The organism is Frankia sp. R43, assembly GCF_001306465.1.
Lineage (GTDB): Bacteria > Actinomycetota > Actinomycetes > Frankiales > Frankiaceae > Parafrankia > Parafrankia irregularis.
The window spans coordinates 115,344-346,029 of sequence record NZ_LFCW01000004.1; the positions used below are offsets into that span (position 1 = coordinate 115,344).

At 71.3% G+C, this 230,686-nt stretch carries 174 protein-coding genes and 5 pseudogenes (2 of these 179 only partly in view); 74 read left to right on the forward strand and 105 right to left on the reverse strand.

All coding sequences use genetic code 11. From position 1 onward, the window contains the following. The 10 genes from ACG83_RS17985 to ACG83_RS18030 form a co-directional block, all read right to left on the reverse strand. Positions 1-13,631, reverse strand: the 5' portion of a protein-coding gene (locus tag ACG83_RS17985; protein ID WP_152991427.1) for a non-ribosomal peptide synthetase. Its footprint begins 2,797 nt before the window's first position; only the first 13,631 of its 16,428 coding nucleotides appear in the window; the start codon lies at positions 13,629-13,631; its stop codon lies off the left edge, out of view. After that, positions 13,628-18,694, reverse strand: a complete 5,067-nt coding sequence (locus ACG83_RS17990; protein WP_235497992.1) for a non-ribosomal peptide synthetase — start codon at positions 18,692-18,694, stop codon at positions 13,628-13,630. Before ACG83_RS17990 ends, ACG83_RS17985 begins: the two co-directional genes overlap by 4 nt. 109 nt (positions 18,695-18,803) lie before the next feature. Next, positions 18,804-19,040 carry an MbtH family protein gene (locus ACG83_RS17995; RefSeq protein ID WP_054567392.1) on the reverse strand — a complete coding sequence of 79 codons (237 nt, stop codon included), beginning with the start codon at positions 19,038-19,040 and terminating at the stop codon, positions 18,804-18,806. A gap of 465 nt (positions 19,041-19,505) precedes the next feature. Beyond that, complete coding sequence (locus ACG83_RS18000; protein WP_054567393.1) at positions 19,506-20,447, reverse strand: M56 family metallopeptidase; 942 nt, start codon at positions 20,445-20,447, stop codon at positions 19,506-19,508. A 336-nt stretch (positions 20,448-20,783) separates the two neighbouring features. Then, positions 20,784-21,254: a hypothetical protein gene (locus ACG83_RS18005; protein WP_054567394.1), complete on the reverse strand. Its 471-nt coding sequence runs from the start codon at positions 21,252-21,254 to the stop codon at positions 20,784-20,786. Beyond that, positions 21,251-21,997: an ABC transporter ATP-binding protein gene (locus ACG83_RS18010; RefSeq protein ID WP_235497993.1), complete on the reverse strand. Its 747-nt coding sequence runs from the start codon at positions 21,995-21,997 to the stop codon at positions 21,251-21,253. Before ACG83_RS18010 ends, ACG83_RS18005 begins: the two co-directional genes overlap by 4 nt. Continuing rightward, positions 21,994-22,683 (reverse strand): ABC transporter ATP-binding protein, encoded by a 690-nt coding sequence (locus ACG83_RS18015; RefSeq protein ID WP_347280100.1) that lies wholly within the window; start codon positions 22,681-22,683, stop codon positions 21,994-21,996. The genes ACG83_RS18010 and ACG83_RS18015 overlap by 4 nt, the downstream gene beginning before the upstream one ends. Before the next feature lie 4 nt (positions 22,684-22,687). Next, on the reverse strand, positions 22,688-24,811 hold the full coding sequence (locus ACG83_RS18020; RefSeq protein ID WP_054567397.1) for an ABC transporter permease: 2,124 nt from the start codon (positions 24,809-24,811) through the stop codon (positions 22,688-22,690). Positions 24,812-24,814: 3 nt separating this feature from the next. Next, positions 24,815-26,209, reverse strand: coding sequence for an ABC transporter substrate-binding protein (locus tag ACG83_RS18025; protein WP_054567398.1), 1,395 nt, complete (start codon positions 26,207-26,209; stop codon positions 24,815-24,817). A gap of 828 nt (positions 26,210-27,037) precedes the next feature. Then, the gene (locus ACG83_RS18030) at positions 27,038-27,916 is read right to left on the reverse strand and encodes a carbon-nitrogen family hydrolase (protein ID WP_235497994.1); all 879 of its coding nucleotides are present in this window, start codon (positions 27,914-27,916) and stop codon (positions 27,038-27,040) included. A 178-nt stretch (positions 27,917-28,094) separates the two neighbouring features. Between ACG83_RS18030 and ACG83_RS18035 the strand changes: the two genes are divergently transcribed. Continuing rightward, positions 28,095-29,078 (forward strand): phospholipid scramblase-related protein, encoded by a 984-nt coding sequence (locus ACG83_RS18035; protein WP_054567399.1) that lies wholly within the window; start codon positions 28,095-28,097, stop codon positions 29,076-29,078. 116 nt (positions 29,079-29,194) lie between these two features. On the opposite strand, the gene ACG83_RS18040 is transcribed toward ACG83_RS18035, so the two are convergent. After that, a complete protein-coding gene (locus tag ACG83_RS18040) occupies positions 29,195-29,782 on the reverse strand; it encodes a DUF4333 domain-containing protein (protein ID WP_054567400.1) in 588 nt (195 codons plus the stop codon). A gap of 443 nt (positions 29,783-30,225) precedes the next feature. Between ACG83_RS18040 and ACG83_RS18045 the strand changes: the two genes are divergently transcribed. After that, positions 30,226-31,290, forward strand: a complete 1,065-nt coding sequence (locus ACG83_RS18045; protein WP_054567877.1) for an intradiol ring-cleavage dioxygenase — start codon at positions 30,226-30,228, stop codon at positions 31,288-31,290. An 89-nt stretch (positions 31,291-31,379) separates the two neighbouring features. Here the strand turns inward: ACG83_RS18045 and ACG83_RS18050 are convergent, their stop codons facing one another. Continuing rightward, a complete protein-coding gene (locus ACG83_RS18050; protein ID WP_152991429.1) occupies positions 31,380-32,132 on the reverse strand; it encodes a GntR family transcriptional regulator in 753 nt (250 codons plus the stop codon). Positions 32,133-32,548: 416 nt separating this feature from the next. Here ACG83_RS18050 and ACG83_RS18055 point away from each other — a divergent pair, with 416 nt between their 5' ends. The 6 genes from ACG83_RS18055 (at position 32,549) to ACG83_RS18080 (ending at position 37,355) form a co-directional block, all read left to right on the forward strand. Next, positions 32,549-33,469: a fumarylacetoacetate hydrolase family protein gene (locus ACG83_RS18055; protein WP_054567402.1), complete on the forward strand. Its 921-nt coding sequence runs from the start codon at positions 32,549-32,551 to the stop codon at positions 33,467-33,469. After that, positions 33,469-33,990, forward strand: a complete 522-nt coding sequence (locus ACG83_RS18060) for a RidA family protein (protein WP_054567403.1) — start codon at positions 33,469-33,471, stop codon at positions 33,988-33,990. The genes ACG83_RS18055 and ACG83_RS18060 overlap by 1 nt, the downstream gene beginning before the upstream one ends. Continuing rightward, on the forward strand, positions 33,983-34,390 hold the full coding sequence (locus ACG83_RS18065) for a cupin domain-containing protein (protein WP_054567404.1): 408 nt from the start codon (positions 33,983-33,985) through the stop codon (positions 34,388-34,390). The genes ACG83_RS18060 and ACG83_RS18065 overlap by 8 nt, the downstream gene beginning before the upstream one ends. 297 nt (positions 34,391-34,687) lie before the next feature. Then, on the forward strand, positions 34,688-35,548 hold the full coding sequence (locus tag ACG83_RS18070; protein WP_054567405.1) for an ABC transporter permease: 861 nt from the start codon (positions 34,688-34,690) through the stop codon (positions 35,546-35,548). Continuing rightward, positions 35,548-36,432: an ABC transporter ATP-binding protein gene (locus ACG83_RS18075; protein ID WP_083473345.1), complete on the forward strand. Its 885-nt coding sequence runs from the start codon at positions 35,548-35,550 to the stop codon at positions 36,430-36,432. The genes ACG83_RS18070 and ACG83_RS18075 overlap by 1 nt, the downstream gene beginning before the upstream one ends. After that, positions 36,429-37,355 (forward strand): ABC transporter permease, encoded by a 927-nt coding sequence (locus ACG83_RS18080; protein WP_054567406.1) that lies wholly within the window; start codon positions 36,429-36,431, stop codon positions 37,353-37,355. The genes ACG83_RS18075 and ACG83_RS18080 overlap by 4 nt, the downstream gene beginning before the upstream one ends. Before the next feature lie 54 nt (positions 37,356-37,409). On the opposite strand, the gene ACG83_RS18085 is transcribed toward ACG83_RS18080, so the two are convergent. Further along, positions 37,410-37,847, reverse strand: a complete 438-nt coding sequence (locus tag ACG83_RS18085; protein WP_054567407.1) for an NUDIX hydrolase — start codon at positions 37,845-37,847, stop codon at positions 37,410-37,412. Between the two features lie 119 nt (positions 37,848-37,966). On the opposite strand from ACG83_RS18085, the gene ACG83_RS18090 reads away from it, so the two are divergent. After that, positions 37,967-38,656, forward strand: coding sequence for an alpha-ketoglutarate-dependent dioxygenase AlkB (locus ACG83_RS18090; RefSeq protein ID WP_152991431.1), 690 nt, complete (start codon positions 37,967-37,969; stop codon positions 38,654-38,656). A 71-nt stretch (positions 38,657-38,727) separates the two neighbouring features. Here the strand turns inward: ACG83_RS18090 and ACG83_RS18095 are convergent, their stop codons facing one another. The 10 genes from ACG83_RS18095 to ACG83_RS18140 all read right to left on the reverse strand — a co-directional run bounded on the left by ACG83_RS18095 (position 38,728) and on the right by ACG83_RS18140 (position 49,262). Beyond that, positions 38,728-39,129 carry a DUF202 domain-containing protein gene (locus ACG83_RS18095; RefSeq protein ID WP_235497995.1) on the reverse strand — a complete coding sequence of 134 codons (402 nt, stop codon included), beginning with the start codon at positions 39,127-39,129 and terminating at the stop codon, positions 38,728-38,730. Further along, positions 39,126-39,569, reverse strand: coding sequence for a YidH family protein (locus tag ACG83_RS18100; protein ID WP_083473346.1), 444 nt, complete (start codon positions 39,567-39,569; stop codon positions 39,126-39,128). The genes ACG83_RS18095 and ACG83_RS18100 overlap by 4 nt, the downstream gene beginning before the upstream one ends. A gap of 40 nt (positions 39,570-39,609) precedes the next feature. Further along, the gene (locus tag ACG83_RS18105; RefSeq protein WP_083473347.1) at positions 39,610-41,019 is read right to left on the reverse strand and encodes an MFS transporter; all 1,410 of its coding nucleotides are present in this window, start codon (positions 41,017-41,019) and stop codon (positions 39,610-39,612) included. 166 nt (positions 41,020-41,185) lie between these two features. Continuing rightward, positions 41,186-42,274 (reverse strand): ABC transporter substrate-binding protein, encoded by a 1,089-nt coding sequence (locus ACG83_RS18110; protein ID WP_152991432.1) that lies wholly within the window; start codon positions 42,272-42,274, stop codon positions 41,186-41,188. A 136-nt stretch (positions 42,275-42,410) separates the two neighbouring features. Beyond that, a complete protein-coding gene (locus ACG83_RS18115) occupies positions 42,411-43,613 on the reverse strand; it encodes an aromatic ring-hydroxylating dioxygenase subunit alpha (protein WP_054567409.1) in 1,203 nt (400 codons plus the stop codon). A 2-nt stretch (positions 43,614-43,615) separates the two neighbouring features. Continuing rightward, the gene (locus ACG83_RS18120) at positions 43,616-44,752 is read right to left on the reverse strand and encodes a DMT family transporter (protein WP_054567410.1); all 1,137 of its coding nucleotides are present in this window, start codon (positions 44,750-44,752) and stop codon (positions 43,616-43,618) included. 68 nt (positions 44,753-44,820) lie between these two features. Next, entirely contained in the window at positions 44,821-45,810 is a 990-nt protein-coding gene (locus ACG83_RS18125) for a VOC family protein (RefSeq protein WP_054567411.1), read from the reverse strand. After that, a complete protein-coding gene (locus ACG83_RS18130) occupies positions 45,807-47,165 on the reverse strand; it encodes an aromatic ring-hydroxylating dioxygenase subunit alpha (protein WP_054567412.1) in 1,359 nt (452 codons plus the stop codon). Before ACG83_RS18130 ends, ACG83_RS18125 begins: the two co-directional genes overlap by 4 nt. 7 nt (positions 47,166-47,172) lie before the next feature. Next, complete coding sequence (locus ACG83_RS18135) at positions 47,173-48,156, reverse strand: alpha/beta fold hydrolase (RefSeq protein ID WP_054567413.1); 984 nt, start codon at positions 48,154-48,156, stop codon at positions 47,173-47,175. Next, the gene (locus ACG83_RS18140) at positions 48,153-49,262 is read right to left on the reverse strand and encodes a hypothetical protein (RefSeq protein ID WP_152991434.1); all 1,110 of its coding nucleotides are present in this window, start codon (positions 49,260-49,262) and stop codon (positions 48,153-48,155) included. The genes ACG83_RS18135 and ACG83_RS18140 overlap by 4 nt, the downstream gene beginning before the upstream one ends. 286 nt (positions 49,263-49,548) lie before the next feature. Here ACG83_RS18140 and ACG83_RS18145 point away from each other — a divergent pair, with 286 nt between their 5' ends. The 3 genes from ACG83_RS18145 to ACG83_RS18155 all read left to right on the forward strand — a co-directional run bounded on the left by ACG83_RS18145 (position 49,549) and on the right by ACG83_RS18155 (position 51,052). Further along, entirely contained in the window at positions 49,549-50,076 is a 528-nt protein-coding gene (locus ACG83_RS18145) for a nuclear transport factor 2 family protein (protein ID WP_152991435.1), read from the forward strand. A gap of 5 nt (positions 50,077-50,081) precedes the next feature. Further along, positions 50,082-50,588 (forward strand): VOC family protein, encoded by a 507-nt coding sequence (locus ACG83_RS18150; RefSeq protein ID WP_054567416.1) that lies wholly within the window; start codon positions 50,082-50,084, stop codon positions 50,586-50,588. Positions 50,589-50,698: 110 nt separating this feature from the next. After that, a complete protein-coding gene (locus tag ACG83_RS18155; protein ID WP_131831002.1) occupies positions 50,699-51,052 on the forward strand; it encodes a hypothetical protein in 354 nt (117 codons plus the stop codon). 252 nt (positions 51,053-51,304) lie between these two features. Here ACG83_RS18155 and ACG83_RS18160 read toward each other — a convergent pair whose 3' ends face one another. Further along, positions 51,305-52,681, reverse strand: coding sequence for an NADP-dependent succinic semialdehyde dehydrogenase (locus tag ACG83_RS18160; RefSeq protein ID WP_054567418.1), 1,377 nt, complete (start codon positions 52,679-52,681; stop codon positions 51,305-51,307). 653 nt (positions 52,682-53,334) lie between these two features. Continuing rightward, positions 53,335-54,276, reverse strand: coding sequence for an SDR family NAD(P)-dependent oxidoreductase (locus ACG83_RS18165; protein WP_054567882.1), 942 nt, complete (start codon positions 54,274-54,276; stop codon positions 53,335-53,337). 340 nt (positions 54,277-54,616) lie between these two features. On the opposite strand from ACG83_RS18165, the gene ACG83_RS18170 reads away from it, so the two are divergent. After that, entirely contained in the window at positions 54,617-54,970 is a 354-nt protein-coding gene (locus tag ACG83_RS18170; RefSeq protein ID WP_054567419.1) for a group 1 truncated hemoglobin, read from the forward strand. Positions 54,971-55,065: 95 nt separating this feature from the next. On the opposite strand, the gene ACG83_RS18175 is transcribed toward ACG83_RS18170, so the two are convergent. After that, positions 55,066-56,616 carry an AMP-binding protein gene (locus ACG83_RS18175; RefSeq protein WP_054567420.1) on the reverse strand — a complete coding sequence of 517 codons (1,551 nt, stop codon included), beginning with the start codon at positions 56,614-56,616 and terminating at the stop codon, positions 55,066-55,068. 209 nt (positions 56,617-56,825) lie between these two features. Beyond that, positions 56,826-58,001: pseudogene (locus tag ACG83_RS18180) on the reverse strand (CaiB/BaiF CoA transferase family protein); the annotation flags it as partial. Positions 58,002-58,410: 409 nt separating this feature from the next. Between ACG83_RS18180 and ACG83_RS18185 the strand changes: the two are divergent. The 3 genes from ACG83_RS18185 (at position 58,411) to ACG83_RS18195 (ending at position 61,431) form a co-directional block, all read left to right on the forward strand. Further along, positions 58,411-59,985 carry a class I adenylate-forming enzyme family protein gene (locus ACG83_RS18185; RefSeq protein ID WP_054567422.1) on the forward strand — a complete coding sequence of 525 codons (1,575 nt, stop codon included), beginning with the start codon at positions 58,411-58,413 and terminating at the stop codon, positions 59,983-59,985. Positions 59,986-60,046: 61 nt separating this feature from the next. After that, positions 60,047-60,598: a pyridoxamine 5'-phosphate oxidase family protein gene (locus ACG83_RS18190; RefSeq protein ID WP_054567423.1), complete on the forward strand. Its 552-nt coding sequence runs from the start codon at positions 60,047-60,049 to the stop codon at positions 60,596-60,598. Beyond that, positions 60,595-61,431, forward strand: a complete 837-nt coding sequence (locus tag ACG83_RS18195; RefSeq protein WP_235497997.1) for an SDR family NAD(P)-dependent oxidoreductase — start codon at positions 60,595-60,597, stop codon at positions 61,429-61,431. The genes ACG83_RS18190 and ACG83_RS18195 overlap by 4 nt, the downstream gene beginning before the upstream one ends. Before the next feature lie 272 nt (positions 61,432-61,703). Here the strand turns inward: ACG83_RS18195 and ACG83_RS18200 are convergent, their stop codons facing one another. Both ACG83_RS18200 and ACG83_RS18205 read right to left on the reverse strand, forming a co-directional pair. Beyond that, positions 61,704-62,033, reverse strand: a complete 330-nt coding sequence (locus ACG83_RS18200) for a hypothetical protein (RefSeq protein WP_054567424.1) — start codon at positions 62,031-62,033, stop codon at positions 61,704-61,706. 284 nt (positions 62,034-62,317) lie between these two features. Next, positions 62,318-63,064, reverse strand: coding sequence for a cyclopropane-fatty-acyl-phospholipid synthase family protein (locus tag ACG83_RS18205; protein WP_054567425.1), 747 nt, complete (start codon positions 63,062-63,064; stop codon positions 62,318-62,320). A gap of 1,026 nt (positions 63,065-64,090) precedes the next feature. Here ACG83_RS18205 and ACG83_RS18210 point away from each other — a divergent pair. From ACG83_RS18210 to ACG83_RS18225, 4 genes are all read left to right on the forward strand, one after another. After that, positions 64,091-65,344 (forward strand): HNH endonuclease signature motif containing protein, encoded by a 1,254-nt coding sequence (locus tag ACG83_RS18210; protein ID WP_054567426.1) that lies wholly within the window; start codon positions 64,091-64,093, stop codon positions 65,342-65,344. A gap of 97 nt (positions 65,345-65,441) precedes the next feature. Beyond that, the gene (locus tag ACG83_RS18215) at positions 65,442-66,791 is read left to right on the forward strand and encodes a hypothetical protein (protein ID WP_054567427.1); all 1,350 of its coding nucleotides are present in this window, start codon (positions 65,442-65,444) and stop codon (positions 66,789-66,791) included. After that, complete coding sequence (locus ACG83_RS18220; protein ID WP_054567428.1) at positions 66,788-68,212, forward strand: acyl-CoA reductase; 1,425 nt, start codon at positions 66,788-66,790, stop codon at positions 68,210-68,212. The genes ACG83_RS18215 and ACG83_RS18220 overlap by 4 nt, the downstream gene beginning before the upstream one ends. A gap of 158 nt (positions 68,213-68,370) precedes the next feature. Continuing rightward, positions 68,371-69,906: an MFS transporter gene (locus ACG83_RS18225; RefSeq protein WP_054567429.1), complete on the forward strand. Its 1,536-nt coding sequence runs from the start codon at positions 68,371-68,373 to the stop codon at positions 69,904-69,906. 37 nt (positions 69,907-69,943) lie between these two features. On the opposite strand, the gene ACG83_RS18230 is transcribed toward ACG83_RS18225, so the two are convergent. The 13 genes from ACG83_RS18230 to ACG83_RS18290 all read right to left on the reverse strand — a co-directional run bounded on the left by ACG83_RS18230 (position 69,944) and on the right by ACG83_RS18290 (position 87,313). Next, a complete protein-coding gene (locus ACG83_RS18230; RefSeq protein ID WP_054567883.1) occupies positions 69,944-70,696 on the reverse strand; it encodes an SDR family NAD(P)-dependent oxidoreductase in 753 nt (250 codons plus the stop codon). Positions 70,697-70,743: 47 nt separating this feature from the next. After that, a complete protein-coding gene (locus tag ACG83_RS18235) occupies positions 70,744-71,583 on the reverse strand; it encodes a TauD/TfdA family dioxygenase (RefSeq protein WP_054567430.1) in 840 nt (279 codons plus the stop codon). A gap of 52 nt (positions 71,584-71,635) precedes the next feature. Next, positions 71,636-73,384, reverse strand: a complete 1,749-nt coding sequence (locus ACG83_RS18240; protein ID WP_054567431.1) for a class I adenylate-forming enzyme family protein — start codon at positions 73,382-73,384, stop codon at positions 71,636-71,638. Between the two features lie 5 nt (positions 73,385-73,389). Next, on the reverse strand, positions 73,390-74,613 hold the full coding sequence (locus ACG83_RS18245) for a MaoC family dehydratase N-terminal domain-containing protein (RefSeq protein ID WP_054567432.1): 1,224 nt from the start codon (positions 74,611-74,613) through the stop codon (positions 73,390-73,392). A gap of 18 nt (positions 74,614-74,631) precedes the next feature. Continuing rightward, on the reverse strand, positions 74,632-75,615 hold the full coding sequence (locus ACG83_RS18250; protein WP_054567433.1) for an MDR family oxidoreductase: 984 nt from the start codon (positions 75,613-75,615) through the stop codon (positions 74,632-74,634). Between the two features lie 258 nt (positions 75,616-75,873). Then, entirely contained in the window at positions 75,874-77,292 is a 1,419-nt protein-coding gene (locus ACG83_RS18255; protein ID WP_054567434.1) for an aldehyde dehydrogenase family protein, read from the reverse strand. 70 nt (positions 77,293-77,362) lie between these two features. Continuing rightward, on the reverse strand, positions 77,363-79,069 hold the full coding sequence (locus tag ACG83_RS18260; protein ID WP_054567435.1) for a thiamine pyrophosphate-binding protein: 1,707 nt from the start codon (positions 79,067-79,069) through the stop codon (positions 77,363-77,365). 78 nt (positions 79,070-79,147) lie between these two features. After that, a complete protein-coding gene (locus ACG83_RS18265) occupies positions 79,148-80,071 on the reverse strand; it encodes an SDR family NAD(P)-dependent oxidoreductase (protein ID WP_054567436.1) in 924 nt (307 codons plus the stop codon). Positions 80,072-80,111: 40 nt separating this feature from the next. Continuing rightward, a complete protein-coding gene (locus tag ACG83_RS18270; RefSeq protein ID WP_054567437.1) occupies positions 80,112-81,938 on the reverse strand; it encodes an NAD(P)/FAD-dependent oxidoreductase in 1,827 nt (608 codons plus the stop codon). 70 nt (positions 81,939-82,008) lie between these two features. Beyond that, positions 82,009-83,406: an SRPBCC family protein gene (locus tag ACG83_RS18275; protein WP_054567438.1), complete on the reverse strand. Its 1,398-nt coding sequence runs from the start codon at positions 83,404-83,406 to the stop codon at positions 82,009-82,011. A gap of 66 nt (positions 83,407-83,472) precedes the next feature. Further along, positions 83,473-84,324, reverse strand: coding sequence for an SDR family NAD(P)-dependent oxidoreductase (locus ACG83_RS18280; RefSeq protein WP_054567439.1), 852 nt, complete (start codon positions 84,322-84,324; stop codon positions 83,473-83,475). An 8-nt stretch (positions 84,325-84,332) separates the two neighbouring features. Then, the gene (locus ACG83_RS18285) at positions 84,333-85,934 is read right to left on the reverse strand and encodes an SMP-30/gluconolactonase/LRE family protein (protein ID WP_054567440.1); all 1,602 of its coding nucleotides are present in this window, start codon (positions 85,932-85,934) and stop codon (positions 84,333-84,335) included. 95 nt (positions 85,935-86,029) lie between these two features. Next, entirely contained in the window at positions 86,030-87,313 is a 1,284-nt protein-coding gene (locus ACG83_RS18290; protein ID WP_369812898.1) for a cytochrome P450, read from the reverse strand. Between the two features lie 381 nt (positions 87,314-87,694). Here ACG83_RS18290 and ACG83_RS18295 point away from each other — a divergent pair, with 381 nt between their 5' ends. The 4 genes from ACG83_RS18295 to ACG83_RS18310 all read left to right on the forward strand — a co-directional run bounded on the left by ACG83_RS18295 (position 87,695) and on the right by ACG83_RS18310 (position 92,201). Further along, positions 87,695-88,303, forward strand: a complete 609-nt coding sequence (locus tag ACG83_RS18295; RefSeq protein WP_054567441.1) for a TetR/AcrR family transcriptional regulator — start codon at positions 87,695-87,697, stop codon at positions 88,301-88,303. 125 nt (positions 88,304-88,428) lie between these two features. After that, positions 88,429-89,640, forward strand: coding sequence for an acyl-CoA dehydrogenase family protein (locus ACG83_RS18300; RefSeq protein ID WP_054567442.1), 1,212 nt, complete (start codon positions 88,429-88,431; stop codon positions 89,638-89,640). A 67-nt stretch (positions 89,641-89,707) separates the two neighbouring features. Further along, on the forward strand, positions 89,708-90,976 hold the full coding sequence (locus tag ACG83_RS18305) for an acyl-CoA dehydrogenase family protein (protein WP_054567443.1): 1,269 nt from the start codon (positions 89,708-89,710) through the stop codon (positions 90,974-90,976). Positions 90,977-91,016: 40 nt separating this feature from the next. Continuing rightward, the gene (locus ACG83_RS18310; protein ID WP_054567444.1) at positions 91,017-92,201 is read left to right on the forward strand and encodes an amidohydrolase family protein; all 1,185 of its coding nucleotides are present in this window, start codon (positions 91,017-91,019) and stop codon (positions 92,199-92,201) included. A 137-nt stretch (positions 92,202-92,338) separates the two neighbouring features. Here the strand turns inward: ACG83_RS18310 and ACG83_RS18315 are convergent, their stop codons facing one another. The 4 genes from ACG83_RS18315 to ACG83_RS18330 form a co-directional block, all read right to left on the reverse strand. Beyond that, entirely contained in the window at positions 92,339-92,893 is a 555-nt protein-coding gene (locus tag ACG83_RS18315) for a nuclear transport factor 2 family protein (protein WP_054567445.1), read from the reverse strand. A 28-nt stretch (positions 92,894-92,921) separates the two neighbouring features. Then, positions 92,922-93,479 carry a nuclear transport factor 2 family protein gene (locus ACG83_RS18320; RefSeq protein ID WP_054567446.1) on the reverse strand — a complete coding sequence of 186 codons (558 nt, stop codon included), beginning with the start codon at positions 93,477-93,479 and terminating at the stop codon, positions 92,922-92,924. 21 nt (positions 93,480-93,500) lie between these two features. Continuing rightward, positions 93,501-94,364 carry an SDR family NAD(P)-dependent oxidoreductase gene (locus ACG83_RS18325; RefSeq protein ID WP_054567447.1) on the reverse strand — a complete coding sequence of 288 codons (864 nt, stop codon included), beginning with the start codon at positions 94,362-94,364 and terminating at the stop codon, positions 93,501-93,503. A 479-nt stretch (positions 94,365-94,843) separates the two neighbouring features. Next, positions 94,844-96,154, reverse strand: coding sequence for an ABC transporter substrate-binding protein (locus tag ACG83_RS18330; protein WP_369812899.1), 1,311 nt, complete (start codon positions 96,152-96,154; stop codon positions 94,844-94,846). 780 nt (positions 96,155-96,934) lie between these two features. On the opposite strand from ACG83_RS18330, the gene tyrS reads away from it, so the two are divergent. Beyond that, positions 96,935-98,161 carry a tyrosine--tRNA ligase gene (gene tyrS, locus ACG83_RS18335; RefSeq protein ID WP_054567449.1) on the forward strand — a complete coding sequence of 409 codons (1,227 nt, stop codon included), beginning with the start codon at positions 96,935-96,937 and terminating at the stop codon, positions 98,159-98,161. Between the two features lie 130 nt (positions 98,162-98,291). Here the strand turns inward: tyrS and ACG83_RS18340 are convergent, their stop codons facing one another. From ACG83_RS18340 to ACG83_RS47610, 3 genes are all read right to left on the reverse strand, one after another. Then, positions 98,292-99,215, reverse strand: a complete 924-nt coding sequence (locus ACG83_RS18340; RefSeq protein ID WP_235497998.1) for an alpha/beta fold hydrolase — start codon at positions 99,213-99,215, stop codon at positions 98,292-98,294. A 193-nt stretch (positions 99,216-99,408) separates the two neighbouring features. After that, a complete protein-coding gene (locus tag ACG83_RS18345) occupies positions 99,409-100,449 on the reverse strand; it encodes an LLM class F420-dependent oxidoreductase (RefSeq protein ID WP_054567451.1) in 1,041 nt (346 codons plus the stop codon). A 315-nt stretch (positions 100,450-100,764) separates the two neighbouring features. Further along, positions 100,765-100,896 (reverse strand): hypothetical protein, encoded by a 132-nt coding sequence (locus tag ACG83_RS47610; protein ID WP_255354757.1) that lies wholly within the window; start codon positions 100,894-100,896, stop codon positions 100,765-100,767. A gap of 857 nt (positions 100,897-101,753) precedes the next feature. Here ACG83_RS47610 and ACG83_RS18350 point away from each other — a divergent pair. From ACG83_RS18350 to ACG83_RS18360, 3 genes are all read left to right on the forward strand, one after another. Beyond that, entirely contained in the window at positions 101,754-102,863 is a 1,110-nt protein-coding gene (locus ACG83_RS18350; protein ID WP_235497999.1) for an ABC transporter substrate-binding protein, read from the forward strand. Between the two features lie 165 nt (positions 102,864-103,028). Continuing rightward, positions 103,029-103,751, forward strand: coding sequence for a metal-dependent hydrolase (locus tag ACG83_RS18355; RefSeq protein WP_054567453.1), 723 nt, complete (start codon positions 103,029-103,031; stop codon positions 103,749-103,751). Positions 103,752-103,817: 66 nt separating this feature from the next. Further along, positions 103,818-104,483, forward strand: coding sequence for a nitroreductase family protein (locus tag ACG83_RS18360; RefSeq protein WP_152991436.1), 666 nt, complete (start codon positions 103,818-103,820; stop codon positions 104,481-104,483). A gap of 54 nt (positions 104,484-104,537) precedes the next feature. Here ACG83_RS18360 and ACG83_RS18365 read toward each other — a convergent pair whose 3' ends face one another. Beyond that, positions 104,538-105,608 (reverse strand): PHB depolymerase family esterase, encoded by a 1,071-nt coding sequence (locus ACG83_RS18365; RefSeq protein WP_235498000.1) that lies wholly within the window; start codon positions 105,606-105,608, stop codon positions 104,538-104,540. 18 nt (positions 105,609-105,626) lie between these two features. Here ACG83_RS18365 and ACG83_RS18370 point away from each other — a divergent pair, with 18 nt between their 5' ends. Further along, positions 105,627-106,076, forward strand: a complete 450-nt coding sequence (locus ACG83_RS18370; RefSeq protein ID WP_054567887.1) for a MarR family winged helix-turn-helix transcriptional regulator — start codon at positions 105,627-105,629, stop codon at positions 106,074-106,076. Between the two features lie 281 nt (positions 106,077-106,357). Next, a complete protein-coding gene (locus ACG83_RS18375) occupies positions 106,358-107,647 on the forward strand; it encodes a cytochrome P450 (protein WP_054567454.1) in 1,290 nt (429 codons plus the stop codon). 77 nt (positions 107,648-107,724) lie between these two features. Here ACG83_RS18375 and ACG83_RS18380 read toward each other — a convergent pair whose 3' ends face one another. Beyond that, positions 107,725-108,012, reverse strand: coding sequence for a putative quinol monooxygenase (locus tag ACG83_RS18380; protein WP_054567455.1), 288 nt, complete (start codon positions 108,010-108,012; stop codon positions 107,725-107,727). Positions 108,013-108,243: 231 nt separating this feature from the next. On the opposite strand from ACG83_RS18380, the gene ACG83_RS18385 reads away from it, so the two are divergent. The 5 genes from ACG83_RS18385 (at position 108,244) to ACG83_RS18405 (ending at position 114,886) form a co-directional block, all read left to right on the forward strand. Continuing rightward, entirely contained in the window at positions 108,244-109,713 is a 1,470-nt protein-coding gene (locus ACG83_RS18385; RefSeq protein WP_083473353.1) for an aldehyde dehydrogenase, read from the forward strand. Continuing rightward, positions 109,710-110,942, forward strand: coding sequence for an L-2-hydroxyglutarate oxidase (gene lhgO, locus ACG83_RS18390; RefSeq protein ID WP_054567457.1), 1,233 nt, complete (start codon positions 109,710-109,712; stop codon positions 110,940-110,942). The genes ACG83_RS18385 and lhgO overlap by 4 nt, the downstream gene beginning before the upstream one ends. A gap of 114 nt (positions 110,943-111,056) precedes the next feature. Beyond that, positions 111,057-111,965 (forward strand): amidohydrolase, encoded by a 909-nt coding sequence (locus ACG83_RS18395; RefSeq protein WP_054567458.1) that lies wholly within the window; start codon positions 111,057-111,059, stop codon positions 111,963-111,965. Then, complete coding sequence (locus ACG83_RS18400; protein WP_054567888.1) at positions 111,962-113,650, forward strand: thiamine pyrophosphate-dependent enzyme; 1,689 nt, start codon at positions 111,962-111,964, stop codon at positions 113,648-113,650. The genes ACG83_RS18395 and ACG83_RS18400 overlap by 4 nt, the downstream gene beginning before the upstream one ends. A 174-nt stretch (positions 113,651-113,824) precedes the next feature. Beyond that, positions 113,825-114,886, forward strand: a complete 1,062-nt coding sequence (locus tag ACG83_RS18405) for an Ldh family oxidoreductase (protein WP_054567459.1) — start codon at positions 113,825-113,827, stop codon at positions 114,884-114,886. A gap of 125 nt (positions 114,887-115,011) precedes the next feature. Here the strand turns inward: ACG83_RS18405 and ACG83_RS18410 are convergent, their stop codons facing one another. Further along, positions 115,012-115,419 carry a cupin domain-containing protein gene (locus tag ACG83_RS18410; protein WP_054567460.1) on the reverse strand — a complete coding sequence of 136 codons (408 nt, stop codon included), beginning with the start codon at positions 115,417-115,419 and terminating at the stop codon, positions 115,012-115,014. Positions 115,420-115,632: 213 nt separating this feature from the next. Between ACG83_RS18410 and ACG83_RS18415 the strand changes: the two genes are divergently transcribed. From ACG83_RS18415 to ACG83_RS18480, 14 genes and pseudogenes are all read left to right on the forward strand, one after another. Continuing rightward, positions 115,633-116,229 (forward strand): carboxymuconolactone decarboxylase family protein, encoded by a 597-nt coding sequence (locus ACG83_RS18415; protein WP_063793124.1) that lies wholly within the window; start codon positions 115,633-115,635, stop codon positions 116,227-116,229. Further along, positions 116,226-117,386 carry an ABC transporter permease gene (locus ACG83_RS18420; protein WP_054567461.1) on the forward strand — a complete coding sequence of 387 codons (1,161 nt, stop codon included), beginning with the start codon at positions 116,226-116,228 and terminating at the stop codon, positions 117,384-117,386. Before ACG83_RS18415 ends, ACG83_RS18420 begins: the two co-directional genes overlap by 4 nt. A 118-nt stretch (positions 117,387-117,504) precedes the next feature. Next, positions 117,505-118,701: a substrate-binding domain-containing protein gene (locus ACG83_RS18425; protein ID WP_054567462.1), complete on the forward strand. Its 1,197-nt coding sequence runs from the start codon at positions 117,505-117,507 to the stop codon at positions 118,699-118,701. After that, positions 118,698-120,608 carry a sugar ABC transporter ATP-binding protein gene (locus ACG83_RS18430; RefSeq protein WP_054567463.1) on the forward strand — a complete coding sequence of 637 codons (1,911 nt, stop codon included), beginning with the start codon at positions 118,698-118,700 and terminating at the stop codon, positions 120,606-120,608. The genes ACG83_RS18425 and ACG83_RS18430 overlap by 4 nt, the downstream gene beginning before the upstream one ends. A 171-nt stretch (positions 120,609-120,779) precedes the next feature. Further along, on the forward strand, positions 120,780-121,709 hold the full coding sequence (locus ACG83_RS18435) for a LysR family transcriptional regulator (RefSeq protein WP_054567464.1): 930 nt from the start codon (positions 120,780-120,782) through the stop codon (positions 121,707-121,709). Between the two features lie 159 nt (positions 121,710-121,868). Continuing rightward, positions 121,869-122,801 carry a VOC family protein gene (locus tag ACG83_RS18440; RefSeq protein WP_054567465.1) on the forward strand — a complete coding sequence of 311 codons (933 nt, stop codon included), beginning with the start codon at positions 121,869-121,871 and terminating at the stop codon, positions 122,799-122,801. Then, positions 122,798-124,285 (forward strand): NAD-dependent succinate-semialdehyde dehydrogenase, encoded by a 1,488-nt coding sequence (locus ACG83_RS18445; protein ID WP_054567466.1) that lies wholly within the window; start codon positions 122,798-122,800, stop codon positions 124,283-124,285. The genes ACG83_RS18440 and ACG83_RS18445 overlap by 4 nt, the downstream gene beginning before the upstream one ends. Further along, the gene (locus ACG83_RS18450; protein WP_054567467.1) at positions 124,285-125,088 is read left to right on the forward strand and encodes a fumarylacetoacetate hydrolase family protein; all 804 of its coding nucleotides are present in this window, start codon (positions 124,285-124,287) and stop codon (positions 125,086-125,088) included. Before ACG83_RS18445 ends, ACG83_RS18450 begins: the two co-directional genes overlap by 1 nt. Next, positions 125,088-125,453, forward strand: a pseudogene (locus ACG83_RS18455) (VOC family protein); the annotation flags it as partial. The gene ACG83_RS18450 and the pseudogene ACG83_RS18455, both read left to right, overlap by 1 nt. A gap of 114 nt (positions 125,454-125,567) precedes the next feature. Beyond that, a complete protein-coding gene (locus ACG83_RS18460; protein ID WP_054567469.1) occupies positions 125,568-126,371 on the forward strand; it encodes an alpha/beta fold hydrolase in 804 nt (267 codons plus the stop codon). Beyond that, the gene (locus tag ACG83_RS18465) at positions 126,368-126,829 is read left to right on the forward strand and encodes a heme-binding protein (protein ID WP_054567470.1); all 462 of its coding nucleotides are present in this window, start codon (positions 126,368-126,370) and stop codon (positions 126,827-126,829) included. Before ACG83_RS18460 ends, ACG83_RS18465 begins: the two co-directional genes overlap by 4 nt. Beyond that, positions 126,822-127,955 (forward strand): hypothetical protein, encoded by a 1,134-nt coding sequence (locus ACG83_RS18470; protein ID WP_054567471.1) that lies wholly within the window; start codon positions 126,822-126,824, stop codon positions 127,953-127,955. The genes ACG83_RS18465 and ACG83_RS18470 overlap by 8 nt, the downstream gene beginning before the upstream one ends. Positions 127,956-128,072: 117 nt before the next feature. Continuing rightward, positions 128,073-128,396 (forward strand): helicase associated domain-containing protein, encoded by a 324-nt coding sequence (locus ACG83_RS18475; RefSeq protein WP_054567472.1) that lies wholly within the window; start codon positions 128,073-128,075, stop codon positions 128,394-128,396. A gap of 95 nt (positions 128,397-128,491) precedes the next feature. Beyond that, positions 128,492-129,400: an alpha/beta hydrolase family protein gene (locus ACG83_RS18480; RefSeq protein ID WP_054567890.1), complete on the forward strand. Its 909-nt coding sequence runs from the start codon at positions 128,492-128,494 to the stop codon at positions 129,398-129,400. A gap of 168 nt (positions 129,401-129,568) precedes the next feature. Here the strand turns inward: ACG83_RS18480 and ACG83_RS18485 are convergent. The 3 genes and pseudogenes from ACG83_RS18485 to ACG83_RS18495 all read right to left on the reverse strand — a co-directional run. Next, a pseudogene (locus ACG83_RS18485) lies at positions 129,569-130,390 on the reverse strand (glycosyltransferase); the annotation flags it as partial. A 308-nt stretch (positions 130,391-130,698) separates the two neighbouring features. Next, positions 130,699-132,036, reverse strand: coding sequence for an MFS transporter (locus ACG83_RS18490; protein WP_235498002.1), 1,338 nt, complete (start codon positions 132,034-132,036; stop codon positions 130,699-130,701). A gap of 101 nt (positions 132,037-132,137) precedes the next feature. Next, the gene (locus tag ACG83_RS18495; RefSeq protein WP_054567473.1) at positions 132,138-133,364 is read right to left on the reverse strand and encodes an FAD/NAD(P)-binding oxidoreductase; all 1,227 of its coding nucleotides are present in this window, start codon (positions 133,362-133,364) and stop codon (positions 132,138-132,140) included. Between the two features lie 485 nt (positions 133,365-133,849). On the opposite strand from ACG83_RS18495, the gene ACG83_RS18500 reads away from it, so the two are divergent. Continuing rightward, positions 133,850-134,836 carry an LLM class flavin-dependent oxidoreductase gene (locus ACG83_RS18500; RefSeq protein ID WP_054567474.1) on the forward strand — a complete coding sequence of 329 codons (987 nt, stop codon included), beginning with the start codon at positions 133,850-133,852 and terminating at the stop codon, positions 134,834-134,836. Positions 134,837-134,917: 81 nt separating this feature from the next. On the opposite strand, the gene ACG83_RS18505 is transcribed toward ACG83_RS18500, so the two are convergent. Further along, complete coding sequence (locus ACG83_RS18505; RefSeq protein WP_054567475.1) at positions 134,918-136,477, reverse strand: acyl-CoA synthetase; 1,560 nt, start codon at positions 136,475-136,477, stop codon at positions 134,918-134,920. A gap of 275 nt (positions 136,478-136,752) precedes the next feature. Between ACG83_RS18505 and ACG83_RS18510 the strand changes: the two genes are divergently transcribed. From ACG83_RS18510 to ACG83_RS18520, 3 genes are all read left to right on the forward strand, one after another. Further along, entirely contained in the window at positions 136,753-137,448 is a 696-nt protein-coding gene (locus ACG83_RS18510) for an NAD(P)-dependent oxidoreductase (protein WP_054567476.1), read from the forward strand. Between the two features lie 95 nt (positions 137,449-137,543). Next, entirely contained in the window at positions 137,544-138,419 is an 876-nt protein-coding gene (locus ACG83_RS18515; protein WP_054567892.1) for a sigma-70 family RNA polymerase sigma factor, read from the forward strand. A 38-nt stretch (positions 138,420-138,457) separates the two neighbouring features. After that, on the forward strand, positions 138,458-139,831 hold the full coding sequence (locus ACG83_RS18520; RefSeq protein ID WP_235498003.1) for an acyl-CoA synthetase: 1,374 nt from the start codon (positions 138,458-138,460) through the stop codon (positions 139,829-139,831). Positions 139,832-139,873: 42 nt separating this feature from the next. Here ACG83_RS18520 and ACG83_RS18525 read toward each other — a convergent pair whose 3' ends face one another. Next, on the reverse strand, positions 139,874-141,520 hold the full coding sequence (locus ACG83_RS18525) for a dolichyl-phosphate-mannose--protein mannosyltransferase (protein WP_054567893.1): 1,647 nt from the start codon (positions 141,518-141,520) through the stop codon (positions 139,874-139,876). 519 nt (positions 141,521-142,039) lie between these two features. Here ACG83_RS18525 and ACG83_RS18530 point away from each other — a divergent pair. Together ACG83_RS18530 and ACG83_RS18535 are read left to right on the forward strand one after the other, a co-directional pair. After that, on the forward strand, positions 142,040-144,604 hold the full coding sequence (locus ACG83_RS18530) for an MMPL family transporter (RefSeq protein ID WP_083473357.1): 2,565 nt from the start codon (positions 142,040-142,042) through the stop codon (positions 144,602-144,604). 113 nt (positions 144,605-144,717) lie between these two features. After that, positions 144,718-145,398, forward strand: coding sequence for a copper resistance CopC family protein (locus ACG83_RS18535; protein ID WP_161934772.1), 681 nt, complete (start codon positions 144,718-144,720; stop codon positions 145,396-145,398). Positions 145,399-145,462: 64 nt separating this feature from the next. Here the strand turns inward: ACG83_RS18535 and ACG83_RS18540 are convergent, their stop codons facing one another. The 6 genes from ACG83_RS18540 to ACG83_RS18565 all read right to left on the reverse strand — a co-directional run bounded on the left by ACG83_RS18540 (position 145,463) and on the right by ACG83_RS18565 (position 149,714). Next, positions 145,463-145,813: a hypothetical protein gene (locus tag ACG83_RS18540; protein WP_054567480.1), complete on the reverse strand. Its 351-nt coding sequence runs from the start codon at positions 145,811-145,813 to the stop codon at positions 145,463-145,465. A 39-nt stretch (positions 145,814-145,852) separates the two neighbouring features. Further along, positions 145,853-146,422 carry a DUF6232 family protein gene (locus ACG83_RS18545; protein WP_054567481.1) on the reverse strand — a complete coding sequence of 190 codons (570 nt, stop codon included), beginning with the start codon at positions 146,420-146,422 and terminating at the stop codon, positions 145,853-145,855. Positions 146,423-146,632: 210 nt separating this feature from the next. Beyond that, the gene (locus ACG83_RS18550) at positions 146,633-147,430 is read right to left on the reverse strand and encodes a hypothetical protein (protein WP_054567482.1); all 798 of its coding nucleotides are present in this window, start codon (positions 147,428-147,430) and stop codon (positions 146,633-146,635) included. Positions 147,431-147,554: 124 nt separating this feature from the next. After that, positions 147,555-148,241, reverse strand: a complete 687-nt coding sequence (locus tag ACG83_RS18555) for a hypothetical protein (protein WP_235498004.1) — start codon at positions 148,239-148,241, stop codon at positions 147,555-147,557. 283 nt (positions 148,242-148,524) lie between these two features. Next, positions 148,525-149,040 (reverse strand): GNAT family N-acetyltransferase, encoded by a 516-nt coding sequence (locus ACG83_RS18560; RefSeq protein WP_235498005.1) that lies wholly within the window; start codon positions 149,038-149,040, stop codon positions 148,525-148,527. Between the two features lie 125 nt (positions 149,041-149,165). Then, positions 149,166-149,714: a hypothetical protein gene (locus tag ACG83_RS18565; protein ID WP_054567485.1), complete on the reverse strand. Its 549-nt coding sequence runs from the start codon at positions 149,712-149,714 to the stop codon at positions 149,166-149,168. On the opposite strand from ACG83_RS18565, the pseudogene ACG83_RS47975 reads away from it, so the two are divergent. Beyond that, positions 149,652-150,152: pseudogene (locus ACG83_RS47975) on the forward strand (hypothetical protein); the annotation flags it as partial. The gene ACG83_RS18565 and the pseudogene ACG83_RS47975 sit on opposite strands and share 63 nt — an antisense overlap. Before the next feature lie 373 nt (positions 150,153-150,525). On the opposite strand, the gene fxsT reads toward ACG83_RS47975, so the two are convergent. Continuing rightward, a complete protein-coding gene (gene fxsT, locus ACG83_RS42530; RefSeq protein WP_152991438.1) occupies positions 150,526-152,958 on the reverse strand; it encodes an FxSxx-COOH system tetratricopeptide repeat protein in 2,433 nt (810 codons plus the stop codon). 658 nt (positions 152,959-153,616) lie between these two features. On the opposite strand from fxsT, the pseudogene ACG83_RS47980 reads away from it, so the two are divergent. From ACG83_RS47980 to ACG83_RS18590, 3 genes and pseudogenes are all read left to right on the forward strand, one after another. Continuing rightward, a pseudogene (locus ACG83_RS47980) lies at positions 153,617-153,700 on the forward strand (alpha/beta hydrolase); the annotation flags it as partial. 82 nt (positions 153,701-153,782) lie between these two features. Beyond that, positions 153,783-155,108, forward strand: coding sequence for a CdaR family transcriptional regulator (locus ACG83_RS18585; protein ID WP_054567489.1), 1,326 nt, complete (start codon positions 153,783-153,785; stop codon positions 155,106-155,108). Positions 155,109-155,131: 23 nt separating this feature from the next. Continuing rightward, a complete protein-coding gene (locus ACG83_RS18590) occupies positions 155,132-156,154 on the forward strand; it encodes an SMP-30/gluconolactonase/LRE family protein (protein WP_054567490.1) in 1,023 nt (340 codons plus the stop codon). Between the two features lie 128 nt (positions 156,155-156,282). Here ACG83_RS18590 and ACG83_RS18595 read toward each other — a convergent pair whose 3' ends face one another. The 16 genes from ACG83_RS18595 to ACG83_RS18670 all read right to left on the reverse strand — a co-directional run bounded on the left by ACG83_RS18595 (position 156,283) and on the right by ACG83_RS18670 (position 184,320). Then, complete coding sequence (locus ACG83_RS18595; protein ID WP_054567491.1) at positions 156,283-157,482, reverse strand: ABC transporter substrate-binding protein; 1,200 nt, start codon at positions 157,480-157,482, stop codon at positions 156,283-156,285. A gap of 282 nt (positions 157,483-157,764) precedes the next feature. Continuing rightward, the gene (locus ACG83_RS18600) at positions 157,765-159,432 is read right to left on the reverse strand and encodes an MFS transporter (RefSeq protein ID WP_235498006.1); all 1,668 of its coding nucleotides are present in this window, start codon (positions 159,430-159,432) and stop codon (positions 157,765-157,767) included. Between the two features lie 35 nt (positions 159,433-159,467). Then, positions 159,468-160,709: an alpha/beta hydrolase family protein gene (locus ACG83_RS18605; RefSeq protein ID WP_235498007.1), complete on the reverse strand. Its 1,242-nt coding sequence runs from the start codon at positions 160,707-160,709 to the stop codon at positions 159,468-159,470. A 211-nt stretch (positions 160,710-160,920) separates the two neighbouring features. Continuing rightward, positions 160,921-162,519: an acyl-CoA carboxylase subunit beta gene (locus ACG83_RS18610; protein ID WP_054567492.1), complete on the reverse strand. Its 1,599-nt coding sequence runs from the start codon at positions 162,517-162,519 to the stop codon at positions 160,921-160,923. Then, positions 162,516-170,378, reverse strand: coding sequence for a type I polyketide synthase (locus tag ACG83_RS18615; RefSeq protein WP_054567493.1), 7,863 nt, complete (start codon positions 170,376-170,378; stop codon positions 162,516-162,518). The genes ACG83_RS18610 and ACG83_RS18615 overlap by 4 nt, the downstream gene beginning before the upstream one ends. After that, entirely contained in the window at positions 170,375-172,399 is a 2,025-nt protein-coding gene (locus ACG83_RS18620) for a fatty acyl-AMP ligase (RefSeq protein ID WP_054567494.1), read from the reverse strand. The genes ACG83_RS18615 and ACG83_RS18620 overlap by 4 nt, the downstream gene beginning before the upstream one ends. 445 nt (positions 172,400-172,844) lie before the next feature. Beyond that, the gene (locus tag ACG83_RS18625) at positions 172,845-173,756 is read right to left on the reverse strand and encodes an ABC transporter permease (RefSeq protein ID WP_054567495.1); all 912 of its coding nucleotides are present in this window, start codon (positions 173,754-173,756) and stop codon (positions 172,845-172,847) included. Beyond that, positions 173,753-175,018, reverse strand: a complete 1,266-nt coding sequence (locus tag ACG83_RS18630) for an ABC transporter permease (RefSeq protein WP_054567496.1) — start codon at positions 175,016-175,018, stop codon at positions 173,753-173,755. Before ACG83_RS18630 ends, ACG83_RS18625 begins: the two co-directional genes overlap by 4 nt. Then, positions 175,015-176,943, reverse strand: a complete 1,929-nt coding sequence (locus ACG83_RS18635) for an ABC transporter ATP-binding protein (RefSeq protein WP_063793126.1) — start codon at positions 176,941-176,943, stop codon at positions 175,015-175,017. The genes ACG83_RS18630 and ACG83_RS18635 overlap by 4 nt, the downstream gene beginning before the upstream one ends. A gap of 60 nt (positions 176,944-177,003) precedes the next feature. Continuing rightward, complete coding sequence (locus ACG83_RS18640; protein ID WP_054567497.1) at positions 177,004-178,113, reverse strand: BMP family ABC transporter substrate-binding protein; 1,110 nt, start codon at positions 178,111-178,113, stop codon at positions 177,004-177,006. A gap of 470 nt (positions 178,114-178,583) precedes the next feature. After that, positions 178,584-179,666 (reverse strand): TauD/TfdA family dioxygenase, encoded by a 1,083-nt coding sequence (locus ACG83_RS18645; RefSeq protein ID WP_054567498.1) that lies wholly within the window; start codon positions 179,664-179,666, stop codon positions 178,584-178,586. 103 nt (positions 179,667-179,769) lie between these two features. Further along, positions 179,770-181,155 (reverse strand): amidohydrolase family protein, encoded by a 1,386-nt coding sequence (locus ACG83_RS18650; RefSeq protein WP_063793127.1) that lies wholly within the window; start codon positions 181,153-181,155, stop codon positions 179,770-179,772. A gap of 209 nt (positions 181,156-181,364) precedes the next feature. Beyond that, on the reverse strand, positions 181,365-182,312 hold the full coding sequence (locus ACG83_RS18655) for a LysR family transcriptional regulator (protein WP_054567500.1): 948 nt from the start codon (positions 182,310-182,312) through the stop codon (positions 181,365-181,367). Positions 182,313-182,322: 10 nt separating this feature from the next. Continuing rightward, entirely contained in the window at positions 182,323-182,928 is a 606-nt protein-coding gene (locus ACG83_RS18660) for a VOC family protein (RefSeq protein WP_054567501.1), read from the reverse strand. Beyond that, complete coding sequence (locus ACG83_RS18665) at positions 182,925-183,887, reverse strand: acyl-CoA thioesterase II (RefSeq protein WP_054567502.1); 963 nt, start codon at positions 183,885-183,887, stop codon at positions 182,925-182,927. Before ACG83_RS18665 ends, ACG83_RS18660 begins: the two co-directional genes overlap by 4 nt. 58 nt (positions 183,888-183,945) lie before the next feature. Next, entirely contained in the window at positions 183,946-184,320 is a 375-nt protein-coding gene (locus ACG83_RS18670; protein ID WP_054567503.1) for a helix-turn-helix domain-containing protein, read from the reverse strand. Between the two features lie 145 nt (positions 184,321-184,465). On the opposite strand from ACG83_RS18670, the gene ACG83_RS18675 reads away from it, so the two are divergent. The 9 genes from ACG83_RS18675 to ACG83_RS18720 all read left to right on the forward strand — a co-directional run bounded on the left by ACG83_RS18675 (position 184,466) and on the right by ACG83_RS18720 (position 195,011). After that, positions 184,466-185,338, forward strand: a complete 873-nt coding sequence (locus ACG83_RS18675) for an NAD(P)-dependent oxidoreductase (RefSeq protein ID WP_054567504.1) — start codon at positions 184,466-184,468, stop codon at positions 185,336-185,338. Further along, positions 185,335-186,246: an NAD(P)-dependent oxidoreductase gene (locus ACG83_RS18680; RefSeq protein WP_054567505.1), complete on the forward strand. Its 912-nt coding sequence runs from the start codon at positions 185,335-185,337 to the stop codon at positions 186,244-186,246. The genes ACG83_RS18675 and ACG83_RS18680 overlap by 4 nt, the downstream gene beginning before the upstream one ends. 210 nt (positions 186,247-186,456) lie before the next feature. Continuing rightward, positions 186,457-187,188, forward strand: coding sequence for a TetR/AcrR family transcriptional regulator (locus ACG83_RS18685; RefSeq protein ID WP_054567506.1), 732 nt, complete (start codon positions 186,457-186,459; stop codon positions 187,186-187,188). A gap of 716 nt (positions 187,189-187,904) precedes the next feature. Then, positions 187,905-189,260, forward strand: a complete 1,356-nt coding sequence (locus ACG83_RS18695; RefSeq protein WP_054567508.1) for an ABC transporter substrate-binding protein — start codon at positions 187,905-187,907, stop codon at positions 189,258-189,260. 121 nt (positions 189,261-189,381) lie between these two features. Then, positions 189,382-190,587 carry a cytochrome P450 gene (locus tag ACG83_RS18700; protein WP_054567509.1) on the forward strand — a complete coding sequence of 402 codons (1,206 nt, stop codon included), beginning with the start codon at positions 189,382-189,384 and terminating at the stop codon, positions 190,585-190,587. Further along, positions 190,588-191,481, forward strand: coding sequence for an SDR family oxidoreductase (locus tag ACG83_RS18705; RefSeq protein WP_054567510.1), 894 nt, complete (start codon positions 190,588-190,590; stop codon positions 191,479-191,481). It begins immediately after the preceding gene. Between the two features lie 76 nt (positions 191,482-191,557). Then, positions 191,558-192,406 (forward strand): mycofactocin-coupled SDR family oxidoreductase, encoded by an 849-nt coding sequence (locus tag ACG83_RS18710; protein WP_054567511.1) that lies wholly within the window; start codon positions 191,558-191,560, stop codon positions 192,404-192,406. Further along, on the forward strand, positions 192,406-193,398 hold the full coding sequence (locus ACG83_RS18715; RefSeq protein WP_054567512.1) for an LLM class flavin-dependent oxidoreductase: 993 nt from the start codon (positions 192,406-192,408) through the stop codon (positions 193,396-193,398). The genes ACG83_RS18710 and ACG83_RS18715 overlap by 1 nt, the downstream gene beginning before the upstream one ends. 170 nt (positions 193,399-193,568) lie before the next feature. Then, the gene (locus ACG83_RS18720; protein ID WP_054567896.1) at positions 193,569-195,011 is read left to right on the forward strand and encodes an aldehyde dehydrogenase family protein; all 1,443 of its coding nucleotides are present in this window, start codon (positions 193,569-193,571) and stop codon (positions 195,009-195,011) included. Between the two features lie 162 nt (positions 195,012-195,173). On the opposite strand, the gene ACG83_RS18725 is transcribed toward ACG83_RS18720, so the two are convergent. Next, complete coding sequence (locus ACG83_RS18725; protein ID WP_054567513.1) at positions 195,174-195,872, reverse strand: TIGR00266 family protein; 699 nt, start codon at positions 195,870-195,872, stop codon at positions 195,174-195,176. Positions 195,873-196,182: 310 nt separating this feature from the next. Next, the gene (locus ACG83_RS18730; RefSeq protein ID WP_054567514.1) at positions 196,183-197,253 is read right to left on the reverse strand and encodes an alkene reductase; all 1,071 of its coding nucleotides are present in this window, start codon (positions 197,251-197,253) and stop codon (positions 196,183-196,185) included. Positions 197,254-197,436: 183 nt separating this feature from the next. On the opposite strand from ACG83_RS18730, the gene ACG83_RS18735 reads away from it, so the two are divergent. Beyond that, complete coding sequence (locus ACG83_RS18735; protein ID WP_054567515.1) at positions 197,437-197,988, forward strand: MarR family winged helix-turn-helix transcriptional regulator; 552 nt, start codon at positions 197,437-197,439, stop codon at positions 197,986-197,988. A 288-nt stretch (positions 197,989-198,276) separates the two neighbouring features. Further along, a complete protein-coding gene (locus tag ACG83_RS18740; protein WP_063793128.1) occupies positions 198,277-199,917 on the forward strand; it encodes a GGDEF domain-containing protein in 1,641 nt (546 codons plus the stop codon). 133 nt (positions 199,918-200,050) lie between these two features. On the opposite strand, the gene ACG83_RS18745 is transcribed toward ACG83_RS18740, so the two are convergent. The 12 genes from ACG83_RS18745 to ACG83_RS18800 all read right to left on the reverse strand — a co-directional run bounded on the left by ACG83_RS18745 (position 200,051) and on the right by ACG83_RS18800 (position 212,945). Continuing rightward, entirely contained in the window at positions 200,051-201,295 is a 1,245-nt protein-coding gene (locus ACG83_RS18745; protein ID WP_076824545.1) for a hypothetical protein, read from the reverse strand. 50 nt (positions 201,296-201,345) lie between these two features. After that, positions 201,346-202,431, reverse strand: coding sequence for a class I SAM-dependent methyltransferase (locus tag ACG83_RS18750; protein ID WP_054567517.1), 1,086 nt, complete (start codon positions 202,429-202,431; stop codon positions 201,346-201,348). Between the two features lie 196 nt (positions 202,432-202,627). Beyond that, a complete protein-coding gene (locus ACG83_RS18755) occupies positions 202,628-203,758 on the reverse strand; it encodes an acetamidase/formamidase family protein (protein ID WP_054567518.1) in 1,131 nt (376 codons plus the stop codon). After that, positions 203,755-205,056 carry an aromatic ring-hydroxylating dioxygenase subunit alpha gene (locus ACG83_RS18760; RefSeq protein ID WP_235498009.1) on the reverse strand — a complete coding sequence of 434 codons (1,302 nt, stop codon included), beginning with the start codon at positions 205,054-205,056 and terminating at the stop codon, positions 203,755-203,757. The genes ACG83_RS18755 and ACG83_RS18760 overlap by 4 nt, the downstream gene beginning before the upstream one ends. A gap of 49 nt (positions 205,057-205,105) precedes the next feature. Beyond that, positions 205,106-206,569 (reverse strand): amidohydrolase, encoded by a 1,464-nt coding sequence (locus ACG83_RS18765; RefSeq protein ID WP_083473363.1) that lies wholly within the window; start codon positions 206,567-206,569, stop codon positions 205,106-205,108. A 29-nt stretch (positions 206,570-206,598) separates the two neighbouring features. Beyond that, positions 206,599-207,669: a class I SAM-dependent methyltransferase gene (locus ACG83_RS18770; RefSeq protein WP_054567520.1), complete on the reverse strand. Its 1,071-nt coding sequence runs from the start codon at positions 207,667-207,669 to the stop codon at positions 206,599-206,601. Then, positions 207,666-208,709, reverse strand: a complete 1,044-nt coding sequence (locus ACG83_RS18775; protein WP_054567521.1) for an alcohol dehydrogenase catalytic domain-containing protein — start codon at positions 208,707-208,709, stop codon at positions 207,666-207,668. The genes ACG83_RS18770 and ACG83_RS18775 overlap by 4 nt, the downstream gene beginning before the upstream one ends. 365 nt (positions 208,710-209,074) lie before the next feature. Then, positions 209,075-209,359, reverse strand: coding sequence for a hypothetical protein (locus ACG83_RS18780; RefSeq protein WP_054567898.1), 285 nt, complete (start codon positions 209,357-209,359; stop codon positions 209,075-209,077). A gap of 290 nt (positions 209,360-209,649) precedes the next feature. Next, positions 209,650-210,225, reverse strand: coding sequence for a DUF1003 domain-containing protein (locus ACG83_RS18785; protein ID WP_063793129.1), 576 nt, complete (start codon positions 210,223-210,225; stop codon positions 209,650-209,652). Between the two features lie 163 nt (positions 210,226-210,388). Further along, positions 210,389-211,780, reverse strand: coding sequence for a CdaR family transcriptional regulator (locus ACG83_RS18790; protein ID WP_054567522.1), 1,392 nt, complete (start codon positions 211,778-211,780; stop codon positions 210,389-210,391). Positions 211,781-211,929: 149 nt separating this feature from the next. After that, complete coding sequence (locus ACG83_RS41605; RefSeq protein WP_063793130.1) at positions 211,930-212,457, reverse strand: nuclear transport factor 2 family protein; 528 nt, start codon at positions 212,455-212,457, stop codon at positions 211,930-211,932. Then, on the reverse strand, positions 212,454-212,945 hold the full coding sequence (locus ACG83_RS18800; protein WP_054567523.1) for a VOC family protein: 492 nt from the start codon (positions 212,943-212,945) through the stop codon (positions 212,454-212,456). The genes ACG83_RS41605 and ACG83_RS18800 overlap by 4 nt, the downstream gene beginning before the upstream one ends. Before the next feature lie 375 nt (positions 212,946-213,320). Here ACG83_RS18800 and ACG83_RS18805 point away from each other — a divergent pair, with 375 nt between their 5' ends. Continuing rightward, complete coding sequence (locus tag ACG83_RS18805; RefSeq protein WP_235498011.1) at positions 213,321-216,266, forward strand: ATP-binding SpoIIE family protein phosphatase; 2,946 nt, start codon at positions 213,321-213,323, stop codon at positions 216,264-216,266. A gap of 85 nt (positions 216,267-216,351) precedes the next feature. Here ACG83_RS18805 and ACG83_RS18810 read toward each other — a convergent pair whose 3' ends face one another. Beyond that, positions 216,352-217,365 (reverse strand): zinc-binding dehydrogenase, encoded by a 1,014-nt coding sequence (locus ACG83_RS18810; RefSeq protein WP_054567525.1) that lies wholly within the window; start codon positions 217,363-217,365, stop codon positions 216,352-216,354. 664 nt (positions 217,366-218,029) lie between these two features. Here ACG83_RS18810 and ACG83_RS18815 point away from each other — a divergent pair. After that, on the forward strand, positions 218,030-218,815 hold the full coding sequence (locus ACG83_RS18815; RefSeq protein ID WP_054567526.1) for a FadR/GntR family transcriptional regulator: 786 nt from the start codon (positions 218,030-218,032) through the stop codon (positions 218,813-218,815). Positions 218,816-218,900: 85 nt separating this feature from the next. Here the strand turns inward: ACG83_RS18815 and ACG83_RS18820 are convergent, their stop codons facing one another. Further along, on the reverse strand, positions 218,901-219,533 hold the full coding sequence (locus tag ACG83_RS18820; protein WP_054567527.1) for a GntR family transcriptional regulator: 633 nt from the start codon (positions 219,531-219,533) through the stop codon (positions 218,901-218,903). On the opposite strand from ACG83_RS18820, the gene ACG83_RS47985 reads away from it, so the two are divergent. Beyond that, positions 219,520-219,657 carry an MYXO-CTERM sorting domain-containing protein gene (locus ACG83_RS47985; protein WP_369812900.1) on the forward strand — a complete coding sequence of 46 codons (138 nt, stop codon included), beginning with the start codon at positions 219,520-219,522 and terminating at the stop codon, positions 219,655-219,657. The two genes, ACG83_RS18820 and ACG83_RS47985, sit on opposite strands and share 14 nt — an antisense overlap. Positions 219,658-219,857: 200 nt before the next feature. Here ACG83_RS47985 and ACG83_RS18825 read toward each other — a convergent pair whose 3' ends face one another. Then, positions 219,858-221,282, reverse strand: a complete 1,425-nt coding sequence (locus tag ACG83_RS18825) for a hypothetical protein (protein ID WP_054567528.1) — start codon at positions 221,280-221,282, stop codon at positions 219,858-219,860. 125 nt (positions 221,283-221,407) lie between these two features. After that, positions 221,408-222,151, reverse strand: coding sequence for an NIPSNAP family protein (locus ACG83_RS18830; RefSeq protein WP_054567529.1), 744 nt, complete (start codon positions 222,149-222,151; stop codon positions 221,408-221,410). Between the two features lie 155 nt (positions 222,152-222,306). On the opposite strand from ACG83_RS18830, the gene ACG83_RS18835 reads away from it, so the two are divergent. Continuing rightward, positions 222,307-223,446, forward strand: a complete 1,140-nt coding sequence (locus tag ACG83_RS18835; RefSeq protein ID WP_054567530.1) for an acyl-CoA dehydrogenase family protein — start codon at positions 222,307-222,309, stop codon at positions 223,444-223,446. A gap of 244 nt (positions 223,447-223,690) precedes the next feature. On the opposite strand, the gene ACG83_RS18840 is transcribed toward ACG83_RS18835, so the two are convergent. From ACG83_RS18840 to ACG83_RS18870, 7 genes are all read right to left on the reverse strand, one after another. Further along, a complete protein-coding gene (locus ACG83_RS18840) occupies positions 223,691-224,905 on the reverse strand; it encodes an acetyl-CoA C-acetyltransferase (protein ID WP_054567531.1) in 1,215 nt (404 codons plus the stop codon). 93 nt (positions 224,906-224,998) lie between these two features. Further along, complete coding sequence (locus ACG83_RS18845; RefSeq protein WP_054567532.1) at positions 224,999-225,826, reverse strand: enoyl-CoA hydratase/isomerase family protein; 828 nt, start codon at positions 225,824-225,826, stop codon at positions 224,999-225,001. After that, the gene (locus ACG83_RS18850) at positions 225,823-226,641 is read right to left on the reverse strand and encodes an enoyl-CoA hydratase/isomerase family protein (RefSeq protein ID WP_054567533.1); all 819 of its coding nucleotides are present in this window, start codon (positions 226,639-226,641) and stop codon (positions 225,823-225,825) included. The genes ACG83_RS18845 and ACG83_RS18850 overlap by 4 nt, the downstream gene beginning before the upstream one ends. A 3-nt stretch (positions 226,642-226,644) precedes the next feature. Then, complete coding sequence (locus ACG83_RS18855; RefSeq protein ID WP_200931340.1) at positions 226,645-228,030, reverse strand: acyl-CoA dehydrogenase family protein; 1,386 nt, start codon at positions 228,028-228,030, stop codon at positions 226,645-226,647. A gap of 105 nt (positions 228,031-228,135) precedes the next feature. Next, a complete protein-coding gene (locus ACG83_RS18860) occupies positions 228,136-229,005 on the reverse strand; it encodes an enoyl-CoA hydratase/isomerase family protein (RefSeq protein ID WP_054567534.1) in 870 nt (289 codons plus the stop codon). Next, entirely contained in the window at positions 229,002-230,363 is a 1,362-nt protein-coding gene (locus ACG83_RS18865; protein ID WP_200931341.1) for a MaoC family dehydratase N-terminal domain-containing protein, read from the reverse strand. Before ACG83_RS18865 ends, ACG83_RS18860 begins: the two co-directional genes overlap by 4 nt. 254 nt (positions 230,364-230,617) lie before the next feature. Further along, positions 230,618-230,686, reverse strand: partial view of a TetR/AcrR family transcriptional regulator gene (locus ACG83_RS18870; protein ID WP_054567535.1) — the 3' portion only. 621 nt of this gene lie beyond the right edge of the window; 69 of the gene's 690 nt are visible here — the last part of the coding sequence; its start codon lies beyond the right edge, outside the window — the gene reads right to left on this strand; it ends in the stop codon at positions 230,618-230,620.

The window sequence follows — 230,686 nt, forward strand, 5'->3', positions numbered from 1 at the left end:
GAGATGTCGAAGCCGAGCGGTGCCTTGAACAGCGCCGCGTCACCGGGGCCGAAGCCGAGCAGCTCGCGTTGCCACAGCAGCCGGGCGGCGATGGCCCGATGGCAGATCATCGCCCCCTTCGGGGTGCCGGTGGAGCCCGAGGTGTAGATGACGTAGGCGAGTCCGTCCGGGTCCAGCGGCGCGACGGGCACCGGTGCCGGCGCCGGCGGCAGGTCACCGACGAGCAGGACGGGGACGTCCAGTTCGTCGGCGTCGGGCAGCCCCGTTCCGGTGGCGCTGACGACGGCGCGCAGCCGGGCGCTGCGGTGGATGTCGGCGATCCGCCGGGTGGGCCACGCCGGTTCCAGCGGGACGAACGCCGCGCCGATCCTCTGGATGGCGAGCAGGGCCGCGACGAGGTCGACCGACCTGTCGAGGTGGACGCCGACGACGTCCTCGGTGCCGACCCCGCGGGCCGTCAGCGCGGTGGCGACGGCGTCGACGCGCCGGTCCAGCTGCGCGTAGGTGAGCCGGTGGGTGCCGTCGATGACGGCCGGTGCGTCCGGGGTGCGCGCGGCCTGCGCCGCGAACAGGCCGGGCACCGTGTCGTCGCACAGCGGCGCGGCGGTGTCGTTCCACTCGACGAGCAGCCGGTGGCGCTCGGCGCCGTCGAGGATGTCGAGGCCGGACAGCATCGTTCCCGGTGCGGCGCCGAGCGTGCGCAGGATCCGCGTCAGGCGTTCGGCCAGCAGCTCGACGGTGGCGGCGTCGAACAGGTCCGCGTCGTACTCGACCGCCGCGTCGTAGCCGCCGTCGAGCGTCGGGGTGAAGGAGAACGCCAGGTCGAACTTGGCGCCGGCGGCCTGGTCGCCCGCGTGGTCGCCGCTGGGGTCGTCGCCGGGGCCGCTGTCGGTCAGCGGCGTGACGTCGAGCCCGGGCAGCCCGGTGGCCGCGCCGCCGGCGACCCGGAAGTCGACCATGACCTGGAACAGCGGATGCCGCCCGGCGGCCCGCGCCGGGTTGACCGCGTCCACGACCCGGTCGAAGGGCGCGTCGGCGTGCGCGTAGGCCCCCAGGGCCGTCTCCCGCACGCCGAGCAGCAGGTCACGCAGGGTCGGGTCGCCGTCGAGCCGGGTCCGCAGCACGACCGTGTTGACGAAGAAGCCGACCAGGTCCTGCAGCGCCTCGTCGGAGCGGCCGGCGGACAGCGCGCCCAGCGGGATGTCCCGGCCCGCACCGAGCTTGTGCAGCAGCACGGCCACCGCGGTGGTCGCGGTCATGAACTCGGTGGCACCGGTGTCCCGGCCCAGCGCCCGCAGGTCCGCCACGACCCGCTCCGGCACCCCGAACCGCGTCACGCCGCCCCGGTGGGACGTCTCCTGCGCGCGGCGCGGGCGGTCGACCGGTAGCCCGATCTCGTCGGGCAGGTCGGCGAGGGTGTCCGTCCAGTAGGCCAGCTGCCCGGCGAGGATGCTGTCAGGGTCGGCGGCGTCGCCGAGCAGGTCACGCTGCCACAGGGTGTAGTCGGCGTACTGGACGGGCAGCGGCGCCCACTGCGGGGTGTCGCCCGCCGCCCGGGCCGCGTAGGCGGTGCCGAGGTCGCGGAGCAGCGGGTCGGTGGACCATTCGTCGCCGGCGATGTGGTGCAGCACCAGGGCGAGCACATGATGTTCGGGCGCGAGGCGGAACAGGTGCAGCCGCAGCGGGGGCTCGGTCTCCAGGTGGAACGGCCTGCCGACGGCCTCGGCCACCAGCCGGGCCAGCGTCCCGGGCGCCGTGTCGACAACGGTCACCGCGGCCCGGGTGTCGGCCAGGATCCGCTGGTAGGGCGTGCCGGCCTCGTCGGGAAAGACGGTGCGCAGGGTCTCGTGCCTGGACACGACGTCGTCGATCGCGGCGGTGAGGGCCTCGATGTCGAGCGCTCCGCGCAGCCGGGCGACGAACGGGATCGTGTAGGTGGCGGACGGTCCTTCGAGCCGGTCCAGGAACCACAGCCGCTGCTGCGCCGCCGACAGCGGCAGGCGCTCGGGCTCCCCGTCCCCGGCGAGTTGGGCGGGCCGGGCACGGCGCAGCAGAGGTGGCCGGCCTGCCGAGAGCCGGCCGGCATCCAGGGCCGCGGCGAGACCGGCGACGGTCGGGCTGTCGAACACCGTCCGGACCGGTATCTCGGCGCCGGCCGCCGAGCGGAGGCGGGAAATGAGCCGGGCGGCGAGCAGGGAGTGCCCGCCGAGGGCGAAGAACGAGTCGTCCAGCCCCACCTCGGCGACACCGAGCAGCTCACCGAACAGACCGGCGACCAGGCGCTCGGCCGCCGTCCGCGGGATGCGCCCGCCGCCGGCCGCGCCGCCGGCGAAGGTGGGTGCGGGCAGGGCGCGGCGGTCCAGCTTCCCGTTCGGCGTCGACGGGAACGCCTCCAGCACCAGCACCACCGACGGCACCAGATACTCCGGCAACCGCTCCGCGACGGAGGCCCGCAGGGAGACCGGATCCAGATCCCAGCCCGGCAGCCCGGTCACATAACCGACCAGCCGGGTGATCCCACCGTCGGTCCTCGCCACCACGACGGCCTGGCTCACCCCGGGCAGCCCACCCAGCACCGCCTCGACCTCACCCGGCTCCACCCGATAACCACGAATCTTCACCTGGTCATCGGCACGACCCAGATACTCCAGGCCGCCGTCCGACCGCCACCGCACCACATCACCCGTGCGATACAGCCGCCCACCCGAACCAAACGGATCCGCCACGAAACGCGACGAGGTCTCACCCGACCGACCCACATATCCCCGGGCCACCCCCGTACCACCCACATAAAGCTCGCCCACGACCCCTATCGGGACGGGGTGCAGCGCCCGGTCGAGCACGTAGACGTTGTCCCCCGCCACCGGCCGGCCGATATGCGGCGCCACACCCGCCTCAATCTCCGTCCACGTCGCATCCACCGTGCACTCCGTCGGACCATAGAAATTCAGACCCCACACCCCCACCGCGGAACCCAGCACCCCCCACAACCGCGAACCCACCGCCTCCGCACCCGTCGCCACCACCGACGGAACCCAGGCACCCGCAAGAAGCCCATCCCCCACCAGCAACTCCAGCAAAGAAGGCGGCACATCCACAAAATCAACCCGCTCTCCCCGAACCAACCGCACAATCCCCGCCGAATCCCCCATCAACCCATCCGGCAGAACATGCATCGCATGCCCCGACAACATCCACACCAGCGGATCCAACGAACCATCGAAAGCAAACGAAAGAACATTCAGCACCCGCAGCCGCCGGCCCCCCGCCGCGGCCACCGCCCGCTCCACCACCGCCGCACGATGCGCCAACACCAGATTCACCAACCCCGCATGCGTCCCCACCACACCCTTCGGCCGACCCGACGACCCCGACGTGAACACCACATACGCCGCCGCATCCCCACCCACAGAAACCCTCGGAACAGCACCCACACCAGAATCATCAACCGGCCAGGAAGCCTGATCGTCCACCAGCACCACCGGACCCGAAAAACCCAAAAGCCGGCCCACCAGACCCGACACCGAAACCACCACCGAAACACCCGCCTCGCCCAGGATCGCGTTCACCCGATCGGCCGGGGCACCCCCATCCACCGGCACGAAAACACCCCCCGCCTTCCACACCGCCACCATCACCACCACCACATCCACACCCCGCGGCAAAACCACCCCCACCCGCGACTCCACACCCACACCCAAACCCCGCAGCACCCCCGCCAACCGACCCGCCAAACCATCCACCACACCAAACGACAACGACGTCGCCCCACACACCACCGCCGCCTCGCCGGAACCCCCCGCGACCACCGCATCCCACACATCGAGAACCGACCGGTAGCCAGTCATTGGATGCGCGGCGGAAACAGCGAGAGAAGCATTCTTGGCAGGTGAATCCGCGGCTCCGCTCCATTCGTCCAGCAGCATGCGCCGCTCGGCCGTGGAGAGGAGATCGACGTCGGCCAACCGCAGATCATGGTTGTGCGCGAAGGCGGCGAGCACCAGGTTCAGGCGTGTCAGGAGGCGTTCGGCGGACGCGGTGTCGAACAGGTCGGCGTCGTATTCCAACGAGGCGAGCAGGCCCTCGCCGCTCGGGTCCGGGGTGAAGGTGAAGCCGAGGTCGAACTTGGCGTTGGCCGCTCCGGCGGATTCCAGCGACGTCACGGCCAGGCCGTCGAGCCCGGGATTCGCCTCGGTGGGATTCCAGAAGTCGACGAGGGTCTGCACCAGGGGGTGGCGGCCCGCCGCCCGGGGCGGGTTCACCCTCTCGACCACTGTGTCGAAGGGGACGTCGGCGTGCGCGTAGGCGTCCAGCGTGGCGCGCCGGACGCGCAGGAGCAGCTCACGCAGCGTCGGATCCCCGGCGAGGTCGATCCGGACCACGACCGTGTTCACGAAGAAGCCGACGAGCGGCTCCAGCGCCGGATCGACCCGGCCCGCGACGAGGCCACCGAGCGGGATGTCGTCACCGGCGCCGTGCTTGTGCAGGGTGAGGGCGACCGCCAGGTGGGCGAGCGTCAGCTCGCTCGCGCCGGCCTCGGCCAGCAGCGGGCGCAGCGCCGCCATGGTCGCCGCCGGGATCGGCGCACGGACCCGCCCGCCGCCGGCGCCGGGAACGGTGGGCCGCGGCCGGTCGATCGGCAGCTCCACCGCCTCGGGCAGTCCGGCCAGGGCGCTCGTCCAGTGGGCGAGCTGGCGCTCGGCCGCCTCGGACGGTCGATCCGCCCCGCCGAGCAGGTCCTGCTGCCACAGCGTGTAGTCGGCGTACTGGACGGGCAGCGGCGCCCAGCCGGGGGCCGCGCCGCGGCGGCGCGCCGCGTAGGCGCTCGCCAGGTCACGCAGCATCGGCCCGGTGGATCCCTCGTCACCGGCGATGTGGTGCAGCACCAGCGCGAGAACATGCTCGTTGTCGCCCAGGCGCAGCACGGTGACCCGCAGCGGAATCTCCGACTCCAGCCGGAACGGTGCCTCCAGAACGTCGCGGAGCCGCTCGTCGAACGTCCACTCGGACGCCTCGACGAACGTGAACGGCACGTCGACGGCAGCCGCGTCGAGAACCTGCTGGACGGGGCTACCGTCCCGCTCCGGGAAGACGGTGCGCAACGTCTCGTGCCGGGCGACGACGTCCGCGACCGCCGTGCGCAGCGCGGTCAGGTCGAGGGGGCCGGTCAGGCGCGCGGCGAACGGCAGGTTGTACGTGCTGCTCGGCCCTTCCAGCCGGTACAGGAACCACAGCCGGCGCTGCGCCGCGGACAGCGGCAGCACCGCCGGGCGGTGAAACGCCGCGAGCGCGGGACGTCCCGGTGTGGCCTCGAGGGTTTCGAGGTGGGCCGCGAGGGCGGCGACGGTGGGCGCGTCGAACACCGAGCGGATCGACACCGGCAGGCCTGTCGCCGCCCGGACGCGGGAGGTGAGCCGGGTGGCGAGCAGGGAGTGCCCGCCGAGGGCGAAGAACGAGTCGTCCAGCCCCACCTCGTCGACACCGAGCAGCTCACCGAACAGCGCCGCCAGCATTCGCTCCGTGGCGGTGCGCGGGGTACGCCCGCCGCCGGCCGCGCCACCGGCGAAGGTGGGTACGGGCAGGGCACGGCGGTCCAGCTTCCCGTTCGGCGTCGACGGAAACTCCTCCAACACCAGCACCACCGACGGCACCAGATACTCCGGAAGCCGTTCCGCGACGGAGGCCCGCAGCACCGCCGGATCCACCACCGCCCCGGCCCTCGCCGTCACATACCCGACCAGCCTGGTGATCCCACCATCGGTCCGGGCGACGACAACCGCCTGGCTCACTCCGGCCAGCGCCCCGAGCGCAGCCTCGACCTCACCCGGCTCCACCCGATAACCACGGATCTTCACCTGGTCGTCGGCACGGCCCAGATACTCCAACGCACCATCGCCCCGCCACCGCACCACATCACCCGTGCGATACAGCCGCCCACCCGAACCAAACGGATCCGCCACGAAACGCGACGACGTCTCACCCGGTCGACCCACATACCCCCGGGTGACGCCCGCACCACCCACATAAAGCTCACCGGGAACACCCACCGGCACCGGCAGAAGCGCACCATCGAGCGCGTATACGTTGTCACCCGCCACCGGCCGGCCGATATGCGGCGCCACACCCGCCTCAATCTCCGTCCACGTCGCATCCACCGTGCACTCCGTCGGACCATAGAAATTCAGACCCCACGTCCGCTCCGCGGAACCCAGCACCCCCCACAACCGCGAACCCACCGCCTCCGCACCCGTCGCCACCACCGACGGAACCCAGGCACCCGCAAGAAGCCCATCCCCCACCAGCAACTCCAGCAAAGAAGGCGGCACATCCACAAAATCAACCCGCTCTCCCCGAACCAACCGCACAATCCCCGCCGAATCCCCCATCAACCCATCCGGCAGAACATGCATCGCATGCCCCGACAACATCCACACCAGCGGATCCAACGAACCATCGAAAGCAAACGAAAGAACATTCAGCACCCGCAGCCGCCGGCCCCCCGCCGCGGCCACCGCCCGCTCCACCACCGCCGCACGATGCGCCAACACCAGATTCACCAACCCCGCATGCGTCCCCACCACACCCTTCGGCCGACCCGACGACCCCGACGTGAACACCACATACGCCGCCGCATCCCCACCCACCCGAGAACCAGCACCAGGCTCCGAACCGGCCACCGGCCACGAACCCGGCTCATCCACCAGCACCACCGGACCCGCAAAACCCCCCAACCGGCCCACCAGAGCCGATGCCGAAACCACCACCGACGCACCCGCCTCGCCCAGGATCGCGTTCACCCGACCCGCCGGAGCCCCGGCATCCACCGGCACGAACACACCCCCCGCCTTCCACACCGCCACCATCACCACCACCACATCCACACCCCGCGGCAAAACCACCCCCACCCGCGACTCCACACCCACACCAAGAACCCGCAACACCCCCGCCAACCGACCCGCCAAACCATCCACCACACCAAACGACAACGAAACCCCGTCACACACCACCGCCACCTCACCCGAACCATTTGCCACCACCGCATCCCACACATCGAGAACCGACGGAAATCCAGTGGTAGGCGAATCGTTGGCAGCCTTCGGCACGAGCGGGGAATCCTCACCGGAAGCCGGGCGTGGTCCCAGCTCAGGCCGCGCCGCGGCCCCGCCGCTCCATTCGTCCAGCAGCAGCTGACGTTCGGCGGCGGTGAGGACATCCACCGCCGCGAGCCGCGCGTCGAGGTGGCCCGCGAAGAAGGTCAGCGTGTCCAGGATGCGGCGCATCGTCGCGTGCACAGCGTCGGCGGTGAACACGTCGGTGCGGTATTCGAGCTTGATGCGGATGACGTCCGCGTCCGGCATCAGCATCAGGGTGAGGGGGTAGTGCGTGTAGCCGCGTGACCAGCCGACCTCGGCGGTCAGCCCGCCGCTGCGCCCGGCGTCGAGCAGGTCCGCGGTCTGGAGCGGGAAGGTCTCGAAGACCATGAGGGTGTCGAACAGCCGCCCGGCCGGCACCCCGGTGACCTGCTGAACCTCGTTGAGGCCCAGGTACTGGTGCTCGAGGACTGTTGTCTGCGCCTGCTGGAGGCGTTCGAGCAGCGCGCGCACGGTGTCCGCGGGCGACCAGTGCACCCGGGTCGGGATGGTGTTGATGAACAGCCCCACCATCGACTCGACACCGGTGATCTCCGGTGGGCGGCCCGAGACGGTCACGCCGAACACGACGTCGTCGCGGCCGGACATCCGGCCTAGCACCAGGCCCCAGGCGGCGCTGAGCAGCGTGTTGAGCGTGACCCCGCAGGCCCGGGCGGCGTCGCGAAGACGTGCGGCGAGCTCCGCCGGGATGACGTCGATCACCTCGGCGGGGAACACGGTGGGGTCGCGCAGGTCCGGGCCGGCGAGCAGGGTCGGCTCGTCGACCCCGGCCAGCACCTGCTCCCACGCGGCGCGCGAGGCCTCGCGGTCGCGCCGGTGCAGCCAGGCGAGGAAGTCCCGGTAGGGGCGCGGGCGGGCGGGCCCGCTCCCGGGCCCGAGGCCGGCGCCCGAGCCCGAGCCGGAACCCGAGCCGGCGGACTTGTAGATCTGGAAGAGGTCACGCACGACGAGCGGGGTGGACCATCCGTCCAGGACCAGATGATGGTTGGTGACCACCAGCCGGTGCTCGTGCGCGCCGAGCCGGACGAGGGTGAGCCGCAGCAGCGGCGGCTCGGCCAGGTCGAATCCGGCCGTCCGGTCGTGCGCGAGAAACTCCTCCAGCCGGCTGGCCGGGTCGGAGCCAGCGGGAGCGGGGCCAGCCGGGTCGGGGCCAGCCGGGTCGGGGCCGGTGAGGTCGAGCACGGTGAGCCGCGGCTCGACCTCGCCGAGAACGACCTGCACCGGGTCGTCCCCCTCGTCGGGGAAGGCGGTGCGCAGCACGGGGTGCAACGCGAGCAGCTCGCGCGCCGCCGCGCGCAGCCGGGCCAGGTCGAGCGGCCCGCGCAGGTCGACGACGAGCTGGACGGAGTAGAAGTCGACCGCGCCGGCGTCGAAACGCGCGTGGAAAAGCAGGCCCTCCTGCAGCGGCGACAGTCCCAGCACGTCGGCGAGCGCGGGATAGCGGGCCTCCCAGCGCTCGACGTCGGCCTGCGTCGCGCGCACGAGGGGCAGATCGGACGGGGTCCGCCCACCCGCGCCCCGGTTGACCACCTCGTCGGCCAGGGCGGCGAGGGTCTCGATCCACCGCTCCGCGAGTGCTGTCACCTCGTCGTCGGTGAACAGCCCGGCCGGAAACTGCAGGCGCAGCGCGAGCTCGGGACCGTCCGCCCCGTCGCTTGCCGCGACGTTCGTCACGAGCGCCGCCGCCGCGGGGAGCTCGGGGTCGGCCGCGGGTGCCACGCCCCCGAAGGAGATCCCGGCGAATCCGAGCTGTTCCACCGGATCGACCGATGCGGTCGGTCCCACCGGGCCCACCGGTCTCGCGTCGACGCGCCCGACGTAGTTGAACAGGATCTGCGGTTCGGGATGACGGGCCAGCTCGGCGTCCGCGCCGGCGAAACGGAGCAGGCCGTAGCCGATCCCGTTGTCCGGAATCGCGCGCAGGTGTTCCTTGACCCGCTTGACCATGGCGGCGGCCGCCACACCGCCGGCCGGCGCCCCACTGGTCGGCGTCCCACCGGTCGGCGCCGCCGTGAGGTCGAGTCCGGAGGTGTCGAGCCGCACCGGGTACTGAGTGGTGAACCAGCCGACCGTGCGGGAGATGTCCGCCCCGGGCAGGACCTGCTCCTCGCGTCCATGCGCCTCGATCGTGACCACGGTCGCCGCCGCGGGCACGCCACGCGCGGCCCGCCACCGGGCGATCGCGACGCCGAGGGCGGCGAGCAGGACATCAACGGTGCTGGCGTGGAACGCGCCCGGCACCGTGCCGAGCACCGGACCGGCGACCTCCGCCGGGACGCTCAGCGAGACGGTCCGCACGGTTGCCCGGGTGTCCCGGCGGTGGTCGAGCCGCCGAGCGCCGAGCGCCGGCTCCGGATCGGCGAGAACCGCCCGCCACAACGGCAGTTCGGGGATCCGCGCCGCGGCGAGCCGATCCAGCCGTACCGCCCATTCCGCGAACGCCGTCCCCGTCGCGGGCAGTTCCGACCGTTCCGACCGTTCCGCGCCAGGCTCCGCGTCCGCGGTGGCGGCGACCGTGGTCGGGACGAGGGCGGTCTCGAGATCCTCGGCCAGGATCCGGCAGGAGTAGCCGTCGGTCGCGAGGTGATGGCAGGTCAGCAGCACCGCACCGGGACGGGCGGCGCCGGCGTCGAACCAGGTCGCCTGCACAAGCACACCGGCGCTGCGGTCCAGCCTGGCGACGGCGGCGGCGTGCTCGCGGCGCAGCAGGTCCGCCGCGCCCGCGGCCGGCAGGTCCACCCGCCGCAGCACCTGCTCGGCATCGACGGACCCGACCGGACGCATCGAGAGCCGATGGACGGGTTGCTCCACAGGCTCGTCCGCGGAACCGGGAGCAGGCACGTCGGTGGTGATCAAGGTGGCCCGCAGCATGTCGTGCCGGTCGAGCAGCATCTGCACGGCCTGGCGGATGCGCGGGCGGTCCGCTCCGGCCGGGGCCTCCACCAGCACCGCCTGGGAGAACCGTTCGAAGGGACCGCCCCGGGCGAGGAACGCCCGCATGATCGGAGTGAGGGGCAGCTCGCCGGCCCCACTCGACACGGCCTCGAGCGCCGGGTCGGCGGCGGCCGCCGTACCGGATCCGGCCGTGGCCGCGCCAGCCGCACCCACCCCGGCGGGATCAGCCACAGCCATGGCGGCGGCGTCCGCCGCGGCGGCGAGCTCGGCGACGCTGCGCAGCTCGAAAACCTGCCGTGGGCTGATCGCCAGCCCGGCGGCACGGGCCCGCGCGACGAGCTGGATGGACATGATGCTGTCCCCGCCGAGCTCGAAGAACGAGTCGTCTGCTCCGACCGCGTCCCGGCCGAGGACCTGTGCGAACAGGCCGGCGAGTACGCGTTCGGTGCCCTCGGCGGCGAGCCGCCCGGCCGGTTGGGCTGCGGTGAGGTCCGGCGCGGGCAGTCCGCGGCGGTCCAGCTTCCCGTTTGCGGTCAGCGGCAGAGCGTCCATCGCGACCAGCACCGCCGGGATCATGTGCTCGGGCAGCCGCCCGGCCAGATACTTCCGGATCAGCGCGATGTCGACCCGGCCGGCACCGCCACCGACAGCGCCGCCGCCCATACCGACACCGACACCGGCGGAACCGGCACTGACCACGTATCCGGCGAGGTAGGCGCCGCCGGGGCGGTCGGTCCGCACGGTGACCGCGGCGGCGGCGACGCCCGGCGCACCCGCCAGCGCGGACTCGATCTCGGCCAGCTCGATCCGGAAGCCGCGGATCTTCACCTGGTCGTCGGAGCGGCCCAGGTATTCCAGCTCGCCGTCGGTGCTCCAACGGGCCAGGTCACCGCTGCGGTAGAGGCGCTGCCCGGTGGGACCGAACGGATCGGCGACGTAGCGGGTCGAGGTGAGTGCCGCCAGGCCCAGGTAGCCACGGCTGACCTGCGGGCCGCCGAGGTAGAGCTCACCGACGGTGCCGACGGGCACCGGGCGCAGCGCGCCGTCGAGCAGGTGCACGGTGAAGCCCGGCAGCCCGCCCCCGATCACGCTGGACGACGAGCCGAACGCCGCCGCGTTCAGCTCGCGGTGAGTGACGTGCACCGTGGTCTCGGTGATCCCGTACATGTTCACCAGGCGCGGGCCCCGCGGGTGGCGGGCGTGCCACCCGGCGAGCCGGGCCGGGTCGAGGGCCTCCCCGCCGAACACCACGGTCCGCAACGCCAGCCCCGGCGTCGACACCGGCCCGCCGTCCGACACCGGCCCGCCGTCCGACACCGGGGCGCCGTCCGCGCCGGGTACGGTTCCCGCCGGGTGTTCGGCGTCGGCGGCGGCAAGCTGGTAGAAGGCCGACGGTGTCTGGCTGAGCACGGTCACCTGGTGCCGGACGAGCAGCTCCCGGAAGTCGGCGGGGGACCGCGCGACGTCGTGCGGGACGACGACGAGCCGGCCGCCGGACAGCAGCGGCCCCCAGGTCTCCCAGACCGAGAAGTCGAACGCGAACGAGTGGAACAGCGTCCACACGTCGTCCGGGCCGACGTCGAACAGCTCCCGCGCCGCGGTGAACAGCGCGACGACCGACCGGTTCGGGACGACGACGCCCTTGGGCACGCCGGTGGATCCCGACGTGTAGATGACGTACGCGACCTGCCCGGACCGCCCTGGCCCGCCCGGCCGCACAGGCCGCACCGTGGACGTCGTGTCGTCGGGCGCGAGGCACCGCGGCTCCTGGCCGGGCAGCTCGTGGCCGGGCAGCTCGTGGCCGGCTTCGGCGAGCACGGCCACCGGCTGGGCGTCACGCAGGGTGAAGGCGATCCGCTCGGTTGGGTAGGCGGGATCGATGGGCAGATAGCCGGCACCGGTCTTGAGCGCGGCGAGCGCACCGACGACCAGGTCGACCCCGCGGGGCAGCAGCAGCGCGACCAGCTTCTCCGGCCCCGCGCCGAGCGCGACGAGCCGCTGCGCCAGCGCGTTCGCACGCCCGTCGAGCTCGCCGTAGGTGACACGCCGTGCGCCGCTTTCGACGGCCACCGCGCCCGGGTCGCGGTCCACCACCGCCTCGAACAGGTCCGCGATCGTGGTGTCGGCGACGTCAAGCGGGCCGGCTTCGAGAGCCCGGCGCGCCGCACCGGCCAGCTCGTCCGCCGACAGCGCGTCGACGGTCGCCACCGCGGCGTCGGGCGCGGCGACGATCGCGGTGAGCACCCTGGTCAGGCGGGCGAGCAGCTGCCGGGCCTGGTGCTCTCCCCCACCGAGCCCACGCGGGAGGTACTTCAGGGTGATCTCCAGGCCGCCGGCGGTCGGCATCACCATCAGCGTCAGCGGATAGTGGGTGGAGATCGGGCGCTGGACCCGCGTCGCCCGCAGACCGCCGGCGCCCAGCGCGTCGTCGATCGCCGTGCCGTCGAACGGGAAGGACTCGAACACCAGCAGGCTGTCGAAGATCTCACCGGTGCCGAAGCCGAGGGCCTGCTGGATCTGGGCCAGCCCGCTGTGCTGGTGGTCGAGCAGGTCGGCCTGCTCGAGCTGGATCCGGGTGGCGAGCTGCGCGATCGTCTCGGCGGGCCGCAGGCGCACCCGCACCGGCAGCGTGTTGATGAACAGCCCGACCATGGACTCGACACCGGCGAGCTCCGGCGGTCGTCCGGACACGGTGGCGCCGAAGACGACGTCGTCCCGGCCGGTCGACCGCCCCACCAACATCCCCCAGGCCAGCTGGAACAGCGTGTTGAGGGTGACCCCGAGGGCGCGGGCGGTCCGGGTGAGCGCCGCGGCCAGGTCGGTCGGCAGCAGCTCGACGATCTCCTCGGGCAGCACGGCCGGCTCGCCGGCGGCGGCGGGTACCAGGTGGGTCGGCTCGGTGACCCCGTCCAGCGCCGCCCGCCAGGCGTCGAGCGCCGCCGCGGCGTCCTGCTCGGCGAGCCAGGCCAGGTGGTCGCGGTAGGGCCGGGCGGTGGGCAGCGCCGGTGCCGAACCGTCGGCGGCGTACAGCGCGAACAGGTCGCGCATGAGCAGGGGCGTCGACCAGCCGTCCATCACGACGTGGTGGTTGGTGAGGACGAACCTGTGCCGCTCGGGGCCGAAGGTCAGCAGCATCGCCCGCAGCAGCGGGGGCCGGCGCAGGTCGAACCGCCGCCGGCGGTCGGCCGCCACGAGCTCGGCGGCCTGTTGTTCACCGCGGGTGATGTCGACCTGGGACCAGGGGATCTCCGCCGTCCGCAGCACGATCTGGACCGGTTGGCCGACCTCCAGCACGAAGCCGCTGCGCAGCGCCGAGTGCCGGGCGAGCAGCGCGTTCGCGGCGCGGCGCAGTCGGGCCGCGTCCAGCGGGCCCGCCAGGTCGACGACAAGCTGGGCGACATAGACGTCGACACCTCCCTGGGCACCGCCGTCGGCCCGGCCCCCGGCACCGCCGTCCGCCTGGGCGGCGGCATCGCGGCCCTCCGCACGCGTGCCGTCGTCGGTGAGCAGCGAGTGGAACACCAGGCCCTTCTGCAACGGGGACAGCGGCAGGATGTCCTCGATCGCGGAGTTACCAGTGCTCACGTCGTCCTCCACATCGCCTCAAGGGCGTCGAGCTGGTCCTGGTTCAGCGAGACCAGGGAGAGATCGGAAGGTGTGCGCCCGCCGGCGTCCGCGCCGGCCGCGTGCCGGGCGATCGCCTCCAGCGCGTCACGCCACCGGTGCGCGAGGTCCGTGACGCCGGTGGCGTCGAAGATGCCCTCGGCGTACATCCAGTGCGCCCTCAGCCGGGGGCCCGCGGCGGTCTGCTCCGCGACCGCGTTGACGACCAGGCCGGCGGGCAGGGGCATGTCCGCCCCGTAGGCGGCGTCGAGGCCGGCGGCGTCGACCCGCCACCCCTGCGCACTCGGCGCTTCGAAGCGCCCGAGGTAGTTGAACCCGATCTGCGGGACGGGACGGGCGGCGAGGCCCGGCTCGGTGCCCGGGTGCAGGTGACGGAGCAGGCCGTAGCCGATGCCGTGGTCCGGGAGGGACCGCAGGTGCTCCTTCACCCGCCGCAGAACCGCCCCGGCGGACGGACCGGCGGCCAGCGCGCCGGCCAGGTCGATGCCGGTGGTGTCCAGGCGCACCGGATGCTGGCTGGTGAACCAGCCGACGGTGCGGGACAGGTCGCTGCCCGCCACGGCCTCCTCCTGGCGTCCGTGGCCTTCGAGCAGCACCAGCGCGCTGCGCCCCGCCGCGCGGCCGGCCGCGTCGCCGCGGCCGGCCGTCCAGGAGGCCAGCGCCAGTGCCAGCGCGGCGAGCAGCACATCGTCGACGCCCGCGAAGAACGCCGCCGGCACCGAGGTCAGCACTGGCCCGGCTACGTCGGGGTCGACGTGGACGGTGATCGTTCGGACGGTCGACCAGGTGTCGAGGGCCGGGTCCGCGTGACGCCGGCCCAGCAGGGCATCCGGGCCCGCGAGCACCTCGTGCCACCGCGCAGCCTCGTCGGTACGGGCTGCGGCCGCCCTCGTCAGCCCGGCGGCCCAGGTCCGGAAGGAGGTCGCCACCGGAGGGAGGTCGGCGGACGCGCCCGTCACGGCGGCCTGCACGGCGGTGGCGAGGTCGGGGACGATGATCCGCCAGGACACCCCGTCCACCACCAGGTGGTGGGCGACGAGCAGCAGCTTCGCCGCGGCGGCCGGGCCCGCGTCGAGCAGCACCGCCTGCAGGACGCGGCCCTGCGCCGGCGCGAGCCGGGACGCGGCCACGGCCAGCTCGGCGGCTGTCCGGTCCGCGACCGCCCGGTCGCCCGCGGCCGGGTCGACGGTGACCCGGCGCAGCACCTCCGCCGCCCGCACGGATCCGACCGGGCGGACCGTCAGCTCGACGGGGTCGCCGGATCGGTCCAGCTGTGCCCGCAGCATGTCGTGCCGGTCCAGGAGAGCCTGCAGCGCCTGCTCCAGTACGCCGTCCGGCGGTGGCTGCGGGAGATCGACGACGACGGACATCCGGTGGGCGTCGCCGAGCGGGCCGCGTTCGGCGAACGACCGCATGATCGGTGTGAGCGCGACCGGGCCGGTCCCGGTGGTGTCCCCCGCAGGGACGGCGGCACTGCCCACCCCCACGCTGCCCGCCCCCGTGCCACCCGTGCCTGCACTGCCTGCCCCGGTACCGCCTGACCCTGCGCCGTCCGGCACGACGGTGGCCGCGGCGGCCAGGGCCTCGACGGTGCGGTGCGCGAAGACGTCCCGGGGGGTGAACCGCAGGCCGGCCGCACGGGCCCGGCTGACCAGCCGGATCGCCAGGATGCTGTCCCCGCCGAGCTCGAAGAACGACTCGTCGAGCCGCGCCGACGGCACGCCGACGATCTCGGCGAACAGCCCGGCCAGGGTCGCCTCCGCGGCGTTGGCGGGTTCCCGGTCCGGCACCGGGCCGGCCACGCCCGCCGGGTCCGCTGGGTCCGCCGCGCCGGCGCCGAAGCGGGGCGCCGGCAGCGCGCGCCGGTCGACCTTGCCTGACGGCGAGAGCGGGAGTGCGGGCAGGAACGTCAGTGTCGCGGGCACCATGTGGTCGGGCAGCACCGCCGCGGCGTGTGCCCGCAGGCCGGCCGGGTCGGGCTCCGCGCCGTCCGCCGGCACCAGGTACCCGGCCAGGTAACGGCCGCCCGGCCCGTCGGTACGCGCCGCGACGGTGGCCTGGGCGACCCCGGGGTGGCCGAGCAGCACGGACTCGATCTCACCGAGCTCGACCCGGTAGCCGCGGATCTTGATCTGCTCGTCCGCCCGGCCGAGGAACTGAAGCGCACCGGTGGGGAGTCGCCGCATGAGGTCGCCGGTGCGGTAGAGCCGCGCGCCGGGCGGGCCGTACGGGTCGGCGACGAAGCGGGTGGCGCTCAGCCCCGGCCGATTGAGGTAGCCGCGGGCGAGCTGGCTTCCGCCGAGATAGAGCTCGCCGGCCACGCCGACCGGCACCAGCCGCAGCCCTTCGTCCAGCAGATGGCCGACGGTGTTGTCCACCGGTGCGCCGACCGGCACAGCACCCGCCAGCCCGTCCGTGACGGGGTGCAGCAGGGCCCCGACCGTCGTCTCGGTCGGCCCGTACTCGTTGATGACGGCGAACTGCTCGTCCGCCGGCCGGGCCCACTGCCCGAGCGCCTCGCCCCGCAGCTCCTCACCGGCGATCACCAGGGTGCGCGGGCCCTCGGTGGCGAACCGGACCTCGGGCAGCAGCGGGAGATGACTCGGTGTGATCTTCAGGAAGGTGGCGGCGCCCTGGGCGCGGGCGATGGCGTCCGGCGAGTCCTCGCACAGCTCGACCGCGCCGCCGCAGGTCAACGTCGCCAGCAGCGGGGTGACGGAGAAGTCGAACGAGATCGACGAGTGCATGAGCGTGTGCCCGGCGAGCCCGGGGAAGCACCGCACGGCCCAGTCCAGGTGGTTCGCCAGCGCGCGGTGCGCGACGACGACCCCCTTGGGGACGCCGGTCGACCCGGAGGTGTAGATCACGTACGCGGGGTGGTCCGGCAGCAGCGGGGCCGTCCGGTCGGCGTCGGTGACGTCGTGGTCGGGCAGCCCGGCAAGCCGGCTTCGGGTGTCCTCGCCGTCGAGGAGCAGTGCCGTCAGCCCGGGAACCTCGGGGAGGGTGCCGACGTCCGCGGACCTGGTGATCAGCAGCACCGGGCGGGAGTCGGTGAGCATCCGGCGCACCCGGTCGGCGGGGTAGCCCGGGTCGACCGGGACGTAACAGGCGCCGGCTCTGGCGACCGCGAGCAGGGCGATCACCATCTCGGTGGACCGCGTCAGGCCGAGGGCGACCGTCGACTCGGGGCCGGCGCCGTGCCCGGCCAGCAGTCTGGCCAGCTGGTTCGCGCGGCGGTCGAGCTCGCGGTAGCTGAGCCGGTCACCGTCCGCGAGCACGGCCGGGGCGTCCGGTGTCGCCGCCGCCTGGGCCGCGACGCGCGCCGGCAGCAGCACGGCCTCGCCGGGAGCGCCATGGCCGGGGGTGCCGGGGGCGCCGGCGGGAGCGGTGGTCGCGGTGTTGTTCCAGGCGACGAGGAGCTGGTGGCGTTCCTCGTCGCTGAGCAGGTCCACGGTGTGCAGTGCCCGGTCCGGCCAGGTCAGTGCCACGTCCAGGATCCGGTCGAGGTGGCCCAGCATTCGGGCGACGAGCTCGCGCGCGGCGTCGGTCCGCGGATGGTTCGCCTCGACGGACATCGCGTCGCCGTCGGTCTCCACCGCCAGGGTCAGGTCGAAGCGGGCGTCGTCGCCGGGCACCGGGCGCCGGTGCGCCCGCAGGCCGACGGCGCGGAACGGGTCCAGCACCGAGGCCCGCAGCGAGAGCACGACGTTGAACAGCGCGGCGTCGCCGCGGGTCCGCTCGGGGTCCGCCGCGCGGCCGATGTCGTCGAGGTCGACGTCCTGGTGGGCGTAGGAGGCGAGGCAGACCTGCCGGGCCTGCGCGACCAGCTCGGCGAACGTCTCGGTGCCCTCGACACGCATCCGCAGCGGAACGGTGTTGCCCAGGTAGCCGATCACCTGGTCACCTCCGGGCAGATCCCGGTTGACCACGGGCACGCCGATCACCAGATCCCGCGCCCCGCCGTAGCGGCGCAGCAGCACCGCGACCGCGGCGAGCAGCACCATGAAGGACGTCGCCCCGGACTCACGTGCGCTGTCCCGGACCCGGGCGGCCATCCTTGCGCCCAGCGCGAACGTCTGGTCGGTACCGCCGGCGGCCCGGGCGGTGCCGGTGAGCTCCGGCAGGATGAGCCGTTCCGGCGCCGGGTTGAGCGTTTCGCGCCAGAACTCCAGGCCCGCCCGCGGCGACGGCGCTGGCGCCAGCGCGAGGTCGGCGTGCTGCGGTGGCGGCGGCAGCACGGCAGCCGGGTCCTGCAGGAAGGCGACCAGCTCGCCGAAGAAGATCGTCGTGGTGCTGTCGTCCCAGGCGATGTGGTGGGCGACGACGATCAGCGTGAGGGCGTCGGCACCGGTGCGGTAAAGGCCGATCCGCAGCGGTGAGTCGGCCGCCAGGTCGAACGGGGTCGCCGCGAGCGCCGTGCACAGCTCGCCGGCGCGGGTGGCGCGTTCGCCGGCCGGAAGGCCGGTGAGGTCGATCCGCTCGACCAGTGGCGCCAGCAGCGGGTGGACGACCTGGCGCACGGCGCCGTCGTCACCCATCCGGTAGGTGGTGCGCAGGATGTCGTGGCGGGCGACGACGGCCGACGCCGCGGCGGCGATCGCCTCCGCGCGCACCGGTCCGGTCAGGTCCAGGGCGATCCGCACGTTGTAGCCGGTGGTGGTCGGATCCAGGTTCTGCAGCGACCACATCCGGCGCTGGCCGGCCGACAGGGGTCGGGCCACCGGGGCGCCACCACCGCCCGCGAGGCCGCTGCCGGCAACACCGCCGCCGGCACCACCGTTTTCGGCACCACCGCTGTCGGCACCGCCGCCGGAGAGGCCGCCGCCGGCCAGGCCCTGTGCGGCGAGCCTGCGCCGGGCCAGTTCACGACGGCGCGCCGCGGCCGAGTCCGTGGCCCCGCCACCGGGGCCGGCCTGGCCGGCCTGGCGGCGCTGGCCGCTCTGGCTGGCCTGGCCGCCGCCACGGATCTGGCTGACATCGCCGATCCGGGCCAGGTCAACGGTGCTGCTGTCGTCGGTGCTCACGCGGAGACGCTCCTTGCCCTGCGAGGCGGGCCACCAGGTCCGCTCGGTGATCTTTCTGATCGAGGTGGGCGGCATCTCGTCGAGAGGGACGGTGCCGGCCCTGGCGGTCTCAGCCGGGGGCCCCGCCAGGGCGGTCGCGCCGCGTCCGCTCGATGAGGCTGGCGGGGCGCATGTCCGTCCACTGCGCCTCGATGTAGTCGAGGCAGGCCTGCCTCGACTCCGGCCCGTGCACGGCCCGCCAGCCCGCCGGGACCTGCGCGAACAACGGCCAGAGCGAGAACTGTCCCTCGTCGTTGAGCAGGGCGAGGAACTGGCCGTTCTCGTCGTCGAAAGGGCTGCCGGTCATGCCAGAAAGACCTCCGCACTCATGAGACAGCTGAATTCGGGCAGGAAGAAAAGACCTCTTCGGCGCACACCGAGGAAGGAATGGCAAACAAAACACACGAGTGGAGAACAGGCACGACAGACAAAGAGCGAGGGTCGCCACCCGGTGATGTCCGGCCGCCGGGGTTACCGACGATCCGTCACGCGATCCGGCCAGGTCACCAACGGTGGGTCCACCTGGGCCCACACGGCCCGGCGCAGGCCTGGGAAGGTCGCGCTGGGCACCTCCCGTCGCCGGCAGCCGTTCCGATTAGGTAAGCCTTAACTAAGCTCCTACAAGCTTGTAGTCGATCGCTCGGTTTGTCAAGCTACCGACCGTGCCGACCTGACGCACACGGCCGTCCGACGTACGCACAAAAAAGGCCGCCGGCCTCGGGGCCGGCGGCAGCGGTGGTCATGCAGCAGCGGTGAATCGTGCGGCCGGGAGCTACATTCCGGCGTGGACGAGCAGCTCGTGCAGATCGTAGGCACACTCGAAGGTCCACACGACGGTGCCGGTCGCGATGCCGAGCGGCAGGGCGAGCAGCCATCGCCGGCGGGCAGCGGGCGCCGCGAGGGCGGCCATCCGGCGCGGCACCATGCTGGGCGGGTAACCCATCGCCAGCAGGCCCTGGTGGCGCCGCCGCTGACCGGCGCGGTCCTCCTCGGCGTCCAGGACCGCGACCGCGGCCCTGCCCAGCGCCCTCGCGACGTCGTCACGATCGCCCACCTCGTGGGCGGCCGCCTCGTCCGCCGCCCGCTCGACCAGGTACTCGACCTTGGCGACCATCGGCCACAGCAGCGGCTGGCCCAGCGCCGCGAGACGCACCATCCAGGTCAGCCGGTGGTGGCCGCCGGCCAGGTGGGCCCGCTCATGGGCCACCACGGCGCTCAGCTGCCGGTCGTCGACGGCGCGCCGCATGCCCGAGGTGACGACGACCCGCCCGGTACGCCCAGACCGGGCCGGCACCGCGAAGGCCTCCACCCGGTCGTCGGCGATGATCGTAATCTCGGCCTCGCCGGGCAGCCCGTCGACGGCCGCCCAGGCCGCGCGCAACGAGCTCTGGTAGCGACTGCGGCCCACGACCACGGCGGCGAGCCCCACCGCCGTCCACACCGTCGCGAGGCCGGTCACCCAGGGAACGTGGGCCGTGTCCGCCCGCACGATCGCGGCCGACCAGCTTCCGATGCCCGCGACCCAGTGCAGCTCCGCGAGGGCCTTCAGCGTGAAGGCGACCAGGTTGACCGCGCTCGCGACCGACACGACCAGGGCGGACCAGGCGAACACCCGGGCAGCCGGTTCCGGCCTCATCCGCTCGGCGATCACCCATGTTCCAGCGAGGACCAACAGAGGTGCGATCACCACGGAAAAGGCGAAATGGTCGAACACCCGGACTCCTCGGGCTCTGGGACGCCTGCGACCACGTGTGCTGACTGACGACGCACCCGGGAAATCGACACAACCGCCTTGCCCGGCTACCGGTTGGACCATACCCCGTCCATTCACGGCGGCTGCGGAGGATCCCGGCATTGGCGCGCAGTCCGGCCGACCACGGCGCAGAAAAAAAGGCTCCGGGCATCCCCGACGGGTGGTCGGGGATGCCCGGAGCCTGGGCCTGGTGCGTACTCCGGCACCGGTGGCGGACGGTCCGGACGCGGCTGTCAGGACGGACAGCCGTCAGGGCGGCGAGCTCTCAGAACGGACGGCTCTCCGGACGGACAGCCGTCAGGACGCGACGGTCTCCTTCGCAGCTGCCTTGTCTCCAGCGGCGGCCACGGGAGCCGGGGCCGCCGGAGCCGAGGCCGCGGGAGCGGCGGCCTGCGGCGCGGCGGCGGGAGCCACCGCCGGCGTGGCAGCGGCGGGATCGATGATCCGGTCGCCGAGCACGGCCAGGTCGAACGACTGCCGCGCCATCCAGAACCGCAGGAAGCCGGTCAGGGAGTACCGCAGGAACAGAGCCGCGCCGGCGACAGCCGCGGTGACGCCTCCCAGTCCCAGCGTGATCGCGTCCCGCTGGACCAGCGGGTCGCGGGTGCCGTGTGACATCGCGTAGGAGGTGACGGCCAGTGCCGCGCCCGCCACCATCAAGACCACGCCCAGGCGCACCCACAGCTGCGGCCGGCCGGCCGCCGGGTCGGGGATCTTCAACTCCCCGAGCTCGCGGACGAAGCGGTCCGCGCGCGAGTCAGTCGTCATGTGGAACTCCCCAGATAGAGGGCGGATAGTTCGGCGCGCAGCTCGTCGGGGGCGCCCTCCCGTTGAACGCGGCCCCGCACCAGCACCGCCGCGTGGTCGGCGATGCCGAGCACCGCGGCGGCGAACTGCTCCACGACCAGGACGCCGACGCCGTGGCTGGCGATCTCGGCGACCTGCTCGTAGAGGCGGGCCACGACCAGTGGGGCCAGCCCCATCGACAGCTCGTCGAGCAGCAGCACGGCGGGGTCGGTGGCCAGGCCTCGGGCCAGCGCCAGCATCTGCTGCTCGCCGCCCGACATGCTGCCGGCGGGCTGGTTGGCCCGCTGCGCGAGGATCGGGAACCGTTCGAACGCGATGGTCTCGATCTCGTCGCGGGAGTGACCGGTGAAGGTCATCATCAGCAGGTTGTCGCGGACGGACAGGTTGGGGAAGACACCCCTGCCCTCGGGGATCAGGCACACGCCGGACCGCGCCAGATCACGCGGGTTGGCCCCGGTCAGGTCCCGCCCGCCGAGCATCAGCTGGCCGGACAGCGCCGGATGGGTTCCGGCAGCGACGTTCAGCGACGTCGTCTTGCCGGCACCGTTCGGGCCGAGCAGCGCGACCACCTGCCCGGCCGACACGCTCAGGTTCACCCCGTGCAGCACGGTGATCCTGCCGTAGGCGGCGCGGACGTCACGCAGCTCGAGCAGCGGGGGCGGCTGCGGCGCCGTCATCCCACCCGCTCCGCTCACACCGGTCATGCCGCATCCCCCAGGTAGGCCGCGAGCACGAGCTCGTTGCGCCGGATCTCCTCGGGACGCCCGGAGGCGATGACCCTGCCCAGGTCGAGCACGTGCAGGTCGTCGCAGACGCTCATGACCAGGTCCATGTCGTGCTCGACGATCAGCACGGTGGTCCCCTCCGCGGCGAGCGAGCGCAGCAGTTCGGCGAAGCGCTCGGTCTCCTCGGGGTCCTGGCCGGCGGCGGGCTCGTCGAGCAGCAGCAGCTTCGGCCGGGCGGCGAGCGCCCGGGCGACCTCGACGAGGCGGGCGACGCCGGTCGACAGGGTGTCGGCCGAGGCGTCCGCGAGCCGGGTCAGGCCGACCCGGTCGAGGATCTCGTCGACCAGCACCGCGGCCTGGCGCCGGTGCGCGCCGAGCTCGGCGGCGACCAGCAGGTTGTCCCGCACGCTGAGGCGACCGAACAGCTCCAGCCGCTGGAACGTGCGGGCCAGCCCATGCCGGCTACGCCGGGTGGGGCCCAGCCGGGTGACCTCGTGACCGTCGATGAACACCTGCCCGGACGACGGCCGGCGCAGGCCGGAGATCACGTCGAACAGCGTGCTCTTCCCGGCCCCGTTCGGGCCGATCAGGCCGGTGATGCGGCCCCCCTCGACGGAGATGGCGACGTCGCTGAGCGCACGCACCCCGCCGAAGGCGACCGTCACATCCCTAACCTCCAGCAATGCCACGGGCCAGCACCTCCTCGTCCTCCCGGCGCCACCCGCGGCGCACGCCCCACCATTCGACGGGGACGTCCGATGCGGTGGATCTGGCCTGCCGACCTTCCAGGGCCTGCGCGATGACCTGGGCCGCGACCAGCGCGAGCAGCGCCAGCCAGAAGGTCGTCCAGCCGTCCAGCACGTCCTGGAGCTGGAGCACCCACAGCGCCGCCAACGCGATGCCGAGCACCCCCAGAACGGGCTTGTTGCGGCCCACCGCCTCGTAGCCACCGCGCACCTCGGCAACCGCCCCGTCCGGGTTCTTGGAGAGCCCGAGACCGGCAAGGGCCGGCATGAGCGAGGTGAGGTTCTGCGCGAAGGTCCCCGCGGCGGCGATCACCGGGAAGGAGCCGCCCAGTGCCAGACCGGTGAACAGGCCGTTGCCGACCACGGTGAGACCACCGACGACCGCCACCAGGTACAGCGGCAGGCCCGCGACGAAACTGAACTGGTCGCCGCTGACCGAACGCTGCTGCATGCCGTAGAGCGCACCGCCCAGACCGGCGATGCCCGCGGAGAGCGCGAAGACCGCCATCTTGGCCAGCAGCAGGTTGCCGCCGAGGGTGGCGTACGCCGCCTCGGAGTCGCGCAGGGCGATCAGCTGACGTCCGAAGCGACCGCGCCGCAGCGCCATCACCGCGATCGACGCCAGCGCCAGCCAGACGGCGGCGAACACCATCAGCTCGGAGCCGTCGTCGAGGTGCCAGCCGAACAGCGACGGCCCGGCGACGTCGACCGCCCCACCGTCGAACAGCGAGATCTTCAGGCCTCCGATCTCGAACGAGGGCAGCGTGAAGATCCACCGGTCGAGGATGAACGCGAACGCGGTCGTGCCGAGCGCCAGGTACACGCCGGACAGCCGCAGCGCGGGCAGCGCGATCAACGCACCGACCACCCCGGAGACCACCACGGCCAGCGCGAGCGCCCACAGCTCCCCGTGCCCGCCGGCATGGGCCCAGACCGCCGCGCCGACACCGGCCACGCTGAGCTGGCACAGCGAGATCTGGCCCGCATAGCCCGCAAGGGGGATGTAGGACAGCGCGATCACACCGAAGGAGAAGATCTGCCCATAGGTGATCAGCTCACCCTCGCCGAGCAGCGAGGCGAGCACGAGGCCGAACACCACGATCGCACCGGCGAACAGCAGCGTCCCACGGACCGACGGCACCGGCACCGGGCGTGCCTTGGTGTCCCGGCCCCGCAGCCGCCGGTGCGGGAACACCAGCAGCGCCAGGAACAACAGCAGCGCGGGGGCCGCCAGCCGCAGACCGGGCAGGTACTGGTTCTGTGGCAGGTAGCCGGTCAGATAGCTCTCCAGGCAGCCGACCACGATCGCGCCCACGAAGGTCAGCGGCAGGCTGCGCAGCCGGCCGAAGATCGCCGCCGTGTAGGCGCTGACGATCAGCAGCGACAGCTGGGCGGCGTCCAGGGTGACCGCCGGGGCGATGAGGATGCCGCCGATGGCCGCCAGCTGGGTGCCGAGGATCCAGGCGACCTTGTTCGCGCGCACCGGGTTCGCCCCGGTGAGCCCGACCAGGGCCCGGTCGTCGACACTCGCCCGCATCTCGGCACCGACGCGGGTCCCGTAGAGCAGGACCCGCAGGCCGATGGCCACCACCACCGCCACGATCATGGTGATCGCCTGATGCCAGGTGATCGTGGCGGGGCCGAGGTCGATCGAGTCCGCGTTCTCGAAGAACTTCGGCAGCGACCGGGCCTCGTTCGGGTCCCAGACCCACCGTGAGACGGCGATCAGACCGCTGAGCATCGCGACGGTCATCACCAGCCGTTCGGCGTCGCCCAGGCCCTGCACCGGGCGCAGCACCAGGCGTTCGACCAGCAGGCCGAAGCCGGGCGCGAGCACCGCAAGGACAAGGATCAGCGCGAGCGGTACCGGCAGCCCCCAGCCCTCGGTGAGCTGCCAGTACGCGAACGCCGCCATCATGCCGGCCGCACCGTGCGCGAAGTTGAACACGCCGGTGGTGGTGTAGGTGAGCACCAGACCGCTGCCGATGACGGCATAGATCGCGGCGGTGCTCAGACCCACAATCCCGAAGGTGAGGAACTGTTCCATAATTTACTGGAAGTCGCTCAGGCTCTTGCCGACGCTGGCCAGAGTGAGCGGTTTCCCGTAGTCGCCGGTGAACTTGATCTCCGGCGCGTCGCACCGGTAGAGGTCATCGGTGTCGGGCTTGAAGTCGGCGATCTCCCAGCCGTCCGCCTTCAGCTGCACGACGTCGAAGCACTTGATCGGGGCATCCGTCTCGGAGATGTCCACATCGGCCTGCAGGCCGCCGGCCGTCCAGTCGGTCTGCTCGCGGGCGGTGTCGTAGAGGCATTTGCGGGTGAGGTCGTCACCGCACTCCTGGGCCGACTTCGCGAAAAGCAACCACGAGGAGAACGCGCGCAATGCCGGGAAGGTGATGTCGGCCTTCGGCGCGTACTTCTTGTACAGCTCCTCGACCTGCTCGAGGGCGGGGATGTCGTCCTTCGCCTCCAGCGGCGCCACGCCACTGAGGTCGGCGTAGTTGTTCTGGAAGGCGACCGCGTCGCCGCCGAGCTCCTGGAACGACGAGCCGTAGGCGTTGCTGTTCGCGTCGATCCAGTCGAGCTTGTAGTCGATCGACTTCAGCACCTGCTCCAGCTTCGCCAGGCTGCGGAAATCGCCCAGGAAGACCAGGCCCTTGACGCCCTTGCTCTTGATCGCCTGGGCGTAGGGAGTCCAGTCGGAGACGCCGACGGCCGGGTACAGGTCGTCGTAGACGACCGTGCCGCCCACCGCCTTCATCCCCTCGACGTTCTGGGCCCCGATGGTCTTGGTGACCGGCGAGTCACCGGAGATGAACCCGATCGCGCCCGCGGAGTCCGGGTGGGCCTCCGTGATCAGCCACTTGTAATAGCCCACGTAGCGGGCGTACGAGTGGCCGGCACCGATCGCGTCGATCTGCAGGTCCGAACCGATGTTGTCGACCATGCTGGTCTGCGCCGGGATGTCCGGGAGCAGGCACTTCAGCCGCTCCTCCACGCCGCCGGAGTCGAGTGCGGCGCCGCCGCCCACAATGGCGAAGTCGTCGCGACAGGCCTCGATCATCCGCTGGCGGACCTCGAGCATCTTCGTGTCGCGCAGGTTGTAGACGATCTCGCGACCGTTGATGCCACCCGCGTCGTTGCACCACGAGGTGAAGACCTTCGCGGCGTCGTCGAACTCCGAGTTCTTGGTGAAACCGACATCGCTGAAGACACCGACGTTGATCTCGCTCGCCGTGACGCCCTGCGCGGACGCGCTCTTCGCGTCGCCAGGCCCGCAGACGTCCTTCAGGGAGCCGAAGTCGCCCGCCGCGGCGGAGGCGGCCTCGGTGGCCGGCGCGTCCTCGGCGCCTAACTCGCCGCCCCCGCTCCGGCCGCACCCGACAGCGAACACGGACACCGCCGCAACGGCGGCGATGGCCGCGACAGTTCTACGCGGTTTCACGGAGTTCCTCCTCCTTGCTATCCCGATACGGCCGCAGACCGCCGCACCGCGCCAGCCCAGGCCAGGCCGCGTCAGGGCGCGGCGTCGCGGGCGGTGACGGTCGGTCTGGTCGGGTCCGGTCGGGTCCGGTCGAGCTGGGCATGGTGGAGCCGCCGAGCAGCACCGGGGACACACGAGCGCGCCATCTCGCGTCGTCGGTCAGGGCAGGTCCGACGACAGCCCACGCGGTTCGATCATGGCGTGAGCATCGCTCGCGGATTCCGGAAGGGATCTTCTCGGTGTGAGGAAACTATCGGCTCCCATCACGAGAATCAAACCCCAATCGTGTAGTGCCGACAGGCCAGCACCCAGGAGAGAGGCACCCTATGTGGGCACAGAAAGCCGGAGAGTCACCTGCCGGTCGGCCGGCAGGTGCCGACACCACCACACCCGCACACCGGCCGCCACGACCAACCCGAGGGCTAGCCGTTCGGCAAGCCACACCCCGCCAATGCGACATCGATCAACCACGCTGGCGGCCGACCCGCCGAGTGCCGGCGACAATGCGGCAATCTTGACTGCCACCGCTGGGATTCCGGCCACCCACCTGCGAGTCCGCACCCCACCACGGACGGCGCGAGCTCCGGGGGAATCTTCCGCGGGGCTACGCCGACGGCCGCCCTCGGCACCCATCGACCGGACGCCTGCCGCAGGAGATGCACCCGAACCCGGCGGTGTCAACGGCTACTCAAGGCGAAGTCGGCGCAGCTCATCCGGCCGACCGTGACACCAACCAGTGGTGACGAAGCTCACACCAGCCACCCGAATCAATGCTCTCGCGTACGAGAACTACGTTTCCACTATCGGCACGGCCCGCTGGCCCGCGGGCGTGGTTGCGTGTCCCGTGGGCACGGCCGCAAGCCGACGATGAGTGAGGACGGGGAACTCGGCACGGACTGCCTCGAGTCGTGCCGGGTCGAGCTCCGCCCGCAGCATCCCCGCCGCGGTGTCACCGCGGGCGAGGACCACACCCCACGGATCGACGACAAGGCTCGTGCCGGCCAGCTCAACACCGGAATGGCTGCCGGCCGCGTTGCAGGCGACCACGAAGACCTGGTTCTCGACGGCTCTGGCCCGCACCAGCAGCTCCCAGTGCTCCAGGCGGGCCATCGGCCAGGCCGACACGACCACGACCAGTTCGGCGCCGCCGTCGACGAGCAGCCGGAACAGCTCCGGGAACCGAAGATCGTAGCAGGTGGCAACACCCAGGCCGCCCCACGGCGTGCCCGCCACCAGCACCTCGTCGCCGGCGGTGAGCAGTCGCGCCTCCGCCGACTGGTATCCGAACAGGTGGATCTTCCGGTACCGGCCACGGAGGCCGCCGTCCGGCCCGATCACCGCGGTGGTGTTGTGCAGCGCTCCGCTCTCGCCGCGTTCGACCAGGCTGCCGGCGACGAGATGGAAGCCGCGCCGCGCGGCCATCGCACGCAACGCCGAGACTGCCGGGCCGGCCAGCGGCTGGGCGTCCGCCTCGTAGCGGTCGAAGTGGAAGTAACCGGTCGCCCACAGCTCGGGCAACACGACCAGATCCGTCTCGTCCGGATCGAGGCTCTCCAGCGCGGCCAGCACTCGTTCCGTCCTGACTGGCGCGCTCTCCCCGTCCGGTGAGGCGACCTGCAGGAGCACGGCCCGCAGGGGCGGCGGGCTCGCCTGATCCGTGCTGACCACATCGGCTCCGTTCGCTCACGTTCCGCGGCCGACACCCTATGTCGATGCCCCAACCGGCCGACAGCGCGCCGGCGCCGGGCACCGCCGCGGCCCGGATCGGCCCGGCGAGTCCTGCGGTCATCAGTCGGACAGCATCGCCGGTTCCGGTGGAAACACCGGAGATGGCAAAGTGGGTCCTATGTCAACACCACCCGGCTGGTACGACGATCCATCAGGGGAACCCGGCACCCGCTGGTGGGACGGCAACGCGTGGACCAGCCACACGCAGCCCGCGTCGCCGCCGCACCAGCAGGCCACCGCACCGGCACCGCTCGGGCCGGGGACCGCACCGGCGGGCCAGGCGCCGGTCCAGCAGCAGCACCCGCAGCAGTACCAGCAGCAGTACGGGCAACAGCCGTACGGGCAGCCGCCGGCCCAGCAGGTTCCGGCGCAGCAGCCGCCGGGTGGCTGGGGCGGGCCTCAGGGCTACCAGCCTCCGCCCGTCCAGACCAGCGCCACACCGGAACGGATCCAGCGGCAGGTCCATGAGCGTGCCGGTGTGCACGTGCCCGCGCAGGGCGGCGGCACGTTGTTCAGCGAGCCCGTCCTGGTCGTCAACCAGAAGACGAAGCTCATCGAGCTGACCAACGAGTACGCCGTCTTCAACCAGCAGGGAACCCAGATCGGCTCGGTCGTGGAGGTCGGCCAGAGCGCGCTGAAGAAGGCCGTGCGGCTCGTCGGGTCGATCGACCAGTACTTCACCCACCGGCTGGAGGTGCGCGACACCGCCGGAGTTCCGCAGCTGGTGCTCACCCGGCCGAGGAAGCTGCTCAAGTCAAAGGTCATCGTGGAGCTGCCGGACGGCCGCGAGATCGGCCGCATCGCCCAGCAGAACGTCTTCGGCAAGATCCGGTTCAGCCTGGAGGCCGACGGCGTGAGCGTCGGCATGATCAAGGCCGAGAACTGGCGGGCGTGGAACTTCTCCATCGTCGACCAGACCGACACCGAGGTCGCCCGGGTGACCAAGACCTGGGAAGGCCTGGCCCGCACCCTGTTCACCTCGGCGGACAACTACGTCGTCCAGCTGCACCGCCCACTGCCCCAGCCGATGCTCAGTCTGGTCGTCGCCTCCGCGCTGACCATCGACACCGCGCTCAAGCAGGATTCCCGGGGCTTCAACTAAGCAGGTTCACCCCGCGGAGCAGGTTCATCCCGACCTGTTCCGGATGCCCTCGCCGCCCGCGGAGGTTCGGCGCGCCACCACGGCGCACCGAACCTCCGGTCGCCCTCACGCGGTCCTCAGGCGGTCCTCGCGTCGCCGAGCTCGAAACTGAAGCTGGTGCTGTCACCGTCGACACCGTCGACCGTGACGTTCACCGGGTAGCTGGTGGAGTCGGCCGGATCGGTGAGCGTGCACTGCAGGGTCGCTCCCGCCTTTGCCCGCAACGCACTCGGGCAGTCGACAGCGAGGTCGGTGCGGTCGAACTGGCTGCCGAAGTTCGTCGTGATCTGCTGTTCGACCTCCTCCTCGCTGACGGCCGTCAGACCGACCAGGTCGAGCCCGAACTTCGTGTCCGCCCCGTCGACGGTGTTGACGGTGACGTTCACCGGGTAGTTCGTGCCATCCCCTGGATCTGTCAGCTGGCACTGCATCGTCGTGCCCACCTCGGCCCGCAGCGAGTCGGGGCAGTCGACAGCGGGATTCTGGCCCGGGAACAGCGCACCGAACTTCGCGACGATCTCCTGCTCGACGTCCCCCGAGGCCACCTCGCGCCCGCCCAGGGAGACCGAGCCCTCACAGCCCACCAGCAGCAGTGCGGCCAGCAGGCCGCCACCGACCACCGCGAACCGCGCCCCACGCCGAGTGGTCCGGATGTTCCCAGTCATTCCAGTCCCCTTCCCAGTCAGCCGAAACTCCCACCGGGATGGATTTCGGCATACGCCGGTCCGGCACCCACGCAGAATGCGCCGGACCGAACCGTCGAAGAATTCGCCGCCAACGGGGCGGACTTTTGACCGCGACCCCCACGCGGCGCCCCGTCGTCAAGGTAGCAGGAGATAAGAGCGGTTCAGCCGGTAAAACAATGTCACTACTGCGACAACAGCAAAAGGAAACCGGCAGCCGACATCCTCGCTGTCGGCTGCCGGATGGACAGGGCGCGCGGGCATTCCGGCCGCCCGCCACGCGTGCACCGAGGCTCACAGCGACCGCACAGCCTGCGCACAGCGCGACCTCGGGTGCGCCCGGCACCCTTCGAGGTGGCAGACACCGGTGACGGGACACGAACGACCGACCCGGCCCGACGGACGACATGCGAAGTGGAGTAATGATGCAGGAGCGCGACCCCGCCAGAAGGCCGATACTCCCGGGGCTGGCGCAGCGCCCCGCCGCGGCTGCTGTCGACCAGGACACCGCCGCCGGCCTCGGCGTTCTGGTGAACCGGCGCCGGATGCTGACCTTCCTGGGTGTGGGGGCCGCGGCAGCGGGACTCGCCGCCTGCGGAGGATCGACCGACTCGTCCGGCACCGGCGGCGCCACCGCGGCGAGCTCCGACAGCGCGGAGATACCGGAGGAGACCGCCGGCCCCTATCCGGGTGACGGGTCCAACGGGCCCGACGTCCTGGAGCAGGACGGCATCATCCGCAGTGACATCAGAAGCAGCTTCGGTGACGCCAGCGGGACCGCCGAGGGAATCCCGATGACGCTGGAGCTGACGATCACGGACCTCGCCAACAGTGCCGCGCCGTTCGCCGGAGTGGCGGTGTACGTATGGCACTGCGACCGCGACGGAAAGTATTCGCTGTACAGCGAGGGAATCACCGGCGAGAACTATCTGCGCGGCGTCCAGGTGGCAGACGAGAACGGCGTGGTCCGCTTCACGAGCATCTTCCCGGCCTGCTATTCCGGGCGCTGGCCGCACATCCACTTCGAGGTGTATCCCGACCAGTCCTCCATCACGGACTCCACCAAGGCGATCGCCACCTCACAGGTCGCGCTGCCGAAGGAGATCTGCGACGCGGCCTACACCGAGACCGGGTACGAGCAGTCGGTGACCAACCTGGCCCAGGTCACCCTCGACGACGACAACGTCTTCGGTGACGACTCCGCTGCCCGCCAGCTCGGGACCGTGACCGGCAGCGCCACCGCGGGCTACCAGGTCTCGCTCACCGCCGGCGTCGACACGACGACGGCCGCGGGCGGCGGAGGCCAGGCCCCCGCGGGAGGCGGCTCCCAAGGCAGCGCAGAAGGCGGAGCAGGAGGCGGCCAGCCGGGTGGCTACGGCGCACCTGGCGGACAGCCCCCCTCGGGAGCGCCGGGAGGGCAGGCCGGCTACGGTGCGCCCGGCGGACAGCCGCCGTCGGGAGCGCCCGGCGGGCAGGCCCCGAGCGCCTGAGGTCGCAGGGTCCTGGGGCGGTCCTCCGGATCGCCCCAACCGGCAGGTCGGACGTCGGGCGGCTGGTCAGGGGGACGTCGGGCAGCTGGTCAGAGATCGGGGCCTGACGACCGGTCGCCGGCGTCGCCGTCCAGCTCGCCACCCGTCAGCGCGGGCGCGGGCCCGCGCAGCAGCGCGGCGCGCGCGTCATCCAGTGTGTCGGCCACATGCTTGAGCGAGACGGTCACCGCTCGGCCCACATCACGCGCCCGGTAGGCGCTCACCAGTTCGTGGTGGTCGTGGTCCCCGCGTTCCCGCCGCCCGCTGTCGCCGTCGAGCGAGACGCCGACGTAGAGCGTCGACAGATCGGACATCCGGGTCAGGATCTCCAGCAGGTGGGCGCGCCGGCACGGCGCGATCAGCACCGCGTGGAACCTGCGGTTGAGGTCCACCCACTCGGCCGGGTCGCTGGTGGCCTCCATCGCGGCGCCCAGCGCCTCGGCCTCGGCGAGATCGCTGTTCGTGGCGCGGTCGACCGAGCCCTGCACCGCCGGCGGGGTCAGGCGGGTGCGGATCTCGTAGATCTCCTCGAGCTCGGCGAGCGTCGGTGAATGCACGGTGGCGCCCCGGTAGGGGTCGAAGTCGACGAGCCCCTCCCCGACGAGGTCCCGCAGCGCCTCCCGCACCGGCGTCACGCTGACCCGCAGCCGCCTCGCCAGGTCCGCCTGGACGAGCCGGGTGCCGGCCGGCAGCACGCCGATGAGGATCGCACGCCGCAGCCGGTCGATGACATCCCGGTGCGTGGTCCGAGCAGTCCCGACCCCGAGGTCGCCCACTGCCGCCATACCGTCCAAGGCCGCCACGCGACGCCCCCTCTCCCGTGCAAGCGGACGGATGCCATTTCATATCAGATTTCATGCACCAACAAGCCGCCCGGCGGTGTCGGTCAGGTTACGGGCCAGGAAGTGAGCGATCCGCCTGCGCAGCAGAACGGCTACCCACAACCGCCCGTCCACTGACCCGCCGCCATGCCGGGCTCACCGGGCGCCGCGCCGGCCACCCCGTCGAGCGCCCGGCGGGCCCGGGCGCCAGCACCGCGAGTCGAGGCGGCGAAGCCGTTCGGACGAAGCCGTGGATCGATCCGACCAGCACATATTATATGATGCATCGCCATCGGGTACATCGCGCGCGACACCGCCGTTGACGCCGTTCGAGCCCATCGCGCACCACCGCTTCTGCCATCGCCTTCCCCCCACCGTCTTCGCCAGGAGGTCCGTCTGTGAGGCTCGCCAGGATCGGCGCGGAACCGGAACGCTGGGCGCTCGTCGAGGGCGACGGACTCGTCGAGATCGCCGAGACGCTCACCGAGCTCATCTCCGGCGCGGCGCCGACCGCGACCGGTCGCCGGCTCGACCCGGCCCACACCACCCTGCTCGCGCCCGTCTCGGGACAGTGCCGCGGGGTGTTCTGCACCGGCATCAACTACATAGCCCACCAGCAGGAGTCCGCCGAGGCGTTCGCCGCCACGGTGCCGCCGCATCCGATCATCTTCTTCAAGACGGTCTCGGCACTGTGCGGCCCGTACGACGAGCTTCCGCTCGACCCGGCGGTTTCGCCGGAGTTCGACTGGGAGGGCGAGCTCGGTGTCGTGATCGGCACCGGCGGCCGTGACATCCCGGTGGCACGCGCACTCGAGCACGTCTTCGCCTACACGGTCGTCAACGACATCACCGCGCGTGACGTCCAGCGCCGTCACCAGCAGTGGCACCTGGGCAAGAACGTCGACGCGGCCACCCCGGTCGGGCCCTGGCTGGTCACCGCCGACGCGTTCGCCGACGGTGCCCTCCCCGCGGACACCGTCGTCGAGCTGCGGGTGAACGGCGTCACGAAGCAGCGCGCGGTCACCGCCGACATGATCTTCGATGTCGCCACCCAGATCTCGGTGATCTCCGCGACGACCGCGCTGCTGCCCGGGGACGTCATCAGCACGGGCACACCCGCCGGCGTCGGCTTCACCCGCACGCCCCCGGAGTTCCTCGCCGACGGCGACATCGTCGAGACCGAGGTCACCGGGGTCGGTCTCCTGCGCAACGTCGTCCGGGCCGGGGCGCGCACCCCCGTGACCGCCGGCGCCGCCATCTCCCTCCCCTCCGCTCCCACCGCCTCCTCCGCCCCCACCGCACGAAAGGTCAGCGTGTGATGAGCGTCGACAGCGCCACCGCCGAGCAGACTCCGCCCGCCGCGGTGCCGGCCCATCGCCCCGTGGACGCCGTCACCGTCGGGCTGCCCTCGCTCGGGCTGTACAGCCACGCCGTGCGCGCGCCCCGGGACCACCAGCTCGTCTGCGTGAGCGGGCAGCTCAGCGTCACCCCGGACGGCGTCTCGGTCGGCGTGGGCGACTTCGACACCCAGATGCGCACCGTCCTGGGCAACCTGCGGTCCGTGCTGGCCAGTGCCGGCGCGGCCCCGACGGACCTGCTCAAGATGACGACCTACCTGGTGAGTGCCGACCTGATCGACGACTTCTACCGGGTGCGCGAGACCGTCTTCGCGGACTGGTTCCCCGACGGGGTCTTCCCGGGGAACACCCTGCTCGTGGTGTCCCGCCTGGTTCGGCCCGAGTTCCTCATCGAGATCGAGGCGCTCGCCGTCGCTCCGGACTCCCCCGGGCCGGCCACGACCGGGCCGGCCGCCCCGGCCCAGGCGAGCATCGATGCCTGAGCCGGTCGTCACCGAGTTTCCCAGCGGCGCCCGGGTGGTCTCCGGAGGCCTGGAGGCCGACAACTCCGCCGCCGCGGCCGGCGGCTCCGGGGGCCTGGCCAGGGGCAGCGCCCTGTCGGAGGGCGGCATGTGGCTGGGGATCAGTGAGCTGCCCGCCGGCCATGCCTCGACGCTGCACCATCACGACGGCCAGACCACCATCGTCTACCTGGTCCGCGGCGAGATGACCTTCCTGGTCGAGCGCGGGGACGGCGGGACGGACGAGTTCACCGCGCGGGCCGGCGAGATCACCGCGATTCCGGGTGGTCTGCGTCATCGCGAGGAGAACCGCGGAACGGGTCCGTGCCTGTGCGTGGTGGTGCGCAACGCCGACCAGCCGCGGGTGGTGAACCTCGAGTAGCCCTCGTGCGGGCGTCCTGTCACCGCGTCACGACCCGTCCAGCCGGATCGGACTTTCTTCACGACCAGGCAACGATCCGGAAACTCTGCACCCGGATCATATATGAAACATCGTGAAGGAGGTCTCGTGTCGCGGACGCCCGCAGTCACCGCGAGCCCCACGGCGCGGGGGGCATCCCCCTCCGCGCCGGTTCTCCCGCCCGCGGGAACCCCGCCGCCCACCGGGCCGTCATCCACCAAAAGCCCGCCGCCCGCCGGCAGTCCGGGCGCCGAGGCCGGTACGGGAGCTGTAGCCGGTATGGGCGCTGTGGCCGCCACGGCGGGACCCCGCGGCCACCTCCGGGCAACGCTCATCACGGTGGGCTACCGGACAATACTCGCCGTCGCTCCGATCATCGTCCTCGCCGCCCTGTGGGAGCTGCTCAAGGCTCTCACCAGCACCGAGGACGCCCGGCTCCCCCACACCTGGCAGGTCCTGAGCTACTTCGCCTCGGAGGGCAGCACCGGCGAGGGCGAGCTGCGGCTGCTGCTCACCAACCTCGGCACGACCATCCAGGAGGCGTTCGTCGGGCTGGCGATCGGCATCGTCGCCGGCGGCGGGCTCGGCATCCTGACCGCCAGGTACGCGACGTTCGGGCGCAGCATCCGCCCGCTGCTCGTCCTGACGCAGACCCTGCCCGTGGTCGCGATCGCGCCCGCTCTGATCATCTGGCTCGGGCATTCCTGGGTGTCGAAGGCGGTGCTCGCCGCGCTGTGCTCGTTCTTCCCGATCGCCGTGAGCGTCGCGCGCGGCATCGAGGACATCCCCGCGGAGGCCCGCCGGGTCTTCGCCAGCTTCGGTGCCGGCCGCTGGCAGGTCTTCCGCAGCCTGGAGCTGCCCAGCGCGCTCACCCAGGCCAACGCCGCCGTGCACACCGCCGCCGCGCTCGCGGTGGTCGGCGCCGTCGTCGCCGAGCTGCCCGCCGGGTCCACCGAGGGCATGGCCGTCCTGGTGCTCTCCTCGGCGCAGTTCTACAACTTCGAGCCCGCCGCCCTGTGGTGCGCCGCGATCACCACCGCGATCGGCGGCCTCGTCACGGTCTACCTCGCCCAGGCGATCTTCACCCGCCTGGCGAAGCTCGCCCTGCGGACATCCAGCCTGCCGACCGGAGACCACTGATGCCGAGGACCACCACCGCCGCACCGGCCGCACCCGCGCCGGCACCGGCACCCGCCGCCCCGGCCACACCCGCGCCCACATCCGGCGCCCCCACAGGCACAGCCGGTGACGAGCGCGGCGCCATCGAGCTGCGCGGAATCTGGAAGTGGTTCGGCGATCCGTCGGCACCCGTGCTGCGGGACGTCTCGTTCCGGGTCCCGGCCGGCTCGTTCGTCTCGGTGATCGGTGCGTCCGGCTGCGGGAAGTCGACGATGCTGCGGATGATGGGCGACCTCGCCCGGCCCAGCCGCGGTGAGGTCCGCACCGGCGGACATCCGGTCTCGCAGGCCCGGCAGGCCCACGAGATCGGCTTCGTGTTCCAGGCCGCGAACCTGTGTGCCTGGCGGTCGGTGCGGCGCAACGTCGAGCTGCCGCTCGAGGCGATGAAGGTCGGGCGGGCCGAGCGCCGTGAGCGGGCACTGGCCGAGCTCGACCGCGTCGGCCTGGCGGCGGCGGTGAACCAGTACCCGGCCGAGCTCTCCGGCGGCATGGCGCAGCGCGTCGCGATCGCCCGCTCGCTCGTCACCGAGCCACCGATCGTGCTGATGGACGAGCCGTTCGGCGCCCTCGACGAGATCACCCGCGACCGGCTCAACCTCGACCTGCACGAACTGTGGCGGCGCACCGCGAAGACGATCGTGTTCGTCACCCACAGCATCCCCGAGGCCGTCCTGCTCTCCACCCAGGTCGTGGTGATGGGTCGCCGCCCGGGACGGATCGACCGCACGATCGACATCACGCTGCCCGACGAGCGCACCGCCGAGACCTCCCGGACGCCGGAGTTCTTCGAGGCCGTCACCGAGGTCCGCGACGCACTGTTCGACGTGATGGGGCGTGACCTTTGAGCACCACGACCAGCACCCACCCCACCGGTGCCACGCAGACCGGCACCACGCCGACCGACACCGCACCGACCGGCACCGACGGCACGGTCGCCGGAACGGGCGAGACCCCGCTCCCGGCTCGCACCGGTCGCGGGCGGTCAGCGGGCCGGCTGGTCCTGAGCGCGGCGGTCACCGTCGCGGTTCCGGCGGCTGTGATCGCGCTGCTGCTCGTGCTGTGGGAGCTCGCGATCGAGGCGTTCGACGTCAGGCCGTTCGTGCTGGCCAGGCCGTCCGCGATCTGGGACGCCTTCGCCGAGAAGCCGGACGTCTACCTCGAGTACGGCTTCCACACGCTGCGCGAGGCCGTGCAGGGGCTGGCCTTCGGAATTGCCGTCGGTGTCGCCGTCGCGGTGGCGACGTTCCGGTCGAAGCTGCTCTCCGAGCTGGCGCGGGCCTACAGCGCGGCCCTGCTCGCCCTGCCGGTCGTCGCCGTGATCCCACTGTCGAACGTCTTCTTCGGGCTGCAGCCGGCGTCGCGGGTGTTCGTCGTCGCCGTGGGCACCACACCGATCATGCTCACGTACACGCTGACCGGGCTGAAGGCGACCGACGCCGGGCTCGCGGAGATGTTCCGCGCCTGCGCGATGCCGCGCTGGCGGTCGGTGCTCTCGCTGTTCCTGCCCTCCGCGCTGCCGTACTTCATCAGCGGCGTCCGGGTCGCGCTGCCCAGCGCGTTCTCCGTCGCCATCATCGGCGAGTACTTCGGCGGCGAGCGCAACACGCTCGGCACCTACATCAAGACGGCCGCGGTGCAGTCCAAGGTCGCCGACCTGTGGGGCGCGGCGATGACCGCCTTCCTCTTCGCCGTCGCGCTGTTCGCCCTGGTCGCGCTCGCCGACCGGCTGCTGCTGCGCTGGCACCCGTCCCGGGCCCGCCGCGGCTGACCCACCACGCCGGGCAACGCGCCCACGACGCCGGGCAGCGCGGGCCGCGAGCGGTCAGCCCGCGGCCTGTCGGCCGCGGAACCGGTCCACCACCTCGCGGTCCAGGCCGTAGCTGAGCAGCCCGGCCGCCGCCTCGAGCGACAGCCAGCGCAGCTCGTCCACCTCCTCGTTGGGGACGAACGTGCCGCCGGTCGCCCGCAGCGCCCAGTAGCGCACGATCTTGGGACTCCTGGTGCCGTGCCGCTCGACCTCGTACGTCACGTCGCCGAGGGACTCACCGACCTCCACATCGAGCCCGGTCTCCTCCGCGACCTCGCGGACGGCGGCCGCGAGCCAGGTCTCCCCGTCGTCCAGCTTCCCCTTCGGCAGCGACCAGTCCTCGTGCCGCGGCCGGTGGACGACCACGATCTCCACCCCGCCGGGCACGGCGCGCCACACCACTCCCCCGGCGGCGCGCACCAGAGGTCCGTCCGGTTCCGGCTCGTTGCCCATCATCGCTCCTTCGTCCGGCCGGTCCCGGCCCCCGCGGATACTTTCATGTGCGCGCTCGGGAGCATTCCGCGCCGTCCACCGGGACCGCGATCGAACATGTGTTTGGTATCGTCGGGAGGGTGAGGGCAGCCCCGTTCCAGGCGTCGCTGCTCGACGTGCTGCCCGACGGGCAGGCCGATGCCGTCGTGGAGCCGCTGCGCGAGGGCCTGCGCCGCCACGAGCTGGCCGCCGGCGCCTGGGTCGACCTGCGCCGTCGCTGGGTCACCGGCGCCGACTCGCTGTTCGAGCGCCTGTGCGCCCAGGTTCCCTGGCGCGCCGAACGCCGCCCGATGTACGACCGGACGGTCGACATCCCCCGGCTGCTGTCCTTCTACGAGGAGGGTCAGCCTCTGCCCGACCCGGCGCTCATGGCTGCCAGGCGTGCGCTCGACCTGCACTACGCCCCGGAGCTGGGTGAGCCGTTCGCGACACTAGGCCTGGCTCTCTACCGGGATGGCCGCGACAGCGTCGCGTGGCACGGCGACCGGATCGGCCGTGGTTCCAGCCACGACACGATGGTGGCGATCCTCGTTCTCGGCGCTCCCCGCGCCCTGTTGCTACGGCCGCGCCCCGGTGGGCCTGCGGCCACGAGCACAGCCACGGCCACGGCCACGAGCACGAGCACGACGATCCGGCTCACACTCGGGCACGGCGATCTGCTGGTCATGGGCGGCAGCTGCCAGCGCACCTGGGATCACGCCGTGCCGAAGACCACCCGCCCCATCGGCCCCCGGCTGAGCGCCCAGTTCCGTCCCCGCAACGTGCGCTGACAGTGACGGAGCACCGCTGGCCCAGAGGCCCTCGCCGCGCCACATAGTGCGCGCTTGCCAGGCGCACCGGCTCAGCTGGCGACGAGGGCGAGGGCCAGCAGCCCGCACACCACCGCGGCCAGGGTCAGAAGCGGAAGAGCCCGTCCCGGGTGCACCCAGCGGCCAGTGGGGTCGACCATGCCCTGGTGGTAGCGCCGTGAGGCGGTCAGCCACGCCGTCACGCCGCCGGCGGTCGCCGCCGCCGCGGCTGCCCAGCCCAGTGGGCCGCCGCCGTAGTCGTGGGGGTTGTGCATCAACAGTGCGGCCAGTCCGAGGAAGGCCAGCCCGGTCCGCCGCCAGGCCAGGTAGGTCCGTTCCGGCTGGGTCTCCCCCGCGAGCAGATCCGGTGCCGTCGGGATGTCGCCACGTGACGGCTCCGCGGAGCCGCGCTTCGAACTGCCCGCAGGCCCCACGTCACCCGGGTTGGTGCTCACTGGGGGCCTTTGCCGGCCACCAGCACGAAGATCAGCGCGACCAGGCTCAGCGCTGCCACGCCGGCCGCGAGCACGCGCGGCAGCCCCGAGACGGGCAGCGACCTCCGTTCGCGCATCGCCCTCTCGACGAGTGCCCACCGGCGGTAGCTGGTCGCGGCGACGGCGATGCTGAGCAGGATGAGCGGTACGCCCAGCACGTGCCGGGCGCCGGAGAAGCTGAAGTCGGGCACGACCTGCACCACGGCCACGCCGCCGGCGAGCAGGGCGAGCGAGGTCCGCAGCCAGGCTAGGAACGTACGCTCGTTCGCGAGGCTGAAACGCACGTCCGGATCCTGCCCGACCTGGCCGATGTCCGCCGGGCGGCGCCACCAGGCGCGCACCGCCGACATCCAGCGCTTTCCCGGGCGGCGGGCGTCCGCATCGTCGTCGTCGCTGCCCACGGGCCCACCGTACTGTCCGCAAGGTGAGGGACCCGGCCGGTCACCCACCCGTCCGGGCCGGTCCCGCGCCGGTGGCCACCTCCCCGGGGATGTGCGCCGACATGCCGACCGACATCCCGAAGGAGTCGGCGTCCCCAGCGGAGTCGGCGGGCTCGGTCGGCTCGGCGGGCCCGGTCGGCTCGGCGGGCCCGGTCGGCTCGGCGGGCTCGGTGCCGCGGTACCGCAGGAAGGACGGCATCGCCGCGAGCAGCACGGCGAGGCCGACCAGGCAGGCCACGCCACCGGCGACGACGCTGAACTGGGCCGAGGTGAACCCGGCGACCAGGCCGGACTCCAGGTCACCGAGGCTGGGCCCGGCGGTGACCGTCACCATGAACAGGCCCGCCATCCGGCCACGCACGGCGTCCGGGGCGGCGACCCGCAGGATCGTCGTGCGCAACACGGCGGAGACCGTGTCAGCGCCACCCGCGACCGCGAGCAGCAGCAGGGCCAGCGGCAGCGTCCCGACCAGGCCGGACAGGGCGATGGCCGCACCCCAGACGGCGATGGACACGGCCACCACCAGGCCCTGACGGCTCACCCGGGACAGCCAGCCGCCGGTCACCGCGACGATCGTGCCGCCGATGGCCATCGCCGCGTAGAGCAGGCCGGTGGTCCGCGGGCCGCCGTGGAACTGTTCGACGGCGAGCACCGCGAACAGCACCCGGGGCATTCCGAACAGCATGGCGTTGATGTCGACCAGGAAGGTCATCGCGAGCACGGGACGTCCCCGCAGGAAGCGCAGCCCGTCGACGACGCTGCGCAGCCCGGCGTGGGTGCCGCCGCCTTCGGGCCGCATCGGGGGCAGCAGCCAGGTCGCGGCGAAGATCGCGGCATAGGAGACGACGACCACCGCGTAGGACGTCCCGTAGCCCGCGCCGGCGACGAGTACGCCGGCGAGCAGTGGTCCGCCGGTCATCGCCACGGTCGTGGTCACGCCTTCGAGCGCGCCGACGGCGGGGAGCTGGTCGGCGGGCAGCAGCCGGGCCGCGAACGTCTGGCGGGCCGGCGCGTCGATCGCCGACAGCGCCGCCTGCAGGCCCATCAGCCCGAACAGGACCCCGACGGGTGCGTCCACGACGGCCTGCAGCGTGAGCAGCGCCGGGGTGAGCGCCATCCCCGCGGAGGTGAACAGGACGACGACCCGGCGGTCGAACGCGTCGGCCACGGCGCCGCCGACGATGCCGAAGACCAGCAGCGGGACGAACGTCGCCGCGCCGGTCAGTCCGACGGCGAACGCGGAGTCCGTGTCGGCGTAGATCTCCAGCAGGGCGGTCGTGAGGACGACCTGGGTGCCGGTGAGACCGATGCCCTCCGCGAGCCAGAATCTGCGGAACGCGACGGACTGGCGCAGCGGACGCAGGTCCGCGGAGAACGTGCGGGCGAGCCTGCCCGGCCGACCTTTGGCCATGACTTCCCGGGGGATGGAGTCGAAGGGGGATGGAGTCGGAGTCGGGCCGCGTGGCGGACGCGGCCGTGGCGGGTCCGGAGGTCCGTGGCATGGCTCGCGAGCCGTGCCACGGACCTCCGGATCGCCGGTCGGGGACGGAACACCGCTGCCCGGGTCCGCGAGGAGATCAGGGCTCGACGTCGAGCGGGGTGTAGGAGGAGCCCTTCAGGTCGACGTCCGAACCCAGCAGGCCGACAGCGGCGTCGTAGACGTCGGACCTGATGAGCGAGCTCACGTCCGGGGCGGTCCTGATGACGTCGTTGTCGAGCAGGATCTTCGCAGTCGCCTCGAATCTGTCGGCGTTCATGACGCCCATCTCGCCCTGGGAGGCGGCAGCCGGCCAGAGCACCTTGTTGTACTCGTTGACGCTCCAGGTCATGAAGTCGACCGGGGTGACCGAGCCGTACTTTCCGGGGAGCTTGGCGCATTCGTCCGCGTTGTCACGGCAGTATGCCCAGCCCTTCAGCGAGGCGGCGACGAAGGCGGCCGCGGTGTCCGGGTTCTTCGCCGTGTAGTCGGAGTCGGCGAAGATCTGCATCTCCAGGGTCGCGGTGTCGTCGTCCTCGTAGGAGTACACGTTGAGGTCGGAGGCGGGCACACCGCCGGCGATGACCTGGCCGACCTCGTTGTACGAGTAGCCCGAGGCCATGTCGAGCTCACCGGAGAGGAACGCCGACATGTCCGCGCCCTGCTCGACGAGGTTCACGTCGGTGTCCTGGTCCAGCCCGTGCTTGGCGAGCGAGGCGTAGAACGAGTTGACGCTGGAGAAGATGCCGATCTTCTTGCCCTTCCAGTCGTCCGGGGAGGTGATGTTGTCCTCCTTCCGGGAGACCAGGCGGATCGCCGAGTGCTCGGTGAGCTGGGCGAGCGAGACCAGCTTGGTGCCGGCGTCGTTGGCGGTCAGCACGTTGGTGAACGCGTCGGCGGAGAACTGGGCCGCGCCGGATCCGACGAGCTGCTCGGCGTTCACGTCCGGGCCACCGGCCTGGATGTCGACGTTGAGGCCGAGGTCGGAGTAGTAGCCGAGCTCCTTGGCGGCGAGGAATCCGACGTTGTCGGCGCCGGGCAGCCAGCTCAGGACCATCTTGACGTCGGTGAGCTTGGCGCCGGACGAGCTGGCGCCGTCGCTGCTGTCGTCATCCGAGGAACAGGCGCTCGCCGCGCTGAAGGCCAGCGCACCGGCCAGCGCCACGCCCAGGTAACGGGAAGACTTCACGACACTCCGTTTCGCAGATGGGCGCCCTCACCGAACAACCCATCCAGTCGGGACAATATATGATGCATTGCCTGTAGGCGGACGTCCCCCATGGCAGCGCCTAACACGGGGGCGGGCTTGCCAGCAGCGGGGCTGACTACACCGGGCTGCGCTCGCCGGCCTGCTCCAGGTAGGCCTCGTAGCGCTTCACCAGCCAGCTGTTGAACTGCGGCAGCGTCGACTCCAGATGGCTGTAGCGGCCACGCTTGGCGTACCGGGAGCGCTGCCCGAGCTGCATCCGGCGGTTGGTGACGAAATCCTGCTCGTTGATGACACCGTTGATGGTGTTCTGGACGTCCAGCGCCCATTCGAACGTAGGTTCCTTGATCGAGCTCTCCGGGAACAGCCAGGTGACGCGCAGCGTCATCGACTCGGCCGACTCCGGGAGCACCAGGAAGACGAAGACCTGGTCCGGGCTGAACGCGAAGAAGACCACCGGCGGAATGGACGCGAACATGACCCGGCTGCGGCGGGTCTCGTCCAGGCCGGCGATGATCGGAAGTATCGGCTGGCCGCTCGGCGTGAACGCCGCGTCCATCTTCCGGAAGGCGGTCGGGTGCATCACCTGGCCGTCGTTGTCGTCCCACTCCAGGAACGTGGCGTTCTGCGCGGGTGCGACGTCGTGATAGCCCGCGTGGACGAAGAGGGTGTGGTACGGCTCCAGCGCGTTCTCGTGCATTCCCTTCCAGTTCCACGGCTGGTTGGGGTAGTCGACGGTCTTCACCGCCCTGAGGTTGACCGTGTCGAACGCCTCCATCTCGGGGGCGAGCTTGTCCAGGGTCGGCCCGAGCGGCGGCTGGTCGGGATTCATGGTGGCGAAGATGAAGCCGCCGAACAGCTCCACCTTCAGCGCCGGCAGCGCGGTCTCGTCCTTCAGCTCGGCGAGCGGGCAGGTCCGGGTCATCTCCGGTGCCGTCGCGAGCCGGCCGTCGAGCTCGTAGGACCAGAAATGGTAGGGGCACCGCAGCCGCTTCGCGTTTCCGGTCTCGCCGGCCTCGACGATCGGATAGCCCCGGTGCTGGCAGATCGCCGACAGCACCCGAACCTCGCCGTCCTCGGCGCGGGTCACGATGAGCGGCTCCGGGCCGACGTTGATCGCGAAGTAGTCACCGATCTCGGGAATCTGGCTGACATGTCCCAGGCAGAGCCATTCCCGGGCGAAGACCGACTCCCATTCGAAGCGGAAGAACTCCTCGGAGGTGTAGACCTCCGGCGGCATGGTCCGTGCGGTGCGAAAATCACCGGTGGAGGCCCGGATCTCGGACAGGATCTCGCTGACCTGTGGCGTCACGACGTTCACGGCTACTCCTCACCTGCCAGAGCCACCGGAGCATCGAGGGCGGCAGGCGCCGCTGGTCCGCTGGTTGGCTGACTGAGCGGAAATACGGGATTCGGCGGGCGGGGGTGACGGGACGGAGAACGGGCGGACAAACGAGCTGGGAAACTGGCGGGGAAAGAGGACGCGATTCGGCCCGGCGGCCACGGCGGCGCCCCGCATTCGGAGACCGCCACCCCGGCGACGATGAGCACGCCGCCACCCACGACGGCGGCGGTGAGCGGGTCACCGACCACCAGCCAGGCGGCCACCGTGGTCATCACGGGGATCGTCGTGAGGATCATGACGGCCTGGCCGCCGTCCAGCCGACGCTGGGCCATGACCTGCAGGGACAGCCCCACGGCCTGCGCGACGCCGGTGTAGCCCGCGGCGAGCAGCGCCGGCCAGGTCACCGCGCCGACACCGACGACGGCGGTGGCGAGAGAGGCGAGCAACGCGACGACGCCGAGCTGGCCGAGGTTGAACCACGGTCCGCGCAGCAGCGGCGCGAAATGGCTGGTCGCCATCACATGCAGGCTTCCGCCCACGGCGGACAGCAGTGCCAGGGCCTCACCGGCGCCCAGGTCCAGCTCCGCGCCGGTGAGCACGAAACTGCCGGCGACGGCGAGCGCCACACCGGCGATCCGACGCCCAGGCGGCCAGTGCCGCGACGCGAGTGCCAGCAGCACCGGGACGACCACGACGGACATGCTCGACAGGAACGCGACGGTGCCGGCCTCGGCACGGTCGAGCGCCGAGTTCTGCAGGACGAATCCCACCGTGTTGACGCCGCCTGCCAGCACCGATCCCGTCACCAGCAGACGGGTGAGCACCTTCTGCCCGCCGCCGGTGCCGCCGCCGGTGCCGCCACCAGCGGCGGCACCGGCGAGCATCTCCGCGCCGGCCGCGGCCCCCACCGCCGCGGTGCGCCGCCAGGCCACGGCTGCCAGCGCCAGCCCGACCAGGGCGGTCGCGACGACGAATCTGACCGCCACCGCCGCGGCGGGACGCAGATCCCGGACCGCCCACTGGGCGGGCAGGATGGACGACGCGAAGAAGCCCGCCGAGACGAGCAGGATGAGCGGTGGTGGCGCTGCACGGAGGGAACGCGTTGCCGCCTTCACTCCCGTTTGCACCTTCGCACCCCACACACGTTGGAACATATATGAAGTGCGCTCAGGCCGGATTGCGGTCAGGTAACGGACTGTTCCAGGAAGTGTTCCTTCTGTTCCACCGCGGCGAACACGACCCGGTTGCCATCCGGGTCGTGCAGTTCCAGAGTGCGCGTAGGCGTGTCGCCCGTGGCTTCCTGGAAGGGCGTGCCGCTCGCGGCCAGTCTGTGCCGGCCGCGGTTGAGTTCGTCCACACTGTCGACGCTCAGCACGAACGCGTCGAGGCCCGGCGGGCGACCGCCGGCCGGGCGCAGCGTCAGATCGGGTCGGCCGGCCGACCCGCCGAGCACCACCTGCCCCGGGAGCGCCACGGCGCTCCCGGTGAGCGGCCGCAGGCCCAGGACCGCGCGGAAGAAGCGCTCGGCGCGGCCGACATCGGCGACCCGCAGTGCCGCCCAGGCCGTGCGCACCGGATGCAGCGCGGCGGAGTCCACCCGCGCGGTCACCGGCGCGGCCTCCCAGTGCGGCACCGGGTCCGCGGCGACCGCATGCGGATCCCAGCCTCCGGTGATCAGCTGGTTCTCGTTCGCCCGGTAGATCTCGCGCCAGTCCGTGGCGGCGTCCGCGTACAGCTCGTGGTAGGTCCCGTCCGGGTCGAACAGGTAGGCGCTGCGCGAGATCTGGTGGTCGACGGTGCGGTGCAGCCGCACCCCCGCCGTGCCCAGCGCGCCGATCGTCGCGACGAGGTCGGCCTCACTCGCCATCTCCCAGCCCAGATGGTTCAGCCCGGGGGCGCGGCCCCGGCCCCGGGAGACCTGGACGTGACCGTCCCGCCCGACCCGGGCCTCCTCCGAGACCTGCATGAGGGCGAGGTCGTGGTGGCTGTGTCCGTTACTAAGGAAGCAGGCGCCGATGCCCGGTTCGGAGAAGACGAGCTCCAGGCCGCAGATCCGGGTGTAGAAGTCCAGTGACACGGCGAGATCGGCGACGAACAGGTTGACGTGGGCGAGTCGCCGCGGCGGTAGCGCCCCGTCCACGAGGCTCGTCCCGGTGAACGCCGTCCCGGTCACGCCGCACCGTCCATGCCCTGGTGACCACCGGCAGGATTCGGTTGCCCGTCGGCGAGCCAGGACGTCATCTGCCGCAGCAGCCACGCGTTGAACTGCGGCAATGTGGCCTCCTGGGGCGAGTACGGGCCACGAACCGCGCCGCGGGCCCGCAGGCCCCGGTACATCCGCTCGTTGGCGGCCATGTCCTGGCCGTTGACGATGTCGAAGAAGGCGAGCTGGCGGGCCATCGCCGCGGCGAACGTCGGGGCGGCCACCGTGGCCGGCGGAAAGAGCCAGGTCACGGTCAGCGTCATCCGGTCCACCGCGTCCGGCAGAATCCGCATGATCATGGCGCTGTCGGGCTTGAGCGAGGCGAACATGAGCGGCGGAACAGCGGTGTAGAGAATGCGTCCGCGCTGCTCGTCCCGCAGATGCGGCAGGATCGGGAAGGCCGCCGTGCCGTCGTCGGTGAGAAAACCGCCGTCCGGTCGGACGAGGCCGGCGTGCCGCAGGATCGCGCCGTCGGTGGCCGGGTCGAAGTCGAGGAACCGCACGAGGCGTGCCGGGGCCGTGTCGTGGTAGCCGGCGTGCAGGAAGCTCGTGTGGTACGCCTCCAGCGCGTTCTCCAGCATGTTCTTCCAGTTCCAGGGCAGGTCCGGCAGCGTCAGCCGATGCCCGACCACGAGGTCCTCGGTGCGGTAACCGGCCAGCTCCGCTTCGAGTGCGGCGAGCGTCGGCGCCAGCGGCGGCGGCTCACTGCCGGGGCTGCCCAGGCCATCCGGGCCGCCCAGGCCTCCCAGGTGGGTGAAGACGAAGCCGTGGAAGATCTCCACCGGGAACGACGGCAGGTTCGCGGTGCGCCGCAGCTCGGCGAGGGGGTGCCCCGGCTCCATCGTGGGCGCCGCCACCAGGCAGCCGTCCAGGCCATAGGCCCAGTAGTGGTACGGGCAGCGCAGCTGCCGGGAGTTGCCGTCCTCGACGACCAGCGGATACGAGCGATGCCGGCACAGCGCGGAGAGCACCCGGATCGCATCGTCCTCACCGCGGGTGACGACCAGTGGCTCACCGGCCACCGTGACGGCGAGGTGGTCACCGGCCGCCGGTAGCTCGCTGACGTGGCACAGGTACAGCCACGTGCGGCCGAACACGGCGTCCCGCTCGGCCTCGAAGAACAGCGGCGAGGTGTAGCAGGCCGGCGGCGGGGTGATCGCCGTCGCGACCGGCCCGGCGGACGCCGCAAGCTCGCCGACCAGCCCGGCGACCAGCGGACGCAGATCGTCCGGCGCCGCGGGACGCGCTCCGGGACGCCCGGTTGCCCGCCCGGTTGACCGCCCGGTGGGGGCGATGCCCGCGGCCGGGTCCGAAATAGCGGTCACGTACCAGTCACCTTTCCGTTGTACGAGAGGCGCGAGGGCTCGACGGGCCGAGCGCCGTTCGCAGGAACGGAACGCTGACCTCGGCGAACCGGGTCGGATCCTCGAACTGCGGCCAGTGGCCCAGGTCGGTGAGCGCCTCGAACCGGGCGCCGGGAACCCGCCGGGCGAACGCGGCACCGGTCGCGGCGGGGCCGGTCGGGTCCTCCGTCCCCCACAGCACGAGCGTGGCCGCACCGATCGACGCGGCCTCTGCCTCACTGATCATGTTTCGCCGACGCACATCGGGGTCCTGCAGGCACAGCAACCCCGCCATCCGCTCGGCGGCGCCGGGCTGCCGGCAGAGCCGCAGCCGGGTCGCGACCAGCGCGTCCGTCACCGCGGCCGGATCAGCGACGAGCCATTCCAGCCGGTCCCGCACCGCCGCCTCGCCGGGCCGCTCGACCGCGGCGGACGACAGCGAACGCAGCGCGCCCATCACCGCCGGATCAGCCCGGACACCGCCGGGAGCGACGAGCACCAGCGCGTCGACCCGCCCGGGGCGAGCGGCGGCGTGGCGGGCGGCGATCCACCCACCGAGGGAAACCCCCACCAGCGCGAGCCGGTGCTGGGCGTCGCCCGGGCCACGGCCGGCGGCCCGTCGGGGCTGGTCGACATGGTCGAGAACCGCGTCGAGGTGGTCCACGTAGGCGGGGATCTCATAGCCACCGTCGGCCACCGCCGGTGGCCCCGACCAGCCATGGCCGGGCAGGTCGTAGGCCACGCAGTGGAACCAGCGCGCGAACGGGGCGAGCACGTGCGCGAACGCCTCCAGATGCCCGCCGGTGCCGTGCAGGAGGACGACGGTCGGCAGCCCCGGGTCCCCGACCTCGATCAGCCGCGTGCGGACTCCCCCAAGCACCGGTTGGGTGATCTTCGCACCGGCGGTCATCGCGACCGTGAGCAGCCCGAACGCGTCATCCAGGGCGGGCGAGGTCTCGGTCGTGTCGGTCAAACCAGTTCCGCGTGGTCGCCGGAGCCGATCGCGAGGACCCGGCCGGGCAGGGTCAGCCCCACGAAGGCCGCCCGGTCCGCGGCCTGCATCGGCCACGGCGACACCTGCTCCCGGTGGGCGGGGTCGACCACCACCCAGCCCTGCGGGTGGACGGTGCCGAACACCTCCGTCGGGGCGGTGGTGATCTTCGGCCACAGCTGCGCGGGCGTCCAGCCGTAGACGTCGCACAGCGAGAGCAGCAGCGGCAGCAGATGCTGCTGGGCCTGCAGGCCGGGGCCGGTCGGGCCGGAGACGGGCAGCGCGTTGTGGTCGGTCGCCAGCATCGTCACCCGGTCGAGGAAGACGTCCGCCAGCGCAGTGCGTTCGGCGTCGTCGGGTGGGGTCGGCAGCACGACGAGATCCTCGCGGCGCCCCGGGGCGAGCGGGTGGAGCAGGTGCGGGCTCGTCTGCACGGTCGCGCCGGCGTTGGCGAGGACCCGGTCGACGAACCCCGCGGACGTCGCGTGCCGCACGTGCAGCGGCCCCTCGACGTGGGTGACCAGCCAGTCGAAGTCCGGCTCGGTGTAGCAGTAGACGACGGCTCGCAAGCCCGCCGACCAGACGAGGTCCAGGTGGCGCTCGAAGTGCGGGTCGGCGGTGTAGAGCTTGCACACCGGCGGGAGCAGGTCGCGCACCTCGGGCAGATGCTTGTCGAACCAGGCCGCGAAGTCGTCGGTGTCGTCGATGTTGACCGACAGCAGCGGCGTGATCGCCGGCAGCACCGTCTGTCGGAGCTCGGCGACGATGCCGGGCAGGTCCAGGTGGCGCAGTGCCTGCCACTGCAGCGCGACGTTCTGGTGCGAGACGCCGCCGTGCCGGGCGACGTAGACGTCCACCTCGCGCAGCCCCACCTCCAGCAGCGGCAGGTGGGCATCGGCGTCGTACACGGCGGGCAGCAGCCAGAAGCCGGAACCGTCCACGACCCGGTCGTTCGGGCCGGCCGGCGCCTGGGGATCCAGCGCACGCCCGCCGCCGAGGCTGACCGATCGACGCTCCCCCGAGATCGGATCGAGCACGTCGGCGAACGTGGTGCGTACGGGCACGGGTGTGGGTGCGGATGGCGACATGGGCGACCTCCGGTGACGGGTGTGGGGCCTGGCACGACGGAGCCGAGTCCAGCAAATGCTGTTTGATATATCATACGTGAATTGCCCGATCCGGCTAACCGGCCCGCCCGTGTGCGCCGCCGGCCGATCACCGGCCGCACCGCCGCGGCTGGCGCTCTGCCGGGGCTACCGCACCGTTGCGGCCGCCGCACCCGCCGCGACCACCACAGCCGCGACCACCACTGCCCGGGCTCCGGACTCCGGGCTACCCGAAGCTGCTCCCCCAACCATCGAGAGGCTGACGCACATGACACAGGTGACGGAAGGCCCGGCCGGCGCCGGCGCCGGCGACCTCGAGGCGACACTCGCCGACGCGCTGACCCGGCTCGACCGGCTGGAATCCCAGGACGCGATCCGCAAGGTCAAGGCCGACTACATGCAGTGGTGCGACGACAAGCGTGGCCGCGACCTCGCCGACCTCTGGTGGCCCGACGGCATCTGGGAAGGTGTCGGCCCGCTCGCCGAGGGCCGCTGGGTCGGCCACGAGGCCATCGCGGCGATGTTCGAGGCCAGCCCGAAACGCCTGAGCTTCACCGTGCACTACCTGACGAACGAGTCGATCACCGTCGACGGCGACCGCGCGGTCGGCCGCTGGAAGATCCTCGAGCCCGCCACCTTCGGCCCGGACGTCGCCTTCTGGCAGGGCGGCCGGTACGAGAACGACTTCGAGCGGCGCGACGGCGTGTGGAAGATGACCCACCTACGTCTGTGGCTGGACTTCCGCTCGCCCTACGAGACCAGCTGGGCGGCCGGCCCACTGATCCTGCCGAGTTGACGACCATGGCGACCATGGCAACCACGGCGGCCGTCCGGATCGATCACATCGGGATCACGGTGCCCGACCTCGGCGCGGCGAGCTCCCTGTTCATCCGCCTGCTCGGGGCCCGGCCCCTCTACCGGCGCATCTACCCCACCGACCCCGACGCGGCGGTGGAGGCGCGCACCCTCCTGCCCCGCCAGCTGGGCACCCATCCCGATGCCGGCTACCGGGTGGAACTGCTGCGGGTGGCCGGCACCGACCTCGAGCTGTTCGAGTGGCACGCGCCCGACCTGACGGGCGCGGTGCCCCGCGTCTGCGACCCGGGCGGTCACCACCTGGCGTTCGAGGTCGAGGACGTCGCCGCCACCGCCACCGCGTTCGCGGCTGAACCGGGAGTCAAAGTGCTCGGCGAACCGCAGACCCTGGGCGCGAACCACCCGCTCGCCGGCCGGGTATGGATCTACGTCGTGCTCCCCTGGGGCACCTTCCTCGAACTCGTGTCGCCGCACGGCGCTCCGCGGGCGTGATGGGAAAACGCGGCCGGACGGTTTTGCGAGTTCGGCTGCCGAGTGTAATTTCGACCCGTGGCCGGCCCGCGTGCTGTGTAGATCGCGTTGACTTCCGGGCGGGCCGACCCGTGACTGATCATTCACAGGTCGACGTGCTGTACGGCCGCCGCACCATCCAGGTGGATGCGGGCATAGCCACCCTGCTCGCCGCGTTGTGGGCTGCCGGGATCCACACGATGTACTCGTGTCAGGGCGGCCAGCTATCTGGTGGCGACGACGACCTGGCGTACATCGCGTTTCCGAACGACTGGGATTTCGAGTTGTTCACCGAGCTCGTCTTCGCCACCACGCGTGCAGCGTGGGAATGGGCGCCACGGACGGAGCCGGGGCCGTCTGCGGTGTACTTCCCGCCGTCCGACATCCCGCTGATCATCGCGATGTGCACCTGGCGGATTCGGTCGGCTCCTCCCACGACGTCATAGGGGCCGAGCCCGAGGCGATGATCGTCGCGCCGCGAAGCGACATCTGCGGACGGCGGACCACCCACAGCATGGCACCGATCGTAACGCGGGCGCGCCTGAGCCCTGTGGTCGGCAGCCTTGCGGTGGCACGGAACGGTGGAGGGCGGCCCTGCCGCGGGAACCGCTGCCAACCCCGCAGGGCGCGTGCGGGAACCGATCACGCCCTGCGGGGTTGGCCTGTCCGACAGCTGCCGGCACCTACCGGCGATCCGGTCAGGCGGCCCAGACGGTCTTGAGGTTGCAGAACTCGCGGATGCCGACGGCGCTGAGCTCCCGGCCGTAGCCGGAGCGGCGCACGCCACCGAAGGGCAGTTCGGGGTGGGAGGTGACCATGCCGTTGATGAAGACGGCGCCGGCGTCAAGGTCGGTGATGAACCGCTCCTGCTCGGCCGGGTCGGTCGTCCAGGCGTTGGAGCCGAGTCCGAAGGTCGTGGCGTTGGCGATCTCGACCGCGGTGTCGACGTCGGGCACCCGGTAGATGGTCGCCAGCGGCCCGAACGCCTCCTCGAGGTGCAGGCGCATGTCCGGGGTGATGTCGCCGACGACGGTCGGCGGGAAGAACCAGCCCGGCCCGGCCGGGGCCGTCCCCCCGCACAGCACGCTGGCGCCGTGCTTCACCGCGTCGGCGAGAAGCTCCTCGATGTCCTGGCGGCCGCCTTCGGTGGCGAGCGGCCCGACGTCGGTGCCGGGGTCCATCGGGTCGCCGACCTTCAGCGCCCGCATCCCGTCGACGAACAGCTGCGCGAACTGGTCGTAGACGTCCTCGTGCACGATGAAGCGCTTCGCCGCGATGCAGGACTGGCCGTTGTTCTGGCAGCGTGCGGTGACGGCGACGGACGCGGCGCGTTCGACGTCCGCTGACGGCATGACGACGAAGGCATCGCTGCCGCCGAGCTCCAGGACCGTCTTCTTGATCTCGTGCCCGCAGATCGACGCGACGGACTGGCCGGCGGGCTCACTGCCGGTGACGGTGGCGGCGGCGACCCGCGGGTCGCGCAGCACGCCTTCGACCTGACCGGCGCCGATCAGCAGGGTCTGGAACGCACCGGCGGGGAAGCCGGCCCGCAGGAACAGGTCCTCAAGGTAGAGCGCGCACTGTGGGACGTTCGACGCGTGCTTGAGCAGGCCGACGTTGCCGGCCATCAGCGCGGGCGCGGCGAAGCGGACGACCTGCCAGAGCGGGAAGTTCCACGGCATGACCGCCAGGACGACGCCAAGCGGCTGGTAGCGACCGAACGCCCGCTTCGCGCCGACGACGCCGGGGTCGCTCAGCGGCTCGTCGGCGAGGAAGCCCTCGGCGTGCTCGGCGTAGAAGCGCATCCCCTTCGCGCACTTCGCCGCCTCGGCCTCGGCGGAGCGCAGGGTCTTGCCCATCTCGGTGGTCATCGTGACGGCGATGTCGTGCAGCTCGGCGTCGAGCAGGTCGGCGGCGCGGCGCAGCCACTCGGCCCGCTGCGCGAACGTCGTCCGGCGGTAGGTGGCGAAGGTGGCGCTGGCACGGGACAGACGCTCCTCGATCTGGGCAGCGTCGAGCGGCTCGAATGCGCGCACCACCGCACCGGTCGCCGGATTGACCGACCGAATCGCCATGTCACTCCTTCTGTTTCTGTGCTTCTGCTCTGCTTGTGGGTCCGCGGGTCACCACCACCGGTGATGTACACCGCACGTGCCGCCAGCGCTTTTCAGATGCCGATGACACTTTCACGCGTTGTGTGCTCAAGACACCCGGGGCCGCCCGCTGAAACATCGCCGCGAAAGCCGATGCGTGGCCTGGTTCTCCCAAAGCCCTGCCACGTGTCGAACACTAGCAGAGACGACGATTACCGGTATGGTTTCCGGGCCCCGGCGGGCTGGCCTCAAGGAGTACCCCGCGAGTGTCCGGAGAGCCGGTCGGAATGCCCATTCGGTGGGTGCGTCCCAGCTGCCGCCGAGCTGGTGAATCTCGCCGGCCGCAGCGTCGGGCCTGCCGCCGGCGGGCTGCGTGCCGGGGCGCCGTCCCGCTCCTGGCCCGCCGGTGGAGCCGGTGGAATGGACCGGGTGACAGCGCTGCCGACCGCCAGACGGCAGCCGCGGGCGTGCACGAGGCCGGCCACCGCCGCGTCGTTCTGCATGCTCACCGCCTTCACCAGCCCGTACGCCGCCGATCGGCGGCCGGACATCAACCGCTCTCCATCTGCCCGAGCCTGACTCGGAATAACCGGATAACCACTAAGGGTGTCCAGATCGTCAGCTGGCTGGCGGTGTTACGCCAGCATGCGGGCGGTGACGTCCCAGAGCTGCTTCGCTGCCCCCGGGTCCAGCGCGTAGGCGGCGACTCCCCCCGGGCTGCCCGGGGTGTGCGCGAGCGCCTCGTTGCAGTCCTCGAAGTAACGGCCGCCGACCCCGTCGAGCAGTGGCGAGGCCGCCACCAGCACCGACGTCGCGGCACCCTGCTCCACGGACTTCCACTGCTGCTCCGGCGCCCCGCTGCGGGCACGCAGCCGCTCCATCTCGGCGGTGTCGACATGACGTTGCAGGTTGGTCGAGATCGCGCCGGGCATCAGCGCGTTCACGGCGATCCCGTCCTCGGCCCAGCGCCGGGTCGCCTCCACCGCGAAGAGCACGTTCGCCGTCTTCGACTGGCCGTACGCCACCCATGGCTGGTAACGGCGGCGTTCGAAGTGGATGTCGTCGAAGTCCACCGCCGCCCGCAGGTGCGCCGCCGAGCTGACCACCGCCACCCGCGCTCCCCCGGCCGCCGCGAGCGCGGGGCGCAGGCCGCTGGCGAGCGCGAAGTGGCCGACATGATTGGTGGCGAACTGCAGCTCCCAGCCCTGCGGGGTGTTCATCTGCGGGGTCGCCATGATCCCGGCGTTGTTGACCAGGATGTGCAACGGACCCACCCAGGCCGCGGCGAAGGCGGCGACGGAACCAAGATCAGCGAGGTCCAGTGCAGCAACGTGCACCGCGTTGTTGCCCGTGCTGGCGGCGATGTCGGCGGCGGCACGGCGACCCGCCCCGAGATCGCGCACCGCCAGGGTGACCTCGCTGCCCGCACCCGCGAGCGCACGGGCGGTCTCGATGCCAAGCCCGGACGAGGCGCCGGTCACCACGGACCGGCGACCACCGAGATCGACACCTGCCAACACCTGCGCTGCCGTCGATTCCGCGGTGAACGGAGTCGTGATCCGTTCCGTCACAGCCATCCCGTCACACTCCTGCATCCCGCCACACTCCTGTCTCCTGGGCGCCCGGCCACACCAGGTCCGTCCACCCAGACTGGTCTGCTGGGGAGCAAGGCGCCACAGTTCGCGCTCCCACACCGGGCTGCCAGCGCACCGAGGAGAAGAGGAAGTCGGAAGGCCCGACCGGCCCCGTCGTCCGTCTCCCCGACGCCGACATTGGACCCTTTCTAGGGACATTGTTCGCGCGGTTGAGTGAAACCGTCGGGACACACACCTGCTCGACCTTGCCGGCTGGCGTGGCCATAACCAGAAACAGCGCCAGCGCCCGCGGCCGGGTCAATTCTGCGAAAGCGAGTCTCTGGTGAGCATCTACGACGCGATCGGTGGCGCGACGGCTGTCGAGGCCGCAGTCGACCAGTTCTACGTTCGCGTGACGGCAGACCCCGTTCTCTCGCCCTACTTCGCCGGCCGTGACATTCCCAGCCTCAAGGCCCACCAGCGTGCGTTCATCGCCGCCGCGATCGGCGGCCCGGAGGTGTACAAGGGCCGGGCCATTCCCGCCGTCCACACCCCGCTCAAGATCAGCGACGCGCACTTCGACGCGGTGGTCGACCACCTGGTCGCGGCGCTGGCCGGGCTTGGTGTCCCGGCCGAGACCACCGGCAAGATCGGCGCGGCGCTCGCCCCGCTGCGCAAGGAGATCGTCAGCGTCTGATCCGCCCACGGGCCCGGCCACACCCAGCCGGAGCAGGACCCGGGGCGGCCGGCACCCGGCCCACCGTCGGCCCGGCCGCCCCGGCCGGCAGGGGATCAGGGCTCGCTCAGCACGAGCTTGCGCGCCTCACGGCGCAGGACCTTGCCGTAGGCGCTCTTGGGCAGCGCCTCCAGATAGATGATCTTCTTGGGCTTCTTGAAGCCGGCGATGTGGGTCGTGCTGTAGGTGATGAGCTCGCTTTCCGGCGGGGGCGGGGTGGTCACGGGCACCACCGCGGCCACGACGTTCTCGCCCCACGTCTCGTCCGGCACCCCGAAGACCACGACCTCGGCCACGCCCGGATGCTGGACGAGCGCCTCCTCGACCTCCCGCGGGTAGATGTTCGCGCCGCCGGAGATGATGACGTCGGTGCTGCGGTCCAGCAGGAAGAGGTTGCCGTGCTCGTCGAAGCGGCCGATGTCCCCGGTGTGCAGCCAGCCGCCCCGCAGCGCACGCTCCGTCGCGGCCGGGTTGTTCCAGTAGCCCCGCATCACGACGTCGCCGCGCACGCAGACCTCGCCCTCGGCCCCGGCGGGCACCGGCCGGTCGTCACCGTCGAGGATGCGGACCTCGATCCCGGGATGGGCCACCCCCGCCGAGTCGAGGGGCGTCCCCGGCGATGTCGCATGGTTCAGGTAGGTCACCGTCATCGGCGACTCGCCCTGCCCGTAGATCTGGACGAACACCGGGCCGAACCGGTCGATCATCGCCCGGGAGTGCTCGACGTGGATCGGCGCCCCGCCGTAGACGGCGCAGCGCAGCGAGGTGGTGTCCGTCGGCGCTACGCCGAGCATGCGGACGATCATCGTCGGCACGAGGAACGCGAGCACCGAGACACGCTCACGGGCGACCAGGTCGAGCACCTCGGACGGATCGAAGCCGCCACCGGCATGGATGATGTTGTCTGCACCGCGGGCGATCGAGCCCAGCGCGTACAGGCCGCTGCCGTGCGAGAGCGGCGCCACGTGCAGCACGACGTCGTCCTGGGTGTAGGCACACACGTCGGCGAGCAGGGTCCACGTCATGGTGAGCAGGTTGCGGTGGCTGAGCTGGGCGCCCTTGGGCCGGCCGGTCGTCCCCGAGGTGTAGAAGAGCCAGGCCAGGTCGTCCGCGTCGACCTCGGCGGGCTCGAGATCCGCGGTTCCCTCGGCGAGGAGCTGGGCGAAGGCGTCCTTCTCCCCACCGGTCGGATCCACCGGCGCGGCCGGGTCCACTGGTGCTGCCGGGTCCACCGCGACGGTGTGCACACCGGTCAGATCCAGTCCTGCGACCAGCCGCGCCGCGGAGGTGGAGTGCACCAGCGCCCGGGCGCCGCTGTCACCGAGGATCACGGCGACCTCCGGCCCGGCCAGCTTGGCGTTCATCGGGACGGCGACCAGCCCGGCATACCAGGCGCCGAACAGCGCCACCAGGTACTGCTGGCAGTTGGGCATGAACAGTGCCACCCGGTCACCCGGGACCAGACCGCGCCGCAGCAGCGCGGAGCCGAACAGCGCCGCGGCGTCGCGCAGCTGCCGATAGGACGTCCGGCCGTCGGCGTAGCGCATCGCGCACCGGTCCGGAAACCGCTGGGCCGACGTCGTCAACAGGCTCGCGACATTGACCATGGTCAACCTCCGTCTGACTGAGCGGACTGGGTGGGCTGAGCTGGCTGAGTGGGCTGAGCTGGCTGAGCGGGCAGATCGACGTTCGGTGCGGCGGCATGCGGTGCGGCGGCATGCGGTGAAGCGGCATGCGGTGAAGCGGCATGCGGTGAAGCGGCATGCGGTGAAGCGGCATGCGGTGAAGCGGCATGCGGTGAAGCGGCATGCGGTGAAGCGGTGCCGGGAGCGGTGGCCGGGGCGGCGCCCGGTTCGAGGTTGTCGAGGACTTCGCGGGTGTGGGCGCCCAGGCGCGGCGCCGGGCCCGCGACCCGGCCCGGAGTCCGGGAGAACCAGGCCGGCGAGCCGGGAAAGCGCACCGGCCCGAGGTCGCCGTCGACCGTCTCGAAGAATCCGACCGCGTCGAGGTGCGGATTGTCGTAAAGCTCGTCGAGGGAGCGCACCGGCGCGGCCGGGACGTCCAGTGACCGCAGCAGGTCGAGCCAGTACTGGGTGGTGTGCTCGCGGAAGGTCTCGCCCAGCAGCGCGTAGACGTTGTCGATCTGGCGGGCCCGCTGTTCCAGCGTGGCCAGATGCTCACCGGCCCAGGGCGGTTTCACCGCGTTGACGAAGGCGGCCCACTGCTTGTCGTTGTAGACCAGCACGGAGATGTAGCCGTCGCTGGTCCGGTGCGGCCGGCGGTTCGGTGCCACCGCCCTCGGGTACACCGCCGGGCCGAGCGCAGGACTGAACATCGCGCCGTTCGCGTGCTCGACGAGCATGAACGAGGCCATCGTCTCGAACATCGCGACCTCGACCTCCTGCCCCTCGCCGGTGCGGGCCCGGTGGAACAGCGCCATCATCGTGGCCCACAGCGCGGTCAGCCCGGCCACCTTGTCGGCCATGATGGTGCCGACGTAGCTGGCCTCCCCGGTCAGCTGCTCCTGCGCGAACGGAATTCCGCACTCCGCCTGGATCGTGTCGTCATAGGCGGTCAGGTTCGCGTCCGGCCCGCGGCGGCCGTAACCGTAGCAGTTGGTGTACACGATCGACGGATTGATCGCGGCGACGCTCTCGTAGCCGAAGCCGAGTTTCGCGACCGCCTTCGCCCGCATCGAGTGGATGAAGACATCCGCGCCGCGGACGAGCTCGCGCAGCGCGTCACCGCCTTCGGGGCTGCGCAGATCCAGCACGACGCTGCGCTTGCCGCGGTTCACGTTGACGAAGACGCCGGCCATGCCGGGTTCCGGGCCGACGGAGATGAACCGGGTGTTGTCACCCGCCGGCGGCTCGATCTTGATGACGTCCGCACCCATGTCGGCCATGATCTGCGTGCAGTACGGACCCATCACCATGGCGGTGAGGTCGATGACGCGGATTCCGGCCAAGGGCCCTGTCCGTCCCGAACCCAAGTGCCGCGGGCCACCGTCGGCGCCCTCCGAGCAGCTACGAGCCTTCACGTATCGACCACCCCTATCGCTCCTGCGGCCCGCGCCACCATCGTTCCGCCGCGCCATCCATCTGCCCCAACCGCCCCAACCAGCCCACACGGCACACCCAACGGCCGGACCGAACGGGCGGCCCGGGGCGTGCGACGGCCCGGCCGGCACGCGGCACCGTCGCCTGGCGGGGCGCGCGGCGGATCGTCACAACGGGTGGTCACAACGGGTAGTCACGGCGGGTGGTCACGGTGGGTGGTCGCGGCGGTCGGTCACGGCCATGATCCCAGCGTCCGCCGCACCCGGGGCACTTGTTTCCCGAAGACGGCGCCCGTCGAGACTAGAGGATGAATCCTTGCAAGGATAGTGCTATCAAGAGTTCGTGAGCACCACTGGTGGCGAGCCCCGCCCGATCGCCCGCGTCCTCGACGACGCCCTCGCGAACCGCCCGGACGCCGTCGCGGTCGAGGCCGTCTCCGGTTCCTGGACCTACGCCGAGCTCGACGACCAGGCCCGCCGCGCGGCCGGCGCGCTGTGGTCTCTCGGTGTGCGTCCTGGAGACCGGGTCGCGGCCTGTCTGCCCAACGACCTCGACATCGTCGCGGCGTTCCACGGCGCCCAGCGCATCGGCGCCGTCTGGGCCGGCATCGGCGAGGCCCTCACCGTCGCCGAACAGCGGGACCTGCGCGACATCTGCGACCCGAAGGTCGTCCTCGCCGGCCCACGGTGCCTGCTGACGCCGTCCGATGATCGCCCCGAGGGCGGCGGCGACGGTCCCGACGACGCCGACAGTCGCCGGAGCGGCGGCAGCGACCTCGTGGGCCTCGACCGGTGGCGCGCGCTGCTGGCCGAGGCCACCGACGAGACGGCCCCGCCACCCGGTCTCGGCCTCGACATCGACGCCCCCGCCGGAATCGCCTTCACCAGCGGGACGTCGGGACGTCCCAAGGCCGTCGTGCACAGCCAGCGCAACCTGCTGCTGCCCGGCGCCGTCCTCGTCGCCACCCGCGGCTGGGGCCCCGAGCTGCGCAAGGGTGACAGCTTCCCGCTGACGATCCTCAACCTCATGGTGCTGTCGACCCTGCTCACCGCGCAGGCCGGCGGTTGCGCGGTCATCATGAACCGCCGCGACGTCGCCGGCGTCATCGAATGGATCTCCAGCCGCCGCGTCACCGTCTGGAACGGCGCACCGGCCCAGCTCTACGACCTCGCCGGCCGGCCGGACGCCGACCTGAGCTCCCTGTGCGAGGTGTGGAGCGGCGGCAGCGACACCCCCGACTCGCTGCGCACCGCGTTCGCCGAGACGCACGGGCTGGTCCCCCGGGTCACCTACGGGCTGACCGAGGCGCCGACGGTCGTGTCGATCGACCCGGCCGACGGCGGGTGGCGTCCGGGCACCAGCGGACGGGTACTGCCGAGCTACGGCGTCGCCGCCTACGACGACGACGGCAACCGGCTGCCCCCCGGCGAGCTCGGGGAGCTGAAGCTCGCCGGCGCGACGTCCGGGCCGTGGGCCGGCGTGTGGCGGCCGCTGCTCGGCTACTGGGAGTCCGGCCGGATCCGCCCACCGGAGCCTGGCCCGGTCGCGACCGGTGACGTCGGGACGGTCGACGCCGACGGCTGGCTGTCCGTGCTGGACCGCAAGAAGCTGGTCATCATCCGCGGCGGGGCGAACATCTACCCGCTGGAGATCGAGCGGGTCATCGCCACCCACCCGGACGTCGCCCGGGTCGCGGTGTGCCCCGTCCCCGACGACCGTCTCGGCCAGCGGGTCGCCGCGGTCGTCGAAAGCGCCGGACCCACCCTCGACATGGACGCGCTCGCCGAGCTGTGCCGCCGCGAGCTCTCGCCGTACAAGGTGCCCGAGTTCTGGACGCAGGTCGACGCGCTGCCGGTCAACGCCATGGGCAAGGTCCAGCGCACCGGCCTCACCGACCTCGTCGACACCGGCCGATGACCGCGCGGATGACCGCGCGGATGGTCTCAACGAGGCACGCGGCCCGCCGCTGGGCGGCCCGATGCTGGTGAGCCAGGACGACGCCTGGGAGTTCGTGGCCGGGGCGCACACCGGGATCCTGACCACGCTGCGTTCCGACGGCGCACCGGTCTCGCTGCCGATGTGGTTCGTCGTCGTGGACCGCGCCGTGTACCTTTCGACGCCGCCCCGGGCGGCCAAGCTGGCCCGGATCCGCCGGGAGCCGCGGGCGGCGTTCCTGGTCGAGTCCGGCCGGGCCTGGGTCGACCTGCGTGCCGTCCATCTCAGCGGACGGATCCGGGTGGTGGATGACAAAGAGACACGCACCCGGGTCCGCGGCATGCTCGACAGCAAGTACGCCGCCTACCGGGTGCCGCCCGAGCGGTTACCCGCCGCGGCCCGCGCCGCCTACGCCGACCGGGTCGTCCTGCGCCTGGACCCGCAGGGACGACTGTTGCGCTGGGACAACTCCCGGATCCGGCTGGCCCCGCCCGCTGGCCCCGACACCCAGCCCACCGGCACCATCGACCTGGCAGACACCGACCTGACAGATACCGACCTGGCAGACACCGCCAACGAAGGGACGTCCTCATGACGCCGGCCGCCGAGACCGCGAACGCCGCGCACGAGGGGCCTGCCGTGGCTGCCACGGATGCCACGGTCGCGGGTGCCACGGCCCGGATGTTCGGCCTCGACGGCCGGGTCGCCATCGTGACCGGCGCCTCCTCCGGTCTCGGTGTCGCCGTCGCGCGGGCGCTGGCCGCGTTCGGTGCCCGGGTCGCGGTCGTCGCCCGGCGGCTCGACAAGCTGACCGAACTCGCGAAGGAGATCGACGGCCTGCCGGTCGCCTGCGACCTCTCCGATCTCACCGCCGTCCGCACCGTCGTGCCGGCAGTCGTCGAGGGCCTCGGAGCACCGGAGATCCTCGTCAACGGCGCCGGCAGCATGTTCACCTACGAGCGGGCCGAATCCGAGCCGGTCGAGGCGTCCCGCCGCACGATCGACCTCAACCTGCTCGCCCCGTTCCTGCTCGCCCAGGACGTCTTCCCACACATGGTCGCCGCCGGCCGCGGCACCATCATCAACATCTCGTCGATCAGTGGGAAGGTCGGCATCCCCGGCATCCCACAGGCGTCCTACGCGGCCAGCAAGGCCGGTCTGTCCGGGCTGACGTCCGAGCTCGCGGTGCAGTGGGCGCGGCACTCGATCCGGGTCAACACGGTCGCCCCCGGCTTCTTCCGCAGCGAGATCACCGGCCCGCTCTACTCCAGTGAGAAGTCGATCGAGTACCTGCGCCGCAACACCCCGCTGCCGAAGGAGGGAACCGCCGAGGACATCGTCGGCGCCGTCCTGTGGCTCGCCGGCGACGCCGGCAGCTACGTCACCGGCCAGACCATCGTCGTGGACGGCGGCTGGACCGCCCGCTGAGGCCAGGGCCGGTCGCCATCCGGACCATCGAGCCACACATCGGCCGGGTGCATCGCAAGCTCGGCGTGTCCCGCCGTGACCTCATCCGGCACCCACCGCCCGCTCCGTCGAGCGAGCCGGAGGCCCGAAGCGTCAGGCGGCTCCTTTCGCCTGCGGATGTTCCGGATGAACCTCGACAATGCGCGCGACGGCGTCAGGCCGCGTCGCGCGGCACAGGCGTATGTCCGTCCTGCTGGCATGCACGCGCACGCGCAGGCGTCTGGATTCAGGAGTCAGGAGGGATCTGGAGCCCAGTTGGAAAATGGTTTCATCCAGGCGAGGTGAGATCCGATCACCGTGAGGGATGCCGCGAATTCGGCGGCCAGCCCGGTGAGCATCGCCTCGAGAGCAGGAGTTCCCACTTCTTCGACGCTCGGATTCGGTATCCAGTCCGTCCTCGACAGACAGTGGATCTCCACAAGGTCTCCCCCGGGGATGAACTCCAGGGTTCGCTCGAGCCCCTGGGAGTACAGGTCGATCTCCGTGCGCCTCCGGAGCCTGACACCTGCCAGGAGCTCAGGCAGCTGCTCCATGAAGACCGAGAGGTCGTAGGCGACGTCCACCGGCCACTAGGGACAGCCGAAACCGTGGATGCGAAAACGACAGTCAGTCTCGCCGAGCAGGTAGCAGGCAGTCATGACCAGACTGTCATAGTCATCGTCGACCTCCGGGGAAATCGACGCCGTGCCGGCCGCGAGCGGAGATGTCGGCCTTTCCAGGGAACAACCGAATGCCATCGACGAGACCTCCTGTGCGGGGTGGACACGCTAGCCGGGTCGACGCCAACAAGGAAATTCCCGTGCAGGCCCGGGCCGCGTGGTTTACGGGCCCGCACGAGAGGTGAGAATCAGCGGCTCATGAGAGCGAAGACTCCCCAGCCGAGATACTCACGTGTGCATCGCGCGTAGCGGGCGGGCTCCGTGGTGAGCTCTTCCCTGACCTCGGGCACCAGTTCGTCGCCCGGGTTCCGGTCGAGCCAGCGGCGCAGGTTCAGCCACTGGGCCGCGGCGTACCGGTCCCAGCTGTCCTGATCGGCCAGTGTCATCTCCACAAGGTCGTACCCGAGTTCCCGGAAATGCACGATCAGGTCCGGCAGGCGCAGGAAGTCGGCGATGCCGGTGGCGTGGCAGGCCTTGGCGGTCTCCTCGTCGGGAGGGGTCCGCCGCCAGTACGGCTCGCCGATCAGCATCAGGCCTCCGGGGCGGAGGCTGCGGCTGAGCAGCTCGGCCGTCCCGGCGACGCCGTTCCCGATCCACGTGGCGCCGACACAGGCGGCCAGATCGACCGGCTCGTCCGCGACATGGCCGCGCGCATCCCCGTGGACGAACTCGACCCGGTCGGCGACGCCGAGCTCGGCGGCGCGGGCCCGGGCCTGCTCGGTGAAGATTGTGCTGATGTCCACGCCGGCGCCCGTGATCCCGTGGTCACGCGCCCAGGTGCACAGCAGCTCGCCGGAGCCACTGGCCAGATCGAGCACCCGTGTCCCGGGAGCGAGGTGCAGCGATTCGCCCAGGGCCGCGAGCTTGGCCGCGGTCAGCGGATTGTGGATCCGGTGGCTGCTTTCACGGATGGTGAAGATACGAGGAAGGTCCATGACCGAATTCCCTTCTGTCATGCCTTGGGATGTGAGACGCGGTTGGTGACGCCCCGCATGGGCGCGACGCGGTCCTGGCAGCGGGCGTTCGGCGTCCTTTGGCTCGACGACGGTGGCGGAGAGGACGGCCGCAGGGGCCAGCCGGACAGGTAGCCAGCGAGCCGGACAGCCAGCCGGTTTCCGGCGACCGCCGGAGGGATGACAGCCAGCAGGACGGTCCGGTCTCAGCCACGACGGCACGCAAGCCGCGATCGGCCCGCACGAGGTGGCTGGAAGACGGTCCGTCGGCCTGCGGTCGGGCGAAGGAACTCTCACGTTCCGCGTTCCAAGTCGTAGCCGGCTGAAAACGTGACCCGTGCAGGAGAACGGAGAGCGCCAGGTCGGCGCGCAGAAGGTTGATGAAGCACTGTGGAGACCCTTGAAAGGGGCCCAGCCGGACAGCATGCCTGCCGGGACTACTCCCAGCTGCGAGAATGACAGGCGAAGGTCAGGGCAGGGCCCGGGAAGCGAGGATGATCCGGGCACAGCGCAATGCGGTGGTCTCCACGACAGTCATCAACTCACCTCCGTCGATCTCCGCGTTCACATATTCCGTCGCCGCGGCACAACGTTACCACCGGCGGGTGGACGGCCACGCTGTCGACGCTGCCCGACCACCAGGCCGGAGACTGGTTCCGGCGCATTTCCTGCAGACGCGACCCTCTCGACGCGACCCCTCCGTGGGGCAGCTGCCGGCATTCCTGAACGCCGCACAGGCCAGCCCGACGCCGGCGCCTCCTCATCGCTGGCCGCGAGGGATTCGACGAGACCGCCCTACCCATGGCTGCGGTGCGACCGCACAACCCGCGGCCAGTTGGGTCGACTCGGGTCGCCGCCTGCGGCGCGGAGGCTGTTGGCGTCCTCCGCGGTACTCCCTGTGGTCTCCACGCGCAGCGCCCGTTCCGGCAGGCTTCGACCATCGATAATCGAACATGTGTTCGCGATCCGCCGGGCACACGGGTTCGGTTCGGGCGAGGTGAGCACGCCATGCCAGCACCCACACGTTCGAGCGAAGCATCTGGCGCATCCCGGGTGCGGGACGCGGCCGCGGCCTTCGACGACCAGGTTCGCGACCTGCTGTCCCGGATCGGCGTTCAGGCCGCGGCGCTGGCCGCGGCCCACGCCGGAATGCTGCGGCTGCTCGCCGAGTACGCCGGGCTGCGACCGTCGGCCGAGGCCGACCCGCTGTTCTCGTTCGACATGTTCGCCCCGGAGGAGCTCGCCGGCGTGCTGCGGGTATCCGCCGCCACCGCTGGTGGGCAGATGGGTTTCGCCTTCTCCGCGGTGCGGCGGCTCCCCCGAGCGATGCAGGCACTGGAGGACGGCATCCTCGACCTGCAACGTCTGCGGTCGTTGGAGACCGCAGCCAGCCCCCTCACCGACGAGCAGGCCAGCCAGGTCGAGGAGCAGGTCCTGGCCGGCGGGCCGCGACGCAACCGGGGCGCGTTCGGTGCCGCCTGCCGTCGCGCCGTCCTCAACGTCGACCCTGGCGGCGCCGCCGAGCGTGCCACGGAGCGTCGCAAGGGCCGTCACGTCCGGCTCCACCCCGGCGACGACGCCACCAGCACCCTGTCCGCGCTATTGCCCGCGGAGGACGCCGCGGCCTGCGACAACCAGCTCAACCAGATCGCCGATGAGATCATCCGTACCCGCGATGCGGACGACCAGCGCACCCGCGACCAGATCCGCGCAGACACCCTCGTCGACCGCATCACCGGCCGCACACCGCTGCGCCCGCTGCCCTGCGACGTCCAGGTCATCGTTCCGATCACAGCCCTGCTCGGGCTGGGCGAGGAGCCCGGTGAGATCCCGGGCTTCGGTCCCATACCTGCCGACATCGCCCGGGACCTGGCGATGCGCCCGACCTCCACCTGGCGGCGCATGCTCGTCGACCCGCAGGGGGCGCTGATCGAGGTCGCCGACCGGCGCCACCCCAGCCCCGCCCAGGTCCGGCATGTGCGTGCCCGCAACCGCATCTGCGTCCACCCCGGCTGCACCCGCCGTGCCACCCGCACCGACACCGACCACACCACGCCCTACGCCGCCGGCGGGCCCACGATCGTCGACAACCTCGGGCCGCTCTGCCTCAAACACCACCGCCTGCGCCATCACCCCGACCGTCCCTGGATCGTCCGCCAGCCACGCCCCGGCACGTTCACCTGGACGAGCCCACTCGGCACCAGGTTCACCGTCCACCCGCACGACTACATCACCGGCGAGGAACACCTCCCGGCCGGCTGAGACCCCCCTCCGCAGGCCGCGCGACAGCCCGGACCTTGACATCAGAAACTAGACCCACGAGTCTAGTAAAAACGTTCCGGAAGGGAGAGGGCCCAGGGTGAGTGCGGCAGTCGAGCGTCTGACAGGGCTGGTCCAGTCGGAGGAGCGCTTCGCGATCCCGTACGCGGATCTCCGCGAGACGCAGGTCGAGGCGATGAACGAGCTGTTCCAGGAGCGCCGGGAGCGGATCCGGTTACTCGCGTTCCGCGCGAAGGAGGCGGGCATCAGCGAGATCCGCTCCCGGGCGGACGCGGTCGGGCTGCTGTTCCCGCACACCGCGTACAAGAGCTACCCGGAGAGCTTCCTGAGCGAGCGGAGGTGGGATCGGCTGGGCAGGTGGCTCGGCACCGTGTCAGCACACCCGCTCACGCCGATCGACACCTCGGACGTCGTCGACATGGACGACTGGATCGCCCGTTACGAGGCGGTGGGGCACTACATCTCATGTTCGAGCGGAACGACCGGCAAGTCCGCGATGATGATCGCCTCTGAGCAGGACATGGCGTGGTCGCGCCTGGACACGGTCGGCGTCTTCGCGTGGGGATCCGGAGTGCGACCCGAGCGTGACCGCAGGATGATCGGCATCGCGCCCACCGCCGCCGTCGCCAAGAACCTCAACGCGCGCGACGCCCAGCAGGCCGCGTTCGGTGACCCGCGCCTCGAACCGTTCACGCTGCCCATGCCACCGATCACGATCGGCCAGATGACGAAGATGGTCGTCCTGCGCAAGGCGATCGCGGACGGCACCGCCCGACCGGACGAGATCGCCGACTTCGAGGCGACGTCGCGGGAGCGCGAGCAGACACTCCAGACCGCCTACGTCAAGGCCGCCGAGCACGTCGTCGCATCCCGCGCGGACAAGCTGTACCTCGCCGGCATGTGGAACGCGCTGTACCTCGTAGCCGGAATGGTGCGCGAGATGGGCTACAGCGGCTCGGACTTCAACCCGGACAACTGCATCTACGTCGGCGGCGGTCTCAAGCGGGCCAAGCTCCCACCGGACTACCAGGAGTACGTCTACGAGACCTTCAACATCCCCGCCGGCCGCAGGTTCCAGATGTACGGCATGCAGGAGCTGAACTCGGGCATGCCGCGCTGCGCCGCTGGTGGCCGCTACCACGTGCCGCCGTGGGTCGTGCCGTTCGTGCTCGACTCCGATGGCGACGTTCTGCTTCCGCACGAATCGGGCGAGGTGCAGGGCCGCGCGGCGTTCTTCGACCTGTCGCTCGACGGCCGGTGGGGCGGCGTGGTGACCGGTGACCGGATCTCGCTGGACCTCGACCCGTGTGCCTGCGGCAACGCGAGCCCCAGCGTGCGGGACGACATCACCCGCTACGCCGACCTCGAAGGCGACGACAAGATCGGCTGCGCCGGCACCGTCGACGCCTACGTCCGGGGGCTGTCATGACGACCACCGAAACCAGCCCGGCAACCGCCGCAAAGGCCACCGAGGTCATCCGGGTCGATCACTTCGTGCGGGGGCGGGTGGTCCCCGGCGGCGCGGTGCACTACCGGTCCCGTGACCTCGGCGTCGAGTTCGCGACGCCCGAGATCGTGCTCGACGACCTGGTGACGCCGCGCCGGGAGCTGCCACCGCTGCTCGACGTGCCGATCGAGGAGATCATCGACTTCCTCGTCGCCTGCGGTGAGCGCCTGGTACTGGAGGAGAACGCCCACCTGCAGCGGGCTGCGGATCTCATCGCCGCCACCAACCCGCTGCCGCGCCGGGTGATCGAGAACCTGTTCCGCTCCGCACGCCTGCGGCTGACGAAGCGGGCGCTGTGGTCCAGCATCGAGACCAACTTCGCCAACCCGGCGGCGCTCGACGGCTGGGTCGAGCGGACCGACCACCACGGCCAGCACGGCGCGCTACGTGCCTTCCCACCCCGGATGATCCACATGCTGGCCGGCAACTCGCCGACCGGCTGCATCTCCTCGATCGCGCAGGGCGCGCTCGTCAAGGCGGTCAACGTCTTCAAGATGCCCTCGAGCGACCCGTTCACCTGCGTCGCGATGCTGCGGACGATGGCCGAGGTCGACCCCGACCATCCGGTCGTGCGGTCGATGTCCGCGGTGTACTGGCGTGGCGGCGACGAGCGGATCGAGCGGACGCTCTACCGGCCGCAGTTCTTCGACCGGATCGTCGCCTGGGGCGGCGGCGACGCCATCAACAACGTGATCAAGTATCTGGGGCCGGGGCTGCAGCTGGTCTCGTTCGACCCGAAGACGTCGATCTCGATCCTCGGGCCGGAGACCTTCACCTCCGACGCCGTCATCGACGCGGTCGCCGAGGCGGCCGCGGTCGATGTTTCGGTCTTCAACCAGGAGGCCTGCCTGGCCAGCCGCTTCATCTTCGTCGCGGGTGAGCGCTCCGGCATCGAGACGTTCTGCGCACGACTGCAGTCGCGCCTCGGGGTGGACCGCGAGACCGCGTCGGAGACGGCGCATCCGCTGCCTGGCGACCTGCGCGACGAGATCCAGATGCTTCAGGTGCTCGACGACGAGGTCAAGGTGTGGGGTCGCCCCGACGGCCGCGGCCTGGTGGTGCTGACCTCCGACCCGGTGGAGTTCCACCCGAGCAACAAGACGGTCAACGTCGTGCACCTGGACTCGATCGACCAGGCCGTCCGGTTCGTGAACGTCGCGACCCAGACCATCGGCATGTATCCGCCGGAGCTCAAACGGGCGATGCGCGACCGGCTCGCCAGCGCGGGAGCCCAGCGGGTGGTGCGCATCGGCGGCGCCGCGAAGCACGTGGAGGGCGGCCCGCACGACGCGATGTTCCCCCTCCAGCGCTTCGTGCACTGGATGTCGGACGAGGACGCCTGAGAGGCAGGAAACCAGACAGACCAGCAGACATACCAGCAGGGCGGATACCTAACCGGATGCCCGACATATCGGTTTGCCTCTAGGCTTGCTTGCGCGAAGGTCGGCGGTCCAGCTGGTCGGTGGTCCACCAGCGCCGGCCATGAAGGTGAGCGATCCTCGTGGGTTCCAGCCAGGCCGCCCCGGTCCAGCCTGTCTCCGACGCCTCCGTCCGGGCGATTGTGCTGGCGCTCGCCGGTGCCGGCGTCGTCGTCACGATCATGGGCACGGTCATCGTGCCGCTTATCCCGACGCTGCCGGCGCTGTTGCACACCTCGTCAGCGGCGGACGCCTCCTGGGCGATCACCGCGACGCTGCTGGCCGGGGCGGTCGCCATGCCGGTGGCGGGGCGGCTCGGTGACCTGCACGGAAAGCGGCGGGTGCTCATCGCCTGCACCTGGGTGATGGTCGTCGGCTCCTCGATCTGCGCGCTCACCAGCGCGCTGGTACCGGTGACCGCCGGGCGGGCGTTGCAGGGCGTGGGGATGGCGGCGGTCCCGCTCGGCATCAGCATCATGCGTGACGTTCTGCCGCCAGCCCGGCTGCCGGGCGCGATCGCCCTCATGAGCTCGTCCTTCGGGGTCGGCGGCGCGCTCGGCCTGCCGATCTCCTCGCTGATCGCGCAGGCCGCCGACTGGCATGTGCTGTTCTGGCTGTGCGCCGGCTCCGGGGCGGTGTTCGCCGTGCTGGTACGGGTCGTGGTTCCCGAGTCGCCGGTGCGGGCGGTCGGGCGGTTCGACATCGTCGGCGCGCTCGGCCTCACCGCGGGGCTGCTCGCCATGCTGTTGGCCATCACCAAGGGCAGCAGCTGGGGCTGGGGCAGCGTGACGACGCTGTCCCAGCTCGGCACGGCCGTCGTCGTGCTCGTCCTGTGGGGCGCCTTCGAGATCCGAGTAGCCGCGCCGCTGGTCGATCTGCGGGCAAGTGCCCAGCGGCCGGTCCTGCTGACCAACCTGTGCGCGCTGATCGTCGGCTTCGCGATGTACATCATCACCCTGGTCGCGCCCCAGGTGCTGCAGCTGCCCGGGGGGACCGGCTACGGCCTCGGACAGTCGATGCTGGCCGCCGGCCTGTGGATGGCGCCTGGAGGGCTGGCGATGATGGCCATCGCACCGCTGACCGCGCGGCTCACCGCCGCGCGCGGACCGAAGGTGACCCTGCTCCTCGGCACGGGGGTGATGGCCGCCGCACATGTCGGCGGCCTCGGGCTGCTCGGCTCCCCCGTCGGAGTGACGGTGTTCAGTCTGGTGAACAGCTGCGGCGTCTCGTTCGCCTATGCGGCCATGCCGGCGCTGATCATGGGTGCTGTACCCCCCTCGCAAAGCGCGTCCGCCAACGCGCTGAACAGCCTGTCACGCGCGATCGGGATGTCGACGGCGAGTGCCGTCGTCGCGGTCGTTCTCGCCCACCTGACAGTCCCCCTCGGCACCGCCACCGCACCGTCGCTGACCGGGATCAGGGTGTGCCTGGCCCTGGGGGCCGTGATCGCCGTTGTCGCCGGTCTGGTCGCTCTCACACTCCCCACGGGCGCCGGCCAGCGCTCCCTCCGGACTGGTTCCGCGGGGCCATCGGGACCTGCGGCATCCACCGGGTCTGGCGGGTCCGTTGGACGGCCCACGGCCACCGACGACCCCAGCCCCACCTCCGTGACCGCCTAGCTGGCGTTGAGAGGCGGGGCTGGGGCGCAGGCCTGGGTCAGGTGTTGCGGCCGCCGTTCACACCGAAGACCTGGCCGGTGATGTAGCCGGCCTCCTCACGAACGAGGAACGCACACGCCGCCGCGACGTCCTCCGGCTGGCCGATCCGGCCGACCGGGGTCTTCGCGGTCTGCTGCTCGACGTTCATCACGCCGTTCTTCTCCGCGTCGCGCAGCATCGGGGTGTCGATGAAGCCCGGCGGGATCGTGTTGACGGTGATGCCCCGCGGGCCGAACTCGAGCGCGAGGACCTTCGTCAGGCCCACCACCCCCGACTTCGCCGAGACGTAGGCGCCCAGCCTCGGGGAGCCGCTGTGGACGCTGGACGAGGAGATGTTCACGATGCGCCCCCAGCCCTCCTCCAGCATGGCGGGGAGCACCGCCTGGCAGCAGTGGAAGACGCTGTCCAGGTTGATGGAGATCGACCGGCTCCAGGTCTCGAAGCTGAGGTCGAGGAAGGGGCTGGCCGGTGTCATACCGGCGTTGTTCACCAGGATCGTCGGCCGGCCGAGTTCGTCACGGGTCCGCTCGACCCCGGTGTCGATGGCGGCCCGGTCCGTGACGTCGACGGGGTAGCCGCGGGCCCGGCCACCGGCGGCCTCGATCGAGGCCGCCGCGGCCGCGGCGGCCTCGCCGTCGATGTCGAAGATCGCGATGCTCGCCCCGTCCCGGGCGAGCCGGCGGGCGATCGCCAGCCCGATCCCCGAGGCGCCGCCCGTGACGATGGCCGTGCGCGCGCGCGCCGTGTCCACGTTCGCCGTGTCCACGTTCGCCGTGTCCACGTTCACTGTGTCCACGTTCACTGGATCGGCTCGTCGCCGGCGAGGGTCGTCCGGTACATCCGGCGGGGCACGTCCGGATCGAACGGGCGAACGCGGTGGACCAGGCCGCGGTTGTCCCAGATCACCATGTCGCCCTGCTTCCAGGTGTGCTGGAGCACCCGGTCCGATGTGGTGGCGCGCCGCTCCAGCTCGTCAAGCAGCGCCCGGCCCTGCGCCTCCTCCATGCCGGCGATATGGGACGTCGTCGACCCGAACACCAGGGAGCGACGCCCGGACTCGTGCCGCCACACCAGCGGGTGCTCCTTCGCCGGGCGTTTCGCCCAGTCGGCCCGCTGCTCCGGGGTCGGATTCGGGTAGGCCGGCCGCAGGATCGCCTCCAGCGTGTGAATGACACGCAGCCGGCCGAACTCCTCCTTCTCCTGGGCGGAAAGGCTGTCGTAGGCGGCGTAGGTACTGGCGAACTCCGTCTCACCGCCGCTGTCGGTGACCACGCCGCCGCTCATCACCGAAGCCTTCGGCGGATTGCCCGGATCGAGCGCCCCGTCGATGTGCCAGGCGGTGTTCCCGCGGAAATAGTCCGACCGCGGGTTCGCCGGATCCCAGTTGATCTCCATGATCTCCGGGAAGTCCAGCGGCGGCGTCTTCGGAAAAGACAGCAGCTCGCCGAGCCGCCGGCAGAACGCGACCTGGGTGGCATAGTCGAGGTTCAGCTCGCGGAAGAGCAGAACGCCATGCTCCTCCAACGCCTCCAGGCATGCCTGGGGCAGGTCCTCGTCGTGCAGCAGGCGATCCGCGTCGGCGTCCAGGACCTCCGCCCCGACGTACTCCCCCAGCTTCTCGGTGACCAGAGCAGCCATCGTCACGGCTCCTTTCTCAGAACACTCCCGAATCCAGAGAACTCCCGCGCTTCTAAAGAACTCCCGCGCTTTCCAGGCGGCCCGCGGCCAGCTTGCGCAGATCAGCGGTCTTCACCTTCGCGGTGCCCGTGAGGGTGATGTCGGCCTCGTCGAAGAAAAGGACCTGGCGCGGGACCTTGTAACTCGCCAGCCGCTCCCGCAGGAACCCGCGGATCTCCTCCGCGCTGACATCCGCGCCGTCGTGGAGAACGACGCAGGCGACCACCATCTCGCCGAGGGTCTCGTGCGGCACGCCGACGGTGAGGCCGACCTTCACCCCGGGACAGGATTTCAGTGCCTCGTCCACCTCACGGGGCGACACGTTGGCACCGCCGGTCTTGATGATGTCGTTCAGCCGGCCCTTCCAGAAAAGCAGGCCGTCATCGTCGAGATAGCCGCCGTCGCCGGTCCGGAAGTAGCCTTCGGCGTCGAGGGTCTCGTCCAGCGGGATGCCGAGGTAGCCGAGCATGAGCGTCGGGCCCTTGACGCAGATCTCGCCCTGCTCGCCGCGCGGCAGCACCTGGCCCGTCAGCGGGTCGACGATCTTGACGGTCACCCCGGGCAGGGCCGGGCCGCTGCTGTCCCGGTGCGTCTCGGGCGGGGTGTTCGCCGGGAAGCAGGTGGTGAGCGTGAAGGTCTCGGTGTTGCCGTAGGCGTGGCCCGGCTCGTGCCAGTTCGCCGACACGGTGGGGTGGCGGGCGAGCGCGGTGGCGGCGTCGACGAACCGCATGGCGCTGAGGTCGACGTCCTTCCAGTTGGGCGCCGATTCCAGCTGCGCCCACTGGTGCGGCCAGGCGAACGGGAAGTTGACCCGCTCCACCTGCATGAGCTCCAGCGACTCCTCGGGGACCATCGTCGCCTGCAGGACGACCGACCCACCGGTGGAGAAGGTGGAGCCCAGGACCATGCCGAAGTTGCCCGACCAGAAGAAGCCGTTGGCGGCCCAGCTGCGGAGGTCGTCCGACGGCTCGAACCGGTACATGCGCCGGAACCGCCACAGCTGGATGGCGATGCCCCGGTGCGAGTTCAGGATGCCCTTCGGCTTGCTGGTGGTGCCGGAGGAGAAGAACAGCGCTGCCAGATCGCTGGGTGCCACCGACGCCGCGGTCGCCTCCACCAGCTCCCGCGGCTCGTCACGCCCGTGGGCCAGGAAGTCCGCCCAGGACTCGATCGCGCCACCCGCGCCACCCACCGCACCCGTCCCGCCGGCTGCGCCCGGCCCACCGATCACGGCGAGGCGGCGCAGGAACGGGAAGCGGGCGGACTGCAGCTCGCCGGGGAGGGCCTTGCCGATCTCCGGCTCGAGCTCCGTCAGCACGGCCGCGAAGTCCTTCTTCACCACCATCTGCTCGAACAGCAGCACCGACGTCCCGGAGACCTGCAGCAGGTGCTCGAGCTCGGCCGCCGTCGAGAAGGTGCTGAGCACGACGGCGACCCCGCCGGCGAGGGTGACCCCGAAGACCGCCGAGATCCATTCCGGGCGGTTCGTCATGAGGACGCCGACCCGGGAGTCCTTGCCGGCACCGACGGCGCGCAGGGCGCTGGCGACCTCGACCGCGCGGTCCCACAGCTGGGTGTAGGTCCAGCGCTCGACACCGTCGGCCGTGCGCCACACCAGGGCCTCGCGGTCACCGTAGGTCGCGGTGACCTCCCGGAGGAAGCCGGGCAGGGTCAGCGACCCCAGGCCCGGCTCCTCGGCCAGCGGCGGACCCGAAACGACGGACGGTAACCAGGTGGAGTCGTTCGCGTTCACCGTGGTCATTCGGCTCAGTCCCCGGTGACTTCGCGCTCGGCGGCGTACGGGAGCTCGACCTCCGCGGTGCAGTCCACGAGCAGGACGCCCTCCTGGTTGGTCAGGCGCAGCCGCACCTGGACCAGCGGGACACCCCAGACGGAGCCCTCCTCCTTGCCGACGACCTCGGCGTCGAAGTAGGTGACGTCCCCTTCGAACGCCGGCCCGCGGAAGCTCGCCCTGGTGTGGCGGACCATGCCCTCGTGGCCGGCCCAGTAGGCGAGGTAGTCGGTGCACCAGGCGCCCATCGTGGCGCCGTAGCCGTAGGCGCGGGCCATGCCGACGTCGCTGGCGCGGTCGGCGTCGATGTGGCCGCGCGACGGGCCGACGTAGAGGCCGTCCCGAAGCCGCGGGTCGATCTTGGCGCCTTCCTCGTCGAAGCCGAAGCCCTCGGTCCAGCCCGGGTCCTGGTAGACCCAGGGGTCCTCGATGCCGGGCGGCGCGACCCAGCCGAAGGTGCCCCAGATGTTGAACAGGAACGCCCGGTACTCGGTGGTGAAGCTGGCGATGCTGTGCGGGCCGATGACGCGGCGCGGCAGCACGTCGCCGATCTTCACCTCCTCGAACGCCGGGGACACACCGTCCCGGTTCGACAGCAGCCAGGAGTGACGCAGCTTGTCGATCTCGGCGAGCTCGGTCTGCGTCCAGCGCTTGATCTCGCCGAGCTGGCTCTCGTACATGCCACGCTTCTCCGCCTCGGCGGCGAGGTAGCGGATGGCGGTCGAGCGCTCGCGGGCGACCAGGTCACCGACCTGGTTGTGGTGCACGGTGTCGCCGCGGGAGAACATCGTCGGCCCGGCGAACTTGGTCTCGGCGACCTTGTAGTCGTGGAACCGGCGCTTCTGGTAGAGCTTGTCGCCGACCCGCACCCGGGTGCCGTAGAACCACCACTCCTCGCCGCCGAAGATCAGGTGGCTGCCGGGGATGTAGCCCACGCAGGCCGGGGCCGCGCCGTGGCCGTAGTCGAGCCCGACGGCGATCGACTGCGGCGCGATGATCCCACCGAACTTGGTCTTCTTCGCGAACTGCTCATCCCAGTGCAGCGGGTTCGGGTAGTCCATCGCCATCACCCAGCGGCGGATGTCGCTCGCCTGGCACGGCTCCCACAGCTGCCCGCCGCCGATGGGCTTGCCCACCCGGTGCTCGACGTCGGTGAGGTCCAGTTCGAGGGCCTCGGGGTTCTCCAATGCCTCGCTCATGCTCTGCGTGCTCCCCTGCTACCGGTTGACGTCGACGACGATGCGGCCGCGGACCTTGCCGTCGAGCAGCTGGTCGGCGGCGGCGATGACGTCACCCAGCGCGATCTCCTCGGCGATCAGCTCCAGCGCCTTCGGGTCCAGGTCCGCCGCGAGCCGCGACCAGGCGGCCAGGCGCGGAGTGGACGGCGCCATCACACTGTCGATCCCGAGCAACGACACCCCGCGCAGGATGAACGGCGCGACCGAGGCGGGGAAGTCCATGCCCTGGGCGTTGCCGCAGGCGGCGATGGCACCGCCGTAGCGGGTCTGCGCGGTGGCGTTGGCCAGGGTCTGGCTGCCGACGGTGTCGACGACGCCGGCCCAGCGCTCCCTCTGCATCGGCTTGCCCTTCTCGGACAGCTCCGCGCGGTCCAGCACCGTGACCGCACCGAGCTCGGCGAGGTAGTCGGCCTCCGAGGCCTTCCCCGTCGCCGCCGCGACCTTGAACCCCGCCTTGGTGAGCAGGGCCACCGCGACGCTGCCGACGCCGCCGGTCGCGCCGGTCACCAGCACCTCGCCCTGCTCGGGACGGACGCCGAACCTCAGCAGGGCGTCCACGCAGAGACTCGCGGTGTAGCCGGCGGTGCCGATCGCCATCGACTGGCGGGGGGTGAACGCGGACGGCAGCGGCACCAGCCAGTCGCCCTTGAGGCGGGCGCGCTGGGCGAGGCCGCCCCAGTGCGTCTCGCCGACGCCCCAGCCGTTGTGCACGACCCGGTCGCCGGGCTTCCAGGCCGGATGCGAGCTGTCGGTGACGACGCCGACCAGGTCGATGCCGGGCACCATCGGGAACTTCCGCACCACGGGCAGCTTGCCGGTGATGGCCAGGCCGTCCTTGTAGTTCAGCGTCGAGTACTCGACCTCGACGGTGACGTCGCCTTCCGGAAGCGCCGCCTCGTCCAGGCTGGTGACGCTGACGGACTGACCGGACTCACCCTTTTCGATGAGGATCGCAGAGAACATCGGAGAACCCAAGCCCTTTCTCACAGGTTAGCCTTCTCCGCCGCACCGCCCACGGACCACGGTCAGCGATGCCGCGGTTCCGGGTCGACGACGGAAAAGGCTGAGCGTTTGCGTGACCCCCGCGACGGGGGCACGTTTCAGTGCCGCACCACACCATCGGCGCCGTGCCGCGGGTCTTCCCACGGCACGGCGCGCGTTGTCCGGCCCTGCCCGTCCCTCACGCTCACAAGAGACGAAGCGAAAGGAGCGGCAGGGCGCCTACTGATAGCCGACGATTGCCTTGGTCTCGAGGTATTCGTCGAAGGCGAGCGGGCCCCATTCACGGCCGTTTCCGCTCTTCTTCACGCCGCCGAAGGGGGCACCGAAGTCGAATCCGTCGTTGATCACGACCCAGCCGACCTGAAGCCTGCGGGCCACGGCACGGGCCTGGTCGAGGTCCGCCCCGGCGACGGCGCCGCCGAGGCCGTACTCGGAGTCGTTGGCGATCTCGACCGCGTTGTCGACGTCCGTGTATCCGAGGATCGTCAGCACCGGCCCGAAGATCTCCTCGCGGGCGATGGTCATGTCGTTGTCGACGTTGGCGAAGACGGTGGGCCGGACGTAGAAGCCCTTCGCCAGGCCGTCCGGGCGCCCGGTGCCGCCGGCGACGAGCGTCGCGCCCTCGTCGATGCCCTTCTGGATCAGTGCCTGGATCTTGTCGAACTGGGCGCCCGAGACCACCGGGCCGATGGCGACGTCGGTGGTGGGGTCACCGACCGTGGTCGCCTCGGCAGCCGCGCGCGCGACCGCGACGGCCTCGTCCATCCGGGACGCCGGCACCAGCATCCGCGTCGCCGCGCTGCAGGTCTGACCGGAGTTGAGCATCACGCCGGCCACGCCCTTGCCGACGTTCTCGGCGAAGGCGTCGTCGTCCAGGACGATGTTGGGGCCCTTGCCGCCGAGCTCCTGGGTGACCCGCTTGACCGTGGGGGCGGCGTTGCGGGCGATCTCGATCCCGGCGCGGGTGGAGCCGGTGAAGGAGATCATGGCGACGTCCGGGTGGACCGACAGCGGAACTCCCACACCGAGGCCGTCGCCCTGGACGAGGTTGAACACCCCGGCCGGGACGCCCGCGGCGTCGAGGATCTCGGCGAGGATCTGCGCGGTGAACGGCGAGTTCTCCGACGGCTTGAGCACGGTGGTGCAACCCGTGGCCAGCGCCGGGATGAGCTTCACCAGGATCTGGTTCACCGGCCAGTTCCACGGCGTGATCAGGCCACAGACCCCGATCGGCACCCGTGCGATCAACGAGGGGCCGCGGACCTCCTCGAACTCGAACGTCTTCAGGGCCTCGATCGCGGTGGTGAGGTGGCCGGCACCGAGACCCATCTGGAAGCCGCCGGCGAGCGCGGCCGGTGCTCCGATCTCCTCCGTCAGCGCCGCGGCGAGATCCGGGATGCGCTTCTGGTAGATGTCGAGAATGTTTTCCAGCAGGGCGATCCGCTCTTCGCTGGTGGTCGCCGACCAGCCCGGGAACGCGGCCTTCGCGGCGGCGACGGCACGGTCGACGTCCGCGGCGGAACCCGCGGCCACCTTTCCGGCGACCTCTTCGGTGGCGGGATTCACCACGTCGAAGGTTCCGGACTGGGCCGGGTCAACCCATTCCCCGCCGATGTAGAACTTCAGTGCTTCACGCATAACCGGACGAACCCCTCTCCTGAGCCTGAAGTATGCGAACGGCCATCATAGGGATGATGTGTGACGCTCGTCACTGGGTGCCTTCCGCATACCAGGTGCGGAACTCGTCGTAGCTCGGCATTTCCTCCGAGTTCGCCTTCGGATCGACGGCGACGTGGATGACGGCCGTCTTTCCGCTGGCGTAAGCGCGCTTGATGGCGGGCGCGATGTCCTCGTCGCGCTCGACGTACTCGCCGTAGCACCCGAAGCCCTCGGCGACCTTGTCCAGGCGGGTGTTCGTGCTCCAGTGGGTGCCTGTCTCCAGCGAGCCCTGGCCGAAGGTCCGCTTGTAGACGCCGACCTCCAGGCCCCAGGCGTAGTCGACGGCGACGACGCAGACCAGCGGCAGGTTGAGCCGGGCGGCGGTCTCCAGCTCGGCGATGTGGAACTGGAAGGAGGAGTCGCCGGTGATCAGCATCATCGGCCGCTTGCCGCCGGCCGCGACGCCGGCGCCGACGGCGTAGGGCAGGCCGGTGCCCAGGTGGCCGAAGTTCTGGTTCCACATCACGTCGTTCGGCTTGGCCTGCGAGTAGGTCCAGCCGAAGATCGTGGTCGCGCCGCCGTCACGGACCATGATGCCGTCCGACGGGAACGCCTTGGTCGCCTCGACGATCAGGCGGGCCGGGTGCACCGGGGACAGGCCCGACGGCGCGGTCTGGGCCAGCTCCGCGAGCCGGTCGGCGTCCTGCTTGATCCACTCCGCGAGTTCCGGCGTGGCGGTGCGCGGGGTGTCCTTCAGCGCCTCGACCAGCTGCGGGACGATCGCGCGCAGGTCACCGACCAGTGGGACGTCGATCGGGCGGTTGACGCCGATGGCCTCGGGGTCCTGCTCGATGAGGATCCAGGTGCGGTTCGCCTCGTTCGCGAGCCAGTGCCGGCCCCGCCCGTAGTGGACGGGCTCGCCGAGCTCGGTGCCGATCGCCACCACCAGGTCGGACTTCACCACCGCGTCGACCGCCGACGGCGAGAAGCCGTAGGGGAAGGTGCGGTCCTCCAGGCCCCTGATGTACGAGGTGCCGCCGGAGGTCTGGATGGCGGGGGCGGCCATCAGATCCGCCAGCGCCTTCACCGACTCTCCGGCCCGCGCCGTGTGCACACCGTGGCCGACCAGCAGGATCGGCTGGCTGGCGGCGCGGATGGCCGCGACGGCGGCGTCGATCCGGTCCTGGCCGGCGGTCTGGTTGACCAGGCGGTAGGCCGAAGGAGGCAGCGGCGCGGGAACATCGAGCTCCTCCAGGATGACGTGGGAGGGGTATTCGATGTAGACCGGGCCCGGAGTGCCTGACAGGGCCTTGCGCAGGCCCTCCCGGATCACCTCGTCGGTCTGGTCGGCGTACTCGATGCTGGCGTTGTACTTCACCGACGGATCGAACAGCTCGGCCTGCTTCACGAACTGGATGCGGCCGCGGCGGACCCGCTGCTCGGTGATCCGGGCCCGCTGCCCACCGAGGAAGATGACCGGCGAGTTCTCGACCTTGGCGCACATCATCGCGCCGGCGAGGTTCGCCACACCCGGGCCGAGGGTCCCGATACACACCGAGGCCTTGCCGGTCATCCGCGAGACCGCCTCCGCCATGAAACCGGCGGACTCCTCGTGATGCGGCGCGACCACGTTCCAGCCGCGCTCCTCGGCGAGGTGGAACATGTGCACGAAGTTCGGGTCGGGAATGCCGAAGATGGTGTTGATACCCTCGGCCTCGAAAAGGTCGAGAATGCGCTCGTAGACTTTCACACCCATTGGTAGTCAGGGGGCCGGGCCGGTCGTCGACGACCGGCCCGGGATCCCCTTCCCCCTTTCAGTAAGTCCGTCTTGCAGTCAGTCCGTGGGCGCGGTTGCGGTCGCCATCGCGAAGCTCCGCACGATGTGGTCGACATGGGCGGACGGGACGACCGGGAGAACCCAGGGGTCGCTGCTGTCCCGGATCTCCTCGATCCGCTCGGCGACCTGGTCGATCGTCCAGGACGGCTGGTACACCCCGGGGGTCTCCGCGACGAACGCGCGGGCGATCCGTCCCGCGATCGCCACCAGCAGCTCGGCGGTGATCGAGCAGGACTCGTGCGCGAGCCACCCCACCACCGGGGCGACGAGCTCCGGGCCCATGGGCGGGTAGGCCGAGGTGTCGATGCCCTCGGCCATCCGCGTCAGCGCGCCGGGGACGATGGCGTTGCAGGTGATGCCGTGCTCGGCGCCCTCTAGCGCGGCGACGTTCGTCAGCCCGATGATGCCGGCCTTGGCGGTCCCGTAGTTGGCCACCGCCTTGTTGCCGTACAGCCCCCCGATGGACGAGGTCAGCACGATCCGGCCGTAGCCGGCCTCGGCCATCACCGGGAAGGCGGCCCGGACCACGTGGAAGGCACCACGCAGATGGACGTCGAGCACCGCGTCGAAGTCCTCGTACGTCATCTCCGTCAGCGGCGCGTAGCGCACGTTGCCGGCGTTGTGGATCAGGATGTCGATCCGGCCGTAGTGCTCGAGCGCCGTCTGGATGATCGCCTGGCCGCCCTCGGCGGTCGCGACCGAGTCCAGCGAGGCGACCGCCTCGCCGCCGGCGGCGATGATCTCCTTGACGACCTCGTCGGCGGGCCCGTTGTCGGCCCCGTCGCCGCGCATGGTTCCGCCCAGGTCGTTGACGACGACCTTGGCCCCCCTGGACCCGAGCAGCAGCGCATAGGCCCGGCCCAGGCCCCGGCCGGCGCCGGTGATCACCGCGACCCGACCGTCAAAGCGCAGTTCCGACATCAGTGCTCCTTCCTGACGCGCATGGCGAGTGCTGGCCCGGTCACTTGTCGAGGACGAGGCCTTCGAGCTCACCGGTGTCGCGCCAGGCCTTGAACAGGTCCTCCAGCACGTAGAAGCCGGGCCAGTAGGGGTCGCCCAGATGCGAGCGGCGCTTCTTCTCGCCCTCGCTGTTGTAGTAGCCGGGCGTGCATTCCCGCTCGAAGTTGCTGTTGTCGATCGCGCCGGCCCGGATGGTCGAGACCCAGGCGTCCTGCGCCTCGAGGGTCGGCTCCACCGAGGTGGCGCCGCGCTCGAGCGCGGTGGAGATGACGTACGCGATGTGGTCGGCCTGCTGCACGAACATCTGCGTCGTGCTGGCGGTGACGCCGCCCTGGACGAACCCGGTGAAGAACTGGTTCGGGAACCCGTGGGTCATGATGCCGTGCAGCGTGCGGTAGCCCTCGCCCCAGTTGTCGTAGAGCGAGAGGCCGTCCCGGCCGGCGTACGGCGCGATGCCGAACCGGCGGTCGAGGTCGGTGGTGATCTCGAAGCCGCTGGCGAAGACGATGAGGTCGACCTCGTACTCGACGCCGTGCGCGACGAAGCCCTTCTCGGTGATCCGCTCGACGCCCTTCGTGTCGGCGACGTCGATCAGGGTGACGTTCGGGCGGTTGAACGTCGGCAGGTACTGGTCGTTGAAGCAGGGCCGCTTGCACAGGAAGCGGTAGTACGGCTTGAGGATCTCGGCCGTCGCCGGGTCCTCGACGATCTCGTCGATGCGCGCGCGCAGCCGCTCCATGACCTGGTAGTCGACGGTCTCCCGCAGCTCCACGAACTTCGCGGGATCGGCGAGCGCCGCCCAGCCGCTGGTGGCGTCCAGATGCGCGGCCAGGTTGCGGCTGATCTCGGTCCAGCCGTCGCAGACGAGATCCGGCTGGCCCGGCCCGAAGGCCTCGAACGCGGCGGTGTGGAAGTTGCGCTGGCGCTCGGCCTGCCAGCCGGGCTTCAGCGACGCGGCCCACTCCGGGTCGGTCGGCACGTCACCGCGCTCGTCGATGGACGACGCCGTGCGCTGCAGGACGTACAGGTGCTCCGCCGCCTTCGCGATGTGCGGGATGACCTGCACACCGCTGGCGCCGGTGCCGACGACCGCGACCTTCTTGCCGGCGAGCCTGTCCAGCCCGCCGCTGAGGGTGCCACCGGAGTACTCGTAGTCCCAGCGGGCGGTGTGGATGGTGTGCCCGGTGAACGTCTCCAGCCCGGGGATGCCCGGCAGCTTCGGCTTGTTGAACGGCCCCTGGCACATGACGACGAAACGCGCCAGGATCTCGTCGTCCCGGTTGGTGCCGATCCGCCAGCGCCGGATCTCCGAGTCCCATTCCAGGGAGCGGACCAGGGTGTGGAAGATGGCCTTGTCGTAGAGGCCGAAATGCTTTCCGATGCGCTGGCAGTGCTCATAGGCCTCGTCACCGAAGGCGTACTTCTGCTTCGGCATGTAGCCGGTCTCTTCGAGCAGCGGCAGGTAGCAGTAGCTGTCGGTGTCGCACTGGATGCCCGGGTAGCGGTTCCAGTACCAGGCCCCGCCGAAGTCACCGGCGTGCTCGATGATCCGGACGTCCTCGACGCCGGCCTGCCTGATCCGGGCCGCGGCGATGAGGCCGGCGAAGCCACCGCCGAGGACGGCGACCTCGATCTCCTCGGTGATCGGCAGCCGCGGCACGACCGGCATGTACGGGTCCGCGGTGTGGAACTCCTCTAAACCGCCCTCGGCGACCAGGTACTGGTGCTGGCCATCGGTCCGCAGCCGCCTGTCCCGCTCGTGAAGGTATTTCGTTCTGAGGGCTTCCTGGTCGATCTCGGGCGTCTCGGTGGGAGCGCACTGGGACATGCGAGGTCCTCGGTTCGTGATATCGGTGACGCGGTGAGGTGGCTTTGACGGCGCGGTTCTGGACGAGGTTCTAGGTGAGCGGGCGCGGTTCGCCGGTGCCCATGTAGCGGGCCAGGTTGTGGTGCAGGTTCACCACGGTGCGCTCGCGGTACGGGTTCGGCTTCGGCCCGGTGAAACCGGCGGTCTTCATGCCCCGCTGGATCGCGGCCATGTTGGAGAAGTCCTGCGGAAGGACGGTGCGCCAGCCCGGGTCGTCCGGCGGGGTGAACTCCCACTCGGTCGCCGGTTCCTCGCCCTCGGGGAACAGCTCGTAGACGGCCGCCTCGAAGATGCACTTGTCCGGGTCGTAGCCGTAGGGCCGGGCGCTGTAGCAGAGCATGTTGTTCAGCGCGTGGCCGATCTGGAAGTTCGGGAAGATCTGCCAGGCCGTCCCGCTGGCGCCCACCGCGGCCGGTTCGACGGTCGGCCACACCACACCGCGGGCGGCGTCCTCGGCCCGGGCGGTGGCCAGCCAGTGCTGGAGCACCTCGGCCGGCGGGGTGCCCTCCGGCAGGTCGTCGGCCAGCCGGTTCGCGACGTCGACGAGGGTCTTCGTCGTGTTGGTGTTGGCGTTCTCCCAGGTGAAGTTCTGCAGCTCGGCGGTGGACAGCCGCGCGTCGGCACCGCTGCCCACCCGCAGCTTCGCCTGGTTCTCGTCCATGTTCTTGGGCGCGTCGTACCCGATGTTGCTGTGGATGCCCTGGGCCCGGGACCAGCCGAGGAAGGCACCGAAGCTCATGAACTCCGGGTGCGTGTACGGCACGTGGTAGGTCTCCATGAAGGCCTCGAGGGCGACCTTCCAGTTGCAGTCGAAGACGAGCCACCTGCGCCACCGGAACCGCATGTTCTGCAGCTGGAACGGGTCGAGCAGGGTGGCCGCGGGCTCCAGGTACTCCCGCAGCGGGCCGGCCTCGGGATCCAGGTTGATCCACAGCCAGCCGCCCCAGGTGTCGACCTTCACCTCGGGCAGCCGGGTGTTCGCCTCGGTCAGGCCGCACTTCCAGTCGTCGCGCTCGGCGATGAACGTGTTCTCGCCGTCCAGGTTGTACCGCCATCCGTGGAACCCGCAGACCCACTGCCGCTTGCGGCCGCGGGCGTCGTGGGCACCCGGCGCGACGTCGACCAGCGGCCGGCCCCGGTGCGAGCAGACGTTGTGGTAAGCGCGGATCCGGTCCGGCGCCGTACGCACGATGATGATCGAGTCGTCGAGGATCTCGTAGGTGAGGAAGTCGCCGACCTTGGGGATCTCCTCGACCCGGCCGGCCTGCTGCCACACCTTGCGCCACAGTCTGTCGCGCTCGGCGCGGGCGTACTCCGGTGAGAGGTACGCCTCCACACCGATGGTGAGCGGCTCCGAGAACCGCTCGGCCGCCGGCGCCGGGGGCACCGCTGCGCCCGGTTCCTGGATGTTCTCGACGGTTTCCGTCATGACATTTCTCCAACCCGCGTGAGGAGATAGTCGGTTTACCAAAGGGGTGATCGTCGGTTGCCGGTACTACGGGCGCGTGATGGCGGCGCGGAAGTTCTCGTCCTTGAGGAAGAGGGACGTGTTGTCGGCCCCGAGATGGGTCCACTTCAGGTTGAGGCCGCCGTCCACCAGAATCGTCTGGCCGGTGATGTAGCTCGAAAGCTCGGAGAGCAGGAACAGGATCGCCGAGGCCTGCTCCTCGGGCCGCGCGCGCCGGCCCATCGCGATGGCCCGGAGGTCACGCTCCGGGTCCTCGTCGACGTAGGTGCCCGAGGCCGGGGTCGCGGTCACGCCGGGGGCGATCGCGTTGACCCGGATGTTCTCGGCGGCCAGTTCCACGGCCAGGGTGCGGGTCGCGGCGACCAGTGCCGCCTTCGCGGTGCCGTAGGCGATGTGCAGCGGCGCGGAGTTCATCCCGCTGATCGAGGAGAGCGACACGATCGAGCCGGGGCGGCCCGCCGAGCGCAGCCGGGCGGCGACCGCCTGGCTCATGAAGAACATCGTCTCCAGGTTCCAGGCGAACAGATCCCGCCAGTCCGCGCGGGTAACCCGGGTCGCGGGCATCCAGGTCGCGGGCCCCGCGCCGCCGGCGATGTTGACCAGGCCGTACAGGTCACCGCTGGCCTGCTCGGCCGCCGCGAGGGCGGTGGCGATGCCCTCGTCGGTGGCGGCGTCGGCGGCGACGGGGATGACCGCGAGGCCCTCGTCCGCGAGCGGGGCGACATGGGTGTCGAGGTTTTCCTGGGAGCGGCTGACCGCGACCACGGTCGCCCCGGCGGTGGCGATCAGCCGGGCCACCGAGGTGCCGATGCCGCCGCCGCCCGCGCCGGAGACGATGACGACGCGGCCGTCCAGGCCGAAGAAGTCCTTGTCCGTCATGGCGCCGGTCAGCCCGCGTGGGTGAGGGCCAGCACGCTGCCCTCGGCGTCGGCGGAGACGTACAGCGTGCCGTCGGGCCCGGCGTCGATGCCCGCGAACGGGCCCTGCGGGCCGGAGAACGGCTGCATACCGCGCAGCGGCTTGGGGATCACGCCGGCCGGGGCGCCGAGCGGCAGGTTGCCGGCGATCGTCTGCCGGTCGTTGCCACTGAGGTCGGTGCTGATGAGCTCCTTGCTGCCCGCGTCGACGATGTAGAGCCGGCCACCGCGCACCAGGATGCCCTGCGGGTCGGACAGGCTGTCGACCACCGGTTCGACCTTGGAACCGCTGATCGCGACGACCCGGCCCGCGCCCGACTCCGAGACGAGCAGCGTGCCGTCGGGGGCGAAGGCCACGCCGAGCGGCTTGGACAGGCCGGAGGCCGCGACCTCCTTCTGGCCGCCGGAGCGGACGAGCAGCACCTCGCCGGTGCCGAAGTCGGCGGTGGCGATGACCCCGGTCGCGGCGACGGCGACACCGTAGACCTGGTCGAGGCCCTCGGCGAGGATCTCCGACTCCTGGCTGGCCGGGCGCCAGCGCACCACCGTGCCGCTGGCGGTGCCGACGATGAACTCGCCCCCGCCGACCGCCTGGACGCTGCGCGCGAAGCCCGGGTAGTTCGGCGTGAACAGCATGCCGAGCGTCTGCAGCCCGCCGCCGCGGGGCAGCAGGTAGAAGAAGGTGCCGTCGGCGACGTAGAGGTTGCCCTCGGCGTCGACGGTCAGGTCCAGCGGCCAGGTCAGCCCGCCGGGCAGCGTCGTGCGGGTCTCGCCACCGCCGAGGATCTCCGTGATCTCACCGGTGAATCTCGAGACGAACAGCCGGTCCCCGACGAAGGTGCAGTTGTCCAGGCCCGGCTCCAGCTGGGCCAGCACGGTGCGGTCGCCGTTGCGCGGGTTGATCCGCAGCACCTGGCCGCTGTGGACCTGGGTGGAGACGATGAAGCCCTCGGCGTCGAACTTGACCGAGTCGGGGACGCCGAGGTCGCCGGCGACCCGCTCCGGCTCTCCGCCGTCGGGGTGGATCCGCCAGATGTCGTTGGTGCCCATCACCGGGTAGTACAGGAGGCCGTCCGGGCCGACCTCCATCGCGTTGGGCATCGCCAGGTCCTCGGCCAGGATCCGGGGCGCGCCGCCGGCCAGGTCGAGCTCCATGAGACGTCCGCCGATGCGGCACTCGTTGATGAACAGCCGGCCCTGATGGACCGTGATGCCGTTCGCACTGGGCAGGTCGTCGCGCAGTACCCGGCTCCGGCCGTCGGCGCCGCGGACGCTGACCCGCCCGTCCATGACCTCGGTGGCGTAGAGGTTGCCGTCCGGGCCGAAGGCGAGGTCGTCCGGGGCGATGATGTCGCCGCCCTTGGCGCTGATGGTCTCCAGCGCTCCGGTCTCGACGTCGAGGGCACTGATCTGGCTACCGGTCACCTGCGCCACGTAGACCCGGCCGTCGGGGCCGGTGCGCAGTCCGTTGGCGCCGAACAGCCGGCTCGGCGGAGTGAGCCGTTCGAAGCTCCACCCGTCGGCGAGGCTGATGGACGTGGAACTGGTGTAGCGCGCGCCTGATAACGACATTTGTGACGTACTCCCGGAAACCTCGTTGTCTGGGTGAGCACTTGCTTCGGGTTGCTGGTCTCGTCGCCTGCTGGTCTCGTCGCGTCGCCGGCGGGTCAGGCCGGGGTGAACTCCAGCTGCAGATGGGTCAGGCCGCGCAGGATGAACGTCGGTAGGTAGCGGTAGTTGCGCGCGTCGGCCGGGCCGTGCACGCGCTCGGAGATCCTGATGTCGCTGGTGCGGTCGAGCAGCCGCTCGATGCCGGCCCGTGCCTCGGCCCGGGCCAGCGGCGCGCCGGGGCAGGAGTGGATGCCACGCCCGAAGGCGATGTGCTGACGGGCGTTCGACCGGGAGACGTCGAAGGTGTCGGGGTCGGCGAACCGCTGCGGATCGCGGTTCGCGGCGCCGTTGACCACCATGACCGTGGTTCCCGCCGGGAGGTCGACGCCGCCGACGGTGACCGGGACGCGGGAGAGCCGGAAGTCGCCCTTGACCGGGCTCTCCAGCCGCAGCGTCTCCTCGATGAAGTTCGGGATGCGGTCACGCTCGCGGCGCAGCAGCGCCTGCAGTTCGGGCCGCTCGGCCATCACCTTCAGCGCGGTGCTGACCAGCCGGACGGTCGTCTCCTGCCCGGCGGAGAAGAGATTGGCGGCGACCCGCACGACGTCGATCACCTCGGGGACCGTGCCGTCCGGGAACGTCGCGGTCGCCAGCCCCGTCAGGACGTCGTCGCGCGGGTCGCGGCGGCGGTCCTCGATGTAGGTGCTGAAGCGGTCGTAGAGGAACTGCAGCGGCGAGTGCGTCATGTGGTCGTCGCCGGTGGCGCCGACGCCACCGGTCTGCGGCCGGCGCTGCAGCCGGTCCATGAACTCCTCCTGGTCCTCCTCCGGCACGCCGAGCAGGTCCGCGATGACCAGCAGCGCGAACGGGCCGGCGAAACCGGTGATGAACTCGCCCTCGCCGGGCGGGAGGTAGGTGTCGAGCAGACGGTCCGCGAGCCGCCAGATGAACTCCTCGTTCTCCTTCAGCCGCTTCGGCGTGATCAGCCGCATGAGCAGCGCACGGTGGTCGGTGTGCACCGGCGGGTCGAAGGTCGGCAGCTGGTCGCTCATCGGGAGCTCGGCGCGGTGCCGCTCGATCAGCTCGGAGATGTCGTCGCCCACCAGCGGAACGGGGAAGCCCGGGAACGGGCCGGTCACCGAGATGCAGGACGAGAAGTGCTCGGAGTCGTGGAAGACCGAGACCGCCTCGTCGTAGCCGGTGACCATGACGACGCCGTGATGCGGCTCCTTGCGGACCGGGCACTCGTTACGCAGCGCGTGAAAGTACGGGTACGGGTCCTCGACGAGCTCGTCGCCCCGGAAGAAGTCGATGGCCTCGATGTCTTTCACCGTCTGCACCGCATCCCTTCGACACCGCCTGGCGGTGTGTCCTGCTGGCCGTGTCCTGCTGGTCGTGTCCTGCTGGTCGTGAAGGTGGGTCCTGCTGGTCGGGGAAGTGGGCGACCCCGGCGGTCGTTTTCTGGTCTGCTGTTGTCGGCGCACCGATGCCGGTGTGCTGGTCAGACTCGGGGCGGGCGCCCGGTGACAGGTGCCCGGCACCCCGGATCATCGCCCGGCGACCACCACGCCTCACCACGGTCCGCCCTGGGGCGTAGGGGATGTCGCATCGTGATCGGCCAGCCGTACGAACTAGGCCGTCACGATACGGACCGGCGGTCCACATCGGCAAGAGGTCGGCGGGAAGATCGTCCTCGTCAACCATGGAGAAGGGGGTGCAGGGTGACCGGACCGGAGCGAGCCGATGCTGCCCGTAACCGGGCCGCGATCCTGGCGGCGGCCGCGGAGCTGTTCGACCGCGACGGCGTCGAGGAGGTGTCGATGAACGACATCGCCCGCCACGCCGGGGTCGGCAAGGGAACGATCTTCCGGCGGTTCGGCGACCGCACGGCCCTGATCGAGGCGGTGCTGCTGCCCCGCGCCGCCGCGATGCGCCGGCTCGTCCACCACGGCCCGCCACCGGTGGGGCCCGGCGGTGAGCCGCTGGAGGCGCTGCACGCCCTGCTCGACACGCTGTTCGACTTCGTGTGGGCCAACCGCACCCTGATCCGCGCCCTCGAGCACCGGGTGCCGCACTCGTACTACGCGCATTCGTCGAGCCGGTACTGGCTGGACGAGCTTGCGCGGCGGCTCACGATCACGCACCCGCACGACGACACCGAGTACCTGACCCACATCCTGTCCACCGCGTTGCGGGCCGACGTCGTGGACTACCTGGTGTCCGTGCGCGGCATGGCCCTCGACCAGGTTCGCGCCGGGCTGCACCGGCTCGCCTTCCCCAGCGTTGCGCCGCCTTCCCTTGCCGATGTGGACCGCCGGTCCGTATCGTGACGAGCTGACCAGACGACCGGCAGGCGCAGGCGCAGGCAGAGGCACGGGCGCAGGCAGAGGCGCAGAGCCAGCGCCAGAGGCAGAGCCGGAGAGCCGGAGAGCCACGTGACGCAAGGTGACGAGTCATGCTGCTGGAGTTGAGTCCTGACCAGGAGGTGCTCCGGGAGGCGACAGCGCGCTTCCTGGCCGATCGGGTCCCGGCCGACGTCGTGCGCGCGCTGCGCACCAACGCCGCGGGGTTCGAACCCGACTACTGGCGCGAAGGCGCCGAGCTGGGGTGGACGTCCCTGCTCGTCGGTGAGGAACAGGGCGGCGGCTCCGTCAGCGGCGCCGGGCTCGTCGACCTGACCCTGGTCGCGCACGAGTTCGGGCTGCGCTCCGCACCCGGGCCGCTGACCTCGACGAACGTGGTTGCCGCGACGCTGGCGGAGGCCGGCGGAGCGAACCACCCGGCGCAGGCCTCGGCGCTGGGCGAGCTGCTGGCCGGAACCGCCGTGGCCTCCTGGTGTCTGGGCGGCCCGCCGCCGCTGGACCGGCTCGGCAGCACCGGGGTCAGCTACCGGGTGGAGGGCGACAGCCTCGTCCTGCGCGGCGTCGCCCGCCCGGTCGAGGCCGCCGGCCAGGCCGGCCACCTGCTGGTGACCGCCCACGGGGAGCGGGGCCTGACCCAGGTGCTGGTCTCCCCCGGCGGCACCGGCGACACCGGCGGTACTGCCGGTGCCGCCGGTGCCGCCGCTGCCGGCGACCCGGGCGTCGCGGGGCTCGCCATCGACCCGCTACGCACGGTCGAGCTGAACCGGCGCTTCGCCACCGTGCGTTTCGACGACGTGCACGTCGGCCTCGACCAGGTGGTCGGCGCGGTGGGTGAGGCCGCCGACCAGGTCGAACGCCAGCTCCAGCGCGCCATCGTCATCAGCGGCGCCGAGGCTGTCGGCGCCATGCAGGCCGCCTTCGAGCTGACGGTCCGGTGGGCCTTCGAGCGCTACTCCTACGGGCGCCCGCTCGCCTCCTACCAGGCGCTGAAGCACCGTTTCGCCGATCTGAAGACCTGGCTGGAAGCCGCCCACGCCATCAGCGACGCGGCCGCCGCCGCGGTGGACGCCCGCTCGCCCGAGGCCGCCGAGCTGGTCAGCGCGGCGAAGTCGTACATCGGCGACAACGGCACCGAGCTGCTGCAGGAATGCGTCCAGCTCCATGGCGGGATCGGCGTCACATACGAGCACGACCTGCATCTCTTCCTGCGCCGCGGCACGGTCAGTCGGGCCATGTACGGAACTCCGGCCGAACACCGCCAGCGAGTCGCCGGCCTCGTCGAGCATCGCAAGGAGCAGGAATGAGCCTTTTCCATCGTCGGATCCGACCTATGCCTACAGCGCTCGACAATAGTGAGATGGAAAAGGCTCAATGACTTCCTCCCCCGATCAGGAAGGCGTCGAGGAGTTCCGGGCGCGGGCCCGGGCCTGGATTCGCGCGAACCTGGCGCCGCTCGTCACGAGCGAGAGGACCGGGGTGATGCGGGCACGCCTGACCGACGCCGAGGAGCTCGCCGAGGTGGCCCGCGAGCGGGAGATCCAGCGGATGCTGTTCGACGCCGGGCTCGCCGGGATCTGTTTCCCCCGGGTGTACGGCGGGCAGGGCCTCACCCCGGCCCATCAGCGTGCGTTCAACGAGGAGATCACGGGCTACGAGTACCCGGCCCGCATTCAGGCCCCGACGTTCTCGCCGTGCGCCGCGGTGCTGCTGGAGTTCGGCACCGACGAACAGAAGCTGCGCCACCTTCCCGCGATTCTGCGTGGCGACGAGATCTGGATGCAGTTCCTGTCCGAACCGAGCAGCGGCTCGGATGTCGCCGGGGTCCTGACCAGTGCGGTCAGGGACGGCGATGACTGGATCCTGAACGGCTCCAAGATCTGGACGACCGGGGCCTGGTGGTCGGACTGGGCGCTGTGCCTGGCCCGGACCAACTGGGACGCCCCGAAACACCGTGGCCTGACGGTCTTCATCCTGCCGATCCGCCAGGACGGCGTGGATGTGCAGCGCATCGAGATGCTCAACGGCAACAAGGAGTTCTGTCAGGAGTTCCTCACCGACGTCCGCGTCCCCGACAGCGACCGGGTCGGCGAGGTCGACGACGGCTGGACGGTCGGCACCCGCTGGATGTTCCACGAGCGGATGCTGCACAACTCGCCGTTCGTCACCGTGCCCGCCGGCTGGTCCTACGGCGGCGTCGACGCGACCTTCCTGGTCGATGTGGCCCGTGACGCCGGTCGCCTCGACGACCCGCGCACCCGTGAGCTGATCGGCGAGGGCCGGGTGATCGACCTCGTCCGCGAGGCGCTGCAGAGCCGGATCGGCCGCGGTATCGCCGCGCGGCGGATGCCCGACCAGTCCGCGGCGATCGGGCGGCTGTTCGCCGGGCTCTCGTCGACCCGGGTGACCTCGATGGCGTTCGAGATCGCCGGATCGGCCGGCGCCGCCTGGGCGTCGGACGACGGCTCCGTCGCCGAGTGCGGCAACGACTTCCTGCTGCGCCAGACGACCTGCATCGGCGGCGGAACCACCGAGATCGCCCGCAACGTCATCAGCGAGCGGGTACTCGGAATGCCGCGGGAGGTGGCGATGGACCGCGACCGGGCCTTCCGCGACGTCCCGCGCGGCGGATCAGGCCGTTAGTCCCCCACAGCTCCCCTCACGGATTCACCCAGGAGGTGCGATGTCCATCCACGACATCTCGGTCTTCGACGCCGACAACCATTTATACGAGACCCGGGACGCGTTCACGAAGTTCCTGCCCGAACGCTACAAGGGCGCCATCGACTACGTCGACGTGCACGGCCGGACGAAGATCGTCGTGCGTGGCCAGATCAGCGACTACATTCCGAACCCGACCTTCGACGTCGTCGCCCGGCCCGGCGCGCAGGAGGACTACTACCGTCACGGAAACCCCGAGGGGAAGTCCGCGCGGGAGATCTTCGGCAAGCCGGTGCGGTCCATCGACGCCTGGCGGGAACCCGCCGCCCGCCTGGCGCTCATGGACGAGCAGGGGCTGGCGCGCACGCTCATGTTCCCGACCCTGGCGAGCCTGCTCGAGGAGCGGATGCGCGATGACGTGGACCTCGTCCACGCCGTCGTGCACTCCCTCAACGAATGGCTGTACGAGACCTGGCAGTTCAACTACGCCGACCGGATCTTCACCACGCCGGTCATCACGCTGCCGATCGTGGACAAGGCCATCGAGGAACTCGAGTGGGTCCTCGAGCGCGGCGCCAAGGTCGTTCTCATCCGGCCCGCGCCCGTTCCCGGGCTGCGCGGGCCACGGTCGTTCGGGCTGCCCGAGTTCGACCCGTTCTGGGCACGGGTGCAGGAGGCCGACATCCTCGTCGCCCTGCACTCCTCCGACAGCGGCTACGCCCGCTACAGCAGCGACTGGATGGGCCGCAACCGCGAGATGCTGCCGTTCCAGCCCAACACCTTCCAGATGCTGCAGGCCTGGCGGCCGGTGGAGGACGCCGTCTCGGCGCTCGTCTGCCACGGCGCGCTCTCCCGGTTCCCACGGCTGAAGGTCGCCATCGTCGAGAACGGCATGAGCTGGGTCGCGCCGCTGCTCACGGCCATGAAGAACCTGTACAAGAAGATGCCGCAGGACTTCCTGGAGAACCCGGTCGACGTCGTGCGGCGCAACATCTACATCAGCCCGTTCTGGGAGGAGGACCTCGGCACCCTGGCCGAGCTCCTCGGCGAGGACCACGTGCTGTTCGGCTCGGACTATCCGCACCCGGAGGGCCTGGCCAGTCCGCTCAGCTATGTGGACGAGCTCGCGCATCTGCCGGAGCCACTGGTCCGCAAGATGATGGGCGAGAACCTCGCCCGGCTCATGAACCTCCCCGCGAGCAGGTAGCAGCTCACCGCTCAGCGCGGCACGCGGCGCCCCGCAGGCGCAGCCCCGCAGGCGCAGCCCCGCAGGAACAGCGCGGGCCGCGCTGCGCGGGTGGCCCGCACCGGTCCAGCCGGTACGGGCCACCCGCTTCCGGGCGATCAGCCGGCGAAGAACGTCACGCTGTGGTCACCGGTGGACCGGCCGACGTAGTGGTTACCGAGGAACGGCATGCCCAGCACCCCCTGCGACCAGTCGACCGACTCCCCGAAGTCCCGGAGCCAGTCGTAGAGCATCGTGCGATGCTCGATGCGCCACTCCCGCCCACGTCGGGAGAACCTGTCCAGATACCGCCCGCCGATCACGATGTCATGTTCCTGCTCACCCAGGTCGATGCGGTGGTAGGCGGTCACATGGGTTTCCACCGATGCCTGCGCGCCCTGGATGTCGATCAGGCTCTGACCGAGCGTGTGTAAGGTCACCGAGATCGCCTCGGCACCCGGCACCACCCAGTCCAGGTACTCGTTCAGCGCCCCGACGAAGACACCGTGGTCGTCGGTCGCCTCCGGCCAGTAGGCGCTGCTGATCAGGTCGGCGTCGCGCCGGTCCTCGCCGCGGGCGAGGCGGACCACACAGTCCCGGATCCGCGCCTGGTCGACGACGTACCTCAAATCGTCGGTGTCTATCGCACTGTCGGTGTCGGCATTGATACTCATGTCCTGAAGGTCCTCGTTCTTTCTCGGCTCAGGGGATCTGCGGGGCGCGCAGGTTCGTGAGCGGCCGCCGGTAGGAGGGATCGCCCTTTCCACGGCCAGGCGTTCCGTTGAGGTGGATATCCGGGATGTCGGTGAACGGGATGTCGAGCGTGGGAACCAGCCCCGACCACTCCACCGCGTTCGTACGCAGCGAGATGCGCCACTCTCCGGCACGCTTGTCCAGGCGGTCCAGATAGCGACCGCCGGCGATCCAGTTGGTCTCGTCGCGGTTACGGCCGACGAACAGATAGTAGGTCTCGGTGTGCGCCGTCTCCCCGTCGATGTCATACGTGACGTTCAACAGGTTGTGATGGGTCGCCACCTGGCCCTGGTCGTGCAGCGCCGAAGCCCAGTCGTACAGCTCTCCGGGCCCACCGACAAACGGCCCCGCCGCGATGACGGCATCGTCGTGGAAGGCGGACAGGAAAAGCTCCCGATCGAAGCGGTCCATACCTCGACTGAACCGGGTGAGGCAGTCCAGGATGTCCTGCCGGTCAAGCACCTCAAGAAGCCTCGCGAGCTTCTCCGGGCCTGTTTCCGTCGTCATCGTTCCTCCTTGGGATGTTTTTCACTGCACCGGTGACCAGATCGGCGAGCCACGCTGCGCGCGCACCGAGGGGATCACCCGGCCGTCGATGTCGGTAATGCCGTAGTCAGCCGCTACCTCGGCTGTGATGAAGGTGCCGCCCGACCGTTCCAACAGGTCCGGGTCCACCGACAGGGCGGCGATGACGCGGCCGGGGAACTCCGGTGAGCAGCCGATCGCAGGGTCCGTGACCTGCTGGGACGTCATCGACGGGTCCCGCGCCAGGTTCCGCCGGGCCCGCTCGGTGAAGGTGAGCCCCTGCCACAACGACAACGAGGTCACACCATGCGGCCGCAGTTCGATCGCCATGTCCCGCGCCATCCGGTCGACCGCGGACTTGCAGGTTCCGAAGACGACGCCGTAGGTGTAGGTCACCCCGACAAATCCTGAGATCGCGACGATGAGCCCCTGCCCTCGAGGGGTCATCAGCCGCGCCGCGTGCCACGCCGCTACGAAGTTCGACCTGACCCCGACATCCACCATCTCCCAGTTCGAAAGCGGCTTCTCCCAGAACGGGCGCGGCTCCGTCAGGTCCTCGGGCAGCGAGAAGGCATTGTTCACCAGCAGGTCCAGGCGGCCCTGTTCACGTTCGACCCGTTCGAACAGCGCGGCAACCTGTTCGTCGTCGGCGTGGTCGACCTGCACGGCGATTCCCCGGCCACCGCGGCGGTCCACCTCGGCCGCGGTTTCACCCACCGTTCCCGGCAGTGGATGCGACCCCGGCTGCACCGATCGTCCCGTGACGTAGACCGTGGCACCTTCGTCGCCGAGCGCGAGCGCTATTCCCTTCCCGATTCCTCTGCTGGCGCCGGTGACGACGGCGACCTTTCCCGCAAGGGAGCCCATGAGTACTCCAGTCTGGATTTTCATGACCCGGTTGTTCGCGCCCCGCCGCGGCGCACCCGGGATTGCCGCCAAGGCGGTTCTCGGCGTGCGCGGATGTCCGGCGTGCCGCCACCACCGGCCATCAGGCTGATGGGCGGGCGGTTCCATCCCACGGATGGCGGCGCTCTGGGCGACGCACGTCAGGATACAAGGCACAATCCTTGCAAGGATAGATCTGTTTCACGTCAACAAGGCGTGATAGAACTCGGGACGATTCACGTCCGATGCAGAATCAGCATCGCGCGTCCGCGAGAGGCGAGATCCCACGCGGGGCGCGGGGCGCGGGGGGACGATATACGCCGGACGCGTGAGGCAGGAGACGCGCGGCGCGCGAGGCACGGCCCTGGCGTGATGACGTCCACGCTCGGCCGCGCGGGGTGAGGCACGGCCCCGCGCGACCCTGGGCGAGGTGACTCCAGGGCCGCGCGGGGGACCAGCGGTTACTGACCGCCCGTGCCGCTGCCGCAGAGGCGCTCGTTGACCACTTCGAAATCCGTGCCCGTCGCGTTGATACGCACGAAGGCGTAGCAGCTCAGGGGAACGGACGCGTTCGTCGCGAAGTCGAGCGTCTCAATGAGACCGCCCGCGTTGTAGTCGTGCACCGCACGCAGCCCGGTCATGAAGCTCTGCCTGGTCGGGCAGGTGCCGGCCTGTTCGAGCCCCTTGACGAACATGTCGGCGTAGATGTAGCCGAGCATGGCGAACTGCTGGGCCGGCTGGGTCTCCGGCGAGTACTTGGCCATTGCGGCCCGGTAGCTCTCGACGGCCGGGTCGGACGACTCGAACGGGCGGAAATGCACGTCGAACGAGACGCCCGCCAGATCCCGCCCCACCGTCGGCAGCTGGCTCTGGTCATATCCGACGAGCGAGACGGTCGACTTCAGGTTCATCCCCATGTTCCGCGCCGCGACGACGAGCTCGGCCAGGTCGGTCGGGACGGTGAAACCGATGATCGTGTCGGCGTCGGCGGCGATCAGCTTCGAGATCGTCTGGTTCGGGCTGTCGACCCCGTGCACGTACGGAACCGTCTCGGTCGTCCTGAGCCCGGACCGCTCGAAGGCGTCTCGGTATTCCTGGGCGGTCTGCAGCGCGGAGTCCACCGAACCGGTCATCACGAAGCCGACCTTGCTGCCGCCTGCCTGCTGGATGTAGCGGGCGATGGCCGTCGGGTCGACAACGTACCCGTAGGAGAAGAAGTTCTGGTAGCGCGCCCATGTCGACAGCGACGCGAAGCCCACCACCGGAACACCGCTGTTCTTCAGGCTTTCCAGCGCATCGCCGAACACCGTGGTCACCGGGAGAAGACCGAAAACCCCGTCCTTGACCAGGTCCTGCGCCACCTGATTGCTCTCCAACTGCGAGCTGGTGTCGTCGCGCCATTCATAGGTGATTCGGCGCCCATTCACTCCGCCGGCCGCGTTCGCCACCCCAAGCCGCGCGTTCACGCCGGCACGGGCCGACGAAAATGCGTCGCTGCCGGGGCCCGAATCAGAGAGAACCATGCCGAGTCTGACCTGGTCCGCAGTCACACCGGGCCCGGTACACGCCACCACACCATCGCTGCCGGACCCGGAGCTGCAACTTGCCGCACCCGCCAGAAGTGTGACTGCCACCACAGCCCCGGACAGCCCTGACAGTCTTCTTAAGGTCATTTGTTCTCCAACGCGAACCCGACATCGACAACGGAGCCTGGAAGCCGGCAGCCGCAGATGACCAAATGCCCGGGTGGCGCCACGCCGCAGGCCATCCACGCAACCCGTTAACCGGGCACATGGTTTCGCATGTTAACGACCAGGGACAGTTGTCTTTGTGTGAGGTTCGCAGCATCACAGGGAAATCCCAACAGAACCCACGGAGCCGCAATCAACGGTTACCGGAAATCCGGCCACGGGCAGGCCGGCCACTACCCGTGGTGCCCATCCGAACCAGGCTTGCCACGGAGCAGGCCTGTCGCGACACCCGCCGATCACCCTCCGGGTTCGAACAACTGCGACGAGAGCGCACCGCAGTACCTGCCGAACGGCTAGGAAGAAGCGGGGCTCGCCGCACTGCCCGGATGCCCACCACCGCGCCCATCAGACCTGGCCGCCGACCACCTCCCGGCACCCGCGGTACGCCCGGGGCACCGCACCATGGGCCCGCGGCACCGCGTTATGGGCCCGGGGCGCCGCGTTATGGACAGTGCACGCCGAGGCTGGCAGTGGACGACAGCCACCCCGACTCCGCCACACCCAGGCCACTCACCCGGCACCTCGGGTCCGGCCTCAGGCAGATCGGGTCCGGCAGGGCCAGGGGCACCGCAAGTCACCCGCGACACCCGGACCCACCGTCCAACCACCCCGGGAGTGGAACCCGATATCACACACGGACGACCAATCCGTTGATTTCGGCACCGCTTCAGTCGCGGTTCCCGGACGAAGTTTCGGTCAATGCACGGAGCCGGCACCCCCGCCTTGCCGGCCACCCGGATCAGCGGTCGCCCACCTCGACCATGATACGATGATTCATTATCAGCTCTCACAAGGATCCAGATGTCTGTCATCAATGACCGGGCGCACGTCGACCGCCTCCTCAGCGAGTTCGCGCGCACGACCGACGAGATACTGACGCTCGAAGAGCTGCGCACGCGGCTGCTGAGTGGCCGGCAGCTGATTATGAAATACGGTGTCGACCTGACCGCGCCGCATCTTCACATCGGCCATGCGGTGAATCTGTGGATGTACCGGGCGCTGCAGGATCTCGGGCACCGGGTCGTACTTCTGCTCGGCGACTTCACGACGCAGATCGGCGACCCCACCGGTAAGAGCAAAACGCGCCCGGTCCTCGCCCGCGAGGAGATCGAGGCGAACGCGAAGCAGATTCAGGAGCAGGCCACCCGGGTGCTGCGGACCGATCCCGAACTACTCGAGATCCGGCCGAACTCCGAGTGGCTGAACGCGATGACACCGTCGGAGCTGCTGACCGTGATGTCCCGGGTCACCGTGGACCGGCTGCTTTCGCGGGATATGTTCCGTAAGCGGATGAGCGAGGGCCAGTCGATCGCCGCCCATGAGCTGGTATACCCGATCATCCAGGGCTGGGACTCGGTGTGCCTGCGCGCGGACCTGACCATCATCGGCAGTGACCAGCTTTTCAACGAGATGATGGGCCGGTCGCTCCAGGAGAAGGAGGGGCAGGCCCCGCAGGTCGTCATCACCACGAAGATAACCCCGGGTATCGACGGCGGAGAGAAGCAGAGCAAGAGCCTCGGCAACTACGTCGCCATCAATCACAGCCCGCGCGAGAAGTTCGGTCGTCTCATGCGGGTTCCCGACCAGTACGTCGGCCAGTACCTCACGGTCTACAGCGATCTACCGGAGGACGCGATCCGCGCGGTGCTGAGCAAGCAGGAGACAGCGCCGATCGAGGCGAAGTACGACATGGCCACCGCGATCGTGACCCGTTGGGACGGCGAGGCCGCGGCCGCCGCCGAGCGGGACTGGTTCATCACGACCTTCAGCCGCCGTCAGGTACCCGCCGACGCCGAGCACGTCGTGCTCGACACAGCATCGATGAAGGTCCTCGATCTCATGCGCACCCTGCTCGGGGCGGGGCCGTCCAACGGCGACCTGCGGCGACTCATCCAGCAGGGCGGTGTCACCGTGGGCGACGACCGGATCGACGACACCGACGCCGTCATCACCGTGGGCTCCGAGCCGGTGCCGGTGAAGCTCGGCAAGCGCCGCTGGTTCCAGGTCTCACACAGCCCGGCGGACTGAGCGGCGCCCGGTCCGTCGACCCCCGTCGGCCGGCGGCCGCCCGCACCGGTCGGCGCCGGAGCCCACCGCACCGATGACTCCGGCGCAGGCGGCTCCGGCGCGGGTTCCGACCGTTGTTCGGCTGTTCCGCTCAGCCGGCCAAGGGTGGAAGCCGGTCGAGAAATCCACCGAGCCTGCCCGCGAAAACGTCGTTGTCGTCCCCGGCGACCATGTGGCCCGCGCCGGTGACGTCGACGTACTCGGCGTGCGGGATGAGCTGCAGCAGTTCCGCCGCGCCCTCCTCGCTGACGATGTCCGACTGACGACCCCGCACCAGCAGGGCGGGCACCCGGATCGCCCGGGCGGCGTCGTACAGCAGTTCGGGCTGGGCGGATGGCGCCGGCACGACGGCTTCGGCGGGGTGCGCCGCCCGCTTGGTGGCCAGCTCGCTGAAACCGCGTTCCGCCTCGTCACGAATGGTCATGAAGGCGGGATCCCAGTGCCAGAACCAGCGCCCGTCCCGGTGTCGCAGGTTCTTCTTCAGGCCTTCGAGGTTCGTGGGCCGTTTGCGGTGCGGGTTGTAGGCGCTGATGGCGTCGGACGCCTCCTCCAGCGACGCGAAGCCGTCCGGCGCCGAGGACATGAAGGCGAAGATCTTGTCCGTGCCGGCGGGTTCGATCCGCGGTGTGATGTCGACCAGCACCAGCGCACGGCCGAGTTCCGGGTCCTCGCTCTGGGCGACGAGCGCCGCCATGCCCCCCATCGACGCACCGACGAGGACCGGTGGTTCATCGAGCTGGCGCGCGATCGCCCCGACGTCGGCCACCAGGGACCGATGGCTGTAGTCACCGTCCGGCGCCCACTCGCTGTCGCCGTGCCCACGGGCGTCGACGGAGATCGCCGCCCACCCGAGGCCGGCGAGCCGCTCCCCCGTCCGCTGCCAGGAGTGCCTGGTCTGCCCGCCACCGTGCAGCAGGAGGACGAAGCCCCTGCGCTCGCCGCCGGGCGGATCCCACCGGTCGCCCGCCAGGCGTACCCCGGCGCCGTCGAAGGACACCTGCTCTCGCAGAATCATCGGTCGCTTCGTCCCCTTCATCCGCGCCAGGCCTTGTCGCAACCGCGGGCGTTCCGTCCGCCGGCCCCTCCTGTCGCTGGCCTGTCCAGCAAACCACGCCACTGTTCTGCGCGGCCCGCGACCGCGGGCACCGCGCGCGGTCTGTGTGACAGCCCACCCGAGATCGGATTCGGCGCCACGGTCGGGGCTGCCGTCAGGAGAGCCAGCCACGCACCTGTTCGATGGCGGCCACCCGAGAACGATGGTCGGGCGCGAGCGGGGTCACGTTCAGGGTTGTCGCCCCCGCCTGCGCATAGGCGGCCAGCCGCTCCTGGATGTAGCCGGCCGGCCCGATGAGAGCGGTCGCCCGCAGCAGCTCGATCGGAACCGCAGCCTCGGCTTCCTTCTTCTTCCCGGCCAGGTACAGATCCTGGATGAGCTCGGCCTCCCGGACGTAGCCGTACCGCCGGGCGAGGTCGTTGTAGAAGTTCCGTCCCTTCGCGCCCATCCCGCCGATGTAAAGCGCCACCGACGGACGCATCAGGTCGAGCAGACCGTCGAGGTCCTCGCCGATCGCCAACGGCGCCGCGACGACGACGTCCAGCGGGCCGAGCCGCGGGTCGCGGCGGGCCGTGCCGTCGGCCAGCGCCTCGCCCCACACCTCGCGGGCCTTCTCCGGGTGGAAGAAGAAGGGCTCCCAGCCCTCGGCGATCTCCGCGGCCATCGCCACGTTCTTCGGGCCGATCGCGGCCAGGAGCACCGGAATCCGCTCCCGTACCGGGCGGTTGATGATCTTCAGTGGCTTCCCCAGGCCGGTGCCGCGCTCCGGCGGCAGCGGCAGGGTGTAGTAACGACCGCTGTACTCGACCTTCTCCCGCCGCCACACCGCTCGGCAGATCTCGACGACCTCCCGGGTCCGGCCGAGCGGCGCATCGTAGGGCACACCATGAAAGCCCTCGATGACCTGGGGACCGGACGCCCCGATGCCCAGTGTGAACCGGCCGCCGGAGACGAAGTCGAGCCCGGCCGCGGTCATCGCCGTCAGCGTGGGCGTCCGGGTGTAGATCGGCAGGATCCCCGAGGCGATCTCGACCCGTTCGGTGCGGGCGGCCAGAAAACCGAGCTGGCTCACCGCGTCGAACGAATAGGCCTCCGGGACGAAGACGATCCCCAGACCCGCCCGTTCGAAGTCGCCGAGCTCGGCGACCGTCTCGGTGAAACCTCCGCTGTAGTTCAGCGGCATCCCGATCCGCATGGGAACTCGCCTCCTGCTCCGTACCCGGTGGGTCAGTCCAGCGTCCCGGCGACGGCCAGCCGGCCGCCCGGCAGCCCGTTGCGTCGTCAAGCGGTCGGCCGCGTCGCGTCATGTCGCGATCGGCAGGCTACCGGCAGCACCCGTCACGGGCCACCTGTCCACCGCCGATGGCAACAACACCTCGACGCCGCCGCCCGATCCGCCCCTGCCGGCTGACCAGCAAGGGCGGATCGGGCGCCTTGGGAGATGACCGGCTCAGCAGCTTCGCGCCGCCCCAGGTCTGGCCAGGCCCGCCAGGCCGGGCCTGACTGGGCGTCAGGTCACGCCGCCGCGTGATGCCTTCGCGGTCTCGCTGAACTCGACCTTCGAGAAGGTCTCGACCAGCCGATCCGCCGAGAATCCCCCAGCGCGCGGGCGCTCGAACAGCGACGGGACGGGGAAGCCCACGCCAAATCGGGTCGAGACAAAACGAAATCCGGACCAGGAGGTTCGGGAACGGTTGGCTCGGGCTCCGTCATCATTCCTCGGACGTTGAATCATCCGACCACGGAGTAGACGCACCGAAAACTTCCCACGACCTTCTTCTGATATCCGGCCGCCGGCCGCGGGGTGCCTTTTCCGGCCACGGCCCACCACTGCGGGCAGGCACCTAGCCGTGCCCTTTTCGGCATCCATGCGTGCCATCGCGGGCCCGCCGCGACGCCCGGATCATCTGCACTGCGGTCCGCCCCGGCGGCGCGGCCCGCGACCAACAACCGACGGCCTGTTTCCACCCGACCTTGTCGATCACTCCTCGGTTCGCGTCACGATGGCCGTGGTCATCGCCCTCCCAGCCGCAGGCGAAACGCAGTGACGGGAATTCCGACGGACGATGGAGGCACAACACCCGCGCATCACTCCGGTCAGCTGACCGTCCGTTAGGTAAGGTGCCCACGGCGGAGACAAGCCCGCGGACAAGCAGACAGGCAGCGAAACACACCTTGCTTGCAGCGGTTTCGACATGGAGGTCTTTCATGGCGCGGCGCAGATCTGACCCACACCGGGCCGGCGCACCCGCCTGAACGCGGAGATGTCCGACTACCCAACGGTCACCACCGCCGAGATCGTGCTGCTATAGTCCGCTACGCTGGCGGCCCGAAAAGGACGACATCCAATTGGGTCAAGATCCGCCTCGGGAGATGCGCATAGTGAGGATCAAGTATTCGGCGGCGTGCTGTGCTGCGGCCTTGTTCAGCGCGACGACGTTATCGGCCTGCCTCGGAGGAACAACGGCAGCCGACAGAGCGGACTGCAACACGCCTGGCGTGACCGCCAATCAGGTGAACGCCGGCCTCATCTATCCGGACACCGGGATGGCGGCCGACGTCTTCACCGCGTTCCGGGCCGGGGTGGATGCGCGCTTCGGGGTCGCGAACGCCGCCGGCGGTGTCAACGGCCGTCACCTCGTCCTCACGCCGCGCAACGACGAGAGCACTGCGTCACTGAATCTCTCGGTGAGCCAGGAGCTGATCGAGAAGGAGCGGGTCTTCGCCGTCCTCGAGGGCAGTGTGGTGACCGGCGGCGGCGCCGATTACCTGACGAAGGCCGGGGTCCCGGTTGTCGGCCTCGCCGTCGAGGACGTGTGGGCGAAGAACCGCAACATGTTCACCTTCGCCTACAACTTCTCCGGCACGGGCACGGTGAACACCTTCGGCAAGTTCGCCAAGAAACACGGCGGAACCCGCGCGATCATCTACCACAACGGTCTCGACTCGTCGGTGTCGACACCGCTCGCGCGCCAGTTCACCGCCAGTTTCGACGCGGTCGGGATCCCCTCCGTCCTGGTGGCCGGTGACAACGACCCGTCGGCCAGCCAGATCGCGGAGGTCATCCGGCGCATCAGGACGGACGGTGCCGACACGTTCGTCGGCAACCTCGATGCACCCGGCACCGCGAAGATCATCTCCGCGGTACGCGAAGCGGGCCTGCAGCTCAACGTGATTCTCAGCGCCGCCCAGGCTCCCACCCCGGAGCTGCTCGCGCAGTACGGTACCAACCTTGCCGGCGTCACCACCTTCACCAGCTATCTGCCGCTGGAAGTGGAGTCACCGGCGAACACCGCCTACCGCAATGCCATCTCCGCCTACGCGCCCTCGCTCCAGAACCCCAACGAGACCCTGGCGCTGGTCGGCTACCTCGTCGGGGACATCTATGTCCGCGGTCTGGAGGAGTCCGGCGACTGCCCGACGCGGCAGGGCTTCATCGACGGCCTGCGCGCGGTGAAGGACTACAACGCCGGCGGCCTGACCAACACGATCGACTTCGACGCGGACTTCGGCAAGGTCGAGCAGTGTTACTCGTTCAGCCGGGTGAACGCGGCCGGCACCGGCATGGAGGTCGTGGAGACCGACTTCTGCGGGGACCGGCTGGACTGAGGCGCTCCCCTGCGGCGCGGCGGTGGAGGGCACCGGCTGTCCGACATCCACCGCCGGCCGGCGGCCCATCTCGTCCAGGGATGTCCTCTTGGCGCGTCACGTGCGCTGTGGGTGCCGTACCCGCTAAAGTCCGCCGGTGCCGATCATTGGGAATGATGCGACGTGATGGGGCAGACGCACGTGTTGAGCGGCGGAGTGGCCTGGTTGGCCGCCGCTCCGCTGCTCTCGCGGGAGGAGCTGCTGGGTTCGCACGCGCTGTCGCTGTCCTCCAGCCAGCTGATCGCCGGTGCGGTCGTGGCCGCCGGCTCGGGCCTGCTGCCCGACATCGACCACCCGTCGGGCCGGATAGCCAACACGCTGGGGCCGCTGACGAAGACGTTGTGCCGGTGGGTGAGCCGCCTGTCCGGCGGCCATCGGCACGCCACCCATTCGCTGCTGTTCGCGGTCGCCATGGGAATCCTCATGGGGCTGCTGGCGGAGCATTTCCGGTACGGCTGGTGGGCCGCGCTGTTCGTGCTGGTCGGTTTCGGGCTGCGTGGGCTCGGCCTGGACTTCAAGGGGCACGACGTCTGGTCCGGGCTGAAGGACTGCCTGACGGCCGGGATCGCGGTGTACCTGATGCGCGACCTCGACATGGGCTTCGCCGGCTACGCCGTCACGATCGGTGCCCTGGCCCATCTGCTCGGAGACTGCCTCACCCCACGCGGATGCCCGTTGCTGTGGCCGGTGAACTGGCGGATGGAGACGGTCCTGGTGCCCCGGACGAACGGCACGGTCGAGCGGAAGGTCGTCGTCCCGGTCCTGTTCTGCGCCGCGGTCATCCTGACGACCGGCACTCTGGTCGGCGACGACCCGTTCCTCTGGTTCGGCCGCATCCCGACGGGCTGAGTTAACGTGCCGGTGTCCCTTTCCCGAGGACCGCGCCTGTCGGGTGCGGAGTGCAAGGAGCGTCCGGTGGCCCTGCCTGAGCCTGATCTGACCGCTGATCTGACGCCCGAGCAGTTGCTGACCACAACACGCAGCGTCCGTAAGCGGCTCGACCTGGACCGCCCGGTCGAGCCGGCGCTGATCGACGAATGCCTGCGGACCGCGCTGCAGGCCCCGAGTGGGTCGAACCGGCAGGGCTGGCACTGGCTCGTGGTGACCGACCCCGACCTGCGGGCCGGAATCGCCGACGCGTACCGCAAGGGTGCCGCCGGATATCTGGCCGCCGCGGACCGGGCCAATACCGAGCAGTACGAGGGCGAGCGTGCCGCGACCCAGGCCCGGGTCACCGATTCCGCCCGCTTTCTCGCGGAGAACCTGCACCGGGTGCCGGTTCTGGTCATTCCGTGCATCGAGGGTGACGCCGCCTCGGTGCCCGCCGCGCAACAGGCCGGTTTCTGGGGTTCGCTGCTGCCCGCGGTCTGGAGCTTCATGCTCGCCGCGCGGCTGCGCGGGCTCGGCACCGCTTGGACGACCCTGCATCTGGCCCATGCCGGGGAGGTGGCGGAGCTCCTGGGTATTCCGCCCGGTTACACCCAGGGTGCGCTGGTGCCGGTCGCCCACACCGTCGGCACCGGTTTCCGCCCGGCGTCCCGGGAGCCGCTGGAGACCGTCCTGCATCGCGACCGCTGGTAGCGCCGTAGCTGGTAGCGCGGTAGCGGTACCGGTTTTGCGCCCCCCTGCCGCCTCTCAGCGCAGGGGGGCGGGGTGCGCGGCGAAGAAGTCCCAGATGCGCGTGGTCGCGTCGAGGGCGTCCGACGGCTCGTCCGCTCCCAGCAGCTGCGTGAGGGGCTTCGCGTCGCTGCCGGGCCACTGGTGGCCCGCGCCGTCGATCGTGACCAGCTCGACCGCACGGCCGTCGGGACAGGCCGCGGCGGACGTCGTCAGCACACCCTCGACGGTCACCGACAGCTGCGGGCAGTCGTCGATCGCACGCCAGGCGGCGGCCACCTCAGGAACGGGCGGGCCGTCGATGCCCGGGTACCGACGGCTGAACGGGTCGCCCTGCTCACCGTCGTACCGGATAGATTTGTCCTCGGTGCCGTGAATGTGCAGGACGGAGGCCTTCGCCGCCGACGAGCAGTCGACCAGCATCGTCGTCGAAACAGCCGCGACCGCGGCGAACAGATCGGTCTCGCAGGCCATCCGATAGGCCATCGCGCCGCCGTTGGAGATCCCGGTGACGAACACCCGGCGCGGGTCGACGTCGATCCGGCCGCCCAGCGTCGTGAGGACGTCCCGCAGGAACGCGACATCGTCCACGTTGTCACCCGCGGCGGGGCCGCAGCAGGTGCCACCGGCGTTCCAGGAGCGGCTGGTCCCGTCGGGAAACACGGCTAGGAAACGCCCGGCGTCGGCGGCATCATCCCACCGGTAGCTGTTCTCGGCCTGCGTTCCGCTGCCGTACCCGCCGTGCAGCATGACGACCACGGGCACCTGGCCGGTGAGCCCGGAGGGCCGGTAGAGGTGAACCATCCGCTCCTCCTTCGCCCCTGCCACCGTCAACGCGAAGCTCGACCGACCCGTCGGAATCGGTGCCCCGGCGCCCGGCTGCGAGGGTACCGACGGGGAATCCGAACCGCCGAGGCGCTGCCGTAAGGGACCGGAGCTGCGCGCCCCCGAGTCACAGGACACGAGGAGAGCGACCAGCACGGCCGCCATGAGCAGTGCGGCTCCCAGAACGGCCCGCCGATGTGCGCGGAGCACCGAGATCGACATGCCGTCAGAATAGGCAAGTACCTTGCCTATTTGCAATGGCACGATACCTCCGTGAGCCAGATGTTCCGGCCGGTCGCCGCGCAGACGACACCGGCCCTGCTGCAGAGAGTCGCCAGGCTGCAAGCCGCCCGGGTGGCCGAGGGCTTCGCCGCCGCCGGGCTCACCGGCCTGCGCCCAGGCCACGCGCTACTGCTCGTGCCCCTGCTGGGCGGGGGTCGCCGCGTCTCCGAGCTCGCCGAGGGCCTCGGCGTGACCAGGCAGGCGACAGCCCAGGTGGTGACCACCCTGGAGCGGGGCGGGTATGTCGAGCGGATCGCCGATCCCGACGACGGCCGAGCCCGGCTGGTGCAGCTGACAGCCGCCGGCCTGGCGGCGTTGCGCGCGATGCGCCGCACCGCGGTCGCCGTCGAGCAGGAGTGGTCGGAGCTCCTCGGCCCCGACGGCCTCGACCAGCTCCGCACTCTGCTGGTGGCGCTCGTGGCCGGAGACGGCGGCTTCACCGAACCCTGAGCCGGGTTTCGGCGCCGCCCGCCACCGACTGCGCGGCCGACGCCGACCGCGTCGCGGTGAGGCAGCGCGGACGTTGCGGCGCGGAGGTTGCGGCGCGGCCGGTGCGCCTTTTCCATCTCGCGGTGCATGGACACGGATGCCGCGGGTCCGCGCCGACGCCGGAAAAGACCCGGTCTGGTTGCTCGTGCTTCCGCGCGTGTGCTAGACAGGTGCCCAACACGTATTGGGCACTCGCCCAAGAGTTTTCTGACGCGCGCGGCGCCACTCGGAGGGAGAGCGGGTTGACCGACTGGAAGACGATCGATTTCTTCAATGACGAATCGCTCGTCGAAAACCCGTATCCGTATTTTGACGATCTACGTGCCACCTGCCCGGTGCTGCCGCTGCCGCATCTCGGGGTCGTCGCGGTGACCGGCTATGCCGAGGCCACCGAGGTGTACCGCGACGTCGACACCTTCTCCTCATGCAACTCGGTGGTCGGCCCCTTCGCGGTCTTCCCCGTGCCGCTGGAGGGTGACGACGTCGGCGCCATCATCGACGAGCACCGTGACCAGTTGCCGATGAACGAGCACATGGTCACCATGGACCCGCCGATGCATACCAACGAGCGTGCGCTCGTCATGCGGATGCTGACACCGAAACGGCTGCAGGAGAACGAGGAGTTCATCCAGGGGCTGGCCGGCCGGCAGCTCGACGAGTTCATCGACGACGGCAGGTGCGAGTTCATCCGCGCCTACGCGCAGCCGTTCGCGATGCTCGCGGTGGCCGACGTCCTGGGTGTCCCCGAGGCCGACCACGAGCGTTTCCGGAAGGGCTTCGGGCTGAGCACCAGCCCCGGCCAGATCGGCGCCGGCGGGGAGTCCGACGGCGAGCTGAACGCGCTGGGCTGGCTGGACAACTGGTTCAGCAAGTACATCGAGGACCGCCGCCAGAACCCGCGCAACGACGTCCTGACCCAGATGGCGACGGCGACGTATCCCGACGGGAGCATTCCGGAGGTGATCGCGGTCGTCCGTGCCGCGACCTTCCTGTTCGCCGCGGGGCAGGAGACCACCGCCCGGCTGCTCGGTGCGGTGCTGAAGTACCTCGCCGAGAACCCGGAGGTCCAGGACGAGCTGCGGGCGAACCGTGAGCTGATCCCCGACCTGATCGAGGAGTCGCTGCGGGTCGAGAGCCCGGTCAAGGCCGACTTCCGGCTGGCGCGGCGGAACACGACGGTCGGCGGCGTCGAGGTGGCGGCGGGTACCCCGGTCATGCTCCTCAACGGGGCGGCGAACCGCGATCCGCGCCATTTCGAATGCCCGGCCGAGTTCCGGCACGACCGCAAGAACGTCCGCCAGCACATCGCGTTCGGCCGTGGGGTCCATTCCTGCCCCGGTGGGCCGCTCGCCCGTGTCGAGGCGCGGATCAGCCTGGAGCGCATCCTCGACCGCACCCGCGACATCCGGCTTTCCGAGGAGCATCACGGCCCGGCCGGCGAGCGCCGGTTCAAGTACGAGCCGACCTGGGTGCTGCGCGGCCTGACCGAGCTGCACCTGGAGTTCACCCCGGTCACGAGCGGATCCGCCTGAGCCGCCTGAGCCGCAGATGACGTGGGGGCGGTCAGGCCCGGGACCGGATCGGTTCCGGGCCTGACCGCCCCTGCTGTTCAGAGCGCGACCAGGTCATGCCGCCGCCGCTCCTCGAGATACGGCAGCGTCTCCTTTTTCAGCCAGTGCTCGAAATACTCCGACGAGGCGTGCGCGGTGACCGCCGCCGCGTCGACGTACTCCTCGTAGATCGCGAAGACCGCCGGATCCCGCGGCGACCGGCAGACGTTGTACGCGAGGTTTCCCGGCTCGGCCCGGGTGGGTTCCACCATCCGCGCCAGAGAATGCGCGACGTGCTCCTCGAAACCGGGCTTCACCTTATAGTGCACAATTATCACGGACGACATCTTCTCTCCTGCTGCTCGCGGCTTCTTCGAGGGCCCACCCATCATGGCCGCCGATCGGCCTGACCCGGCCTCTTCGTCCACACCGGCCCGCACGTGGACCGTAAACCTTAGTTTGCCGGTTTATGGTCTTCACTGTTCTGATCCGACTCCTAGGCTCGGTTCCTACCTGCCGAAGGGCCGTTTGGCCCCCAGGTTGCAGGTCTCCAGGATTCGAGAGGACGGTCGGAGTTGATGCCACCAAGGGCGGTGCCACGGCTCGTCGGCGGGCAGTGGCTGATGCCAGCCGACGGCCGGCACATCGACGTCGTCGACCCGGCGGACGTACGCCGGGTCGTCGGGCGGGTTCCGGCGATGTCCGCGGCGGAGGTGACCGAGCTCTACGACGCGGCGGTGCTGGGAGCACGCCGGTGGCGCGCCACCGGACTGCTCGGCCGCGCCCAGGTGCTGATCGACGCGGCCGCCGACCTGCGCGGACGTCGCGAGGAGATCGCCGCCGACCTGGTGGCCGAGATGGGCAAGACCCTCGCGGAGGCCACGGTCGAGGTCACCAAGGCCGCTGACTTCTTCGACTACTACGCGAGCATGGCCCGTCAGCCCTACGGGCACCTGCTGGCCGACAGCCGCCCGGGCACCGAGACATCCGTGCGCTCGGAGCCGCTCGGGGTGGTCTGCCTGATCACCCCGTGGAACGACCCGTTGCTGACCCCGGCCCGCAAGGCCGCCCCGGCCCTGATCGCGGGCAACGCCGTCGTCCTCAAGCCGGCGTCCGAGACACCGCTGGTCGCGGTGCACCTCGCCCGTTCCCTGCACGACGCCGGTCTGCCCGCCGGGGTGCTCGGGCTCGCCCTCGGACGCATCAGCGAGATCGAGGCGGCGCTGCTGGACGACCCGCGGATCGCCGCGGTGTCGTTCACCGGGAGCACGGCGGTCGGACGAATCCTCAGGCGTCGGCTCGCCGACCGCACCGTGCGGGTACAGGCCGAGCTCGGTGGCAAGAACGCCTCGGTGGTCCTCGCCGACGCCGATCTGGCGCTCGCCGTCCCGACCGTCGCCGCGGCGTCGTTCGGGCAGACCGGGCAGCGCTGCACCGCCACCAGCCGGGTGATCGTCGACCGCAAGATCGCGGACGAGTTCATCGCCGGTCTGGTCCAGGCCACCGAGGCGATCCCCTACGGTCCCGGCACCGATCCGGACGTCGTGGTGGGCCCACTCGTCAGCCGGCGCCACCGCGACGACGTCCTGGGCCACATCGAGCGCGCCCGTCAGGAGGGAGCGGTGATCGCCACCGGCGGGACGACCCCGGCGGACGGCCCGCTGGCCCACGGCTGTTTCGTCACCCCGACCGTCATCACCGAGGTCACCCCGGCGATGGGAATCTGGCGCGACGAGGTGTTCGGCCCGGTCCTCGCCGTGGGAGTGGTGGATGGTTTCGACGCGGCGGTGGCCGCCGCGAACGACTCCGCCTACGGCCTGGCCGCCTCCATCTTCACCCGCGACCTCGGCCACGCCCACGCCTTCGCCGACCGGGTGGACACCGGGCAGGTGTCGGTGAACCTGCCGACCTCGGGCTGGGACGTCCACATGCCCTTCGGGGGTTTCGGTGACTCCGGCGGGTCGACGGTCAAGGAGCAGGGCTACGAGGGCCTCCGCTTCTACTCGCGGGTCAAGACCGTCGCGATGCGAAGCGAGCCGGGCTCATGACCGCGGCTGGCACGGCCCGTGAACGGGTCGGGGTGGTCGGCGGTGGGCTCGTCGGCCTCGCGGTCGCCCGCCGGCTGGCCCAGCTCGGCCGGGAGGTCGTCGTCTTCGAGAAGGAGGACGCGCTCGCGACCCACCAGTCCGGGCACAACTCCGGCGTCGTGCACGCCGGGCTCTACTACCAGCCGGGCTCGCTGAAGGCGACGCTGTGCCGTCGCGGTGTCGCCCTGCTGCGCGAGTTCTGCGCCGAGCACGACCTGGAGTTCCGGGAGATCGGGAAGGTCGTCGTCGCCCGCGACGACCTGGAGGCCGGGCGGCTGCGGGCCATCGAGGGCCGCGCGCGGCACAACGGCGTTCCCGGCATCCGCTGGCTTGACCAGGCCGGACTGCGCGAGCTGGAGCCGAACGTCACCGGGGTGGCCGCGCTGCACTCACCGACCACCGCCATCGTCGACTACCCGGCGATCGCCCGGGCCATGGCGGAGGACGTCGCCGCCGCCGGCGGCCAGATCCTGCTCGCCACCACGGTCACCGCGATCAGCCCGGCCGGCGCCGACGCGGTCACCGTCACGGCCGGCTCCCGGGCCGCCGGTTCCCAGACCCACCAGCTGGGCCAGGTCGTGCTGTGCGCGGGGCTGCAGGCGGATTCGGTGGCCCGGCTCGCCGGCGACGACCCGGGGCCGGCCATCGTGCCGTTCCGCGGCGAGTACTACCGGCTGGTGCCCGCGCGGACCGGGCTGGTCCGCGGGCTGGTCTACCCGGTTCCCGACCCGGCCTACCCGTTCCTGGGCGTGCACCTCACCCCGCGGGTCGACGGGAACGTCGACATCGGCCCGAACGCGGTGCTCGCGCTGGCGCGTGAGGGCTACCGGCGCCGCGACCTGCGCCTGGGCGACCTCGCGGCCGTACTGCGCTGGCCCGGGGCGCGCAGGCTGTTCCGCCAGCACTGGCGGGCCGGCCTCGGGGAGATGCGCGGATCGCTGTCCAGGCGGGTCTTCCTCGCGGCGGCCCGGGAATACGTCCCTGACCTGCGGACGTCCGACGTCGTCCGCGCGCCGGCCGGGGTCCGCGCGCAGGCCGTCGACGCCGACGGCTCCCTGGTGGACGACTTCCGCATCAGCAGGCTCGGCCCGGTGACCGCGGTGCGCAACGCCCCGTCGCCGGCCGCGACCTCGTCGCTGGCGATCGCCGAGCACGTCGTCGACCAGATCGCCGCGCGTCAGCCTTCCTGACCACGACCTTCTCTCCGTTTTCTCTCCGTAGTTCCCGCGTTCAGTTCCCACGTTCCCAGCGGTGGCCCGGTGGGCGCCGCACCCGTCCCCCATCCCGAATCGAGGACGCCACAGATGTTCATCGTCGACTCGCAGATCCACGTCTGGCTCGAGGAGACCCCCGACCGGCCGTGGGTGCCCGGGGCCCGCGAGCGGATCCGTCTCAACGGGCACCGCGAAGAGGCGTTCAGCTATGAGGAGGCGCTCCGGCTGATGGACGCCGCCGGGGTCAACCGGGCGCTCATCCTGCCGCCGTCCTGGGAGGGTGACCGCATCGACTACGCCCTCGAGGCGTGCGAGGCGCACCCGGACCGTTTCGGGATCATGGCCCGGATCCCGCAGAACAAGCCGGCCGAGGGCGCGGCGATGATGCGCGACTTCGCGCAGAACCCGTACGTGAAGGGCACCCGGCTGACGTTCCACCGGCCGATCGACCGCAACTGGATGATCGACGGCACGAACGACTGGTACTGGCCGCTGGCCGAGGAGCTGGGCATCAGGACGATGGTGCACGCGCCGATCTGGAAGGCCGAGCTGGGCGCGATCGCGGCCCGCCACCCCGGCCTGCGCATCATCATCGACCACATGGGGATCATGGCCCGCTGCGTCGACGACGCCATCGGCTACTGGGTCAAGGAGACCGCCGACCTGCACAAACACCCCAACATCTACGTCAAGGTCTCCGCCGTCCCGGGCTATTCGACCCAGCCGTTCCCGAACCTCAACCTCGCGAAGTACGTTCGCGAGATGGTCGACGCGATGGGTCCGCAGCGCTGCTTCTGGGGCACGGACCTGACCCGTCTCATGGGCCACGGCCTGACCTACGCCGACACGATCGCGCAGTTCACCGAACACTTCGGCTTCACCGCCGAGGAACTCGAGTGGATCATGGGCCGTGGGATCTGCGAGTGCCTCGAATGGCCGATCTCGGACGCCCCCCTCGCGGTCGGCACGAGCGCCGGCGGCACGGAGGCGGCATCGTGACGGACCTGACGGACGAGAAGGACCGCAAGGACGGCGGGGAGGCGATCCTCGAGGCCTGCCGGAGCCTTGGGGTCGATGTCATCTTCTCCTCGCCGGGCTCCGAGTGGGCGCCGGTGTGGGAGGCGCTCGCCCGGCAGGAGAAGAACGGCACGCCTGGGCCGCGTTACCTCGATCTGCTGCACGAGACCCTCGCCGTGGCGATGGCGACCGGGTACGGGCTGGTGACCGGCCGGCCTCAGATGGTCCTGCTGCACGCGGTGCCCGGTCTCTTACAGGGTGCCTGCGGCATCCACGGCGCGCTGCTGGCCAACGTCGCGATGGTCGTCTGCTCGTCCGAGTCGATCACCTACGGCGAGACCGAGACCGATCCCGGTTCGCAGTGGTACCGCAACCTGTCCATCGTCGGCGGCACGCAGGCGGTCGCCGCACCCTTCGTCAAGTGGTCCACCCAGGTCGGCAGCGTGTCCACGCTGTACGGCTCCGTGGTCCGGGCCGCCGAGATCGCCCGCCGGGGGCCGGCCGGTCCGGTGTACCTCAACGTCCCGGTCGAGGTCCTGCTCGAACCATGGGAGCCGGCGGCGACGGCCGTCCGGCCCGTGGCCCTGCCGGGCAGCCGGGTCAGCACCGAGCCCGAGCTGGCCGAGGCCGCCCGCCGGCTCGTCGCCGCCGAGCGCCCGGTCATCGTCACCGAGTCGGCCGGCCGGCATCCCGACGGCTTCGCCGCGCTCGTCGACCTCGCCGAGCTGCTCTCGATCCCCGTCGTCGAGCCGCAGTCAGCGGTGTGCGCCAACTTCCCGCGCACCAGTGAGCTGCACCGCGGCGGCGAGGGCGGCGCGCTGTTCGCCGAGGCCGACCTGATCGTCCTGGTCTGCTGCCGTGCGCCCTGGTACCCACCCAGCAACCGCCCCGCGGACGCCGAGGTACTCGTCATCGACGACGTCCCGCACCGTCCGTACAGCGACTACCAGGTCCTCACCGCCGACCAGTACCTGGAGGGCGATGTCGGGCCGACGCTGCGAGCGTTGGTCTCGGGCGTCTTGGAGCTCGGTGTCGACGACGAGCGGGTCGCCGCCCGGCGCGCCGCCCTCGCCGCTCCCCGACCGGCACGGGCCGCCGCCGGCGCCGGCCTCGACGCCGCGGCCGTGGTCAGGGAACTGCGCGACCTGATCGACCCGCGAGCCGCCGTCGTCGACGAGACGATCACGCACAGCCGGGCGATCGCGCAGCATCTGCGGGCCGAGGAGCCGGGCCGGTACTCCTACGTCCAGGGCGGCCTCGGCCAGGGGCTCGGTGTGGCGCTCGGAGTCAAGCTCGCCGATCCGGATCGTGAGGTCGTCCTCACGATCGGCGACGGCTCGTTCCTCTACAACCCGATCGTGCAGTCCCTCGCGGCGTCGCGCGCTCTCGGCCTCCCGCTGCTGGTGGTGGTCTTCAACAACCGGCAGTACCGGTCGATGAAGCTCAACCACCTGCGCTTCTACCCGCAGGGCACCGCGGTCACCGAGGACGACTTCCGCGGTGTGGACCTCACCGACCAGCCCGATCTGGCCTCCCTGGTCACACCGTTCGAGATGGCGGGGCACACCGTCACCAGGCCCGAGGAGCTACGCCCCGTCCTCGAGGCGGCGCTGGCAGGTGTCCGGGCCGGCGTCACCGCGCTGGTCGACGTGCATCTCCCGCTGTAGCCGCCGCCCGCCGGCCGGGCGAAGCCGGGCCACAGCCTCGGTCCCGGCCCGTTCGCTCCCTGTTCGTTCACTCGGCCTCGTCGCAGTCCGTCCGGCGCGCGTTCGCCGGACGGACGGTGGGGCGAGCGTCGCCGCCATCGCCGCCATCGCCGCCTGAGCCATCGGAGGTTCCCCATGCCTGCCCCCCGCACCATCGTGCCGGACAAGGCGTTGCGCACACTCGTCAGTGACATCTTCGTCGCGGCCGGCACCAGCCGCGAGCACGCCGACACGATCGCGGACGTCCTGGTGTGGGCGAACCTGCGCGGTGTCGACTCGCACGGAGTCTCCCGCATCCCCCGCTACCTCGAGCTGTTCGAGAAGGGCGAGGCGAACCCGCGGCCCCAGATCGCGGTCGACGAACTGCGGTCGGCCGTCGCGGTGATCGACGCGGACTCGGCCCCCGGCCCGGTGGCGCTGTCGATGGCCATGCACCAGGCCGTCAGCATGGCCCGCTCGAGCGGCATCGCCTGGGTCGCCGTGCGCGGCACGGTGCACACCGGCGCGATCGGCTACTACACCGAATGCGCCGCCCAGTACGGGATGGCCGGCCTCGGCATCGTCGCCGGCGTACCGAACATGGCCTACAGCGGCAGCACCGGCGCCGGTGTGGCGACCAGCCCGCTCTCCGTCGCGGTGCCCGCCGGGCGCCATCCGATCGTCCTGCTCGACATGGCGACGGCGGTCATCGCGCTCGGCCGGATCGCCCAGCACAGGAGCAGTGGGCGGCCGCTGCCCGAGGGCGCCGCCCTGACGAAGGACGGCCGGCCCACCACCGACCCGGCCGAGGCCGCCGTGCCCCTGCCGATGGGCGGCGCGAAGGGCGCCGGGATGTCGCTCGTCTTCGAGCTGCTGACCAGCGGCCTCACCGCCAACCCGATCGTCAGCCCGTTCCACAGCGGTAGCCCGGAGGGCCGGCGGCACCGGCAGAACGCGGCCCTGCTCGCCGTCGACATCTCGGCGTTCCTGCCCGTCGACCAGTTCCGGGGAATCGTCGACGAGACGGTCGACGCCATCAAGAGGCTGCCCGCGAACGACCCGTCCGCGGAGATCCTCGTCCCCGGGGAGCGGGGCACCCGCACGTTCGCCGACCGGCTCACCGGCGGCATCCCACTGCCCGTTCCGATGGTCAACAAGCTCTGCGACCAGGCCGCCGCGCTCGGTGTGGCGATCCCGGACGGTGTGCGCCCGGCCTGACCACCCCGCCCGGAAACACGCCGCCCTCCTGGTCGCCATGGCGTCCAGGAGGGCGGGAACGGTGTGCGGACGGCTCAGTCGTTGACCAGGCTCAGTCGTTGACCATGCTCAGTCGTTGACCAGGCTCAGTCGTTGACCATCCTGTCGGCCTCCGACAGATGCTCGACGGTCTGGCCGGTCGCCATGAAGGTGCGTGTCACGAACGCCGAGTCGTATACCCACAGAATCGTCATCGGAACGTCCCCGATGTTGCGGAAGAGATGCGGAATTCCGGCTTCGACATAGGTGGTGTCGTGGGGTTCCAGCGCGGTCAGCTGACCGTCGATCTCAACTTCGGCGAGACCGCTCAGCAGCGTCACGTGCTCGACGCAGTTATGCGTGTGCAGCGGCGCTCCGGAGCCCACCGGGTAGGTGCTGATACCGGAGGTCAGCGTTGTTTTCTCGATGGCGCTGGACCTGGTGATCAGCGGTATCGTGCACACGGCACCACCACGATCGAGGCGCGTGACGTTTCGCGTCCTGATGATCGTCATCTCGAGTCCTCAGCTCTCTGTGTCAAGCCCCCGAACAGCCCGGGATCGTCCAGGTTGAGGTTAGGTGGGTCGGTCGCGGGCCACGATCGCCGATCCGGAACTCTAATGTTTCGGGGTCTTCACCAACAGCCGTCGGACAGCTCTGGACACAACGTCGAACGTTCATCATCGTTACCCCAATCACAGCTTTCGTCATGGTCGACATCGAGGAGGATGTTCGTGCGACTCAAGCCGCTGGAAACACTGTCCCCCCGGCAGGCGGAGATCAGCGATCGAATCACCAGCCGGCGCGGCGGCACCCGCGGTCCTTTCCTGGTCTGGTTGCGCAGCCCCGAGCTTTGTGAGCGGGTCGAGGCGCTCGGCGCGTTCTGCCGGTTCGAGTCGGCGCTGCCACTGAGGCTGCGGGAGCTCAGCCTGCTGATCGCCGCCCGTCATTTCGACGCGCAGTATTCCTGGAACGCGCACGTCGACAAGGCGGCGGACGCGGGCGTCGACCGCGCGGCGCTGGAGCGCCTCGCCCGCCGCGAGGACCCGGCCTTCACCGACCCGGACGAGCAGCTGCTCTACCAGTTCGCGACCGAGGTCCTCACCGAGCACTTCGTCCGCGACGAGACCTTCGCCGCGGGCCTGGCCGCGTTCGGCGAGCAGGGCCTGGTCGACCTGATCGGCAGCCTGGGCAACTTCTCGATGCTCGCGATGCTGCTCAACACCTTCCAGGTCGACCTCCAGAAGGACCGCACCGGCCCGTTCCCGGACATCTCCGGCTTCACCCGGGTCGGCCCGGTGTCGAACGGGGCGCCGTCCGCATGAGCATGGCGTCGTCCCTTCCGGGCATCCGGTCACCCCGGCGGCCCGGGCCGTCCACCGACCGGCGTGGCACGGCTGTGCTCAGCCCGGACCAGGGGGCCGCGGACGGTCACGGGCATGCGGACGGCCACGAGCACGCGGACGAGCAGGGGCACGGCGAAGGCCACGGCGCGGGGCACGGGCGCGGTCGCGGGAGGCGGCCTGGTGGGGGCGCGGGGCTCGGCCACTACGGCGCCCGCTTCGCGGTGCTGGGTGTCTGGCTCATCATGGCGGTCGTCTACGGGATCGCGGTGCCGGAGACCTTCCTGACCTCCGGCACGGCCAAGACGATCTTCGGAAGCCAGCAGGCGCTCGTCTTCCTCACCGCCGCGTTGCTGTGCACCATCTGCGTGGGCGAGTTCGTCGACCTCTCGGTCGCCGCCGTCTTCGGCCTGTCCGCGATCCTGGTCCCGGTCCTGAACGTCGACCACGGATGGAACGTGTGGCTCGCGAGCCTGGCGGCGATCGCCATCGCGACGCTGTGCGGCGCCATCAACGGCGCCCTGGTCGTCCGGCTCGGCGTGAACACCATCGTCGTGACGCTGGGGATGGGAACGCTCCTGCTCGGCATCGCGCTGTGGATCAGCAACATGACACCGATCAGCGGGCTGAGCACGGACTTCTCGAAGATCGCACTGTTCGACGTGCTGGGGCTGCCCGTGAGCTTCTACGAGGGCGTCGGGCTCATGCTGGTCTTCGCCTACGTGCTGATGCTGACGCCGCTGGGCCGCAACATGCGGTTCGTCGGCGCGAACCGCGAGGTGAGCCGGCTCGCTGGCATCCGGGTCAACCGGGTGCGGTTCGGCGCCTTCACGACGGCGGGCGCGATCAACGGTGTCGGCGGTGTCCTGGCCGCGGCGGCGACCGGCGGGTTCGACCCGACGGTCGCCAACAGCTATCTGCTGCCGACCTTCGCGGCCACGTTCCTCGGAACCGCGATCCTGCAGCCGGGTCGGTTCAACCCGCTCGGCACACTCGTCGCCGTCTACTTCCTCGCCACCGGCATCCTGGGCCTGCAGCTGCTCGGCGTGGCCGCCTGGATCTCGAACGTCTTCTACGGCGGGGTCCTCATCGTCGCTGTGACGATCTCGACGCTGTTGCATGCCCGATCCGGGAGCTGACCGACGCTCCTGGGGTCTGTGAGCCACTCCCAGTCCCAGTTCCAGCTCCGCGACCCCTGCTTCCCGCTCAGCCAGTCCCGTAGCCGCGGCCGCGGGAGTCTCCGCCTGGAGGATGAAAATGATCACTACCGCACGTGCGTCGCGATCGGCCACCCGGTTTCGCCGGGAGCGATGGGCCATGCTGGTCGCCGCCTTAACCGCGGCGGGCTTACTGGCCGGCTGCGGCTCGGACCCGGCCGACAGCGACGGCACGTCCACGGCCGGCGCTGGGGCCAGCACGGCCGCCGGTGACCTGGCCGCCAAGGTGACGGAGCTGAGCAGCCCGCGGAAGACCCTGCCGATCCCGACCGACGAGGTCGAGGGCGTCGACAGGCTGCGCGGCAGGACGGTCTACTACATTCCGATCACCCAGCAGGCCCCGGCGCTCACGGTCACGGCACGCGCGCTGACGTCCGCGCTGTCCTCCGCCGGCGTCGACGTCCACGTCTGCAACGGCAACTCCAACCCGTCGGACATCACCTCCTGTGTGAACCAGGCGACGGGCGCAGACGCCGCCGCCATCATCACCGACGCGATCCCCTACGCGCTGGCCGGCAACGCACTCGGCGCCGCCCAGAGCAAGGGCATCCCGGTTCTGATCACGAACCAGATCCCCGACTCCGCGCACCCCGCCGGCGACAGGCTGGGCTACATCGAGGGCGCCGGCAAGGCCCAGCAGCGTGCCATCGCCGACTGGATCATCGTGGACTCGGGCGGCAAGGCCAACGTCGTCATCAACGGCAGCACGGACTCGCCGTCGACCCAGGCCTATGTCGCCGCCGCGCAGGAGGAGTACAAGGCACACTGCCCGGACTGCAAGGTCAAGGTCAACAAGATCTCCTCGGCGAACTTCAGCCTGATCGCGTCCTCGACCAGCTCCGCGATTCTCACCACCCCGGGCGTCGGCTACGTGGTGTCCGAGTTCGAGCAGTACCTGCAGCCGACCCTGAACGGGGTGCAGCAGTCGGGCAAGGCGTCGTCCATCCGCGGCGCGGCGGGATCCGCTCAGATCACCGGCCTGCAGATGCTGGCCTCCGGGAAGTTCCTCCACGTCGACTCCGGCCAGGCCAACGTGTTCCAGGGCTGGGTCGACGCCGACGCGGCCATCCGGATGATGCTCGGCCTGCCGCTGCCCGAGTACGAGATCCCCATCCGGCTCTTCACCCGGGACAACGTCAAGGACATCACAGTCAGCAGTGCGGCGGAGGCAACCGGCGAGTGGTTCGGCCCGACGGACTTCCCGGCGAAGTTCCGCGCGCTGTGGGGCCTCGGATGACCGTGAAGGCGGCCGACTCCACTGCGATGACGGTGCCACGGCTGCGGATCGACCGGATCTCGAAGACGTTCGGCCGCGCCCGGGTCCTGCGCGAGGTCGGGCTCGATCTGCACCCGGGTGAGATCCACGGCCTGATCGGGCAGAACGGCTCCGGAAAGTCGACGCTGGCGAAGGTGCTCACCGGCTACCACGCGCCTGATCCGGGCGGCCAGGTCCTGGTCGACGGCACCCTGCTCCGGCTGCCCATCCGCCCGCTCGACGCGCGTGCGCACGGGCTGGCCGTCGTCCACCAGAGTCTCGGCCTGGTCAACGACTACACGGTGGTCGAGAACCTGCGGGCCGGCCGGCTGCGGGCCAGCCGGTTCTCCCGGCGGATCGACTGGAGGCACGAGCTCGCCGAGGCCCGAGAGGTCCTCGATCGTTTCGGTCGCTCCGTGCCGCTGGAGGCCAGGGTCGGATCCCTGCCCGAGGAGGACCGGGCGACCGTGGCGATCGCGCGGGCGATCCAGGACGCACGCGAAGGCTCCGGGCTGATCATCTTCGACGAGTCGACCCGGTCGCTGACCCGGCGCTCGTTGGAGCGCTTCTACGAGATGCTGGACGAAGTGGTGTCGTCCGGGACGGCGGCGCTCGTGATCACCCACCGGCTCGAGGAGGTCGTCGACGCGGCCGACCGGGTGACGGTGCTGCGCGACGGGTGCGCGGTCGAGTCGGGCCTGCCCACCGCGGGCCTGCGAGAGGCCGATCTCGCCGAGCTCGTGGTCGGGCATCGGCCCCAGGTCGCCCGCGACGTGCCCACCCACCGGCTGGGGCGTGGGCCGGCCATCGTCGAGACCGAGGCTGCCGGCGACTCACCCGGAATCTCCGGCGCCACTGACGGCTCTGCCGCCCACGCGGTCTCCGACACCGACAGGTCGGAAGGCCCCGACGGCGCCGCGCCCGCCGACAGCAACACGCCCGCCGACAGCAACGCCCCCGCTGACAGCGGCACGCCCGCCAGCGGCACCAGGCCTGCCACGATCAGGCTCACCGGAGTCTCGGGCAAGGTCCTGGACCAGGTGGATCTGTGCATCGAGCCCGGGGAGGTCCTCGGCGTCACGGGCCTCGCCGGTGCTGGCTACGAGGAGCTTCCCTACCTCGTCGCCGGGGCACGTCCCGCCCGGGCCGGCCGGTTCACCGTCGGCAGCACCGACCTGGATCTGACGGAACTCGACACCCGGCGGGCCATCGCCGCCGGCGTCGCGCTCGTTCCCGAGGGGCGCGAGCACGCCGGGCTGGCATTCGAGCTGTCGGTCGCGGAGAACATCGCGCTGCCGCGGTCGCAGGGGCACGGCGGGTGGAAACCGGTGAACCGCGCCGCGGAACACTCGATGGTGCGGCACTGGATCGGCGCGCTTGATGTCCGGCCCCCCAGGCCGTCGATGCCCGTCGGCAAGCTGAGCGGCGGCAACCAGCAGAAGGTCCTGCTCGCCAAGTGGCTTGCCACGCACCCACGGCTGCTGGCCCTGCACGAGCCAACCCAGGCGGTGGACGTCGGAGCGCGGCAGACGATCGTCGAGACGATCAGGTCGGCGGCCGCCACCGGCTGCGCGGTGCTGGTCGCGGGCTCCGACGAGAACGAGCTGGCGCTGCTGTGTGATCGGGTGCTCGTCCTGCGCGACGGCGCGGTGGCCGAGGAGCTCACCGACCGGATCTCGCCGGACGCGATCGTGGCGGCCACCTTCGCCTCGGCCGCCCGCCAGGCTCTCCGCCCCTCCGCCCGCGCACAGGCGGAGGATGTCGTTGCCACCGACAGCGATACCGCCACGTCCGGTGACACGGTTGGTGACACCGACCGTAGCGAGAGAACGGACCGCGGCGAGGCGCCGGCATCCGCGTCGGCGGCGAGCCTGACCGGCGCCGGGTAACCCGTTTCAGGGCGGGCCCGACCGGGAACGACGCCGGCCCGCATACCGCTGGGAAACGAATCTCTCACCTACCGCGACCCTGCTCCTGTCACGGTCGGTGAGAGGTTTACGACCAGTCCGGCCGGGCGTTACCATCGGAACCTTGTCTCGGCGAAAAAAGGGATTTCATAGATGGATCGCCTGACCGTAATGCGGAGCTTTGTCCGAGTCGCGGACGAAGGAAACTTCAGCCGCGCGGCACGACAGCTGAACATCTCGGGATCGCTGGTCTCCCGCCATGTCGCGGAACTCGAGAAACAACTAGACATTCGACTCGTGAACCGCACGGCGCGGGCCGTGACCCTGACCGCCGCCGGCCGGCGTTACCGCGACTTCGCGGACCGCATGCTACAGGAAATGGATGCGGAGGACGCCGCACTCCGCGGCCTGCGGGAGCGGGTGGAAGGGCCACTGGCAGTAATCTGCCCAAAATGGATCGGAAATCTCGACCTCGGCGAGGCGATCGCGGACTTCGCCGTCGACCACCCGAAGATTCACGTGCGGTTCGAGGTCGGTGGAATGTCGGACCGCCCGTTCGAGTTTCTCGACCAGGGCTACGACGTCGCCTTTCACACCCGGGATCTGCGCGACTCCACCATGCTGATCAGAAAGCTGGCGGACATCGAGTACGTGTTGTGCGCAGCGCCGGAGTACCTCGCCGCACGGCCACCGCTCAAGGATCCGCAGCAGCTCGCCGAGAACGACTGCCTCATTCATCTCAACGACCCGATCTGGCACCTGCGCGGGAACGGTCAGGAGATCCATTCGAAGGTGCCGACGGCGGTCTACTCCTCGAACAGCTATCTCACGCTGCGCAAGGCCGCCGTCCGCGGCCGGGGGCTGGCGCTGATGCCCATTCGCACCGTCTCCGCCGATCTCACGAGCGGGCTGCTCGAACGAGCCCTTCCGGACTACCAGGGACCGGCCCGGTCACTCTATGCGGTCCATTCACCCGGGGCGCACACCCTGCGCAAGGTCCGGGTTTTTCTCGACTACATCACCGCGTGGTTCACACGGAACCCGATGACGGTCAGTTCGGCCGAGCTGAGCAAACCGGCCTGAACCGAGCTGTACCGAGCCGCCTGCGCACCGGATCCGCATCATTAGCCTTCGCCGTGCGCACAGCCGGGAGGATGGTTCGACCGATACAACGGCCCTAGGCTCACCGTATCGGCGTGGGGCAGCAAAGTCGCACGTTTCCAGCTGAGGAGCACTGCACCCGTGACGATCCTGCGTATCGAACGCGCCGTCTACGCGGTCGACGATCTACCCACCTGCACAAGGTTCTTCCAGGACTTCGGCCTCACCCTGTCAGCCGCCCACGATGACGCGGACAAGGACGAGAACGAGGACCGGGCCGTGTTCACGACCCTGAGCAACCAGGCTGTCGAGCTCCGCCGGTCCGACGACCCGTCCCTTCCCCCGCCGGTCGAGCCCGGACCCACGATCCGCGAGGTGGTCTGGGGCGTCGACACGCAGGAGAACCTCGACCAGCTGGTCCGCGACCTGCGGACCGACCACGAGGTCCGGGTGGACGCCGCGGGTGTGGCGCATCTGTTCGACGAGACGGGCTTCGGCCTCGGGCTCGCCGTGGCCGCCCCCGCCGAGCCGCCGGCCGTCGAGATCCCGGTCAACCGGTTCGGCGCCGTCGGGCGCTGGAACCGGGGCCTCGACCCGTTCGCACCGGTGCGCCCGCTGCGCCTGTGTCATGTGGCGCTGAACATCCCCAAGAAAAGCTGGGAGAAGGCGGTCGCATTCTACACCGACCGGCTGGGTTTTCGCATCACCGACCAGGTGCTGCCGATGGGAACCTTCATGCGCTGCGAAGGTGACTTCGACCAGCACACCTTGTTGTTGTGTCACCGGCCCGACCGCGCCGGAATCAATCACACCTCCTACGAGGTGAACAGTTTCGACGACGTCATCCTGGGCGGGAACCAGATGATCGAGGCCGGCTGGCGCGAGGCCAGGCGGCTCGGCCGGCACACCGTCGGGTCGAACGTCTTTCGTTTTGTTCACGCGCCGTGCGGCGGGCGGGTGGAATACGCGGCTGACATGGACCGCGTCGACGACTCGTACGCGCCCCGAACACACGAGGTCACCCCGCCGCACCACCTCTGGACGCTGCAGACCAACAGGGAGAGCGCACAATGACGACGCAGCCGGGCAGCTACGAGGTGCCCGAGCCGGTTGCGGTCCCGACCGACTATCCGACCCTCGCGATGCACATCGACGGCCGCTGGACCGACGGCAGCGGTGACCGCCGCGAGGCCGTCATCAACCCGGCCACCGGCGCGCGGCTGGGCAGTGTCCCGCTGGCGGAGAAGGCCGACCTGGACGCCGCGCTCGCGGCGGCCGCCCGCGGCTACCGGATCTGGCGCGACACCCCGGTCGAGCGACGGTCGCGGATTCTGCGCCGGGCCGCGGACCTGCTGCGTGAACGCGCCCCCCAGATCGGCCGGGTGATGACGCTCGAGCAGGGCAAGGCACTGGCGGAGGCCGTCGGTGAGGTACAGCGGGTGGCGACCCTGCTCGACTGGGACTGTGAGGAGGGCCGCCGCGCCTACGGGCGGATCATCCCGACCGGGCCCGGTGAGACCCTCACCGTGCGCCGCGAACCGATCGGCCCGGTCGCCGCCTTCACGCCCTGGAACTTCCCGGCCGGCAGCCCCATGCGCAAGATCGCAGCCGCGCTGTCCGCCGGGTGCTCGATCGTGATCAAGGCCTCGGAGGAGGTGCCCGCCACCGCCTGCGCGCTGGTCCGGTGCTTCGAGGAGGCCGGGGTTCCGGCCGGGGTCCTGAACCTGGTCTTCGGCGTCCCGGCGGAGGTGTCCGAACATCTCGTCGCCTCGCCGACGATCCGGTTCGTCGCGTTCACCGGGTCGGTGCCGGTCGGCAAGAAGCTCGCCGGGCTCGCCGCCGCGGTGATGAAGCCGACGATCATGGAGCTGGGTGGGCACGCCCCGGTCATCATCTGCGACGACGTCGATCCGGCGGCCGCGGCCGCCGCCTGCGCCCGCGGCAAGTACACCAACGCCGGCCAGGTGTGCACCTCACCGAGCCGCTTCTTCGTGCACGACAGCATCCACGACGAGTTCGTCGACGCGCTCGTCAAGGCCTCCGAGGCGGTCGTGGTCGGGGACGGCCTGGCGCCGGGCGTCCAGATGGGCCCGCTGGCCAACGAGCGCCGCCGGGCCGCCGTCCGGCGCCTGGTCGACGACGCCCGCGACCGCGGCGCGGCCGTGCTGACCGGCGGTGAGGACCTCCCCGGCCCGGGTTTCTTCTACCGCCCGACCGTGCTGGCGGACGTCCCCGCCGACGCCGAGATCCTGCGGGACGAGCCGTTCGGCCCGGTGGCGCCGGTGATCCGCTTCCGCGCGCTCGACGACGCGATCGCGCAGGCGAACGCGCTCCCCTACGGCCTGGCCGCCTACGGCTTCACCCACCGGGCGGACACCGTCGCCCGGCTCACCGACGCCTTCGAGGCCGGGATCCTGTCGATCAACCATGTCGGCGGGTCCGTGCCGCAGGCGCCGTCCGGGGGCTTCAAGGAGAGCGGCCACGGGCGCGAGGGGGGATCCGAGGGCCTGGACGGCTACCTGGTCACCAAGCGCGTCTCACACCGGCTGGCGATCTGATGCGATGGTGCCGTTTCGAACGCGGTGGCGTGCCCAGCTACGGCGTCATCGTCGACGAGCAGGTCTGCCCCGTCGACGGTGACCCGTTCGCCGGGCACCGGCCCAGCGGCGAGCCCGTGGCGCTGGCCGAGGTGCGGCTGCTGGCGCCGGTGCTGCCCCCGACCTTCTTCGCCGTCGGCCTGAACTACGCCAGCCACATCGAGCACGCGCGGGAACGCGGCTACGCCCTCGCGGTGATGCCCGAGCGCCCGGAGATCGGTTACCGGGCCAACAGCGCACTGATCGGGCCCGGCGAGGCCATCGTCAAACCGGCCGACTGCACCGGCCGGTTCGAGACCGAGGGCGAGCTGGTGGCGGTGATCGGGCGCCGGGTGCGGCACTGCTCCCGCGAGCAGGCCGTCGACGCGGTGTTCGGCTGGACGATCGGCAACGACGTCAGTGCCCGGGAGTGGCAGCGCAGCGACCGCACCCTGTGGCGGTCCAAGAACAGCGACACCTTCAAGCCGATGGGTCCGTGGATCGAGACCGACGTCGACGCCCTGGCCGCCACCACCACGGTCAGCCTGGACGACACCGAGGTCGCACGGTTCGCCACCGGAGACATGATCTTCGATCCCTACGACTACATCCGCGAGATCTCCCGCTACATCACGCTCATGCCCGGCGACGTCCTGTGGATGGGCACCGAGTCGGTCGTGGCGATGGAACCGGGCCAGACCGTCGGCGTGACGATCTCCGGCATCGGCACACTGAGCAATCCGGTGGAGCTGGAGAAGTCGTCAGCAGCGGCCGAGGAGAAATGATGAGCAACCGACCCGCCTATATCCATCACGTCAACTTCCCGACCACCGACCCGGAGCGCACGAAGGCCTGGTACTCGAAGGTTTTCGGGCTCAAGGCGATCACCCCGAAGAGCAACACCAGGGTGGTCCTGATGACCCGCGGGAACTTCGACCTGCATTTCACCCCGGTCGAGGAGATGGACCGCATGTCGCCCTACCACTTCGCCATGGAGGTGGAGGACTGGGACGGCTTTCTCGCCCACCTGCACGAACTGGGCGTCCGGCACACCCGGCCCATCGAGCGGCCCGAGAACAACTCGAAGTTCTGCTACATCCACGACCCCGACCACACCATGATCGAGATCGTCTACCACGGCAACCGCCCCGGGGCCGGTGGCGGAGCGCCGCCCCGCCAGGCCGCCGCACCCGCACCCACCCCCGCGGCCGCACCCGCCTTCATCGCCGACTCCGCCGACTCCGCCGCCAAGGGAGCGTGACCCATGCCCACCACGACGTCCTCGGACGGCACCGGGATCTACTACGAGGTGCACGGCAGCGGCCCGGCCGTCCTGTTCGTGCACGGTTCGGGCGGGCACCACGCCGCCTGGTGGCAGCAGGTTCCCGTGCTGCGCGACCGGTTCACCGTCATCACCCTCGACCTGCGCGGTTTCGGCCGTTCGGACTCCACCATGGACGAGTTCGACAGCCGGGCGTTCCCCGATGACATCACCGCCGTTCTCGTCGACTCCGGGGTGGAGCGCGCGGTGCTGGTCGGGCAGTCCATCGGGGCCGCGGCGGCGCTGCGGGCCGCGCTGCGCCAGCCCGGCCTCGCCGCCGGCGTGGTGCTCGCGCACTCGCTCGGCGGCATCGACCATCCCGACCTGGCCGCACGGGTCCAGGCCGACCGGGCCGAGGCGGTGAAGCTGCCCGTCCTGGACCGGCTGCTCACTCCCCGCTTCCAGGCCGACGAGCAGGAGAAGACGTTCCTGTTCCGGCAGATGGGCACCTTCAACACCGCGAAGATGGCGGATCTTCGCAATCTCAACACCGACGGCCCGACCGTCGCCGAGCTCGCCGGCTCCGGCATTCCGCTCTGTTTCCTCGCCGGGGAGAACGACGCGGTGCTGCGCCCGGACACCGTCCGCGCCGCGGCGGCACTTCTCCCGAGCGCGACGCTGGAACTCGTCCCGGCCGCGCCGCACTCGATGTACTGGGAGGCGCCCGACCTGTTCAACGCCGCCCTCATCCGCTTCCTGGAAAAGGCGTACGCCACGGAACTCACGACCGCTGGAGCGTCGGCATGACCCTGCTGTTCAGTGCTGCCCGGACCCTCGTGGACGACGCCCGGGAGCGCGCGCTCGAACTGGGCAAGGCGCTGAGCATCGCCGTCGTCGACTACGGCGGCTTCACCGTTCTGGTGGAGCGGATGGACGGCGCCCGGCCCATGACGCCGGCCATCGCCCTGTCGAAGGCCTACTCGGCGGCCGTCATGCAGCGGCCGACCGAGATGCTGGAGAACTGGCGCCAGTCCGACCCGGTCTTCTTCACCCAGGTGGGACGGATGGGACAGCACCCCATCGTCGCCACCAAGGGTGGCTACACGCTCAAGCGGGACGGCGCGATCCTCGGCGGGATCGGCATCTCCGGCGGCAGTCCAGACGAGGACCAGCAGATCTGCGAAGCCGTCGTCGCGGCCGCCGGCTTCGCCGTCGACTTCCCGGCCTGGGCCGGGGCACGCCGGGAGGCGAACGGACATGGCTGACGACTTCAAGTACCACATCGACCACCACGCGAGCCTGCTGCCACCGGCCGAGCTGGTCGAGACCCGGGCGGCACAGCTGCGCGGAGCCGTCGACGGTGCGGCGCTGCTGGCCGCCGAGGAGACCGCGATCAGCCAGGCGCTGCTCGCCCAGCGCCGGCTGGGCCTGGCCGCGCTCAGCGACGGGGAGTTCCGCCGGCGCAACCATCTGTCCGTCGTCTACGACGGGGTCGCCGGGTTCGCCGACAGGCCGCTGCCCGGCGGCGCGTTCGCCGACCTCGTCGGCATCGCACACGCGCCGGAGGTCCGCGGGCTGACCGATCGCCCGGTCGGGCAGGGCCGGCTGGCCAAGCACGAGGCCGACTATCTGCTGTCCGGCACCGACCGCCCGACGCTGGTGGCGCTACCGTCCCCGGGCTTCCTCGCCGAGCTGTCCGGAGGCGTCGCCGTCACCGGCGGTGAAGCCGGGCAGGGCGGGACATCCGGGACGGCCGGGCGGGTCGAGCAGGTCGAGCAGGTCGGTGCGGATCTCGCGCGGATCCTGGGCGCGGAGATCGCCGCCCTGGCCGCCGACGGCATCCGTTACGTCCTGCTGACCAACCCCGCGTACACCTTCCTGCTCACCGAGCAGGGGCGGTCGCAGGCCCGGTCGCGCGGCATCGATCCGGACTCGACCATCGAACGGATGTCGCAGGTCGACGCCCAGGTCCTCGCCGGCCTGGAGACACCGGCGGAGTTCCGTGTCGGCCTCGACATCACCACCGCCGGTGCGGTCGGCGGTGGCTACGACCCGGCTGCCGTCGAGCGGTTCCTGGGCGGCCTGGGATTCGGCCGGCTGTGCGTCGAATACCCGGCGGCACCCGCGGAGCGTTTCCCGCTCGGGCAGCTGCCCGCCGGGCTGGTGATGTCACTCGGCATCGTCGACGTCGACGACCCGGAGCTGGAGCCCGTCGACGAACTGGTCGGCCGGATCGACGACGCGGCCGACCTGATCGACGTCGACGACATCGCGATCTCGACGAACGGCGGGTTCCACGCCACGGCCGTGCCGCTGGACGCGGCCCACCAGCGCGCGAAGCTGCAGCGGGTCGAGATGGTCGCCCGCTACTTCTGGGGCAACGAGCTCTGACCGCCCGCCCGGCGGGGCCGGATCTCGTCTCCGCCGGGCGCGTGCGACCTGTCGAACAGCGGGCATGCATGGAGAGGAGAGTGTTCGGCAGAAGCTGCCGGCAGGAAGGTCAGCACTGTGAACAACGAACCGCAGATCGCCGCCGCGGATCGCGCCCGGCGCCGCGAGCGGCTGGAACACAGCGTCCAGCAGCTGTCCGACGCGCAGGTCCAGGCCGATGAGGACGAGTTCCGCCTCGGCCTGGCGGCACTGCGCGAGTTCAGCCACAACCACGGCCACACCCGGGTCCCGGACGGTCAGCTGGACCCGAGCGGCTTCCCCCTCGCGACCTGGGTCGCCGGTCAGCGCGTGGCGCACCTGGAGGATCGGCTCCCACCGGCGCGACGGTCCGCGCTGGAACGGATCCCCGGCTGGCAGTGGGAGCCGGCCACGCAACGCTGAACGGGCCGCGCACCGAGGAACCGGCGCAACGGCGCAACGGCGGACCACCGCACCGTGGTCGCGGTGGTCCGCCGCGTGATGAGAACATCCGCAGCATGGGCCCAAGCAGGCGTGCGCTGCTGATCGCGACCATCACCGCGGCCGGTGGTCTTCCCACAGCCTGCGGGACGGATTCCCAGCCCTCCCACGGCCTCGTCGTCAGTGACTCCCCACGCTCGGTCGGCACTGCGGCCACGCCCGTTTCGCCACCTGCTTCGCTTTCCACGTCCACGCCCGGCGCCGCGGCGACCCGTGGTCCGGTCGAGGTGCGTCGGACGAGGTTCGCGAGCGCCGCGCGGGGCCGTGAGGTCGGCATGGCGGTGGTCGCGCCGCGCGTCGCGGACGGACTGGGGGTCTGCCTCGTCCTGCATGGGCGCGGTGACGACGCTGCGCGGGCCGTCTCCCTGCTCGGGCTGGAAGCCCAGCTCGGCACGGTGCTCGCGGCCGGGGCGGCACCGTTCGCGCTCGTCACCCTGGACGGCGGCGAGACGTACTGGCATCGCCGGGCCTCCGGCGACGACCCGGAGACCATGATCCTCGACGAGGTCCTGCCGCGGCTCGACCAGCTGGGTCTGCGTACCAGCCGGATCGCGGTGACGGGCTGGTCGATGGGCGGTTACGGCGGGTTGCTGCTCGCGCACCGCCACCCCGAGCGGGTCGTCGCCGTGGCCGCGAGCAGCCCGGCGATGTGGCATTCCTACGGTGCCAGCGCCCCCGGCGCGTTCGACTCGAAGGCCGACTTCGCCGCCCACCCGGTGCTGGGAACCGCGCCCGCCCCCGGCGTGGCCTACCGGATCGACTGCGGCGAGTCGGATCCCTTCATCAGCGTCTCCCGCGAGGCCGCTGTGACGCTGCGGGCGCAGGAACGGAACTTCGGGCCCGGCGGCCACACTCCCAGCTACTGGCGTTCCGTCACGCCGGCCCAGCTGACCTTCGTCGGTGCGGCGCTGGCCCGCACCGCCTGACCGCCGCGGCTGGGACACCCACGTCGAGCGGAGCCACGATCCGCCCCGGCGGCCTCGGCCTGCTCGGTGGTGGGAGCACCGAGCAGGCCGAGGAGTCAGTTGGCCGGGCGTCGCCGTCGGGGCCGCAGGTGCGGGGATCGATGCCGTTCAGCACGCGGGCACGACGGGCCGGGCCGGCCGGGCGGACAGCCGCTCCCGGCCGAAGATCGCGCGCAGCTGCGCCAACGGCACCGTTCCCCGGGCGATCTCGCGCCGGATCCGCCGGATCCCGCGCAGGTCGGCGAGGGCGGTCGAGACGATGTCGACCCGGCTGTCCGGATCGTCGATCCAGTCGACGGTCGTCTCGTGGATGCGCATCCCGCACCGCTCCGCCAGGACCAGCAGCTCGGTGTCGAAGAACCATCCGTTGTCGGCCACGTGGGGCAGCAGCGCGGCGGCGACGTCGGCCCGGATGGCCTTGAAGCCGCACTGCGCGTCGGTGAAGTGCACCCGCAGCGTCGCACGCAGCAGCAGGTTGTAACAGCGGGAGATGACCTCCCGCTTCGGACCGCGCACCACCCGCGAGCCGCGGGCCAGCCGGCTGCCGATCGCCAGCTCCGAATGGCCTGACAGCAGCGGCGCGAGCAGCGGGAGCAGCGCGGCGAGATCGGTGGACAGGTCGACGTCGCAGTAGGCGAGCACCGCCGCGTCGGAGGCCGCCCACACCGTGCGCAGTGCCCGGCCGCGGCCCTTGGCGTCAAGGTGCGTCACGGCGACACCGGGCAGTTCGGCGGCGAGTCGCTGTGCCGTGGCCAGGGTCGTGTCGGTGCTGGCGTTGTCCGCGATCGTGATGCGGAACGGGTAGGGGAAGGTCGCGCTCAGATAGGTGTGCAGCCGCCGCACGCCCGGAGCGAGATCCCGCTCCTCGTTGTACACGGGAACGACCAGGTCGAGCACCGGGGCGAGCCCCTCCCCGCCCGGTGCCGCAAGCGCCGTCCCAAGGGCTGCCACCGCCGCCCCGGCAACCGTGGCCCCGACAGCCGTGGCCCCGACAACCGTGGCCCCGGCCGTCGTCACCGCGGGCGTGGAGCCGACGTCCGGGGCCGGGAGCGTCCCGTCGGTGTTCGAGGCCCCGCCGTTGTGGCGACGCGCGGCCGGCACCCCGGCGACCGGTGCCCCGACGAACAGTGAGGATGTCATGGGTCCACCGTCGGCGCCGAGCCTTCGGCACCGCTGTGCTGTCCCTGTGCGACGACTGTGAGATAGGCCGATGCCAGGTCGGAGGGGGGCCGAACCGCCTGTCCAGCAGCCCCTCCCGGCTAACCCGCGGCGGACGCCGACGTCGTCGCGGGCGGCAGGCTCGCCGTGGTCGGCGGCGGCACGGGCGAATCGGGGCCGGGCGGCACGGGCGAATCGGGCCGCGCGAGCGAATCGGGCGGCGTGGGCGAGCTGGCCGTGGCGAGGACACCGGTGAGCGCCGCGATGGCGCAGGTGAGCCCGACCACCGCCCACATGGTCGTACGCAGGCCGACGAGCTCGGCCACGCCGCCGATCAGCGGCGGCCCCGCGAGCCAGCCCGCATAGCCCAGCGACCCGACCAGTGCGATCGCCGGCCCGGCGGGTGCCCCGGCGCGGGTCGCCCGACGTCCCGCCTCGGAGAACGCCGCCGGTACCACACAGGCGAGGCCGGCGCCGAGCACGGCGAAGCCGACGATCCCCAGCGCGGTGCCCGCCGCCGTCCCGCCGAGGACGAGGGCGCAGGCGAACACGACCCCCGCGGCCAGCGCCAGCGGCCGGATCGTCCGCCGGACGCCGTGGGCCTCCACCACCCGGTCACCCACCAGCCGTACGCCCAGCATGCAGGTCATGTAGGCGACCAGGCCCACCCCGGCCAGGCCGGGCGACGCACCGGTCACGTCCGTCAGGTAGACCGCGCTCCAGTCCGCCGCGATCCCCTCGCCGAGGAAGCTCGCGAACGCGACCACGCAGAGCGGGACGAACGGCACCACCCACCGCACCGAAGCCCGGAGCTCCGCCGATCGGCGGTGCCCGCGCGGCGAGGCGCGAGGTGCCGCGACAGCGTGGTCGCCGTCCAGCATCCAGCGGGTCGCGGGCAGGGCGGCGGCGAGCCCGGCCGCGCCCAGCAGGGCCGTCTGCAGGCCGAGCGGAAGATCGAGCGCCGCGGCGCCCGCACCGAGGCCCGCTCCGACGAGCGCGCCTCCCGTCCAGGCCGCGTGCACCGTCATCATGATCCGCCGGCCGAACAGCTCCTCGATCATGGCCGCCTGCGCGTTGCTCGCGATATCGAGCGCCCCGCTGAGCGCGCACCACACCGCGAGCACCGCGAACAGCGACGCCACTCCGGACACCACCGCCAGCAACGTGCCCGCGACGCAGTAGCCGCCGAGCGAGGCGACGACCATCCGCCGGCTGCCCAGCCGCCTGACGAGGGCGCCGGCGGCCCACAGCGTGGCCAGCGCACCCACCGGACCGCCGAGCAGGGCCAGGCCCAGCTCACCGTCGGAGAGGCCGAGGTCGCTGCGGACCTGGGGGATGCGCGGCGCCCACGCGGCGAGGACCAGTGCCAGCACGAAGTGGGTCACCATCGTCGCGGCCCTCGCCCGGGCCAGCACCCGCCGGTCGGAAGTGTCCTTCACCGACCTACTTTGACACCGAGATACCTACCGGAAAACCTTGATCCGCCTGGGAAGCCCTGATCCGGCCCCCGTTACCGGAATCTCGTGAACTGCCCGCGCGCTCACGAGCCGAGGCCGCGCAGCATCAGGTTCCAGTAGAAGGCCGGCAGGCCGTAGCGCTTGAGCAGGTACATGTCGCGGCGTGCCCGGGTGGTGTCGATCATCGGGATGCTGGGTCGCGGCTGCAGCGCGTAGTCGAACTCGGCGAGCACCATCCGGTCGCGGGCGGTCACGATCGGGCAGGCCGTGTAGCCGTCGTAGCGGGCCCGCGGCTCGCGGCCGTCGAGCAGGGCCAGCAGGTTCGCCACGACCACCGGTGCCTGCTTGCGGATCGCCGCACCGGTCTTGGACGTCGGCAGGCCCGCGACGTCACCGAGCGCGAACACGTCCGGGTAGCGGGTGTGCCGCAGCGTCGCCGGGTCGACGGTGACGTAGCCGCCGGGGTCGTCCGCTCCCGCGAGCGGACCGGACCTGATCCAGTCCGGGGCCTGCTGCGGCGGGGTGACATGCATGAAGTCGTAGTCCAGCTCGGTCATGCCGCCGGTGCCTCCGGTCGGGCCCGCGGCCAGCTCGTGCAGGACGGCCTGGCGGCGCTCGGGACGGACCTCCACCAGCTCGGTGGAAAGCCGCAGGTCCAGGCCGTAGCGCTCGACGGCGGCCTCCAGCGCCGGCAGGTACGCCGCGACCCGGAACAGCGCGGACGCACCGAAGGCGAGGACGATCCTGATGTCGCGGGCGACACCGGTCCGATGCCAGTAGTCGGCCGCCAGGAAGGCGATCTTCATCGGCGCCCCGCCGCACTTGACCGGCGTCGACGGCATCGTGAACACGGCCGTCCCCGACCGCAGGTTGCGGATGAAGTTCCAGGTCGCCGGGGCGAAGTCGTAGCTGTAGTTGCTGGACACCCCGCCGCGGCCCAGCGTCCGCTCCAGCCCGGGGACGGCGTCCCAGCGCAGCTGCAGCCCGGGCGCCACCACCAGGAAGTCGTAGGCCACCCGACCGCCGCCGGCGAGCCCGACCGTGTGCGCGTCGGGGTCGATCTCGACGGCCGCGTCGCGGTACCAGCGCACACCGCGCGGCAGGACGTCCTGCTCCGGTCGGGCGGTGGGCTCCACCGGGGCCCGGCCGCCGCCGACCAGGGTCCACATGGGCTGGTAGTAGTGCGTGTTCGACGGTTCGATCAGTGCGACGTCCGTGACGCCCGCCCGGCGCAGCCGCGCCGCGACCGTGATTCCCGCCGTCCCGCCGCCGACGATCAGTACTCGGTGCCTGCCTGTGCTGCCACTCATGGTGGACCTCCCGATCCCGCGGGTACCGAGTCGCTCCCCTGCCCGTCCACTCGCACGGTCCGACGCTATGTTCCGGATGCGCACAGCGACGCCATGCGCCCGCCGTAGTGGCGGACAAGGCACCCGGACGGGCCGGACGACTCAGCGGCCAAAAGGGGCATAGATCAGCTGGCGACCCGCAAGCAAGAAGGATCTTGGTCGTTGGAACGACCAAGATCGTTCACACTTGCGACTCGGCAAACCGGGTCGCCACACCCAGGGGTGCCCGCACGGCCGACCGCCCGTCCCGGGAGGGCGACGACTGGTGATCTCCGAGCGTGACGTCGGACCGAGCACCGACCCGGCAGCACCCGGACCACTCCGACGGGACCACCGCAGTTACCAGGGTCACTGATTGTATGTATTATCCGATCTTCCTGGTCCGGCCTCGACCAGCTCCGCCCCTCGACCGACCTCTGGACGCGTCAAGCCCACAGGGAGCCCCAGTGTTCACGATGCGTTTCGACCTGCGCGCGCCGGCCATCGGCGCCCCGGCCCCGCAGCTGTACCAGACCGCGTTGGAGATGGCTGCCTGGGGCGAATCCCGGGGATGCCTCGCGGTCACGGTCTGCGAGCACCACTCGTCGCCCGACGGCTACCTGCCCGCACCGCTCACGCTCTGCGCGGCGCTGGCTGCCCGGACCACCACCTTACCGATCTTCGTCGCGGCGCTGGTGCTGCCGCTCTACGACCCGATCCGGCTCGCCGAGCAGATGGTGGTGCTCGACATCCTGAGCAACGGCCGGATCTCCTATGTCGCGGCTGTCGGTTACCGGCCGGCCGAGTACGAGCTGTTCGGGGTCGACTTCGCCCGCCGTGGCAAGATCGCCGAGGAGAAGCTGCGGCTGCTGCTGCGGGCGAAGTCCGGCGAGCCGTTCGAGCATGAGGGACGTCTGCTGCAGGTCACCCCGCGGCCGGTGACCGCGGGCGGCCCGACGGTCTTCTGGGGTGGCGCCAGTGCCGTGGCGGCCCGCCGCGCCGGCCGCCACGGCCTCGGCTTCTTCGCCCAGAAGGCTGCCCCCGGCCTGCAGCAGGCCTACGAGCAGGCCGCCCAGGCGGCGGGCCACCAGCCCGGCTTCGCTTTCCTGCCGCCGCCGGACCTGCCGACCACCGTGTTCGTCGCCGAGGACGTCGACCGGGCGTGGGCGGAGATCGGCCCGCACCTGCTGCACGACGCGGTCAGCTACGCCAGCTGGAACGAGGCTGATCAGCGCACCGACACCACCACCGCCAGCCTCTCCTTCGCGACGACGGTGGACGAGCTGCGGGCCGAGAACCGCAGCCACCGCGTCATGACCGTCGAGGAGGCGGTCGAACTGGCCCGCGGCGGGCAGACGATCAACCTGCACCCGCTGGTGGGCGGCCTGCCCCCCGAGATCGCGTGGCGTTACCTGCGGATCGTCGTCGACAGGGTGATGCCCGCCCTCGCCTGAGCCAGGCGCGGAGGCCGAACACAGCGTGCACCGCTCGGTGTGCGCCGCTCAGCCTCCGCGCCCAGCTGCCGACGGAGCGGATCAGCCGCGCAGCGCCTTCTTGGCCATCTTGCCGGTCGGTGTACGCGGCAGCTCGGTCACGAAGTCGAACCTGCGCGGGATCTTGTAGGAGGCGATCCGCCCGCGCAGGAACTCCGTCAGCTCGGCCGCGAGGCCGGGCCCCGGCGTGACGCCCACGGCGGGCTGCACCACCGCCCGGACGGATTCACCCATCTCCTCGTCGGGCATTCCGACGACGGCGACGTCGAACACCTTGGGATGCAGGACGAGACTGTCCTCGATCTCCTGCGGATAGATGTTCACGCCGCCGGAGATGATGAGGAACACCTTCCGGTCGGTGAGGTAGAGATAGCCGTCGGCGTCGAGATACCCGATGTCACCTGTCGTGTTCCAGGTCGGATGGTCCGGATGCCGTGCCTGGGCCGTCTTCTCCGGGTCGTTGTGGTATTCGAACAGCGGGTCGTGGCGTTCGAAGTACACGGTCCCGGTCTCGCCCGGCGGCAGCGGCGTACCGTCATCCGCGCAGATGTGCAGGATGCCGAGCGTCGCCTTCCCCACCGTTCCCGGCCGGTGCAGCCATTCCTCGCTGCTGGCGAGCGTCGTGCCGATGGCCTCGGTGGCGGCGTAGTACTCGTGGAGGATCGGGCCCCACCAGTCGATCATCGCCTGTTTCACCGTGACGGGGCACGGTGCCGCGGCGTGCACGGCGACCCGATGGCTCGACAGGTCGTACTGTTCCCGCGCCTCGGCTGGCAGCTTCAGCATTCGGACGAACATCGTGGGCACCCACTGGCTGTGCGTGACCCGGTGGCGTTCGATGGCGGCCAGCGCGGCCTGCGCGTCGAAACCGCGCATCAGGACGACGGTTCCGCCGACCGCGTGGATGACGGTGGAGTACCGCAGGGGCGCCGCGTGGTAGACCGGCGCGGGAGACAGGTACACGGTGTCGGCGTCGAAGCCGTACATCCGCGGGAGAAGCTCGGTGTAGAGGTCGCCCGGCTCGTCGACCTGCCGTTTCGGCAACGGCTTCTTGATCCCCTTCGGCCGGCCGGTGGTGCCCGACGAGTACAGCATGTCGGCCCCGCGGGGCTGCGCCGGCAACGGCTCCGGCGAGGCGCCCGCCAGCGCGGCCTCGTAGGAGCCGAAGCCGCCCGGAAGGGATCCGCTCGGCTGCGGCTGCGCCTGCGCCTGCGCCTGCGCACCGAACATCAGCCGGACATCCACGGCGGGCGTGTCCCTGACGACGGTGGCCGCGATGTCCCGCAGGGCGGCCGAGGCGATCAGTACCCGCGCCCCGCAGTCGTTCACGATGTAGCTGATCTCGGGCACCGCGAGATGCCAGTTGACCGCGGTGATGTAGAAGCCCGAACGCACCGCCGCCCAGTACACCTCGTAGGCCTGCGGAGTGTTGTCCGCCAGCAGCGCGACATGGTCGCCCCGCCGGAAGCCCGCGTCGTAGAGACACCGGGCTAAACGTAGTGAATTGTCCTCGAGCTCACGGTAGGTGAGCCGCTCCCCCGTCTCCGCGATGATCACAGCCGGTTTGTCGGCGAACCTCGCAGCGAACGTTCCGGGATACATCGACTCATTCTCCTCCACATCGTGATCTCCCCCGCTGCCATTGTCGCCGTCCACCGGAGCACCGGCCCACCCCTTGCCCGCACCCGTCACCTCCGGGCCGGCCGGCTCCTCCCCCGGTCATATCGGCGCCCGGTCATATCGGCGCCCGGTCGCATCCGGGCCCGGTCACATCCGGGCCGCGGGCTTCGACTCCTCTGTGTGCGCCGCGCTCGGGGCGCACCGCCGGGCGTGGGACGTCCCGGCGTCTCCCGAAGCGAGGCGCGAGGAGCGGCGGCATGCGATACGTGGTGTTCGGAGCGAACGGCGGCACCGGCCGGGTGCTGTGCCAGCAGGCGGTCGACGCCGGGCACGACGTGGTGGCGGTGACCCGCGACGCCGCCCGGTTCCCCCTGAGCGATCCGCGGTTGCTCGTCGCCGAGGCGGACGTCCACGATCGGGCGGCCGTCACCAGGATCGTCGGCGGGGCGGACGCCGTGCTCTCCACCCTGGGTGTGCCGTTCGGCCGCCGCGAGATCACGGTCTACAGCGAGGGCATCGACAACATCGCGACGGCGATGCGGCGCCACGGTGTGCGGCGGGTGGTCGCGGTGAGCTCGTCGGCCGCCTACCCGACCCGGCACGCCGACGGCGGATTCCTGCTGAACCGGGTGATGCAGCCGCTCCTCACCGCGACGATGGGGCGGACCACCTACCGCGACATGCGGGCCATGGAGGAGTTCCTGCGCACCAGCGGCCTGGACTGGACGGTGCTGCGCCCCGGGGGCCTGTTCGACGCCCCCGAACCGACCGCCTACGAGCTACAGGAGGACCACTCCGACCGGATCTTCACCAGCCGCGCCGACCTCGCCGCGAGCATGCTCGCCCTGGCCGGCGACGACAAGTGGGTCGGCAGGTGCGTCGCGGTCAACACCACCGAGGGCGCCCCGACCCTGCTGGGCATGATGCGCCGCGAGGCCTTCTCCCGCGGCTGAGCCACCGCCAACCCGACCGACGACGGAAGGAACAAGCGTTGACTGGCGAATCCCTCCCGGCCGTGAGCGGCGGGGCCTCCCCGGAGCACGATGACATGCTCTGGTTCGCCGAGCAGTTCGACCGGCATCGCGCCCGGCTGCGGGCGGTGGCCTACCGGATGCTCGGTTCGCTCACCGAGGCCGACGACGCGCTGCAGGAGGCGTGGATCCGCTCGATCCGCGCCGACAGCACGGTGATCGACAACATCAGCGGCTGGCTGGTGACGCTCGTCGGGCGGGTCTGCATCGACATGCTCCGGGCCCGCACCGCCCGCCGGGAGAGCCTCATGGGCAGCACGCTGCCCGAGCCGGTCGTGAGCACCGGCGAGAGCCTCGACCCCGAACAGGCCAGCCTGCTCGCGGACTCCGTCGGGCTCGCCCTGCTCGTCGTGCTCGACAGCCTCGAACCGGCCGAGCGCCTCGCCGTCGTGCTCCACGACATGTTCGGCGTGCCGTTCGCCGAGATCGCCCCGATCGTCGAACGCAGCCCCGAGGCCACCCGGCAGCTCGCCAGCCGGGCCCGGCGCCGGCTGCGTGGCACCGTCACCACGCCCGACGCCGACCTGGCCCTGCAGCGAAAGGTCGTCGACGCCTTTCTCGCCGCCGCCCGCACCGGCGACTTCGAGCGGCTGCTGACCCTGCTCGATCCCGCGATCGTCCTGCGGGTCGACCCCGGCTCGCGGCCCTGGGTCGGCCCCACGGTGCTCGCCGGTGCCACCGACGTCGCCGGCCACATCACCACCCACGCCATCCGGTTCGCCCGGCTGTGCAGCACCGCCCTCGTCAACGGCGCGGCCGGTGTGCTCGCCGCGTCGGCGGAAGGTGTGCTCGCCGTCGCGGGCGTCACGGTCACCGGCGGGCGCATCGTCGAGATCGACCTCCTGCTCGACCCCGGGCGGCTCGCCGCGCTGCACATCGCGACGGGCTCCTGAGCCCCGAAGACCCGAGTCCGGCGCCCGGGTCGGCCTGCGTGCCCGACAATGAAGGCGTGCTTACCGCGTTGCGCCGAGGCGAGGCCAGGGTCCAGATGTCGGATGTCTCCCTGGAAGGAGATGATCTCGCGGGCGCGGTGGGTGCCGTCGCGCAGCGGGTGCGCGGCCTGCGGCGGGTAGCCGTGGTGGCCACCCCGACGCTGGAGACGGTGGTCGCGATCGCCGGCGCCGTCGAGGCCGGGGTCACCGTGGTCACGGTCAACCCGCAGGCCGGCGAGACCGAACGGGCGTACGTCCTGCAGGACAGCGCCCCCGACCTGGTCCTCGACCAGGTCGACCTCACGGCCCGCGCCGCGCTGCCGGCGGAGCCCGAACCGGCGGCCGGCGCGGCGGGAGCGGCCGGCGCGGCGGGAGCGGCGGACCTGCCGGGCGGGCCGGGCGGGGACGAGTCACCCGCCCTGATCATCTACACCTCGGGAACCACCGGGCCGCCGAAGGGCGCGGTCATCCCGCGCCGCGCCATCGCGGCGAACATCGACGCGCTGGCGCAGGCCTGGGCCTGGACACCCGAGGACGTCCTCGGGCACGCCCTGCCGCTGTTCCACGTGCACGGGCTCGTGCTCGGGACGCTCGGCCCGCTGCGCCTCGGGTCCGCGCTGCACCACACCGGGCGGTTCGCGCCGACCCCGGGCGGGACGCTGTACTTCGCGGTGCCGACCATGTGGTCACGGGTGCCGGAGCCGGCGGCCTTCTCGTCCGCCCGGCTGCTCGTCTCCGGCTCGGCGGCGCTGCCCGTGCCGGTGTTCGAGCGGCTCGTCGCGCTGGCCGGGCAGCGGGTGGCCGAACGCTACGGGCTGACCGAGACCCTGATCAACACCGCCGCCCGCGCCGACGGCGATCGCCGGCCGGGTCTCGTCGGCGCACCGCTGCAGGGCGTCGAGGTCCGGATCACCGGCACCGACGAGTTCGGGCCGGTCGAGGTCCGCGGCCCGAACGTGTTCTCCGGGTATCTCGGCAACCCGGCCGCGACCGCGGCGGCGCTGACGCCCGACGGGTGGTTCGCCACCGGCGACCTCGGCCTGTTCGAGCCGGACGGCCAGCTGCGCATCGTCGGCCGCCAGAGCACCGACCTCATCAAGTCCGGCGGCTACAAGATCGGGGCCGGGGAGATCGAGAACGCGCTGCTCGCCCATCCCGCGGTCGCCGAGACCGCCGTCATCGGCGTTCCCGACGACGATCTCGGCCAGCGGGTCGTCGCGTTCGTCGTCCCGCACGAGACCGTCGACGCCGCGGTGCTCGTCGACCATGTCGCCACGACCCTCGCCCCGCACAAGCGCCCGCGGGAGGTCCGCTTCGTCACCTCGCTGCCGCGTAACCCCCTGGGCAAGGTCCAGAAGAAGCTGCTCACCTGACCGGCCGGTTCCGCACCGGCCGGTTCCGCACGGTTCGCGGGTTCAGGCGACGATCCAGGCGGGGAACCAGATGCGGTCGCGCCAGTCGTCCAGCGGAATCGTCTCCCAGGCCAGGATCGGGTAGTAGTAGGCGAACAGCAGCACGACGGCGATCAGGTACACGCCGAAGATCAGTGCCCCGACGAGGCGGCGGGTGTCGGAGGCCTCGCGCGGGCCGAGCACCAGGCCCGCGCAGGCGGTGATCCCCAGGATCATGAACGGCAGCAGCGGCAGGGCGTAGAAGAAGAACATCGTGCGGTTGGGGAAGGCCAGCCAGGGCAGGAAGGACGTCCCGAAGCTGACCAGTACGAGGGCGGCCCGCCAGTCACGGCGGGCGACCCACAGGGCGATCATCGCGACCAGTGCGGCCGTCCCGACCCACCAGACGGCCGGGTTGCCCAGCGCCAGCACCTCCCGGGCGCAGCCCTCGACCGCCCGGCAGCCCTGCTCGCCGAACTTCGGGCCCTCGTAGTCGTAGGCCACCGGCCGGCCCATCACCAGCCAGCTCATCGGCGTGGACTGCGCGACGTGCCGGGCGGACAGGTGTTCGTGGAACTCGAGGATCGCCTGCTGGTAGGACCACCAGCCGCGCCAGGCGGCGACGAAACCGTCGCCGTACCTGTGCCGGTCGTACCCGCCGTCGGTGAGGAACCAGCCCGTCCAGGTGGAGAGGAACGTCACGATCGGCACGGCGATGTAGCAGCCGAACCAGGCGGGCAGGTCCCGCCGCAGCGCACCGCGGACCGGCGCCGGGAAGCCCGCCGTGCGGCGGGCACCGATGTCCCAGGCCAGCGCGAGCGCGGCGAACCCGACCAGGGTGTAGAGGGCGCTCCACTTCACGCCCATGGACGCACCCAGACACAGACCGGCGGCGAGCCGCCAGGGCCGCCAGCCGAGCCGCGGCCCGTACCGGGCGTCGGCGCCTCCTCCCACAGCTCCCACACCGCTGTCGATGCTCTCGGTGCCGTCGATGCTCTCAGTGCCGTCGGTGCTCTCGGTGCGCGTGAGCCGGTCGACGAGCCTGGTGCGGCCGTGGTCACGGTCGAGGACGAGACAGGCCAGCGCGAGCACCAGCCCCGTCATCAGGAAGATGTCGAGGATGCCGATCCGGCTCTGGACGAACTCGAGTCCGTCGAGGGTCATCAGCAGGCCGGCGAAACAGCCCAGCAGGGTGGAGCGGAACATCCGGCGGGCGAGCCGGGTGAAGACCAGCACCGCGAGCGTGCCGAAGAACGCGGAGGCGAACCGCCAGCCGAGCTCGGGGCTGCCGTGCACCGCGCCGGCACAGTCCTGATAGCCGAAGAGCTTCTCCGAAGCCGCCATGAACCACTTGCCCAGCGGCGGGTGCACCACGAAGGCGGGACCGGAGCAGGTGTTGCTGTCCACCTCGTAGCCGTGGGTCATCAGGCCCCAGGCGTCCTTGGTGTAGTAGACCTCGTCGAAGTAGATGCCCTTCGGCTCGGTCAGCCGCCAGAACCGCAGGATCCCCGCGAGCAGGGTGACGGCGAGCGCGGCGGCCCAGCCCAGTACCCGGTCGGCGGGCATCGGCGGGCAGAGCCGGGCGCGCAGCGTGCCGGCCGACGCGGCGACGGCCCGCGCGGTCTGGCCGGGTTCTGGCGCGGAGGGGTCAGCCGTCGTCAGTGCGGTCACGCTCACGCGCTCAGCCTAGGTCGTGAGCCTGTGCCTGCTGACAGGGCGTTTCCCGCCCTGTCCCCATGGCCGCCGGCGCGGACCCGCCGGCGCGGCGCAGGTCGCCGGCAGCACCACGCCGGCCTCCCCGCTCTGACGGCGGTGTCCACGGCACGGCAGTAAAGCACCCAACCGAGGGCACTTTCGGGCATCCTCGTGAGATTTCAGGCAACGGACGGACTTAACTGCATTCCATCTCACTTGTTTCATCCGTGCGACCGACTTATCGTCCGTTTTGCGCGGATCATCCGGCCGTGTGGGGATCTGGTCTGGTAGCGGTAGTCACCACTCACCGGTGAGGCCCCGACACCCCGGCGCCTCCGCGATGGTCCCTGCTGGTGGGGAATGACCTGTCCGGTCGCCTTCCTTCGCGGTCGCGTCGGCACGTTCGACGAAGCGCGTTCGACGAAGCGCGTTCGAGGAGGTCCCCGCGAGCCAAATGAGTTATACGACTTAACTACGTCCTTTTAGGGTGCGCCAGTGGCATTTCTGGACAGTTCACTCGCCGGTGCGGTGGGCAGGCTCGCGCGCGGCTGCGCACGTCACCGCGGGTTCCTGCTGGTCGCCTGGATCATCGTCCTCGCGTCGGCGGCCCTCTACGTGCGCGGTGCCGGCGCCCAGTACACCCAGCAGGTGGCGCCGACGGGCTCGGAATCCGACCGCGCGCTGACCAACGTGACGGCGATCTCGCCGGGTGGCCAGTTACCCGATGTCGAGACGATCGTGGTCCGGGCCCGGGAGGGCACCCTCGACGACCGCATGGCGCGCGACCGGATGACCCTGCTCATCGCACAGGTCGGCAAGCTGCCGGGAGTCGCCCTCGTCGCGGATCCGAGCGGACCGCTCGGGCCGGCCACCGTCGGGGTCACCCCGATCAGCGCCGACCGGCGGACCGCGATGATCTCCGTCGTGCTGAAGGGCACCGCCCTCGCACCCGACCTGGCCGCGGTACGGCGCGTGCAGGACCTCGCACTGGCCTACGACGACCCGCAGTTCCAGGTCGAGATGTCCGGGCCAGGCATCACGGCGATCGAGACCGCCGGCATCTCGACCACTCCGCTGATCTTCGCCCTGCTCGCGGGCCTGCTACTCGTCATCGCCGCGGTCCGCTCCCCGTCCGGGCTGCTCATCTGTCTTGTGTCAGGAGCGGTGGCCGCCACGCTCGCGGTCGCGGCGACCGCGAAGCTGGCGCACACGGTGGTCATGACCCCGTTTGCTCCGATGGTCGCCGGCCTCCTGGCGTTCGGCATCTGCCTGGGCGGCGCGGTGGTCATCGTCTACCGAGCCCAGTCAGCCCTGCTGCGCGGTGAGGACGGCATCCAGGCCGCCGAGACCGCCACCGCCACCTCGGGCGCGGCGCTGGCAGTCGGGGGGCTGAGCCTGACGGTGGCCATGGCGGTGGTGAGCATCGTCGGGCTCAGCGGCTTCCGTGGCATCGCGCTCGCCGCCGCCGCCGTGGGCACGATCACCATCCTCGTCGTACTCACCCTGCTGCCCGCGCTGCTCGGGCTGGCCGGCGCGCGGCTGCTCGGCTGGACCGAGCGGCGCTTCCTGTCCGTGGCCGGAGCCGGCCTCGGGCGCCGACCCGGCCTGCGATCGTGGTGGGCCGCCCAGGTCGGCCGATACCCGGCCCCGGTCGCGGTGGTCGCCGGGGTGCTGCTCGTGGGGCTGACGGTCCAGGCCAGCAGCATCCGCCTGGGCGGTGGCGACTCGGGTGCCGAGCCGACGTCGACGACGTCGCGACGGGCGTACGACCTTGTCAGCGAGGGCTTCTTCCCCGGGCTGAACGGGCCGGTCCTGGTGGCCGTGCGGCAGGCGCCGGCGAAGGCCCGCCCGGCCGCGAGATCCGTCACCTCCGCGGATGTCGCCGCCGCGCTCACCGCGGCTCCCGGGGTGCGGAACGCGGCCGTCATGCTGGAGGACACCGCCAAAGGGCTGGCCGTCATCCGGGTCCTCCCCCAGCCGGGCCCGCGGTCGGAGGAGGCCAGCGCGCTGATCCGCCAGCTGCGCACGGAGGTTCTCCCGGCAGTCCTGCGCGACACGGCGACAACCGCGGACGTCGGTGGTCCGACCGCCCTGTTCGACGACGCCGCGGCGGGCTTCCGGGGCAGCGTGGTCGCACTGCTGTGCATCGTCCTGCTCACCGTCGCGCTGGTGGCGTTCGTGGTGTCACGGTCGGCGGTGCTGGCCGCCCTCCTCGGCCTGTCCGCGACCCTGTCGGTCCAGGCCGCGGGCGGCGTCCTGACGATCCTCTTCCAGAACGAGCGTTTCGCCGAGAGGCTCGGTGTGATGGTGAGCCCGGTCGAGCCCTTCGTCCTCGTTCCGGTGTTCGTGGCGGTGCTCGGCCTGGCCCCCGGGATGAACCTCGTCCTGCTCGGGCGGCTTCGCGAGCAGAACCGTGCCGCGAGCGACCGATCCGCAGGCGGGCCTTCCGGCAACGGCCAGGACCGCCCGCGGGAGCGCGCCGGCGGCCGCAGGAGCATCATCCGCAGTGCCCGGGACGGCATCGCACGCGGGCACGCAGAGCTCGGGCATGTCGTCCTCACCATGAACATGGTCATGCTCCTGGTGGCCGTCGCGATCGCGGCGCAGCCCCCGCGGACATTGAAAATGATGGGCTTCGGCCTGGCCGCAGGTGTCGCGGTGGACGCCCTCGTCCTGCGCGTGGCCGCACTGCCGGCGATCGCGCACCTGTTCCGGCTGTCACACGCCGAGAACGCGTCGAGGCCCAGCCGTCAGGACGCGCACACCGCAGGCAGGACGGACAGACCACGAAGGGCACGCAGGGCGAATCCGGTGACCGTCGAGGGAATCGAGGGAAGCGTCGAGCGGCAGACAGTACCCACCACCCCGCTTCTCGTCGGCCGCGCCGGCGATCCCGGCGGCAACGAGAACTGGAACGGCCACCGAACCAGGACTCCGGGTCTCAGGTCCGGGGTGCCACCCAGACCGCGCACGCCGGCCCACTCCGATCTGACCGCTCAGCACGGGAACGGCACGCTCTACTTCCATGAGGTCCGCGTCCCGCGCGACGGACGGCGATGAAGCCCTGCACCCAGCCCCCAGGGAGGTCGGGTGCGGATTCCCCGGGAGAGCACGACGACCCGCCAGGGCAGAACCCCGCGGCGTCGCCGACGTGGGCCCATAGCATGCGAGCGGTGCACAGAAGATCGAATCTGCCCCTGCCCGGCGCCTCCCCACGCGGGACGGTCCCGCGCAGGGCAGCCCTGCGCCGAGCCGCCCCGGTCGTCGCCCTGACCGCGGTCCTGGTGGCTCTGCTGGGCTCGCCAGCGTCCGCCCACACCGCGCTGACCTCGTCCGATCCGGCCGCGGGAGCGACCCTCGACGCCGCACCCGGCGCGATCTCACTGACCTTCAGCGGGACGGTCCGAGGCGACGGTTCCAGCATCACCGTGACCGGTGACGGTGGGGCACCGGCTGCGGTCGGTGCCCTGTCCGCCGTGGACAGGACCGTGACGGTGCCGGTCTCCGGGCTCACCGGTGGCGGCTACCAGGTGGCCTGGACCGTGGTCTCCGCCGACGGCCATGCGATCAACGGGCAGTTCCCCTTCACGGTCGCCGCGCCCAGCCCAGCGCCCACCTCCGCGTCGCCGCTGGCCGGCCCGGCGCAGGCCGCCGGCAGCTCGTCCCCGGCATCCCCGGCCGCCCTGGCAGCGGGCTCCCCCACACCCACGGTGCGGATCGAGCCGTCCGCGCCGCCGTCGTCGTCCGACAGCAACGCGGTGTGGTGGATCATCGCGGTGATCTCCGTCGCGGCACTGCTGCTCGCCGCCGCCGCAGCCGTCCAGCTGATCCGCCGCCGCGGCACCGCACGCTGACCGGCCGCGCCCGGTCTCGGGTCGACCCGAGGCCGGGCGCGGCGGGTGCGGGCACCCGCATCCGCTACCGGCCGAGCAGCGCGACCACCATCGCGGCCACGCCGCCCTGGACGATCGACAGAACCGCGTCCTTGGCCCCGCCCGCCACGGCGGCACCGAGCTCCTGAAGCCGGCTCGGGTTGTCCCGCACCGCCGCGATGACCGCCGCCGGGTCGGCGACGACCTCTCCGTCCGGAGTGACCGCCCTGTCCCGGATCAGCTGGGCGATGAGGGCGCGCAGCTCGCCCACCGCCGCGTCGAGCTGTGCGGCGGAGCCGGCCTGGTGACTGCTGACCACCTGGTTGATGTCACGACCGGCCTTGTTGACCGTGTAGCCCTGGCCGGTGAACTTGTCACCGGAGAAGACGTCACCCATCGTTCCCCCGCCCTGCGCCCGGACCGGGCCGGTCGCCTGTCACTGGCCGGCACCTCGGCCACTCTTGTTGACGTTGTAGCCCCGCCCGGTGAATTTGTCGCCAGCAAAAACATCGCCGTGGACCTCGATGTTGTACGCGGATGCCGGTGGATCCTCGATGGCGGCGACGAGCGCGTTACGAATGCGCATGATCTCCTTGAGATCCGTGCCGTTCAGCAGGGCTGCCTGCGCACCGGCGGTTTCGAGCAGCAGCAGGTAGTAGGTTCGCCGCAGAAACACCCGGTAGATCAGGACACCGCTCAGCCAGAGAGTGGCCGCGCCGGCCAGAACGAGCACGAGAACCGCGAACTGCCGGCCGATGTCCTCGAGGGCGTACTCCCCGTCAGGGTCGGCGTAGCGTGGGCCCACGATCACCGCCACCACGAGCAGGGCGACGCCTCCCGCGAGTGACGCCATCCGCCGGAGCGGGTAGAAGGTGCTGTACTTCCCGAACCATTTCAGCTCCCGGGTCTGAATCCGGGAGATGTTGGCGAGCGGGTACACCTCGTGCCCGATCGTGAGCGCCCGCTTGCCGACCACGATCTCGAAGATCTGATTCTTTTTTGCCATACAGCCCCCGCCTGTACTGGCTTATTGATAACGCGGACGCCGATCGGCGAACGCACCGTGAGCTGACATCCGGAACGTCGACTGACGAGCGCGAGGCCGATAAACGTCGGGATCAGCGACGGCAGGTACCTGGTCACCGGATCCGCGCAGAACGTACCACACATCGTGAAATGAAGAAATCCGAGCGTGGCCGGTAATCTCCTGACTGGATCAGGCGAGACCGGTGGGGGTGACCCAGTCCGGCGCGATCCGCTCACCGCCGACCGTGAGGGTGAACGCACCCTCCTCGTCGAGCAGACCGACGAGGAGGGCGAGCAGGGTCTGCACCCGGGCGAGCCGGGCGCTGGTCACGGCCGCCGGCGACTGCAACGCCTCGGCGAAGGCATCGAACCACTCGGCGAAGACGGCCTCGTAGTTGTCATGGAAGTAGGCGAATCCCAGGCACTCGTTGGACGCACTGCCCGGCCCGCCGCGCATCAGCTCGCCGATCGCCCGCTGCTCCTCCCGCCACAGCATGAACCGGGAGGAGTGGTAGGTGTCGACGCGGTCGTACTCGTCGCTGCTGAACGCCCCGCCGATGTCGGCGAGCAGCGCGGCGACGACGCGGGTGTCCTCGGCGCTCTCGAACCGCAGCAACGCGAGCCGCGAGTACACGATCTCCAGGGTTCCGAAGTAGCGCGCGATGCAGAACAGCGTGGCCAGCAGTGCGAGCCGGCTACGACGATCCGGCTCCTTCGATGTGGGCTTCAGATACGACAGGAACTCCTTCTTCCGAATGCTGTGGATACGGGTGCCGAGGTCGAACGCCGCGACGAGCAGCGGCTCCCGGTATCGGTCCAGCTCGGTCTTCGCCGCCGAGCGTTTCTCGCTGTCCCTGGTGGAACGGTCCAGCTCGAAACGGATGCGTTCCATCTCGACGCCCTGGCGATGGGTCCACACCGTCGCAGCCACCGCCACCAGGGCACTGACAACGGAGGAGATGAGGGCGGCGACAATTCCCGCGTCCACGTCTGCCTGCCCCCCAGCCCGGCCCCTCACGCGCCGACGTCGGCAGATGGCAGCCTATCGGCGGACAACCGGGCAGATCTCCACCTTCGGGAATCCGGATCGGGCCCGGCTCGTCGCCGTCAGGTCACCGGCGGACGGCCGGGCCACCGAACAGCGCGCCACGGATCTCACGGCCGGCTCTGGCTACCGGCTGCCAGAGGACCCGGTTCACCCAGCGGACGGGCACGACCACCGTCACGCGCCACACCGCGGCGGCCACCCGTGCCACCGGGATGACCACCGTTCGCCACACGAAGGCGGTCGGGACCACCACAATCACCCGGAAGACGGCGGCGATCCCACGCCCGATCGCGTTCGCCACCCGCATCGCGAACCGGCAGGCCTCGGCGACGATCCGGCTCACAGGTACGACCACGGCCCGCCACACCCAGCGCGCCGGCGCCACCACCAGCGCCGTCAGCACCGCCGCCGCGATCTTCCCGGCCAGCCGGAGGGCACCGGCGAACGCATGCACCACGGGTCGCAGCACGGTCCGCCACAGCCACTGCGCCGGCACGATCACCAGCCAGGCGACGAGAAAGCGCAGCGGGATCGCGATGGCGTAGTGGAAGACGAACAACAAGGCCAACCGGACCGGATTGATCACCCATCGCCACAGCAGGCGTCCGAGCGGGGTCAGGAACCAGTCCCAGAGGAGCCGTTTCAGGCCCAGCAGGAGCGGGCGCAGGAACCACGTCCACAGCAGCGTGCGCAGCCCGCGGCCGACCAGCACGAGCCCCTGCCACAGCAGCTGGAGCGGAACGACGATCACCAGCGCGATCAGCCGCGCCGGCCAGCGAATCAGGTCATAGACGAGGCCGTCGGGCTCGTCGCGCCGGGCAGGGGCCGGCGGCCCTGGATGAGGAGACCGCGGAGCAGCCGTGCTGCCAGCGTACGGGTGCCGGTCATTCCGGTCGCTCCGGTTTTCAACCACAGCGGAGTATCTATCGTTCACGCGGCCCGAAAATCGTCCGTTTGTCAGCTGGTAAACACCCCGGGGCAGGCCGGCCACGGTGTCCCGCGGCGGGTCCGGGGTGGCAGGGCCGGCCGGCGGGTCAGGGGCGAGGCCGGGGCACCCGTTCGAAGAAGTGGGTGGCGTGCGGGTTGTCGTTGTACCGGCCGATCGGACGGTAGCCGGCCTTCCCGTACAGCGCGATGGCCTCGGTCAGGGACTCGTGGGAGTCGAGCCGAACGATGTGGTGACCGAGGGCGTGCGCGGTCTGCTCCAGGTGGAGCAGAAGTCGGGAACCCAGGCCCGCGCCGCGCCAGGCGTCATCCACCCACATGCGTTTGATCTCGCCGACACCGTCCTCGATCGTCCGCACACCACCGCACGCCACGGCGGCCCCAGCACTGACAGCCAGGACGAAACAGCCCCCGGGTGCCGCCAGCGACGCCGCACCGTCATCCGGCTCGGCGGAAGGATCGAAGCCGAACCGCCGCCCGATCTCCGCGAAGTAACGGCCGACAGCCCACACCGCTGCCGGTGATGTCGGGTCGACGGCCTCGAAGCGCACCGCCGCCGCCCGCGCGCGCGGCCCACTGCCGCGCAGGCGCTGGGAATCCTCCACGCCAGCGAACGTTAACCGACGCGCCATCGTTTCCTGGCATCGCCCCGCGACACAGGCAACAACCGGCCCACACGGTCTCGGCCAGCCCGTCCGCCCGCACGGCACGCGATACGCGTGGCCGCGTCCTAACCGCCCGTGGGCAGCACCGACGGGACGACCGACAGCACGACCTGCCGCGGCACCGCGGGCTTCGACACCGGGAGTTTGGGCGTCGGGGTCTTGCCCGCCGGGGTTCTCGGCGTCGGGGTTCTGGGCGTCGGGGTTCTGGGCGTCGCCGCATCCACGGTCGCGGGCCTGGGCTCCGCCAGCCTCAGCGCCGCGGGCCCCGCAGCCTCGGCCCAGTCGGTGCCCGACGGCTCGGCGGGTGCGGGAGCATCCGGCGAACCGGCTGCCAAAGGGCGATCCGGCGCCGCGGTGACCAGCGAAAGGCGCACGGAGGTGGGGGTATCCGGCACGAAGGCGGTCGACGGACGGTCGCCTCGAGCCCGGGCGGGTTGTGTGGGCACCACGGACAGGCGACCGGCGGACGGACGCATCACCGCGGCGGGGCCGCGTTCGCCGGCTGGTAGCCGGGCCGGAGCGGCCACCCGCGTCAGCGCCGCCTCGATGGCATGCATGCCCAGCATCATCGCCATCAGTGCGAAAGGAAACACCAGGATGAGCGCTATGATCACTGCGATCTTTCCCTTCCGGATGGCGCGGTCAGATGCCTGGTGCGACGGGCGGGAAGCCGGCCGGTCATCCAAGCTACGCGGGCGGTGAGCACCGGCCCACGGCGAAGAGCACCGTTGTCGGATGCCGCAGGTCCCTGCACCGGGGGACCAGGCGGGCTTCGGGCCCCCGGGCCCACTGACCGCAGGCTTTCGCGGCCATGTTTCAGGCATGGCTCGAACGTGCCTGCCAGATCGACCTATGCCGGATCCGAATCCCTCGGCGGCGCGCCGAGAACGTCATCCGCCGGCGGGACTGGCCCACCCGCGGCGACCGCCACTACCTTCGGGACCGTGTATTCGCTGCGACTGAGCTGTCCGCTCGCCGCTCCACGCGCCACGGTGTACCGGGCACTGATCGACCCGGCGGCAATCGTCCGGTGGCGGTTCCCGGACGGGATGAGCGCACGGCTGCACGAGTTCGACGCCCGCGAGGGCGGCGCCTTCCGGATCTCGCTCACCTACGACCGCCCCGACGCGGCCGGAAGACCGCCGGCAACACCGACACGTACCACGCGGAAGCGATCACCTCCCTGGAGGATGCAGTGGCCCCGCCCTGGCAACCGTTACAGCTCTCGGAGCACGGGGTGCACGGCGCCCGCTATCAGACTGTCCCGAACGCCTCGGCCGCCCAGGTGCGGAAACGGTTGTCGCTGTAGACCTCGTAGACGAACGGCCGTCGCCAGAAGGCTGTGAACCTCACTTAGCCATTCCGTCATCATGAACGCCTGCACAGGCCAGGCAAACAAAGATCGTCAAGAAAAAGGGAGGATTCTCATGGCTTGACCATTTCTTCCAGCATCTCTCTCGATGCGCGAGTATGTGGATGCATTTCACCGAGGACGCGCAGCCTACGCTTCAGCGTGTCCTCGACAAGGATTCGAGCCCCCTCCATCTCACCACATTTTCGCATGGCGTCGGCGAGGTATCCCTGGGATCTTAGCGTGACAGGATGGTCTCGACCCAGGTAGATCATACGCTGAGCAAGGACGTCTTCATGGAGCCTGCGGGCTTCGTGATGGCGACCGAGGCCTTGCAGGTCGAGAGCATTATTACACAAAGATATCAAAATGACCGGATGACCTTCGGGATAAATTCTTCGATAGTCCGACACGGCTTGCCGGTCTATTTCATAGGCAGACCTGAAATCACCGAGTTCGCGTAGCGCGATCGCAAGATTGTTAGCCGAATTGATGGTTCGCGGATGATCTTCACCCAAGACGCGGCGACACGCAGCAAGATTGTTTTTGTGTATGTCTCGCGACACCTCCGGATCACTGTGACTGAGATCGGCCGCCAGATCATTAGTAACCCGCAGAGTGGCTGGATGGTCCGGGCCAAGAGATCGTTTACACCGAGCTAGAGTATCGCGATCGAGTTCCTCTGCCATTTGGAAGTCGCCGAGTGCTCGAACCGCGACCGAAAGGTTGTTTGCCATGCTCAGAGTGTCCGGGTGATCAAGGCCAAGCGCGGCTCGGTACCGCCCGAGCAAATCACCATTGACATGCCGGGCAGCCTGGTAGTCACCACTCGTATAGAGGTGCCAGCAGAAGCGATCTACGGCTTGGCGCAGATCGTGGGACTCCGATCGGCCATCGTCCTGTCCCACTACCGCCAAGAGGTGCGCGCCGAGCATTGACCATTTCGGCCAGGTCGCCGGGTCATCTGCATCTGAGGGTGCCGCAGCGGCCAGCAACCGCTGAATTGAATCGAGATATCTAGAATGCTCGATATCTGAAAGCTGGCCACTGATAACAGTCTGCACCAGCCGGTGAACCTGTAGGGAGTCGCCGTGGCGCTGACACATCGAGTAGCTTAGCGCCACAGCGACCTGTTCATCGATCGCAATCTCGGGGTGATTTTCTACAATCGAGCGAACCGAGTCAGGTAGCAATTCTGGGTGCTCAGTAAACAGGTTGAGTGGAACTGGTTCAGGGGCTAGGAGGGCACACAACCGCAGCAGACCGATCGTGGCCGGACTTGCGCCATCAAGCTGGGCAAGGGTCAACGACCATGCAGTGTCAACAGTCCCGCCGTATGCGAGGTCCTCGCCAAGGGAAAGCATGGATGAGCGCCGGTCACGAAATCGTCGAAGATAGACAGTTGGATGCACCTGAGTGCGCTCGATATATGCAGCAGCTTGTTCCAGCGCGAGCGGCAGACCACCGAGCTCAGTAGCAAGTTGGATCGCATCCTGCTTCTCGAGATTTGGGATCCTCATCTGCAGCAATGCAAGGGCTTCTGACTGCGGAAGGACATCGACCGCGACCCTGCTGGCGATAGCTCCCCACGTCGGGTTGCGAGACGTTACCAGAATGTGCCCGTGGCTGCCGCCAGGAATCCAGTGATTTATGTCCTCAGGCCGGACAGCATTGTCAAAGACAAGTAGCCAGCGGTCTCGATGACGCAGCGAATCGAGTGCCGCAGCGGCATCGAGGTCCACCGCTCCTAGACTCGCCAATCCCAACTGCTGCGCGAGGGGCGCGATCTTGTCTGCAATCAGGGCAGGTTCCTCGGAGTCCACCCACCACACAACGTCGTAAGAATCGGCGTAGCGGTAGCAGTACTCGATCGCAAGCTGGGTCTTTCCGACTCCACCAAGCCCGTGCAGCGCAGCCGCCGCAGGCTGGACCAGAGCCACGGAACCATCGGATCCCAGCAGTGACCCGATTTGTCGCAACAGGTCTTGACGCCCAGTGAATGTCCTCAGACGGCTCGGCAGATTCCACACCCGAGGCTTCTCACTTCCCACATCTCCAAGCTTCCGGACTCCACTCAGACCTAAGCGATCCAACTTTGCGACGATCATCTCGGCAAACTGTTCAGGAGTCCGACTACTCAGGTCCACGGCTACCAGGTCTGCACGCAGACCTGGTAGCCGAGTGTCATCGAACCGTGCCGGTAGAAGGTACTCTCGTCGTTCCCGTGCCGCCCTACGCAGCGCCGCGCGGCGCTCCACGTTCGTCCAGTCGCGCGCAGCGTAGTCAGCCGAAACAAACAGCACTGCAAGCGCCGCTTCCACCGAGTAGACCCTTGGCAGCTCCTCCGCAAGCAGCCGCCCCCACAACTCGACCTGTTCGTCGGCGTCGAAGAAGCAGCGGACCCCGCGCTCCTTCAGTGCCGCAGCGACGCGCTCGACATAGCCGCGCTGTGCACTGGCGTACGACAGCGCCACGTCCCACCGCCAGCCGAGGACATGCTCACCCACCGACCTTTCGCTCACGTCATCAGCGTGCCAGATTAGAGCGCGATGGTAAAGAAGATGACATGGATCGCGCCACCTCGCACCCAGGCCTGTTTCCGTCGTGGACGACCGACAAATGTCGGCGTTTGTACCACGAAGTCAGGGCCGGGAGACCAGAAACAACTTTCCCTGCCCTAACCGGATAGGCAGGCATGCTGCATCGACAGCGAACAGCGACCAGAAGGCAATGCACTCGTGTCCGATGAGCACCTACGGACACTCGAGGATGCACCTACCAGTCCCGTAACATCGACAACTTCCACGCGCGACGATGAGATCCACGGCAGCCACAGCCAGCGGAGACCCTGGCCAGGGCATACCCAGAGTCAAACCCACTCCACCGAATCCACCTGGTCGGCCCTGGGCATCCCTCGCGCGGACCGCTCGCAACTGTCGCCACGACCTCACCACCGCCACCAGCCATCCCCTGGGCCCCGCGCCGCAACCAGCCATGCACGCAACGCATGGCGTGTATGGCATGTGCTGCGTGGTGGGTAGCACCAGACCGGTTGAGCACCCGTACGCTGCACACGCCTCCGTACTATGTTTGTCTGGAAAATCACGTTGCTGGCCGTGGACCGGGTGGTTCCTCGACCGGGTCCGGATCCGAGGAGACACCGTCATGGCGACGTATGTCCTGGTGCACGGGGGCGGGCGTGGCGGTTGGTGCTACCAGCCCGTCGCCCGCGGGTTACGCGGCGCCGGTCGGTTGTGGTCCTTCGGCACCGGCCACGATCTGATGATCACCGAGCCGGTGGCGGTCACGAGCGCACTGGTCGAGGTCGCCGGTGACGCCGGGCGGTGATGCGGCGGCTCCGGGCGCGTCCGCGTCCGCGTGGCTCTACGAGTCGGTGGGGCGGCTGTCCGACACGGTGGTCGCCGCGTTCGGCGGCCTGCCGTGGTACACCCGGCTGTCCGCGCACAGCCGGTCCTGGGTCCGGCTCATCGCGCACCAGGAGATCGCCACGATGGCGCAGAGCCTGGTGGCGGCACGGGCGCCCTCGCTGCAGAACATCTTCTCCGGAGTGCCCGCGGAGGTGGCCCGGCAGATCTCGTTCGACCAGACCGTCGAGCTGCTCCAGGTCACCGTCGACGTCGTCCTGCGCGTGGCGAACGCGGAGGCGGACGAGGCCCTGGACCCCGCCACATCCGCGGTGCTGCGCGCCGAGCTGGAGCGGTACGGCCGCGAGGTCGCGTTCCAGGCGGCGACCGTCTACGCGAAGGCGGCCGAGCACCGGGGCCGCGCGGTGGCGGGTCGACGCGCGCTGCTGCTCGAGGCGCTCGTCGACGGGCGTGAGGACCAGATCGCGGCACGGGCCGCCGACGTGGTTCCGCTCGGGCTCCCGGTACGCATCCTCGGGATGAACCCGCCCGAGGGCGGGGCCGACCCGCTGCTCGACGAGATCGCCCGGACTGCCGGCCGTCTCGGGCTGGTCTCCTGCGCCGCGGCCCGCGGGAAGGCCGTGGTCGTGATCGCCGTCCAGGGGCCCTCCTCCGCGACGGCCGCGACCGGCGGCGGGCCCACGGTGTTCGCCGCGGACCCGGCGGCTGCCGCGGTCGCTGCCGGCACCGGCACCGGAGGCGGAAGCCGCGGTGGTGCGGGCACAACAATGGAGGGTGGCGCTCCGGTCGACCTGGTCGCCGGGCTACGCGGGCTGGTCGACGGCCTCGCCGGCCCGGGGATCGTCATCAGCGAGCCGGTCGCGTCGGTGGCCCGGGCGGGCCCCGCGACGGCGGCGGTGCTGTCCGGACTGCGGGCGCTCGCCGCCTGGCCGGGGAACCCGGCGGTGGTCAGCACCGAGGATCTGCTCGTCGAGCGGGTGCTGTGCGGGGACACCCAGGCCGCCCGGCAGCTGGTGGCGACCTGCGTGGACCCGCTCGTCAGCGCCGGCCACGGGCTGGTGGAGACGGTGGACGCGATGCTGCGCTGCGACGGCTCCCCCGAGGCCGCCGCCCGCAGCCTGCCGGTGCACGTCAACACCCTGCGCTACCGCATCACGAAGATCGTCACCCTGACCGGGCGAGATCCACGCCGGTACCGGGACGCCAGCGCGCTGCGGATCGCCTTCGCCCTCGCCCGCACCGGCACGACCCCGTCGGTGCTTCTCCCGTAGCCCGACTCCTCCAGGAGGACGCCGTGCGGACGGCAGCCGTGCAGACCTCGACCAGACCGCCCCGGCGCCCAGCCACCGCCCGAGCGCTGGCCGTGACGGCCGCGGGCGCTGTCATGGCTGCCTTCCTGGCCGTGCCCGCGCACGCCGCGTCCTCACCTGCGTCCTCACCCGCGTCCTCGACCTCGTCCTCCACCGAGCCGGCCGGTCAGACCGGTCAGACCGGTCCGGCCTGTGCCACGTGGACGTCCCGGGTGGTGGCCAGCGGACTCGGGACCGCCGAGAACCTTGTCCCGGATGGTCAGGGCGGTCTGCTGGTGAGCACCAACGACAGCACCGGCAAACTGCTACGGCTCAGCCCCGACGGCGCTGTGACCCCGCTCGCCACCGACCTGCCCTACGCCGGCGGGCTGGCCCGCGACGGGCAGTGGGTCTACGTCGCCACCGGCGCCAGTGCGCTGTCCGGCCTGCTCGGGACCGCCGACGGGACGATCGTCCGGCTCCGCGTGGACGGCGGCGACCGCACCACTGTCGCGACCGGGCTGGTCGCACCGAACGGGCTGGCGCGCCTGCCCGACGGAGCCCTCGTGGCGACCCGGACCATCGACCTCGGGCTCGGCATCTCCTCGGCCGTCACCCACGTGAGCCCGCAGGGGGTGGTCACCCCGCGTTGGTCAGCCCTGGACGGAACCAACGGCATCGCGCTGGACCCCAGCGGCGAATGGCTGTATGTGAACCGTTCCCTCGCCGGGGAGACCTGGCGTGTCGATGTCGCGAACCCCGCCCACGCCGTCAGGGTCGCCGCACATCCGCTGCTGGCCTTCCCCGATGATCTGACCGTCGCCGCGGATGGGCTGATCACCACCCGGTATCTCGCCGGCGAGGTGGTCCGTATCGATCCGGCCACGGGGATGACGTGTGTCCTCGCGCGTGGGCTCGCGCAGGCCTCGTCCGTCCGGGCCGGGGACGGCCGCGGGTGCCGCGCCGACCGGCTGTACGTCACCAGCCATGCCGGCAACGTCTACGAGCTGGCACCGCCTGCCGGGTGAGCGCTCGGCGGCCCGGCCCGGCCGCCGGGGACGACGAGTCGACCGGAGCCGGGCCGTGCGGTCGGTCAGGCCGTGCGGTCGGGCCGGGCCAGGCGGTCGGTCGAGCAGGACGGAGCCGCGCCTGGCCGTCAGTCGGTGAGGCGCGTGCCGCACCACCGCTCGGTGCCGTCGGCGGCACGTCGGCTCTCGAAGGCGGTGCCTTTCTCGTTCACCGTGGCAAAGCGGTAGCACAGGGAAAGACTGGTCCGGTTGGTGCTGAAGTCCACTCCCCCGGGAATGAGCCCGGCGGCATCGTAGTCGGTGAGCCCGCGCAGGGTTTTCTGGAACGATGCCCGGGTCGGGCAGGGGCCGGCGAGCTCCAGGCCACGAAGCAGCATGTCGGCGGTGATGTACGAGTTCAGCACGAGGTTCTGGTCCGGGTCGGACACCTGGGGCGCGAAACGGCCCATCGCGTCTCGATAGGTCTTCAGCGCGGGATCCTTCGACTCCCACGGGATCTGGACGAAGTAGGCGGAAACCCCGGCGAACCGCTGGCCGTCGGCGAGCACACTCCGGTCGTAGGCGAGCGGGGAAAGCACCATCTTGAAACCGACCCCCGCCTCCTGGGCGGCGACCAGGAGCTCCCGCAGGCCGGCGAGCTCCATGGAGACGATCAGGCCGTCGGCACCGCTTTCCCGGATGGCCTTCACCGTCCGCGCCGCCGAGGTCGTACCCAGGCGATACGGGATGCGGGAGACCACGTCGACACCCTGCGACCGCATGCTCGCGACCATCTGGTCCCCGAGAACCTGCGCGGAGTCCGAGACCGGGTCCTCCACCACGGCAGCCCGCGTCACGCCCTGCGCCCGGGCGAAGACACCGAACGTGGTGACCGAGTCCTCGGAGGCGTAGATGTAGGTCGCCGCGAACATGTTCTCGTAGTTGCTCCAGGCCTGCTCGGCCGCGACGCCGAGCACCGGGATTTCGTTGGCCGCCAGCAGGTCCGCCGACCCCGACGCCGCCGTCGTGAACTCCGCGAGCACGAAGATGTTCTCCCGCTCGATCAGCCGCTGCGCCACGGCCAGGTTTGCCTCCTTCTGCGCGGCGTCGTCGGCCGGCACCGCCTCGATGCGGCGCCCGTGCACGCCACCCGCCTCGTTCGCCAGCGCGATCCTGGCCTCGAAACCGCTACGCGCCAGACTGAACGGGAGGGCGAGCGGGCCGGTGTCCGGGTAGACCAGACCGACGCGCACCGTGCTGCCGGAGAAACCCGGCGTCGTGCACGCCGGTACCGGCGGCGACGCGTCGCTCCTGGCCCTGCCACAGGCCGCCAGCACGAGCAGAAGCACCAGTCCCAGCGCCGCGCCGGAGGTTCCCGCGAGCCGCCGCGGCCGCCGTGCGCGCCTGCCCGGGCGACATCGGGCCGGCCGCGCCGAGGCCTCACGGCCAGGTTGTGCAGCACCGCGCCGGGAACCGGCGGATATCCGTAATTGCACTGAACGCTGTCACCCCCAGAAGTGAGCCTTTTCCATCGCCGACTCGTGCACGGCTGCCCCGACCATGCACCGTGAGATGGAGAAGCCTCATTGAGGCGAGCATAGCGATTGTGATGTGAGAAGTCTCCCACGAAATCATCGTACGTGGCGCCGTGCCCGCCCGGTCGTAACCGGGCCGGCGAATTGCGCGCGAGGAATTATAACCGCGGCTCCGGCGAGGCGGTGCGCTCCCCCGCGCCGTCGATGCCGAGGAGCTCGTCGTAAAGTAAGCAGGCTGACAACCGCTCCGGCGGCGACCAGTGCGGCCGACACCTCCAACCCGCGGGCGTAGCCGGCGACGAATGCCTCCGGGAAGGCCGCGCCATCAGCCATCAGTGCGCGTTGCCGAGAAAGCAGAATCGCACCGGTCAACGCTACCCCCAGCACGCCCGACACCTCACGGGCGGAACTGAGCACAGCTGAGGCCATGCCCTCGGTCGAGGCCGGGAGAACCTCCAGGATCCGGGACGTCATCGGCGTCGTCAGGGCCGATCCCGCCCCGATGACGACCAGGCCCGGCAGGAGCTCGACGAAGGTGGCGTCCACCGGAATCCAGGCGATGATCAGCAGCCCGCCCGCCACCATCAGCAGCCCGCCGGCCACCGTCCAGTGCGCACCGCACCGGCGCGCCAGCAGTCCGGCGGGGGGAACCATCACGATCAGGGCCAGCGCGAGCGGGACAAAGGCCAGGCCCGCCCGGGTGGGGCTGTAACCCAGCACGAGCTGCAGAAACAGGGCGGTGAAGAAGAAGACCCCGTTCACCCCAAGCCCCCACAGGACCTGGGCCACGATTCCGCCGCTGAACGCCCGCAGCCGGAACAGGTTCAGGGCCACCATGGGCTCCCTGGCGCGTCCCTCGATCACCAGGAACAGGCTGCCGGCCACCGCCGCGACAGCGAAGGACAGCAGGATGCGGGCCGACCCGAATCCCAGCGTGTTGCCTTCGACCAGCGCATACGTGAGGGCCAGCAGCGCGAGCCCGGACAGCACGACACCGGGCAGATCGAGCCGAGGCCGTCGGCCGGCGTGCTCGGGTCCCCACGGCTGACCGCGGCTCGCCCGCGCGGCCAGGAGCATGGCGAGGGCGCACACCGGCAGGTTCAGGTAGAAGATCCAGCTCCAGTGGGCGTATTGGGTGATCGTCCCACCGACGGCGGGGCCGAGGGCGAGCGCGACCGCGATGGCGGCGGTGAGGACACCGGCGCCGAGATGGCGATCCCGCTCGTCCAGGTCGGCCGCGAGGATCGCCAGCGCCGCCGGCAGCGCCAGTGCTCCCCCCGCACCCTGCGCCAGCCGCGCGAGGATCAGCGCGAGGGAGGTGTCCGCGGCGCCGGCGACACCGGAGAACACCGCGAAGACCGCCAGCCCCAGCAGGAGGACCCGCCAGCGGCCGAACAGGTCGGTGAGACGTCCGCCCAGCAGCAGCAGGCTGGAGAAGGCGAGGATGTAGCTCGTCGCCACCCATTCCAGCCCGGCCGCGGACAGCGCGAAGTCGCGCTGCATGGAGGGCAGCGCGACGTTCACGACCGTGTTGTCCAGCGCGGTGATGAACGCCGCGAGCCCGATCGGCGCGATCGCCCTGCGTCCGGGCAGGACGCCGTCCACGGCCCGCTGCCGTCGCCGCCGCCCCGCCCTCCGGCCCGGCCGGCCCGGCCGGCCCGGCCGCCGAGTCTCCGGGCCACCCACCGGGCGGCCCGCAGGCGCAGCCGCGCGGTCGGCTGTGCCCTCGTCCGTCCGGATGGACGTCATTTCGATGCTTGTCACCGGTACCGAACCAACCGTCGCCCGCTGGTGCGGCGCTAGGCCGCGGGCAGGCCGAGGCCTGCGGCCAGCGTCGGCCAGGACCGGGCGAGCTGACGGTCCCAGTACCGCCAGCTGTGCGTGCCGTTGCCGTAGAAGTCCGTCACCACCGGCAGCTGTCCCGCGTTCGCCGACCGGATGAACGACTGGCCGTTGCTGTTGGTGGCCATCTCGAAGGGGTCCGAGCTGGCGCCGGCGGCATCCAACGGGCCCGGGGTTCCGTTGCCTGACGAGACGTAGAGGTTGATCCCGCGCAGCTTCGCGATCACATCGGCGGGGTTTCGCTTCGCCCAGACCCCCAGGAACAGCACCGGGTCCCCCCACATGGCCCAGGAGATCTGCCCCTCCCGCACCAGCAGGCCCTGGATCAGCCCCGAGGAGAGGAAACCGATGGTGTCAACGACACCGCTGTAGGACGCGGCGGCGCCGTACGCCCCCGGATGCAGCGCCGAGAGCGCGAACGCGGCGTAGCCGCCGATCGAGGCGCCGGCGATGGCGGCCCGGCCGGAGGCGTGGTAGCCACGCTGGAGGATCTGCGGGAGCTCGGTGGCCAGGAAGGTGTCGTAGCCCCAGCCCTTGCGCAGCACGCCGATGTTGAGCCAGTTCGTCCCGAAGCCGGCGGAGCCGTCGCTGGGCATGACCACCAGCGCCTGCTTGTCGGCGGCGAAGGAGCGGACGTTCGTGTACACCGACCAGGACTGGTAGTCGGCCTTCTCGCAGCACCCGTGGATGAGGTACAGCGACGGCCAGGTCTGCGCCGTGCTGCTCGCCCAGCCCGCGGGCAGGATCACCCGCACCGGGGCGGCCCCGTTCAGCGCCGGCGAGACGATCATGAGGTCGACGGTGCGGTCGTCCACCCGGGACTCGTAGGCGACGTACGCGCCGTCGTCCGCCATGGCCGCCACCGAACCGATGACCGGGACGGTTCCCGCGTTCGGCACGCCCAGGGTGGCGGTCGCGGGCACCGGGCCGACAACCGGGTTGTTGCCGCCGTTCACGCTGCGGTTGACCTGGGTCAGCGGCGCCACGGCCGTTCCCGGCACGCGTGCGGCCAGGGTCGCCGCGCTGACGCGGGTGGTGGACGTGGAGAGCGCGACCGCTTCCGTCCCCGGCCCGGCCGGCCCCGTCGACCCGGCTTCGGTCAGCCCGGGCGCCAGGCCGACCGCGGCCAGCGCCAGCGCACCGGCGAGCAGCCGGGCCGGCAGGCCACGACGGGCCCCGCCCGACGGGCGCCTCAGCACGCCACGCCTGGGCGCACCGGCTCCGCCCCGGTGGCGTCGCTGCGATCCGGGGCCGTCCGAGGACGTCCTCAGCGACGTTAATCGCCGCCGGCGGCGGTCGTGGGGCGGGTCCGTCGGGCGGCTGCCGTCGCTGTGCTCTGTCGGGCCGGTCCCGGTCGTCTCGGGACCCGCCCCCGGTGTCGTGTCCATCTCGTTGCTCTCCAAGATCCCGTTACAGGGGCATGTTGTTGTGTCTGCCGAGGTGCTGGACGGGGCGTTTGCCCCGCAGGGACAGCAGCCCCGTGCGGATCCGTGCCCGGGTCTCACGGGGCTGGATGACGGCGTCGATGAACCCGCGCTCGGCAGCCGCGTAAGGTGACAGCGCGGTGCGTTCGTAGTCGGCGGTCAGCCGCGCACGCAGCTGCTCCGCCTCCGGTCCGGTCCCGGCGGCCCGCAGCTCCCTGCGGTGCAGGACCTCCACCGCACCGGTGGCGCCCATCACCGCGATCTCGGCGGTAGGCCAGGCCAGGTTGATGTCCGCGCCGATGTGCTTGGAGCCCATCACCGCGTAGCCGCCGCCGTAGGCCTTGCGCAGCACGACGGTGACCATCGGTACGGTCGCCTCACCGTAGGCGAACAGGAGCTTGGCGCCGCGGCGGATGATGCCGCGCCGCTCCTGGTCGAGCCCGGGCAGGTATCCGGGTACGTCGACGAACGTCAGGATCGGAATGTTGAACGCGTCACAGAAACGGACGAAACGGGCGGCCTTCTCGGAGGCGTCGATGTCGAGGACACCCGCGCTCACCGCCGACTGGTTCGCGACCACCCCGACCGACTCTCCGTCGACCCGGCCGAGCCCGCACACGATGTTCCCGGCGAACAGCTCCTGGAACTCCAGCAGGTCACCGTCGTCCAGCACGGCGTCGAGGACCTTGCGGACGTCCAGGAGGCCACCGGCGGAGTCGGGGACCAGCCGGTCGAGGGCACGGTCCGCGGCGGTCAGGTCGTCCCGGCTCGAGCCGCCGGAACGGCCGGGGCGGGGGTAGGAGGGCGGCGTGCTCAGCGCGTTGTCCGGCAGGAAGCCCAGCAGGCACTGCACCCAGTCGAGGGCGTCGGCCTCGTCGGTCGCCACGTAGTGCGCCGTCCCGGCGGCGGCGTTGTGGCGCGCCCCGCCGAGCTCCTCGAGGGTGACGTCCTCCCCGGTCACCGAACGCACGACGTCCGGCCCCGTGACGAACATGTGGGACGTCTCGTCCACCATCACCGTCACGTCGGTGAGGGCGGGTGAGTACGCCGCCCCGCCCGCGCACGAGCCCATGATCATCGAGATCTGCGGGATGACCCCGGAGGCCTGGATGTTGAGCCGGCCGTACTCCGCGTACCGCGCCAGCGCCGTGACACCCTCCTGGATGCGCGCCCCGCCGGAGTCGTTGATGCCGATGATCGGGCAGCCGACCCGCATCGCCAGCTCCATCACCTTGATGATCTTCCCGCCGAACGCCTCGCCCAGGCTGCCGCCGAAGACACTGACGTCCTGGGAGAACACGCACACCGGCCGGCCACCGATCTGGCCGTGGCCGCAGATCAGCCCGTCGCCGTACGGGCGGGCGGCCTCCGCGCCGCCACCGCCACCGCTGCCGTCAGCCCGGCTGCGGACGAGGGTGTCGAGCTCGGTGAAGGTGCCCGGATCGCACAGGGCCTCGATGCGCTCCCGTGCGCTCATCCGGCCCTCGGCCCGCCGCCGGGCGAGGGTGCGGGGCGACCCGCCGGCGGCGGCGAGCGCCAGCCGGCGGTCGAGCTCCTTGCCGCTCACGGCCGTCGCCCGGGTCACCGGGTGCCCCGCTGCACCGGCACGGACGCCGAACCGGACGCCCCGCCAGGCCCTCGTGGATCATCCTCCGCCCCGTCCGGCGCCGGAGCCGGAGCCGGAGCCGGAGTTGCGGTTGCGGTTGGGGCGAGCAGTCGCGACAGGTGCCGGGCGATCACGTCGACGTTCGGGCGGTCGATCAGTGAGGTGTGGTCACCGGGAACCGTGACGATCTCCAGGTTCGGCACCGTCGCCGCCCAGCCCAGGTCGGCGTCGTCACGCAGGTAGCGGGGGTCGAGCGCGACCGTCACCTGGTGGGGCGAGGCCGCTCGGTAGAGCACCGTGCGTCCGTCGTAGCGGCGCGGCTGGTAGTTCTCGGCGATCCGCGCATCGAGGTACGAGGTCCGCTGGTGGTGCAGCACACCGGGGGTCATGGCGATGTCGGAGGCGGCGAGGATCTCGAAGATCCGTTCGACCTGCTCGGCGTCGTCGGCACCGGCCAGCTCGTCGTAGGGCAGGTCGAGGTCCACGCCGTAGACCTCGCGCAGGTAGTCGACGAACCGCCCGAAGCGGGTCAGGAGCTGATCCGTGGCGGACAGCCCGGCCGGCGCCGGCAACGGCAGAATCGTGTCGATCATCAGGACGACCTCGACCTCGCCGCCCGCCGCGACGATCTGGTGCGCGACCTCCTGCGCGAGCAGGCCACCGAAGGACCACCCACCCAGCCGATACGGCCCCGCGGGAGCGATCTTTCGGATCATGGAATGGTAGGCGGCGGCCTTGCGCTCCACCTGCCCGATGTCGTCGAGCCGCTCCAGGCCGAACACCGGCACCCGCGGATCCAGCAGCCGCACGAGCGGCTCGTACACGGCGGTCGGACCGCCCGCCGGATGGAACAGGAACAGCGGCGGCTGCGAACCGGCACCGCGCAGCACGCGCACGCCCGCCCCCGCGTTGCCCATCAGACGGTCCCGGATCACCTCGGCGAGCGCTTCGATCGTGCGCGCACCCGCAAGCTCCGCGCGCTCCCGCGCGTCGGCATGGGTGGCCCCGTCGCCGAGACGTTCGGCGACCAGCCCGAGGAAACGTTCGGTCTCGACCGGGCCGAGAACCGTGGCCAGATCGTCGGTCACCCCGATCGGCTCCGTCGTGACCGTCGCCGCGAGCAGCGCCACCAGCCACCGCTCCGCCGGCTCCCGGGCAGCCATCGGCATTCCCCGGCCCTCGCCCTCCCCGGTGACCGCGGCGGTCCGCGCCGGCACGGCCCCCACCGCCGGTACGGTCCCCGCCGAACCGGGCCGCGCCTGCGTGGATCCTGTCGGCGACGTCCCATCGGGCGCGGAGTCCGACGCGAGGCCGAGGGCCTCCACCAGGTGCGCCTGGAGCTCACCGAGGCTGGCGCCGCGCAGCAGCAGACGGACCGGAAGCGGCAGGCCGAAGTCGTGCTCGACGGCGTTGCGTGCCCGCATCGCCATCAGCGAGTCGAACCCGAGCTCCGTCAGCGGGACGTCGGCATCCACCTGCCGCGGTTCCAGACCCATGATCCCCGCGACGCGGCCGCGCAGCCGCTCCGCGATCACGGCTCGGGCCCGCGCCGGCGGCAGGTCCGCCAGCGCTGTGACGCCGGGCCAGGAGTCGTCCTGCGCACCCGGATCGGCGCCGAGCACGTCGGCGAAGAAGGCGAGATCAGCGAGGCCGGGCAGCAACGCCAGTGCACGGGCCGGCGAGAGCCGCACCACCCCGGTGTGGGCCCGGCCGGTGGCGACCACCGTCTCCAGGGCCTCCATCGCCGTCGTCGGCACCAGCGGTTCGAGCAGCGCGTTCGTGACCCCGGCGGCGCCCCCGACCTGGGCCCAGGCACCCCAGCCGATGCTCGTCGCCGGCAGGCCGCTCCGGCGGCGCAGTGCGACCAGCGCGTCGAGCCAGGCGTTCGCCGTCGCGTACGAGGCCTGCCCGGGCGAGCCGAGCAGCGCCGCCGCCGAGGAGTAGACCAGCCACCAGTCCAGTTCCGTACCGGTCTGCGCGGCCAGCCGCGCGGTGGCCACGTGCAGGTTCCAGCCGCCGACGACCTTCGGACGCCAGACGGCGGCCAGCGCGGCCGGATCCAGGTCCAGGACCGACTGGTCCGCCAGGGCTCCCGCCGCGTGCGCGACGCCCCGCAGCATCAGATCACCGGCCGTGGCCTCGGTCAGCAGCCGCGCCGCGGTCTCCGGCAGCGCGATGTCACCGGTGACGATGACGATGTCGCACCCACCGCCGGTGATCTCCCCGGACGTGCCGGAGGTGCCGGACGCGGCGGCGTCGGCGGGTTCGGCGAGTTCGTCGGATGCGGTGGCGGGCTGCGGAACGGGCCTGGTGGCGTTCGCGACCCGGGCCAGCCCGAGGCCCGGGATCATCCGCCATCCGGGCGGTGCCGCGTCGGCCTGATCCTGTTCCCGGGGCAGAGTCCGCCCGTTCAGAACGACCCTGGAGGCCCCGCCGTCCACCAGCCGACGGGCCAGCAGCAGGCCCAGCCCGCCGAGCCCACCCGTGACGATGTAGGAACCCGACCGCACCAGCGGCACCGCGGCCGCCTCCACCGGCGCAGCCGGGGAAGCGGAGCCGTCTGGCTCCTCGGCGACGCGGGTCAGCCGGGCGGCGAACCGGTGCCCGTCACGCCAGGCCACCTCGTCGTCGGCCGCGTCGGAGGTGATCTCCGCCGCGACCGGCGCGAGCGCCGCGGCCTCGTCGTCCTCCCCGGTGCCGGCGAGCTCCCCGGTGCCGGCGGCGAGATCGAGGTCGAGCAGCGTCGTCCGCAGGAACGGATGCTCCAGCGCCAGGACACGGACCAGGCCACGCAGTGCCGCCTGGGAGGGCACGGGCAGGTCCCCGTCGGCGACCGCGGCCGCCCCACGGGTGACGATCCACAGCCGGGGCGGATGCTGGGTGCCGTGGCGGACCAGCGTCCTCGCCAACGCGGCCACGGCCGCGGTCAGGTCGGCGCCGGCCATCGGGTCCGTTCCGGCGGGAAGGCCCACCGGCGCGGGTTCCGGGCGCCCCCCGAGTGAGGCCTCGTCATCGCCGGAGGCCGGCGCGACGACCAGCACGACCCCCCGCACCTGCCCGGAGCCGACCAGGGTGGCGATGCGTCCCTCATCGGTCGTGCTGAGCGCGACAACCCCGCCTGGTGAGCCGCTGCGCCGGTCGAGGAGCGCGGCCACCGCGTCCCGGTCCACGGAGTCGTCGGTGCCTGGCCTGGGCGCGGAGAGAACCAGCAGACGCGGCTGGGAAGCGGTCGCCGACGGCCGGTCCGGCCGGTCCGGCTGAGCGGACGGGACGGACTGACCCGGCTGCGCGGGCTTGCCCTGCACCGGCAGCGGCGGAAGCGGAGCCTGCGTCCAGCGTGCCTCGTAGAGCAGCGCGGACACCGGGACCGGAACGGCGCTCGCCTCCACCGGGCGCAGGACCACGTCCCGGGCGACGAGCAACGGCGTTCCATCGTCCGCCGACAGCCGTACCTGGCCGATCAGGCCGTCCTCGTCGTCGCCGCCCGCGGCGGCCGGGGTGAGCAGCGCCGTGGCGTGCCCGCTCGTGATCGGCCGGCCCTGCGGCCCGCCTGAGCGCGGGTCGAGCAGGGTCAGCTCGCCGATACGCACCGGCAGGTGCAGCGGCACGCCACCGGCGGTGGCCTCGGGCCACAGGCCGACGGCGGCGACGCCCAGGGTCTGCAGGCAGAGGTCGCCCAGCGCCGGGTGGATCCGGTAGTGCGCATGAGGCTGCGCGGGCGCCGGCAGGCTCACCCGCGCCGACGCCGACGCCGACACCGGTGCTCCGGCCGACGGGCCCACCGGGGCCGGCGGGGCCGTGCCTTCTCCTGGGGAGGTCGCCGGGCCGGACGTCACGCGTGCGTCTGTGACGCCGACGAACGCGGGGCCGTACCGGTGGCCGGCCGCCTGCAGCGCCCCGTAGAGGTCGACGGACCTGCCGGTGCCCGCCTCGTCGACGTCCTCGCAGCGGCCGGCGCCGCCAGCGCTGCCGGCTAGGCCCGTGCTGGCGGTGTGCTCCGCGACCTGGTCCGGGGCACGTTCCGCTGGTTCCACCCGGATCCGGGCGGTGGCGTGCCGCACCCAGCGACCGCCGCCCGCCGTCCGCCGGGAGAAGATCTCGATCGTTCCCGAGGCGGCGCCGGGGCCGTCCTCCACCACGGACGTGGTGACGTCGGTGTGCGGGCCCAGGGGCAGCAGTTCGAGCAGTTCGAGGTCGGTGACGACCGGCCGGCCGCGCCCGAGCACCGCCGCGGCCGACAGGGCCATCTCCGCGAAGGCCGCACCCGGCAGCACGGCCACCCCGTGGACCGTGTGGTCCGCGAGCCACGGCAGCGCCTCCGTCCCGATGTCGGCCCGCCACACGTGCCGGCCCGACTCGGGGATCTCGATGTGCGCCCCCAGCAACGGGTGTCCCGGCGCGGTCCGGGAGGGCACCGGGACCGGTGCGGCCCAGTGCCGACGGTGCCGCCACGGCGCGGCCGGGACATCCACCAGCCTCGGCGCCACCGTCCCAGCCGACACCGTCCCAGCCGACACCGTCCCAGCCGACACCGAGCCAGTCGGCGCGGCATCTGTTGCCGGGCTGAGCAGGGCAGTCAGCGCGTCGCCGTCGCCGCCGAGCGCGAGCGCGGCCAGGTTCACCCGGAACTCGACCGTGTCGTCACGGTCACGCCGCAGGCTCGAGGCGACATGGACACCGTCGCGGGCCGTCTCGCGCAGGGCGCGCCCGGCGATCGGGTGCGGGGAGACCTCCAGGAAGCGAACCGCCCCGTCCTCGAGGGCCGCCTGCACCGCGTGGACCGCCCGGACCGGGCGCCGGGCGTTGGCCGCCCAGTAGTCGGCATCGCCCGGCGGCACCTCGCGCGGATCGTCCAGCACCGACCCGTACCAGGGGACGGCGGTCGGCGTGCCGCGGACCCACGCGAGCCGTGACCGCAGCTCGTCGAGGATGGGATCCACGGCCGGCGAGTGCCCGGCACCGCTCACCTTCATCGGCAGCGCCGTCCGCCCCCGCGCCTCGACCGCCGCGACCAGCCGGGTCACCTGGTCGGCGTCGCCGGCGACCGTGCACTGGCGCGGCGAGGAGTGCATCGCGATGTGGACGCCGGGCAGGTCGGCCGCCAGCTGCCCGAACTCGGCCTCGGTGAGCTCGACGACCGCCATGGCGCCGGCGCCGGCCGCCGCCACCGAGCCCAGCAGCCGGGCCCGGGTCGCGATGACCTCCAGGCCGCTTTCGACGTCCAGTGCGCCGGCGACGACCGAGGCCGCGACCTCGCCCATGGAGAAGCCGATGACCGCGGCCGGCCGCAGACCCGCCGAACGCCACAGCTGGGCGAGCGCCAGCTGCACCCCGAACAGGATGATCTGCCCGGACTCGACGCCGTCGACCGCGTCGCCGCGTTCGAGCAGGCCGCGCAGGGACAGGCCGGTCCGCGCCACGAACGGCTTGTCGAGGTCCTCGACGGCCGCGGCGAAGGCCGGTTCGTCGGTCAGCAGTCGCCGGCCCATGCCCGCCCACTGCGAGCCGTAGCCGCTGAAGACCCAGACCGACCCCGTGGACAGGTCCGGCCGCGCGGGCAGATCTGGTCTGGTGGGCAGAGCCGGTTGAGTGGGCAGAGCCGGTTGAGTGGGCAGAGCCGGTTGAGTGGGCAGAGCCGGCCCGGTGGGGTGGTGGCCGCGGGCCGGCCGCGTGAGCCTGGTCGTGCCGGGGGCGTCGGATTCGGCGGCGACCGCCCGCAGCCGGGCGGCCAGTTCGTCGCCGTCCCGGCCGGCGACGGCCGCGCGGGCGGGAGCCGCCACGTCGAAGCGCCGTGCCAGCGTGAACGCGACGTCGTCCAGGTCGCTGGCCTGTCCATCCGCCGTGGTGAGCCAGTCGGCCAGGGCCGCCGCGGTGCCGGCGAGCCGGTCGGCGGACGCCGCTGACAGCGCCAACGTCCACGGGCCGCGGCGGGCTCCGCCGCCCGCGCGCCGCTCGGCACCCCGCTCGAGACGGAGATCAGAACGGAGATCGGAACGGAGATCGGCGCCGCTGTCGGATCCGCCGCGGGTGCCGCCGTCACGGTCGCCGTGCTCTTCGAGGATCACGTGCGCGTTCGTGCCGCTGAAGCCGAACGCGGACACACCGGCGCGGGCCCGGCCGCCGTAACGCGGCCAGGGCACCGGCTCGGTCACCACCCGCAGCGCGGACGCCTCGAACGGAATGCGCGGGTTCGGCGCCGCGAAGTGGACGGAGGGCGGGATCACCCCACGGTCGAGCGCCAGCGCGACCTTGATGACCCCGGCGATGCCCGCGGTGGCCTCGAGATGCCCGAGATTCGTCTTGACCGAACCGAGCAGCAGCGGCTCGCGCGGGTCACGGCCCGCACCCGCGCCGAGGACGGCCCGCAGCGCCGTCGCCTCGATCGGGTCGCCCAGCGGCGTGCCGGTCCCGTGCGCCTCGACATAGTCGACCGAGGTCGGCACGATGCCGGTCGGCCCGTAGGCCGCCCGCAGCAGCGCCTCCTGTGCGGCCGGGTTCGGCGCGGTCAGACCGTTCGAACGGCCGTCGGCGTTGACCGCGCTGCCACGCACCACCGCCAGCACCCGGTCACCGTCACGCTCGGCGTCACCCAGCCGCTTGAGCACGACGACTCCGCAGCCCTCGCCGCGCACGATCCCGTCGGCCGCCGCCGCGAAGGCCTTGCACCGCCCGTCGGCGGACAGCGCGCCGCCCGCGCCGAACGCGACGCTCACCGCCGGGGACAGCAGCAGGCTCACCCCTGCGACGAGCGCGAGCGACGACTCGCCGGAGAGCAGGCTGGTGCGAGCCGCGTGCAGGGCCACCAGGGAGGACGAGCAGGCGGTGTCGATCGTCAGGCTCGGTCCCCACAGGTCCAGCAGGTAGGACAGCCGGCCCGCGATGATCGACGTCGCCGCGCCGGTCGAGGTCCAGCCCTCGACCCGCTGGGGGTCGGCGAAGGTCAGATGGGCGTACTCCGAGCTGGAGACACCGACGAAGACCCCGGTGGTGCTGCCCCGCAGCGAGGACGGCGGCAGCCCGGCATGCTGCAGTGCCTCCCAGGAGATCTCCAGCAGCAGGCGTTGCCGCGGGTCCATCAGCGCCGCCTCCGCGGGACTGATACCGAAGAACTCGGCGTCGAAGCCCGCCACGTCGCCGATGAACCCGCCGCGGCGCACCGCCTGGCTGACGTCCGCGTCGGCGTCAGCGCCGGCGACGGCGTCAGCGCCGGTCTGCACGGCGGCGCCTGCGGCAAGGCCTGGAGTGCCGAGCACGCCGCTGTCGGCCTCGTCCCAGCGCCCCGGCGGCACCGTCGAGACGGCGTCGGTGCCCTGGGCCAGCAGCTCCCACAGCTCGCCCGGCCGCGTCACCCCGTCGGGATGCCGCGGACCGCCCGGGAACCGGAACCCGACCCCGATGATGGCCAGCGCGTCACCCTCGACCGGATCATCGGGATCCGCGGCACCCGCGGAATCGCGGGAGCCGAGGTCGGCGCCGGCCGTGTCCGGGTGCGCCCGGTCCGGGTCCACCAGGTCGGAGTCCGCGTTCACCGGGTCGGAGTCAGCCGCGGTGCCGGCTCCCGAGGCGGGGGCGGCCAGCCGTCGTGCCAGCGCGGCGAGCGTCGGATGCTGCCAGAGCAGCGTCGGCTCGAGCGCGGTGTCGAGCAGATCCTCCAGGTCGCTGGTCATCGCGACCGCGTCCCGTGACGACAGCCCGAGGTCCACCAGCGGCTGGTCGATGTCGATCTCGGCCGGATCGAGCCCGAGGCTCGCGGCGACCTGGTCGGAAAGCCAGCGAAGCAGGTCGGCTTCACTCAGGGAGGTGGCGGGGCTCGTGCCGACCCCGGGCGCGTCGGTCACCGGGACGCACCGGTGACGGCGAACGCGCCGGCCAGGTAGCGCTCCCGGCAGGCGTGCCGGGCTATCTTGCCGCTGCTCGTGAGCGGGATCGTGCCCGGGCGGGTCAGCACGACCTCGCGTACCGCCACCCCGTGGCTCACCGCGACCGCGCCGCGGATCACCCCGGCCATTCTGGTCACCTCGGCCGGCTGGCCGGCGGCCTCCGCGGTGATCTCCGCGGCCACCACGACGGCCTCGCCGTGGTCGGTGCTGACGGTGAACGCGGCCGAGCGGTTGGGCCGCACCGCCTCGTGGGCGGCTTCCACCGTCGCCTCGATGTCCTGCGGGTAGTGGTTGCGCCCGTCGATGACGATCAGGTCCTTCAACCGACCGGTGACGTACAGGGCACCCTCGTGGACCATCCCGAGATCGCCGGTGCGTAACCAGCCGTCGTCCTGCCAGCCATCGGGCGACCAGCCTGTCGGCAGCGCCGCCGTGCGCTCGCCGGCCGGCGCCGCGAGCCGCTGCCCGAAGGTCGCCTCGGTGCGGGCCGGCTGGTTGAAGTAGCCCCGGGCGACGTTCGGCCCGCGGACCCAGATCTCGCCGACGACATCGGGTGGGCAGAGCCGTCCCGCCTGCGGATCGACCACGGCGACCCGTTGCCCGGCCGGCACGCCGCAGGACAGCAGCGGGATGAGCCGCCGCTGCGGGGCGCCCTGCCCTGGGCCTTGTTCCGGGCTTCTTTCCGGGTCCTGCCCCGGCTCCCGGCCTGGGCCGGGCCGCGGCGCCTGCTGCTGCCGCGGCCCCTGCTGCTGGGGGATGCCCGGCTGCGCCGGCCGCTCGGACTCGTCGACCGGCAGCGCGCGCCCGGCGGCGAGCACCTCCGCGTCGAACCACACCGGTCGCTGCGGACGCCCGCTGACACCCCCGCACACGTAGACGGTCGCCTCGGCGAGGCCGTACGAGGGGCACAGCGCCTCCGGCCGCAGCCCCAGCGGGCCGAAGGTCGCCAGGAAGCGTTCGAGCGTGGCGGGCCGGACCGGCTCCGACCCGTTGCCCAGGACCCAGACGTCGTCCAGCCGCAGCCCTTCCCGCTCCTTCGGGCGGACCCGGTCGACCGCGAAGTCGAACGCGAAGTTCGGCGCCATGGCCACCGCGCCGCGGTTCTCGGCGAGATGACGCAGCCACCGGCCTGGGCGCTGCAGGAAGGCCACCGGGTCCAGCAGGACCGACCGGACACCGCCGGCCACGGTCCCGCCGACGACCAGCACGAGGCCCATGTCGTGGAACAGCGGCAGCCAGCTCACCACCGTGTTCCGGGCCGGATGGCAGCGGTAGCCGGCCATCGCCTGCGCGGTGTTCGCGACGATGTTGCCGTGGGTGACGAGCACGCCGGACGGGGTCCGTGTCGAACCGGAGGTGTACTGGATGTAGGCGACGTCGTCCAGGCCGGGCCGCGGGCCTGCCGGCGCCCAGCCGGGCGGCACCGGCAGAACCGGCGAAGCGGCCGGCTCGGCGGGCGCGGCAGCCGCGGCGGGCTCGCCGGTTCCGGCGGAGGGGGCACCTGGGCCGTCGATGACGCAGATCGCCACCGCCTGCGCGCGGGTCTCGAGATAGGCGCGAACGGACGGCAGGACGGACGTCGTCGTGGCCACGCAGTTGGGTACGCAGTCGTCGAAGACGGCGGTCAGCCGGTCGCTGTGGCCGATCAGGTCCGGCGGGAACAGCGGCACGGCGACGACCCCGGCCCGCAGCGCGCCGAGGAAGGCGATGACGTAGCCGAGCCCCTGCGGGGAGAGGATCACCATCCGGCCGCCGGCCGGCACCGCCTGGGCTATCTGCCAGGCGGCGGCGCTCACCGCGGCGTCGAGCTGCCCGAAGGTGGTGGACGTCTCCACTCCCGACCGGTCGGTGCCGTAGTCCACGAAGCTCATCGCGATGTCGTCGGGGCGAGCCGCCGCCTGCTCCGACAGATGCTCGTCCAGGGTCCGCGCGCAGATCAGCGCCCCGGCTGCGTCCAGCGTGCCTTCGTCGCCGGGCACCGTGGCTGGACCGGGCCGTCTTTCGGAGACTGCGGACGACGGCTGGGCCCGCCCCGCGGAGGATAAAGAGCTGTCAGGTTTCGACCCCATACTGTGCCCCATTTTCTCCAGCACGGAATCGTGTGGCACGCAAATTCAGTGGACCGAATTCACGCCGTTATCCACACAGTCCGGACATTCTTCGGCGATACTCCCACCCGACAACCGCAGCCGCACCTTCACGAGCAACTGCCACGGCAGGGCGTCATTCGGTGACGCGCCACCCAGAATGTCCGATTCCGCCCTTTTAATCCTCGGTGTGATCCTCCAATTTTGGCGACTGCCCTATGTGGCCGGCCTCCAGTCGAGCCAATCAAGGGCCCCGAAAAACATTCACCCAACTAATCCACAACCCGGACGGGTCTCGATAATTCGTCCGCTGGCGACACCCAACCCGCGCCACGCTTTATACAATTCCCCGGACGAAAGGTGTGCCGAGCGCCACGGGCTGGCGGGTGCGCCGCAGGACGAGCACCATCGCCAGCAGCGCCAGCAGGTACGGGGCGACGATCAGCAGCTGGCTGTTGAGCTGGACGCCGACCGCCGGCAACGCCAGCCGCAGCGCGTCCGCGAGGCCGAACAGCGCCACCCCGACGATCGTGCCGCGCAGCCGCCACGCACCGAAGATCACCGCCGCGATCACCAGGTAGCCCCGCCCCGCCGTCATGTTGTCGTTGAACGAGCCGACCGCGCCGACCGCGAGGTGCGCCCCGCCCAGGCCCGCGAACAGCCCGCACCACAGCAGCGCCTGCCGCCGGCGCAGGTTCACCGCGATGCCGGTGACGTCCGCGCCCTGCGGGTTCTCACCGACCGCGCGAAGTTCCAGGCCCCACCTGGTCCGCTCGACGAGCCACCAGGTCAGCGGGACGAGCCCGAGCAGCAGGTACACCGGCCAGCGCTGGACGAACAGCGGCTCGCCGACCAGCGGGATGTCACGCAGCACCGGGATGCTGACCTGGGCGACCTGGTGCCCGGTGAGCTCGAGGCTCTCGTTGAAGAAGCTGGTCGCGCCGAGGGCCAGCACGTTGAGGGTGAGCCCCACGATGAACGTGTTCACGACCAGCCGGTGCGACATGTTGCCGTGGATCAGCCCGAGCAGCAGGCCGGCAAGCGCGCCCACCACCAGCCCGAGCGTCGCAGAGCCGGTCGCCGACGAGGCGGCGACCGCGGTGAACGCACCCGTGATCATCATCGCCTCGATGGAGATGTTCATGGTGCCGGCCCGCTCCGCGAGGTACTCACCGCAGGCGGCGAACCCCAGCGGTGCCGCGAGCCGGATCGCGCTGGACAGGATCGTGGCGCCGTCGTCCAGGATCATCGGGCCCTCGCCATCGTCGGTTCGGAGTTCGCGGCCACGGCCGGACGACCCGCGGTGCCCGCCGCGGCCCGTCCGCGGCGGCGGTCGGCGGCGGCACGCAGCAGCGCCAGCACGGCCGGGGGCAGCACGAAGGCGAGCACGAGCAGCGCCTGGGTGACGTCGATCAGATAGGCGGGCACGCCGGTCGAGGCGAGTACCCCGCCGCCGGACCGCAGCGCACCGAACACCAGCGCGGTGGCGACCGAGGCGACCGGGCTGTTGCGGGCGACCAGTGCGACCAGCAGACCGTCCCAGCCGTAGTTGTCCGACATCGCCGGCTGGAGCCGGTAGACCTCGCCCGCGAGCACCGCGCCGCCGGCCAGGCCGGAGAACCCTCCGGAGATCGCCAGCGCGAGCCCGCCGAAGGTGGCCGCACGTACCCCGGCGTGCCGCGCGGCGAGCGGGTTGAGCCCCAGCATCCGCACCTTGAAACCCCAGCGGCTGCGGGCCAGCGCGACGCCGGTGACCACCGCGAGCACCACCGCGATGATCGCGCCCGCGCCGATACTGAGATCGGGATACTGCCCGATCGACGGCAGCCGGAAGGACGGGGCGAGCGCGTCGGACTGCGCCGCCACGATCGCGCCCGGCCGGCGGGTCTCCTGCAGCAGCGACGGGCTGCTCACGACATAGCTCACCAGCTGCTGCGCCACGAAGATCATGAGCATCGTGCTGACGACGACATCCACCCCGCGGCGGTAGTGCATCACCGCGGGCACCGCGGCCCAGGCCGCGCCGCCCAGCGCCGAGCCGAGCAGGGTCAGCGTCAGCACCAGCGCCGGCGGCCCCTGGGTGCGCAGCCCGACGAACGCACCGACCATGGCGCCGACGAGGAGCTGGCCCTCCTGGCCGATGTTGAACACGCCCGCGCGGCTGCTGATGCACGCACCCACCGCCACCAGCAGCAACGGGGTCATCTCGACCAGTGTCTGGCTGATCGCACCGGGGCTCCCGACGCTTCCGTCCAGCATCGAGGAGAACACCTCGGACGGTGCGCCGCCCGCCGTGGTGACCAGCAGCGCGGTCACGCCGAGCGCCACGGCCACCGAAGCCACCGTGCACACGGCGACGAGCAGCGGCGAGACGCCCGTGCTGGACGGTCTGAGCAGGGCCCGCGCGGACCGGTCCACCGAGCCGCGCAGCCCGTGGTCGCCGGTGCCGACGCCGACGCCGGTGCCGGTGCCGGGCGCGGACGGCGGCCGGGCCGGAGCGTGGACGCTCATCGCGCCGGCCCGGTGAGCGCGGCACCGCCGACGAGCAGGCCCAGGCTTTCGGCGTCGGCGTCCTCGGGGGCGAGCTCGCCGGCCATCCGGCCGGCGGAGATCACCGCGATCCGGTCCGACAAGGCCATCACCTCCTCCAGTTCGGTCGACACGAGCAGGACCGCGACCCCGCGGGCCGCCGCTGCCCGCAGCTCGACGTACATCGACTCGATGGCACCGACGTCCAGCCCACGGGTGGGCTGGGCCGCGACCAGCACCGACGGTCGTCCGGCCAGCTCGCGGGCGAGCACGACCCGCTGCTGGTTGCCGCCGGACAGCGTCCGCAGCGGCGCGTCCAGCGAGGGGCAGGAGATGGCGAACCGTTCGGCGAGCTCGGCGGCGTGCCGCAGCTGCCGGCGCCGGCTGACCAGCATCCGGCCGCTGACCGGCGCGAGATCGGTGAGCACCAGGTTGTCGGCGACGCTCATGTCCAGCACGCAGCCGGCGCGGTGGCGGTCCTCGGAGATCACCCCGACCCCCGCCGCGTGCAGGGCACCGGGGCGACGCAGGTCCACGGGCCGACCGCCGACCCGCACCTCGCCGGCCGCCGGGATGATCAGGCCGGACATCAGATCGCCGAGGGTGTGCTGCCCGTTGCCCTCCACCCCGTAGAGGCCGACGATCTCGCCCGGACGCAGGCTGAGCGTGAAGGCGTCCAGCAGGGCGCTCCCGGCAGGTGAACGCACCAGCAGGCCGTCCAGCTCAAGCGCGGTCGCCTCGTCGGCGGCCGGCCGGCTGGTCCGCGTCCCGGCGGGGGCCGGCGGGACGTCGCGCGCCGTGGCGGTGGCCGTGGCCGTCGCGGTCGCCGGCGTCAGGCCGATGGCGGCGGCCTCCTCGCCGAGCACCACCTCCCGGCCGACCATCTCTCGGGCCAGCGTGGCCGCGTCGGTACCGGACGTCTCCCGCCGCGCGACCACCCGGCCCCGGCGCAGCACGGTGACCCGGTCGGTGGCGGTGAGGATCTCGGTCAGCTTGTGGCTGATCAGGACGACCGCCTTCGCCGCCCCCGCATCCGCTCCCGCTCCCGCTCCCGCTCCCGGACAGGCAGCCACATCCGGCGGGCCGTCGCCGGTGACCGCACGGCGCAGCACCGCGAACAGGTCCCGCGACTCGGCCAACGACAGAACCGAGGTGGGCTCGTCGAGAATGATCACATCAGGGTCCCGGCGCAGGCATTTGATGATCTCGACGCGCTGGCGCTGCCCGGCGGACAGCGTGTCGACCCGGGCGAGCGGATCCACGGCGATGCCGTACCGCTCGCCGATCCGCACCGTCTGGGCGCAGGCCTCCTCCCGCCGCAGTCGACCGCCTCCGGCCCACCGGCGCCCGGCCCGCGGGAGCCCGGCCCGCGGGAGCCCGGCCCACCGCCCGTCGCCCGGCAGCAGATCACCGCCGTGCCGTCCGCGACCGGCGCCCTGGCGGGCGGGCAGCCCGGCGAGACCGGCCGTCGCGTCCCCGAGGATGACGTTCTCCCAGACGGTCAGGGCGCCGACCAGGCTGAAGTGCTGGTGAACCATGCCGACACCGATGCCGGCCGCGGCCCGCGGGTCCGTGACGTCGATCGGTTCGCCGTCCCGCAGGATCATGCCGGCGTCCGGCCGGATCAGCCCGCTGAGCACCTTCATCAGGGTCGACTTGCCGGCCCCGTTCTCGCCGAGCAGCCCGTGGATCTCGCCGCGGCGCACGGCCAGGTCGATGCCGTCGCAGGCGACGACCGGGCCGTACCGCTTGGTGATGCCCCGCAGCTCGATGGCCGGGGCAGGCGCCGAGACGTGGTCCGGGGCGTGGTGGGCCTGACGCGGGACGTGGTGGGCGTGGTCCGGGCCGGGAGCGGGCGCCGGGATGCGAACGGTCGCGGTCGCGGTGGGCCGGGAGGTATCGGTCATGCGCGGTCAGCTCCTCGGATGTCCTCGGTTCGGCGAAGGGTCTGCGGCCGCCGAGGGGGCTCAGCCGCCGAGCTTCGCGACCTCGTCGGCCGGGACGATGGCACCGGAACCGATGTCCGAGATGAACTTGTTGACCGCGGCGGTCTGCTCGTCCGTGCCGGCGCAGACCTTCACGGTCGGCACCGCGTCGACGCCCATCTTCCAGTGCCTGGTGACGCCCATCTTCAGCGTGCCGGCGGAGAAGTCCTTCAGCGCGGCCGCGAAGTAGTCACCGGGGCTGAAGATCGCCGAGATGGCGAACTTCGCGGTCGGGTCGGAGCAGCGGTCCGTGCCGGGGGTCAGCGTCGGCACACCCGCATCGCTCGCGATCTTCGCCGCGGCGTCGGTCGCGCCGCCCAGGTACGGGTAGAACATCTTGACGCCCTGGTTGATCTGCGCCTGCGCGGCTTCCTGCCCCTTGGCCGCGTCGTCGAACGAGCCGGTGTAGGTGGCGAGGACCTCCGCGTCCGGGATCACCTCGCGGATGCCGGCCTTGAACGCCTTGTAGGCGAGGACGGAGAAGTCCGCCTCCGGCCCGGTGACATAGCCGGCCTTGGTGTCCCCGTTCTCCTTCATCAGCAGGCCGGCGGCGTATCCGGCGGCGAGCAGGCTCTCGTTGACGTCGTCCTGCGAGGTCGAGATGTAGGGGGTGAGCTCGACCCCCTGACCGGCGGCGACGTACCAGGCCGTCTTCGCGCAGACGGCCTCCTGGGCGACGGGCAGCGCGTCCTTGAGCTCGCTGGCACCGACGGCGACCAGGTCGACACCCTGCCGGCAGACGTTGCGGGCGGCCGACACCGCGTCGGCTGGGTTGATCTTGTCCTGGGTGATGATCTGCCAGCCCTGGTCGGCCGCGAACGTCTTCGCCGAGGCCACGAAGCTCTCGTAGTAGCCGTTGTCGCTGGTGTCACCGGGGCTGAGGATGCCGATGACGACCTTGCCGTCACCGTTCACGTCCGGCTCGCCGGCCGGGACGGTGCCCGCGGCCGGGGCGGCCGACGCGCCGCCCTCGGCCGAGGTCGCGCTCGTGGAGTTGTCACCGCAGGCGGCCACGAGAGCCAGCGACAGCGCTGCCGCCGAGACGGCGGTCAGGCGTGGGAGAGCGCGGTGGAGCGAGAACCTAGCAGTCAACGTCGTACCTTCCGCGAAAGGGAGTACAGGCGAAGTTCAGGTGGCTCGCGGCCTACGACGCTGTAGAGCCGCCTCCGTGGTGGGGAGCCGCACGGAGGTGGGTACTGCCGAGCGGAGAGGGAGCCGGCCGTGACGCCTCGGCCTGTCCGCGCCACGCTTCGGCACGTCGGCACGACACTCCGGGACGTCCGCGCGACGCTTCGGCGCGGATCACGGCGCGATGGTGGTCCCGACCTCGCGCCGGTGCCCGGCCGGCCGGCACCGATGCCGCCCGAAGCGACCCGGATACGTCCTGACCAGGCAAAACCCTCTGTGATGCACGTTAGTCGAGCGGTCCGGGGGCTTCGCTGTGCCTTGGGCACCAACCCGCCGCGCGGCTCCCGGGCGGGGATTCGTTCGTTACAGTCAGCTGTTCCGGGCGCCACACGCCCGACATCTCGGACAGTGGTCGCGCCGGGCGCGAGCGGGCGTCAGTCCCCCCAGTCGGTGCGCACCGCCGCCGCCTCGCGGATGTGGAAGTGTCCCTGGGTGTCCCTGGCGGGGTCCTCGGCCCGGGTGCTGGACCGGTCCACCACCACGTGCTTGCCGAAGTTCTCCACCAGCGGGCGGCCGACGTCCCGGCGCAGCCACAGGCGCAGCAGGTGGCGGGTGTGGGCGAAGTCGGCGCCGTTGACGAACTCGGTGCGCGAATGCAGCGCCGCGTAGTTGAGAAGCCACTGGATGTCGCCGGGCTGGAAGTCCATGTCGAGCGCGACACCGTCGGAGTAGGTGATCTCCTCGATCAGCGCGAGCGCCTCCCGCTGCGGCCCGGTGAGCGGCGGCACGCCCGGGTAGCGATGTGCCGACTCGATCATGTCGGCGCCCGCGTACATGCTGAAGCAGCCCTGGGTCCAGCTGACGATCGGCGAGGTGTAGGTGTCCGCCGGTGCGTCCGGGTCCTGCCGCCGCCAGTCGTAGTGCCAGGGCTCCAACAGCAGCGGAGCCAGGTCGGGGCGGCGCGCGAGCAGCTCGTTGAAGACCGTCGCGCCGCTGACCAGGCTGCTCAGGCCACCGGACGCCGGCGGGCGCAGGCACATCAGCGCCACGGCGTCGGAGCTGTCGGAGTGGTAGGGCAGCTTGTCCCGGGTCCGCGACGGCAGGCCGCCCTCCTCGTAGGCCTTGTCCGACACGCCCACGATGTGGTCGATGAGGTCACCGAGCTCGTTCTGGCGGATCGGTTCACCCAGGTGCAGGCCGATCAGGTAGAAGATCGCCGCGGCCAGGGTGTCGTCGTACTCCTCCATCCGCAGCCCGCGGATGAGGACGAAGCCCCGGCCGGAGTCCATGTCGACGCCGAACCGGCGGATGGCGTCGGAGGCGGCCGTGAGCGGGTACTGCGCGGCGTTGACGGTCCGCAGGTCCGGGTCGTCGGCGATGAACCGCCGCCCGACCTCCTCCAGCTCGGCCACCTGGTCCGGGCCGAGCCGGAAGATCCAGTCGTCGGTGCGGGACAGTTCGTCGCCGCGCCAGACGAACGGCCCGGTGACCGGCTCCAGCGTGGTGGTGATGGTCATAGGTGTGCTGTTCCTTTCCCTGTCCTCTTCGCTATGCCCAGGAGCCTCGCTGTACCCGGGAGCTTCGCCGTGCCCAGGAGCTTCGCCGTGCCCAGGAGCTTCGCTATGCCCAGGAGCGGGGTACCCGCAGGTTGGCCCGGTCGAGCAGGGCCGCCGCACGGTCGCGGGCCGCCGCCCACAGCGCGTCGGAGTCCACTGTCGTGACCCGACCGCCCCGCACCACCTGGCGGCCGGCGACGAGCACGTCACGCACCGTGTGGGTCGGCGCGTTCCACACCAGCTGGCGGGCCAGGTCGCCGACCGGCACCCACGCCGGGTCGTCGGTGCGGAAGACGACGATGTCCGCCTGCAGGCCCTCGACGAGCGCTCCAGTCACCTCGCCGAGGCCGATCGCGGCCGCACCGTCGACGGTGGCCAGCGCGAACGCCTCCCCCGCCCGCAGCGGGGCGACACCGTCCGCGGGGGCGTCCCGCGACAGCCCGGCCAGCAGCCGCGCCGCGTCCAGGACGTCGACCCGGTCACCGGCGTTGTGCGAGTCGCACCCCAGCGCCAGCCGGCCACCGGCCCGCCAGAACGGGACATGCCGTCCTGCCCTGGTCAGTCCCTGCCCGAGCCGCAGGTACGCCCACGGGCAGCAGGCGACAGCAGTGCCGGTCGCGGCGAGGATCTCGATCTCCGCTTCGGACAGCCACACTCCGTGGCCGAGCAGCAGCCGGGGGCCGAGCACGCCGAGCGCGGCCAGATGCTCCACCGGCCCACGCCCGCTGCGCCGCCGGTAGGCGTGGACGTCGTCGACGCTCGGCGCCAGGTGCAGGGTGAAGCCGGTGTCCAGGTCCTGCGCGAGCCCGGCGGCGCCGACGAGCAGCTCGTCGCTGGCGAGGTCGTGGCCCACGAGCGTGACCCACCCGCTGACCAGCCCGCCGGGCGGGAACGCCCGGACGACCTCGGCCTGCCTGGCGAGCACCTCCTCGACCGGACCGGAGTAGGGCAGCCCCGGCGCGTCCCAGCCCCAGGTGCCCAGCGTCGCCCGGATCCCGGCCCGGCGCAGCGCCGCACCGACCCGCTCCGGGTGGGCCACAGTGCCCGGCTCGACGATCGTGGTCACCCCGGCCCGCAACGCCTCGACCGCGGTGAGCAGCGCCGAGATCTCGTCGTCCGCGGGCAGGTGCGCGGCGTGCAGGGGCATCGCCCACTCGAAGATCGACGCCTGCGAGTCGATGTCGTCGGGGATGACGCTGCGTACCAGCGGATCCCCGGTGGTGTGCTGGTGGGCGTTGATCAGGCCTGGTGTGACCACACAGCCGGTCGCATCCAGCTCGGTGCTGCCGGGGAACGCGGCCCTGATCTCGCCGGCCGGGCCGACGCCCACGATCCGCCCGTCACGCACCGCGACCCCGCCGCCGTCGAGGACGCGTCGCCCGGTGTCCATCGTGACCACCTGGCCGCCGATGACCAGCAGGTCCGCGGGGCCGGCCATGCCGGTTGGCATGGCCTGATCCTTCGACGTCGGCCCGGTCGATGTCATGGTCCGGATGCTAGGAACAGGCCGGCGGCCTCCGTATGTGCTCCTGACACAAGAACCGTCCACACGGCTTCGGGCGAACCGCGCCGGACGCTGATCCCGCACACCCGCCGTTCACCGGCCGCGGCGGCTGCTGATTCGCCCGTCAGGATCCGTTGGCCGGTGGGTTTCGCCCGTCAGGATCCGTCGGCCGGTGGGTGTGGAAGCAGCCGCGCGGCCCACGCTCCGGTTCCGATCAGCCTGGCGGCCTCACTCTTGATGATCTCGATGACTCTGGTGGCGAAGCCGGTCGGCAGCTCGAGGTGGGTGGTCACGGCGATACCGAACCGGGTGGCGAGTGACGGGTCGTGCAGCGGAGCCGCCCGCAGGACACCGGCGTCGATCTCGGGCCCGCAGGCCGAAAGCGGGAGAACACCCCAGCCGTAGCCCGCGCCGATGAGGTCCTTCATCACCTGCAGCGAATCGGTGACGAACCGTGCGGTGATCCTCAGCTTGAGCCGCAGCGCCGTGTTCTCGACGCTGGTGCGCACGCCGGTCGCGCTCGCCGGCAGCACCAGCGGGTGTGCTGTCAGCTCGGCGAAGCTGACAGCACGGTCCGGCCGCAGGTCGGCGGAGCCGGCCCCGACCACGAGAAGGTCCTCCTCCAGCAGATCCTCGTAGAAAAGCCGCCCATCCGAGAGGGGACCGATCATCGCAATGTCAACCACGCCTTTGAGGATGCCCTCGACGAGCTCCTCGGTGCCGGCGACGGTTATCTGGAAATGCACCTTGGGAAACGCGGCCCCCAGGCTTTCCAGAAGCGGCACGGCCAGCACTCCGGCGGCGGTCGTCGGCAGCCCGATATGCAGGCCCCGCTCGATGCGCGCGAGCGGGGATCCGACATAGAGCATCGCGAGCTCGAGCTGGCGCAGCGGCGTGGCCGTGGTGGCACGCAGCCGCTCACCCTCCTCGGTCAGCTGCACACCGCGAGCGGTCCGCAGGAAGAGCGTTACGCCCAGATCCTCCTCCAGCAGCCGAATGTGCCGGCTGAGCGCCGGCTGGGCGATCCCGAGAACGCTGGCGGCGCGGCTGATGGAGCCTTCGTCCGCGACGCGCAGGAAGTAGCCGAGCCGATGGGTGTCCACGTCTAGGAGGTCACGCCCGCGGCACCTGGTAGCCACCGCGGGTGATCAGGCGGACCGGATCGGTGCCGTCCCATTCCGCGCAGGTCCGCGAGATCCGGTCCAGCTGCACGAGAAACTTCGGAGTCTGTTCCACCACCTCGGTGTAGAAGCCGAAGTCCGCGCTGGTGTCGAAATAGGCCACCCGGAAGGAGCCGCTGGCGCTTTCGCAGGCGAGTTCGTAACCCAGCCGCTCGTAGTGCGCCTTCCTGCCCTCGTAGTCCGGCGTCACCGTGCAGAGCTGATGCAGCGCCGACACCCGGCCGCGCCGCCATTCCCGGTAGATTCCGGGGCGGTCGCAGAGCTGCTTCACGAGCTCGATCTGCACCGGCCCGGCCTGCGCCACCGCGACCTGGATCGTCACGGTGGCGGGCTCGCCGCGGTAGGTGGCGTGCTGGTCGACGACCGGCATGACGTGGAACGGCCCGACCCCGAAGACCTGGGCCCACCTCGCCGCGGCCTCCAGCAGATCGTCGACCAGGAAGCCGAGCTGGAAGAACCGGAACTCGCCGGCCGGCCCACCACCGGGATCACTGACCGGCCAGTCCTGTTCGAACAGTGAATGTTCCGGCCGGCTCATGACGCGCTGCCTTCCTGAGTCACCACCGGGCGCACGAGCACATCCTGCACGACGGTCGCCACGAGCTGCCCGTTCTCGTCGCGGATCGTGCCTCGCGCCAGGCCCCGGCCGCCGCTGACCGCGAGCGCGTCCTGGGTGTGCACATGCCACCGGTCGAAACGACTGGGCCGGTGCAGCCACAGGGCATGGTCCAGGCTGAACCCGCCCAGCCTGCCTACTGCGGCGAGGTCGGGGTAGGACCGGAACACGATGTCCATGAGGAAGTAGTCGCTGGCATAGGCCAGCAGCGCGGCGTGCAGCGCCGGGCTGTCGCCGACAGCGCGCGGCAGCCGCATCCAGTGCGACCGGGAACCGTGCGCCGGTGCCCCGCCGAGGAAGGTCGGCGGCTCCCCCATACGGATCTCGACCGCCGGCGGCCGCTCGATCCAGGAGCGGCTGGCCGCACCCGGACCCGAGGGAACCTTCTGCGCCCACTCCTGGATGGACGGCAGGTCCTCGGGACGTCCCGGCTCGACGATCGGGCCACCAGGCACACCGGACTCAGACCCGACAGCGACCGCGGGCGACCTGGTCACGTCAGCCGTCGCGGTGCCCGCCCGGAAGCTCGCGAAGGCTTCGAGGAGGGGGCGACCGCCCTGCAGCAGGGTGACCCGCCGCGTTGCCGACGAGCGTCCGTCGCGTACCCGCTCGACCTCGATGTCGATCGGATGCTCCGGGACGCCGGCCTCCACGAACGCCGCGTGCAGGGACTGCACGGTCATCCCCGGCGCGGTTGCGCTCGCCGCGGCCAGCGCCTGCGCGAGCAGCTGCCCACCGAAGATCCGACCGGGAAACTGGCCGGGCGCCGACCCGGCACGGAACCTGTCCTCGCCGACCGGGTCCAGCTCCAGAGCCCGGAGAAGTCCGTCGAGTGAGCCGAGAACTGCCGGTGCATGGAGACTGCCAGCGGGCGGGGACATGCCCCAACTATGCAACACACGAGTACTTCGGATCAGAGGTCGGGCCCGGGTACCGGGGTTACCCCGTCACCACGGGCCCGGCAGTGGGCACATCGTCGGCGGCAAGGCGCTCGCATCGTCGCCTGCCCCACTCGCCCAGCGCGCGGAGTGCCTCGTTGAGGGATGTCCCGTGCTCGGTGAGGGAGTACTCGACCCGGGGCGGGACCTCTCGATACACCTCGCGGTGAACCAGGCCGTCCTCCTCCATCTCGCGCAGATGCTGGATGAGCATCTTCTCGCTGACGCCGGGAAGACCGCGCCGCAGCTCCCCGAACCGCCGGGTTCCGTGATTGTTCAGCTCCCAGAGGATCAACGACTTCCACTTCCCTGACACCACGTCCATACCAGCGTCTATGCCGCAGACGTAGGGACCGCGCCGCGCGCTCGTCGCCATCAGGCCCTCATCCCCTCTTCAGCTGCTCACTTACCTTCTGGTGAGTATTGAACAAAATCGTAGGTACTTGCCGGAGAGGAAGGCGCGGATGGAAGGTCGGGAGGCACGCCCTTCCAGACCACCACCACAGAGCAGAGGCCAGTTCATGACGACCCGCACGACCTTCCTGGGCCTGGGAGCGATGGGCAGCGCACTCGCCGCCACCGCTCTCGACGCCGGCCGACCATCCGTGGCATGGAACCGCACGCCAGGCCGTGCACGGGCTCTCGGTGAGCGTGGCGCAACCATAGCCAAGACCGCGGAGGAGGCGATCACCGGCGACGGAACGGTCGTCGTGTGCCTGTTTGACCATCGGTCGGTGCACGCCGTGGTCGATCCGCTCGCCGCCAGCCTGGCTGGACGCACCCTGATCAATCTGACGACGACGACGACGCCGACCCAGGCTCGCGGGCTCGCGGCATGGGCGGCGGAGTACGGCATCACCTACCTTGACGGCGCCATCATGGCTGTTCCCAAGATGATCGGCCGGCCGGGTGCGGCAATTTACTACAGCGGCCCCGAGGCCGCATTCGAGGGGAACCGGGAGCTGTTCGACCTGTGGGGTCAGAGCAACTATTTCGGAACCGACCCCGGCATGGCCTCGCTGCGCGACATGGCGATGCTCGTCGGGATGTACACGATGTTCGCGGGCTTCCTGCACGGAGCGGCGATGGTCGGCGCCGACGGCGTGCCGGCAGCCGAGTTCGCTCGACAGCAGGCGCCTTTCCTCGCCGCCATGACGGGCCAGCTGGCCGGCCTCGCTGAGACAGTAGACACCAGGGACTACGCCGGGGCAGGCCAACAGAGCCTCGAGTTCACCGAAACCGCGCTCGCCTCGCTGGTGACGGCCAGCCTCGACCAGGGCGTCAACGTCGAAGTGCTGCGGCCTGTACTCGACATCGTGCGCCGGCAGATCGTCTCCGGGTATGGCAGGCAGGGCACCGCTCGAATCTTCGAAGAACTCAGGGAGTCCCGATGAGCGGCGCGAACGGCCTGTCCCCCGTCACGGTCGTCGGCCTGGGCCCGATGGGTCAGGCGATGGCCACGGCCCTGCTACGGTCCGGCCATCCGGTGACGGTGTGGAACCGCACCGCGGGGCGCGGCGCCGACCTGATAGCCAGGGGTGCCACGCTGGCACCCACACCGGCGGCCGCGGTCGCAGCCAGTGAGCTGACCATCCTCAGCCTCACCGACTACCAGGCGATGTACGAGATCCTCGGCCCGGTCACCGGGAGTTCGCGGCGCTCCGGCGCTCTTGCCGGCAAAGTGCTGGTCAATCTCAGTTCGGACACGCCCGCCGCCTCCCGGGAAGCGGCGGAATGGGCGGCCGGCCACGGGGCCGGCTTTGTCACGGGTGGCGTGATGGTGCCCGCTCCCGCCGTGGGTGGTCCGGGGGCATACGTGTTCTACAGCGGTTCCGGCACGGTGTTCGCCGCGCACGAACCGACGCTCAGGCTGATCGGCGAACCCAGATACCTCGGGGAGGACCCAGGTCTGGCCCAGCTCTTCTACCAGGCAAACCTCGATGTGTTCCTCACCGCCCTGTCAAGCCTGCTCCATGCCACCGCGCTCATCACCGCCGCCGGCGTTCCAGCCGCCGACTTCCTGCCGGGCGCGCTGAACCTTCTGACCGACATCCCGGCGATGATCGGGGATGGGCGGGACCTCGGCCGGCTCCTCGAAGACGGCGAACACCCCGGCGACCTCAGCACCGCGCAGATGATGGGAGCCACGGCGGACCACATCGTCCGGACGAGCGAAAAGGCCGGCGTCGACACCCGGCTACCCAAAGCCGTCAAGGCACATTACGACCTGGCCATCGCCGCAGGCCGCGGCACCGAGAACTGGACCGTTCTCTACGAGATTCTCAAGGCAGCCGCGGCCTGAGCGCGGTCATGCCGCGCCACGGCCGTCGGCGTTGCGGCACCACGGCGGCACCCGCCGCGACATGCTGCTCACCTGGCGCGACCGGTGGCACCGGCAGCGTGACGAGCACGGGAGGGTCTCCGGTCGCGCCACAACGGCGTGCACTGTTCGCCATACGTTGGTAAGTGTGGTGTCCAGTCAGCCGACAGACACGAACGGAAGGTGTGGACTGTGCCTAGGCAGAGGCCGCCGGGCGGGCCGGCCGGTGACGGAGGCGGGGCTTCGGTCGCCGATACGGAGGGCACCGGCCCGGTCCGCGGGCGGTCCGCCGATGACGCTTCGGCCCCTGTCACCGCCGGCGGCCGGCCGAAGGGTGGTCTGCGGGCCGCCCAGCGGGCGTTCACCCATGCGAGGTTCATCGACTCGGCTGTCATCGAGTTCACCGAGCGTGGGTACGCACGTACCACGGTCGACGACATCCTTGCCAGAGCCGGCACAACACGAGCCACCTTTTATCTTCATTTCCGGAGCAAAGCGGATATTCTCCGTGAGCTGTACGACCGGGTGATGGCCGTGTTCGACGGCATCTACGCCGACCTCGACGGTCTCGGATGTGATCCGACACTGGACGGCATCCGGGCCTGGCTCCGGCTGGATGTCGAACGTTGGGCACAGGTCCGGCACTACGCCGTCCCGCTGGCCGAAGGCGCGGTCATTGAGCCTGAGATAAGGGCGCTCGTCGAGCAGGGCTTCGAGTATCACATCCAGTCTCTCGCCCAAGCGCTGTTCGCAGGCCGCGAGGACGTCAAACCGGAGGACGCCGAGCTCGCCGCCATCATCCTGCTGAATCCACTGATGAACTTCTACGACCGCTACATGCACGGACGACTGACGGACACCGAGCGGATGATCACGCTGGTTGCGGCCGCCTGGATGGCGATCATCAAGGTGCCGGGCCGGTGACGGCGTAGCCAGATCAACACCACGACGCCGTGCCCGTCGACCGGGCGGACTCCGCACGACGTCCGAAGTCCGAAGTCCCGACCGGGCCCGGCCGTCTCGACGGCCGGGCCCGGTCCAGGCTGGGCTGGGCTGGGCTGGAGCAATCCCGGTCGATCCGCGCGCAGCTGCCGTTCGACGCGTGCCGGTGGGCCCGTTCGGACGTCACGATGACCCCACGCCACCGAGCCGGCGGGACTTCGAGCGGATCAGGACCAGCAGCGACGCCGTTCGATTCGACGAGACGCCCGGTCTTCCTGATCGCCGGAGGGACCGAGGGCTGGGAGTGACTGAGGGCTGCCTCCTGCATCGAGCCACCGAGCTCGCAGGGCCAGGCCAGGGGTTCGACCGAGGGAACTAGGCAGACACAGAAGCCATTGACTAGACACTGTATCTACCTTATGGTCACCCCACTGGACAGCGCAGTCCTCGGCGGCCGGCCCTCCTGATCGAGCGCCACGCGCGCTGCGGCCCGCTGCTGGCCAGAGGTCGACGAAGCCGGTCCGAACGCTCCCGCGAGCGTCGATTGCTACATCAAATATTCAATATTTTCCTGGCGCGCCTGCTTGGGCAGGTGAGCCCGCCCGGGAGCCACCGCGCCCTGTGGCACCTCGGCGGAGCGTTCGCACATTCCGCCACGTGTCGCCTGGGGGGCCGTGGCACCTGCGAGGGAGTATCCGATGGATGTCTCACGATTAGTCGTCATGGTCGCGGCCGCGACGGCGCTGGTGACCGGAGCCGCGGCCTGCGGGGGTGACGGTGGTTCCGCCACACCGGCCAGCGGGCCGACCGTCACCGACGCCGCCGTCAAGGCCGGGCCGCCGAACGGCTGGAGCGACGGCGGAGTCACGGTCGACGCAAGCGAGCTGAAGTGCGGGCTGACCGCGTCCGATCCGACCCGCGGCATCACCGACACCTCCATCAAGGTCGGCGGCCTGGCCTACCTGACCAGCCCCAGCGGCAGCACCATGGCGGGGACCGAGGCCGGCGCCAAGGTGCGCTTCCAACGCGAGAACGACGCCGGCGGCATCAACGGCCGCACGATCGACTACATCGGGACCCTCGACGACGGCAACGACTCCGCCCGCAACGTGAGCCAGGCCAAGGTCCTCGCGGACCAGGAAAAGGTGTTCGCCGTCGTCCCCGAGATGACAGCCCACGCCAGCTACCTGGACACCTTCTGCAGCGAGGGCGTGCCCTTCTTCGGCTGGGGATTCAACGCCGGCTACTGCGGCAACACGATCGGCTTCGGCATCACCGGATGCCTCACCGACCTGCCCAGGACCACGTCGTCGCTCTACGGGATCATGGTCCAGTCGATGCTGGGCGGTGACGCCAAAGGCGCCTCCGTCGCACTGATCGGCAACGACGACGACTCCTCCCGGACCGGCCTGGCCGACGTCAAGCTGCAGATCGAATCCGTCGGAGCGAAGGTCGTCTACGCCGAGGCCCCGGTTCCCTACGCCGGCCTCGCCGACGCCACCCCGATCGTCAGCAAGATCATGGCCTCCGCCGACGGTGCTCCGCCACAGGCAGTCGTCTACACCACCGACTTCACCTCGACCACGAAGCTCATCCAGGCGCTGACCTCGGCCGGTTTCAGCGGCGGGCAGCTCAGCCCCCTCGGCTACGACCCACGACTGGCCGCGGCGAACTTCGCCGGGCTCCAGAAGTCGTACACGCTGCTGCAGTGGTCACCGACCGAGGACGCCTCGTCGGACGGCGTGCGCCAGCTCATCGCCGACTTTCAGAAGTACGCGCCCCAGGAGGCGATCAGCCTGCCCGCCATGGCCGGCTACTGGGCCGCCGACCTGTTCGTCGACGCCGCGACGAAGACCGGCCGAAACCTGACGGTCGACAGCCTCCTGAAAACGCTGAACAGCGACTACAGCTACTACGTCGACGGCGCGGTGCCGCAGACCCGGTACCCGCTCAACCACGTCGTCAACGCCCCCTGCGGATCACTCGTGCAACTCAACGGGACGAAGTACGACGTGATCAGCAAGCTTTCCTGCGGACAGGTCCTCAAGAAATAGTGACCATTGCGGCGCCATGCCTCGCGATGAATCTCGGGAAACGACCGCGTGTCGGTTTCCGGTGCCCCGTCCGGCCAGTGCTCGCCGCTGACGCCGCCATCGGCTGTAAACGGAGGACCTGATGGTCGAGTTCAATCCCTACGATGCCGTGACCTGGGCGGATCCCTACCCGACCTACGCCGCGCTACGCGCCGAGGTGCCCGTCTACCGGAATGATGACCTGCAGTTCTGGGCCTTGTCCCGGCATGCCGACGTGCTGGCCGCGCACAACGACTGGGAGACCTACTCCAGCACGGGTGGGGTCACGATCGAGGGGATCGAGAAGGATTTCCCCATGCTGGTCGTGAAGGATCCGCCGGACCATCACTGGCACCGCAGAATCGTCAGCAAGGTGTTCACACCACGGCGGATGTCGGAGCTGGAGCCGTTCATCCGCCGCCAGGCCAGGGAGCTCCTCGACGCCCAGCGGGACGCCACCGAGTTCGACATCGTCGGCGAGTTCGCGCTCCCGCTGCCGCTGGAGATCATCAGCGAGCTGTTGGGCATCCCCGTCGAGCACCGCATGACCGTGAACCGGCTGTCGGACCTGCTCACCGAACGCGGACCGGACACCGACCCGAACCAGTTCGCCGAAGCCATCGGTGGCCTGCTGGCTCTCTACCTGGAACTGGTCGTGGAACGGCGCCGGAAGCCACAGGACGACGTCATCTCCATGATCATACAGACGGAGGTGACGGACGACGAGGACGGCCGCACCCGACGCCTGTCGGATGAGGAGATCGCCTTCCGGTTCCTCGAGCTGGGCACGGCCGGCCACGAAACCGTCGCCAGGGCGATTCCCAACGGGCTCATGGCGATGACCCGCTTCCCTGACCAGGCCCGGATGCTGCGCGACGACCCGTCGCTGGCGACGAAGGCCGTCGAGGAGACGCTGCGTCTCGACCCACCGTCGCAGCTACAGGGCCGCACCACCACCAGGGACGTCACCCTGCACGGCGTCACGATTCCCGCCGGTGCGAAGGTCATGCTGGTCACCGGCTCGGCGCTGCGCGACGAGACCGTCTACGACCGCCCCGACGTCTTCGATCTCACGCGCCAGCACCATCCGTCGACGCTGTTCTTCGGTTTCGGTATCCACCGATGCCTCGGCGCGCATCTGGCCCGCCTGGAGATAAAGATCGCGTTCGAGGAGATCTTCGCCCGCTATCCGGAGTTCCATCTCGACCTCGACCGCGCCGAGTGGCAGGTCTCCACCAACGTGCGCGGTGTCAGCCGCCTTCCCTTCGTCGTCGGCCGGGCCAGCGCACCGGTCCCCGCGGGAGCGTGAATGAGCGTCAACGCTGACCTTTCCGGCCGCCGGATCCTGGTGGTCGGCGCCTCGTCCGGAATCGGCCGGGCGGTGGCTTTGTCCGCCGCGGCGGCGGGCGCGCGGATCGCCGTCGTCGGCCGGCGGGAAAGCCTGCTGGACGACCTGGTCAAGGAGGCCGGCGGCGGTGTCCCGATCGTCGCGGACGTCAGCGACGACGCGTCCGCGAAGCGGGCCGTCGCCGAGGCCGTGGCCGGGATGGGCGGTATCGACGCCGCGCTGCTGCCGTTCGCGTGGTCCTCGGTCGGCCTGCTCGCCGACGCTGACCCCGACGTCTGGAACAGGACCTTCGCCACCAACGTGACCGCACCCACCCTGGTGACCCGGCACCTCGTACCGGCCCTGGCCGAGGGCGGGTTCATCGGCTATGTCTCCTCGACCAGCGCGGCCAAGCCCATGCACGGCATGGGCGCCTACGGTGCGAGCAAGGCCGCCCTCGAGCACTCGATCCTCACCTGGCGCCTCGAGCACAGCGACGTCCGTTTTCTGCGCATCGTGGTCGGGCCCACCCTGCCGACGGACTTCTACCGCGACTACGACTGGGAACTCGTCAACAAGGTCACCCCGCGGTGGGTCGAGCACGGCCTCCTGGAGGTCAACTACCTGGCGGTCGACGAGGTCGGGCAGGTCGTCGCCGAAGCGGCGGCCTGGATCCTCGCGCACCCCGCGGTCGTCGTCGAGGACCTCGTCCTCAAGCCACCACTCAAGATCATGACAGCCGCCGCGGTCGCCGCGACCGCCGCCCAGGCCGACGGCTCCCTGCCCGAGGGCGCGGCGGACAACGCGCTGGGCAAGGTCCAGGCCGACCGCCAGGCGGAACGTGCGGCCGAAGAGCACGGGCACGCCCGCGCGTAGCACGCGAGCCATGCACCGACATGAACCTGTCCGCGGGGTCGGAGATCCCGCGGACACGACACAGGGAAGGACAGCCGTGGGAAAGCTGGACGGAAAGGTCGTCTTCATCACCGGCGCGGCCCGGGGCCAGGGACGCAGCCACGCCATCAGGCTGGCCGGCGAGGGCGCCAGCATCATCGCCGTCGACATCTGCGCGCAGATCGACAGCGTGCCCTACCCGCTGGCGACCCCGGACGATCTGGCGGAGACGGTCAAGAGCGTCGAGAACCTCGGCGGCGCGATCGTCGGCGTCCAGGCGGACGTCCGTGACCGCCCGGCGCTGCGGGCAGCGCTCGACGAGGGACTGGCCCGGTTCGGCCGGCTCGACGTCGTCTGCGCGAACGCGGGCGTCTGCCCGGCCGTCGACGCGACACTGGCGGCGGGTTTCGTCGACGGCATGGACGTCGACCTGATCGGGGTGATGAACACCGTCGCGATCAGCCTGCCACACCTCGGCTCCGGCGCCTCGATCATCGTCACCGGCTCCACCGCCGGGATGATCGAGGGCACCACGGAGCGGATGGGCAACACCGGCGGTGTCGGCTACTCCCTCGCCAAGCAGATGATCGCCCGGTATGTCGAGGTGCTGGCCCTGCAGCTGGCGCCGGCCATGGTCCGGCTGAACGCGATCCACCCGACCAACGTCGACACCCACCTGCTGCACAACGAGACCATCTACAAGGCCTTCCGCCCGGACCTGGAGCATCCGACGCGGGAGGACGCCGAGCTCGCCTTCCCCGCGATGCAGGCGATGCCGATTCCCTACATCGACCCGAGCGACGTCTCCGCGCTGGTCTCGTTCCTCGCCAGTGACGAGTCCCGCTACATCACCGGGCTCAATCTGCGGATCGACGCCGGAGCGATGCTGAAGGCGTCCCCCGTCTGATGTACACGCTGAGATTCGACATGCGCGCGCCCGAGACGGGGGCGCCGGCGCGGGAGCTGTACGCGGCGGCGACCGACATCGCGGCGTGGGCCGAGACGCGCGGGTGCGTGAGCGTGCTGCTCTGTGAGCATCACATGTCGGAGGACGGCTACCTTCCGTCACCCATGATCCTCGCCGGGGCGATCGCGGCACGCACCTCGACCGTGATGATCACCATCGCCGCGCTCGTGCTGCCCTTATACGACCCGATCCGCCTCGCGGAGGAGATGGCGGTGCTCGACATCGTCAGCGGCGGGCGGATGACCTACGTCGCCGGCATCGGCTACCGGCCGGCCGAATACGAGATGTACGGGATCGACTTCCACCGCCGTGGACGGATCGCCGACGAGAAGCTCGCGCTCCTGCTGCGCGCGAAGACCGGCGAATCCTTCGAGCACGACGGCCGGCGCATCCGCGTCACCCCGGCCCCACTCACTCCTGGCGGCCCGATGGTCGCCTGGGGCGGCGGCAGCCCCGCCGCCGCCCGCCGCGCCGGTCGGCACGGCATCGGCTTCTTCGCCCAGAGCGGCGACAAGGAGCTGCAGGTCAGCTACGAGGCGGCGGCACGCACGGCCGGCCATGAACCCGGCATGTGCATCCTGAACCCGCCCGACGAGCCCAACACCGTCTTCGTGGCCGAGGACGTCGACCAGGCCTGGGACGAGCTGGGGCCCTACCTGATGCACGACGTGCGCAGCTACGCCGCCTGGAACGGCGGCGACACCGCCACAGCCAGCCTCTCGTCCGCGCGGACGGCGGACGAGCTGCGGGCGGAGCGGCGCAGCCACCGGATCCTGACCGTCGACGAGGCCGTGAACCGGGTCCGGGCCGGCGGCATCCTGCAGTTGCACCCGTTGGTCGGCGGCCTGCCGCCCGACGTCGGCTGGCGCTATCTGCGGACCGTGGTCGAGCAGGTCCTACCGGCGGCCCAGCCCCCGGCCGCATCGGCCTGACGCCACCGCGGACCGGCGTCCGACCCTCCGCCGACAGCGCACTCCGGTCTGCCCCGGCCGGCCTCCGCCCGGCTGGAGAAGCGCCCCTCTCCGACGGCGACCTCATTTCATTAGGAGCCCGTGTGACTGATCTGTCCGGGACGGCGGCGAAGCCCGCCTACGACCCATCCATGGTCATCGGTGGGAAGCTCGTCGGCGCGGCCGACGGCGCGACCTACGAGAACATCAACCCGGCGACGGAGCAGGTGCTCGGGGTCGCGGCCGACGGGTCGGCCGCCGACGCGGACGCGGCGATGGCCGCGGCCCGTGCCGCGTTCGACGAGACCCCCTGGTCGACCGACCTCGAGTTCCGGCTGCGGTGCCTGACCCAGTTCTCCGAAGCGCTCGAGCGCCACAGGGAGGAGCTGCGTGACCTGGTGGTCGCCGAGGTCGGCACCCCGGTGGCCCTGACCTACGGGCCGCAGCTGGACTCGCCACTGGAGATCGTCCCGTGGGCGGTCGAGACGGCACGCTCGTACGCCTGGTCGGTCGACCACGGCGTGAAGGAGGGCGGCTTCGGCCCACCCACCCAGCGCTACGTCACCCGCGAACCCGTCGGTGTCGTCAGCGCGATCTCCCCCTGGAACTACCCGTACCAGATCAACCTCGCCAAGATCGCCCCAGCCCTGGCCGCCGGCAACACCGTCGTCCTCAAACCTGCCCCTGACACCCCTTACACCGGCACCGTCCTCGGCCGGATCGCCCTGGAGGAGACGGACATGCCCCCGGGCGTGTTCAACGTCCTGACGACCGCCGACAACACCGTCGCCGCCCTGCTGACGAGCGACCCACGGGTCGACATGGTCTCGTTCACCGGCTCGACCGCCGTCGGCCGAGCGATCATGTCCGCGGCCGCGCCGACCATCAAGAAGATCTTCCTGGAGCTCGGTGGCAAGTCCGCGCACATCGTCCTCGACGACGCCGACCTCTCGAAGATCGTCCCGATGGCGACCGCGCACGCCTGCGGCCACTCCGGCCAGGGATGCGCGATCCACTCCCGGCTCCTGGTGGCCCGCCCGCTCTACGACCAGGCCGTCGCCATGCTGACGGAGACGTTCACGAACTGGCCCTACGGCGACCCGACCAACCCGGCCAACCTCGCCGGACCGCAGATCAGCGCCGTCCAGCGCCGTCGGGTCCTGAATCTCATCCAGAAGGGTGTCGACGAGGGCGCCCGCCTCGTCGTCGGCGGGGGTGTCCCCGCTCATCTGCCGGCCGGGTTCTACACCGAGCCGACCCTCTTCGCCGATGTCGACCCCGACTCGGCCATCGCCCAGCAGGAGTTCTTCGGTCCCGTCCTCGTCGTCATTCCGTTCGACACCGACGACGACGCCGTGCGGATCGCCAACAACTCGATCTACGGCCTGTCCGGCGCCGTCGACTCCGCCTCCCTCGAACGCGCCCGCGCCGTCGCCCGACGCGTCCGCACCGGCGTCATCAACGTCAACGGCGGCCAGTTCTTCTCCCCCGACATGCCCTTCGGCGGCTACAAGCAGTCCGGCGTCGGCCGCGAGATGGGCCTCGCCGGCTTCGAGGAATACCTCGAGACCAAAGTCATCGCGGAAGGCACCTGAACTCCCTCCGACCACAACGCATGAGATCGCGGTCGGTGAGCCTTCTCCGCGGCTCACCGATCACCGCGGCCTGGGCGGCCCGTTCGCGCCCCGGCCACGCACGGCCGTAATGCAGGCAGGCAACCTCGACACGTGGACTCATAGAGTCATCAACAGCTGCGGTCATTTCCGGCTGAACGGCAGCTTGGCTGTCAGCCAACCGACCAGTTCCTTCGGGTTGCGCGACTGCGTCCACACCCGTCCCGGTCCGGTGAACTCGAACACGAGACGCTCGCCGGACTTGAGCGACTGGATCAGACTGGAGCTGATCTTGCGGGTGGTGTAGGACACGCTGTCGTCAAACGCAACCAGATGGCCCGAGTCGAGGACGAACCGCGTGCCGGCGGCGATGTCGACGATGTCGATCGCGCCGTAGCACGAGGCGACCACCTTTCCGGAGCCCGTTGCCCGGACGAGGAAGCCGCCCTCGCCGCCGGCCAGGTTCTTGAATCCGCCCCAGGCCGTCTCGAGCTCGACGCCGTCGGACGACGACAGCCACGCGCCACGCGCCAGACTGACCGCTCCGGCGGCACCGGCGTCCGAATCGCCCAGGTCGATGACGCAGACGTCACCGGGCAGGTTCGCCGCGACGTCGACCCACCCGCCTTCCGCGCCGGCGGTGAACCGGGTGATGAAGAGCGACTCGCCGCCCAGCACGCTGCGCCTGAGGCCTTTCAGCAGCCCGCCGTTCGTGCTCGACTCGATGGTGACGGCATCCGCGTGAGCCATCATCGCGCCCGACTCGGCCCGCACCGTCTCGCCGGGCGCCATGCCCAGGCGCGCGACCGCGAAGGACGGGCTGTGCCGGATGTCGACCTGCATGCGGCCACCACCTGATCTCAAAAATACGATTAACGGTATTTCTCGACCAGCTACGCCGCCGAATATATAAGTGACGCAATGGGCCTGTACATGAATACAGGTGATTAGCAGGACCACGCTGCGGCCGACTCGGATGGACACCGCTGATCGCCGCTTCGTGGGAGTGGCCGGTGGCCTGACCGCTGCCGACGTCGCCGTCGCCGTCCTGTGGACCTGAACGCCATGGCCAGGCCCTGCGCCACGGCCAGACCCTGAGCCACGGCCAGACCCTGAGCCACGGCCAGGCCCAATGCCACCGGGCATACCCCTGTCAGGTCATCGCCGGGTAGTCGGTGTAGCCGCGGTGGTCACCACCGAAGAAGCCGCTCCGGTCCGGGTCGTTGAACGGGCCGCCGGCGATCAGCCGCGCCGGCAGGTCCGGGTTCGCCAGGAAGAGGGCGCCGTAGGAGATCACGTCCGCGGTTCCATCCTGGACGAGGTCCAGCTCGGCCGGGCCCGTCGGCTCCGGGAGGGTGTTCGGGTTGAGGATGAACGTTGCCGGCCACTGCGCGCGCAGGCTCGTGGTGAGATCGCGCTGCCCGGCGGTCTCCATGACGTGCAGGTAGACCGCGCCCAGACCGGCGACGGCGCTCACCAGGCTCTTGTAGGTCAGGTCCAGGTCGTCCTCGGCGATGTCGTGCAGCGGGTTCCCCGGCGAGATCCGCAGGCCGACCCGGTCGGCACCGATCGCACCCACGACCGCGGCGGTGACCTCGACCGCGAAACGGATCCGTCCCTCGATCGAGCCGCCCCAGCCGTCGGTGCGCTGGTTGACGTTGGTGGAGAGGAACTGGTGGATCAGGTAGCCGTTGGCCCCGTGCAGTTCGACGCCGTCGAACCCGGCGGCGATCGCGTTGCGGGCGGCCCGGGCGAAGTCCTCGATCGTCTGCGCGATCTCGGCCTCGGTCAGGGAGCGTGGCATCCCGAACGGCTTGAACCCCTCGCGGGTGTACATCTCCCCCACCGCCGCGATCGCCGACGGCGCCACCGGAGTCAGCTCACCGGGCAGCAGCGTGGCGTCACCGACGCGGCCGGCGTGCATGAGCTGCGCGAAGATCGCCCCGCCGGCTTCGTGGACCCGGTCGGTGACGGTGCGCCACGCCTCGACCTGCTCATCCGAGTGCAGTCCCGGGGTGTCCGGATAGCCCTGGCCGACGATCGAGGGCTGGACGCCCTCGGTGATGATCAGCCCGGCGCTCGCGCGCTGTGCGTAGTAGGTGGCCATCAGCTCGGTCGGGGTCCCGCCGGGGCCGAACGCCCGGCTTCGCGTCATCGGCGCCATGGCGATCCGGTTGGACAGGACGATGCGGCCGAGGCGGTGGGGGTCGAACGCGGTGGCCATCGCAAGAGCTCCTCATCGGATTCGGGTCGAGTCACCCACGGGCTACGCATGTGACGAACGGCCGGGCAGCGCCGCAACGAATACGCGCACTACCAGATCGTTGAGTCACTCACGTATTGCGCCGCAACTCTACCCCAATGCATGACTGGGTCAACCATGGAGTCAGCCGAGTAATCTGGGGGCGTGACGGATCGAGAGGCCCTCTTCGCCGAGGCGGGCCGCCTGGCGCAGATGCTCGTCGACATCGGCGAGCGCGCGAAGGCCGACTTCGCCTGCACGGTGGCCTCGTTCGGCCTGCCCGCGCATCTCGCCCGCGCGATCGTCGGCCTCACCACCCCCGCCCCCATGCGGGACCTCGCCGACCAGCTGGGCTGCGACCGCTCCTACGTCACCAGCCTGGCCGACCAGTTGGAGGAGCGCGGACTCGTCACCCGGGTCCCCGGCGAGGACCGGCGCATCAAGCTGCTCGCGCTGACCGACGCCGGCCTGGCACTACGCAACCAGATCGCCACCGCCGTCGCCGAGCGCAACATCATCCTCCGTCGCCTGACGGACTCCGAGCGCGCGGCCCTCGCCCCGCTGCTCGAACGCCTCCTCGACGACAGCGAGGACGGCGAGGACGGTGCCCAGTCCGTCCCCCACCGGGTCGCCGCCTGCGTTCCGTTCGCGATCGACTGCGTGCCCATCCCCAAGGCCGCCCGTCACCTGCCCGGCGAATGCCGGGGCGACGACTGACAGCCCCACCCACAACCGCCCCTGAAGTGCATCGGGGGGCACACCGCCCCTCGACCCGGGTGACACCACCGGCGGCGCGATCCGATCTGATCATTGTGTGTCGGCGACAGGAGCCGGGCAGTCAACAGGTGGCGCCGCCGTCCGTCAAGGGCGGGACGCTGGCGGCCTGTCGCGTCGACCAGCGCGCAGCCGAGTGGCTCGTCGGGATGGCGTGGAGGTACTCGTCGGGATGGCGTGGAGGTAGTGGTGGCGGAGCTCCGAGCAGTCTGCGGTGCTCCACCGGATCCTGTGCGCTCGGCCGGATGGTCCGGCATACCCCCGCCTCTTCGCCACGCGCTGGTGGGCTGCGCGCTGCTCGTCGGGCTGGCGGCCCTGTCCGCGGCGCTGCTGGCCCCGGGGCCGGCAGGGACCGCCACGACGGTCGTCGCGTTCGTCTCCGAGGTCACCGCCGCGGCGGCCTGCTTCTGGAGTGCCCGGCATGCCGCAGTGGACGATCGGCGATGGCGGGTGCTCATCGGCATGTTCGCAGCCGGTCTCGCCGGAGGTGCCCTCCTGACCACGGTGATCTTACTGAATGGCGACACGATCAGGTCCGCCGCGACCTCGGCGTTTCTCGGCCTGATCGCCTTCTACGGACTGGCACTGGCCGGGCTGCTGTACCTGCCCACCTATCCGGTCGAGGGCCGGAGCGCGCGCGGTCGAGACGGTGGCCTGAATCGATGGCACGTGATCGTCGTGCTGGACAGCCTCCTGATCGTCGGTTCGGTCCTCCTGTTCGAGTGGGGGACGTCGCTGGCGGCGATCGTCCGGGCAAGCTCGCCCGACCCCGCGCAGCTTCTCGTCGCGCTGGTCCACCAGCTGACCGCGCTCGTCCTCGCGACTGCCGTGCTGCTGATCGCCACCTTCCGCCGGCCACGGTCCCCGGCGACCCTGGCGCTGCTCGGTGGCGGCCTGCTCGGGTACGCCCTCACGAACAGCATCAACGTCTACCGCTACGCCCACGGTCACTACGACCTGCCGGCGTGGAGCCTGATGCCGCTCATCGTCTCGCTCCAGCTGATAACCCTCGCCGCGCTGGCACCGGCCAGCGCGGCTGTGGATCGGAACACCACCGTCGAGCCCGGTCCGCGGGCGATGTGGGCGCATACCGCCCTGCCGTACGCCGTGCTCGCGGTGACCGGCCTGGTGCCTCTCGGCAAGCTGGTCGCGGGCGTCCCGCTCAACCCGGTCGAAGCGTATGGCGCGGTGTCACTGCTGGTCCTGGCGTTCACCCGGCAGATGATCACTCTCGCCGAGAACACTCGTCTCCTCGCAGAGGTGCGAGAACGCGAGAAGCAGCTGAACTATCAGGCGTTTCACGACCCCCTGACCGGACTGGCCAACCGGGCGCTGTTCGCCCGACGCCTGCGGCACGAGGTCGACCCCGGCACCGAGGCGCGCGGCGGCGACACGGCCACCGGCGGCCAGGCCGCCGTGTCCGTCCTGTTCGTCGACCTGGACCAGTTCAAGCGGGTCAACGACACCTTCGGGCACGCCATCGGCGACGAACTCCTCAAGATCACCGCAGCCAGGCTGCGGGCCGGAACCCGCGCGAACGACCTGGTCGCCCGGCTCGGCGGCGACGAGTTCGCCGTCATCCTCGACGGCTCCGGCCCAGACGATCCGGTCCACGTGGCCCAGCGCCTCGCGATCACGGTGCAGACACCATGCCAGCTCGCGGGCCAGACCTTCCAGCCACGCGCCAGCCTCGGGCTCGTCACCCTCGACCCCGACACCTGGCCGATGACCCCCGACAGCCTGCTCCACCAGGCCGATCTCGCGATGTACGCGGCGAAACGCGCCGACACCACCAAACTCGTCATCTACAACCGCCGCCTGGGAGTCCACCCCGGACGCGATCCGCCGCAGATCCACTGGACGCCCAGCTGACCGTCGGATGGCACGTCTGTTTCGGGGAACCGGGCCGGCACCGTCGTGGCGGTCGACCACCCTTCGGGCTCGAACCGATCGCAGGGTTGCCGCGGGCGCTCCGTACGCGGCGGGCCGGCTGCCAGCGCCGGGATCAGGTCTCAGCGCTGAACAGTGCGGCGAACCGGCGGGCGAGGGTGGCCGCGTGCAGGTCGGTGAGGCGCCCGACCGGAATCTCCGCGACCGGGCCGGCCAGGCCCGCCACCAGTGCGGGCAGGCGGCGGCGCATCCGGGCTGGCGAGGCGCCCAGGCACGCGGCGGTGGCGTCGAGGCTGCCGTCCGTCTCCAGCCACGCGCGCAGCAGATCGACATCCGCGGGGGTCAGGCCGGCCAGTGTCCGCTCGGTGAAGGCCCTCAGGCGTTGCGGCGGGAGGCCGACGAGCAGCCGTTCCAGCCCCAGGTCGTCGAAGAGCAACGACGTCCGCTCCCGGTCACCGGGACGCGAACGGTCGTCCCGCGCCGAGGCACCGCCCCGCGCCGCGGTGGCGTCCCGTACGGGGTGGCCAGCCTGCGCGTGGCCGGCGCGCAGCAGGGCCAGGACCGTGTCCGCCGCGCCGAAGGAGGTGGCGGTCTCCGACGGGTCGACCGGGTCGCCCGGCACCACCGGCCCCGCGGCGGCGAGAACCGCGCCCGGTGAGCCGAGCTGGAAGGCGAGGTGCCGCGTCAGCCGGCCGAGCTCGGCCGGCACGTCACCGGACAGCAGCGTCCATGCCCGGTCACCGTCGCGAAGCACCGGGAAGCCGATCACCTCACAGGCCCTCACCCAGGCGTCCTGGTCGCTGCCGCGGTGCCACAGCGCCGCACCCGCGTGGGGGATGCGGACGTCCAGCCCGGCGCTCTCCGCGACGCGGACGAACTCGGCTGCCGGCCGGATCGCGCCATGCCGCAGGTCGTCGATCACCACATCGACCCCGCGGGCGAGGCCGGCGGCGTGGGCGTCGCGCCGCAGCGCCACGATGGCGAGCGCCGTGGCGGCGGCCTCGACCAGTCGATCGGCGTACGCCTGGTCGGCGTCGAGCAGGAGCGCGCCCAGGTAGCGCTGTCCGATGCGCACCGGGCCGCCGTGCCCGCGCCAGCCGTCCCGGCACACGACGGCGGCCGGGCCGAGCGCGGGACGGACCAGCAGGGCGGCCAGCGCGACGGCGGAGCTGCCCGCGACCGGCCCCCGCGGGGTCGACGGCTCGGACGCGGCCAGCAGCGCTCCGGTCAGGTCGAGCAGCCGGAACACCCGGCCGGTGGCGGTGGCGAGCAGGCCGAGCAGGGTGCCCCACCCCGCGCCGTCGAAAGCCGCCTCGACGAGGTCGGCTTCCAGCCCGGCCAGGTCCGGAGCTGCACGCACGGAAGCTGTATGCGCGGAAGCTGTCGGCAAGGAAGCCACCGGGGGCACGACTACCATGCCCCCGGTGGCTCGGTGGCGATGACGGCCAGCTGGCCGGGCAGCAGCGAACGGACAGCCCAGGGCACCAGGCCCACCTCGGCCAGCCACGACATCAGCACCGGCAGCTCGATCACTTCGGCCTCCCAGGTGTTCGCCAGCAGGGTCAGCGCCATCGACTGCGGCAGCGCGGCTTCGAGGTCGCGGCCGGTCGGAGGCTGCGCCGGGCGGTAGTAGTCGGAGATCACGACGAAGCCGCCGGGGCGCATCGCTCCCCTGGCTCGCAGCAACAGCGCCTTGGCCAGGTCGGCGGACTGCAGCCCGAGGACGTGCCCGATGGTCACCACCGCCGCCTCCCCGACGGGCAGGACGGCGTCCAGATAGCTGCCGGCCTGCACCTCGAGACGGTCGGCCACCCCGTGGGTGGCTGCCGCGGCCTGCGCGAACGGGATGATCGACGGCAGGTCGACGGCGAGAGCGCGCGCCCGCGGCCAGACCTGCAGCATCCCGATCGCCCACGGAGCGGCGCCCGCGCCGAGGTCGAGCACCAGCGCGTCCGGACCGGGATCGGGCAGGTCGGCGGCAACCGCGGCGGCGACCGCCCGCTGGGTGGGTGCGCTCGCCTGGGCGAGCCTCCCGTAGAACAGGCCGGCGTCGTCCTCGACGGACCGGGTCGGCCGGCCGCGCCGCAGGGTGGCCGACAGTTCCGGCCAGGCGGACGTCGGACCGGGCGAGAAGCGCAGCATGTCGGCCATGGACAGCTCGGAGCCGCGCAGCAGGAAGCACCGCGCCGCCGGGGTGAGCGCGAAACGACGCTCCCCGGCGGCCTCCAGCAGGCCGGCGGCGACCAGGTAGTCCAGGACGACGACGAGCCGCGTCGGCGCGACCTCGGTGCGCGCCGCGAGCTCGTCCACCCCGCCGGGCCCGTCCGCGAGCGCCTCGAAGACACCCAGGTCGAGCGCGGCGACGACCGCCCAGTAGCGGGTGTAGCCGGCGATGACCTCCCAGATCGGCAGCGGCGGGCCGGCGGGGAAGAGCGTCCCCTCCAGGTCCGGGCCGGCCTCGGCCCACGCCGCGTGCGCTCCCACCTGCTCCACCACATGCCCTCCGGGGGTACCACCAGGCCTCGCCGGACCTGGTCAGGCCGGATTCACCCGCGGGCGGCACGGCGGGAACGACAGCTCAGGCATCGTATGCACGGGATCGAACCGTTTTCTCCGCCGCCCGCCCGCGCCGGCGGCGAACGCGGCCGCGGCTGCGCTGCGGTCGCGCCGGCCGCGGCTTCGGCCAAAAGGATCACGCCGCCGGGAAGTCGCTCTTGCGGATCTTGCAGTGGACGCCCTTGACGTCGTCGACGACCTGGCTGACAGCGAAGTCTCCGGCGGCGGACAGATACGCCATCGCGGCGGCGCGGCTCATCCCCATCCGCGTCGACAGGAACGCGACGGCGGCCCGGGTCGCCTTGCGCATCGCCTCGTCGAGGTCGCGGTCCATGCCGAGCGGCAGCCAGTAGGCGTCCGTCTCACCGAAGGGCTCACGCAGCACACCGACGACCCGGTCGGCCTCGGCGCCGCGCAGGACGTCCAGCACCACCGTGGCGCGCAGCGGTGCCTCCAGCGCGGTGAGCGCGACCTCGCCGTCGCCCTGCGCGTAGTGCGGGTCGCCGACGAAGAACAGCCCACCGTCGACCTGGACGGGCAGGTAGAACGTGCTGCCGGCGCCGAGCATCGCCACGTCGACGTTGCCGCCGTGGCCGCCCGGTGGCACCGACGGCACCGGTTCGGTGACGTTCGGCGCGACTCCCATCACGCCGAGGAACGGGGCCAGCGGGAACACCGCCTCCGCGCCGGGCAGGCCCGGGTTGCCGAACGGCAGCACCCCGTAGTCGCGGCCGCCGGAGCGGCGGGTCCGGACGAACGTGCACACCGAGCCGTAGCGGTCGGGATGGGCGACGTCGGCGTCCGGGTGGCGGACGGTGCCCTCCGGGAACTCGCCGGCCAGGCAGCCCAGCCCGTGCCGGTTGCTGATCACACCGAACGGGGCGCGCAGGTCGAGGCCGACCACCCGGACCCGCAGCAGGTCCCCGGCCACCGCCCCGTCGACCTGGATGGGGCCGGTCACGACATGTGGCCCGGCGTCGAAGTCGTGCGCGATGCCGGACGCGGCGATCGCCACCTGGTCGGCCGGCACCTCGCCCGGCCGCGCGCCGTGCGCATCGAAGTACGCCAGCGGGTCCCGGCCCTGATCCTCCATGATCCCCTCATGGCTGACCGTGTCGATGGTGACCGCGCTGCCCGGCGCGACCCGCAGAACGGGCGCCGACTCGGCGTTGGGCAGCCAGCCCCAGCGGACGGTGTCCGGTGTCGAGGGCAGGTACGCGGCGCCGTCGGTGCCTGCGGCCACCGAGCCGGTGCTCAGGGTAGTCATCGGGAACTCCGGAGGAAACTCCGGCCTTCAGGCCGGGGAGGAATCCGGTTTCCCGCCGAGCGGACCGTCGCCACGGTCGGCGCGGCGGGATCGGCCGGCACCGGTCCCGCGCCGGCTGCGGAAACCGCGGCGTCATCGGCGCCCGGCCAGTGCGCCGTGTAGCGGCGGACCAGCCAGCGGTTGAACTGCGCCTGCGCCTCCTCCAGGTAGGAGTAGCGCCCGCGCGGGGCGAACCGGCTGGTCAGCCCCTGCTGGACGCCGGTCGTCGCCTCGACGTCCTGGGCGACGATGCCGTTGACCCCGGCGTTGGAAAGCTCGTACTTCTCCTCGAAGAGGCGGTCGCGCAGCGCGTCCGGATGGAACAGGTAGTTCACCTCCACCGCGATGTGCCCGGCATCGACCGGACGAATCAGGAAGTAGAACGCCTGGTCCGGCGCGACACCGATGCACAGCGTCGGCGGGACGAGCGCGAACGCCGCGCGGGAACGCTCCTCCTCGGTGATTCCCGGGAAGACCGGGAGCAGCGCACGCTGCAGCGCGTTGAAACCGCCGTCGGGGTGAAGAAAGCCGTTCGTACGGGCGATCGCCGCGTCATCGTCGTCGTAGGGCAGGAACTCCGAGCGGTCACTCGGGCAGAAGTCGTGCACGCCGGCATGCAGCCGGCTCGCGTGGTAGCCGTCGTTGAAGTTCTCGAACATCACCTTCCAGTTCCAGGGCATGGAGGGACTCGAGAAGGAGTTCCGCGCGACGCACCGCTCGAGCTCGAAGTTCGCCAGCAGCGCGTCGAGCTTCGCCAGCCTCGGTGCCAGCGGCGACGGTTCGGCCCGCAGGCTGGTGAAGACGAAGCCCTGCCACTGCTCGACCGGCAGTGACGGCAGGCCGTGCCGGGAACGGTCGAAGCCCTCCGTGCGGCCCATCTCGCGGGCGCCGACCAGCCTGCCGTCGAGGCCGTACGTCCAGTGGTGGTAGGCGCATTTGAAGGCGCGGCAGTTTCCGCTGCCCTCGCTCACCAGCATTGCGCGGTGCTGGCAGACCGGGGAGAGCACCCGGATCCGCCCGTCCTGCCCGTGGACCATGGTGAGCCGTTCACCGATGATGTCGACGTTGACGAAGTCGCCCGGGTTCGGCACGTCGGACGCCCGGCCGAGGCAGAGCCATTCCTGGCCGAAGACGGCCTCCTTCTCGAAGGCGAAGAACTCCGCGTCGGTGTAGACGGCAGGTGGCAGCGTGACCGCCTGCGCGGTCGGCCGCACGGAGTCGGCGAAGGATTCCAGCAGCTGCGGGGTGAGTACCGTCATGGCGTCTTCCTGATAGGCGGAATGCAGAGGCGGAGCTGCTGGCGGGCGGTCAGACCAGCGTCCAGCGGGATTTCGCGGGCAGTCCGGAGCGGGCCGTGATCGCCTCTCCGGCCGTCTGCGCGGCGGCGTAGAGCGCCTCCTCGTCGATCACCGTGTGGTGGTAGTTCTCGACCACGCGGCGGCCGTCGACCCACACGCTGTGCACACCGCGGCCGTCGGCGGACCACACCAGCTGGTTGGCGACGTTGAGCAGCGGGCGCCATTCGGGGCGGTCGGTGTCGTGCGCGACGAGGTCGGCCCTGCGTCCGGGCGCCAGCACCCCGATCTCGTCGGCCAGGCCGAGGCCGCGGGCACCGCCGACGGTCGCCATCGCGAACGCCTCCTCGGCGGGGAACATCGTCGGGTCCTGGCGGCCGTCCTTGAACAGCCCGGCGACCAGGTAGGTCGCGCGCATCAGGTCGGAGTAGTTGCTGGCGTTGTTGCCGTCGGTGCCGATGGCGACGTTGACCCCGCGGGCGGCCATCTCGGGAAACCTCCCGATCCGCGTCACGCCGTAGGAGACCTTCAGCGCCGTCGTCGGGCAGTGCGCGACGGACGTCCCCGTCCGCGCGAGCAGGTCGATCTCGGCGTCGTCGACGTGCACCGCATGGGTGAGGATCACGTTGTCCCCGAGCACGCCGAGGTCGGCGAGGTGCTCCATCGGCCGGCGCCCGTAGGTGGCGAGGAAGTACGCCGGGTCGACCTCGGCCGGCGACATGTGGAACGACAGCCCGGTGCCGCGTTCGCGGGCGAGCCCGGCCGCCGCCTGCCACAGCTCGTCGCTGCAGGTGTTGTGGCCGACGAGGATCGGCCAGGCGGCGATCCGCCCGTCGGCGGCGGTGGCGAACCGGTCGAGCTCGTCGACCAGCCCCTTGATGGCGTCGTCGGTGTTCTGCCGGTAGACGTCCGGCTCCGGTGGCAGGTCCCAGGTCCAGCGGCCGACCCGGCCACGGATGCCGGTCTCTTCGAGCCCGTCGACGACGGCGTCGAGGAAGCGGATCGTGCCCGCCTCCAGGAAGCTGGTGGTGCCGCTGCGCAGCATCTCCAGGGCGGCGAGCTGGCCGGACAGCCGCTCCTCCGGCTCGTTGTAGGCGGCGTAGAGCGGGCAGAGCCAGGCGAAGACGTTCTCCTCGAAGGGGGTGTCGTCCGGGACGTAGCCGCGGGTCAGCGGCTCGCCGGTGACGTGGATGTGCGTGTTCACCAGGCCCGGCGTCAGCACGAACCGACGTCCGTCGACGGTCTCGGCGGCCCGGTACCCGGCGAGGATCTCGGCGGTCGGGCCGACGGCGGCGATCGTGTCACCGGCGATCGCGACCGCGCCGTCGCGCAGGACCCGGCGCTCGTCGTCCATGGTGACCACGACCGCTCCGGCGATGATCGTGTCGACCGGCACAGGCGCGCCGGCCGGCACCGCCGCGGGCACAGAGGCCGATGGGGAGCCAGCTGGAGATAGGTCCTCGGGAGGCATCGTCATTTCCGGTTCCTCGGTGTGGGTGAGGGATGTCAGGGGCGGCGTGCGGTCATCACGGTCTGGCCGGGCAGCGGCTGGAGCGTCGCCGCCGGTTCCAGGCCTGCCGCCCGCATCCAGCCGTGCAGGTCGGCGACCCGGAAAACGCCGTCGCCGCCGGTTGACGCGAGCATGGTGAGGCCCATGAGCAGGGCCGGAGTGGACGGTGCGGTGGGCACCTCCGGCCGCGGGTAGTCGGCGACGACCAGCGTGCCGCCCGGCCGCAGCGCCGCCGCGGCCCGTGCCACCAGCCGGCGCGCTCCCGCGACGGACTCGGCCCGCAGCACATGGCCGAGGACGACGACGTCGGCGGCGGCGTCCGGAAGCTCCACCTGGTGGTAATCGCCCGCCACCACCCGCACCCGGGCACCGGCCCGCACGGCGTCGACCGCGGCATCACCCACCGCGGCGATCGCCCCTTCGGTTACGGCGACGACCTCGGGCAGCTCCACCGCGAGCGCGCGGGCCCGCGGCCACGCCGTCAGGAACGCCAGTGTCCACGGTGCGGCGCCGGCGCCCAGATCGATCACCAGCGGGTCCGGCCCGATCGGGCTCAGCGTGTCGACGACCGCGCGGGCGACCTGCCGTTGCACGGGAGCGGTGGCCGAGGCCAAGGCGGGGTAGAAGCCGCCCGGGTCGTCCTCGATCCGCACCGCCGGCGCGCCGCGGCGCAGCGTCCGGGCGAGCTCCGGCCACCGCTCGTGCGGCCCTGGCGCGCCGCGGACCAGCGCCACCATCGTCCTCGGTGCGCCGGCAAGCAGATACGTTGCCGCGACCGCACTGAGCCGATAGCCGACGGCAGGCTCGTGGGTGAGCAGGCCGAGCGCCACCAGGGTGTCGGCGAGCAGCGCCGTCCGGTGCTCGTCCACGCCGACTGCCACGGCCAGCACGGATGCCGGCCGCGGGCCTGCGGCCAGCTGTTCGAGCAGGCCCAGGTCCAGCGCGGCGACGACCGCCCAGTACCGGGTGAAGCCGTGGATCACCTCCCAGACCGGGGCCGGGCCGGGCACGACCGGCTCCGCGGCGGCCTCCGTCGACGAGCTCGGGTCGCTCAGGTCGACGCTCATGGCCGCAGCAGGACCTTGCCGACGGCCCGGCGCTCCTCCAGCCGGGACTGCGCCGCGGCGGCGGCGGTGAGCGGGAACTCCTCGTCCACCGGCGTCACCAGGCCGCCACGCCAGTAGCGCTCCAACACCTCGCCGAACTCGCGGGCCGGGTACGGGTCGGAGCCGAGCAGCTTCAGGCCGAAGTGGAAGCTGTATTCCAGCGGCACCGTCGCCTCGGCGCCGGAGGTGTCGCCGACGAACACCAGCCGCCCGCGGGGCGCCAGGCTGAACAGGGACGCCGGCCACGTCGCCGGGCCGACATGGTCGAGCACCATGTCCACACCGCGCCCGCCGGTCGCCTCCCGTACCGCGCCCACCACCTGCTCGGACGGTGTGCCCGCCCCGGCGAGGATCAGATGGTCGGCGCCGATGCCGCCGGCGAACGCCAGCTTGTCGGTGCTGCTCGCGGTCGCGATGACGGTCGCGCCGAGCTGCTTGGCGAGCTGCACCGCGGCGAGGCTCACCCCGCTGGCGGCGGCGTGCACCAGCAGCGTCTCGCCCTCGCGAAGGCCACCGACCGGGCTCAGCGCGTGCCAGGCCGTCGTCCAGATCGTCGGCAGCAGCGCCGCCTCCGCCAGCGGGACATGATCGGGGACGAGATGTGCGTTCAACGCGGGGACCAGCACATATTCGGCGTAGCCGCCGGGAGCGTTGCCGCCGAGCACCCGCGTGTCCGGGCAGAAACCGTCGTCGCCCCGCAGGCAGGTCTCGCACTTCCGGCACGGCACCGCCGGATTGACCACCACCCGGTCGCCCTCACGCAGCTCACCAGCCGCCGGGCCGACCGCCACGACCGTGCCGGCGATGTCCATTCCCGCGATGTGCGGGGACGCGAACCCGGGTATCTTCGCCGGACCGCGGCGCTGCATGACGTCCAGGTGGTTCAGGCCGCAGGCCGCGACCTGGACGACGACCTCGCCGGCCCCCGGAACAGGGTCGGGAACGGTCTCGACCGCGAGCACCTCCACGCCACCGAACCCGTGCTGTACGACCGCCCGCACTCACGCCTCCCGTAGTTTCTGGCAGTTATCCATGCCAACTCCGACCACAGCCGCTACCGGTCTTCTCCCTGGCGAGCCGGCCGGGCGGGGGATTCGGCGGAGCCGTTTCCCGCGCCGGCACCGACGCTAGGTCCCGGCGGCGTCAGGCCCGATGTGCCGGGCGCACAAACGCTGGTCGGACCCACCCGCTCGGCGACTGTCACCGGAACTGCCAGGACAGCGGACGTAGCACTCCCGAAACGGAGCACGCCGGGCGACATGACCAGTCGCCCGGCGTGGCCAGGGGATACCGAGGAGGGGCGAGGTGCCTGCCATCCACGGTCGTCGTGCGGTCAGAACGGATCAGGACGTGGCCCGGGAACGGATCAGGACGGGACCTGTACCGCGTAGACCTGCTCGTGGTCGGCGGGGGTCCACATCCAGCCGGCGCCCAACCGGGAGCCCAGCACGTCGGCCGCGCGTACCGGGTATGGCTCCTCCGGGTTCGTCATTCCCCAACGCCGCGCGATCGTGTGGGCCTCCGCACGCGCGGAGGTGACTGCCTCCTCCTCCGCCGCGTACACGCCGATAATCCTCAGCACCGGCTCCTCGATGATTCCGCATTCGATACAGCCGACCTTGCAGACGAGCCAGCTCACGTTATTTCGCACCGAACCCACCCTCCGCATTCACGATATTTCCAGGTGCCGATGCCCCCGCTCCTGAACCGCCGAACGAGCGGCTTTCAGAATGCGCGACCACAACGTGAGTCCAGACGAACTCACGGCGGCCAGGTTACGTAACAGACCATCGGGAACCGCGCTGAGCCCGTTATGGGGTGGGCCACCGGTCAGCCGCACGCCGCTGACCAGCCATCGGCGGCCGGAACAGCCCGAGATCCGGAACATCGGCAGACACGAAAGGTGGGCGAGGGCGAGTCACCCGCGGTGTTCGATCACGCTCACTTCGGCAGGCTGGCGGGTTCCGGCGTACCTGGAAGGCCCCCGGGTGGATCAGCCGGACTGCCGTCGAGCCGGGCCCGGCTCTGCGCGACAAGCCGCTGGACCTCCAGTTCGACCTGCTCCGCGTCAAGCCCCAGCGAACGGCCTATGTGGGCTGACCAGACCTCGGAACGCAGATTCGTCTCGAAGTCGATGTCGGCACGGATGTTGTCCCGGGCAGCCTGGCGATTCTGGCTCACCATGACGAAGGTCGACAGGAAGATCGCCTCCAGGCTGACGACCATCGTGAGCAGACCGAACGGGTACGGGTCGAAGACCGCCGCCCTGCCGAACACGCCCAGGTTGACCAGGATCCATCCGGCGAACCACACCGCGTGCAGATAGGCGAAGCGCATCCTTCCCGCGGACCTGGTGATCGCGTCCGCGACCCGCTCCTCGGTCCCGCGCATGCGGGCGAAGGTCTCCCGCTCGTGGGGCAACGTGACCGTCGAGCGGTGCGGCGTGGCGGTGACGCTGTCCGCAGGCGACGGCACGTTGGCGTCGCCTGCGCCCCGCTGCCCCGGCGTAAGGGTCACGACGCGTCTCCTCCTGCCCGGCCTGTCGGCCCTCCCGGCGCGCACCATTCTCGCAAGGCCATCGGCGGCGGCGTTGCCCGCGGACGGCCCAAGCTGGCCACATCGGCGGGCTCATCCGGGCGGTACCGGACCTGGTGCCCCGGCGGTCCGGGAGGCCGGGAGGCTACGTCGGAACCGGCCGACGCTCGGTGACCGACTCGTCGGCGGAAGCCGTGGACGCCGCCGACAGTGCCTGGAGGACCTCGCGGGCCACCACCGCGGCGTGCAGGCGCCACATGCGGGTCGGTTCGTCGTCCTGCAGACCGAGCAGTTCCCTGACCCGGTTCATCCGGTAACCGACCGAGTTGCGGTGGACGTGGATGCGTTCGGCCACCGCGGCCCGGCTCCCGTTGGTCTCCAGCCAGGCGGCCAGGGTGACGAACAGGTCGGGCCGTTCGAGCAGCGGGCCGAGCTCGGCGCGGGTGAACGCCTCCAGACGGCTGCGCGGCACCGCGAGCAGCAGGCCGGCCAGGCCCAGCTCCGAGTGCACCAGCGTCATCCCGTCGCCGCGATGGCGCAGCAGGGCCAGCACCGCCTCCGCCTCGCTGAACGAGGATGTCGTCTCGGCGAGGTCGAAGCCGTTGTCGGTGACGACCGGGCCGGCGGCCGCGAGGACGGGGCGGTCCGGCCCGACCATGCCCTGCAGGCGGTCCCGGATGCGGCCGAGCTCGCGCTCGATGTCGCCGGTGAGCACCGTCCAGCCCAGCTCACCGTCCCGCGCGGTGGGCGACTCGATCCAGGTGAGGCCGGTGCCCCAGGCCCGCCCATGCCGGCCGTCGTAGAAGAACAGGGCGGCGGCGTGCGGAACGGCCAGGTCGAGACCGAAGCGCGCGGCGGAGCGCAGCATTTCGTCGTGGCCCCGTGGTGATCCGAAACGGAGCTCGTTCGCCAGTCGGCTGGCGCTTTCCGCCCGCGCGGCGGCCTCCGCGTCCCGCCGCACCGCGACGATCGCCAGTGCGGTCCGCGCGGCGTTGACCAGTGCGTCGAGGCCATCCCGATCATCATCGGCGGCATCCTGGCCAGCGCTGCCGGCTTCCGTTTCCGGGGCCGGCGGGCCGACACCGATCAGGAGCAGCCCGACGTAGCGCGAGCCGGCCTGGACGGTCGCGCCCCGGCCGCGCCAGCCGTCCGCACAGGTCACCTCGGTGTATCCGGGCCGGGTCAGCAGCGCGGTCAGTCCGCCGCTCACTCCGGCGGCTGACGCAGCTGACCCGGCTGACCCAGCCGTTCCCGCCGGGCCTGCCCAGCCGGTCGTTCCCGCCGGGCCCGGCGGGTTCGCCGCGACGACGTCGCCGTGCACGCCCAGCAGCCGCACCGGACGACCGGCCGCGGCCGCGAGCCGGCGGATGACCGGGCGCCAGTCGCTGCCCGACAGCGCGAGCTCGGTCAGCTCCCGGGCCAGCGCGGTGATGTCCGGCGCAGGCCGGGTGATGCCGGGCGCAGGCCACGGACCGCCCTGGGGCTCGGTGGGCGCCTGCGGCGCCACAGTCGTCGCGACGCGGTTGCTGGGTGACACCCTGGCGTCACGTCCTCTCGAGCCCGTGTGGGCGGTTGCGGGCTTCCCACCTGCGGGTTCGCAGGTCCAGCGGGCAGGATTACACAACGCGGCGGCAGCTCGGAACCGACGTGCGCAGATGGCGCGACGACGCGCCGGAGCGTGCCGGATCAGTCCGCCGCGGCGGCCCCCGCCGGCGTCGCCGCGCCGCCGGCGGGCCGCGCCCCGGCGGGAACCGCCCCGCTGTCCCAGTAGTCAACGCGGTGCGCGACGAGTCCGGCCCGCAGGGTGAGCATCCACAGACCGCGGATCCGCAGCGCCCCCTCGGGCATCGACGCCGTCATCAGGTACGGCACAGCGACCCGATCACCGGCCGCGACCGGGTCACCGTCCGGGACGTACCGCAGCCCCGGGAAGGCCGCGAGGAAGCCGGGCAGGCGCTCCCGGTAGGCAGCCCGCCCGACACAGCCCCGGCCCGCCGGCGAGGCGTGCTCGTTGCGGAAGTCCTCGGTCACACAGGCCGCGACAGCGTCCGGATCACCGGCGTTGAGTGCCGCGATGTAGGCCGCGGCCGGCCGGGGCAGGCCGGGCCATGTCGCCGGCTCCCCGCCCAGCGCCTGCTCTCCGCGCGTCTGCTCTCCGCGAGCCTGCTCCCAGCCGAGCGCCGAGGTTCCGTCCGTGGGTGGTGCGGAGGTCACGACTTCGGGCCCCACAGTTCGCGGACGGTCGAGAACACCCGCTGGTTGTGGCTGAACTCGATCACGTTGCCGTCCGGGTCGGTGACGGCGCAGATGTAGCCGATCGGGTCCGGCATGTCCCGGGGCTCCCAGTGCAGGCAGCCGGCGTCCCGGGCCCGGTCGGCGGCCTTGTCCACGTCCGCGCGGGTAGGCAGCTCGATGCCGATGTGCGCGAACGGCTTCATGATCCCCTGCTGGCTGCCCCGCGCGTTGTTGAACGCCGCGAGGACCAGCACGAACGGCGTCTCCCACTGGCCGGGGTTGGACAGCCAGGCGTTGCGGCCGTCGGCGTCCTCCCGTTCGGCCACCACGACCAGCGGAGTCATGCTCGTGTAGAAGGCGACGGACGCGTCCAGGTCGCCCGACGGCAGCGCGATGTGGGTCCAGCGCGGCTGCGCGAGCCCCGACCCACCCGTGACCGCGGCGGCGCTGTCGCTCTCAGACCGCACGCTCTCAGGCCGCACGCTCTCAGGCCGCGCCGTACTCTCAGGCCGCGATGTGGTCTCAGGCCGCGCTGCTGTTGTCGCTTCGATCGTCACCCGACGTCACTCCTCATGCTCCGCCCACGTGGCGAGATGGTGCGTCCACGTGGTCCGCCTGTCGCGGTCGCTCCCCGCCCGGCCGTCTGGAACTCCTACCCGGTTCGGCCGCCGGTGCCACGTCCGCCGGGCACCCACCGTCGTGCCGAGATGCTAGGAACGGCCCGGTACCCGCACCGATGTGCCAGAAGCACAAAAGATCCGGGCTGCCACCCCGGTGCGCCGGGTCCGCGTTACACGTTCCGGTCGCGGCCGCGACCGGTCTGGCCGGCTAGGCATCCCCGAATGTCTGAAGAGGTGCTTTTCGCCGATCCCGGGTATACATGGGCAGTGGACAACGGCTCGGCCGCGCCGGACCCGTGGCCAGCGGCGGAGCCGGTAGCGGCGGCGCGGGCGGCTGACGGCTGGCTGCTGCGAGGCCGCTGGATCCTGGCCAGCGAGCCCTCGGCCCCGGCCATGGTCCGCCGGCTGATCAAGGCCGCGCTGGCCGGGGACGCGTGGGCTGACGATCTTCGTCCCGACGTCGCCCTCATCGCGAGCGAGCTGACGGCGAACGCCTGGCTGCATGGCCTGCCACCCGTCGAGGCCCGGCTTTTCGCCGCCCAGGAGGCCGTGCGCATCGAGATCAGTGACGGCAGCCCCACTCCCCCGGTGTGCCCGCCGGTCGGTGGGCAGGGGCTGACCGGCCGCGGCCTCGGGCTGGTCGCCGCCCTCGCCACCCGGTGGGGGGTCGACGGCGCCGGTGTCAGCGGCAAGGTCGTCTGGGCGGAGCTGGCCCGCGGGTGCGCCGACTCGGGCACCGCGCCGATCATCGACACCTCCATCGACGCCGACCCTTCGGCGGCCGGTCGGGCCAGCTTCAACGTCAGGCTCGGGGACGTCCCGACGGATCTCCTGCTCGCGGCGAAAAACCATGTCGACGGGCTGGTCCGGGAGTTCACCCTGGCCACCACAGGTGCGCAGGCCGGGTCGAGCGGGCCGCTGCCCACCAGGCTGGCCGAACTGCTGCGGATCGTGACCACCCGCTTCTCCGAGCCCCGCAAGGCGATCAAACGGCAGGCGCTGGCCGCCGCGGCGGCCGGCCTCCCGCGCACCACCCTGGACCTCGCCCTGTCACCCCGTTCCGCGGTCGCGGGCGAGGCCTACCTCGCGGCGCTGGAGGAGATCGAGAGCTACGCCCGCGCGGCCCGGCTGCTGACCCTGCAGTCACCGCCGCAACATGTCGCCTTCCGCCGCTGGTACGTCCGCGCGCTGGTCGACCAGCTGCGGGCGCTGGAGGGCGGCGGCGGCCCGATCACGACACCGAGCTTCGAGCAGTACCTGCTCAACACCCTCGACGCGGAGGTTCTCGCCGGCCGGGCCACCGAACGCGCGGCCCGGCTGCAGCGGGTCACCGCCGCGCTGGCCAGCGCGACAACCGCGGAGCAGGTCGCGGACGTCGTCGTCTCCGAAAGCGTGACCGCCCTGGCCGCGTCGGGTGGCGTCCTGCTCGTGCCGGCGGATCCCGGCCACGCCGGGCAGCGCGGCGGTCAGGTGCTGATCCCGGGCGCGGTCGGGTACGGCGAGGAGCTGATGGCCCAGCTGCGTGCCGAGCGCCTCGACGACCGGCTGCCCGCCGTGGACGCGCTGCGCAACGGTCGGGCGATCTGGTTGGAGTCCCGCGCCGAATGCTACCTGCGCTATCCGGATCTGGCCCGGCTGGAGCCGTCGGTGGTGGCCATGTGCTGCCTACCGCTGGTGGTCACCAGGCAGGTGCTCGGCGCGCTGCGCTTCTCGTTCGACCATTCGCGCCTGTTCGACGCCGACGAGCGGAACTTCATCGAGGCGCTGGCCGCGCAGACCGCGCTGGCGCTGGAACGAGCCCGCCTGTTCACCGCCGAGCGCCACGCCAGGGAGCGGGCCGCGTTCCTCACCGCCGCGAGCGACCTGTTCGCCTCGACGCTCGACTCCGGCCGGATCCTCGAACGCCTCCTGCGGCTGCTGGTACCGCGGCATTCCGCGGCGGCGGCCAGCTGGCGGATCCCACCGCACGGCATCTCGGCGGCGGTCCCGCTCGACGCCACCGTCGTCACCGCCGCCACCGGCGGGGCGGACGTCGTCCGGACGCAAGGCGTCCCACCACCGGGCCCGGTGGTGGCGGCGGCCGGGCGGGGCGCGGTCGTCCGTGAGCCGACCACGGGCACGGTGGCGTTCCCGCTCATCGTCGCCGGGCGCACCGCCGCCGTCGTCGCCCTGGGCCGCGCCGGCTTCGCGGACGGCTCGGCAGACGGCACCGCGGACGGCACAGCCGACGACACAGCGGGCAGTACGGCGGACGACGCCAGCCGGCCCGGCCGCGCCCCCGCCAGGCTTCCCGGCGGCACCACCTTCGCAGCCGCTGCCTTCCCGGACACCGCCTTCCCGGACACCGCCTTCGCCGGCACCGCCGGGGCGGACACCGCTTCCGAGGACGAGGCACTGGTCGAGGAGCTCATCCGCCGTGCGAGCGGTGCGTTCGGGAACGCACTCCAGTTCGAGCGCGAGCGCGAGATCGCGGTGACGCTGCAGCGCAGCCTGCTGCCCCGCCGGCTGCCGCGTGTCGCCGGGCTCACCTTCGCCTGGCGCTACCTGCCGGGCAGCGCGGGTGCGCTGGTCGGCGGCGACTGGTACGACGTTCTCGCCCTGGAGGGTGGCCGGGCCGCGCTCATCATCGGCGACGTCATGGGGCACGGGCTGCACGCCGCCGCGACCATGGGGCAGCTGCGCGCGACCGCGCGGGCCTACGCCCTGGACAGCTTCCGGCCCGCCGCCATCCTCACCGCGCTCGACGCCGCGATGAACCGCCTGGAGCAGGCGAGCATCAGCACCGTGACGACGGCCGTCCTCGACCCGCGCCGCCGGGTGCTCACCGTGGCCTCGGCCGGCCACCTCCCGCCGTTGCTGATCCCGCGTCGGCGGCGGCCCTGGTTCCCGCCCGTGGAGCCGGGGCCGCCGTTGGGTGCCGGCGTCGCGGACTACCCGGAGCTGGAGGTGCCGCTGGAGCCCGGAAGCACCGTGGTGCTGTTCACCGACGGGCTCGTCGAGGACCGTTCCCGGCCCATCGACCAGGGCCTGGAGCTGCTCCGCCGCCACGCGGCGCCCGGTCTGTCACCCGAACGGCTCTGCGACGGCCTGCTCGCCACCCTCGACCGGACCCACGGCAACGAGGACGACGTGGCGATGCTCGCCGTCAGCCTGACGGACGCCGACTGACCGCTGACCGGCCAACCCCTGAACGACCAGCCACTGACCGGCCAGCCACTGACCGACTGGTCCGCAGGCTGGCCGCGGTTTCGCCTCAGGGAGCCAGGATCAGGCGCAGCGGGTTTCCCTCCTTGGTGTGCATGCGCCGGACCGCGACGCTCGCCTTGCCCAGCGGCAGGACGTCGGTGATGGAGCGGGAGAAGTCGAGCCGGCCGTGGTCGACCAGGTCGACCAGCCGCGGCACGACGTCGTCGCCCGAGCCGAAGTGCCCCATGATCCGGTGCTTGCGGTAGCTGAAGGTCGTGCTGTCCCGCAGTGTCAGGGGCCGGCCGGACAGCCCGACGACCACCAGGCGGCCCTCCTCCGCGAGCACGCCCAGCACCTGGTCGTAGACCGAGGCAACCCCGGCGAAGTCGAAGGCCGCGTTCAGCCCGGCGCCCTCGGTGAGGAAGAGGATCTGGTCCTTGAGCGTCGGGTCGCGGGGATCGAGGGCGAGATCGGCGCCGAGCTCCAGTGCCCGTGCCCGCGCGCCCGGCACCGGATCGACCGCCACGAGCGGATAGGCGCACACGGCCCGGAGCAACTGGATCGCGTGCGAGCCCAGACCGCCCACACCCCACACGCCGGCCGCCTCGCCAGGGCGGACCTGCGCGGTGTTGACGATCGCGCTCCAGGGGGTGGAGACGGCGTCCGGAATGATGGCGGCCTGCTCGAAGGGGATCGAGTCCGGCAGGGCGAAGATCGAGTCGACGCTGGCCAGCGCGTAGTCGGCCCAGCCGCCGTCGTAGTCGACACCGCGGGTGTAGGTCTCGCCGTCCCTGATCTCGCCGGCCTGCAGGACGACCCGCTGGCCGATGGACCATCCGCCGACCTCGGGCCCGAGCTCCGCGATCGTGCCCGCGACCTCGTGCCCGATCGTGACGGTGTCCTCGGCGAGATGCCGCGGCCGGCCGAGCGATCCGTCGATGAGGTGGACGTCCGACATGCACACCCCGGCCGCCGCGACCTTCACCAGCACCTGCCAGGGCCCGGGCACCGGCCTGGGGACGTCCTCGATCGTCAGGGTGCGGCTGGGGACGTGGAGGCGGGCCGCCCGCATCAGGTCCACGGATATCTTCCTCCGAATCTTCGTCGAGGTGGCAGGTATGTGCCGTAGCCGGCCGAGCCCGTTCGCCAGGGTCCGTTCACTGCGGTGACCGCATGAATCGCACCCTCTCAGCAGACGACAATTCCCCAACAGGACGTAGTGCGGCAACAGGCCATCGGCCCTTCGTGGGACCAGGTACCTGGATGATTCCATCTCCGCCGCCACGCCGGGCGCGCAGGTCCCCGTCCGGCCCGGCGGTGTGCATCAACGCACCGAACCCTTTTCTCCGGATCAGCTGCGACGACCGGCCCCGGGCATTCTCGTCGCATTGTCCCGCAATCCGGGGCGCAGCCGTGGACCATCGTCCAACTTGCCCGTTTCACCCGATTTAACCCACTGTTTCCCTGCTCGGACGTCGCCTGGCCACGCGGGCGGCATGTCCCGGTCCGCGGCGGCCCGGACCACCCTCGGGTGCCTCGGTCCCACACCGGCCGGGCGGCGTCGCCGCCCACCGGGCAGGGTTGGGTACCGCCGGCAGGTAGGGTTATCAACTGCAAGAACTCGCCCGCCTCGTGGTGCCGGACCACAGCGGTGCGTTGATCGCGCACCGTACGCGTTGATCGCGCGCCGTGCGGATGGACCACCTCGGCCGCCGAAGCGGCCGACGCAGAGAAGGTCGACGAGGGTGGACGAGCCGAGGAGAGCACGCAACCGCGAGCGGGTGGTGCCGCGGGAGAAGCCGCAGCGCATCGCCGACGAGCTGCGGCGGCTCATCATCCAGGGCGAGCTGGCGGACGGCGAGTCCCTCGGGCACGAACCAGACCTGGTCGCCCGTTTCGGTGTCTCCCGCCCGTCACTGCGCGAGGCACTGCGCATCCTCGAGGCCGAGGGCCTGATCTCGGTCAAGCGCGGTGTCCTCGGCGGCATCGTGGCGCACCGGCCCAACCATCGGATGACCGCCCGCACGGCCGCCCTGGTCCTGCAGGCACGCGACGTCCCGCTGGCGGACGTGTACGAGGCGCGCAGCACGCTCGAACGCTTCGCCGCCCAGATCGTCGCCGGCTCCGACAGCCATCAGGAAGCCGCCACCGAGCTGCGCCGGCTGACCGCCGAGCAGCTCGAGGTCATCGACGATCCGGAGCGGTTCGGTCAGGCCAACTCGCGGTTCCATGCCCGGCTGGTCGAACTGGCCGGGAACCAGACGCTGGGCATCGTCGCGGAGATGCTCAACGAGATCGTCGCACGCGCCGTCGCCGCGGTGAGCCACCCGGAGGACGGTGGGGACCCGCTGGAGTCGGAGGAGACGCGCCTGCGCGGCCTTCGTTCCCAGGCCCGTCTCGCCGCACTCGTGGAGGCCGGTGACGCCTCGGCGGCCGAGAGGCACTGGGCGGAGCACATGGCGGTCGTCGGGCGGGTCCTGCTGGCTCACCGCGCGAAGACCGTGATCGACCTGATGCAGCACGAGTACTGAGCCTTCTCCGCGGAGAAGGCTCAGCGAGTGCCGGGTCGGTGGCCACGGCCGTTCGCGCGGCCGAGAACGATCGCGGTCGAGAACGCTACGACGTGCCGTCGGGGGCCCAGAGGATGTTACGGGTCCTCAGCATGGTGACGACGCGTTCTCCGTGCTGTTCGAGCAACGCGACGAACGCCGCTTCGGCACTCGCGCCGTCCCGCGCCTTCACCGCCCGGTAGACAGCTGAGATGCCCTTCTTCTGCGGCGTGATCGTGCCCGGGACGAGCGCGAAGAAGTTCCCCGGCACGATGCCCATCATCAGGCGGCTCATCGCCTTGAGCCGGGGCGAGGCCGCCAGTGCGAAGATCTGCCGGAGAAACACCTCGTTCGCGTCGAGCACCACCTCCGGGTCGGTCGCCGCGTGCAGCGTACGCTCCGCCGTCCGCAACCGGCCGATGCCCTCGTCATCGCCACGCTCGGTCGCACGCGCCGCCGCGAACCCGTAGAGCATGCCGAGGATGCCGTAGTGGTCACGGACCGAGTTCTCGTCCAGACCGTGCACGAAGGCGCCGCGGTGCAGCTCGTTGGTCACCCAGCCCTCACGGTCGAGGACGATGATCGCCTCCCGCACCGGAATCCGGCTCACGCCGAGCTCCTCGGCGATCTCGTCCTGGCGCACATGATCACCCTGGCGCAGCACGCCCGAGAAAATCAGGTTGCGGATGTGCTCCGCCACCTGGGCACCGCTGCTGCGGCGATCAATCGCCGGGCGGCGGCCGGACGCATGTTCCGCGACGGGCGCCGACGGGACTCGGCCATGGGCAGGTATCGGGGGGCTCCTTCTCGTCATCCGGCGCTGACGCCAGGCACCGGATCTCTCCATGCCGCCCAGCGCAAGACTGAGACAGCCTGCCAATCGTATCCAAGCTACGCACCGCACCGGCCCAGGCCCACGCTGGTCAGCGCCGATCCGCACCGGTCGGAGACAAAGCTGAGACACAGACGGACACCGGAAGATCCGGTGAGGCTGGACAGGGCGGTACGGCCCCCGGCCGGCCGGTCACCCGGGTAGCCGGCCGGGCCAGGCGAGCGGCGGGCCGGCCACACCAACCAGCTCCGCGGTCGCCGAGAAGTCGACCGGAACCTCGATCACATGCACGCCGGGCTTCGCCAGCGCCGCCGCGAGCCGATCACGGTGTTCCTGCGCCGAGCGCAGATCGCCGCCATCGCCCCAGATCTCGACCACGATCGTTCCTGGGGCACCAGCCGCCCGGTCAAGCAGTGTGCCGGCCACTCCGGTCGTGGGCAGGGCGTCGACCACGGCTACGGCGGACCCGCCCGGCCGGGACGCCGCGCCGAGCGCACCGGCCAGCGCCACGCCCGCCGAGCCGACCGGTGGCACCCGGACACTGCCGAGCCGGGTCGTCGGCAGCGCCCGGGCGACCCAGAGCGCGGCATGGCCGGGCTGCGTCCAGACGGCGGCGCCGTCCGGCAGCATCTCGGCGATGTCGGCGGCGGCCCGCGCGGGGTTCAGCGGCGCGGCGGTCTGCTGGTAAAGCGGCTGCACGACCGCGGCCAGCTCCCGGTAGAGCCGCGGACGCTCGCCGCCGGCCTGGACGCCGGCCCCGCCGCGTGGGCGCAGCGCGGCCGGGGCGCCCATCAGCTCCTCCGGTGCCAGCTCGAGGATCTGATCCAGCCGCACGCCCGCGGCCCGCAGCAGGTCTGTCGGCCACTCGTCGGCGTCGAGCCCCACGGCGACGACGAGCCCGGAACCGCTGGCGCCGGCGAGCGCCAGGTCGAGTTCCTGCAGGCCACCGGTCCCCAGGTGGAAGGGACTGTCCCAGCGGAACAGGCCTTTGGCCGTGAAGGTGTTCAGCACACCCAGGCCGGTGCGCTCGGCGAACGCCCGCAACTGCTCGACGGCACCGGACCGGATCACGCCCCGGCCCGCGAGGATGAGATCGACCGGCGGCACAGCGCCCGCGTCGTCGGAGCTGACGGCGCCAGCACCGGCCGGGAAACGGGCCGCGAGACCGGGGTCGGCCCACAGCCGCGGCACGCCGGGGTGGTCCGCGGACGCGCCGCCCGCCGCGGATGACGCGGCCGACGCGGGAAGTACGGCCCCTGCCGATGGTACGAGCGGCTGGGGTGGCGCGGCCGGGTCGAATCCGAGCCGGACGGCGATCACACCCAGGCCTCGCCGGCGGGCCTCGGCAACCTCGGCGACGACATCCGCCGATGTGGAGACCGGCGTGGGCCGCGCCGCCGCTGTGACGGGGCGCGACACCAGGGTGAGCACATCGCCGTCGAGCACCGCCCCGAGGCCGCCGCCCATCGTGCCTTCGGCCTCCGCGACGAGCAGCGCGCTCGGCAGATCGGGAGCATCCAGGCATGCGACCTCGCCGCCGCCCCCGAGCGGCGGCCCGCCAGGCGTGCAGGCCAGGACACCGACACCCAGCCGTGCGAGCAGATCCATCAGTGCCATGCCACCTCCACCGATCGCTGCTAGGATAATTTATACAAAATCAGTGCCGAGGGCACACCCAGTCCGGGACGCCGGGCGGGCACCGGCGAGCTCCAGCCAGGGGAGGAACCACGATCAACAAGACGTCACAGATCCTGCCACCCTTCCTCCCGATCCGCCCGGCTCGGCTGCCGACCGATCCGCAGCGGTGACAGCGGAGCATCCCGCATGAGGAACCTGTGTCGCGACTCGCTGGCATCCAGCAGCCGGCGGTGCCATTGGCCCGCGCCCGAGCTCCGGTCCAGCGTGGCCTTTTCGAGGTCGGCCCACTCCGCCCAGCTCGGAATAGCCCAAAGCAGCACGCATTCGGCATCATCCGCCATGGCCGTGTGGAATGCTCCGACCAGCTGCCACCCATGTTCGGTATAACGCGGGATCGCCTCCTCCGCGACCACGGAGAGGAATTCCGGTGCAGTGCCCCGCGGCACCCTGATCATTTCATGCGCGTACAGCTCGCCACGCACACCGTCGGCACAGAGCTCGGAAATGGTGCGGGTCCAGGGGGCCGGAACGAGGATCCGGTCGAATCCGCCGCTGCGGTACTCGGCCGCCTCCAGCCACCATTTCTCGAGCTTCGGGTCCTGGAACGTGGCGCTGGACGTCTCATGCTGCAGGCCGGCGGCCAGCCCGTCGAAGCCGTCCTCCTCCCACAGGTTCACGACCTGCGGCCACCGGCCCGTCGTGCCGACGACGCCCCAGACCCCGTAGCAGAGCTGATTACGCTCCTCCTGCGCGATCGGGCTCCAGTTCGCCGTCATGTGGTGGACGTAACGGGCCCTGTTCGAACCCTTGATATCAATGAACTCGTGCGTGTAGACCTTGGTATTCACGGATCACGCCCTCCCGGCCTCCCGAACGGGGCCAAAGCATGCATCAGACGGTTCCGACAGAATAACTGGTGTCCTGTTCTGATGGCTAGTACCGTTTTCGCGATAACCACCGGCCACCTTGGCCGTCCGGCGACACCGAACATTCGGGAGGTTCGATGACCTCGTCGTTCAGCACGGAACTCGAAGAACTACGCTCAGCGGTCCGGTCGTTCCTCGACGACACCACCGGGGAGAGCGCGGTCCGGGCGTACCTGGGCGCCGCCGAGGAATTCGACCGCACCGCGTGGTCGGTCCTGGCCGAGCAGCTCGGCCTGCTCGGGCTCGCCATTCCGGAGGAGTACGGCGGCGCCGACCACGGCTTCACCGAACTGGCGGTGGTGTTCGAGGAGATGGGCCGGGCCCTGTACGGCGGCCCGTTCCTGGCCACCGTCGCGGCGGGCCAGGCGATCCTGCTCATCGGGGACGCCGCGGCCAGCGCGGACCTGCTGCCCGCGATCGCCTCCGGCCAGACCGTGGCCACCGTCGCCGTCGCCGAGCGCGGCGGGCGCTGGGAGGAGGCCTCCGTCCAGACCCGCGCGACCCGCACCGGTGACGGTGACGGCGCAGCCGGCTGGCGCCTCGACGGCACCAAGATGTTCGTGCTCGACGGCTGCGCCGCGGACCTGATCCTCGTCGCCGCGCGCACCGAGCGCGGTGTCGGCCTGTTCGCCGTCGACGCCGCGACCGCCGGCACAGCCGGTGGGTTGCGGCGCACCCCGCTGGCGACCCTCGACCAGACCCGGAAGCAGGCCCGCATCGACCTCGACGGTGTCGAGGCCCGGCTGATCGGCGCCGAGGGAGCCGGGTGGGCCGCGGTCGAGGGCACCTACCAGCGTGTTCTGGTCGCGCTCGCGGCGGAGCAGGTCGGCGGCGCGGCCCGGGCCCTGGACATGGCGGTGGACTACGCCCGCTCCCGGTTCCAGTTCGGCCGGCCCGTCGGCTCCTTCCAGTCGATCAAGCACAAGTGCGCGGACGTCCTGATCGAGGTCGAGTCGGCCCGTTCGGCCGCCTACGCGGCCGCGGCGGCCGCCGCGACCGACGACCCGGAGCTGCCGCTGCTGGCGAGCCTCGCGGCCGCCTACTGCACGGAGGCCCACCTGCACGCCGCGTCGGAGAACATCCAGATCCACGGGGGCATCGGCTTCACCTGGGAGCACCCGGCCCACCTGTACTTCAAGCGGGCGTCCAGTGCACGGTTGATGTTCGGGGACCCGGCCTACCACCGGGAGCGGGTCGCCCAGCTCATCCCCGAATGAGCGGGCCCCCCGTGTGAGCGGACGGCACGCCGCCGCGTTGGTGAAGCTCACGCTCCACCAACGCGGCTGAACCTCTGGTTTCGACCGGGCGAGCGCGAAGATCTGAGGATCTCGGTCGTTCCAGCAACCATCATCCTCAGATCTTGCTCCGCAGCAGCGGAGCCGCGCCGCGCGCCAGACGCCGGACGACAGGCGCCAGACGCCAGACGCCAGACGCCAGACGCCAGACGCTAGGCGCTAGGCGCTAGGCGGGGATGCGCTCGAAGACCGCGGTGATGCCCTGCCCGCCGCCGATGCACAGGGTTTCCAGCCCGTAGCGGACCTCACGGCGGTGCATCTCGTGCAGCAGCGTCGCGAGGATCCGCCCGCCGGTCGCGGCGACCGGGTGCCCGAGCGAGATCCCGGAGCCGTTCACGTTGAAACGGTCCCAGTCCGCGGCGCCGAACCCCCACTCGCGGGTGCAGGCCAGCACCTGCGCCGCGAAGGCCTCGTTCAGCTCGATCAGATCGATGTCCGAGAGCTTCAGGCCGGCGCGCTCCAGTGCCTTGGCGGTCGCCGGCACCGGTCCGATGCCCATCCGCGACGGTTCCACACCGGCGGCGGCCCAGCTCACCAGACGGGCCAGCGGACGCAGCCCAAGCCGCTCGGCCGCCTCCGGGTGCGTCACCACACACGCCGACGCCCCGTCGTTCTGCCCGCTGGAGTTCCCGGCGGTGACGGTCGACTCCGGGTCGGTGCGGCCCATCACCGGCCGCAGCCGGGCCAGTGACTCGAGGGTGGTGTCCGCGCGAGGATGCTCGTCGGTGTCCACCACCGTCGCTCCGCCGCGCTTCGGCACGGAGACGGGGATGATCTCCTCGGCGAACCGGCCCGCGGCCTGCGCGGCGACGGCCCGCTGGTGCGAGCGCAACGCGAACTCGTCCTGCTCGGCCCGCGGGATCCCGTACTCGCGCCGCAGGTTCTCCGCCGTCTCGATCATCCCGCCGGGTACCGGATGGTTCTCGCCACCGGCGGTGACCCGCCCGCGGGCGAGCGCGTCGTGCAGGGTCAGGTTGCCGCCGCGCGCGCCCCACCGCAGCTCGGTGGAGTAGAAGGCCGCGTTGCTCATGCTCTCCGCGCCGCCGGCGATGACCACTTCGGCGACGCCGGTCTGCACCTGCATCGCGGCCAGGGCCATCGCCTGGACTCCCGATCCGCACCTGCGGTCGAGCTGCAGGCCGGGGACGGTGATGTCCAGGCCGGCGTCCAGCGCGACGACGCGGCCCAGTGCCGGGGCCTCCATCGTCGGGTAGCAGGAGCCGAACACCACATCGTCGATGTCGGCCGAGCCCAGACCCGTCCGCTCCAGCAGCCCGCGCACGACGGCCGCGCCGAGCGCGTGCGCGCTCAGCGGCTGCAGCGCACCGCCGTAGCGGCCGACCGCGGTTCGCACCGGCTCGCAGATCACCGCTTCACGCATCACACACCATCCCGATCACTCACGCCGCCGTCCATCCGCTGACCTGCCCGCCCCCGCGCACGCCGCCCAGGGCGCGTACGCGGGCCGTCCGGGCTATTCACCCACGGGCGGGGTCTGCGGCGCGAGTTCCACCCAGCGCGGCTCGCGCTTCTCCACGAAGGCCTGCGGGCCTTCCGTCTGGTCGGGATGCCCCCACACGGAGACCAGCTCGTCGGCGCCGTTGCGGCAGGCGTCGGTCAGGCCGCTCTCCAGTGCGCCCCACAGCGCCCGTTTCGTCGCCGCCATCGCGGCCGGCGAGTTGCGCGCGACGGTCTCGGCCAGTTCGCCGGCCCGCTCCCGCAGCCGCTCGGGCTCGACGAGCTCGCTGACCATGCCGAGCTCGTAGGCCCGCTGCGCCGACATCCGCTCGAACCGCCCGACCAGCGCCATCCGCATCACCGGCTCGAACGGCATCTTGCGCAGCAGCGCGATGTTCTCGAACGCCACCACCTGGCCGGCTGACACGTGCGGGTCGAAGAACTGGGCGTCGGTGGACGCGAGAACGATGTCGGCGTCCGCCACGAAGTGGAACCCGCCGCCGGCGCACAGGCCGTTCACGGCGGCGATCACCGGCTTGCGCACCTTCTGGTGCCAGGCGGTGAAGTGCAGGTCCAGCTTCTCGACGGACTCGCGGTAGCGCTCCATGCCCAGCCCGTCGGTGGCGAGCTCGGTCATGTCCACGCCGGTCTGGAACGCCCGCCCCTCACCGGTGTGGACGATCACCTTGACCGCCGGGTCGGCGTCGAGCTCGGTCCACGCCGTGGCGAACTCGTCCCGCATCCGGCTGCTCATCGCGTTCAGCTGGCGCGGCCGGTTGTTGATCAACCAGCCGACCGGCCCGCGACGCTCCACGATCAGGGTCTCGTAGGACGAATAGCTCACCGATGTGCCTCTCTCACGGGCGGTCCGGGCTCGGCCCACCGCGGCTCACGTCGCTCGGCGAAGGCCGCTGGGCCTTCCAGCTGGTCGGGATGGCCCCACATGCCCATCAGCTCGGCCGCGCCGGTGACGCAGGCGTCGGACAGGCCGGACTCCAGCGCACCCCACAGCGCCCGCTTCGTCGCCGCCATCGCGGCCGGCGAGTTGCGGGCGATGGTCTCGGCGAGCTCCTGCGCCCGCTCCCGCAGCCGCTCGGGCGGATCGACGATCTCGCTGATCATGCCTAGCTGGTAGGCGCGGGCGGCACCGATCCGCTCGTGCCGGCCGGCCAGCGCCATCCGGGCGATGGTCTCCGCGGCCATCCGCCGGCTCAGCGCGATCCCCTCGAACGCCGTCGCCTGCCCGACCGACACATGCGGGTCGGTGAACTCGGCGTCGGCGTCGGCGATCACGATGTCGGCGTCGGCGACGAAGTGCAGGCCGCCGCCGGCGCACAGCCCGTTCACCGCGGCGATGACGGGCTTCGCGACCTTCGTGTGCCACGCGGTGATCTTCAGCTCGGCTCGGCGGGTCTGCCGCGAGTGCTCCCGCAGCGCCGCCGGGTCACGGCTCAGCTGGACCACGTCCAGCCCGGTCTGGAAACGCTCACCGGCCCCGGTGTTGACGATGACCCGGACCGCCGGATCCGCGTCCAGCTCGGCCCAGGCCGCCGGCAGCGCCGAGAGCATGGCGGCGTCCATGGCGTTGCCGACCTCGGGCCGGTCGAACACGAGCCAGCCCACCGGCCCGTGCCGCTCCACCAGCAGCCCCGACGACACCCGTCAGCTCCGGGGGACGTCGCGCCAGGGCTTGCCCTGGTACGGGTCGGGCTCGCGGGGCAGGCCGAGCACACGCTCGGCGAGGATGTTCTTGTTCACCTCGGTGGTGCCTCCCTCGATGGTGTTCGCGCGGCTGCGGAGCATGCCCCGCACCTCGTGGATGAGCGACTCCGCGTACTGGGCCGCGACCGCATCGGCATCGGTGCCAGATCCGGCGCCGTTGTCGGCATGCGCGGCACCGGCGGCGGGCGCCGCCTGGACGGCCGGGCTCTCCCAGGCCGCGCCGGACGCCCCGAGGATCTCGACGGCGAGCGCCTGCATGCGCTGGTTGAGCGTGCCCTGCTGCACCTTGCCGATCGAGCTCTCCGGCCCCGGCGCCAGGCCGGCCCGCAGCCGCTGGCGCACCCGCTCGTTCGTCCAGCCCCGGATCCGTTCCTCGGTGTAGAGCTTCACGATCTCCTGGCGCATCACCGGGTCGTCCCAGCCACCCGGCAGGCCCTGCGCGCTGACCTTGCGGGCCAGCCGGATCAGGCTGGCGATACCCGAGCCGCCGATGCGGTCCACACCGCCCGACCCCGCGCCCGACACCATCTGCCGCTCACCGGACAGCGTCGCGCCCGCCACCCGCCAGCCGTCGCCGACCCGGCCGATCCGCTGGCTGTCGGGGACGACGGCCTCGTCCAGGAAGACCTCGCAGAAGTCGACCTCGCCGGTGATGTGCCGCAGCGGTCGGACGTCCACCCCCGGCTGGTGCATGTCCAGCAGGAAGTAGGTGATCCCGGCCCGCTTGGGGACGTCCGGATCGGTGCGGGCCAGCAGCACGCCGTAGTCGGCGCGGAAGCCCCAGGTCGTCCAGACCTTCTGGCCGGTGATGATCCACGAGTCACCCTCGCGGACCGCCCTGGTCGCGAGCGACGCGAGATCGGAGCCGGCGCCGGGCTCGGAGAACAGCTGGCACCAGAACTCCTCGTTGCGCACGATCGGCGGCAGGAACCGCAGCCGCTGCTCCTCGGTGCCGTGCGCGAACAGGGCCGGTGCCGCGTTCGACAGGCCGAGCGGGTTGAGCCGGCCCAGGTTGAACGGACGCAGCTCCGCGTCGACGACGCGGGCGAGGTCGGGCGCCAGGCCCAGCCCGCCGTAGGCCGGCTCCCAGGTGGGCGCGACCAGCCCGGACCGGCCGAACACCGGGTACCAGCGCTCGTACTCGTCCCGCGAGCGCACCAGTCGGATCGCCGCGGCGCCACCGCGGCGCCCGGCCTCCTGCCAGGCGGCCGGGACGTGCTCGGCCACCCACGCCTGGACGGCGGCGCGGACCTGCTCCGCGTCCGGCGACGGCGGGAGCTCCAGCCGCCCGTCCACGCCCGTGGACGTCCGCGGGCCCTCCACCATCTCGTGCTCCTTCACCATCGGAAAATGCTCGGGTGCTCGGGTGTTCAGGTGCCCGGCTGCTCAGGTGCTTGCTGCTCGGGTGCCTGGGTCCGGTCCGTCCGGTGCCTAGCGGCCGCTGAACCGCGGGCGCCGCTTCTCCCGGAAGGCGCCGAGCCCCTCCCGGAAGTCCTCGCTGCGCGATGACAGCTCCAGCGCGAACGCCTCGTTGCGCAGCTGGTCGTCCAGCTCGGCGGTGGCACCGGCGGCCAGCAGCCACTTGGTGAGCCCGACCGCGACCGTCGCGGCCCCCGCGAGCTCCGCCACGATCTCCTCGACGGCGCCGTCCAGGTCGGTGGCCGGGACAGCCCGGTCGACCAGGCCCCACTGCGCCGCGTCCGCGCCGGTGACCTTCTCGCCGAGCAGCAGCATCCGCCGGGCCCGGACCTCCCCGACGCGGCGTTGCAGCAGCCAGCTCAGGCCGCTGTCCGGGGTGAAGCCACGATCCGCGAACGGCGCCCAGAAGGTGGCGTCGGCCGTGGTCACGGTGATGTCCGCGGCGACGGCGAGAGCCAGGCCGATCCCGGCGGCCCAGCCCCGCACCGCGCAGACGACCGGCGTCTGCACCGTCTGCACCAACGGGATGAGCCGGTGGGCTGTGGTCGGCAGCCGCCGCTGGATGCTGCCCGCCCGCGGCCGGACCACCGCACCGCCGTTGCCGCTGGCGCTGCCGTTGGCGCTCGCGCTGCCGCTGGTGCTGCCGTTGGCGCTGGGCTTCGCGTTGCGGGCGATGATGTCCGCGCCGCCGCAGAAATGATCCCCGGCGCCGGACAGCACGATCACCCGCACGGACTCGTCCTGGCCGGCCGCCTCGATCTCGTCGATGAGCTGGCGCATCATGGCGTCGTCGATCGCGTTGCGCTTGTCCGGCCGGTTCAGTCGCAGGCGCAGCACCCCGCCCTCGGCGCTGACCACGAGCCCGTCGGCGGTGCCGCTCATTCGGCGAACCGGTCGATGATGGCGTCGAGCGTCTCGGTGAGAGTGTTCGCGCCGCCGGGCGGGTCGGGCAGGACCACCGGCCCGCGCTCACGGCTGGGCAGCAGGATGGTCGCCGACCCCGGGGTGGTCACGGCGCCGCGCTGGTTCGTCGCGATCAGCTCGACGTCGACGGCGGGGCGGTCACCCTCGGCGAGATAGTGCCGGGTCACCGTCCCGCGCAGCCACTGGGTGTCGCCGACGTAGTTGAACGCCCGGAACTCGCAGCGCAGCTTCCACAGCCAGGCGTCGTCGCCCATCCAGTCCGTGCACAGGTGGATGAGCCAGGTCTCGCGCATCCGGCCGTAGTCGAAGGTGGTCGGGTTGCCGGAGCGCCGGGCGTACTCGGGATCCCAGTGGACGCGCTGCAGCACGTCGGGGATGTTCAGCTCGTCGCGGTGGTAGAAGCCCGGGATCCGCCTGCGGTTCGCCACCGCGAGCCGCAGCGGGACCACGCCGTACAGGCCCATGCCCATGCCGACGTGCCAGCAGACGATGTCGGTGACGGTGAGCGGGCCCTTCACCATGGGGCCGAGCTCATCCCCGACGGCGACGTCCTCCCAGTAGCGCGGCAGCGCCCCGCGGCGGGTCTCGGCGGCGGCGGCCTGCTCGATCTCGGCGATCTGGTCGTCGGTGTAGGGCGCCGGCTCGATCGCGGTGTACTTGCCACGCGCGCGGGCCTTCGAGCGCTCGGTACGGATCATCATCTTGTACTGCCCCGACAGCGGCCCGCCCGCGGCGTCGGCGAAGACCTGACCGGTCCACTCGTGGATGGCCCGCCCGGCGAACTCGCTGACCTTGTCGTGCACGCCGACCAGGGCGTTGCGCCGGCGCACCCGGGTGCCGGGCCGCAACGGAGCCCACCACTCGCGCACGCTGGCGGAGTAGAAGGCGTGGACGCCGCGCAGCGGGTCGCCCTTCATCAGGTCCCGCCGGTCGGCCGGCACCTCGGCGACCTCGTCCTCACCGATCAGCGTGTCCCCGCCGACCAGGGGCGGCGGGGCGATCAGGCCCTGCCAGCGGGTGCCGGCGGCGTAGTCCTCCTCGGCGTAGAGCGGGTTGTCGTCGCCGTAGGCGGTGGCGACGTGCCGGAAGGCGTCCGCGCCGGGCAGGCGGTAGTGCGGCGGCCGCGGGTTCGGCTCGGGAACGCCGATCCGCGCGCGCAGCCGGGCGACGCCCTCGTCGGTGATCACCCCGCGCGGGCGCCGCGGCGCCGGCTCCGGCGGGGCTGCACCGGTTGCGGCGGCGGCCTCGGCGTCGGCCCGGGGCTCACCCCGGGGATCGGCCTGCGGCTCGGATTCGGAGCTGGTACTGGTCGCCATCTGCCAAGACCTCGCACTCACCTGGGCTGCCTCCGTTCGTCGGATCACCGGCTCACCCCGCTGGTACCCGCCGGCCACCGGGACCGGCACAGCGGGAACGGGCCGAGCGCCGCCCGGCAGCCATCCAAGGATGATGGATATTGTATATATCAAGGCTTCGCGTTGCGCGACCATCCGGAACACGGCACGCGAAGGTCGACGGCGGTTCACCGCGAGTCCGCCGGGCCGCCACCCGCCGGGGTCGCCCCGCCCGGTCAGCCCCCGGCAGCCGCCATGGACTCGATCACCGGCACCACGGCCCGCCGCAGGTAGTCGCGCAGCAC

Excerpts from the sequence above, each read along its gene's own strand:
- ACG83_RS17995 (WP_054567392.1), bottom strand. The coding sequence starts at position 19,040 with ATGACCGGCAGCCCTTTCGACGACGAGAACGGCCAGTTCCTCGCCCTG.
- ACG83_RS18005 (WP_054567394.1), bottom strand. The coding sequence starts at position 21,254 with ATGACGACTGACTCGCGCGCGGACCGCTTCGTCCGCGAGCTCGGGGAG.
- ACG83_RS18010 (WP_235497993.1), bottom strand. The coding sequence starts at position 21,997 with ATGACCGGTGTGAGCGGAGCGGGTGGGATGACGGCGCCGCAGCCGCCC.
- ACG83_RS18020 (WP_054567397.1), bottom strand. The coding sequence starts at position 24,811 with ATGGAACAGTTCCTCACCTTCGGGATTGTGGGTCTGAGCACCGCCGCG.
- ACG83_RS18035 (WP_054567399.1), top strand. The coding sequence starts at position 28,095 with ATGTCAACACCACCCGGCTGGTACGACGATCCATCAGGGGAACCCGGC.
- ACG83_RS18040 (WP_054567400.1), bottom strand. The coding sequence starts at position 29,782 with ATGACTGGGAACATCCGGACCACTCGGCGTGGGGCGCGGTTCGCGGTG.
- ACG83_RS18045 (WP_054567877.1), top strand. The coding sequence starts at position 30,226 with ATGCAGGAGCGCGACCCCGCCAGAAGGCCGATACTCCCGGGGCTGGCG.
- ACG83_RS18060 (WP_054567403.1), top strand. The coding sequence starts at position 33,469 with ATGAGCGTCGACAGCGCCACCGCCGAGCAGACTCCGCCCGCCGCGGTG.
- ACG83_RS18065 (WP_054567404.1), top strand. The coding sequence starts at position 33,983 with ATGCCTGAGCCGGTCGTCACCGAGTTTCCCAGCGGCGCCCGGGTGGTC.
- ACG83_RS18070 (WP_054567405.1), top strand. The coding sequence starts at position 34,688 with ATGGGCGCTGTGGCCGCCACGGCGGGACCCCGCGGCCACCTCCGGGCA.
- ACG83_RS18075 (WP_083473345.1), top strand. The coding sequence starts at position 35,548 with ATGCCGAGGACCACCACCGCCGCACCGGCCGCACCCGCGCCGGCACCG.
- ACG83_RS18085 (WP_054567407.1), bottom strand. The coding sequence starts at position 37,847 with ATGGGCAACGAGCCGGAACCGGACGGACCTCTGGTGCGCGCCGCCGGG.
- ACG83_RS18105 (WP_083473347.1), bottom strand. The coding sequence starts at position 41,019 with ATGGCCAAAGGTCGGCCGGGCAGGCTCGCCCGCACGTTCTCCGCGGAC.
- ACG83_RS18140 (WP_152991434.1), bottom strand. The coding sequence starts at position 49,262 with ATGTCGCCATCCGCACCCACACCCGTGCCCGTACGCACCACGTTCGCC.
- ACG83_RS18145 (WP_152991435.1), top strand. The coding sequence starts at position 49,549 with ATGACACAGGTGACGGAAGGCCCGGCCGGCGCCGGCGCCGGCGACCTC.
- ACG83_RS18150 (WP_054567416.1), top strand. The coding sequence starts at position 50,082 with ATGGCGACCATGGCAACCACGGCGGCCGTCCGGATCGATCACATCGGG.
- ACG83_RS18160 (WP_054567418.1), bottom strand. The coding sequence starts at position 52,681 with ATGGCGATTCGGTCGGTCAATCCGGCGACCGGTGCGGTGGTGCGCGCA.
- ACG83_RS18165 (WP_054567882.1), bottom strand. The coding sequence starts at position 54,276 with ATGGCTGTGACGGAACGGATCACGACTCCGTTCACCGCGGAATCGACG.
- ACG83_RS18175 (WP_054567420.1), bottom strand. The coding sequence starts at position 56,616 with ATGGTCAATGTCGCGAGCCTGTTGACGACGTCGGCCCAGCGGTTTCCG.
- ACG83_RS18190 (WP_054567423.1), top strand. The coding sequence starts at position 60,047 with ATGCTGGTGAGCCAGGACGACGCCTGGGAGTTCGTGGCCGGGGCGCAC.
- ACG83_RS18195 (WP_235497997.1), top strand. The coding sequence starts at position 60,595 with ATGACGCCGGCCGCCGAGACCGCGAACGCCGCGCACGAGGGGCCTGCC.
- ACG83_RS18205 (WP_054567425.1), bottom strand. The coding sequence starts at position 63,064 with ATGGACCTTCCTCGTATCTTCACCATCCGTGAAAGCAGCCACCGGATC.
- ACG83_RS18210 (WP_054567426.1), top strand. The coding sequence starts at position 64,091 with ATGCCAGCACCCACACGTTCGAGCGAAGCATCTGGCGCATCCCGGGTG.
- ACG83_RS18220 (WP_054567428.1), top strand. The coding sequence starts at position 66,788 with ATGACGACCACCGAAACCAGCCCGGCAACCGCCGCAAAGGCCACCGAG.
- ACG83_RS18235 (WP_054567430.1), bottom strand. The coding sequence starts at position 71,583 with ATGGCTGCTCTGGTCACCGAGAAGCTGGGGGAGTACGTCGGGGCGGAG.
- ACG83_RS18240 (WP_054567431.1), bottom strand. The coding sequence starts at position 73,384 with ATGACCACGGTGAACGCGAACGACTCCACCTGGTTACCGTCCGTCGTT.
- ACG83_RS18245 (WP_054567432.1), bottom strand. The coding sequence starts at position 74,613 with ATGAGCGAGGCATTGGAGAACCCCGAGGCCCTCGAACTGGACCTCACC.
- ACG83_RS18250 (WP_054567433.1), bottom strand. The coding sequence starts at position 75,615 with ATGTTCTCTGCGATCCTCATCGAAAAGGGTGAGTCCGGTCAGTCCGTC.
- ACG83_RS18255 (WP_054567434.1), bottom strand. The coding sequence starts at position 77,292 with ATGCGTGAAGCACTGAAGTTCTACATCGGCGGGGAATGGGTTGACCCG.
- ACG83_RS18260 (WP_054567435.1), bottom strand. The coding sequence starts at position 79,069 with ATGGGTGTGAAAGTCTACGAGCGCATTCTCGACCTTTTCGAGGCCGAG.
- ACG83_RS18265 (WP_054567436.1), bottom strand. The coding sequence starts at position 80,071 with ATGTCGGAACTGCGCTTTGACGGTCGGGTCGCGGTGATCACCGGCGCC.
- ACG83_RS18270 (WP_054567437.1), bottom strand. The coding sequence starts at position 81,938 with ATGTCCCAGTGCGCTCCCACCGAGACGCCCGAGATCGACCAGGAAGCC.
- ACG83_RS18275 (WP_054567438.1), bottom strand. The coding sequence starts at position 83,406 with ATGACGGAAACCGTCGAGAACATCCAGGAACCGGGCGCAGCGGTGCCC.
- ACG83_RS18280 (WP_054567439.1), bottom strand. The coding sequence starts at position 84,324 with ATGACGGACAAGGACTTCTTCGGCCTGGACGGCCGCGTCGTCATCGTC.
- ACG83_RS18285 (WP_054567440.1), bottom strand. The coding sequence starts at position 85,934 with ATGTCGTTATCAGGCGCGCGCTACACCAGTTCCACGTCCATCAGCCTC.
- ACG83_RS18300 (WP_054567442.1), top strand. The coding sequence starts at position 88,429 with ATGCTGCTGGAGTTGAGTCCTGACCAGGAGGTGCTCCGGGAGGCGACA.
- ACG83_RS18305 (WP_054567443.1), top strand. The coding sequence starts at position 89,708 with ATGACTTCCTCCCCCGATCAGGAAGGCGTCGAGGAGTTCCGGGCGCGG.
- ACG83_RS18310 (WP_054567444.1), top strand. The coding sequence starts at position 91,017 with ATGTCCATCCACGACATCTCGGTCTTCGACGCCGACAACCATTTATAC.
- ACG83_RS18315 (WP_054567445.1), bottom strand. The coding sequence starts at position 92,893 with ATGAGTATCAATGCCGACACCGACAGTGCGATAGACACCGACGATTTG.
- ACG83_RS18320 (WP_054567446.1), bottom strand. The coding sequence starts at position 93,479 with ATGACGACGGAAACAGGCCCGGAGAAGCTCGCGAGGCTTCTTGAGGTG.
- ACG83_RS18325 (WP_054567447.1), bottom strand. The coding sequence starts at position 94,364 with ATGGGCTCCCTTGCGGGAAAGGTCGCCGTCGTCACCGGCGCCAGCAGA.
- tyrS (WP_054567449.1), top strand. The coding sequence starts at position 96,935 with ATGTCTGTCATCAATGACCGGGCGCACGTCGACCGCCTCCTCAGCGAG.
- ACG83_RS18340 (WP_235497998.1), bottom strand. The coding sequence starts at position 99,215 with ATGATTCTGCGAGAGCAGGTGTCCTTCGACGGCGCCGGGGTACGCCTG.
- ACG83_RS18345 (WP_054567451.1), bottom strand. The coding sequence starts at position 100,449 with ATGCGGATCGGGATGCCGCTGAACTACAGCGGAGGTTTCACCGAGACG.
- ACG83_RS18355 (WP_054567453.1), top strand. The coding sequence starts at position 103,029 with ATGGGGCAGACGCACGTGTTGAGCGGCGGAGTGGCCTGGTTGGCCGCC.
- ACG83_RS18370 (WP_054567887.1), top strand. The coding sequence starts at position 105,627 with ATGTTCCGGCCGGTCGCCGCGCAGACGACACCGGCCCTGCTGCAGAGA.
- ACG83_RS18380 (WP_054567455.1), bottom strand. The coding sequence starts at position 108,012 with ATGTCGTCCGTGATAATTGTGCACTATAAGGTGAAGCCCGGTTTCGAG.
- ACG83_RS18385 (WP_083473353.1), top strand. The coding sequence starts at position 108,244 with ATGCCACCAAGGGCGGTGCCACGGCTCGTCGGCGGGCAGTGGCTGATG.
- lhgO (WP_054567457.1), top strand. The coding sequence starts at position 109,710 with ATGACCGCGGCTGGCACGGCCCGTGAACGGGTCGGGGTGGTCGGCGGT.
- ACG83_RS18395 (WP_054567458.1), top strand. The coding sequence starts at position 111,057 with ATGTTCATCGTCGACTCGCAGATCCACGTCTGGCTCGAGGAGACCCCC.
- ACG83_RS18405 (WP_054567459.1), top strand. The coding sequence starts at position 113,825 with ATGCCTGCCCCCCGCACCATCGTGCCGGACAAGGCGTTGCGCACACTC.
- ACG83_RS18410 (WP_054567460.1), bottom strand. The coding sequence starts at position 115,419 with ATGACGATCATCAGGACGCGAAACGTCACGCGCCTCGATCGTGGTGGT.
- ACG83_RS18415 (WP_063793124.1), top strand. The coding sequence starts at position 115,633 with ATGTTCGTGCGACTCAAGCCGCTGGAAACACTGTCCCCCCGGCAGGCG.
- ACG83_RS18420 (WP_054567461.1), top strand. The coding sequence starts at position 116,226 with ATGAGCATGGCGTCGTCCCTTCCGGGCATCCGGTCACCCCGGCGGCCC.
- ACG83_RS18425 (WP_054567462.1), top strand. The coding sequence starts at position 117,505 with ATGATCACTACCGCACGTGCGTCGCGATCGGCCACCCGGTTTCGCCGG.
- ACG83_RS18430 (WP_054567463.1), top strand. The coding sequence starts at position 118,698 with ATGACCGTGAAGGCGGCCGACTCCACTGCGATGACGGTGCCACGGCTG.
- ACG83_RS18435 (WP_054567464.1), top strand. The coding sequence starts at position 120,780 with ATGGATCGCCTGACCGTAATGCGGAGCTTTGTCCGAGTCGCGGACGAA.
- ACG83_RS18445 (WP_054567466.1), top strand. The coding sequence starts at position 122,798 with ATGACGACGCAGCCGGGCAGCTACGAGGTGCCCGAGCCGGTTGCGGTC.
- ACG83_RS18450 (WP_054567467.1), top strand. The coding sequence starts at position 124,285 with ATGCGATGGTGCCGTTTCGAACGCGGTGGCGTGCCCAGCTACGGCGTC.
- ACG83_RS18460 (WP_054567469.1), top strand. The coding sequence starts at position 125,568 with ATGCCCACCACGACGTCCTCGGACGGCACCGGGATCTACTACGAGGTG.
- ACG83_RS18465 (WP_054567470.1), top strand. The coding sequence starts at position 126,368 with ATGACCCTGCTGTTCAGTGCTGCCCGGACCCTCGTGGACGACGCCCGG.
- ACG83_RS18470 (WP_054567471.1), top strand. The coding sequence starts at position 126,822 with ATGGCTGACGACTTCAAGTACCACATCGACCACCACGCGAGCCTGCTG.
- ACG83_RS18480 (WP_054567890.1), top strand. The coding sequence starts at position 128,492 with ATGGGCCCAAGCAGGCGTGCGCTGCTGATCGCGACCATCACCGCGGCC.
- ACG83_RS18495 (WP_054567473.1), bottom strand. The coding sequence starts at position 133,364 with ATGAGTGGCAGCACAGGCAGGCACCGAGTACTGATCGTCGGCGGCGGG.
- ACG83_RS18505 (WP_054567475.1), bottom strand. The coding sequence starts at position 136,477 with ATGTATCCCGGAACGTTCGCTGCGAGGTTCGCCGACAAACCGGCTGTG.
- ACG83_RS18510 (WP_054567476.1), top strand. The coding sequence starts at position 136,753 with ATGCGATACGTGGTGTTCGGAGCGAACGGCGGCACCGGCCGGGTGCTG.
- ACG83_RS18515 (WP_054567892.1), top strand. The coding sequence starts at position 137,544 with ATGCTCTGGTTCGCCGAGCAGTTCGACCGGCATCGCGCCCGGCTGCGG.
- ACG83_RS18540 (WP_054567480.1), bottom strand. The coding sequence starts at position 145,813 with ATGGGTGACGTCTTCTCCGGTGACAAGTTCACCGGCCAGGGCTACACG.
- ACG83_RS18545 (WP_054567481.1), bottom strand. The coding sequence starts at position 146,422 with ATGGCAAAAAAGAATCAGATCTTCGAGATCGTGGTCGGCAAGCGGGCG.
- ACG83_RS18625 (WP_054567495.1), bottom strand. The coding sequence starts at position 173,756 with ATGATCCTGGACGACGGCGCCACGATCCTGTCCAGCGCGATCCGGCTC.
- ACG83_RS18630 (WP_054567496.1), bottom strand. The coding sequence starts at position 175,018 with ATGAGCGTCCACGCTCCGGCCCGGCCGCCGTCCGCGCCCGGCACCGGC.
- ACG83_RS18635 (WP_063793126.1), bottom strand. The coding sequence starts at position 176,943 with ATGACCGATACCTCCCGGCCCACCGCGACCGCGACCGTTCGCATCCCG.
- ACG83_RS18645 (WP_054567498.1), bottom strand. The coding sequence starts at position 179,666 with ATGACCATCACCACCACGCTGGAGCCGGTCACCGGGCCGTTCGTCTGG.
- ACG83_RS18650 (WP_063793127.1), bottom strand. The coding sequence starts at position 181,155 with ATGCCAACCGGCATGGCCGGCCCCGCGGACCTGCTGGTCATCGGCGGC.
- ACG83_RS18660 (WP_054567501.1), bottom strand. The coding sequence starts at position 182,928 with ATGAGCCGGCCGGAACATTCACTGTTCGAACAGGACTGGCCGGTCAGT.
- ACG83_RS18665 (WP_054567502.1), bottom strand. The coding sequence starts at position 183,887 with ATGTCCCCGCCCGCTGGCAGTCTCCATGCACCGGCAGTTCTCGGCTCA.
- ACG83_RS18670 (WP_054567503.1), bottom strand. The coding sequence starts at position 184,320 with ATGGCGACGAGCGCGCGGCGCGGTCCCTACGTCTGCGGCATAGACGCT.
- ACG83_RS18675 (WP_054567504.1), top strand. The coding sequence starts at position 184,466 with ATGACGACCCGCACGACCTTCCTGGGCCTGGGAGCGATGGGCAGCGCA.
- ACG83_RS18680 (WP_054567505.1), top strand. The coding sequence starts at position 185,335 with ATGAGCGGCGCGAACGGCCTGTCCCCCGTCACGGTCGTCGGCCTGGGC.
- ACG83_RS18695 (WP_054567508.1), top strand. The coding sequence starts at position 187,905 with ATGGATGTCTCACGATTAGTCGTCATGGTCGCGGCCGCGACGGCGCTG.
- ACG83_RS18700 (WP_054567509.1), top strand. The coding sequence starts at position 189,382 with ATGGTCGAGTTCAATCCCTACGATGCCGTGACCTGGGCGGATCCCTAC.
- ACG83_RS18705 (WP_054567510.1), top strand. The coding sequence starts at position 190,588 with ATGAGCGTCAACGCTGACCTTTCCGGCCGCCGGATCCTGGTGGTCGGC.
- ACG83_RS18715 (WP_054567512.1), top strand. The coding sequence starts at position 192,406 with ATGTACACGCTGAGATTCGACATGCGCGCGCCCGAGACGGGGGCGCCG.
- ACG83_RS18720 (WP_054567896.1), top strand. The coding sequence starts at position 193,569 with ATGGTCATCGGTGGGAAGCTCGTCGGCGCGGCCGACGGCGCGACCTAC.
- ACG83_RS18725 (WP_054567513.1), bottom strand. The coding sequence starts at position 195,872 with ATGCAGGTCGACATCCGGCACAGCCCGTCCTTCGCGGTCGCGCGCCTG.
- ACG83_RS18730 (WP_054567514.1), bottom strand. The coding sequence starts at position 197,253 with ATGGCCACCGCGTTCGACCCCCACCGCCTCGGCCGCATCGTCCTGTCC.
- ACG83_RS18755 (WP_054567518.1), bottom strand. The coding sequence starts at position 203,758 with ATGACTACCCTGAGCACCGGCTCGGTGGCCGCAGGCACCGACGGCGCC.
- ACG83_RS18760 (WP_235498009.1), bottom strand. The coding sequence starts at position 205,056 with ATGACGGTACTCACCCCGCAGCTGCTGGAATCCTTCGCCGACTCCGTG.
- ACG83_RS18765 (WP_083473363.1), bottom strand. The coding sequence starts at position 206,569 with ATGACGATGCCTCCCGAGGACCTATCTCCAGCTGGCTCCCCATCGGCC.
- ACG83_RS18770 (WP_054567520.1), bottom strand. The coding sequence starts at position 207,669 with ATGAGCGTCGACCTGAGCGACCCGAGCTCGTCGACGGAGGCCGCCGCG.
- ACG83_RS18805 (WP_235498011.1), top strand. The coding sequence starts at position 213,321 with ATGTCTGAAGAGGTGCTTTTCGCCGATCCCGGGTATACATGGGCAGTG.
- ACG83_RS47985 (WP_369812900.1), top strand. The coding sequence starts at position 219,520 with ATGTGCTCCGCCACCTGGGCACCGCTGCTGCGGCGATCAATCGCCGGG.
- ACG83_RS18825 (WP_054567528.1), bottom strand. The coding sequence starts at position 221,282 with ATGGCACTGATGGATCTGCTCGCACGGCTGGGTGTCGGTGTCCTGGCC.
- ACG83_RS18835 (WP_054567530.1), top strand. The coding sequence starts at position 222,307 with ATGACCTCGTCGTTCAGCACGGAACTCGAAGAACTACGCTCAGCGGTC.
- ACG83_RS18840 (WP_054567531.1), bottom strand. The coding sequence starts at position 224,905 with ATGCGTGAAGCGGTGATCTGCGAGCCGGTGCGAACCGCGGTCGGCCGC.
- ACG83_RS18855 (WP_200931340.1), bottom strand. The coding sequence starts at position 228,030 with ATGGTGGAGGGCCCGCGGACGTCCACGGGCGTGGACGGGCGGCTGGAG.
- ACG83_RS18860 (WP_054567534.1), bottom strand. The coding sequence starts at position 229,005 with ATGAGCGGCACCGCCGACGGGCTCGTGGTCAGCGCCGAGGGCGGGGTG.
- ACG83_RS18865 (WP_200931341.1), bottom strand. The coding sequence starts at position 230,363 with ATGGCGACCAGTACCAGCTCCGAATCCGAGCCGCAGGCCGATCCCCGG.